Here is a 230,686-nt window from a genome sequence, read left to right on the forward strand (position 1 = left end):
GCGGCGATCGCCCTCCGTTTCCGTTGGGACTGCAAAGGTAGGAATCTTTTTTAAACCTCCAAATTTTATTTTAAAATATTTTCGGAGAAGATTGCAGAGGATAAAATCTATCGGATAAAACCGAAAAAACAATCCCTCTTTCTACCTTATGTCATCGTTCCGAAGAACCGTCCCTCCCTCGCGGAGTGGTGCAAAGATAGGGACTTTCAGACCACATTTCAAAGACATCACACAAACTATTTTACACAATAAACCATAAAACACTGGAACATTGAACGATAAAATTGAAAAAAGAAAACAAATAGGCACCATGGACTGCACAAAAGGCGGGATTATGCTATAATCAGCCAGGATTACTATGGATTTAAGCAAGGCATAACAGAGCCTTTATAGTGTTTTACCTCTATGACCCCTCTACAAACCCTCTATTATATCTCTAGGTACCCCCTAGAAAATTTAAAACAGAGACGAAGAAGCAAAGAAGCAATACCATACATACACTATTGCCAACCCCCACCTAGAGATCTATACAAGGCGACGCATGCATTAAGTTGTCTTTGCTTTAACTCCACCAAATCCAATTCACTCTTTAATGCATTACTTTGCGCGGTAATAACCTCCAAATAGGTAGCATACCCACTTTTAAACAATAACGAAGCATTTTTTACGGCAAGTTCTGAATTAGAAACCCGCTCCTGAGCTAAGAGTAATTGTTCTTTCTGCTTTTCTACAGTTATGATTGTATTTGAAACTTCCCCGACAGCCTCCATGACCTGGCGCTGAAAGTCAAGTTCAGCTTTCTCTCGCTCTATCTTTGCCACCTCATACTGATTTTTCAATTTCTTATTCCGAAATACAGGAGCCGTTACTCCACCCGCTATACCACCGAGTAAAGCGCCAGGTATATTAAACCAATTTTTTGCCAACATAGCATTCACTCCAAAAACTCCACTTAAACTTATACTTGGATATCGCATAATCTGCGCTATATTCATTTGAGCATTGGCCGCAACTAGAGCATACTCGGCCTGTTTGATATCCGGTCGGTTCCGTATAATATCCAAAGGACTCCCTAGAGAAATATCTTGATCAAAGTTGATAAGACTATCATTTAATGTACTACTTCTATATACCGCAGCAGGCATATCTCCGACCAGCATTCTCAAAGAATTTTCTTGAATTGTAATTTCCTTTTCTAGATCCGGGATTAGCGAAGCCGCAACCAATCGTTGTGACTCGGTCTGTTGGATGGCCAATGCTGTAATTTCACCTGCGTCAAACTGTAATTTTATCATGCGCAGCGTACTATCATTCAATTGCAGATTCCTTTTAGCGACTTCAATCTGTGCATCCAACATCAATAGATTAAAATAACCTGTAGCAATATCCGCAATAAGCTTCGTCTGAATTGCCGTTTTAGCTTCTTTCGTATCCATCCAGCTCGCTTTCAAAACATCTCCCTCTTGTCCTATCCTACCCCAAATATCCAGCTCCCAACTAAACTCAAGCCCCGTAGCATATTGTGATTGATATTTTGCCATAGATTCTGGTGCCTTTTCTCCTTTTTGTTCATACCACTTGGATGAAGCAGAACCATAAAAATCCTTTGAACGGTATTGTTGATTCACTGTCGCAATATTGGCATCTACTGTAGGCAAATAGTTCAGCTTATTTATTCTCAGATTACGGTTAGCAATCTCTATATTCTTTAAAGCAATCCGCATATCATAATTGTGAGAGAGCCCACTATCGATCAAAGTAATCAGATTGCTATCATTAAAGAAGTTTCTCCATTCAATTTGACTTAGCGAAGCGTCTCCTTCACTTGTTGTTTCAGCTGAACGGAAGGAAGCTGGTATATTTAAATTGGGTTGCTTATACTTTTCCCCAACCTTACAACCCGTCAGAATAAAAAAAATGGTAAATAAATATAAAACTGCTTTTATTGACATATTATTCATAGTTAATCCTCCTCCGACTTAAATTTCAACTTGACTCGCTCATCCAATGTTTTGAAAACGACAAAAAGCACCGGGATAATAAAAATACCGAAAGCTACCCCTGCCAGCATACCACCTGCGGCACTAAAGCTAATAGAATGATTACCAATAGCCGACGGCCCGACAGACCACATAAGAGGGACCAAACCTGCTACAAATGCTAGAGATGTCATTAAGATTGGTCTCAATCGCAACTTTGCACCTTCAATAGCGGCATGATATACACTCATTCCCTTATCTCGCTGCTGAACAGCAAACTCAACAATAAGAATTGCATTTTTTGCCAACAATCCTATTAACATAATCAGTCCAACCTGCACGTAAATATTATTTTCTAAACCAGCCATTAGAACGGTAGCGAAAACACCAACTAATCCAACAGGAACAGAAAGCAAAACTGCCCATGGCAAAATATAACTTTCATACTGCGCAGCTAATAAGAAATAAATAAACAAAATACTCAAACCGAAGATGAGTACAGTCTGTGATCCTGATTTACTCTCTTCATAAGACATTCCGGTCCATTCATATCCAAAATTCCCCGGCAACTGTTGAACCGCCAATTTTTCTATTGCCTCCATCACATCTCCTGTACTATAACCTGATGAAGGGCTAATATTTACCGTAATGGCGTTGTAGAGATTATATCGTGCTATGGTCTCTGGCCCGACTACCTTATTGAGCGTCATTAATGTACCAACAGGAACCATCTTTCCTTCTTTATTACGGACGAAAATGGAGTTTAATGACTCCGGATCTGTACGATGCTCAAAATCAGACTGCATATATACCCGATAAGTACGTCCAAAACGGTTGAAATCTCCTGCACTCACACGTGCAAAGTACATCCGGATTGTATTCATCATTTCTTTAATGTCTACCCCCATACTTTTTGCCTTCACCACATCAATGTCTGCTTCATATTGTGGAAAATTAGATTTAAATGAGGTATAGGCATTATCAACCTCTTTCAATGCATTGATTTTATTAATAAAGGAATCCGCAACAATATCAAAATCTCGAATATCTCCTCCCAACCTGTCTTGGAGAACTAACTCTACACCGGCAAAATCACCAAATCCTTGCACTGTAGGCCTTGGAAATACTTTAAATGTCGCCTCATTGATGACCGACAAGTCTTTACGAACGGTATCCATAAATGCATTTATATTCTTAATTTCTTTTCGTTCTGCATGTGGTTTCACGTTTATGTACCCAGCTGCAAACGCAGGGCTAGTCCCTCCTCCCAAAACATTAAAGCCTGAAACAGTAGTCATACCAGCAATATCCTTTCGCTTTTGTAAAATACTATCTGCCTGACGTAGGACAGCAGTGGTTCTAGACAAAGAAGCCCCCGGAGGCATTGCCAAGGAATACGTAACAAAACTATCATCCTCAGTAGGAATAAAACTCTTTGGCGTATAAAACAAAAACAGTACGCCTATTACAGTAACTAAAAGCAACCCACCGAATGCAATTTTCTTATGTCCTATTAAATATTTTACACCAACAATATATTTGTCCGTAAACCTGTCAAACGAAGCATTGAAAGCGTTGAAGAATCTTTGCTTATACTTTTGTACTTTATTTAGATCTTGTTCGGCTTCAATATCCTTAACATGAATCGGTTTTAAAAGCAACGCGCATAATGCAGGTGATAAAGTCAATGCGTTGAAGGCAGAAATCAAAATAGCGGTAGCAAGCGTATATGCAAACTGCCTATAAAAAATGCCAACAGGTCCTTCCATAAATCCTACCGGTAAAAATACGGCTGCCATCACCATCGTTATAGACAATATCGCTCCTGTAATCTCAGACATCGTCTGCACGGTAGCCTCTTTTGCGCGCATTCCAGTCTCATGCATCTTTTGATGAATCGCTTCCACCACAACAATTGCATCATCGACCACAATACCAATCGCCAGCACCAGCGCAAACATTGTTAATACATTAAGCGAAAAACCAAACAGACTAAGGAAAAAGAAGGTTCCAACTAGAGAAACAGGAATTGCGATAGCAGGTATCAAAGTAGATCGAAAATCCTGTAAGAATATAAACACAATGATAAAAACCAAAATAAAAGCTTCAAACAAGGTGGTTTTCACTTGATTAATAGATTGATCTATCTGATCTCTAACGCTATAGGAAATCTCATAATGAATTCCCTCGGGAAAAGATTTGGACAATTCTTCGAGAACTTTCCGAACCTCAATATCAATCTGATGCGCATTCGAACCACTCGTCTGTGTAATATTCAAAGTCAGCCCCGGGTTACCATCAACTTTATTATCACTTCCTAAATTGGTCGCTCCAAATTCAATTCGTGCAATGTCTTTGAGATAAAGTATGGACCCATCTTTATTTGTTTTGATGACCATATTTTCAAATTCCTCAGGCTTACTGAACCGTCCTTTGTGTTTGATTACGGTTTCAAAGACCTCATCTGACGTCTCACCAAATTTACCTGGAGCAATCTCAAAGTTCTGATCATTCAACGCCTTAGTAACATCCTGCGGAATAATGTCATAAAGTGCTAACTTTTCTGGATTCAGCCACACACGCATAGAATAATCCCGTGCTCCCAACCGGGAAACTTGGGCTACACCGTCCACACGTAGTAGAGGCCGTATCATATTAATCTGCGAGAAAGCCTGTAAAAATGTCTCATCGTATACAGAATCCTGATGATCCGAGAAGATATTTATAGTCATAATTGCACCACTCTGTCGAGGCTGCACTGTAATCCCGTTTTCATTGACTTCTGCAGGTATAGCACTGATTGCTTTTGATATTCGTGTCTGTACATTTACCGAAGCGATATCGGGGTTAGTTCCTGTTTTAAAAAACACCTGTACGGAACCTGAGCCAGAGTTTGTAGCAGACGACTTAATGTAAGTCATGTCTTCTACCCCATTAATAGCTTCTTCAATAGGCAGTAAGACACTCTCCGCAACGGTCTCTGAGTTCGCTCCTGGATAGCTCAATGAAACAACAACACTTGGTGGAGCTATCTCTGGAAACCGGGTAATCGGTAGAGTCTTAAGTCCCACCAGTCCTAAAATCACCAAGATTAGGGACATCACCGTAGCCAATACAGGTTTATTTATGAAGGTTTTTAACATACTGTTTGGATTTAATAAGCAATAGTTTTCAAGCGCCATCAGTTAAGACAGCGCGAGAAACTTTGGTACATTGAAAATTATTGTTGAATTGGGGTTACTGTTGATCCTTCAGTAATCTTATCCAAGCCGGTCAGCAAGACACGCTCGCCTACGGCAAGACCGTCCGCGATGATATAATTATCTTTACTCTTACCACCTATCGTAACAACACGGCGGCGTACTTTGTCTTCCTTATCCAACACATAGACAAAAGTCTTGTCTTGTAATTCACTGGTCGCTATTTGTGGAATCTGGATTACATTTTTCTTTACTTCGGAGATTTTTAGCGTCCCAGTACTTCCACTTCGCAACATGTTGTCGGCATTAGGAAAAGAAGCTCTTAGGGAAATTGCTCCTGTAGTACGGTCGACCTGCCCATTGATTGCGTCGACAGCGCCTTTATTCGTATACTCTTCACCATCCGCCAAAATCAAGACAGCATCTGGAAAGCTGAGCGCATTCCTACTTTTGGGAATTCCATTGATGCTATCCTCTTTAACCTTTAATTTTGAGAAGTATAAAAAATCAGACTCATTCATAGAAAAATACACGTATACATCCTGTACATCGGACAATACAGTCAATGGCTCTTTATCACCTTTACCAACAAGGTTACCTATCCTTTTTGGAATACGACCAATATACCCACTAACAGGCGCTGTAATTATGGTAAAGCCTTGATTAATTTCGGCACTACGGACTGCTGCAGTAGCTTGATCGAGCGACGCTTTGGCCACCTCATAATCAGATTGCGCTGATCGTAAACGAACCTCAGAAATAACATCGTTATCCACCAAGGGTTTCAAACGTTCCATCTCTAAACGGGCATTTTTCAACTTTGCTTTCGCAACATTTTGATTAGCAACACTATTATTCAACAATTCCTGGTAGGCCGATGCATCTACTTTAAATAGCTTTTGTCCCTTCTCGACAAAGGAACCTTCATCAACATAGATTTCCTGTAAAAGTCCCTCTACCTGAGGTCTTACCTCTACGTTTACCTTTCCTTCTATAGTCCCCAAATAAGTCTTAATCGTCGTTGCATCGCTCGCATTAACCGTATATACCGGGAGTGCCAAGGGCTTGGCTGTCACTTCATTCTCTTCGGATCTACCAATAAAACAACTGTAAAATGTAACAATGACTAAAGCTGTCATTGAAACAATTGAAATATAAAAACTCACTTTCCTTTTTCTCATACTACTTAACTAGATTTTAGCAAATTAATAAAACGTAACTGATCTGTTACAGTCAAGAACGCAAAAACAATGCAAGTTTGGGTCCTCCCTTCCCTCTTTTAACAGTCTTTAACAGAATAAAAAGACGCATTCTGTCATTAATTTGCATAAAAAAAGACTCTCCAGTTTTGGAGAGTCTTTTCATTTCCAATGATTTAAACCCCTATTTCCATCCACCACCTAGGGCTTTATACAAGACAACTTGGTTTAGCATCTTTTCTTTCAATACATCCACCTGAGCTTCCTGTGCTCCTATAACATCTTTTTGTGCCGTTACAATATCCAAATAATTGACTCGCCCGGCAATGAAAAGCTCTTCGGCCGCAATAATCGCAGATTCTAAAGCTTCCACCTGATTACGAACCAGGACTTCGCGCTCTTCGATAGCCCCTTGTGTATGTAGTGCTAAAGAAATTTCATTCACTGCATTCAAAATGACTTTTTCATACTCCAAAAATGCTATTCCATAATTTGCTTTCATAACCTCATACTGCGATTTCAGCTCCCGCTGTCTAAAAATTGGCACCGTGACGCTACCTAAAACTCCGTAAGCTACAGATTTATCCAAATTGAAAAGCTGGTCTATACTAAAAGTCTGTAATCCAAAATAGGGACTGATTGCGACAGAGGGAAGAAAAGAGAGTCTGGCAACTTCCAAATCGCTAAAATTACCCTGCAACTCCAATGCCGCCCTACGGATATCAATACGGTTATTAAAAAGTAAATCTATATTTCCAACATGTAACTCTTGGAATATCTCATGATTTGGGACATGCTCTTTTGTCCTCCCAATAGGCTGATATACCCGTCCTAAAAGTTGGTTGATCTGATGCTCGTATCCAATTATTTCTTGCATTGCCAAAGCCCTACGCGCCTTGGATTCTGCCAGAATAGATTTAAACTGCTGTACCCCTAACTCGTCAGCACGACCAGCTTCTTTTTGGGCTTCAATAATACTTAAAGCCCGCTCATGCAATAGTATATTCTGCTCATACACCTTTACTTTCTGATCCAATGCTATCAATTCAAAGTATGCTGCAGCAACACTGCTAACCAATTCAGTTTGTAACAACCGCTTAGTTTCGCTTTCGGCTAGCAACCCTAGAAAAGCAGCCTCTCTTCTATTACGTAATTTCCCCCATAGATCTATTTCCCAAGATGAACGCACACCTACGAAATAATCTGGAATGAACGGCTCTGGGATTCTTTCATCTGATGTGAGATTCTCCGAAAAATTCGAGTCATAGTTACCGATACCAGACTCCGTATAATGGCCATATTTCCTAAGTCCAGCTTCTACAGCTACATCCAATGTTGGTAACAATGCTGCCTTACGTTGTCTAAAATTAGCTTGCGCCACCTCAATACGATGAATAGCCTGCTTGAGATCTCTATTATTCACCAAAACAGTATCGATGAGACCTTTCAAATGAGGATCAGAAAAGACCTGCTGCCATGGAATATCTCCTAAGGAAATACTGTCTGCTAATACCGTTTGAGCATCAACTTTTACACTTTCACTTAATTCAGATTTAGTGACCTTCTTAGGAATGCTACAAGAAGACACCAACAACAAAGCTGCTAACACGGCTACTATCTGACCTGTTTTTTTAGGTTTATTACGTTTTGAAAACAAAACCACTAACCCAGGAATTACAATAACCCCTAGAATTGTACCAATTACCATACCTCCTACTGAAGCTGTACCAATAGTCCTGTTACCAACGGCACCTGCACCATTTGCCAACATCAATGGAATTAGTCCCGCTGCAAATGCAAACGAAGTCATTAAGATTGGACGTAATCTCGCCACAGCTCCTTCTACAGAAGCTGTAAAAATATCCATCCCCTGCTTGTATTTCAGGTTGGCATATTCTACAATTAGAATGGCATTTTTACCTAACAATCCGATGAGCATCACTAATGCTACCTGCGCATAGATGTTATTTTCAAGGCCAAAGATTTTCAAGAAGATAAAAGCTCCAAATATTCCTGCTGGTAAACATAAGATAACGGGCAATGGAAGAAGGAAACTTTCATATTGCGCTGCCAAGAGCAGATACACGAATACAAGACAGAGTAGAAATATATATCCAGCTTGGTTACCCGATATTTTTTGCTCTCTAGTCATCCCAGACCATTCAATTTCATATCCTTGCGGGAGATTCTCTGCTATACGTTCTACCGCTTCAATGGCCTGCCCCGAACTAAACCCGGCAGCAGCTTGCCCCGTAATCATGGCAGAACTAAACATATTGTACCGAGTGATCTGTTCTGGACCATATACACGCTTCATCGTCATAAAAGAAGAATAAGGAACCATCTCTCCGTCTGCAGTCTTGACATATAATGCCAATACATCTTCTGGTTTTTGACGGGAGAAGGCATCTGACTGAACCATCACTTTATACATCTGTCCATAACGGATAAAGTTGGTAGCATACTGACTGCCCAAGAGAGTTTGTAAGGTATTCATCGAGTTTTCCACAGAAATACCTTTTTTGGCCGCTAGATCGTAATCGATTTCAAGCATGTATTGTGGAAAATTAACGTCAAAAGTAGTACTCGTACTTTCGATTACATCGTCGTTGTTTAGCTCTTTAATGAAATCATTCAGTACCATACTGGTTTTTGAGAGATCTTCATTACCACTTTTGTCCAACAAACGCAGTTCAAATCCAGAAGAGTTACCGAAGCCAGGAACTGTTGGTGGCGGGAAAAACTCTATTGTTGCATCCGCAATATGATCGGTCTTCTCCCTAAGAATCTTCATCACATCATCTACACTTTCGTCACGTTGATCCCATGCCTTTAAGTTGATCATTCCCATACCGTAGGATGCTCCCGAAACCTCGGTCACAATACTATATCCTGCTAACGTAGATACAGTCTCTACGATATCCAACTCTCGAGCAATCATATCCACTTCATCAAGCACCTTTTCGGTACGATCTACTGTAGCTCCTGGAGGTGTAGTCACAGCTACATAAATCATCCCTTGATCTTCTGTTGGGATAAATCCAGTAGGTAGGATAGCTGCAGAACCCCAGGTAAGAACAAACATCAAGGCTAAGGCCCCTAAGGTAACGACTCTCCGTCCTGCTATACGTGTCAATAAATTTTTATAACCTCCTCCTATTCGATCATATGCGGCATTAAAGCCTTTAAAAAAACGAGCTAACAAACCATTACTTTCCTTCTTATCATGGGGTGATTTCAAAATCAAAGCACACAGGGCTGGTGTAAGCGTGAGAGCATTAATTCCTGATATAACAATAGATGCTGCCAATGTCAGTGAAAACTGTCGATAAAAAATACCTACCGGTCCTGAAAGAAAAGCAACAGGTATAAATACTGCTGACATGACAAGCGTAATTGCAATTACTGCACTCCCCACTTCTTTCATCGCTGCAATGGTTGCCTCCAACGGAGGAAGATGTTCGTCCTCCATCTTGGCATACACAGCTTCCACCACGACAATACCATTATCGACAACAATACCGATAGCTAAAACTAAAGCGAAAAGAGTCAAAAGGTTAATAGAGAATCCCATCATTTGCATAAAAAACAAGGCTCCAATCAAACTGACAGGAACTGCAAGAATCGGAATTACGGTAGCTCTAAAATCCTGAAGGAAGATAAATACAACCAAGAACACGAGAATAAAAGCTTCCAATAGTGTGATAAGAACGCTAGATATCGAAGCATTAAGGAATCTCGACACATCATATCCCATGGTATAAGTCATTCCTGGAGGAAAGGTTGCTCCTTTTAGCTCTTCCATTCTATCTTTTACACTCTGAATTACATCCTGCGCATTTGATCCGGGCAACTGCTTTAACATGATGGAAGCAGAAGGCCTACCGTCTGTCTTCGATACCATTTCGTAATCTAAAGAGCCAAACTCAACATCAGCAATATCCTTGATACGAATTATTGAGCCATCTGTGTTTGCCCGGATGGGTACATTTTCATACTCACTCACCTCAGTAAACTTACCTGGATAGCGGAGTACATATTGCTGCATATTTATGGCCTTATCTGAACTTATTCCGGTCTGACCTGGCGCTGCCTCTATATTTTGCCTTCTCAGTGCTGCAACAAGTTCTTCTGTGGAGATAGAATAAGCAGAAAGCCTATCGGGTTTTACCCAAATGCGCATTGCATAATCTTTCATCCCCATAATCTGCGCAAAACCGACTCCCTCGATACGTTTCAGTTCTTTAAGAACATTAATATCGGTAAAGTTGTAAATGAATCTCTCGTCTGCCGTCTCATCATCTGTATAAAGATTGAGGTACATCAACATACTATTCACCTCCTTCTCGGTCGTAACTCCCGCTTTGATTACTTCTTCGGGCAGTTCGTCCAATACAGTAGTGACCCTATTCTGAACATTGACTGCAGCAATATCCGGATCAACCCCCACCTTAAAGAAAACCTGAATCAATGTAGTACCATTATTGGTAGAGACACTATTCATATAGGTCATTCCCGCCACTCCGTTGATAGCACGCTCCAAAGGAATAGCCACAGCATTGGTACTTACCTCGGCATTGGCTCCTGTATAATTGGCTGTTACTACGACAGAGGGTGGAACAATATCAGGGAACTGTGTAATCGGCAATGTAAATAATGCCAACAACCCTAAAAGGGTGATAAAAATTGAAATCACCAGTGATAATACTGGCTTTTTAATATACGTTTCAAACATCTAAATCGCCTCCGTTTCTAGTTATTAATCGGTTTAGGCTGTATACTCATGCCATCTCGCAAAGACTGTACGCCTTCAAAAACGACTTTCGTGTCTGCAGGCAACCCATCTTCTACAACATAATAATGTCCAACACGCTGACCATTCTTAAATGGCATCATCTTAACTTTGTTACCTTCTACCGCGTACACGTAAGCTTTGTCCTGAATTTCAAATACAGACTTTTGATGTACGAATGTAAGATTTCCTGTTTGTGTCGGCACTCCAATACGTCCAGAAGCACCATGCTTCAATAAGCCCTTGCGATTATCAAACTTCGCCCGCAAAGAAATAGATCCAGTACTAGCCTCAAACTCACTCTCGACAATCTCAGCGACCCCAGTATAAGGATATACCTCACCATTGGCTAATATCAAGCGCACCTCTTGTTGGAACTTATTCCTATTAAAGGAGGAGTCTGACGCAATAGCAAGATATTCTGATTCAGAAATATTATAATAAACATTGACCTTTTCTAGATCAGAAATAGAAGTAATCAACGCACCTTCACTCAATAAAGACCCTTCTTTGAGCAAAATCCGGTCAATACGACCATCAAAAGGCGCTCTAATCTGCGTATGGCTTAATTTAGTTCTAGCTTGGTTCAAGATGGCATCAGCTTCCTGCACTTTTGATATAGCGGCTTTAAGTTGTACTTTGAGTAAATCCTGCTCTGTGGTACTAATGATGCCCTTTTGCACCAACTTGGCTGTTCTTTCTAATTCCAGCTCTACTTTCTTAACCTCAGCTCTTGCAGTATTTAAACCTGCCTCTGCGCGTGCAAAGTCTGCCTTGTACTCTTCATCATTAAGGCCGAAAAGAACCTGTCCTTTTCTAACAAAAGCCCCCTCATCAACATAAATTCTATTTAAAAACCCAGCTAGTCTCGAGCGAAGCTCTACGTTTCTTTGGGATTGAATATCAGCAATATACTCTTTGTATATAATGGTATCCATCTGTAAGAGACCAGTCACCGGGACTACTTTGGCTTGATCCTCAGATTTATTTTCATTGCTGCTAGCAGTACAGGACGCGGCAAATAACAAGCATCCAAATACTGGATACATGAGTTTATTTTTCTTCATAGCTAATTATGAGTGAATTAAATAATAAAAATCGATAACAATAATAGCTTCCAATGAGAAGTTGGACTAACCTCACAAGCAATTATTAGATAAATAAGATGGGATTAAAAAAAATTAGAATGGTCGGTATCTATACAGGAATGTATAGTACCCAGGTAAGCAAAGTCTCTTCGATTCATAGCGGGGATGCTTTAGTGTTTTGGTAAAGAGAAATAGCTTTCGTAATAACCAAAAAACAAGAAGAATCGTAGGGAGTACACCTAAAGAAAGAAATAGAATACGATAGTCGTCAAAGAAAATTTGTGGAACAGTATCCTGTTGCTCAGAGTCTGTAGTATCTAGAATCTCTTCTAAGACGACTTCGAGAAAGGTTTCCCCAGAAACTACAGGCCTAAAGTCTAATATATTGCAGTACTCCACCTCATAACAGAGGACATTGAGGTAGCCAAAAAGTGCTAAAAAATGTAGTATGCGCAACATATGATGCAAATATAGAAAAGCAAATTGCGGAAAGATGCAGCACTCTGTAAAAAAAGTGTTATGAAAGTGTTACATATCTTATGTTCAGACTTTCCTATGACAATTGGTCCCTTGCTATGAATAAGCAGTCAATAAAACTACTTTTTAAAGACCCAGTACTTTTGCAAAGTAAAATTAAATCCTAGAGACACGATTAATTCAACAATTCCCTTCGACAACAAAAAATGGAGACCCCAAACATCCACCAAAAAATGGATACCGGTAGATTTGAGAAAGATACTTCCTGCCACTACGATAATAAATTTCCAGAGTTGGTTTGCTAAAGGAACTGTCGTATTATTAAATGACCAATACCTATTAATGGTGAAATTAACAACAGCTCCCAAACTACCGCTCACGACATTAGAAAAAGGAGCTGAAATCAATAAAACTTTATAACAAAAGGAATAGATACCAAAATCGACCAATCCGCCCACAAAAGCAGACAACTGCGCCTTTAAAAATTCCTTAAGCTTGAACGCCATTAGCTTTTTCTTGTTCAGCTTGCTGTTTAGCTAGTTTTTCTTCTTTATCCTTGGCATCACCTACGGCAAGCAGTTTTATTGTATCACCAACATTAATAAAAAACAATATAATACAAATCCCCAATACACTATAATCGAGGGAACCTTTGAAAAGAACCTCTATTAATAATACAAGACAGACTACGACCCTTATTTCTGTAGGACCTAATAATCCTGCATCAATTGTATATTTATCGGTGATTCGGTATCGCAATTGCGATATAATCATCGCCCAACCGTACAACGCAACCAAAGCAAAACCTAGGTACTTAAAATCTCCAACCGTGTATAGCACATATCCAAGTCCAATAAACACTGTACTGACCCAATCCATTACAATGTCCAACGCAAAGCCATACCACTTTCTTGATTTATTACGATAATAGGCGATACGACCATCTAATGAGTCTCCAAACCACTGAATAAAAAAACCTGGTATCGCCAATAGCAACAAATCCCGATCTACATACTCCGCTAATAAAAAACTTACTAAAATAATGAGGGATCCAAAAAAACCTATTGCTGTCAATCCATCCGAAGTGAGCCAATCTGGTATACGTGGCACCAAATAACTAATGAACCGCTGCTCAGGATTACTTAATATGTTAGTACGCTTTCTGTCTTGAAACAGTTTCTTGTTGATTTTTTGCTCGCTCATATCTCTCTTTATTACAACCAATTATTTGATTTATACCATAACAACGTTTCCCTCAGTCCGGATGACAGGTCATACTTAGCCTTGAACGCTAAATCACTCTGGGCTTTTTCTATATTGCACCCCCAATTTTCCGCAGTGAGCTCCGCCAATCGCTCAGGGTATAAAACAGGAGTTTTTTCCGATCGTGCATAAAGTGACTGCGAAAGTTTAGCGACAAAAGCCACTAGAGCATAAGGAATATGCAGACGAAAAGACTTTTTATTAAACGTACTTCTAAAAACATCAGCCATGGCATATCTCGAATAGACCTGACCATCTGTGATATTATAAAACTGCAACCCTTGCTGTGGTTGTGTACACGAATCAAGAATAACATCTACAAGATCCTTGACATAGACAAAGCTCAACTTTTGAGGTTTGCTTCCAATGTAAGGATCAATTCCTTTACTTAAGGTATCAAAGAGAATAAATAAATCCCGCTCACGTGGTCCATAAACTGCCGTAGGCCTAAGTACTGAAATAGGGCTATCAGCAAAGTTAGCCTTAATCATATCTTCCGAAGCCTTCTTACTACGACCGTATACAGTCAAAGGGTTGTAAGGAGTATTTTCTGTAATTAAAAATGGGCTATCAAAATCAATTGGACCAACTGCGGCTAAGCTACTCACATACACAATTCTTTCTAAAACACCCTTTAATGCCAACGAAGCTTTTAAAATATTTTCGGTATACCCGACATTAACCTTCAACATATCGCTTTCGCGCTTTGATTTGGTCATCGCCGCGGCATGTATGATATAACTGTACTGTTCTTGCTGGAATAAAGAGGCTAGCTCGTCAGAATCATCCATATTCGGAAACACGAATTTATCGACAGCATGTTGAATAGCATCGATCTTACTGGTTTTCCTTATGGCGGCGTGAACCTCATATCCTCTTCGTCCTGCCTCTTCTACCAGATGAGACCCCACAAAACCACTAGCACCTGTTATAAATACTTTTTTCCTCATATCGCCTTCTCGTATAAACGATAGCGTTTGTATAGTTCGCCATTAATTTGTTCAATGGCGTGATTCATTAAGTAGTTTGTTTCTAACATCCAGGAACATTCCGCACCGCGTATACCAGCAGGCTTAGCATTCCTGATAATCCTTCCGTATAAACAGGCTTCGATTCCTAGTTTCCGATAGCCTTCTAAAACCCCTAACATCAAAACACGTAAGGATTTAATATTCTTCTTACCAAATAGCAATTTAAAAATACCTGTTGGCAATAGCCGACCCCGTTTTATGTTGATTTGGATTTCGTTAACATTCGGAATACCTACCGCAAAGCCGATTATCTCTTCTCCTTTTTCCGCTATAATACAAAAACGAGGATCGACAATCATTTTCAAATCTTTCGCGATATAATCAAACTCTTCATCCGTCATAGGGACGAATCCGAGATTCTTGTCCCATGCTTTATTATACACTTCCCGAATTTTAGCAGCTTCGTTTTTAAAATCTTTCAGGTTGATCGTTCTTAGTTTTATTCCTGATCTTCCCAAACGCTCCTCTAATCTATCCATAAGCTGAACGGCCCGCGTACTTGCAGTTTCCGTTTTCACGTTGTAAGCCAGAAGATCCACTTTCTTATCGAATCCATAATTGCTTATCAATTCTAGATAATAAGGGCTATTATAAGGCATCATCGCCATTGGAGGCATATCAAATCCTTCTACGAGCAGTCCACATGTTTCATTCGTCGAAAGATTTATGGGGCCTACAATATTATTCCCGCCTCTTTCTCTTATCCAACTTAATGCAGCGTCGAACAATCTGTTAGCGACTTCTTGATCATTAATACAATCAAAGTACCCAAACTGTCCTTCCTCCAAATTGTTAATCGAATTGTGCCTATTATTCCATATTGCAGCTATTCTTCCCACAACTTTATTGTCTTTATAAGCCAAAAAAAGTTGTGCTTCCGAGTGTTTATAAAAGGGATGTTTTTGGGGATTTAGCAAATCACTTTGTGCTATAAATAGTTCGGGCACATAATTCGGATTCCCTAAATACAAAGCATGCGGAAAATCTATGAATTCCGCACGTTGTTTTTTTGTTGCTACAGGTATGATTGTTACCATGGCCTTCCTAAAAGTGGATAATATCGTATCTATATAACCTTTTTATAACGCTCAACTTCTAATGCTTTGAACACCTTTGCCATCTTATCAATTGCTTCATCTATCTGATCAAAAGTATGTGTTGCCATGAGAGAAAAACGAATTAACGATTCTTCAGCTGGTACAGCCGGTGCGACTACAGGATTGACGAACACGCCATTATCTTGAAGCATTTTCGTAACGATGTAGGTTTTATCATTGTTACGGACAAAAATAGGTAAGATAGGGCTTTCAGTGTCTCCCAGATCGAAACCATTTTCAATCAGTAATTTCTTAGCATAATGCGTGTTTGCCCATAGTTTCTCTATATGTTCAGGCTCTGTTTGAATAATCTCTAAAGCCTTTAATGTAGAAGCAACAGAGGCTGGCGTCATACTCGCACTAAACATTAATGAGCGTGCTCTATGTTTCAAGTACTCAATTGTGTCTTTGTCTGCAGCAACGAAGCCACCTAAAGATGCCAATGACTTACTGAATGTACCCATGATCAAGTCTACCTGGTCGGTCAACCCAAAATGGCTACCCGTACCGGCCCCTTTTTCTCCGATCACACCTAAACTGTGTGCATCATCACAAAGAATAGCAGCATCAAATTCTTCCGCAACCTTAACCATCTCAGGTAATTTGACAATATCTCCTTCCATACTAAAGATACCGTCCGTCGCGATCAACTTTAAGCTATCTTCTGGGAGTCTAGCAATCTTCGCACGAAGATCTTCCATATCGTTGTGCGCATACTTGATCACTTTGGAAAATGAAAGCCTACTACCATCAATGATAGATGCATGATTTCTCTCGTCTAACAAGATGTAGTCATTCCTTCCAGTAAGACAGGATAACGGCCCTAAATTAGATTGAAAGCCCGTACTGAACAATACGGCAGCGTCTTTACCTACATAATCCGCTAATTTCTCTTCCAATTCTACGTGGATATCCAACGTACCATTCAAAAAACGGGATCCAGCACAACCTGTTCCATATTTTGCCAAAGCACCCTGAGAAGCTTCAATAATACGAGAATCAGTGGTTAATCCTAAATAAGAGTTTGATCCAAACATCAATACACGTTTTCCATCGATAAGGACTTCCGTATCTTGCTTAGATTGGATAGGCCTAAAATAAGCATACAAATCATTAGCTTTAATTGGCTCTAGTTCCTTTTTTAGAAAACTTGATGTTCTTTCACTTAACTTTCCCTTGCTCATGCTATAGGTATTTCTATTTACGCGATTACTATTTAACTTTTTGACCAAACCAAAATAAACGTCAAAATTATGAAATCCATATTAAGATAAACAATTTTCGTTAACAAATGACGTTAAACTAACATTGCCTTAGTATGCCGTTCTCATAATTGTACTCTATCTCTAATCTAGTTGTAAAACGTGCAAACTTACAAAACTTTGCAGTATAAACCACAACCAAAAAGCATATAAATATCATAAAGTTAAATTATTGTTAATAAACAAACAATAGGTTTTGCCATTATCAACCTTCAAATTTATTACATTTGCACTTCAGTTAATTATAGTTATGGCATTATCGTCTCAAATCAATATAAAAAACAAGAGGGCTTCGTTTGAGTACCACCTGATTGACAAGTATGTAGCAGGGATCCAACTATTAGGTACGGAAATTAAATCCATCCGAGAAGGAAAGGCAAATATCAACGACAGTTTTTGTTCATTTCTGCATGATGGGCTCTATATCCGTAACATGCACATTGCAGAATATTCATTCGGGTCATTCTATAACCACGAAGCCAAACGGGATAGAAAACTCTTACTCACAAAAAAAGAGCTTAAAAAACTGAGAGACAAAGGCGAAGAAAAAGGATTCACTATCGTACCTTTACGCATTTTCATCAGTGAGAGAGGCTTTGCCAAAGTAGAGATTGCCTTAGCTCAGGGAAAAAAAGACTTTGATAAACGGGAGACTATCAAAGAAAGGGAAAACAAACGTGAACTTGACCGGGTTATGAAGTACTAAGTCAAGATAAATGCACCTGGTGTAAGTCCTTCCCTATTCTTAAAAATCCGAACAAAATAATTGACATCATTAAACCCTGCTCCGAAACAAGATTCTTTCACACTCTGAGTAATTCTTAAAAGCTCCTTAGATTTGGCTATACGTTGCCGAATGACATACTCCATCGGACTGACTCCTAGTTCTTGTTTGAACATTCTTACCAAACTCGATCTACTCATATTTGCAACCTTTACTAAGATGTCTAATGTTAACTTTTCTGAGACGTGTTTTTGAACAAAATCCTTCAGGTGTTGGAGTACCATATTCGCAGATTTACCCAGTTCCAGCACTAGCATAGACTGTGCCTGCAGCAATCTTATGACTAGCTCTTTGAATGTTAGATCCGCGAGCGCGTTCTTCAACGGATTGGTTCCAGTCATAATTTGAAAAAGCTTATTCAAAAGCTCAGCAAGCTCTGGAGTATTATAAAGATGATACTGTTCACTATCCAACTTCCAATTACCTGAAAGACTCATCTTTGGGTAAAATTCATTAAGATAATCCATTATCCTCCCCATCTTCTCTTTACTTACGGTTAAAGCCGTACATTGTGTTGGATTTCTAAAATCAGCCTCTGGAAAATCAATATTCATACCAACCGAAGCCGGAAGTACAATCATCTGTCCTGGCAAATATTCAAAAGATTGAATATTATTGATATGCATTACCTTCTTCCCTTGTATCATGTTAATCATCACTATATCATCAAACTGCAAAGGCACCTGCTCAGAAGCCTTATAGGTCTCATAAATATGTAATTCTAGATTATCCAATGTAAATGCCCGTCTGTTTTCGACAAGTGTGGATATTTCGCGTTCTTTAGAGAACGGCAACAATTGCACCCTAGTATTATTTATCATATCAAATACTTTATAATTGGCAGTCACCCAAATATAACAAAAATAAAACAAACCAATGGATGGTCTAATAATGCTATGCTTTGAAACAATAATGCTATAGCGTTGAAAAATCGATGGCTAAATTTGATAAAAAGAGATTTCAAAATTAAAAGCTAACAATATGGGTACTATTAAAAGACCAACGTTTAAAGAACGTTATGACAATTACATTGGTGGCAAATTTGTTCCGCCAGCACAAGGAAAGTACTTTGACAACATATCTCCTGTCGATGGAAAAGTTTTCACACAAGTAGCACACTCTACGAAAGAGGATCTTGATATCGCTGTCAACGCAGCTGCAAAAGCATTTGAAACATGGGGAAAAACCTCCGCTACAGAACGCAGTATCATCTTGAACAAGATTGCTGATCGTATTGAAGCTAACCTCGAATATATTGCTGCAGTAGAAACGATAGATAATGGAAAAGCAGTACGCGAAACCCTGAACGCGGATATCCCACTAGCTATAGATCACTTCAGGTACTTTGCTGGAGTAATTCGAGCTGAGGAAGGATCCTTGACAGAACTCGACGCAAACACGGTATCGTTAATTGTCCATGAGCCCATTGGAGTAGTTGCACAGATTATCCCGTGGAACTTCCCTATTTTAATGGCCGTATGGAAACTAGCTCCAGCGCTTGCTGCGGGAAATACTGTTGTCCTTAAACCAGCAGAAAGTACACCAACTTCTATCTTAGTTCTTATGGAACTTATTGGAGACCTTATTCCAGCTGGTGTAATCAATATCGTCAATGGGTTTGGTTCGGAACTAGGCAGAGCTTTGGTCACAAATCCAAAAGTATCCAAAGCTGCGTTTACTGGATCTACCGCCACTGGTCGTCTAGTCATGCAATATGCTACCGAGAACATTATTCCAGTCACCTTGGAACTTGGTGGAAAATCCCCCAATATCTTCTTCAACTCTGTTATGGACGAAGACGATGCATTCTTAGATAAGGCAATAGAAGGAGCCGTTCTATTCGCCTTAAACCAAGGAGAAATCTGTACCTGCCCTTCCCGCCTTCTTATACAAGAAGATATTTATGACCGCTTTATTGCAAAAGTGATTGATCGTGTAAATCAAATTAAGGTTGGCGATCCGTTAGACCCAAGCACTATGATGGGAGCACAAGCTTCAAAAATCCAAAAAGACAAAATCATGTCTTACATCCAATTGGGTAAAGAAGAAGGTGCAGAGGTCTTAACAGGAGGGGATCAGAATAATGTAGGTGCAGGCTTTGAAGATGGTTATTACATTAAACCAACCTTATTTAAAGGGCACAATAAAATGCGTATTTTCCAGGAGGAAATCTTTGGACCTGTGCTTGCAGTGACGACCTTTAAAGATGAAAAAGAAGCAATCGAATTAGCGAATGACACTATTTATGGCTTAGGGGCTGGTGTCTGGACCCGAGATGCACATCAATTGTATCAGATTCCACGTGCAATTCAAGCTGGACGTGTATGGGTAAACCAATACCACTCTTATCCGGCAGGAGCTCCATTCGGTGGTTACAAACAATCGGGAATAGGTCGCGAAAACCACAAAATGATGTTAGGACATTACAGACAGACTAAAAACATGCTGATATCCTACAACAAAGAAAAATTAGGATTCTTTTAACATTAGATAGTGCCTCTCCCTATATTCGAGAGGCACTATCTTCTCTAAAGTTTTTGTTATATGATTTCACGTTTAGATATTACCCCCAAAGCCCTACAACTCGTAGAAGAGCTTGAACAGAAGCATGGCCCTCTTATGTTCTATCAGGCAGGAGGATGTTGTGAAGGTACGCAACCGCAATGCTTCGAAAAAGGAGGTTATTTCCCTCGAATGAACGATGTACTGATAGGCCACATCAAAGACTATGAGTTTTGGATAGATCGCGATCTATTCGAATATTGGCAATACGCACATTTCACGCTAGATGTCCTAGATGGATTTGGCCCAGGAGGTTTCTCGCTCGAAACACCTTTAGGTAAAACATTCAAAATTCACTATCGTTTATTTACCCCACAGGAATTAGAAAATTTAGAGCCTGTAGTCCGTAATAGCTAATCTATATCCAACCCCTGCAAGACGGGAACTGGCTTTTTATTTTCATCAAGTGCTACAAAAGTAAAGAGCCCCTGAATAGCAAGCTCCCGGCCTTCTTCGTACATATGCTCCAGATAGATCTCTACCTTTATCTTTAAACTTGTACGCCCTACACTCTCTACCCTGGCAATAGCTTCAATGATACTTCCAGAAGGAATAGCTTTTTTAAAATCAATACGATCTGTAGATACTGTGACTAACGTTTTGCGACAAAACCTTGTCGCTGCCATAAAAGAGACTTCATCCATTATAGCCATTGCTTTACCACCAAACAGCGTATCGTGATGATTAGTCAAAAAAGGAAAAACCGTTGTACATACACGCGTTTCGGATGCGCTTATCTTTTCTTCAAGTGTCATTTTTGAATAAATTTCCACAAAGGTAGTATTTTATCAACTACCAACTTCAACACCTATCCCTTTTAACAACAATGAAGCATTAAATATCGTACACTTTCCATCCTTCAATTTGTAATCGAACAGCATCTCTCCATTTTCTACCTGAATATCAAAATGGTAATTCTTAAGTACTCCTGCATATTCATCTTGCAAAGATGCCAGTTGTAAATCATGTGTAGCCACCATACCTTTTCCATCCATAGCAATCAATTTTTTGATGATGGCTTTAGACCCAAGATATTTATCGACTGAATTAGTACCTCTTAGCATCTCGTCAATCAACACAAAGGTATCATGCTCTTTTTCTACCAATTCCAGAATAAATTTCATCCGATCAAGCTCGGCCTTAAATGTTGATGTACTTTCATTAAGGTCGTCTTTAATACGCATGTAAGAGACGAGTTTATAAATAGGAAGTTCTAATCTTTGAGCACACACTACTGCTCCGGCATAGGCTAATACTCCATTGATTCCTACTGTACGTAAAAATGTACTCTTACCGGCCATATTCGAGCCAGTAACCAAAGCAATTTTATGATCTTGAGAGTCATAATCGTTTGACACGGCTTTCCCTTCAGGAATCAGGGGATGATTTATCCATTTAGCTACAATTCCATTTTTACTGGTATCATCCAACAAGATTGGAGTAGTCCAATCTGAGTGATTACGTTTTAAAACAGCCAAACTGCTCAGAGCCTCAAAATCAGCCATGATATCGAAAGTCTTGAGAATATTACCTTCATAGCTTTTTTTCCATTTGACAATAGCCAATACCTGCTTAAAGTCCCATAGAAACACAATATTCAGAATAGAGCCTATTAAAATATTATTCCGTGCATCAAGCTTATCCACCAATGCTCCCAAACGACGGAAAGCCACAGAAAGATTCTCCCGCTCATCCGTCATAAGACTAGCCTGTAGAGTTTTGGTCATTTCGGTAGAGAACTCTTCTTCCTCAATCATTTTAACCGCATCAGAATAAGCAATCAAAGTAGCACCTATCTTGTCTATTCGGGAAGAAAAATAACTCACTTTACCTGCCAGTGCAAGTGTCCATCCTAAGTGGGCAATCCCTACTACCAATAATAGGTTCCAGATGGGAGTAACAAACAACGAAAACAACACACCTCCAAGTAAAATATAAGGTGCAATAGGTACATAAAACCGGAGTACCCCTGATCCGAAATCAAGCGCACCATCTTGGAGATATCTGGATAAAAAAGTTCGAATATTAGTTTTTTGCCCCAAGTTAAAAAGAAGCTTTTTCTGTAGATTCTGTACCCACATCCCCTTAGCGCTCAATTCAGCACTAGCCTCTTGTCGCTCCAGAATCTGCACCTTACTCGTAACACCATTAAACCACGACGCTAAACGTTCGACTCCATCTGCTGTTGCAGCCCTGTTGACCTTTGCAAAAAGAGATTTAGGCCCAAAAATATCCAAATCGGATACATACGGATGTTTGCCACTATCATAGATTTCTCCGTCGCTATACATATTGCCCCCTCCATCCATCAAATCGATTTCATTTTGATTGACACGCAAGAAGGCTTGGCATTCTGCTTTTGCTTTTTCCAATCGACTCTGCCTAAGGACTAAATAAGCAAACAACAGCACAATAGAAAAAACAGTAATCATCAACAGCCAGATATTATTCTGTTGAAATACCTTAAAAAGAGCTCCGCCACCGATCAGGATAACTCCCAATCGCAACAAGCTATTTGTATTGATTTTTTTCTCCAAAGAGGAAAGCTCTAAACTAGCCTGTTGTATGTTGTCTTGATAAAGGTCTCTCATGTTAAAGTTTTTTTACCAGGCTTTGTCACCTACTAGAGGAACAAACCTAAAAGTATCCAATTCTATCCGTTCAAAGTCATTTTCTCCGACCCGAAGAATAGTCACCATTTTCTGTGTTTTTTCATCACCAACAGGTATCACTAAAAGTCCACCCAACTTCAGCTGCTGCAGCATCACTTCGGGGACAAACGGCGCTCCTGCTGTGACTATAATTTTATCATAGGGTGCGTACTGAGCAATCCCTTTAGATCCATCTCCTAAAAAAAAGTGAGGTTTATACCCCATATAAGGTAGCACTTGAATGGTACGATTATATAGACTTTCCTGACGTTCAATAGTAAATACCTCCGCCCCAAGTTCCAACAGAATACAGGTTTGATATCCAGAACCTGTCCCTATTTCCAAGATTTTATCTCCTCTTTTGACATGCAAGAGTTCCGACTGATAAGCCACAGTGTAGGGTTGGGAGATTGTCTGTCCATCTCCTATTGGAAAGGCAATATCTTTATATGCCTGATTCCAAAAAGTCTCATCAAAGAAGTAATGCCTCGGCACCTTCCCAATGGCTTTTAGCACCTTTACATCTTGAATCCCTCTGCTCTCAAGATGTTTTACGAGATTATTTCTCGCCCCTTTTTCCCTGTAATTATCTATGAACTTATATGCCATTATTCTTCAAAAATACCCTATTTAACGGATATTTTAAGGAATAAATACAAAATGTTTGAGCTCAGTACCTTGGTAAAAAAAGAAGCGATCATCAACTGGTTTTATTTAAAATTAGTATCTTACTACCTTCAAAAAAAGCATACATGTCCAGACTTCTTCTTCTTTTCAGCTTAGCCTTCTGCATTTCTTGTGACTCTGAATCCAGCAGTAAGGCTTATCACAACGACTACAAAGCAGCTTTCGAGGCCATATTAGACAATTACGACCTCTCAGGCAGCATATTGATCTATGACCCGCAACAACAGACATATTATTCCAACGATTTTGAGTGGGCCAAACGCGATTTCCTACCAGCATCTACATTTAAAATCCCTAATGCAATTATTGCATTAGAAATGGGTATTATGAAAAGTGACACTTCTGTTATTAAATGGGATGGCAGAAAAAGGGACTTTGAAAGTTGGGAAAAAGACCTAACCTTAAGAGATGCCTTCCAAGCATCCTGCGTCCCCTGCTTCCAAGAGATTGCACGTAACATCGGAACAGCCAGCATGAAGACTTACCTGAACAAGTTTCATTATAACAACATGGATGTTACGGAACAAAATATCGACTCTTTCTGGCTTAAAGGGAAATCCCATATCTCCTCCTTTGAGCAGATTGATTTCTTAGAACGCTTTCTGACAAAAAAACTTCCCATCTTAAATACGACTCGTGAATCGATGTTAAAAATCTTTAAAATCGAAGAAAACCAAACGTACAAATTATCAGGGAAAACAGGTTGGTCTTACAATGAGACCGACAATAACGGCTGGTTTGTAGGATTTTTGGAAAAAGACCATAAAAAGTACTATTTCGCATTAAATGCTATTCCTAAAGATGCTACTAAAATGGAAAAATTTGCAGATGGCCGCAAACAAGCTATTTATGATGCTCTCAGAGTAATGAAACTAATCTAAAACCATAATGAAAAAAATCAAATTAACCTTAATCACACTACTTTTTTTATGCCAAACACTTTTCGCACAAGAACAGGCCGTGTTAAAAGTATTGGCTATAGGCAATAGCTTCTCGGAAGATGCTATAGAAAACTACCTCTACGACCTAGCAAAAACAAGTAATAAAAAAATGGTAATCGGCAATCTATATATTGGAGGAGCCTCTTTGGAATTACATGTCAAAAATGCCACCGGTGATAAAGAAAGCTACAGTTACCGAAAAACAAACATCGATGGTAGTAAGTCTTCAACAAAGAATACAAGCATCTCTCAAGCCATAAAAGATGAAGATTGGGATTACATTAGCTTACAACAAGCTAGCCCTTACTCAGGCCAATATGATGTTATCATGAAGAACCTACCAAATCTTGTTGATTACGTCAACAAGCTAAAGCCCTCGAATACAAAGATTATCTATCATCAGACCTGGGCCTATCAGCAGGACTCTGACCATAAAGGTTTTGCAAATTATGAGAGAAATCAAGAAATAATGTATAAAAGTATAAAAGATGCTACACAGAAGATAAGTAAGTCAAAGGTCTTCGCTTTCGTTGTACCTGCAGGCACCGCGATACAGAATGCCCGTACTTCATCGATAGGAGATCGATACACCCGCGACGGCTACCATCTACAATTGGACTATGGTCGATTCACAGCAGCCTGTACCTGGTACGAAATGTTATTTCATGCAGACGTCCGCAAGAATGATTATAAACCGGAAAAGGTAACTGAGCTACAAGCTAAAATAGCCAAAGAAGCAGCTCATAAAGCCGTAAAGAAACCTTTCAAAGTTTCCAAAATAAAATTGTAAGCGCTAATTACCGAAAGCGCCTAGTACGGGTCTATATCTAACTGGATCCGTACTCCTGCATTAAGTTTGTCTAGTTCAAACGAAAGAATAGCCGCACGAATCAACTCCTTTACCTTCACTATACTGACGCCACCCCGTTCTATCTTCAGGACGATGGTCTGTATATAATTGTTACGAACTCTAGACACGAGTGGTGGCTCGGGGCCCAATACACGAGTACCTAACTGTAATCGTAATAAGTTAGCCAACTTTTGGGCAGAATCCAAGGTCTGCTGCTGATCTGGATGCTTTACATCCAATCGAATCAATCTATAGAAAGGCGGGTAGAGGAAGTTCTTCCGTTCGGTAACCTCCTTCATAAACATTCCTTCGTAATCATGCTGCACGACTTGTTCAATAACCCTATGATTAGGGGTGTAAGTTTGGATAACGACCTTTCCCAAGACATCTCTCCTTCCCGCTCGTCCAGCGACTTGCGAAAACAGCGAAAAAGCTCTTTCATAGGCTCTAAAATCCGGAAAATTGATAATCGTATCCGCATCAATAATTCCAATCAGACTTACCCGACCAAAATCCAGCCCCTTAGCGACCATCTGTGTCCCAATAAGGACATCATACTCGTGATCATCAAAAGCATTGATAATCTTATCAAAACCATATTTGCCTCGGGTTGAGTCCAAATCCAAACGTCCGATACGTAAATCAGGCATCAGTATTTCCAACTCTTCTTCGACCCTTTCTGTTCCAAAGCCTTTACTTTCCATATGAGGCATACCGCAAGCTGGGCAAACATTGATCGGAGTCTCGGAGTGTCCGCAATAGTGGCAATGGAGCAAATGAGAAGTCTTATGATAAGTTAGGCTTACATCACAATTCACACATTTTGCGACGTAACCGCAGGTATTACATTGGACAAATGGAGTGTGCCCTCTTCGATTCTGAAAGAGAATCACCTGCTCCTTACGGGATACGGCATCTTTTATACCGTTCAAGAGTGTTTCGCTAAAATAAGCGTGCATTTTATTCTTCCGACTCTCTTCAGGGATGTCGACAATCTCTATTTCAGGCAACTGTGCCCCTCCATATCGCTTCAACAGCTGTACCAAACCATACTTACCCGCTTTCGAATTATAATAGCTTTCTACAGAAGGTGTCGCTGAGCCTAGGAGTACTTTCGCCTCGTGTAGATGTCCCAAATATATTGCGGTATCCCTGGCGTGGTATCTGGGAGCGGGATCAAATTGCTTATATGAGGTTTCATGCTCTTCATCCACGATGATAAGACCCAAATCCTGAAACGGAAGGAAAACGGAGGATCTAGCTCCTATAATAACACGAAACTCGTTCTTCAAGACCTTATGCCACACTTCTGCTCTCTCGTTGTCATTGAATTTGGAGTGGTATACCCCTAACTGATTCCCAAAATGGAGTTTCAATCGGGCGGTAATCTGAGCAGTTAGTGCAATCTCCGGCAGTAAATAAAGTGCATTCTTTCCCTCCTCCAGTATCTTCTCAATCAAACGAATGTAAATCTGGGTCTTTCCTGAAGCTGTAACCCCATGCAACAACACCACATCTTTACTTTCAAAATAACTGTCGATTTTCTCAAATACACCACGCTGCTGTTCACTAAATTCGAATTCTTTGGTCATCTGTAAATCTGTCCCTTCGAACCGACTAACAACTTTTTCTCGAACCTCAAAAACTCCTTTATCTATCAATGCCGTAATTGCGCCACTACCGCATGCAGCGACCTCCATCAGATCCTGCCTCGTTATATCTGTTCGACTCTTTGTCAACTGTAAAAATGCAAGGACAGCATCCTGTTGCTTTGGAGCCTTATTAAGCCCATCTAACAACAACCTCTTCCCTTCGCTATCATTGTACTCTGCTGCGATATAGAGAAAGGCTTTGGTTTTAGGTTTATATTTTTCTTTAATCTCTTCCGAAATGAGCACAAAGCCTTGTTCAAAAAGCGAGCGGAGCAAAGGAAAAACAGACTTTTGTCCCAATATCTTGATGACATCTGCTACACGTAGTTCTCCTGCTATGTCAAGAGCTTCGAGTACCATGTACGCTTTATCCGAGAGAATAGAACGATCCAAATCCGGATTTTCAGACGCTATTATCTTAGTTTCCGATGCCATTTTGAGTGCCGCCGGTAGTGCGGCCTGCATCACTTCTCCAAGCTGACACATATAATAATCAGACATCCATTGCCAAAGTGTCAACTGTCGTTCATTAACAATTGAATCATCATCGACTACTTCTAAGATATATTTTGCTTCATACTTTTCAGGAGCTTCTTTGGAGATATTTTTTACTATCGCAGAGTATACCTTATTCTTACCAAACTGTACTATTACACGTACGCCTACTTTAATTTTTTCATTCCACTCAAATGGAACCCGATAAGTATACGTCTTAGCAATAGAAAGCGGCAATACCACCTCTACAAACAATGTCTCACGTTCAGCAAACAAATCAGTACTATGCATCTGACAAAGATATTATAAAAAGCCACAGTAGTACACAGTGGCAAAGGCATAAAAAGAAAAAGGAGATTCGCTACAAACTAAGCACGGTGTTTTACAGCTGCCACAAATAGACCTACCCACCCCACCATAAAACAAAGTCCACCCAAAGGTGTAACAGGCCCTAGGAAGCCCCATCCTTCGATCCCTAATAACGAGCGGACACTAAGCAAATATAAAGACCCGGAGAACAAAAGTATGCCTATTGTAAACGCTATGAATGAAACACGAATCGATGGACTCTTGGCCCTCGAAAAAGTAGAAAGAAATAGTAATGCGAAGACATGATAAAAATGATACTGATTAGCAGTCTTCCAAGTTCCCAAATGATAATCGCTAATTTTCCCTTCTAGGCCATGTGCACCAAAAGCCCCTAAAATCACAGCAATCAACCCCAAAAAAGAAGCAGTTAAAATTATTTGCTTATTCATATGTAAATAATTTGTTTTTTAATGGCCATCCGCCAGCTGGCGGATCCAAACTATATTCATCAGTATTTGTACTGTCTAATACTACATGGATATTTCGTGTACTTTTATTCAGAAACCACTTATGTTGAACTATTGCGTATAAATGTATAAAATATCCCCTACAAATAGACTATTTTAATTTTTTTTCTCCTACTTCAGAATACACCACAAAGCGATTAAAAAAGAATCACCCCTATAAAAAGACCTCCACTGAAGCCTTCAAGAAAATATAAAACTGATTTTTCCGTTCAAAAAATGATGAAAAGTTTTTGTTACGATATTCACAAAATAGAAGTGAAATAAGTAGGTTTGCAATATGCGGAATACTATTATCCTCTCGGTAATTCTATTTGTAGCAGTAGTTACTGCTTCCATATATTACTTTCGTAATCTTGACGGCGAACATAACCGCGCCGCCAAACCTTTACGTTATCTACCGGACAATGCTCTTCTTATTGCTGCCATTGGAAACAACGAAGCCTCTGATAACATATTTAAAGACTTTGAAATTTTCGAAGCATTATTAGGTCAAAATGATTTTGCATTAATGAGCATGTTCAAGACAGAGTTATTACGTAATGAAGCGTTAAAAAAGTATGTCGATGATGCAGAAGTCTACATTTCTTTTCACCCTGATGGCAAAAACATTGAAACAATACTAACGATTCCAACTGCAACTGCTATTTCCCCGACTGAATTTTCTAGCATTCTAAATCAGGTAAGCAAACGCTATAAAATTAACACGGTCGATACGATGGGGAGTAAAATCTATGAAATACAATATGGTATAAAAGATTCTACATTATCTGCTATCTACTATAATAACATATTCTTTGCTTCAAATTCCAACAAACTATTAACAAAGATTCTAGACAAACACAGTAAACATTTACCAGACTCCCAAATTGATTTCTTCCTAAAAGGAGATTCCAGAAATACAGCGCTGAGTGTATACTTCCCACATCAGCAATACGATAGCATTGTCAATTTGTATCAACGTAAAAACGACGGTCCCTTTTTAAACTTATTCAAGAAGATGCAGGGGCAATCTGTATGGAATATCAATTTCAAACAAGATGCATTAATGCTTACTGGCGAAAGTGAGTTAGATCAGTATTCGGAAAACTATATCTCACTATTTAAACATCAGGAAAAAACAAGCCAAAGCTTATATACTTATTTCCCTTCTAGTACCGCCGTATATGTAGATTGTAGCATTAGTGACCGCTCTCGATTTCAAAAGGACTTACGTGACCTTTTTAAAAGAAGAAAGGAAAAAATAGCAGAAGAAATAGACACCACTGGTACACGAGAACAATTGAACAACTTATTGGGTGATGAAATTTCTTTTATTGAAACCGTCTCCAGCAGCTATATTGGATTTGTAAAGTTAAATAAGAAAGAGTCCTGGCAAGAACTAGAAAAACACTTTTTGGAGAATCTCCAAGACTCAATATACCGTTTTAAATCATCAGGTTTACTTTACCAACAATTCGGGGACCTCTTTAAAGAATTTCCACGCCCTTATGCAACCGTAGTTGATGATGTTTTGGTTGTAGCCAACAGCAGCAGAACCCTCAGCGACTATCGAGACGATTTTGAAAGACGAGATTTTCTGACAGGTACCTTAGGCTTTAAAAACTTTGAAAAACTACAGGGAAATGAAGCTAACGTTACGCTATTTATACATGGCAAAAACGCAAATTCAAAGATATTGAATTCCCTCAATCTTCCTTTTCAAACCAATTACAAGAACAAGGATAACTTCGGCTTTCAGGACTTCTATTCTTGGTCCATTCAACTATCCGGTAATTCAGGTAAATTTATTTCCCAGCTCTATGCTTTATTTAAAAGTAAAAATGCCTTAGGCGCAACACCAGAGTGGACATACACACTCGAAAATAAAGCCATCACCAAGCCCTACATATTTGAACATTCGGATACGAGTCAGTTTATTCTGCTACAAGAACTAGATCATACTATTCATGCAATCAGTCCACAAGGCATGAAACTATGGTCAACAGTATTTGCAGGACGAGTGGTAGGAGACATTCAACAGTTGGAAGACCGAAGTATCTTACTGGCAACAGACCGCAACAGACTATATCGTTTTGATACAAATGGCAAGACACTCAAAGGATTTTCTGTAGAGATACCAGAAGAGCCTATAGCTCATCCATCTGTGGTGACGCTGCAAGGCAAGAAAACAATCTTGATACCTAGTCTAAAAAAAATACATGCCTTCGATATGGAAGGCCATCCCCTTGCCGATTGGACTACTTTTGAGACAAATGGCGATATATTGGGACCAATTATAACAGCTAATAACCAAATCCTCGTAGGCACGAGCTCGGGCAAGATATACTTACTTAGTGAAAGCGGGCAAAAAGCAAAAGAGATTACCATAAAAAATGATATTCGACTTAGAAACCCTATTGGTTTACTGCAGAGTAACAACTCTGGAAGCGAATTCTTGGCAGTAGATACTACAGGACGACTGCATCGCGTATCACGTGACGGTGCCAATAATTCCTCTTTACTAGAGTCGATTGGGGCTTCGAGTCTCGCTGATTTCGTAAACATAAATTCTTCGGCCAATACTGAGATGATATCTGTCAACAATGACTTACTCCGTGTTTATAGCATTTCAGATAGCGCCCGTGTTCTATTCGAATACAACTTCACCAAAGAAATAAACGACCGTCCACAGTATTTTTATCTTCCCAATAATTCGGGGACACGTATAGGACTGGCTTCAAGAGCAACAAATCTCATCTACCTTTTCAATAGTGAGGGGAATTTGGAAGAGGGCTTCCCTGTAGAAGGACAACCTTTATTTCATTACGGACGAATCAATTATAATGGCGACACGTATTTGCTCTGTATGCGACGCGACCACAAACTGTATGCTTTTAAACATCAAAAACAGCAATAATTCGACTCAAAATCAGGCAAGGCTACCATACGTTATCAATGCACAAAAGCAAAGGTATTCGATAAAAATAATTTTCTTGCGAGACGAATAATTTGTACGTTTGTAATCTTATATTTTTTATGTTACGAGGAGAAAATCATTTAGCATTACTGACCGAGCCTAGACGTATTGTAATCACAACACATCATAAACCAGATGGAGATGCTTTAGGCTCATCCCTAGCGCTATATCATTGGCTTAAAAAAAGGAACCATGACGTTTCTGTGGTGTTATCATCTGATTTCCCCTCTTTTTTAGACTGGATGCCTGGCCGTGATGATGTTATCATTTACACCGAAAAGTCTAAAATAGCAACGGAGTTATTAGCAAATGCTGAAATTATATTTTGCTTAGATTATAGTGCCCTTTCCCGGACGAATATCCTCGAAAAATTTATCAGCGAATCGTCTGGTCAAAAGTGGATGATTGACCATCACTTGGATCCAGAAGACTTTGCAACATTAACCTATTGGGATTCTTCTGCCGCAGCAACGGCTCAGCTAATATATACTTTTATCGCAGATGTAATCGGAGCCGGAACAGAAATCGACGCCGACATGGCGACATGTATGTACGCAGGTATTATGACCGATACAGGATCATTTCGGTTTCGCTCAACTACTGCCGCTGTACATCACATTATCGCCAATCTGATTGAAGCAGGTGCACGGAATTGGGAAATCCACGAGCATATCTATAACAGCTCTACAGAGCGTCGGTTAAAATTTTTAGGGTATGCCTTACTTAACTGCTTGGAAGTAATACCCGAGTACAATACGGCACTTTTTGCCATAAGCAAAGAAGACCTTGCTCAGTTTGACATCACTACTGGTGATACTGAAGGATTGGTGAATTATGCCTTATCTATCAAAGGGATTCGCTTAGCCGCATTAATTATCGACAGAACTGAATTAATTAAATTATCTTTACGCTCAATTGGTGAAATTCCTTGCAATGAAATCTGTAAAAAGTATTTTAATGGAGGTGGCCATTTGAATGCTTCAGGAGGTAGCTCGACAGCTGACTTAGCGTCTGTTGTAAACACATTTAAATCTATATTACCAGAATATAAAGACATATTAACAAAGTAAATAAGTATTAATCAATAAAATGAAAAAATCAGTTTTATTTTTATCGGCGGCTGCGATGTTACTAGCTGCTTCATGCCAGAGCTTCAAAAAGGGTGATGGTGGTCTAGAGTACAATCTTGTGGACGACGTTGCAAAAGAAAAGGCTGTAGCAGGAGACTTTTTATCGGTTGATCTAACGATCAGATCAGACAAAAACGATTCTCTACTTAACAGTACATACGATTTAGGCCTACCTCAAATTGTAAATATTGCTCCGGATTCAATCCCGGGAGCGTACAAAGGAGATTATAACTCTATGTTTAAGTTCTTAGGAGAAGGTGACTCTGCTGTATTCAAATTGAATATGGATACTATGGCAGCAAAAACTGGACAGCCTAAACCAGAATTTGCAGATAAGTTTGTGACCTTCACTGTGAAAGTAAGAAAACACTTCAAAAAAGGTCAGTTAACTGATTCTGCATTATATGCTGAGATTGACGGTTATTTCAAAGGTGAATTAGAAGGATTGAAAAAAGCGGAAGAAGGAAAAATCTCAAAATATGTTGCTGACAAAAAATTAGAGCCTAAAAAAACAGCTTCTGGCTTACAATATGTAGTAACCGAAGAAGGTAAAGGTGCTAAACCTGTATTGGGAGATACTGTTGTCGTAAACTATACAGGTATGTTGACTAATGGTACTGTTTTCGATTCGTCAATTAAAGAGAACGCAATCAAAGCAAAACTTCCAATGGATCCAATGCGCACTTTTGAGCCCTTAAAATTCAGTATAGGAAATCAACCTGTTATTCAAGGTTGGACTGAAGGACTTTTATTATTTGGCAAAGGGACAAAAGCAACACTTATCATCCCTTCATCTTTAGCCTATGGTGACCGTCCTGCAGGACAAAAAATTCCACCTTATGCACCATTGATTTTCGATGTTGAGTTAGTTGATGTAATTAAGGGACAAGGCGTAGCCCCTGCACCTGCTATGCCAGGAATGGGTGCACCAACGGTGACTGAACCTACGAACTAAGTTCTATAGAACATAACATTAAAAAATAGAGCGTCTGATGATCAGACGCTCTATTTTTTTAAGATTTCTTTTTCCGTATGACTAACCTCTAAACCTTAGGGCTTCATTGTCCTCATTAGCATACCTCCCTTTGAATGTATATAGTATGCTAAGCGCATATAAGATACATCAAACTATTAACCGAATGCTCCACATGCATATAAACCACATATAACACCAGTCCATATATTCTATTTCTGTTAATAAAATAATAGAGCGGTGGCTTTTACACCACCACTCGCTCTCCCCGATTATAAGAGCAAAAAATCTTGTCTAAATGTAAATGAACAATACTCCGACGTAATAAACTCTCCTTCTAACGAATAGCTGTACTTACATCTAAGCTATTACCTAACATTAATAAATTAATGAGCGGTGGCTTTTACACCACCACTCGCTCTCCCCGATTATAAGAGCAAAAAATCTTGTCAAAATGTAAATAAACAATATACCTTCGTAATAAACTCTCCTTCCAACGAATACCTGTACTTACATCTAAGCCCATTACCTAACATTAATAAATTAATGAGCGGTGGCTTTTACACCACCACTCGCTCTCCCCGATTATAAGAGCAAAAAAATCTTATCAAAATGTAAATGAGCAATATGCCGTCGTAATAAACTCTCCTTCCAACGAATAGCTGTACTTACATCTAAGCTATTACCTAACATTCAAAATTAATGAGCGGCGGCTTTTACACCGCCACTCGCTCTCCCCGATTATAAGAGCAAAAAATCTTGTCAAAATGTAAATGGATAGGTCAGATTGTTGATTGTAGGACCAACAAATAACGCATCCTTTGCAATACCTTTTCCTTCCAGTATAAAAGCGGGCGAGGCAGACAAATCCCCTCCACTTTTTGTAAACATCCGAACTTTATACTGTCCTCCATCATTAGTCCCAACCATAACGTAGTTATATGAGTAGTCAGCCTCAGGTCCAGATCCGGAAAACTTACGATACCTTATAAATGTTATCTCTTCGTTAGCTGGCACTGTAAACTGCAGTTTTTCTTTGTTATTAGAGAGATTTCTCGACCACACTTCTTTACCTAGCGAAAAATACATGACTTCCTCTTCTTGGTAGATCAATGCAAAATTGTCGCCCTTATATAGCTTTTGCCCAGAATCAAGTGTTTTATGATAAATTTTGAACTGGCTAACGGAGGGTATGATTTGAGCTATAGATCTTTTTGACAAATCATCTTTGTCCTCAAATATTGCATATCCAGTCAAGTAGCCTGTAGTCCGTATTCCCATATACAACATTCTTTTATTATTATTCGTTGAAGACAGTGTTACGTCCGCATCATCTGTTACAGGAATTAAATTCATATTCCGAACATCAGCAGAGAAAAAAGAACTACTTGTCTCATCAAAAAAGAATGCGCTATTCGTATACATAAGGTGAAAAGGAGAAAGAAAATAAGGCGTATCCTGTGTGTCTTTAAGTTTCCTCCCTCCAAAAGTACCGGTGCCAGGCCCTTGTCCTATCATACTATGCAACTGTCCGTCGTTTATCAAATAATAATTTGTAAAATTATTCCCTATCATCTGCATATTACGCTTGCTCGGTTCCCCGTGGAAAAGAGTTTTAAAATCTTTTATCAGCTCTAAACCACTCAATGTCATTATGCCCACATCTTCATTTGTCACCAAACAGATCGACCTAGTAGGAGAGTATTCTCCTTTATCATTTGGCGCTTTGAAATCGTTTAAAAAACGCATCATAACAGGCTTTCCTTTAAGCTTCTCCCCATTTACAAAACTGTATACGTTTTCGACCCTTTTATCAGCAATAACACTATTCGGGGTCGTAAAGAAGTCCATATCCGTCCTATCATTCTCTTCTTTTATAACATACCAACCCCGAGTATATGCCGTGGCAACATCTATCGTACTTTTGAAATATTCAGAATACCCTGTCTTCTTATTCTTGATCTGCAATGATAAGTACCAGTTTTTAGCGACCTTATTAACAGGATAAACAAGATTTTTACTCTTTCCAATAGTATCCATAGCCGCATAAGGGTCTTCATTACGGATGTCATAAATCCCCCATAAGTATTCAAATTCGGCCTCTTTATTAGAAGAAGGAACAGGATCTATTATTAAACTATCTATTCCACTTACTACCGAATAATGGGCTTGCAGCCCCGTCAATGTTATAGACTCCAGCTCTTCAAACCTATCACGCCCCATTTCTTTATTGCAAGAATAGAATAAAATGGATAACGCAAAAACAATTAATATCTCTAAAGCTTTCATATTTCTACTTAAGGGAATACAATCAAATGACCAAATTCATCCCTTTTATGATCCTTTACTTCTTTACCCCGATTTTCCTCTATTAGTGCTGACTTCAACATACCTAACCAATAATGTAATTGCTCAGTATCCATCAAAATTTTAGTCATAAATTCTTGATCCCATCTTTGCTCTGTAACATCTACCATAAACTGATGTTTCACTTCGCTATATGTACCAAAATAAAGATTCGAGTACATTTCGTTCCATATAGAAGGCCGCATCATTAAATCCGAAAAAATCACCTTCCGCCAAAGTAAATCAGCCTGTCCTAGCTTAAAACAATCATTTTCTTCTACTTCAAGCTTCAATACATAAGCTTCATCTCTCAGGCTAACATCACGCAACAAAACAATCGGGACACGTGTATGCACTGTACCAGCTTTTATCACATACCGTGCTGCAATCTCCGGGTTATCAAAGGCCTTATAATGCTTGCCTGCAATAGCATTCTTTGCATTTTTGACCTGCACTTGCTTAATCTTAAAAGGTCTATCTCTATCTGATAAACGCCCCATCGTATGGATATCAAAAAACACCGTATCCGTGAAGATAAAACTGGGCAAGTAAACGAATGTCTGCGTTTTTAGCGTATCAGCTGTTACCTGCGAGACGTTTGGTATCTTAGCAGGGTCTGGTCCAAACTGTATCCTTGCAATATCAGTATAGAGCAGTTCCTTCGATTTTTGACATGTCGTCAAACTGAAAAAGGATAACAAAATAAAAGTGTAAACTCTAATTTTCATCACATGAGTTAGTTTAAGCCTGCTCCTGCTATTTTTGGAAGAGGGGGCGTATAATTTACTGTAGCTTCAACAGGAATAAATACAATTTCCTCTTTGCTTGCATCAAATCGCTTGTAAGCATAAAAACCTTGACCTTCACCATAAAATTCTTTCCGATATTCCTTAATCAAAAGTTTCCTCTTCTGTAGTGGATCTGTCGGTAGGCTAATGCCGTTTAACATTCTAGCCTTCTTAAATTCACTCCATAAGACAGTAGCCTCTGATTGCGCTGCAGTTTCAATTGCGATAAGGTACATTTCACTTACTCGAAGCATAGGTATCTGTTTAAAATCCTTTATAGGCCCTACCTCGCTAGGCTTTTGATACTTCTTAAAAAGATAATCTGACTGATAACCAACCATCAATTGTTCCCACAGTTTCAATTCTCTAATATCAGAACCAGTAGCTCCATACAATTGGTTCTTTACCATCGTACCATCTCTTCCCTTTATCAAAGATTGATCAAGATGCTTGGTGTATAATTCAAAGTCATACAATCCAAATATATGCTCACAAGTAAGTCCATAATCAGCTCTCTCGAAATCAGGCAATCCACCAAGTCTAAACTTCTTGCCTCCTGCTTTATCAAAAGACATTATCAGTAACTGAGCTGCGTCATAGGCTTTTTGGGGTTGGCTAAACCATAAATATGCTCTCGCCTGTAATGCCTTAACTGCGTAATAATTCATACGTAGATTCCTGTGTTTCATAAACTCATCACTGATCGGAGCGTCCCCATTTTTCAAACCCTCTATATTATGCGAAACAATAGGATCGACCTCTTTTAAAAGTATTTCCGCTTCTTGTAAATCCTTTAGCAAAAGGACACTAAAGGAATTAAAATCAATCGGCAATACTGGCGCATTAGACAAAGTAGTGATATAAGGCAGTCGTCCTTCACTTTTCACATTGCCTGGAACAGGACCGAATAACCTAATCAAGTCTAGGTGTATATATGCTCGCAATGCTAAACACTCACCTTTAACGATCTCATATATTCCTGGAGAAAAAACAGCTTTCTTCTCGTCTATCTTATCAAGAATTGCATTGATATTCGCTATAGTCTGGTATTGATGAGCAAATATATTGGACAAAATCGATTCAACTTGTTGATCTTTGTAATTGAATAAGCCCAACTGCCCTGCTGCCGTCATACTGTTTGCATCCCAGCTAGACACTAAATCTTCTATAGCTCCCATACTCAATGTCTTCCCATAAGATGAAACATCGACCAATTGTATATAGACTCCCACCAAAGCATCTTTAAATCCACTCTCATTCTCGAATAGCACATCCCTTGAAACATCAGCTTTAGGGTTTACCGTCAAAAACTTCTGACATGCCCCACTCATAGTGATTAGTATTACCGTGAGCATAAAACATATTATATTTCTCATCTTCTCACGGTTAAAATGTAACATTAAGCCCTAATGAAAATTGCTTAGAAAACGGATAGTCTAATCCACGCTCCTGTTTTATAGAAGAGATCCGAAAAGGTTCAGCAATATTAGCAGTAACCTGCAGATTCTTCATCTTCCACTTATCCTTTAGCGCCTCTCCGGCGAAGGAATATTGCAGGTTTATATTCTGGCAGATTAACGTCTTATCCTCCTGTACGAATCGAGACGACTTATACGTAGTTCCTCCCACAATCAATCCTTTAAAAAAAGAAATGTCTCCTGGATATTGCCAGCGATCTTCATACACTCTGCGATCTACATTATACCTATAATCAGCATTCTCAACTCTATTAATCAAAGTCTCATTATACAACTGTCCACCTACGCGATAACCAAATGAGGCGTTCAGTGACAGATTTCTATATCTTATTAACGTACTGAAGTTACCCTGAATTTTGGGTTCAGAATTCCCCATAGCTCTCAGATCGCTCCCACTCCAAATGTAAGTTACCTTCCCCTCCTTATCTAGATAAACTTCCTTCCCATTACTAGGGTCTATTCCCAAAGAAGGAACTACCCATATCGCACTAGTAGAATAACCCTCGTAAAACAATCGGACCGGTGTAGTACCACTCTCCATTTTTCTATCCCTCTGTGCCTCTCTAAGTGCTTCGGATATTTCCAAAATTTTATTCCTGTTATGGGCCAACGCTGCCGTCACGCTCCAATACCAACCGCTTGAGCGCTGCCGAACTAACACTCCTGTAGCACTCAATTCAGCCCCCTTATTTCCCATCCGTCCAATATTTTCCACATAGCTAGTGAATCCATTTGATGCGGGAATAGAGATAGAAGATACCAAGTCCCGTGTGGTAGACAAGTAATAGTCCGCTGTAATACGCAGACGTCCCTGAAAAAGCTCGGCATCAAAGCCAACATTATGTTTTAATGTCTGCTGCCATTTTAGATCCTCATTTCCGATTCCTAATAAATATGCACCTATCAGATTATGGTATCGTTTGTCCGTGTAATATCTGTAAGTAGAAAGAGCCTGATAAGCATTAAAATTCTGTGATCCGGTGATACCGGTAGAGCCTCTCAGTTTGAGCCTATCCACAAAAGACTGATCCTTCATAAAACTCTCGTTATGAATATTCCATCCTAAACCGACAGACCAAAACGATGCAATTTTATTATTCGCACCAAACTGTGATGACCCATCCATTCTTATGGAAGCGTCTGTAAAATACCTGTCATCATAACTATAGTTTACATTTGCTGTTACTCCTATCGCATTGACCAAACTCTCATCCTCTGACTTTTTTTGGTCTTTGGTATATTGGATGGCATCAGAAATGAAATCAAAATTCGGATTTGTAAAGTCCTCGAACAAAAAGCCATATCTTGAATTTCTATCCTGTCTGATGTTAAAATCTACGCCGCTGAATAAGCTATGTTTCTCTCCTAATTTTCTAGATAACTGCACATTAACTCCTCCATCATACTTGATCCCATTGCCAATCCGATAGTTGTAATCACCTCGTCTGAACAAGCCGCTTTTAGCATAGTTTATAAAATCAGCATGATTGGCTGGAGTAAATTTGTCCGTCTGTTCCGTCAATTTTGTTATGCCTAACTGGGCCCGAAATCTCAAACCATACGGAACAGCCCATTCTAAGAAGGTATTATTCGTTACTTCAGATAATTTTGATTTATCGAAACCGTCCAATGTAGCATTGTACAGTGGATTTACGGGAAGAACCTTCCATAATGTTTGCGAATACTCATCACTCTTAGGATTACCTAGTACCTTCAATACATTTCCCTCTTGGTCATATGGATACCAATAAGGGTTCATTCTCACATAATCCCGAAAAGTTCCATAGCTTGATTCAGAAAACCGACCTTCACTGATTAAAAGCTGATTACGTAACCGAAAACTTTTTGAGGAATATACCAGATTGGCTGTTCCATTAAATGTATTTCTTGCAGCGCCCTTCATGACTCCTTCAATCTTCTTAAATTGCACAGAAGCACTATAGCGCAGACTAGGAATCCCTCCAGATAAACTTAGATTATTCCGCTGTCCCAGCCCTGTACGAAGAGGTATAGATAACCAGTCCGTATTTACTCCAGAATTAATATCATTTAAAATCGAATTATAGTAACGTTTTAGATCTAAATCTAATTCGGCAAACTCGCTGTCGTATAAACCTACTTTATTTTCTAAATCAAGTTTTTCCCGTGCATCAAGAAGATGATAATCACTGAGATCAGCAACTTCCAAATTTAAGTCTACTGCATAATTAATCCGTAATGCTCCCTGCTTAGGTAACTTGCTCGTAATAACAATTACTCCATTAGAACCACGGGATCCATAAATGGAAGTAGCAGAGGCATCTTTCAATATCGTAATCGACTCTACCTCATCTACATTCATATCCAACATCTTTTGAAATGAGGACTGAAACCCATCAAGAATAACCAGTGGAGTGTTAAGCCCAACAATATCATCCAGATTATTGACATTCGGCAAACTTGAGTTACCTCTAATCTGTACATCCGGTAGCATATTGGGGTTAGAGCCTAAATTATTATTTTCAATAATCCGTAAAGATGGATCAATAGTACTCAACGAAACAATCATATTTCTATTCCCGAAAGACTTAAGCTTTTCGGCAGTAACGGTAATAGACGATCCGGTAAAACTTCGATCTGCCTTTTGGAATATCCCCGTGCTTACAACTAGTTCATCCATTTTATTGTCAAGCATCTCTAAAACAATATCGTTCTTCGCTGTATAAGACTTTACAGATAGTTCAACAGTTTTAAATCCAATATATGTTATCACTAGGGTCACAGGTAGCTCTACATTTCTAAATATAAATTCTCCATTCCTATCTGTAAGGGTCATCGTCTCTTTCTCTCCTTTTATAGATACGGAAGCACTGATCAGTGGCTTAGACAGTATATCGCTGACCCTCCCCCGTATATATTTTTGTCGTTCTTCAGATTTATTACGATTATTAATACTTCCCCAGTTTGCATCTGGCTTTGGACTTACTACAATGTTTTTATTCACAATCCTATACTCTAATGGCAAATCTTTAAAACAAATATTTAAGGCTTGACTGATATTTTGATCTTTAAAGCTTACATCTAAAAAAATATTCTTAAGATCTCCTTTATAGAAGAAAACATATCCACTTTGTCTTTCAATCTCCTCGAAGACTTTCTCCAAGGAAACATTTGCTTTATTCACTGATATTTGGCCAAAACTTTTTGTACCCACTAGCAAGAGTATTACAACAGTTAATAAGAAGGTCAGCTTCATTACTCTCAAAATTTTAGACATACCTGTAGGAAAACCCTAAGGTATCGCCCTATATACCGTCTTTTTTTATAAATTTGACTGTTTGGGCGTCTGATCAAGAGTAACATCAGTTTTTCTATTGATATATCAATAAAAAGTCAGGAACTCAAACATCCGCGCAGAAGTATCCCACCACTTCTGCGCTTCATCAAGTTTTTCATTCCAGGTAGTTATAAATTCTTTATTTAATCATATTTTTCACATTTAGATTATCATGTAATCTTAGTTTTATTCATTTTTTGAACCAATAATTACTTTCCTACCGTCGATTTTAATATCAACTTTAGAAAAAGAAAGAATTTCCAATAGCTCGGTTAGTTTGGTATCTCTATGGACTTTGCCATTAAACAACTCATCAGAAAAACCGCCCCTATATTCTACCTCAATATCATACCATCGTTCTATTTGTTTCATCACAGTCTGAAGCGAAGCCTCTTTGAAGACAAACAGGCCGTTTTTCCAAGCGATTGCCTCTTCTACATTCACAGATTTGAGCAACCTAAATTTCTCTCCATCAAATGTAGATTGGTAACCAGGCTTTAGAAACACTGAGCTATCATGATTTTTTTTATCTAACAAAGAAACTTTGACACTTCCTTCAAGCAGAGTAGTGGTAATCTTTAAATCTTCCGAATAAGCCTGCACATTAAATTTGGTTCCTAAGACCTCTATTTCTTGGTGCTTACTTTTTACAATAAATTTCTTTTTAACTTTTCCACTCAACGCTTCCTTAATTTCAAAATACCCTTCCCCTTCCAATTCGACACACCTCCGATCAGACTCGAACTTCGCAGGATAGCGTAATGAAGAGCCAGCATTAAGCCAGACCTGACTTCCATCCGGAAGACTAATCTGGTATGTCCCTCCTTTAGGTGTTTTCAGAACATATACTGGAGCTTTTTCCGAAGAGCCTAGTATCTCTTTCTCTAACCCTTTCACAGGCGATCCATCAAAATACGACAATTTTTCTCCTGTTCGAATCCCATGCTGATCCGATTCAAGTTCCACCACATCCCCTCCCTCAAGCTCAAGTGTTGCCTTATATCCACCTGGATAAATTGAGGTCTCCACTGAAGACAAATCACTCCTTTTTGTGAAATCTAATTTCCATACAGAGAATGTAATCGCCATAAGCAATAAAGCAGCAACATTAAACATCCAATTTTTAAAAAGACTTTTTTTAGGTTTATTTCTGATAGAAAGCTCCGATATATCCCGTTCTATACGCAAACGTAACTCTTCACCGACGTGATCGATTTGCGCTTCACCAGTATCGCCCACCATGTCTATGGTCGAATACCAGTGCTCAAGCACTAATCTTTCCTCTTCGGTAGCCTCGTTGTTATTATAACGCGCTATTAATCGTCTTAGCTCTTCTTGGTTATTCATTATCAATACTAAACAGTTCAATAGAACTGCCTTTAATAGTATATACGATAACTAACAAGGAAGTACTATATAAATAATAAAAAAATTAATTTGATTGATACAAAAGGAGAAGATTACCTGTAACAATCATCAACATACCATACTTCAAAACACGAGACCTAAGCCTTTCGTTAGCACTATACAGTTGATTTTTAACCGTCTGATCAGAAATACCTAATTCTTCCGAAATTTGCTTGACAGTAAGACCATCTTTATTTTTAAGCAGATAAATAAGTCTCATGCGTTCTGGCATATTCTGCACCTCATCATCCACAACATTCTCTAGCTCTTTAGTCAAAAGCTTATCCTGAGGACTTTCCTCCGTAACAGGAATGGAATTGGTACAATTTATTACATGTCTTAGCCTAACTTCATCTCTTTCAAATAGCTTAAAGACTTGGTTCCTTAAAACGCTGTAAAGATAGGCCTCAATTTTATCTTGTTGAGACAGTTTGGGCAAAAAATTCCAAAAAGCGATGAATACTTCCTGAACAATATCCTTAGCGACTTCACTACTATTTACTTTTCTACAAGCAACTCTATAAAGTCCCTCCCAATACCTTTCGAAAACAATATCAAATGCCTTAGTAGGAGATTGTTCAGCGATTTTCAGGAATCGCTCAATTTCAGTCTGCTCCATGTTCATTCGGAATATCCATTGGAATAATTAGTTTTAAAATAGGTAAAGTCAATCTCACTTAATACTTCAAAAAGCACTAGTTTTCAGAGATAATTGCATAGCAAATATAGCTTTATTCCACCTATAAAAACAACATCCACCTTTAATAAAAAAAATGTTTACAAAATAGGAAACCTGTGCTACTATTACGGTTAAATTAGCATATCGCCCAAGACTTTATCATTTTCAAAAAAAAAGAACACTTCTTTTTAATTTATCATGTTTTTTAAGCTTAGATTAGTCTTATTATTAACAATTTGCTATTTTTGGAAAATTCAAAATTAAGCTGATCATGCAGTCATCCTATATCCTAACCGATACGCATACGCACTTTTATTATAATATACATACAGAAAAGATTGTTGAGCAAATCCAACGATGCTTGGATAATAGTATAACACGTCTTTTCTTACCCAATGTAGATCGTGAATCGATAATCGCGGTGATGGATACTGTTAAGGCTTATCCCGAGCATTGTTTTCCCATGCTAGGACTCCACCCCTGCAGTGTAAAAGAAGATTACAAGACGGAACTGGATGCTATAGAAAAAGCCATTTCTCAACATAAGATATATGCAATAGGCGAAATAGGTATCGATCTATATTGGGAGAAAAGCACTTTAGAGTGGCAAAAAGACGCCTTTCGCACACAAGTAAACTGGGCCAAACAACTAGGGCTACCTATTGACATTCACTGTCGTGAAGCTTTTGATGAAACATTTGAACTTTTGGACGAGCTACAAGATGATAAGTTATTCGGGATATTCCACTGTTTCACGGGCAACCTAGAGCAAGCACATCGGGCAATCGATCTGGGATTCAAGCTAGGAATTGGAGGTGTAGTAACTTATAAAAAAGCAGGACTGGACGCTGTGGTAAAAGAGATTGCTTTAGAACATCTCGTCCTAGAAACAGATGCTCCCTACCTTGCACCAACTCCATATCGAGGGAAGGAAAACGAAAGCTCTTATCTGCATTACATTGCAGAGAAAGTCGCAGATCTCCATCAAACCAGTATAGAAGAAGTAGCGCAGATAACTACACTAAATTCTAAATCAATTTTTGGCATCTAATATCACTATGAATATATTCATTATATATACGGGCGGAACCATAGGAATGGTTCAGGACGAATCAGGAACATTTGTCCCCTTCGATTTTGATCTTATCAAGAATAATCTTCCTGACTTAAGCCGTGTAGATTATAAGTTAACAGTACACTCTTTCGATCCGATCATCGATTCATCAAACATGAATCCAGAGATTTGGTTGAAGATGGCACAATTGATTCAGGATAACTATGAGAAATATGATGGTTTTGTAATTCTACATGGTTCCGATACCATGGCTTTCAGTGCTTCTATATTAAGTTTCTTACTTGAGGGTTTACAAAAGCCTGTTATTCTTTCTGGATCCCAACTTCCTATTGGAGAAATCCGTACTGATGCTAGAGAAAATATGATGACAGCGCTGGAAATTGCCTCAACTAAACATAACGGTGTATCTGTCATACAAGAAGTGTGTATATTATTTGACAATAAACTTTTTAGAGGTAATCGTGCCTTCAAATACAACTCCGCCAAGTTTGAAGCGTTCCGTTCTCCCAATTACCCCGTTCTTGTCGAGGCGGGCATACACCTTAAGTACAATTTCGAAGCACTATTAAATAATACAGACAAACAACTCATCTTACATCACAAGCTGGATGATCATGTTGGTGTACTTAAGCTATTTCCTGGAATACGTCCCGACACTATCAAGGCCATTTTAGATTCTAACGTACGGTCCATCGTCATGGAAACATTCGGATCAGGTAATACAACTACAGACCAATGGTTTCTAGACCTATTAGAAGGAGCAATCAAAGGCGGTAAAAACATCCTCAACATCTCCCAATGTAAAGTTGGCTCTGTAGAACTTGGACGCTATGAAACAAGTCAGGGACTGAAAGCTATCGGCGTATTAAACGGATATGACATGACCTTTGAAGCAGCTGTTACAAAACTGATGTATTTACAGGGCGAATTCGAGGACCAAGAACGAGTAGCTTATTGGGTTGAGAAAGACATCAGAGGAGAATTGACAATAAATGATTAAGCATTATTTATTATCCCGATAAAACAAAAAATGAAAAATAATTGTTTTAAACGAAAAGAGGGATAAAATGCAAAAAACAATTATTACCATATTTAGCACTTTCGCCATATTATCTATGGCGAGCTGCTTCCCAAAAGCGAGCCATGTGATTCGCTCGCTTCCAGTAGAGAGTAGAGAGCAGATTTTGGCACAGTATAATCAAGACCAACTTGCGGAAGGAAAAGCGATCTTCAGCAGTAGCTGTGATAACTGCCACAAGCTAAAACAACCGGAAACACGAACAGCGGAAAAATGGAACTCTATCATAAAAAGAATGATTCCAAAGGCCAAGCTCAGCGATGAGGAAGGGAAACTCGTGCGCGCTTATGTAATTGCAAATTCGAAAACTATTTGATAGTAATTCGCATAAATTGCTTCGGTGTACTCAATTGTCCTTCTTCTGTCCAGAATGTTTTATTATAGAAGACTGGTAAATACAAACTATTATCCTTTGTAAAAAAAATGTCCTTAGTCTCTGTTCCTGCCATCCAGTGCACAAAACTAAAACTTGCCACTGGTGTTATCTTTCTATCTACAATACGATACAACTCAACATCGACACAATCTTCATAAGGATTAGTATACAATGCTATAATATGTCTACCATCCGGTGAAAAGTGAGGAAAATCAACCATCGACACCGTCTGCTCCCCTGTATGCATATCCACGAGCGTGTAATCTATAGACTCATAGTAACTTCCATTTACGATATACTGTTGTAAAGAAGGATTATAGCCTACATACTCAAATTCTGCTCTATTTTCTTCCGCATCAATAGGACTATCTTTAAACACATAATTCTTTATTGTAGCAGGTAAAACCAATACACCTTCTTTTTTTACATGCGTTAAGGTATCTCTTACAATCATCTCAACAGCACCTTTCTTCTGTTGTCTAAACTCCTGTTCGGTAATCAATTCAAGAGAAAGAAAGTCTTTCAAAACCAAACCTCGTTCGTTATATAACGGTTCCTTTTCACCTACTTGTAGAAAACTAATAATAAGCGCATCTTCTTTAGACAACTTCAGATCCGATACTTTTCCAATTACCGATCTTGGAATAAACACTTTACGTTTAGCTATAATCACACGTTGCTCCCCATTATGCAATCCCTCGTATGGATACCTTTCTCTACTCCATACAGCTAGCCAATCTCCCTCCTCGCCTATCACCTCATAAGCCTCTCCGTACCCTGCCTTTTCCATAGCTTTGGAGCGCGTAGACATAGCCTGTCTAACAATGACACTATCTCTAGAAACAACAAAAGACTTTGTGATTGGAATATCATTGGTATAATCTACCACTGTAGTATCCAAAGGCACAAAAACACTATCAATTATTATGGACTCTTGACCTACAAGCTTTTCTGACTTACCCTTATTCTGACAAGACAAAGTCAAGGAAACAATTAAAAGAAAAAATCTATTCATACAATTTGTCTATTCATCAAATCTACATAAGAGTTTTGAAAATCACTGTTGCGGATTTAAACCAGATTCATCGCTTTGTAAATTATGTTATTATCCCAATGGCTTTATCGCCATATTTGAATAAATATTTCATTACAATGTACAAGGCAATCTCTTTCATACTTTTAACCATCCTGACAGCACACATAGCTCAAGCACAGGACACTCTATACTTTGATGAAGACTGGCAGGAAACTACCAAGGATAAACATGCATATTATCGCCCTCTTCCACTAAAAAAGGAAGGAGAGCTACTTTTACTAAGAGACTACTACAAAGGTGGTCAATTACAGATGCAGGGGTATATCAGGACTGATAATCCTGAAATTCATGTTGGAGATACCTACTGGTACGACGAAAAAGGTTTTGATAGCAGTCTAAGTCAATACAAAAATGAGAGTTCAGTCAAGGAGCTGAACTATTACTATCCGGATGGTAGCTTATGGCAAACGATAAGTTACGCCGCCAACGGAAAAAAAGAAAAGATTACAACCTATCTCCAAAACAAGGTAATTGCAACAGGATATATATCTCCGTCAGAAGAACTCTCGGGCAACTTTAATTACGCCCAACCTCTATCCTATTATGAATACACTCCTTCCGATGAAGGAGTAATGATAGAGAAAACATTTGCTGTCCCTACAGGACCTGTCACCAAGAGTAAAGAACAACGCTTTTACTTCATTACTGTATTTTGGGAGAATGGTAACAAAGCAAGCGAAATCAAAGTCGTATATAAACCATATGGCGGCACAAGTGAAGTCAACAAAAAGACCTGGAGTAAGGAAGGCAAGTTGATTTCAGAAAGAAAATATGATAGCGAGACATCAAGCACATCATACATAGAAGAAGAATATTATACCAAAAACCATATTGCTACACAGATTCGAGAAATAACACCCTACAAAAATGGAGAGAGAAATGGAGTATCCACAGTCTACAACAATAACGGCGACACCGTATATCGATCTATTTTTAAACAGGATGACCTCCAAGAAGTCAATATATATCAAAACAATATACCCGTTCAAAAGAACTTATACAAAGACAATAAACCTTACGATGGAACCTTTATCGATGAAATGGGGGGAGTCACCAAAGAATTCAAGCTACAGAAAGGCATAAAAATAGATACAGAAACTCTTAAGGAAAAAGACAGTGCGAAGATACTAGCTGAAGGACTATACCAGAATGGCCAACCATGGGAAGGCACTTTCTTTAATGAGGCAGATCTTTACGAAATCCTACAGTACAGGAATGGCATTCAGGAAGGCATACAGCGTGTGTACCGTAACTTATATTTTGAGGAGCTAAAAGAAGAGTATGAAATGAAAAATGGCGTACGGGAGGGGTACGGAAAAACCTATGATGCAGATAGTCTCATTGGTGAAAGCCTGTATAAAAATGGTCAGATTATCTCTGGAACGATACAGGAGGATAATCTGAAGCTTACTTACGTAGATGGACAAGTTAAAACCCGAAGCACCTTTCATAGTCGCGATGAAAACAGAATCCTGTCGGTCGAAGAATTTGAAAACAACACACTTCAATCTATCACCTATTTCGATTTTACTATCAAAGAACAACCGAAAGCATCCTATACAGGATATTTCAAAAATCAGAAACCTTTCAACGGATTCTTTAAGCTAGATACCCTAATTGATGACATCTCTCTAGTAGATTATTACGAAAATGGAGTGCTTATATACAAATATTCGTTTGATTTTATAGAGCAGCTAGAGAACTATGAACACTACCTCTATACTGTAAAAACGACATTTAAAGAGGGAAAACCTCTATCGGGGCCGCTTTATAAAAGCGTAGGTAGAGAACGTTTATTGCAAATTGACTACACAGATGGAAAGGTAAATCATTTTGATGTCAATTTATTTGGCATGCACTTTTTTGCCCGTATATCCTTCCAGCTCGACCACGAAATCTTATCAATATCCGGCGCAAATTCTCCTGTATCGATAAAGGCATACCCGACAAAACAGGGTATCGTTGCTGACCTCTATAAAGAGGGGCAGATCTTCAGAAAAGGACAGGACGATATACAAGTAAAAGAAGGTAGCCCAAATTCAATAACGTTCTATTACATAAAAGACACCCAGATCAAAACATTCGCTACCTCCATCGTTCCTTTTATGGATGAAGACATCGATCACAGCGATTTAATCATGAAGTTGTATCCAATGTTCCCAATAAATACGACAACCGACATGCGGATCTTACTCAACAACCTTCTAGATAGATTTGAAACGGAAGATCTGGAATATACTTTCGAATCCGGTATAGGTGGAAATTTCCCTTTTAAAATGGAAGATATACTAACTACCGTCGAATTTGACAAAAATGGTATAATTTCCTATGGTATACGGCCGAGTATTCAGCCCAATGGAAACATTCTCGTCGAAGGGATAGGCAATGGGCAAGTCAAGAAAAAAATAGTTTTCAAAAGCATTACAGAGCTTCTCAAAGACAATAAAGCTGTATTCAGAAAATTTGAGCACAACTTACTCAACAATTTCGAATAAGACAATAACAGGGGGACGACTACCATCGTCCTCCTGCTCCTCCACCTCCAGAGCGCCCTCCTCCAAAGCTACCACCTCCGCTACTTCTTGAAGAGGAGCCTCCTCCCGAAGAACCACTACTCGACTCTCTACTCTTCATGGCAATAGTAAAGAAACCTATATGTTTAAAGTAATTACAGTTCTGGCAGGAATCAAACTTTTCTCCTTCACCAGAAGAAGAGTAAGTCGCCGAACGAATAGTCCGCGTCTTGTTGACTTCCAACGTAAAATAGTGGCATTGCGGACAGTCCCGATAGTGCGAACTTTTATCCCAAGGCAATAGACGAACCTCTTTGTTAGCGGTATTGGTCCATATTTCATAACGCAAGCTCTTGATCGACTCTTCTTTCTTTTGACCAGCGTCAAGGTATTGCTGTGGCTTTGCTTTGGCATCTCCTCGATTTATCCTAACCCAACTACCACTGGTATCAGGAGGAGTAAAACGACCTGCATTACGTCGAAAACGATTCAAAATTCCTCCCAAATCAAACCAGGCTAATGGTGTCAATAACATAGGTATGAATAAATATTTCACATAACTTTTTAAGCCTTGCTGTAGATCCTCTTCATCTTTAAAACTCTCGATTATTTTCGTCCTTCCGTTCGTAATTTTCATCGCAAGTATCAGAGCTAGGAGAACAAAAGCAAAATAGGGTAAATTCTTCCGTTGGTAGATCTCCTCAAGATTATTGAAGATGAAAACAAATATAAAAAGCGTTAAAAACATCAACAACAACATACACCCCATTCCCCAGAATATAGGCGCAATAAGCTTCGGTTTGTTCTTTGTGCCTTTTAATATACGTCCAGAAATATAGTGGACATACAGGTATAACACTGTAAATAAGGCCAACATCCACAAGGTATTTACTAGAACAGGATTACGCATACTCCAGAAAGGAGCTGCATCGGGCATCAAACGCTCTAGCTCGGCCACAGAGTCTGGTGATTTCAGTATCTTCTCGATAAAGCGCGAGGCTTCCAATACACCTTGATCATAATCCCCATTTCTAAAATTAGGAACTAGATAAGTCTCACCTACACGTTTGAGATAAGCATCGGGAAAAATCGCTTCCATACCATAACCCGATATAAATCTATATTCGCGTCTATCTTTGGATATAAAAAGTAACAAGCCATTATTGGTCTCTTTTTTACCTATTCCCCAATTATTAAAAAGCTCAAGAGCAAATTCAAAGTCGCTATCTCCGACATAGTCGCCTACTACTACAATAGCATACTCCGCTTTAGTCAAGCTATCAATACTCTGGGAGATAGCATCCAATTCAGCAACGGTATAATATCCTAATACACCATCCGGGTTACTCACAAAATGGCTCTGCCCTTGCGTTTTAGGATTAGGTAAAGATTGCACGGTATACTGCGCTAAAAGCATAGTACAACATAAAAAAGAAAGAAGCAATGCCGCTATAGATATTCTATTAATCATTTAAAATCAAAGTTTGATACCTAAAAGTAAGTAACAAACTTTGATTTCAAAATATGTTTTTATGTTTAGAATTCTCCTTCCTTTTGACCTCCCCAATCCATTTGTTTGGAAATCTGAAACTTACCCGTAGAACTTGATTGATCTAACAGATTTCCCCGAAACACGAGCTGCATATTGTTTTTTAATGTACTTTCTAGTTGAAAAGTACGTAATACCCCCGTAGAACTGTACACAACTATGGTGTATTTTAAGGGGATATCGATGGGATTGACCCCCATAAACTGGTTGAAAATCAACTGCTTATTAGCATTAAAATCAGCAGTGATATCTATATCCGTCTGATCCAAAATAGGATTTGCTAATTGGGGATTAAAAGGAGCATAGAAAAATGGATCATGCTGCTGGCTGATCCCAATTTTTGAAATAACGGATAGATCGACAGCATCCGTAAACTCAAGTTTGACTTGGCTGAACAAGCGTTTTAAACTGATCTGACTTTCCGTAGTACCATCTATTACCTCTAATTCCCCAACATAACCAAAGATCGAAGCACTCGCATTCGCAAAAGTATTTCCAACATAAAAACTGGATAGGGTTGGTTTTTCGGGAATCAATAGGTCTTTAGTAGATTCATTGGCGACAAAACAGATCGAGTATTTCCCCTTTGCGAGGCTCAGGGTCAAACTAGAAGCCTCGTCGTAACCAACAACCCCAGTAACAACTAGTTCAGGTTTATCCTTATGAAAGAGAAAATAGTGAAGCTTATTGATTGGACTTCCTACCTGCGAAGATGGAGCCATACCTAAAAGGCGGATATTATCGAAGCGGATTGCACCTGAAGTTGGATTAAACACGGATTCCTCTGCTCTAGTACCAGCTTTAGGAATTAGTTTAAACCACAGCTGCACTCCCCTAATGTTTTTATCCGACAAATGATAAATATAACTATTTTTAGGATTATTCGTTCCCCCGTTAGCACCAAATTGATTGTTCTTAGACAGCTCGACATAAGTCACACCTTCGTCCAAGCTGTAGTATAATTCGAAGTCCTTTGGGCCTGTATTTGAACTTCCTGTATCAAATCCGAATTGTGTAATCTGACTGACTCCATCAATGTGGAATTTCAAAAAGATTTCTTTTGCTCCGACAATAGAGACCGCGCTTCCGCTGGCATAGTCCTCAAATGCGTAGGTTGAATTGGGAAAATCATTTGGTACTTGATTTAGCATCTCTCCTTTTGTAAAAGAAATACTTGGCTTCACTCCAACTTGATAAGCAATATCTGGCTCTAGTGTTTTACTGTTAAAAGACCAGAAGTACAACTTCCCCTCTACATAATTTTGTGCAGTAGAGACATTACTTGAAGCCTTTGAACTTGCTTTAGATGCTGTTTTAAACGGCGTTGCAGCATTACTAAATCCCGAAATATTAAAGGTTACTGCTTGTAAACTCTCATTTTCTTCATCTACGGATCCATCTTTTTTGCAGGAATAAATAGCTAATAAAATGATGACATAAAATGAAAGTCTACCTTTTTTTGAAAATAGACTATTCATGATCTGTGTATTTGTGTGTTATAATTAGTTTAAAAAAAACTGCGGTTAACAATTCGCCAACCGCAGCAATATATATAAAACATTTTAAACCAACAAATTAACCTTTCACGCTATAGATTTCCTCCTTACCATTAATAACAACTCGAACCTTGTCACCTCTTTTTCCGTTAATTTTATAAGCATGTACTTTTCCGTTTTTCCAGGTAATGTCGACCGTTCTATTACCTCGAGCACGAAGGCCTTTTACCTGCCCGTCTTTCCATGCGGTAGGTAAGGCTGGAAGTAAATGAATATACCCATCGTGACTCTGTAACAACATCTCTGAAATACCTGCCGAGCCTCCAAAATTTCCATCAATCTGAAAAGGTGGATGTGCACAAAAAAGATTGGGATAGGTACCTGCACCAGCTCCCTGATAAGTGGTACCTACACCGAACGCTGGCTTGAGTAGTTGTCTTAAAATCTCTAAAGCATGGTCACCATCATGAAGTCGCGCCCAAAAGAGGATTTTCCATGCTCTGGACCAACCTGTACCTTCATCCCCCCGCACCTCTAATGTTTTTTTTGCTGCTGTTGCCCAATCTGGTGTCGTCATTGGTGAAATAAAAGCGGCAGGGTACAAACCATACAAATGCGACACATGCCTATGTGTAGGTTCTATCTCCTTATAATCTTCTAACCATTCCATAACGCGACCTGACGAACTGACACGCACAGCCGGTGGAATAAGCTTAAGGTCTGTGCGTAATATCCCTGCAAAACTATCATTAAGACCTAGTACAGAATCAGCGGTAATCACGGCTCCATATAATTCCCGTACGATTTGATTATCGATGCTGGGACCCATTACGACTGAAGCGGTATTACCGTTAGGCAGTCTAAAACCATTCTCCGGAGAGACCGACGGTGACGTAACCAACCATCCTGTTTTCGGGTCTCTAACCAAAGTCGCTTGATAGAACTTCGCTGCTCCGGCTAACAAGGGATATATTTCTCTTAGATAAGCTTCATCCCCACTAAAAAGATAGTGTTCCCACAAATGATTACATAGCCACCCAGAGGCCGTACTCGCTCCCCAAGAAGCATTCTCTCCAGGAGCAGAATATCCCCAAATATTGGTCATCATATACACCACCCATCCAGGCGCATTGTAATAAGCCTTTGCTGTCTTTTCACCTTCCTTAGCAATTCTTTTGATCAGCTCTATAAAAGGCTTATGATATTCCGAAAGATTACCTACTTCTACTCCCCAATGGTTCATTTGCGCATTGATGTTTAAGTGATAATCACCGTTCCAGGGAGTCTGAATCTGATGAGCCCAAAGTCCCTGTAAATTCGGTGGAAGTGCTTTCTCATATTTTGGTGCAGTACTAGAAATCATAAGGTACCGTCCAAATTGATAGTAGAGCGCTGCCATTGCATTATCTTTTTCAGGATGTTCGAAAAAGCTTTTAATCCGTTGATCTGTGGGTAGATTTGCTTTAGAAACATGATCTTTCAGCGTTAACTCGACTCGTCCAAAAATACGTTGATACTCCTCCAGATGCTCAGCAAATAGCTTATTGTAACTCCACTGTCCGGCGTCCTCGAGGTTAATCGACACATCGGTATCCGGTGATTTACTGTAATAACTAGTCGATGCTGTAAAATAGATCAACACCTCGTCCGCCTCTTTGATGATAATCTGATTATCATACAACTGCTGCTTTCCCCCTTTGGCTACTACCTTAATTTTACCCACAAACTCGAGTCCATCTCCTCCTACACCATCCGGAAGTCGGCCTGTAACGGTAATCTCTCCTGGCTGTAGCTCATAATCTTTTACGTCTTTGTCGCGGTAAAAGTGAAGCGCAAAACCTATGGACTTCTTCTTACTAGCCGACAATCTCACGACGCCAACATTCTTGTCCTGTGACGTGAAATACTCCCGTAAATAACGGGTCCCGTTTACTTCAAAGCTCGTTTCGGCTTTTGCACTCCGTAAATCCAAACTGCGTTTATAATTCGAAAAATCTCCTTCTATAAAATGAAGAAAATTCAAAAAACCAAAATTCTGAAAGCATCCGTAAGGAACGGTAGCTCCATTGCCATGACCTGAACCTTGACCATTGCATACGAAGTTCTTATTCACCAATTTTTCAGCCTCATTGTTTTTTCCTTCAAACAACAACTGCTGAATCTGCCCGACACTTTTGTAAGCATCGTAGTTATTAGGGTCCTGTGGCGAACCAGACCACATGGATATTTCGTTAAGAACGATTTGCTCATCCTTGACACCACCATAAGGCATCATTCCAATACGACCATTTCCCAAAGGTAGAGCCTCTTCCCACTTGGCAGCAGGTTTGTCATACCACATTTTAAGATCTTGCCCATAGACCATAGACAAGGTGCATAAAACTGCAACTAGTACACAACTCTTCTTCATTATAGATATAGATTAAATTCTGCCACGGTGAACGTTCTATTAATTGTTTCCTTCGGCACAAATTTCAGGTATGAACCAGGTTGTAAAGTATCAAACGTAATAATCTGCTCTGTGGGGTTGGATTTAATATTCGAGAATTCTCCCTCTTTTATCAATTGCCACTTTTTACCATCTTGGCTCTGGTATATAGTATACTTAGTCACCATTCCTTCCTTTTCGCCATCTTGTCGAGGTACATACCCTAACGCACGAATCGTTTCATTCAATTGCAATATTACTTCACTCTTGACCGTACTTAAAGATGCGAAGCTATCCGTATCTCCATCAAAAGCTTTTTGAAAAGTGCGCGATAAAAGTGTATAGGCAGAGTTACCTAATTTATTTAAATCCGTAGCAGCTTGCTCGAAACTAAAAGACTCTTCATATTCCTTAAAAAGACCAATATCACTCAGTGTCGGTACAACTGGAGCAAAGAGTTGTATTTTTAGTTTAGACGTCTCAATGGGTTGATCTAATTTGATAAGTCTATTGGCCCCAATACTAGTTGCTGAAGCTAATCGTTGCCAAGTACTCCCATTGAAAACCGAAACCACAACACTATCCAAACGTTGACCAAGCTTAATATTCTCCCGCAAACGAATGATATCGAATGTTACCCTCTCCGGCAACGAAATTTCAATCACAGGATTAAATACACCTTCCTCAGGAGCATAGTAGGTATAGCGATCGTCATCAAAAAGATTATCCACGGCAAATTCCCGGGAGGAACCACGCACGCTAGAAACAGTTGCACCAGCACCTTCAGCAAGGTTTTTTGCAAAAGTACGCTCTAATTTTCGACCAAAAGCAGCTAAGGATTGTACATCATTATCATGTAAAACACCTTCCGGCATCGGTGCGAGTCCGAGATTCATATTAGCTCCCCTTCCTACCGATTTAAGGTATATTTCAAATAATTGCTTAGGGGTTTTGACCTTGCCATCCTGGTTTTTGTGGTAAAACCATCCCGGTCTTTGCGGAACATCACATTCGGCTGGAATCCAGAATTTCCCATCCCGATCTCCCGTAGTAAGGTTACTATCATCTAACTGCCCAGGGACAGGCTTGCTACCATCTTTAGTCCTTGGTGTAATCGTTGCCCAGGATGTCTCCGCAGCAAAGCCATGCTCATTGCCCACCCAACGCATGTCAGGTCCTATATCCGAAAAAATCATAGCCTTAGGTTGATAACGGCGCACAATGGGCCAGGTCTTCTCCTCCCAAGCATAGTAAGTCGTCCTATCTATCGTTCGCTTCTCGTTTTTTCCGCCATAGTAGCCATCTCCCCCATTAGCACCATCGTGCCAAGATGTAAACAACTCCCCATACCCTGTCATCAGCTCTGTCAACTGCGCTCTATATGCATCCGCATAGGCTGCGGTACCATATCGCGTATCATTTCTATCCCAAGCTGACAAATAAACACCAAATGCCATACCTTGTGCATGACTCGCCATCATAAACTCCTTCACCATGTCCCCCTTGCCCTCTTTCCACAGGGACTGCGCTATATTGTAATTATTCGTTTTTGTTGGCCAAAGACAAAATCCGTCGTGATGTTTGGCCACGGAGATCAAGCCTCTAAAACCAGCTGATGCAGCTGCTTTGGCAATTTGATTAGCATCAAAATGACTAGGATTAAAAATTTTGGGATCAGCATCTCCAAAACCCCATTCCTTATCCTGAAAAGTTGTGGGTGTATAATGGATAAGACAGTACATCTCCATCTCATGCCAAGCCAGTTGTCTAGGTGAAGGTAGCGCTCCATAAGGAGCCGGGGCTCCTTGCCCAAAAGATAACAATGGAGCACACAGCAGTAACTTTAGTATATTTTTCAGTATCACAATAAAATGGTTTAAGCTATCGTATTTAAAGATAAGCTATTTAAACGGTTCTTTCGGATCTTGTGCCATTAGAAAATATCGATACAGATATATCATATATATAACCTAAAACTATATCACATCAATTTTTACGATACGCATTAGCCATTATTTTCGTATATTTTTGGAAAACAAAACAGGAGTAAAAACATTTTATATATATAACACAAACAGCTATGGAAGAGAATAAGAAAAAAATTACTACGGCGTCAGGCAATCCGGTGCCATTTTATCAGGATTCGATGACTGCTGGCCCTAGAGGTCCAATTTTGTTACAGGACTTCTTTCTTCATGAGAAATTAGCCCATTTCAATCGCGAACGCATTCCCGAACGTATAGTTCATGCGAAAGGCTCAGGTGCTTATGGTACATTTACCGTGACACATGATATTTCAAAATACACCAAGGCGAAATTTCTCAACCAAATTGGCAAAGAGACCCGTGTCTTTCTAAGATTCTCTACCGTGGGAGGTGAACGAGGTTCAGCAGATTCGGAAAGAGACCCGAGAGGTTTTGCATTAAAATTTTACACGGAAGATGGTAATTATGATTTAGTAGGCAACAATACACCAGTTTTTTTCATCAAAGATCCCCGCAAATTTCCTGATTTTATCCATACCCAAAAAAGGGATCCCTACACAAACTGTAAATCAGCAACTATGATGTGGGACTTTTGGTCACTGAATCCAGAATCACTGCATCAGGTTACTATACTCATGTCAGATAGAGGGACACCTTACGGCTTCCGTCATATGCATGGGTATGGCTCACACACATTTTCCATGATCAATGCCAACAACGAAAAAGTCTTTGTAAAATTTCATTTCCGAACACAACAGGGGATCAAGAACCTCACTGCAGATGAAGCCGATCAAATGCGGGCCAAAGATATGGACTATGCGCAACGCGACCTTTATACCTCCATTGAAAATGGAGATTTTCCAAAATGGAAACTCTATATCCAGGTCATGACCGATGAACAAACAAAAACATTCAAATGGAATCCATTCGACCTTACAAAGGTGTGGTCTCAAAAGGACTATCCTCTGATCGAAGTCGGAGTCTTAGAACTCAACGAAAATCCGGATAATTATTTTGCTCATGTAGAACAAGCGGCCTTTGCTCCGGCCCATGTCGTTGACGGTATTTCTTTTTCTCCGGACAAGATGCTGCAAGGTCGTATCCTATCTTATCCTGATGCGCACCGTTACCGATTGGGCGCAAATTTTGAACAAATACCGGTGAATAGGTGTCCGTTCATGGTCAATAATTATCAAAGAGATGGCTACATGCGCGTGGATGGCAACGGAGGTTCCACCCCCAACTACTTTCCAAATTCTTTTGACGAGAGCAGAGAGGCCACCGAATATGCAGAACCTGCCCTACTCTTAGATAGTGCGATAGCAGACCATTACGATAGAAATGCAAATGATGATGATCACTACACGCAACCGGGAGATCTATACAGATTGTTAGATAATGAACAAAAAAATCATCTTGTAGCAAACATCGTTGGTGCAATGTCGGGAATAGAAGGTCCTAAGCGTGATGAAATAGTCATGCGTCAACTGTGCCATTGGTTTAGAGCTGATATGAACCTGGGAATGGGGGTAGCAAAAGGCCTCGGTTTCTCCATGGATAAACTCGGCGAATACATGCCAAAATAAGAGATGAAAAAAAGCTACCAATTTGGTAGCTTTTTTTTGTATAAGAAGTAAATAGATTCTATTTTTATAAAAAAATAAAATTTGATGAAAAAAGATCAATCCCGAATAATCAGAGAACAGGCTCCACGTTCTACAACAAGAGAACATTCCGTACCACTGTACTTAACCTCCAGTTTTATATTTAATAGTGCTGAACAGGGACGGGCGATATTTGCTGATGAAGAAGAAGGAATGATCTACTCACGTTACGCTAATCCTAATACATCAGAATTTGTAAATAGAGTATGTACATTGGAGTCTGCAGAGTCCGGTCTCGCTTTTTCCTCAGGCATGGCTGCTGTATTCGCTTCATTTGCAGCCTTCGTCGAAAATGGAGATCACATCGTAGCTAGTCGTGCTATTTTCGGTTCCACTCATCAACTTTTAACCCAATTACTTCCCCGATGGGGAGTAAGCACCACATATGTCAATAGTCCTGAAATTTCGGAATGGGAGAAAGCCATACAAGACAACACAAAAATTGTCTTTCTAGAATCGCCGTCCAATCCTGGACTCGAATTGTATGATCTAGAAAAACTCGGTAACCTAAAGAAAAAATACCCTAATATTATCTTTTCTATCGATAATTGTTTCGCGACCCCCCACCTCCAAAAGCCTTTACAATACGGATTTGATTTGTCAATACATTCAGCCACAAAGTATATGGATGGCCAGGGACGTGTTTTAGGAGGTGTCATTGTCGGCAATAGATCATTGATGAACAAACTTATGTTCTTTATCCGCCATACCGGTCCCGCTATGTCCCCATTCAATGCGTGGACATTATCCAAAAGCTTAGAAACTCTTGGATTGCGAATGGATCGACATTGTTCAAATGCCTTGGCAATCGCCCAAGCTTTGGAAAGCCATCCAGAAATAATCAACATACGGTATCCCTTTCTTCCATCTCACCCCCAATATAAATTGGCAAAAAGACAAATGAAAGCAGGTGGGGGGATTATTACATTTGAAGTAAAAGGAGAACAGGAGCGCGCCTTCAGATTTATTGATGCGCTGGAAATGATATTATACACATCCAATTTAGGTGATTCACGGACGATTGCAACACATCCGGGGTCTACAACGCACTCCAAACTGACCGACCAAGAGAAGGCAAGTCTAGGGATCAGACCCGGCACGATAAGGCTCTCTGTAGGATTAGAGGATCAAGAAGATATCCTTGAAGATATTCTACAAGCACTAAATGCAACAAAATAATGAAACGAAAAAAAGGGGCACCATCTTATAAATAGTGCCCCTTCTCCTGTATCTCAATTATCTTAGTCAGCTTGTTTTGAGAAGTTAAAAACAAGATGTCCTCTTGCTCCATTATCCAATGGAATAGGCATTTTCAGCACTAACGACTGTTGATCCGCGAAAGATAGTCCTAATGCATAGCCATTCTTCACATTAGCAGCTTTATCTCCTGCATATAATTTTTTAAACTGGAATTCTGGTTCTCCTCCCATTTTTCCTGGATCGTAGATAGACCAAACAATCGTACGCACTGCACCATTAGCACATAGCTTGCCCGATGCGTTAAACGTGATACTACCCGTCTGATTTCTCATTGCTCCAGCTGGCAAATGCCATACACTGCCAATAAAACACTCGACAGGAGCCTCATCAAAAATATTTTTGATCGTATATGCATCAGGGATGTCTTGACGAGTCACCGAATTTAAAACCCATGTCCCTTTGACACCCGAACGCCATTGCGAAGCGGATGGACCTGTTACAGAAGTAGATGAAGAACCATTATTGGCACCAGATGCTCCTTTTTTTTGAGCTCCACATGATGTTACCAACATAATCACTGTAAAAAGTGAAAGGAGGGAAAGAATACGTTTACGCATAATATAATTACTTTAAATAATCTATGATGTATCTTTGCAAAGATATAAAACATTGATATCTTAATTAGCGATGGCATCCAAAAATCATACCATAAGTAAAATTATAGCTAAAACTTTAATACGTGTACTCGTTATTATCCTAGCTTTTTCAGTTTACCTATATTTTGCAAAAGGAGACCAATTATCGACCACCTTACATTTTGAGAATCTCTGGTCTTTAGTCTTTCCTTTTCTCCTTTTCATAATCGTCTTTGTCTTAATGTTCCTGACCTTAAAACACAAATTCGCACATAGCGATATCAATTGGTTATTTTCGCTCTCCTGCCTATTCTTCGTTATATACCTTATTTTGTTATATTCAAGAATTTATCCCCTGATATAATGAATAGGATATGTACTTTTGTAAGCTACAAAAAGTAAAATCAGTATGAGCAACAAGACAACACTAAATGTTGTAAAGAATATATTCAAAGTTATCGTAACAGTTGGTGCGCTATACTGGGTAGCACAAAAAATCGACTTTGATGATTTAAAAAATGCACTTATTGACTGCAATTGGGGCTTCTTATTCCTAGCTTTATGCAGTTACACCCTATCCATACTGATTGCCTCTTCGAGATTAAACTCTTTTTTCAAAGCCATTAATTTAAGGCTTAGCGAACGCTACAATCTAAGACTCTACCAATTAGGATTGCTTTATAATTTTTTCCTCCCCGGAGGTATTGGAGGGGATGGATATAAAATATACTTTTTAAAGAAAAACCATGACATATCAGGACGAAAAGTACTGAGCGCCGTTTTCTTTGACCGCCTTAGCGGACTCTGGGCACTTGCCATTATTATATGCGCCTTGGTCATTTTCATGCCGAGACTAGCCATCCCTAATATTCTCCCGATCTCAGTAGCTGTTATTGGAACAGCCACCTATTACTTTTTCTTACATCTTCTGTTTCGTGGGTTTTCTAAAAAATTCATCAGTACCCATATTAAAGCACTAGCAGTGCAAGGGTTTCAGGTCATTACCGCGATATTGATTTTGTATTCCCTCAATTTTGACGAGAAATTTTCGCCCTATCTCCTCATCTTTTTAGTTTCTTCTTTAGTAGCGATTGTTCCCTCAATCGGAGGTGGCGTAGGATTACGTGAACTGGTCATGATATATGGAGCTAATTATTTTCAAATTGATGAACACACAGCTGTTTTGGTCAGCTTGTTTTTTTATATCATATCACTTCTAGTTGCTTGTTCGGGCATTTATTATATCTTTAGGCCTCAGCGTCTAGGTGCAGACCGATTGCCGTCAGCAGCCGAAGTAGAAAAAGAAATCGATAAAGAGACACTAGAAGAAAACAATATATAATGGCAAATATTATTATTACAGGGGCAAGCAGCGGTATCGGATTTGAAGCTGTACTAGACCTCACAGCAAACAAAGACAACAATGTAATTGCTTTAGCTCGGTCGGCAGACAAACTACGCAAGCTACATGAGATTGCTTCTTCTTTGAATCATGATGGAGGAACACTCTATCCTGCCCAATTTGACATTGTATATGACAATTACACAGAATCTTTAATACCATTTATCAGTTCAAAGTTTGATAAGGTAGATATACTCATAAATAATGCTGGAGCACTAATAAACAAGCCATTCCTAGAGACATCGACTGATGATTTCGCGCAGATGTTACAAAGTAACTTACTCGGGCATGTCAACATGATTAAACACATCGTGCCACTAATGACCGAGGGAGGCCACATTGTCAATATAAGTAGCATGGGTGGAGTGCAGGGTGCATCTAAATTTCCCGGATTGAGCGCTTACTCGAGCAGCAAAGCAGCACTCGCTGTATTGACCGAATGTCTCGCTGAGGAGTTTAAAGACAAAAAAATAAATGTCAACTGCTTAGCATTGGGATCCGCTCAGACAGAAATGTTTGAAACCGCATTTCCAGGCATGCAGGCTGGAACCTTAGCTTTTGAAATGGGGCGTTATATTGCAGATTTTGCGCAAAATGGAGCCAAATATTACAACGGAAAAATACTTCCGGTAGCCAACACTACACCATAAAAATAAAAGAGCGTCATGCTCTTTTATTTTTTACAGTCCTTTTATCCAATCGCCGATATCCTTCAACACCTGAGGACTCATCGTTTCTTCTATTTGTGAATACTCTGCCACCTGTCCTGTCTTGGCCCGCTGGAACAAGTGGTTCACCCCCTCATACTCCTTTAGAACACTATTTTTGTTTTTTGGCAAAAGAGCCACCAAACTCTTCAGATTTGGGGTAGCAGGCACTTGAACATCCAACGAGCCAAACGCTGCAAAAACCGGAATTGTAATCTTAGACAAATACGCTTCTGGCTCTATACGAATGAAATAACGATAAGCGGGTGTCAACATAGTCATTAGCTCACCCCTCAATTCTGTATTTCCCTTATCCTCAACAGAAACACCTACATTATTCAATAGGGCTCTATAAGCTTCAGCTGTAGTTGCATTACTCTTTATTACAGCAAAGTTCTTGATGTTAATCTGTTTCGCTATCTCCAGATTAAGGTCATTCATTCCCCCCGCTTTGCCTATTGCGTATAACTGTTCCACCATAAGCTTATCGATAGCGATGGCTGGTCCCGCCAATGAAACAATATAGGATAAATGAGGCAATTTCTGTCCCGCTAACAATTCGGCAATTAATCCACCTTCACTATGACCAATTATTCCTATTTTTTTGGCATCCACCTGTTTTTGCTTCTTCAAAAACGCAATAGCCGCGATAGCATCTTTACTAAAATTCTCTATTGTACTTGCTTCAAATCTCCCCCCACTCTCACCAGTACCCCGGTCATCATATCGTAATACAACGATCCCCTGCTTTGTTAAGTAATCTGCCAATACTTTGAAAATCTGATGTCCAAATAGTTCTTCGTTCCTATTTTGTGCTCCAGACCCTGTCAATAATACAACAGCAGGATAACGTCCCGCCTTTCTAGGGTAAGTCATCGTACCAGCTAGGACTATATTATCATAATCATTAGTAAACTTAACATCTACCGTATCGTACCCATAGGGGGGCCGTGGCGTTTGCGGCCTATTTAGCCGGAATGGTTCTCCCCGCATTCCAGTCTGCCTTAATAAAACGAGTGGTAGTTCGACCCCATTTTGTACAAACGTAGTTTTTATCGTGTCAATACCAGACAAATCACCCGATATTCGTATCCCTCCCTGCAACTGAACAAAAAGAGAATCTCCTTTAAAACTTACTTTTCCAGGTATTCCTTTTACTCCTTGTTTGGGACTATCTGCCGTAACGTTCCACTGCCCATCAATTTGCTCTAGCTTTAGAACAAAGGGTAAACTAGCGCTGCCATACCTCAAATCTCCTTGCCATAGACCTTCATAAGGTTGTGAAAAACCAATGCACGACTGGATCAATGCGAAAAACAAAAAAACTACTCCTCTCATTACCTATAGATATATATTTATAAACTGTAGCACGGTGTTCAATACTAGGGTCAATAATACGATAGCTATCGTATCCCCTCCTACTTTGCTATTCATGGCAATTTTCATTCCTTTTAATAAAAGTGAAAAAAAACCAATCAAGCATGCGAGCGAAAAAAATGCAAATACCAGCATTAATCCTATTTTGTCGACCGATATGCCAGTTGGGTTATTTATGTGGTCTAACACTAAAAACTCCATAGACTTTAAAAAATCTGACACGAAAGGAATAACTGTAATAAGGAGCAAAAGATACATCGCTAGATGGGCTATCAACACCGAATTGACCACATCTATAAATCTGGTCTTTGCAAATCTTAGAATAGCAAATAGATACAAAACAAGTATGTTCGCTAATAGGGTAATCCCAAGATTGCAAAGCGATATATACCAAAGCATCGGCTTTGTATTCACGATCTTTAATGCGCCTAACAACATTACATGGTTATAACTGCTCAATAGAGCTGCAAAAACAAAACCGACCAAGCCTATGACCAACAGTTTCTGTTCAGAATTGTGTACAAATGGATTCCAGCTATTTTTAAACATTACTATTTATGATTTCTTTAATAAACTCGTCTACTTCATCCTGTTTTTGGGTACCAATCAAGACTTTCTTTCCATTCCTTAACTCCATCTGAATACCATATCCGCCCTTACAGGTATATGCTACACCATTTCTACCGACGCGATAGCCCCATCCACCAAACTCAATCAAATCGTATTTTCGAACTTCAATATTTGCTATACTATCCCAATTCCATCGTTTACGCCAAGCGAACGGAACAAAACTAATCTCAATTCCTTTGTCATCGATTGTAGTATAAAGGCGACTGAATATAAAATATAGCAATACCGGAACGATTATCCATACTCCCAAATTCAGCGTCCATTCGCCTGTATTTTTGTAGTCTTGATAAACATCTCTACACGCTATAAAAAGGATAACAATTAACAAACTAAACAGCCAAACAGACATAAAGCTTTGCTTTTCTCTCCAAGAATTCCTATTTGCCATTTTGTAGCTCCTTAATTTTTAAAATCAGATCATCTAATCTATTACGAACTGTTGGATAGCTTTTTCCCATTTTACCAGCCATTTCTTTAATGCTTCCGGAGCTCAATAAAAACTCCATCATAAACTCCTGATCATCGAGATCGAGTAACATTAGAACAGGCAACTTGTAATTCCCAGAAACTTCTGTACCACACGTAGAACATGTTAATTTGGCAACCTGCAGCTTTTCTTCACAGCTTGGGCAGTATATAGGCAACTTCATATATCGACAAAAACTAAATAAAACTAAACAATATAAACAAATATATTAATTTTATTAAAAACAACATTAACATTGTTTACAAAAAGTCATGAAAAACAAAAATACACTTACTACAGTATACGCTAGTCGGGATTAGCACCGTATATTGCATATAAGCACTAATTTATCTAAGTTTGCTCCTTGATTTTTTAATATGAGAAAATTTATTGGGTATATCCTTACTCCGATTTTTTATAGCTGCTTCGCAGTATCGCTTTTGATTTTTCACCCTATCCAATGGCTATGCCTCAAGTTAGGAGGATATGCGGCACATAAGCGAAGCGTAGATATCTTAAATTTCTTTTTGACAGCCTGCAATTATACGCTATTCAATACGGTGAATTTCACAGGCCATAAAGCATTAGCGACTAACGTACCGATTATATTTGTAGCAAATCATCAAAGCATGTTTGATATTCCTGCAATGATATTCTACCTTCGGAAATATCACGCCAAATTTATCTCCAAAATTGAACTGGCTGAGGCGAAAATTCCAAGTATTTCTTTCAATCTATTGCACGGAGGCGCTGCCAATATCGACAGAAAAGATTCCAAGCAATCTATCTCTGAAATATTGAAGCTAGCCAACAATATGAAACAGAAAAACTGGTCGGCAGTAATATTCCCTGAGGGAACACGAACAAAAACAGGAAAAATGAAAAGTTTTTCTGTAGGAGGTATCGCCACACTTTTAAAGAAGAACCCTAACGCATTAGTAGTCCCAGTAGCTATCAACGGATCTTATCAAATGGTAAAATACGGAATGTTTCCTCTGAGACCCTTTACCAAAATGACATGGGAAGTACTTCCAGCTATATTAACAGAAGGACTAACCGCAGAAGAAATTGTCAAAAAGGCTGAAGATATGATAAGAGAGAAAGTAGAGCGCTAATTTACTTGACGGCCTTTCCAGTCATATTTTCCTGTATTCCCAGCAATACCGATGTATACGATATAGAAACTATGAACAATAGACAGGATAGGCACGTATTTCAGCAATTCCTTCCTGCCCATAAAAGTAGTTATTGGTTCCATAAATAAAAACTCTACAATTATCTTCAAAGCGAAGGCGGTCAATAAAATCCAATTGAACTCGGGCAAGCGAAATAAAAACGCAAATAGAGAAATCAAAAGTGCCAGATTGAATAACCAAATACTCACGCCCAAGGCAACCACTTTTTTGTTCTTATATTTTGTACTCTTTGAAGCCCAACGTTTACGTTGACTAATAAAGGATTTCAAATCAGGCTTTGCATCCGTATAGACTATTGCCTCTTTGGATTTGCAAAAGCCTATTTTCTCAGCATACTTTTCGGCTACCTTATGCAAAAATAATTCATCATCACCGGAAGCTAGATTATCGATACCATTAAAACCGCCCATTTCAAAAAAGACAGACTTTCGATAGGCTAAATTCGCGCCATTACATGTTGTAGGAGAATGATTACCAATACCCGCTGCACCTAACCCTATAAGGTACATAAATTCCAAAGTTTGCAATTCCTCAAAATATGTCTTTTCCTCCGAATATAACACGGGTGAAGACACCAAATAGCTGTCATGGGTTTCGAAATATTGAACTACAGTTCTTAACCAATCTTTTCCCATCCGACAATCCGCGTCTGTAGTAATAATAATATCACCTGTAGACATCTCTATCGCTTTAGTAATAGCATACTTTTTATACGAATTGAGTTTATCTCCGATAGAAAGCTGCAACAACCTCACTCCCCTATCAGCGTAAGACCGGACAATAGCAGCAGTCGAATCCGTAGAGTGATCGTCGACAATAATAAGCTCCAAATTTTCCTTCGGAAAGTCCTGATTCAATATACAATCTATCGTACGAGCGATATTCTCTTCCTCATTCCGTGCGGCAATCAATACTGATACTCGCTCGGAGGTCACTTTACTAGAGTTGAAATAAGGTATCCTTGCCCAGCCTTTTCGCATGTAAAAGACGAGAAGCACATAGATTATAGCACAAAAAATTAAGGCGGAATTAAGAATTACTATCACTTAGGTAATTAACATTCAGTACAAAAAAAGAACCAATAATAGCGGGCAAAATCAAGTTAACAAACCAAATACAGGACACAATAGCCATAACTGCTATCTCTTGTGTAGTCACATAACTGTATAGATTGCTCGCCACAAAACTACGCACACTAAAATCGAATATATCCAACGACGGTACCGCAGCCTGCACAAAGAAAAGAATAAAAATCATTAATATCATAGATATCAACGGTATTTCCGGCAAAATCACCAGCATCAGTATAACGTACTGCGAAGTAAAAATAACAAACCGAGCCAATGAGAGGAGAAGCACATGGAGAAGCTCTTGAAAACGTACATCCCTAAGAACAGCAAAAAAAGGACTAACCTTGTTCAACCACCTCAGCTTCCCAACAAGATGATCGATCCAATGTACGTTGAAATATAAAAGCAGAAAAGCAAAGGCATAAATAATTGCTATCATCCATATAGCAAAAATAACCGGTGTAGGTGCCTCTATAAATACGGTTACGAACCAAGCTATACTCAGTGCGCCAAAAAAACTGGTCAACACCAATTGTGCAAACAACCCCACCCCCATCAATACTGCACCTCGAGCACGATTTTGTGGTTGCAGGAGCAGTACCCTCCCTCCATACTCGCCGATTCGATTGGGTGTAAATATAGCCCAAGTCAAGCCACAAAACACAGACTGTAATGCTTTCCAATAACTAAGAGACTCGAGGTTGCGGCTCAAATACTTCCACTTCACAACCTCTAAGGACCAATTGCAAAGCATCAGAACTACGACAACACTCAGTGTTACATACATTGTAGATGAAGGAATACTCTTCATCAGCGAAGTAAATGCAACAAGATTTTGCTGGTTATTGATCTTGGTTATGATAAACCACACCGCCAAACCGACAATACCGAACTTGATCCCGTAATTAAGATATTTTCTCTGTGTCTTCGTCAATTCAAAAAATTTGAAAGCACAATTTTAAGCATTTTTTTTCAGTAGCTCCCATTTTAAAGTTTCGGTTATCTGGATAGTACAAAGACAACATCTAGAACAGCAGTCAAATCCAAAGTACATCAATGTAAAAGCAACGAATAATTACTTAGTTTTGTATTATGCAAAAGGAAAAGGCGAAAGAAAGAATCATTTTGGGTATCGACCCAGGGACTATTGTTTTGGGATATGGGATAATAAAGGAAGTCGGTAAAAAAATGACCTTAGAAACGCTTGGTGTTGTTAAAATGGGGCATCTAGATGACCACGGCCTCAAACTTCAACGAATCTTCAAAAAGACACTGGCCTTAATCGAAGAATATAACCCCGACTGTGTAGCTTTGGAAGCTCCTTTTTACGGCAAGAACATCCAGGTCATGCTAAAACTAGGCCGCGCACAAGGTGTGGCCATGGCAGCAGCTCTATCCAAAGATATTCCTATTTTTGAATACGCTCCCCGAAAAATAAAACAATCTGTAACAGGTAATGGAAGCGCCAGTAAAGAACAAGTAGCCGCGATGCTTCAAAGCTTATTGGGTTTTAAAGAAACGCCTGAATTCCTAGATGCCACAGATGGACTTGCTGTAGCAGTGTGCCACTCTTTCCAGCAGAACACCACAACCGGAGCCAAAAGCTACTCCAATTGGTCTGCTTTTCTCAAAGACAATCAGGACAGGATCCGCTAGAGCTGAACCTGTCTGATTACATTTTTCACATTTAACTCCACGATATCAGTCATACTCTTACATCTAAAGTAATTGTCATTACCATAGTACCTTGCATACCCTTCACGTAGCTGAATTATGTTTTCATCCGTAGAAAGCTGTTGCGTCTGCGATGCATCCCTCAAGTCCTTGATACGATGTCGCTCACTTCGGACACGATGCACAATCGATGAGCGCTCCTCCTGTTGGTACTGCAATACAGTCTTATCATTCAAATGCTCCATGCACAATTTGACATAAGGAAAATTCTCTTTAAAAAACTGTGGCATATACACTTTAGGATTCCCTTCATAAAACTGCTGATCAAAATCTATAGCCCGGATTCTAAATTGAAAATCATCAAAATCCGGAGTGATCTGCATCACAAAGTTGTAAGCCCGCATATCCCCAAGCAATGAAATGATACAACGTTCGTTAAATTTAACGAACTCTTTAGCAATCCTAGTCTGGTTATAATCAGGATGTTCAATCCTATCTTTACTAAACATATCTCCGGGTATCCCTACGATATGCTCTTCCACAAGCGTATCCCTATCATACACATAGTTAACTTGATTGGGGGACAAAATCTCCTCCAGCTCGAGTCCATATATTCGAGATGCATCAGCCTGTTTGATATAAAAATAGTCGTAGACATCATTTAATCGATTCACAATCCGTACCCGAAACGGCTTTGTATTCCCAAAAGCACAATATTCAATACGATCTATAATCTTATGTTGTACTATCCGCGTATTACCAGATGCTTTGAGAACAGCATATACCACCTTCAGTCCTTCATACAATTGGTCTTGAAGATGTGGTGGATATAACGGAGTCTCCCAAAAGGTATCGTTACCATACTTGTCCATAACAGGGGCGGTCTCTTGAAAGTCCAACAAATCGTAATAGGATATAGGTAGCTTAGCCTCTCGCTGATACATCTTCAGATACTTCAATAAGCCTATTCCAACAGAAAATATGGGTTTCTTTCGTGAAATTTTTACATCGTCAATCTCCATAAACCGTTACTTAATTCTTTAATTTTTATAAAGATAAATAAAAGCAACAGTCTACAAAAACCGATGGATTATTAAAATATCACAAAATACAATTCATTTTTTTCAAAAAATAAAAATACAATATGATTTTTTGTTATTAATTTTGAAAAATATTAAAGTACAAAAATCAGTTTTTCTACTACACTATCTTTAAGATTTAAATGTCAGAAAAACGGTTATTATAAATTTACAAACACGATAAAACAACAGCATAAATTTTACTCTTTATGGAAAAAAACTATTCAAATTACGATTTAGATAATCTTGACGTTCAGATTTTATCCATTTTAATGGAAGATGCATCCATTCCATACACCGAAATAGCGAAGAAATTAATTGTATCTGGAGGAACTATACATGTCCGCATGAAGAAAATGGAAGAGCTAGGTATTATCCACGGCTCTAACCTTATCATCAATCCTCAGAAAGTCGGTTTTGATATCACTGCATTCTTGGGCATCTACCTAGAAAAAGGTTCACAGTATGCTGATGCCGTGGAGCAACTTAAACAGGTAAAAGAGGTTGTCGAACTACACTATTGTACTGGTCAATACAGCATGTTTGCTAAAATAATATGTAAAGACACGGCACATCTACGCAAAGTTCTTAATGAGGACATCCAAGGCCTAACAGGTATACAACGAACAGAAACCATCATCTCCCTAGAAGAGAGCGTAAAAAGACAGATTACACTGTAATATACAGACAGTTTATGGCAGCTAGCGAATCTTAGCTGCCATGTACACACACCTTTTCCCTAAGCTAAAAGCCACAAGTTAGCATCACACGTAAAGGTTTTTTCGTAACTTCGCATCGTATGTCTGATATTATACAATTACTCCCAGATTCCGTTGCCAATCAGATCGCCGCAGGTGAAGTGGTTCAAAGACCCTCATCGGCTGTGAAAGAACTTATAGAAAATGCGATTGACGCTGGAGCAGACCGTATTAGGCTAATTGTTAAAGATGCGGGAAAAACCTTGATTCAGGTTATAGACAATGGCTGTGGAATGAGTGTTACTGATGCACGCTTATGTTTCGAGCGACACGCAACCAGTAAGATTAGAAAAGCGGCTGATTTGTTTGCTATTCGTACCATGGGATTTCGTGGAGAAGCAATGGCTTCTATTGCCGCGATTGCACAGGTAGAATTAAAAACCAAACGTGTAGAAGACGAACTGGGAACCATTATCGAGATTGAAGGTTCGAAGGTTGTCGACCAACATCCAGAGGCCCTACCATCAGGAACTAGTATTTCTATAAGAAATCTTTTTTATAATATTCCTGCCCGTCGCAACTTCTTAAAGAGCAATTCTGTAGAGATGCGACATATTATTGACGAATTTCAGCGTATCTCGTTAGCTCATCCTGATATTTTCTTCAGTTTACACAGTGACAACAACGAATTGTTCCATTTATCTCCTGGCACGTTAAAACAGCGTATAGTCCACCTATTCGGAAACAATTACAACCAAAAATTGGTCCCTGTAGAAGAAGAGACCAGCATCATCAATATCCAAGGATTCATCGGAAAACCTGAATATGCAAAAAAGACTAGAGGTGAGCAATTCTTCTTTGTTAATAAAAGATTCATAAAGGACCCCTATCTGAATCATGCAATCATGAATGCTTATGAGGAAGTATTACCGGCCGATAGTTTCCCATTGTATGTCCTCTTTATAGAGATTGATCCTGCGAAGATTGACATCAACGTACACCCTACAAAAACAGAGATCAAGTATGAGGATGAAAAGGCAATATATGCTATCCTTCGTTCTGCAGTAAAAAGATCTTTGGGCAGGTATAACATTACTCCTTCACTAGACTTCAATCAGGAAACGAGTTTCAGTAACCTGATCTCGGCCAAGCCGCTAGACGAAATACAGGCACCTACGATTTCTTTCAATCCGAACTTTAATCCTTTTGAAGAAACCAGTGACGTTTCAATATCCTCAAAAACATCTAGAGCAGAAACCTACTCAAAGGGCCTTGAAAAGAAAATAGGCATTCCTCAAAACTGGGACACCCTATATCAAATCACGGAACAGGAAGAGCACACTCAGTTACCTCTTCATCCTGAAGAATCGGAGACTGAAGATATTTTCCAACACAAAAGCGAAAATAAAAAGCATTTTTTCCAGATTCACAACAAGTATATCATCTCCCAGATTCACTCTGGCTTCATGCTGATCGACCAGCAGGCGGCACATGAGCGTATTTTATTTGAACAGTACAAAGAACACTTAGAGAACAACAAAGGATCAAGTCAGCAAAGCTTGTTCCCGAGTACCCTTGAGTTATCGGCATCGGACTTTGCTTTAATGAATGAGCTCCTTCCCGAACTCCAAACCTTAGGATTTCAACTTCGCCCTTTCGGAAAAACTACTTATATTGTAGATGGAATTCCGGCAGATTTGGGAACAAATATCAATGAGGTAAAACTTGTAGACCAACTTTTGGAAGATTATAAAAACAATGCATCGGAGCTTACCCTCAACAAAAGAGAGAACTTAGCAAGGAGCTTGGCCAAGAACGCAGCTATCAAGCCTGGGACAGCATTGGATAACGAATCAATATCAGATTTAATCGACGCATTATTTGCTTGTGAAAGTCCTAATATTTCGATACACGGGAAGCCGACAATCATTACCATCACATTGCAGGAGTTGATGGATAAATTTAATAAAAACTAGAAAAGTATAGATGAACAACTTACTTGATAATCTTACACCGGTAGTAAAAAACCTATTAATTATAAACATCATATGCTTTATAGGGACAGTCATTTTTGAACCAGCAAGCAGATGGTTCGGGGTTTATTATCCTGATTCACCTTTTTTTCATATATGGCAACCTATCACTTACATGTTTATGCATGGCGGTTTCAGCCATATTTTCTTTAATATGTTTGCTTTAGTCATGTTCGGTCCAATCATCGAACGTATGTTTGGTTCTAAACGCTTTTTAAATTACTACCTAATTTGTGCCTTAGGAGCCTTAGTACTTCAATATGGAGTACAAGCAATAGAAGTGAAACAAATAACTGGGACTATCAGAGCGAGTACTTTTCTAAACTTCGACTTTGCTCAAGATCGTGTTTCATCATCCTTACAACTTACACAAGACAAATTCAGCACACTGATATCTATTTATGGCACACCCATGGTAGGTGCATCTGGCGCAATATTTGGCTTATTACTTGCTTTCGCATACCTTTTCCCAAACATGCCGTTATACTTTATGTTTATTCCGGTCCCTATAAAAGCGAAATATTTTGTCGGAGCATATATTTTAATCGAAGTTTATCTTGGCTTTAACAATTCGGGATCATCTATTGCGCACCTTGCACATGTCGGTGGGGCATTGTTTGGTTATCTTCTGATAAAATCATGGAAAATAAAAAAGGGATATCATTAAGATCTACCGAAGAATAAGGAATACTTAATCCAAAATGAGTGGCATGAAGGAAAATGTCTTAAAATCGTTTGTGAGGGATACGTATAAAAACACATCAGCTATCCCGTATATCATTACAGGACAAGCCTTCATGTTTATACTATTGCACATTTTTGAGCTCTTGACATTTGATGACATTATCTCTACGGACCTCTTCAAATGGACATACGAACACCTGAGCCTTCCTTCTTCAATATACGCTTTCATACGACAACCTTGGTCTTTATTAACGCACCCTTTTATCTACCAAGGCATCTTCAACATCCTATTTGATTGTCTTTGGCTATACTGGGTAGGTAATATTTTTCTAAACTTTCTAAACAACAGGCAACTACTAACTGTCTTTTTCGGAGCCATAACACTAGGTGGTCTACTCTACATTGGAGCTAGTTCAGTCCCCTATTTTTCAGACGCCACAAAATACTGGAACACAACAACATTCGGATTAGCTGCGCTCATTAGTAGTGTAATGATATTGGTTCCTCACTTACAAGTTAGAATGTTCCTATTAGGTGACATAAAATTAAAGACAATTGCCTTCCTGTATTTGGCCCTACAGTTTATTTTTTTGTTTTTAGATAACCCTATCTCTGCTATAGTCTATGTTTTCGCAGCTGGCTTCGGTGCTTTATTTATATGGCAACTCCAAAAAGGGAATGATTGGAGCAAGTTCTTCAAAAAAAGCAGACGTCCCAAACATCTAAAAATTGTACAAGGCAAAAATGCAGGCCGTCACAGTAGCTCAAACAGAAAACACCCTACAGATTTGCCTAACCAGGATCTTATCGACCAAATACTGGACAAAATTTCGGTAAGTGGATACGAAAGTCTAAATTCGCAGGAGAAAGAGGTCCTTTTTAAGGCCAGCAAGCAGGATCAGTAATGACAAACCGATCATTTTTCCGTAAAAGACTTGGCTATTTTAGCAAGACTGTTTTTATTGCAAATATACTTGCAGTAGTCGCTCTTCTATTGAGTTATTCGGCATCTTTTATAGACCCCCAACAGTTTTGGCCCATAGCCTTCTTTGGTCTTGCCTTTCTCCCTATTATCATTATTAACATCGGTTTTATTATCTATTGGTTTCTAAGAAAGAAAAGATATGCCTTACTGAGTCTTTTAGCCATAATTGCCGGTTGGAGCTTATTGGGAAAACACATCAACTTTAAAAACAACAATGATAAAATTGTTGTAAAGGCAGATACCACCCTTCGTGTTATGAGCTTTAATGTACATCTCTTTGAAAAGTACAATAGTCCAAAGGACAATTTCAGAGAAGAGACTGCTGAGTTAGTAAATACCGTCAATCCGGACATCATCTGCTTTCAGGAATTTTACAGCCGTATTCGAGGATCAAGACAATTCACAAAAATATTAAAGGAAGAAGGTAATTTCGAAGATTACTATTTTGAGCCTGTTTCAAAAAATGACTACGAAGGTTATGGACAGGCCATATTCTCCAAATTTCCGATTATCGACCATGGCACAATATTCAAAAATGGCTATGGTATCAATCGGATTATTTTTGCGGATATCAAACGAGAGGCAGACACCTTGCGTATATACAATGTCCATTTACGTTCTTTCGCCCTGCAAGAGGAAGACAAGGAGTTCATACAATTATCTGCGGCTGCTCAGGTCAAAGATGAACAAAAAACAAAGCAGGTAGGCCGTAAGCTCAAAAGAGCTTTCACTCATCGCAGCGAGCAAGCCAAGTCGTTACGGAAACACATCGAATCATGTCCCTACCCCTATATCGTCATGGGAGACTTTAATGACACACCGATGTCTTATAGTGTCAATACCGTAGGAAAGAACATGTATAATGCATTTGAAGAAAAGGGATTTGGCTGGGGCGTTACTCATTTTGGGATGCTTCCCTTATTTCAAATCGACTATATATTGTGCGATAAAGCCATCACTGTTGACAATTATGGCATTATCAAAGAACGTCTATCGGACCACTACCCAATTTGGGCAGATCTAATCCATTAAGTCTCCACAGTATTCTTAACAGGAGGCATCAAGAGTTCTATCGCTCGCCTTACATACTCATCTCTTCTATTTTTGACTTTAAAATAGGCTTCCCTTCCAAAATAATAACGTCCAACTATGGCCTCGATATCAGACTGTATTAACTTCAATAGGTCTTTACTTCTCCTTTCATTAACTATAATATCCCTATCTTTCAAATAGAGGATGAATTTGTCATACTCTGCCTGCGGTAAATGATATCCTTGAATGAAATTCTCTATCGAGTAGGCAGGCAGTTGCTTTGTAAAGCGCTCATAGACGAACTGTTCTAAATAACTGGACTTTACAATTTCCTGATAAAGTAAACTCAGCGTATTTGAATCGACGGAAATCTTAATATCGGGATCGATCCCTCCTCCGCTGAACAACTCTCGACCAGCTAGCGTCTTGTATACCTGTGCATTCGCAAAAGTGGTGTCCAATAACCAAAGACCTCTGTACATACTGGCATAGTCTATCATATTAGACCAGTTTGCTGTATATTTCTTCTGTATACTACGACCTAAAGGCGTATAGTACCTAGAGATGCTCAAATTCACCCTAGAGCCATCTAAAAAATCGAACTGCTCCTGAACAATTCCTTTACCATAAGACCGCTGTCCTACAACGGTAGCCCTATCCCAATCTTGCACGGCCCCCGCTACAATTTCGGAGGCAGAGGCAGTACCATCATTAATCAGGACAACCAACTTACCGTCAGTATATTCTCCCTCTCCTTCAGAATAATATTCCCTTTTATTCTCGTGTGCCCCTTCCGTATAGACCAGCATCTTTCGGTCTTTAAAAAACTCACTGGCGAGACGAATCGCTATATGGAAGTAGCCTCCTCCATTATCTCGAAGATCCAAAATAAGACTTTGGGCGCCCTGCTTTTTCAATTCTTTAATGGTCGCTTTAAAGTCCTCAGCTGTCTTTAACCCAAACCGTCTGATACGCACGTAACCAATAGTCGGTTTAATCAGATAAGATACGTCAATAGAGCTCACATTGATCTGATCTCTAATTACTTTAAATGGCTCTTTTTTAATATCATTGTCCCTCGCAACGTAAATCGCCACAGTCGATCCCTTCTTACCACGTACCATTTTATCTACGGTGTTTTGCGCAATTTTTCTACCAGAGACGTATGTTGAATCAATTCTCAAAATCCGATCACCGACTTTCAAACCAGCCTTCTCCGCCGGCCCTCCCCCAATCACACCGACAACCATCAACGTATCATGAAGATTAAAAAACTCTAACCCGATACCTTCAAATGTTCCCTCCAATGCTTCCGATTGTGCTTTAGATTCATTAGGTAACAAATAAGAAGAATAGGGATCTAGATGAGCTACAATATGGTTGATAGCGCCATTTTGCAAAGAATCTAAATTTAAACTATCCACATAGGTATTGGATAGCAAATCTAGAACTTGTTGTATTTTATAAGAATTATCCGAAAGGCCAATGGGTACCAAAGAACTTCCTGGGTTATTACTTTGTTGGTCTACGTAATTTTGTCCCAGAATCAATCCTAGCAATAGCGTTGCCGCGTAAGTTGCAGCTACAAAAATATTCCGTCCAGTACCTTTTTGCATTTATTTAATTCGTATGCACCTAAAACAGGATTCATGTGTTACATTATTGGTAATTTGCCCCTGTAAACACGATGTGTCAAAGATACCAAAATAACTTCCAAACAATTTAAAATCAGCTAACAATTGCTAATTTTTATGTCAAAAACAATATAATAAAACGGAAGTGTAGCTGTATAATTACATTGCAGATAAAAATGAAATTATTTAGGTTTGAAAAAAATTGACACATATGCATGAGATTGAACCCTATTATCAGTGGAGACACGACTATATTTCATCTGACGATGAAAAATCTCCATTTTATGGCACAATCTACAATGAATTTGAATTCGACAAGCAAGTCTACAACTTCCTCCTCCATCCACAGTGGGACGATTTCGGATCACAAACTCTCTATCTCAAAATTCTCTATGTCGACTATGATCTTGGTTATACGATTATAGAGTTTATTGGGGAGTGGAATGACGCTATTTATAACGACATCATGCTTCTTAAGCGAGAGATCATCGATGTAATGATACAGGAAGGTATCACAAAATATATACTGATAGGAGAAAATGTACTTAATTTCCACGCTTCGGACGACTCTTATTATGAAGAATGGTTTCAAGACATCGAAGACGGATGGATCGCTGGAATACACTTCCGCGAACATGTCATCCAGGAGTTTCAAAGCAATAACATCGATTACTTCATCAATTTTGGCGGATTCTTAAATGATATTCCCTGGCGAACATTGAAACCCAAACAACTATATCATCATATCCAGGAATACCTTCAAAAGAGATTGGGTATTTAGGTGATGTGTATATGATTTTCCGCACTACAAGTTGCCTATTCTCTTTATTATTAAGTAACTTTGTTTTTAAGATTTCTATCTACAGGAAAAGATTAAGGAATCCTATTTTTTTGAATTTTAACTTTTTACTTTAACATTATGTCATTCAGAATAGAAAAAGATACGATGGGTGAAGTTCAGGTGCCAGCAGATAAATACTGGGGAGCCCAAACAGAACGTTCGCGCAACAATTTTAAAATTGGACCTGCAGCTTCTATGCCCCTTGAGATTGTCAATGGCTTTGCTTACTTAAAGAAAGCTGCCGCCTATGCTAATCATGAATTAGGTGTACTTCCCGTCGAAAAACGCGATGCTATTGCAGCAGTATGCGATGAAATATTAGCGGGTAAATTGGACGATCAATTCCCTTTAGTAATTTGGCAAACTGGATCTGGAACTCAATCCAACATGAATGTTAACGAAGTTATTGCAAATCGGGCACAAGTCCTAGCTGGAGGTACAATTGGAGAAGGCGAACCTGTGCTCAAAGCAAACGATGACGTCAACAAATCACAGTCATCGAATGACACTTTCCCTACAGGAATGCATATTGCAGCTTACAAAGCAGTTGTTGAAATAACAATCCCTGGTGTCGAAAAGCTTCGTGATACCCTAAAACGCAAGTCCGAAGAGTTTATGAATGTCGTTAAAATTGGACGTACACACTTAATGGATGCGACACCTTTGACACTAGGTCAGGAATTATCCGGTTATGTAGCACAGCTGAACTATGGTATCAAAGCAGTCAAGAACACACTCGCACATTTATCAGAAGTTGCTCTTGGCGGAACAGCAGTAGGAACAGGACTGAATACACCGCAAGGATATGATGTTCTTGTCGCAAAATATATTGCTCAATTCACAGGACACCCGTTCATCACAGCAGAGAACAAATTCGAAGCTTTAGCTTCTCATGATGCAATTGTAGAAACACATGGCGCATTAAAACAACTCGCTGTTGCATTAAATAAAATAGCAAATGATATTCGGATGTTAGCATCAGGCCCTCGTTCAGGTATTGGTGAAATAATAATCCCTGAAAACGAACCAGGATCATCTATCATGCCAGGAAAAGTCAACCCTACACAATGTGAAGCATTAACAATGGTAGCAGCACAGGTCATGGGTAATGATGTGGCTATTACAATTGGTGGTACACAAGGTCATTATGAACTTAACGTTTTTAAACCCGTAATGGCTGCTAATTTCTTGCAATCTGCTCGCTTAATTGGTGATGCCTGTATTTCTTTTGAAGAACACTGTGCAATCGGTATCGAACCGAATCACGCGCGCATCAAAGAACTGGTTGACAATTCATTGATGTTAGTCACTGCATTAAACACCAAAATAGGTTACTATAAAGCTGCAGAGATTGCTCAAACCGCTCATAAAAACAACTCTACACTAAAAGAGACTGCTATTGCTTTGGGCTATGTTACAGCAGAGCAATTTGACGAATGGGTAAAACCTGAAGAAATGGTAGGTAGCTTAAAATAACCGAGTGCAGATATTTATCAAAAAACATTTAAACATAGTTGCATACTTAGGACTTTCCCTAAGTATGCTTTTTGTCTTTTCAGGATGCCAGCGACATTCTGAAATGCAAACCGAGGGGGTCTCTTTCCTCCAAGGAGTGTGGGTGCAGGACAGTATCCCGCAGCAGCAACAAATGCTTAATTTTACACTGCATGAGTTCACTTTCACCTGCGACTCGCTGTATGCAAAAATGCACATGCATGCAAAAACGAAGACCATGCCCGACAGCTGTTTCAATAACGGGTCATGGACCGAATATGCTAAGGCAGTATATGTGCTACGAGGCGACAGTATCATAGCAGAAGGTATATATACCAAAGAAAATGGGAAACAAAAGATATCTGGCTGTTACAAAAGTGGCCAATACCTACCTCGATTCAAATTAGTATATCATGATAAGGATTCGGTCGTATTGGAAAACAAATTTGACTCTAGACCAATCATATTACGCAAGACTAAAGATATTACCTGCGTCCCCAAAAAGCGTTGGGAAATGTAGAAAAAAGCAAAAGAGCCACAACAATCGTTGTGGCTCTTTTGCTTAGTTTATCAACTTTGAATCGTCCGAAGACTTCAATAGATTTGCTTTTAACTCGTTTTCAGATTGTAGCAATTCTTGCTCCACCACCTTTCTTTTTTCCCGTCCATCGCGCTGTATCTGAAGCACCTGTTCGATTGTGCTTATGATATCGGTATTTGCCTTTTTTATAGTCTCGATATCCACGATCCCACGCTCTGTTTCACGAGCTACACTGATTGTAGACTCTTTAAGCATTTCGGAATTTTTACGCAATAGTTCATTTGTCACATCCGTTACAGCTTTTTGTGCTTCCAAAGCACGTTGAGAATGAGCAATACCTAGGGTAAGCACCATTTGGTTTTTCCACAAAGGCAAGGTGTTGACAATACTGGACTGTATTTTCTCCATCAGCGAACTACTATTACTTTGTATCATTCGAATCTGCGGCGCCGTCTGTAACACGACCATGCGCGTCAACTTCAGATCATGGATCTTACGTTCAAAACGAACGACATGCTGCTCCATATCTTTATAGGCCTGTATCTTGTGCTGATCCCCAGACTCTTCTGCCTCTTTCTTCAATTCGGGTAACGTAATACGGTGCACTTCGTCCAACTTTTCCTCTCCCGCCGCAATGTGCAGCGACAACTCTTTGAAATAGTTTTGGTTCTCGACAAAAAGCTTATCAAAGATATTAACATCCTTCAATAGGGTCTTATAGTGTCCTTCTAATTTCAATTCAATCTGATGAATATTCTTCTCAACGGAAGCATACTCCGTACGCATGCGTTGGATTTTCTTCTTTAAAGAATCAAAAAATGGGATTAGTGGCTTTTTATTCAGATTCTCATCAAAAGACTTGATATCCGAACGAAGATTTAACAGAATCTCTTCTGCTCCACCCATATCTTTAGTACGTACCTGCTTTAATATCTCATTCGAAAAATTACTCACCTTGGTCTGACTAGCGACACCAAATTGAATAATATCCGTTGTTGAGTTCAAATTTATCTTATCTCTATACTGCTGAATTAAGGCTTTCTCTTCATCCGAAAAGCTGACCTGCATATCTTTACTTTTATCCTGATTGTTATCTTCGTAGGAAGTCAAATCTATAGTGCTCATAGTTTCTATTAATCTTTTAAGAGGTTCTTATTTTTTAAGGTCTGTAAGTAAACATCCGACTCTGCCGACACATCCAATAGACGTGCTTTTATTAAGTTTGTGACATCAATTTCAATTGCTGTAGCTGCCTGGGCAAGTACTGCTTCCAGCTTACTTTTAGAATCCAGCGTCACTTGATTATGAAGTCTCGTGTTTTCCAAGTCATCATACTCCCGCAGTACATTTACAACCGTCCCGTGTCTAACCAAGAATTTTTCAGCCTCTTGAACATCTCTTTGCTCTAACAAATGGAAAAGGCGAACAATTTTAGCCACATACTGTTGTATATTTCGATTATCTACTTCCTTCTGAAAATACATCAATTTAGTGACGAATGATTGTGGTGTTTCAACCTGTGCCTGCGCCAGTTCCAGTCGGCGCTGATCTGCCAGCGTATTAATCCATGTCAACGGACGGACTTCGCCCAACTCTAGTCGCTGCAAATAGGATTTTGATTGATTGAGCAACAGTCCATTCCCTACGATATAAGAGGTGATATACCCACAGACTGTAAGCAACATTCCCTGTGACATCGCTCCAGCGAAAATATAGAAGGAATAAAAAAGACCAAATTGAACAAAAAGCAACAGCCAAGACAACAGATACCATGATCTGACTTTCCCCTTAGATGCCTGAGACATCATTACCAATGGATGAATAGGGGGCGCAAACATTAAAATCGACAAAAATGTCCATTTCAATCGTCCCAACTCCCAACGTTTACTCTTTTTTGTGGCCCAACCCATAATGCAATTTAATTATTTTTTTTGGTAAAAAGCCAACTATTCAGCTCCACCAAAAGCTATTGTTACATCGATATCCAATTCTTGTTCCAATTATATATATTTTTACATCATGGCAGAAAAAAACAGTTATATTATTTACTTACGTGTCATTGCGACAGTCTTCGTTGTGTTGATCCATGCTTCGACAGGTTTTCTCTATCGAATAGATACAACTGCCTTCGATTGGAATTACGCCAATTGGATAAATGCCGCAACACGATGTGCTGTCCCTTTATTTGTCGTTATTTCGGGAGCTTTGTTACTGCAAAAAGAAGAGAACACATGGTATTTTTATAAAAAAAGGCTCCCAAAACTGATTTACCCTTTTCTATTCTGGACAATCATCTACCTGATATACTACTTTTATCGATACACCAATTTTGCGACATTGTCATTTGAAACGATATGCACTATCGCTCAAGACAAAATATTGCACGGTGCCAATGCACATCTATGGTACTTATACATGATTATCGGACTTTATCTAGCCATTCCCTTTTTAAGAAAAATCCTCGCAAACTGCAGCATAAAGGAAATAGAACTATTTCTACTGTTTTGGTTTCTGAGTATGTTTATCGCCAACAAGGGATTTTATACGGTAATGCCAAAATTTGATCTGACCTTTTTTTCAGGCTATATCGGCTACTTGGTACTAGGGTATTACCTAACGATAAAACAGTTTAATTGGCACCGATATGCACCATTATTAGGATATCTACTAGTCACCATTATTACAGCAACAGGCACTTACATGCTCAATCAAAAAGGCAACCAACTGAATACTATACTCTATAATTATGTATTTCCCACTACAGCACTAGCGGCTAGCAGTATATTTCTATTGGTCAAACAGTATACACAACAGACGAGTGTCATCCCAAAATGGGTTTTAATAATAGATAGATACAGTTTCGGCATCTATCTTTGCCATATTATCCCTTTGAACTTTTTACACCCACTTTTATCACGCTACATGGGCACCGGATGGGTCATCCCTCTAGCGACATTAAGCACAATAATAGCATCTATCTTAATCACTTTTGCAATCCGAAAAATCCCTTACGGCAAGTATATAAGTGGTTAAGCTTAATTTGCAGACAGCAAATCATTATCAAAACAATTGATAATGAAATACCGCGCTAGTCCACAGGTGATATCCTTATCGCTCAATGTTGAAAGCACAACCTCGCAGTTATTCAGAATTCGTCCCATAGCATAAGTCTGTATCTGCTGCTGGATAGGATTTGTAATCAGCGTTGCTGCCTTGGCGAATTTGCCACCGAGTACAACCCGTTCTGGGTTAAAGATCTGAACAAACAACGCAATCGCCTTACCCAGGTTTTTGCCCAACTCTGTAATTAATTCAATAGCATATTGATCTCCTTCCAAGGCCGCATCTATAATATGTTGCGGCAGAATATTCTCACTATTAAATTTTTTAGTCAATAATGTGGGGACATTATTTTTAATATCTTGTCCTGCCCTCTTGACCAAAGATATCCCCGAAGCAACTGTTTCCAAACATCCTCTTTTCCCACAGTAACAGAGCTCTCCGTCCTCAATAAAATTCATATGTCCCATCTCTCCCGAAAATCCATTCTTACCCATATAAATTTCTCCCTGAGCAACAATACCTAATGCCATCCCCCAATCCATAAGAATCGTCAATCCATTTTCGACATGTTTCAGCGCTCCGAAATTCTGTTCCGCATAAGTCGTCAACTTAACATCGTTGACAATATAAACCTTCTTAGCAAAAGATTTCTCCAGATGACTTTTCAAGTCGAAATCAGTCTCGAAGAAGAAAGAGTAATTTTTCCCTTTTGATTTATCAATCAGCCCAGGCATAGAAATAGCCAGTCCAGACACATCCTGCCAAATCAAAGCATGGCTAAGGACATAGTTATTAATTAGATCCTCAAACTTACTCAACCCTTCTATTCCGACCGACAAATCATATTCAAATACCTCAAAAGGAGCTAAAACCCTATTGTTATTATCTACGAAAGAGATTTTAACAGAAAATCGATTCACTTCGACACATAACACCTTAAATATGCCATCATTCAATTGGTACAAATTAGGTTTACGTCCACCAACAGATTCTCCTCTCTCATTCTGAATAAGTAATTTTTGGTCTATTAGCTCCACAATCAACGTATTCAATGTTGGAAAGCTTATACCTAAAACTTTCATCAATTCATTAACAGAAATAGCCTCCTTGTCATAGACAGCACGCAGCAGTCTATTTTTCTTCTGCATGGCACGGATTTGCTTAGGATCAGATAAGCTTGATAAAAGATTTTCTAAAATACTCATAAAACAGGTCCTATAAAGGCTGACAATTTATTCTATCAACCATTGCTTCTAATATACAACTTATAATAAATACTACCTTAAAAATGAAAGTTTATTAAAATAATAAAAAATAATCGTGGACAATTATTTAAAAAATAGATAAACAAAAAAATTTACTTCTTACATTGATTTTGATATCTAACATAATCTAAAGATCCAGGCTTTCCATGAGCAGAGCCTATCGTTCCATTTTCTGCTCTCCCAATGTTTTTTTACGCTTAATCAGCTGGTACTAATATAGTAACATCTAGGAACCATGTTATTACTACGTTGTTTTTTGACAAGTAATAAATCAGAATACAATAGGGAGATAACAAGGGTTTTATTCGCTTTAGTCCGTATGAAATCCTTATTATATAATAAAATGTACCCTAGTTGGTATCAAGCTGAACCTATTTAAGTTTAAGAAATGTGAAGTAATCGTTTTTTCGGTATAAAGAAAAAGGGGCTGTCTTGAGTATTACAAGACAGCCCCTTCTATATTTTTTATTGAATTGACTTAGAATGGTAAATCATCGTCATCTGCCCCTGAAGAGCTGATATCTACCGGTGCAGGCATTTCTCCGTAGCCTGGAGCCGAAGCACCTGATCCTGTGTTTGCCAATTTCGTTACACGCCATGCGACCAACGAGTTAAAATATGTGGTAACGCCATCTTTATTAGTCCATGGGCGTCCACGAAGGTTAAATGATATCTCAATTTCTTCGCCTACCGCCAAGTTATCAAAGATATTAACTCTATCTTGTGTCGCTTCAAAGCGAATATACTCTACAAACTGTGGGTTCTCGGCGTATGCAACAATAAGATCTCTTTTCTTGAAAGACTCTGTAACCTGCTGTAAAGCACCGACTTCGTGCACTTTTCCTCTGATTTCCATATTCAAAATTATTAAACGATAAAATTACACATTTTTTGCGTTTTAGATTAACTAACTTTGCATAAATATGAAGGAAGTTTTCAACACCCAGAAAAAGGTGATTATAACATGCAATAAAAGACTATCACCTTACTTGCAAGAAGAAGTACTAGCTCTAGGCTTCGACATCAAACGTTTATTTAATACTGGATTAGAGCTATTCGCATCTCTAAACGAGTGTATCAAATTAAATTTGAATCTACAAACCGCAAGTCAGGTCTTATATGAACTGGCCTCTTTTCGAGCAAAAGACCCTAAAGAGCTATATGATAATCTAATTAAACTGGAGTGGGAAAACATCATTCCTTTTGATGGTTATTTTTCTGTCACCTCCAATGTACACAACGAGACGATTACTACTCCACTATTTGCTAACGTAAAAGTGAAAGATGCAATTGTCGATCGTATAAAAGACAAAAAAGGGGTTCGCCCCAACTCCGGTCCAGAACTTTCTAAAATCGTGATTCATTTACACTGGATGGAAGATCGCGCGGAGATATTTATAGACAGCTCTGGAGAGACCCTGGCCAAACACGGTTACAGAAAGCATCCTGGAAAAGCTCCTATGCTTGAAGCTTTAGCTGCATCCACGATACTGGCAACCAAATGGGATGGGAAGACACCATTTATAAACCCAATGTGCGGTTCCGGCACGCTAGCTATAGAAGCGGCCTTGATAGCTCAACACCGAGCACCCGGATTACTACGTATGAACTATGCGTTCATGCACGTGATAGGTTACGATGAAAATGTTTTCTTTAACGAACGGAAACTATTAAAAGAAAAAACCGATAAGTCGAACGTACCTCCTATTATCGCTTCTGACATTTCTGAACAAGCCATTGAAATTGCAAAAATTAATGCGAAAACCGCTGGAGTAGAACACCTCATAGATTTTCAAGTTTGTGATTTCGCAGACACAACAGTCCCTGCCACACCTGGAGTAATCATGTTCAACCCAGAGTATGGCGAGCGCCTGGGTACACATAGCAAACTAGAGGTCACCTATAAAAGAATGGGCGACTTCATGAAACAAGAATGTAAAGGTTATCGGGGCTATGTATTTACTGGCAACCCTGATCTCGCCAAGAAAATTGGTCTTAAAGCCTCCAGACGTTTTGAATTCTTCAATGGAAAATTGGATTGTAGGCTGTTACAATACGAACTTTACGACGGCTCCAGAGAGAATTAATGATGCAGGAGATAATCGATAAAACGGTCATTTTTGTTCAGGAAACCCTTAAGGATGCTGAAGCAGGGCACGACTGGTGGCACATACAACGTGTGTGGAACAATACCAAATTGATCCTGGAAACAGAGCAGGCAGATCGCTTGGTCTGTGAATTGACGGCTTTACTCCATGATATAGCTGATAGTAAGTTCAATAATGGAGACGAACAAATAGGGCCTCGAATCGCGGGAGAATTTTTAGCTTCCATCGCGGTAGCTCCAGAAATTATAGAACATGTACAGAAAATCATTCTCAACATGTCGTTCAAGGCCTCGTTAGGAACTGTAGATTTTCACTCCAAAGAATTGGAAGTAGTGCAAGATGCTGATCGACTAGATGCTATAGGCGCTATAGGAATAACCCGTGCATTTACATACGGAGGTTTTAAGAATAGAGAAATCTACAATCCCCACATTCCTATTCAGTTAGAGATGGACAAAGAGTCCTATAAAAATACGACTGCTCCTACGATAAATCATTTTTATGAAAAGCTACTTTTATTAAAAGATAAAATGAATACTGCTACGGCAAAAAAAATAGCGCAGGAAAGACATCAATACATGGAAAGCTTTTTGCAACAATTCTACGACGAATGGAATGGTTTAAAGTAAGTTAACCGTTAATTAATAAAAGATTCTTAATTTAGGCAGTATGAAATCTAAACATACTGCCTTTTTCTTTGCTTCATTTTTGATATTAACGACTCTCTGTACCAGCGTTTACGCTCAAAGTCAGGATTCAATCACATTTACTACAACCGTTTGGAAAACAAATACCCTAAAAAGGGGAATCTCTTGGAAACAAGCTAATATCACAGGTCTATTTGATAGCCGGCAAGAGATCAATATCATAGAAATAAATCTAAAAAAACACGGAAAAGCACTGCGTTTGGCAGCCCTCTCCCATGGTCTCGAAAAAACTTCGGTATTAGCTAAATCGCACAATGCGATTGTAGCTATTAACGGTGGTTTCTTCAACATGAAAGATGGCGGTGCGGTAGATTTTATAAAAGTAGACCGACAAATCGTCAACACAACAGCAAACCATTCCTCTAGAGCTAATGCTTATCTTGCATTTGATTCAAAAAACGTACTGATCAGCAGCGACTCTACACAGGTTTCGTCGTTCCCCAACATACTCTTGTCTGGTCCTTTCCTTTTAAAAAATGGTCAGGAAGCAATTCTTTCTAAAAATGCATTTAACGACAACAGACATCCAAGGACCGCCATCGCTATCAAAGGGAATAATCTTATCCTCTTTACAGTCGATGGTCGAAATGCTAATTCCCAAGGCCTTAGCTTGACCGAATTGGCGAAAATATTCCGCTGGTATGGGTGTCAGGATGCGATGAATCTAGATGGGGGAGGTAGCACGACCATGTACATAAAGGGACAAACAGAACAAGGAGTTGTCAATTATCCTAGCGACAATAAACAGTTTGATCATTTGGGAGAACGTGCCGTTGCAAACATCATTTATTTATTGAACTAAATCAACCAAAAATTATAAAACGCTATTACAATGAAACAACTAGCAACTTTATTTCTTGCTTTATTCATCTTACACACTGCAGGAGCACAAGAAACTAAAATCATAGCACATCGTGGTGCATGGAAAAACACGCACGCACCTCAAAACAGTATTGCAGCATTACAAGAAGCCATCAAACAGGGGGTATGGGGCAGCGAGTTTGATGTGCACATGACCAAAGACGGTATACTGGTCGTAAATCATGACAATGATTTTTACGGCATAGACATCGCGACTTCTACTTACGAAGAGCTTTTAGCAAAAAAACACCCTAACGGTGAAAAAATACCAACTGCAGAAGAGTACCTCAAAGAAGGTTTAAAGCAGAAAAAAACAAAATTAATCTATGAGCTCAAAACCAATCGTCTTGGTGTAGAAGAAACCTTAAAATCTGCCGAACTGTCTTTAGCACTGATGAACAAGCTACATGCGAATAAAATGGTCGAGATTATTGCTTTTAGCTGGGACGCCTGCCTAAAACTACGTAGCCTAGATAAAAAAATAAAAATCCACTATTTAAATGGGGATAAAAATCCAACAGCACTAAAAGAAGCAAAACTATCTGGCTTCGATTATAATATTAATGCATTAAAAGCAAACCCTACCTGGATTGAGGATGCTCACAATAAGAAATTGAACACCAATGTTTGGACTGTGAATAAGCAAGAAGATATGCTGTATTTCATGCAGCAAAAGATCAATTACATCACTACAGACGAACCCGAATTATTACACACTGTCTTAACCCAAAAATAACATAAAATATCCATGTAGCACTGACTGCACAAATACGAATGACCGCGAAGCAGCATGCCTGCCATTTGAAATAAGAAATCGGCATAATACAGTTTGGATATTCCATCCCGACAAGTCAGGACTAGTTAATGGCGATTAAAAAGACAAACCGGTCCGCCAGTTGGCGGATCATGAAATAATCATTTACATATGAAAAAAGCAATAGTATTCCTTTTCCTTATAGGTTTTCTGTGTCAGGGGATTGCACAGGAAATTCGTACTGCAAGTTTTAATATCCGGTTAAAGACAGATAAGGATGTGGGCAATCTTTGGGATGACCGCAGAAACCCTCTTTGTAACCTCATCCTATTCCACGAATTCGACATCTTTGGCATACAGGAAGGCTTTATTGAACAGGTTAAAGATATGAAAGATCGACTAGTTGATTATTCCTATATCGGAGTGGGGCGTGACGATGGGGCGGAAAAGGGAGAGCATTCTGCAATTTTCTATAACAACAACCGGTTTAAAATGTTGAAAAACGGCACATTTTGGTTGTCCGGCACCGATACGGAGAGGCCAAACAAAGGTTGGGATGCGGCCCTGCCGAGAATATGCACATGGGGTATTTTTCAAGATAAAAAAAATGGTAAAAAATTCATTTTCATGAATACTCATTTTGACCATGTTGGCGTTGAGGCCAGACGAGAAAGTGCGAAACAGATTTTAGCAAAAGCGAAAGAATTTGCCAAAGATCTTCCTCTTATTCTGACCGGTGATTTCAATGTAGATGAAAAAAATGAGGCCTACTTCACACTTGCCGAAAGTGGAATAGTTCAAGACACCTATACACTGGCTCCGATAAAGTACACTCCTAACTCTACATTTAATGGATGGGGAAAAAGTATAAAAGAAACAGGTAGAATCGATCATATTTTCATCACTAAACCTTTCAAGGTATTAAAATACGGGGTACTTACTGATACATATATGAACAAGTTTCCCTCAGATCACTTCCCTATACTTAGCGTTCTGAAATGGTAGGTTTCTAGCATATACTTTCGTATTTTTGCATCTCAATAAGATGTACATGAAAACGACAAATATACTGGCGATAAGCTTGGTTTCTATCCCTCTCTTTTGTGGGATAGAAGCTATCGGGCAGACCAAACGTCCGCTATCTTCCCTAGCAAGCAAACTAGGTTCCAAATCCAAAACTACTTCTTCAAAGAATGCAGGAAATACGATTACGCAGACAGAAGCGATTACCGGAATTAAACAAGCATTAAGTAACGGACTCACTAATAGCATCAACACATTATCAGTCAAAGACGGTTTTTTGGGAAATGCAGCAGTAAAGATATTAATGCCTAAAGAAGCGCAACAAATAGAAAAAACGTTACGCTCCATAGGAATGGGAAGCCTCTGTGATAAATTCGTCATGAGTTTAAATAGAGCTGCCGAATCGGCGGTCAAAGAAGCCGCTCCAGTATTCGTGAGTGCTTTATCCCAGATGACGGTAACGGATGCATTCAATATCCTATTGGGTTCAGAGCAGGACGCTGCTACTTCTTTTTTCAAGCGTACCACTTCTGCTGCCCTAAGCTCAAAATTCAGCCCCATTGTTGAATCCGCCTTAGGCAAAAACAATGTTAGTGGCTACTGGACACAACTCACCTCGGCATATAATAACCTCCCTCTCGCTGGCAACAAAGTAGACACTGATTTAAACGCTTATGTGACGGGAAAAGCGATAGAAGGGCTCTTTGTACAAGTCGCTACAGAAGAACTCAAAATCAGACAGAACTTGGGTGGAGCTAGAAACTCAAACATTTTAAATGATGTCTTTGGCTGGGTAGATAAACAGAAATAGATAATAAACAATAAAACATGGATCATTCAAATATCAATACAATAAAAGACTTCAAAGTTGCAGACCACTTTATCCGTTACGTACAGATCGACACACAATCGGACGCTAGCTCGGCAACTTTTCCGTCTACTGCGAAACAGCTCAACTTAAGCAAGCTACTCGTTGAAGAACTTTTAGCGATAGGTGTAAAAGACGCTCAATTAGACCAAAATGGTTATGTTTACGGGACAATTCCGTCCAATACAAACAAACAAGTTCCAGTAATCTGTTTTTGTTCACACGTAGACACTTCTCCGGACTGCTCAGGAAAAGATGTAAAGCCCATCATCCACACGAATTACCAAGGGCAGGATCTTGTTCTTCCGGATGACAGCAGTGTTGTTATCAGATTTACAGAACATAAGGATCTAGCCGAACAAATTGGAAATGACATCATCACCGCATCGGGCACGACCCTTTTAGGGGCAGATGATAAAGCTGGTGTTGCTGAAATCATGGAGGCTGCGAGACTATTAATCAACAACCCACAGATTAAACATGGAGATATCAAAATTCTTTTCACACCAGATGAGGAGATAGGTCGTGGTGTTGATTTTGTCAACTTAGAACACCTCGGTGCACAATTTGCATATACTATGGATGGTGAAAAAGCGGGTACGATTGAAGATGAAACATTCTCTGCCGACGCAGCAAAAGTCACCATACACGGTGTATCTGTACACCCGGGCTTTGCCAAAAACAAAATGCAAAGCGCGATAAAGATCGCTGCAAAGATTGTAGAATCTCTTCCTACTGATCGCTTATCTCCAGAGAGTACATCAGGCAAACAAGGATTCGTACACCCGACAAACATCTCAGGGACAGTCGAAAAAGCTACCATAGATTTTATTGTCAGGGACCACGCGACCAACAACCTTCAACAACATGAAAATGAACTAGAAGCACTTGTCAAGGAGATTACCGCTACATACCCAGGCTGTACATACACTTTTGAGACTAAAGAGCAATACCGAAACATGAAAGAGGTGCTTGACCAATACCCTCAAATCATGGAGATTGGTTTAGAAGCAATTGAACGAGCAGGTATGAAAGCTGAGAAACGTAGCATCCGTGGTGGTACCGATGGTTCAAGACTATCTTTTATGGGCTTACCTTGTCCCAATGTGTTTGCTGGAGGTCATGCATTCCACGGAAAAATGGAATGGGTGAGTGTACAGGATATGGAGAAAGCAGTGAAAACAATTTTGCATATCGCTGCACTTTGGGAAGAAAAATCGAACTAACACGATATTAGATTATGAAGAAAATAACAGTTGTAATAGCTTTTCTTGTTTGTTTAATAAGTAGTGTATTTGCACAAGAGTCAGTCGAACTTAAAGGAAAAGTCACCGACGAAAACAATAAGTCTATCAAAAATATAACAGTCACTATAAAAGGTAAGGGTGAGACCGTTCAAACCAACGACAGCGGGATATACCATACTGTAATACAGGAAGGTAAGCAAGTAATTAAATTCTCTGCTCCTGGTTATGCCTCTAAAACTGTAATCATCGAAATAGTAGACGATACTGAACTCGACATACAATTAGAGAAAATACAGAACTCCAAATCATCTCGTTTATAACGATTAACTCATCATATCATGAAGAAAGCAAATAATGTCTTAGATGCAATCCACTTTAGAAGAACAGTAAACCAAAACAGCTTTACAACGGAAGAAGTAAGTAGAGAAGACATTTTGACCATATTGGAGGCTGCTAATGCAGCCCCAACACACAAGCGCACGCAACCTTGGCGATATGTAATCTTTCGCAAAGAAGGACTAGAGCGTCTAGGCACAGAGCTCGCGCGTATCTACAAATCTATCACTCCTGCTGAGAAATACACCGAGGTAACAGAACAGAATATGGCGAAAAAGGCAACCATGTCCAATGTCGCGATCGCTATTGTTGTAAACTACACGGGAGATGTTCCAGAGTGGGAAGAGCTGGCTGCAACAGCATGTTCGGTAGAAAATCTATGGCTAGCTGCGCATTCGCTGAATATCGGTGGATATTGGGCGACGCCAGGATTAATCAATCACCTGGGGGGCTTCTTAAATCTTGAAGAGAACCAAAAATGTATTGGTATCTTTTATTTAGGACATCATAACGCTGATGCTCGTGAGCCAGTAAGAACCCCCATTGAAGACAAAATTCGTTGGGAAGAATAATAAAAAAAGAGCAAAGATTGAATGTCTTTGCTCTTTTTTATTTACATCTTCAACTGATGAAGATCAATACGCACCTCCACCTCATGTCCTCTCCATTTTGGACCATCCTCCAACAGCTTTACCAGCTCCGTATATTCTGTTAGATCTTCTTTTCCATTAATAGATAGCTGGAATGGTTTCCCTTGTTCATCTACTTTGAAACGAACCAATACCTCTCCTTCCTTGTGCCCCTTCCCTGTATAATCATGTGTGAGGTAAAGTTCATATTTTGCCCATCCAATCACTGGTTCTCCATCAAACTGTCCTGTATTGGCTACTGCTATCGAAAACACCTGATCCTGCATAAGTTCAACTTCTGTCAACTTCGATTTCTGTTGTGGCAGATACCGCAACAACAAAAGTGTACAGATCGTAACAAACATCACCGCAGCAGTCGCTCCTATCGCTAGACGTTGCCAGCCATAGAATCGCTTACTTTTACCGATTGATTGTTCTGCTATACGGGTTGCCAACCGCTGTTGCAACAAACTTAACTGCTTGACATCGACACCCTCTTGCAGCCCATAACCATCAATAGCATCCTGCAGAAATGGATCTTCTAAAGCTTCTCGCTCTAGCGCATGCATTTCCTCACGGTTCATTAAACCATTGACGTAGTTATGAATTCGCGATAATTGATAATTATTTTCCATTTCCTTTACTTTCCATACAGATTTTTAAGTTACGCTTTCCATTTTGAATCGCACTCTTAACCTTATTCAAATCATATCCTGTACGCTCAGCGATATCTTTATAACACATTTGTTCTAAATAAAACAAGCGCACACATTCTCCCTGTTCCATATTCAGTTTTTCCAAACAGGAGTCCAATTTTTCAAAATCCTCTTCATCCCATTTAAAACCATCATCCCGCACCAGTTTCTGCTCACTTTCCAAAAGATTATCCTCAATATCTAAATGCACAGCCCGCTTATCCTTCCTCAGCTGCATCAGACAATAATTCTTAGTGTAAACGTGTAACCAACTTTTAAAATTATCAACGGCATGCAACCTCAGCTTATTCACTAGTTCCTCAAAAATATGCATAACCGCATCCTGACTCCGATCGGCGTCCTGCAGGTATTTGAAGCACACACCGTAAAGAAGCGACATATAGGGCGCATAGAGCCTCCCCAGAACATCTAAGTTTCCGGTTATCTTGTACTCCTCAAGTAACTCCTTTTCATTCATCCAGTCCTTCTTTCTATATTAAAGATGTATTAAGATACATAATTCCATAAATAAAATACACTTTCCTCAAAATAGCTTTTCGCCATTCGGACAGCGCCAGCCCAAACCAACTATAGTCCATTAATTTCTCAAAAAGTATTCATATACGAACACTTTCAGAACAAAGAAGTACTTATCTGAACAACAAAAATGCAATGATCAAGGTTACAATAACATTAAATGTTTGAGCAATAAGGAATGCATAAAGAGGCTTCTTATTGTCCTGTTTAAACAAATCTTTAAAATTGGTCTCCAAACCTATCGAAGTAAATGCCAAAGCAAACCAAAGACCTTGTAAACTTTTAAGACTATCCTTTACGAGCTCGTGGGTCTCACTGGGCACCACAAAGGAAAAAAGAAGAGAAACAAAAACAAAGCCTATAACAAACTTTGGAAAGCGCTCCCATATCAATTTTAGTGTTGGCTTGTCACGTTTAGTTTCCTCATCGACAGAGTTGGAATAAGTCCAATAAATACTGATAAAAAAAGCAGCAATTCCTAATAACACATTTTGCGAGAATTTTACGATTGTACTTATTTCCAATGCTTTCTCGCCTACAAGTGTTCCTGATGCGGCTACCGCGCCAGAAGTATCTATAGAACCTCCTAACCAAGCGCCAGTAACCTCCTGGGAAAGCCCCATCTTATCGGCAAGATAAGGCATGAATATCATCATCGGTATTGCGGTAATAAGAACCAACGAAATCACATACGATAGCTTCTTATTGTCCCCTTTTATAGCCCCCGACGTCGCGATTGCAGCAGACACCCCACAGATAGACACCGCACTGGAGAGCATCAGCGACATTTCCTTATCAATTTTTAATTTCTTACAGACCCAGAAAGCAAAGTACCAAACCGAGATAACCACAACGAGTGCCTGGATCAGCCCTAAAGATCCTGCCTTCAGTATATCGCCAAATATCACCGTAGATCCGAGTAAAATAAGGCCTATTTTGACATAGAGCTCCGTACTCAATGCATTCTTAAACCAATCGGGTAGGACAAAGAAATTACTTATCGTGAGACCTATCCCTAAACTAAAGATAACAGCCTCTAAATTATAATCCTTTACAACAGTATTTCCCGCTAGGACGACTGCTACTATTGTCAGTAAATACACAATAGGGAATACAACCAATAAAGCTTTGACATTTTTCTTTAACAAAAAAGCGCCCACTATGCCCACTCCATAGACTAAGATAAATTGGCATAAAATAGCAAACAGGTTGGTCGTGGAAAAGACCTTACTTCCTAACTCGCTAAAATCATTCCAGCCAAAACTAGGTACGGGAACAATAACACCAGACAAGGCTAAAAATATGACGGCAAGACCTAATATAACGACTACCCAATCTTCTGTGAAGGAAAATGTTTTTGATGACATAATTTATGTTGATTTTATCAGTTGAGCCAAAGCGCTGTGAAGATAGCTATATTTGAATTTAAAACCATCTTCTATCGTTTTTTTTGTTGTGGCAGGCACCGTTTGCAACAATAAGCTTACGTCAACTCCTTTCAAAAAAGAACCAATATAAGCTATCGGAACAGGAAGTGGTATCCCAAAGGAAACTTTAGCTTCTTTTCGAAAGACCTCCATAAACGTTGCGTTGCTTACTGTCTCTGGACTACATGCATGATAAAGGGGTGCAGGGTTCTCCAGTTCGACAATCCACTTTACCATTTGCATAAAATCGTGCTCATGGATCCAGCTTACCATTTGCTTTCCATTACCCACTTGCCCTCCCATTCCCATTTTCACTAGGGGGTGCAACTCCGCAAACATCCCTGAGTGCACACCTAAAACCGGGCTGATACGTAATATCACTTTCTTCGTCTGCTGTAATGATATACTGTCCATTGCCTCTTCCCATTCCTGAGCCAAAACACTCAAAAAATCTATTCCATAATCGATACTATCCTCAGCATGTAATCCCTTCTTTCCGCCAAAGATTGAAATTCCTGAAAAGTTAATCCACAACCGAGGTGGATTCTTTAAGGATTGGACAGCTTTTCCTAGGAGCTTGGTCGGGACCACCCGTGATTCAGTCAACGCTTTCTTATTCTTTTCCGTAAATCGGCATTGTATACTTTTTCCGCAAAGATTAATTAAGGAATCCGCTCCCTCCAATTCGTCCACCCAATTGCCTAGAGTCTCTCCATCCCAATAAACATAGTTGACTTCTTTTAGGCTCTCCTCCGATTTACTTCGTGAAAGAACCACGACTTCTATCCCCAAAGCCAACAGCATCTTGGCCAACAGTTGACCGAGATACCCACTACCTCCTGCTAGTATAACCTTTTTCATACACATATGATTTTCTTTCATTTATCATCCGCTCTATGACAGACTCACCACTGTTTGTATCCCATAACTAAACAAACGTATTTCTTCTTTTTAATCTCTTCTATTTTTTAACAATTCTCGAGATTTTTCCTTGGACTATCCCCCCAATTTTCGGCAGGGCCTCACAGCATCACATCAATATCATGATGATCCTTTAGCGCAACTTTTGCTGCTGCATAGCCACACATCCCATGCACACCACCACCAGGAGGCGTAGATGACGAACAGATATAGACTGCTGGATTTGACGTGCGATAAGGGGTCAATGAACGTACAGGTCTCGTATACAACTGCCTGATATCCATCAAGCCTCCATTGATATCCCCTCCCACATAATTGGGGTTATAGCTTTCCATTTCCACAGCATTCATCGTAGACCTTCCTATAATTGTATCCTTGAATCCCGGTGCAAATCGCTCTACCTGTGCTTCTATAGCTTCCGTTCGGTCCACATCCAAACCATTCGGCACATGACAATACGCCCAGCCGGTATGTTTTCCTTCCGGTGCTCTCGTCTGATCAAAAGAACTCTGCTGTGCAAACAAAACAAAAGGGTCGGCTATCACTTTTCCTTGCTGTGTCATTTTTTCGTAATAGGCTATCTGCTCATAGGTATTCCCCAAGTGCACCGTAGCGGCCTGATTGCATCGTTTATCCCTAAATGGTGTAGGGTCGGATAAAGCCCAGTCTACCTTAAATACTCCCATCCCCTGTTTGTAGCGTTCAAGTTGCTTTCGATAGCTCGCTTTCCATTCTATCCCTTTCAATGTCAAAAGTTGCCGAGGCGTAAGATCTAATAGTAACATACCATGCGGTGGGAGTTCCCGAATATCCTCCACCCAAAAGTCGCACTGCACCTGCCCCCCTAGTGAAAGGTAATAAGTTTGCAAAGCATCTGCAATAGATTGTGACCCTCCCACCGGAATAGGCCAGCCATACTTATTTCCCACTGCCATCAGCACCATTCCGATTGCGGATGTTCCCCAATTGGACAGAGGTTGTATCCCATGTGCTGCCATCCCTCCAAACAAGGCTCTCGCCTTTTCCGTCTTGAAGCTATGCACTAACCAATCTGCTGGTAAAAGCGCATCCAAGCCAAATCCCATCATCTGAAACGGACGTTTTGGAAAACGAAGAGGTCCCATGATATCGAGCGCTAATGTCTCCCACTGCTCTGTTACAGGAGCAATGAGATCTTTATATTTTTTTTCATCCACGCCCAGATAGGCCGCAGTCCGTTCGACACTCTGACATAAGAGTCCGACTTCACCGCTTTCCAAAGGATGAGCTGCGGCATAAGGAGCATGAACAAACTTCAATCCATAGTCTGCCAAAGGTAAAGAACGTAAAAATGGAGACGCCATGGCCATAGGGTGTATTGCCGAACATAGGTCGTGTCTATAGCCTACCATAGTAAGTTCTTTGGTACGCATCCCCCCCCCTACCGTATCCCTACCTTCCAACAACAAGGTAGATAGACCTTGCTGTTGCAACGTAATCGCCGCAGCAAAGCCATTCGGTCCAGATCCAACTATAACTGCATCGTATTTTTTCAATTTGGTCGTTTTTATTAAATGTAATCAAAAACAAGGCAGTTTTAAAATTAAAGTGTCCCCCGTCCCTTTCCTTAAACAAAAGAAGAGCCTGTACAATCCGTACAGGCTCTTCCTATCTATAACATAGGACCTTAATTAAAAGCAATATTTATTCTCTTCAATCAATTTACGGGCAATACGTTGACGAGCATCTTTTACATTGAAAGGTTGTGCTTTTGTAAATCGACGCAGACCTACCAACATCATATTCAGTTCATCTCCTTCTCCAAAAGAATATAACGCTTCTTTTGCAGCTACATTCACCTTGTCTATAGCCGAGTACAGGTATACCCGTGCCATATCGGTCTGTAGACTTGTAGCTTCTTCACCTTGACTATGGTACAACTTTTCTGCCCTCAACAACACAGATTCAGCAACATATACGTAACCGATAATATCAGCTATATTCATCAGGATTTCCTGTTCCTTAGACAAAGACATCATCAACTTCTGAACCGCTGCACCCGCGACTAGCAATCCTGCCTTTTTTAGATTGGCGATAATTTTCTTCTCTGCTGCAAAAGGTGTGGTATCTTCCTCTCCAAAATCAGGGATAGCCATCAACTCACCAACTACCGCTTGTGCAGGCCCCATCAAATCCAACTCTCCCTTCATGGCACGCTTCAAGAGCATATCCACGACCAATAGACGGTTTACTTCATTCGTTCCTTCAAAAATACGGTTGATACGCGAGTCGCGATAAGCTCGCTCCATCGGAGCTTCAGCAGAATAGCCCATTCCACCGTAGATCTGCACGCCCTCATCGACCACATAATCTAACATCTCGGAACACCACACTTTTATAATCGCACATTCGATTGCAAACTGCTCCACCGATTTCAGTTTAGCTTTTGCATCTTCCATCCCTCCTGCGACCAGCGCATCATAAGCGTCGTCAATATTTTGACCTGCGCGGTAGGCTGCCGATTCCGTTGCAAAAAGACGAATCGCCGATTCAGCCAACTTATAGCGTATGGCACCAAATTTTGATATCGGTAGGTTGAACTGTACCCGTTCGTTAGCATAATTGATAGCAGTAGAGATAACAGCACGTGCCGAACCAATAGTCGCTGCTCCCAACTTGATACGTCCGATATTCAATATGTTAACAGCAATCTTAAATCCGTTTTCCCGTTCAGAAAGCATATTCTCTACAGGCACAGCACAGTCGTTGAAGAAGATCTGCCGTGTAGACGATCCTTTTATTCCTAATTTATGTTCCTCGGGATTCATCGTAATGCCACCGAAATCTTTCTCTACGATAAATGCTGTCAAGTTTTTATCTTCTCCAATCTTAGCAAATACAATATAGATATCGGCAAATCCTCCATTGGTGATCCACATCTTCTGTCCATTAATTAAATAATGTGTCCCCTCTGGATTCAACTTTGCTGAAGTACGACCTGAATTAGCATCTGACCCCGAATTTGGTTCAGTCAGACAGTACGCAGCCTTCCATTCACCCGTCGCCAATTTTGGTACATATTTGGCTTTCTGTTCTGCATTACCATAATATAAAATAGGAAGTGTACCGATTCCAGTATGGGCAGATAGTGCAACAGCAAAAGAGAACCCTCCGCCTACCGCATCAGCTACCAACATAGAGGTATTGAAGTTTTTACCAAAACCGCCATACTCTTCGGGGATTGATACACCTAGCATTCCGAGCTCACCGGCCTTATCCATCAGATTCTGCATTAAACCCTCTTCCTGAGCGTCGATTCTATCTAATTTATTCAGGACTTCAGTATCCAAAAAATCAAGACAGGTCTGGCGAATCATTTTCGCTTCTTCGTCAAATTCTTCTGGAATAAAAACTTCGTTATAGCGTGTTTCCTTGATTACAAACTCACCACCTTTGATTGCTATTTTATTTGTCATTTTATGTAAGATTAAGGAGCAAAGAATAAAGACTCTTTTAGTTCTCTTTTACTTTGCTTCAATGGTTTTTAAAAATGTTGTTATTCTTTTTTGAAGTGTAACTACCTTCTCAATTATTTTAACACTGTTGTCCGATGAAATATATCCGCATCTACCTGCGAGAATTATTTGCGTCTCAATTTCGAAACAAGATCCTAAAGATATTTTCAAAAAGTGAGCAAACTCCTTAGTTGAACTACGAGAAGATCCTTCTGCAATATTTGACGGGACCGAAATCGCACAACGTCGCAGCTGACTCGTTAAACTAAACTTTTCCTCAGCGGGGAACAATTTAGTCTCTTCCAAAATAATTTGCGCCAAGCCCATTGCATCCTTCCAAATCTCTAAATTCCTAAAATTATGCATCTCTTCTCTTTGTTCTTTATTCCTTGCTCTTTTCTCCTAGTCCATCATTTCGAATATGCCAGCCGCACCTTGTCCTGTACCTACACACATCGTTACCATACCATATTTTTTACCGCGACGCTTCAACTCATTGAGAACCTGAACGGTCAACTTCGCACCGGTACAACCTAATGGGTGTCCCAAAGCAATCGCACCACCATTTACATTGACCTTCTCTTCGTCTAGACCTAGCGTACGAATGACAGCGAGTGATTGCGATGCAAAAGCCTCATTGAGCTCAATAAGATCAATATCTTCTTTTTTCAGCCCTGCTTGTGCTAGCGCTTTCGGAATAGCCTCAATAGGACCGATTCCCATAATACGCGGAGGAACACCCGCAACTGCATAGGAAATTAACTTCGCAATAGGCTTTAACCCGAGTTCCTTCATTTTACGTTCGGACATCACGAGTACAAATGCAGCTCCATCAGAAGTCTGGGATGAGTTTCCTGCGGTAACCATCCCGTCTGCTGCGAAAACAGGTCTTAGCTTACCCAATGCTTCTATCGTCGTGTCCGCACGAGGTCCCTCATCGGTATCTACAACATATTCACGTGTCGCCATCTTACCGTCTTTCACATAGTTCTCCTTTATAGTAATAGGCACTACACCATCTTTGAGATGGCCATTTTTAATAGCTTCAATAGCCTTTTGGTGTGATTTCAGCGCAAAAGCATCTTGATCTGCACGGGAAACATTATACTCCTGCGCTACAGCTTCTGCCGTCAATCCCATCCCCCAGTACCAATCTGCATGGTCTTTGGCTACTTTTGGATTTGGTACGATCTTCCATCCACCAAATGGCATACCCGACATCACCTCTGCTCCTCCAGCTATAATAACATCTGCCATTCCTGCCTTAATCTTCGCCGTCGCCGTCGCTATCGTATCCAGCCCAGAGGCACAGTAACGGTTGACCGTTACCCCCGGGACCTTATCGGTATCTAAGCCCATTAGAGAAATAAAGCGTCCCATATTCATCCCTTGCTCGGCCTCAGGCATCGCATTACCTACGATGACATCATCAATCTCTTCTTTATTCAAATTAGGAACCGAACCAACCAAGTGTTTAATCACTTCGGCGGCTAGATCATCCGCCCGCATAAAACGAAAACCACCCCTAGGGGCCTTACCTACTGCGGTACGATATCCTGCTACAATGTATGCTTCCATGTTGTTAGTATTAAGTAGTTAGATATTAGTATTTAGATTTCAACTTTTGCTGAAAAACGTAATTCATTTTCTGTAATTCCACAATCTTGCCCAACATCTCTTCTAAATCATTTTCTAATAAATAACCTAAGTTTTTTGATATAATTAACTGTGTTTCGACTTCATAAGTAGACGCATGCGCTATCGCAAGAAATTGAACGAACTCTTTATCAGAATTACGGCCTGCTCCCTCTGCAATGTTGGAAGGGATCGATACCGCGGCACGATTGATTTGACTAATCAATCCAAATCGTTCCCTTTCAGGGAAGCTATCGGTTAGGCTATATATTTCAGAAACCAATTCGATTGCTTTTTGCCACAATTTCAATTCCTTATATTGATGCATACATCTAAATACTAAGTACTAAATACTTTTAATCTAATTTCGTAACGCCTTCCCTTTAGTCAACATATGCTGAATCCGTTCCAGGGTCTTTCTTTCGGCACAGAGTTCCAGAAATGCTTTACGTTCCAGATCGAGTAGATATTGTTCTGACACCTCCGTAGGTGCTGAAAGATCTCCACCACACATCACCCATCCCAGCTTTTCAGAGATTTTCTTATCGTGATCCGAGATATAGTTACCAGCGCGCATCGAAGAAGCTCCTACATAGACAATACCCAATCCTTGATTACCCAGTACTTTGATATCCTGTCTTGGTGCTGGCTGTACATATCCAGCATCAGCCAATTCGATCGCTTTAGCTTTTGCATCAGCCAATAAACGTGCACGATTCATACTAATAGCATACTTACCTTTCTGCAGATACCCCAATTCAAAGGCTTCAACAGCAGATGTAGACACCTTTGCCTGACCTATCGTAAGGAATTTATCTTTCAATGTGTTTTGGGTAATCTGATCGTCTTTAAATTCATCAGAAGCACGTAAGGCAAATTCTTTAGAGCCACCACCACCAGGAATCACACCGACCCCAAACTCGACCAATCCCATATAAGTCTCTGCATGTAACTGCACAAAATCCGCATGCATGGAGAACTCACAACCGCCTCCCAAAGCCAATTGGAAAGGCGCTACCACAACAGGTATCGCAGAATAGCGTATACGCATCGAGGTATTTTGGAACATACGTACCGCCATATTCAATTCGTCATAATCCTGCTCTACAGCCATCATGAAAATCATCCCAATATTCGCTCCTGCTGAGAAATTTTTACCATCATTGGATATAACCAATCCTCTATAGTCTTTCTCAGCGATATCTATAGCCTTATTTATGCCTTGTATTACATCTCCTCCAATGGTATTCATCTTCGTATGGAACTCACAGTTGATGATACCATCGCCAAGATCGATAATAGATACTCCAGAGTTCTTCCATATGGTCTTCGCCTCGCGGATGTGGTCTAGCACAATCAGCTCTTCAGCCCCAGGGATTACTTTGTAAGATTTAGTATTGATATCATAATAATGACGTACACCATTCTCTACTTTATAGAACGATTCACAACCCGCCTCTAACATATCATGCACCCACTGTGCCACTTCACCACATTGCCCCGGAAGTCGCTTTTCTTCCTTTTTAATCTTCTCTAATGTCTCCCGTACACCCAATGCATCCCATACTTCAAATGGACCGATCTCCCAACCAAAGCCAGCACGCATGGCATCATCGATACGGAAAAAATCGTCCGTAATCTCGGGTACCCTATTCGAAACATACTCAAACAATGGATAATGCATAGCACGGAATAATTCTCCCGCTTTATCCGTCCCTTGTTCATATACCTTCATCCGTTTGCGGATATCTTCTACCTGTTTGGTCGCTTCCAAGGTAGCCGATTTTACTTTTGACTGAGGGCCGTATTCTAGGGTATTAAGATTTAAAGACAAGATTTCAGAACCACCATCGGCCCCTCTTACCTTTTCATAAAATCCTTTTTTTGTCTTTTCTCCCAACCACTTGTTATTGACCATCTGGGTAATGAAACCAGGCAAAGTAAATACCCCCTTCGCCTCATCATTGGGTGCATTTTGATCCAGACCATTAGCCACATTAACCAAGGTATCCAATCCCACAACATCTGCAGTACGGAAAGTAGCAGACTTAGGGTGCCCCATTGCCGGCCCTGTATATTTATCCACTTCTTCTACCGTTAACCCCAATTGATCGACAAGATGGGTCAGTGCCAACATCGAGTAGACACCAATCCGGTTCCCAATAAAAGCAGGTGTGTCTTTACACAGCACCACTGTCTTACCCAACATTTTGTCACCGTAATGAACAAGGAAATCAACAACCTCTTTTTTCGTCTGAGGAGTAGGTATAATCTCTAACAGCTGTAAATACCGAGGTGGATTAAAAAAGTGAGTCCCACAAAAATGAGCAACAAAATCTGCTGATCGTCCTTCTGTCATTAGATGGATAGGAATACCCGAGGTATTGGAAGTTATGAGCGTACCGGCCTTACGGAACTGCTCCACCTTCTCAAAAACGGACTTCTTAATATCTAATCGTTCGACCACCACTTCGATAATCCAGTCGACCTGAGCAATCTTGGCCATATCGTCGTCAAAATTGCCAGTACTAATCCGCTTAGCAAAAGACTTGCTAAATAAAGGTGCTGGATTAGACTTTATGGCCGTGTCAAGCGAAGTATTTACAATACGATTACGTACAGCTGGATGATCGAGTGTAAGTCCTTTGGACTCTTCTGCAGGAAGTAATTCTTTGGGAGCGATATCCAACAATAGCACCTCCACACCAATATTGGCAAAGTGACAGGCGATACGTGAGCCCATTACTCCTGAGCCTAGTACGGCTATCTTTTTAATATTTCTATTCATATGTAAATTATTTATTGTTTAATCACCATCCGCCAACTGACAGATCTAGACTATATTCATCCATGTTTGTGCAATTCTGCTACATGGATATTTCATATGTATATAATTTATCTTTTTATAGTTACCTACTAGATAACAAACAGTTATTATCTACGGTGAGCTTATTAGCTCAGTAATTTTTAGTTGTGTTCGTATTCTACACTAGAAGGAGGCCATTTGACCGGCATTACTATTCTGCCTCCACCATCACCATAGGCTCAGGTTCATAATCACTCGCTAAATCATTTACCTTAGCCAGCATTTTGATCAGTTGCACCCGCTCCTTCTCCGATAGTTGCGATTCTAAATACTCATTAAAACCCCGTACCACATTTTTTGCCACCCTACGTTTTTCCACGCCAAGAGCGGTTAAATAGACCTTCACCGATCGCTTATCTGTGGTACTCGTCTCCCGGTATATAAAACCAAGCCCTTCTAGATTATTTAACACCCGAGATAGCGAAGTGGTTTTTACACCTGTAGAATTTGCAATCTGGGAAACAGCAGTCCCCTCCTTGTGGATATTTATTAAAATATATCCTGCAGCCTGTGTAAAACCATGTTGTGAAGCAATATTATTATATTTGTTCGCAACAGTTTGCCAAGCCGCTTTTAAAAAATAGTCGATTGTATTATCTTGGTTCATTGTTGATTATTGTGACCTACCTGCATTTTATTATGCAAGCATAACAAATCTAATAGTTTAACTTGTATATTCCAAATACTTACCTTAAAATATTTAATCAAAAAACACGTGGTCAAACATTAAAAATTATCCTGCCAAAACGAGATAGATTCGAGAATACAAAGCATTTTATTTAGGTTTGTACTTGGTTAAAAACAAAGTAATATGGCATTAGTAAATATTCCACGCCTAGACCTACTGCACTACACCGAAGGCAGTATTGATCAGCGTAAACAATTTGTACAAGACATTGGTAAGGCATTTAATGAGACTGGGTTTGTTACCATTGCAAATCACGGATTAAGCGAGGAGCTAATCGCTGAACTATACCAAACCGTCAAGGCCTTTTTTGACCTACCTCAGGAAACGAAGGATAAATACGAATTTCCCGAACTTGCAGGTCAGCGTGGCTATACCACAAAAGGAAGAGAGAAAGCTAAAGATTCCAAAACCCCAGATTTAAAAGAGTTTTGGCAGCGTGGACAGACCATTGTTGGAGAAGACTATTCCAAAACAGACTTCCCAGACAACCCATCAGTAGAAGAATTACCTCGTTTCGACATTGTAACCGGAGAGATTTACAAGAAACTAGAAAACGCGGGCCGTAATCTACTAAAAGCCATTGCTACCTACCTGGAGCTTGAAGAGAATTATTTTGAAAAGCATGTTATTAATGGGAACTCTATTCTTAGAGCCATTCATTACTTTCCTATCGAAAATCCTGAGGCCCTAGCTCCGGATGCCGTCCGAGCTGGTGCACATGAGGACATCAATCTAATCACCCTATTGATAGGGGCATCCGCAGATGGATTAGAAGTACTGACAAAAGATGGAGAATGGTTTCCTATTAAGGCTAAAGGAGAGGACATCGTCGTCAATGTTGGAGATATGCTACAACGACTGACGAACAATAAACTGAAGTCGACCACACATCGTGTCGTAAACCCGCCAGTCGAATTGATGAAGACTTCACGTTATTCTGTACCGTTCTTCTTGCATCCTAAGTCTCAAATGAGCCTTGCTTCATTGGATTCCTGTATAGATGCAGCGCACCCTAAAGCATATGAAGACTACACTGCGGGGCAATATCTAGACGAACGTCTACGAGAAATTGGCTTGAAAATGTAACCTTCACTAATATCAACCCATAAAATAGAAAAGGTGAACCTGTACAGGTTCACCTTTTCTACTATTTAAATATCTAGGCGCTTTATTTCAGCTTATAGCCTACCCCAATATTCATGAAGATATTGTGCATACCGAAACTAATACTCTCAAATCCTGTTTTCATAATATTGTTAAAACCATAGTCAAATTGGGCTAAGGCAGAAAACTTATTATTAATCGCATATTTTGCACCTAAACTCATCCCTACATCAATATTACGGACACTATTTGAAAAATCATAATCGGCTTTATCAATGTTAATCTTATCTCCTGTAGGTGTTTCATGTCTTAAATAGCCATCAAACGCTTCACCGTAGAACTTTTTTCTAACAGCAAATGCAACATAGGGGCCTGCTTGAACATTCCAGCGTTCAGATACTTGATAAGTAGCTTGTACTGGAACAGAAATATACAAATTGTGAATCTTAGTTGTAATATCTCCGGTATAATATCCGCGAAGCTTTCCTTCAGAATCGTTTACCGCACTAAAAGTCGTTTTATAACCTTTAACTCTAGCTTTCGCATCCATTCCCTTTCCTTCGAAAATAGCCCCAACAGCTACTCCCCATTTTGAATCTATAGCATAGTTAGCTTTAGCTCCTACATAAAAGGGGAGGTTCGGGTTATAACTTTTTATCTTTCTGATTTCCACAGGCAGGGATAATGGAGCAGCCCCTCCAATCTTGCCCCCTAAAATAAAATCAACGCTAATATCACCGGCTTCTTGCGCATTACCTTTGGTAATAAACAGGAGCACAGCAGAAAGAGCAATAATATATTTATTAATTTTTCTCATTACTTAGTTACAATTTTTAAATCATCCACAATCAATTTACTTCCTACAGCTCCGACAAAGCTATCTCCTCGTTTACTTGAACTCATTACAATCGCAATATTATAATCCAACCCAGCAACTGCAGCCATATCAACTTTAGCACGGTATTCGAACGGTAAGCTAAACTTCACGAATCCATCTCCAGCTGTAGCTGAACCATCTTTAATCTTAGCGATCGCCACAATACTCGGGTCAGTAAGTATATTATGTCCTGTCAAATAAGGGACTCTCTTCTTCGGATCACTAACCGATTCCATTAACTGTTTACGATTGTAAAAAACGGCATAAATATCACAGGAATCCTTCAGATTAAGTGGTTTTAAATCTTTATCTGTAACATTCTCTGCTGGTCTGTACTTGTAATATCCTTCAAGCGTAACGGGAACCTTATTAAAAGGCAAGCCAAACTGTGTCGCTGCAAGTGGATCCATAAGCACTGGTCCCGTATCGAATGAGCCAATAAACAAGTTGCCTGCTGCAATAGGTTTTCCAAACATAGCTCCATACATACCAGTCAACTTGGTCTCCAAAAATAAAGCCTGTTTTCCAGCATGAGCATCAGGAGTTATAGTTGTGGGATAAGCCGCCGGTTCCATTACTCCCCCAGGCGTTATAGAAAGAGTAATTCCAAATCCAGCATTCCCAGATGCCCAATTATAATACTTCTGTCCATCTACATTATTATAAAATTTAGTAAACTTTTGATTGTTGTCAATCTCTGTTTCTTCAAACCCATATTCAGTAGGAACAAAACCATCTTTTGTATTTACGATTTTTAACAGATATTTCTTAGAGTACTGTTTATCCTGAGATATTGTTTCGACATTAACCCCCTCAAGCTGCATGCGCTTAGCCAACTCTTTATCTACCCGGAGTTCATCATTATCCAACACCTTCCCATTTTCCACCTGAATTTGAGCCCCCTCAGTCAAAGTAAATTTAACTTTGAACTCTGAAGTTTCCTCTTGATCAGGCTTCAAATAGAAAATTACACTCCCCCCCGAAACGACCGGATCAAGCAAAAAAACATCATTTTCAGTCTCAGCTTTGATAATATCAGCCTCCATATTCGGGGCCTCATCCTTAACACAGGATGACAAAAACAGGAGCAATCCCCCGCAAAAAAACAATAGATTACGTAACTTCATAAAGTGTTATTTTAAAAACAGAGCAAATTTAAGATTATTATTAAGCTCAGGCGCATACCGTCCCCACGAATCACCTATGCCTATTAAATCTTTACATTCCTCTGTTTAATTATAAAAGCCATATTATTCACTGGCACCAATCTCTTCCTGCATTTTCTTTGGCAAACTTTGAAAAACAAGTTGATAACTATGATCGACCAACCCAAACAATCTATCATCTGACAATTCTCTATTGGCATAGACGGTATTCCAATGTTTTTTGTTCATATGGTACCCGGGCAACACCGTACCTTCGTACTCCTCCCTCAACTCCACAGCATACTCCGGATCACACTTTACATTAAAGCTCAACTGATCCACCTGATCCAACCCAACCAATAAAAACACTTTACCTGCTACCTTGAACACCAGTGTCTGGGGCCCAAAAGGCAACTCTTCAGAAACAGCTTTCTGACCTAAACAATATTCTCGCAGTTCTTCGATATGCATAACCGTGACAAGTAAAACTGAAACTCTTATTTCTCTACCGTATTAAGCAATTGAACCAACTCCTGTTGAAGTTCTATGCCCTTATCCGCATTATACCAGGTCTGAAAGTAGGTCTTGATATCTTCAAATTCCTTTCCCTCAGCCTTCATTTCTTCAAAAATGCGTTGTAATGCCTCCGGTCTCGGTCCCCACACGGCAATATCCTCACCGGCTTCATTTCTAATAATCAATTTAGGAATAGACTTACCACCATTAGTAAGGTATTGATCAATAAGGAATGGCGCTGCATCTCTAAGCTGTATATCCAAATTAATATTAGGGTTATCCTTCACCAAACTATAAATCTGCGGCACACTATGCGCAGCATCACCACACCAAGGCTCTGTAATCAAAATCCAGGTTTGCTTCCCTTCCAAATTGGACAAAGAGGCCTTAGTAGCGTCGCTGGATTCAAATTTCTTCAACCAACGGCTCATCCGAGACCAGTTGAGCTTCGCATAATTAAAATATTCAGGATCGTTGTAAGTAGGATAATTGGATGGATTTGCCAATACATCTTCAAAATACGCTAGATAAGCTTCGAAAGTCATATTATTATATATTTTAATTGTTTTAAACCAACACATGCCTGTTCCGATATGCAGGACAAAAACGCCTCGCATCGCTTACGCCTCGTGTCACTCTTCTGCTAAAGATATTTCATTGGTAGACATTATCAAAACACAAAAATAAGCATAATATAGCAACAAAACAGTCATCAAAATGTTGCAAAGCATTTAACATTATTTAATAAATGTTCACTCTATCTTTGACTTGTCTTTAAACCAATTGAATGAAAAGAATTATATTCAGCATCCTTATGTTAGTTGCCGCAAACTTAGTTTATGGTCAACACACCTTATCTGGCAGAATCATAGACAAGGCGGACAGTAAGCCGTTGACCAATGCATCTATTGTAATACTCAACCAAGATTCCATCATGCAACAGTTTACACGCGCAGACGAAGATGGAAAATTTTCATTCAAGAGCTTAATAGACACATCTTATCTACTTATCGTCTCTTACCCTAAGTATGAACTCATTTCTAAAAAAATAAAGCTTGAAGGTTCAAGCTCAACACTCGCTCCTATAGCACTGAGTTCCCAGGCTAACCTAATAGAAGAAGTCGTCATACAACAACGTCTACCGATACGAATCAAAGGGGACACCTTAGAATACGATGCAGGCAGCTTTGAGACAGAGAAAAACGCCAAACTAGAGGATTTGCTACGACGCTTGCCAGGACTCTCTGTTTCGGGTGATGGTAAGATAACTGCAAATGGAAAGTCGGTATCCAAAGTATTGATAGATGGGGAAGAGTTCTTTGGCTACGATCCTAAAATCGCTATCCGCAATATCCGTGCAGATGCTGTTGACAAAGTACAGGTATACGAAAAGAAATCCAAAGAAGCTGAGCTAACAGGAATAGATGATGGAGTACGCGAGGTCACGGTCAATGCGGTCTTGAAAGAAGAAGCCCGCAAAGGTATTTTTGGCAATGCAGAAGCTCTAGCTGGCACTGACAACCTCTATACAGGAAGCCTATTCGCTGCCAAATTCAATAAAACCGAACGCATAGGAGTCACCGCCAATACCAACAACATGGGCGCTGGTATGGGACGAGAGGGCGGACTTCGGATGAATAGTCAAATCACAGGCAATCCACGTAGTACCTCCATTGGGACGAATTATGAAAACCAGTTTTTTCAGAAAAAAGTCAACTTCAACGGTAACTATAATTTCAACAGTAACGGCAACAATAACGAGAAAGAGTCTTTCAACAAACAGATTGTATCTGATAATGTAATCGAAGAATCGGAAAATAAGTCTAAGACTTCCAATTCATCTGATGCCCACGGTATACGATCAGATATTAGATATAGAATTGATTCTACATCTAATATGGAGATTAATATCGGTGCTAACTTTGCCAATAACTACAGCAGTAGTGAATCCCAAAACTATACAACCCAAAACGGGGATGCATTTAGCAGAATAGGTGACACAACCAACACAGATGGACAAACTCAGTCAAACGATATACGGATTAATTACCGGAAACGTCTGAACAAAAGAGGGAGTTCACTAAACTTCCATTTTAACAACAGCTATAATAAAAACTACTCGAAGAGCATCGTTGACCAGACTACTATATATTATGTAAAAGGTGACACGACTATTCTCAACCAAGACAGGATTAACAATAGCAACGGCAACAATATTTCAGGACAGATTCAGTATTCAGATCGTATCTCCAATAAAATCAATTACTCTCTAGGTTACAATATCAGCAATTCGACAAATAAAACCTTACTCGAAGCATTTAATCAGAGAAACAGCAACAATCCTGTACTGGATATAGACTATTCACAAGATCAAAAAACGGTGAATACCAGCCATGGAATGGTCGCTAACATCAATTATTTCACGGAAAAAATATCAGTAAATCTTTCTAACCGTACAAATTTTAGAGATCAATCCTTGAGAGATGATTATAGAAATATAGACCTCGATCGTACATTTTGGGACAATGATATTAATATGAATGCCAATTACAGAATCTCCAATAGAAAGAATTTAGGGTTGAATTACCAAAACAACTTTAATATCCCTTCGTTCGGACAATTACAGGAGTTACAGCCACAGACAAATCCTCTATTCGAACAAAAAGGTAACCCGGATCTGAAGCGATCAAACAATAATTCCTTCCGATTAAACTATCATACGATGAGTTTATTAAAAGGAACAAGTTGGAACATGAATGCTGACATATCATTTACGACAGACCCGATTGTAAACCAACGATCAATAAATACATCTACGGGAGTAACAACGAGTTCCTATATCAATATAATGGGAAGATCAAGCTGGCGGGCCGGGATGAACAGTAACTTCAATAAACCTGTATTCGATAGAAAAGCACAGTTTAACATATTTGGTGGACTGAATTACAACAACGGTTTTAGCTTCATTAAATATGGCGACGACGTCAAGAACCAACAGTATGAGCTAAACAATGAACAAACAACCAGCCTATCTACTGGAATCGGGATCAACGAACAAGACTCCAAGGGACTAGACTACGACTTCAATTGGAGAATCAGCGCAGATAATCAACGAAATAGTTTACGAAAAGAATTCAACTATACCAGTATCAACACCTCAGGCTCTGGTTTTTTCAAGTATTTCTTACCTAAAAAATTCAACGTTAGTAGTAATATAAACTACTCTCTAGAAGGGCCAACGAAGTTTTATAACAAAAGTCTACATCAGTTTTATGTCAATGCTGAAATCAGCAAAAAGCTGTTGAGCAACGAAAGCTTAACAGCCAGTATTAAAGGCTTTGACATCTTCAACACGTACAACAATATCAACAGATCCTCTTCTGAAACCGGTTTCAGTCAATCCAGTCAACAGATATTGACCCGTTATGTATTAGTTGGGTTAAAATGGGATTTCAACAAGAATCTAGGAAAGAAAAAAGAAGGATAATAGCATAAAGACGTACGCTATCCAATACGTTATAATAAAATAGAAAGGAACTCGATATGAATAAAATATTAATATTATCCCTGGAGATACTCTTTGGCATCTCTGCTCAAGCACAATATGCATACTTTGGCAATAGAGGTATCATTTCGTTCGACAAAATAAGTTACACTCGGGCACAGACTAGGGAGATGATAAAAAAATTTGAAGAAGCTGCCCCTGGTCAAATGGGTGGTAGACACTTTTGGGGTGGCGATATAAACAACATGCCCGATTCCCGTACCGAACGTATGACCATGTACTTTGACGAGAATGGAAGTCTGTTGATGCCCGAAGTAAGCGACGAAGAAAACAAAGACACTGCACGTGGTCAGGCAAGAGCTGGCGGAGGCCGGGGCAATAGAGGAGGTTCATCCATGTCCATGGGAGCTGTAAGTGTACATGGCGGAGGAGCCATGATGATGCGTGGAGCCCGGAGCCGGGGCGGGTCATCTAAAGTGCTTTATCAAAATTTAAAGTCCAATCAAGCCGAAGTACAGGTAGAACTCGATGACAAATATATCCTTAAAGACTCCTTAGCAAACATAACTTGGCGATTTACTGATGAATACCGGAACATAGCAGGATTCGAGTGTCGTCGCGTAAATGGTGCAACAGCAGACTCCCTATACCTAGTTGCATTTTACACCGACCAGATTCCTGTATCAGGAGGGCCGGCATTAAGCCATGGACTACCAGGCATGATCCTTGGACTCGCGATTCCCGAAATGCACATCCAGTATTGGGCAACAAAGATAGATTACCACAATGAGGTCCTACCAAACGACTGGAGAGATAAAAAAACAAAGGCGATGACATTGGACGATTTTGCAAACTCTGTTGGCAGGTTTTTCCAACGAGGCAATGACAGTGGGTCTGCTAAAAAGAGCATATTAGAACAGATAATTTACTAAGTAGAGACATTTTGTCACAATATACTGTCATATTTCCGACAAATTGAGGTTCTTTTTTGTTTTTTTTGAGCAAACATTGTGTTGGCATAAGGGTTGTTGTATTGGTATCAAGAATTAATAACTCGTAAACAACAATACATAAAAATATGTCTAAAATTATAGGAATCGACTTAGGAACTACGAACTCATGTGTAGCCGTTATGGAAGGTAATGAGCCCGTAGTAATTGCAAACAATGAAGGTAAACGTACAACTCCTTCTATTGTAGCATTTGTAGATGGTGGAGAGCGTAAGGTAGGAGATCCTGCTAAACGTCAAGCTATCACTAACCCCCACAAAACTATATACTCAATAAAACGCTTTATGGGTACCTCTTTTGATGAGGCCTCTAAAGAATTATCACACATTCCTTACAATGTTGTAAAGGGAGATAATAACACTCCTCGTGTAGAGATTGATGACCGTAAATATACACCTCAAGAAATCTCAGCGATGGTTCTTCAGAAAATGAAGAAAACTGCTGAAGACTATTTAGGTCAAGAAGTAAGCCGTGCAGTAATTACTGTGCCTGCATACTTTAATGATGCACAACGTCAGGCAACAAAAGAAGCTGGTGAAATCGCAGGTCTAAAAGTAGAGCGTATTATCAACGAGCCTACAGCTGCTGCGTTAGCATACGGTCTTGATAAAGCAAACAAGGATATGAAGATTGTTGTATTCGACTGTGGTGGTGGTACACATGACGTATCTGTTCTTGAATTGGGTGACGGTGTATTCGAAGTTAAAGCTACTGATGGTGACACTCACCTTGGTGGAGATGACTTTGACAATGCAATCATCAACTGGTTGAATGACGAATTCAAAGCTGAAAACAATGGTTTTGATTTGAAAAAAGATGCTATGGCATTACAACGTTTGAAAGAGGCTGCTGAAAAAGCAAAAATCGAACTTTCAAGCACTTCATCTACTGAAATCAACTTACCATACATCACAGCTGATGCTACAGGCCCTAAACACTTAGTACGCACATTATCTCGTGCTAAATTCGAAAGTTTAGTAGCTGATTTAGTACAACGTACTATCGAGCCTTGTCGTACGGCATTAAAGAACGCAGGCTTCAGTACATCTGATATCGATGAGATCATCTTAGTAGGTGGTTCTACACGTATCCCTGCTATCGTAGATGCTGTTAAGAGCTTCTTCGGAAAAGAGCCTTCAAAAGGTGTAAACCCGGATGAAGTAGTAGCATTAGGAGCAGCTATCCAAGGTGGTGTATTGACAGGAGAAGTAAAAGACGTATTGTTATTAGACGTTACCCCTCTTTCTTTAGGTATCGAGACTATGGGTGGTGTAATGACTAAATTGATCGAAGCGAATACAACAATCCCTACTAAAAAGTCGGAAGTATTCTCTACAGCATCAGACAATCAGCCTTCAGTAGAGATTCATGTATTGCAAGGTGAACGCCCAATGGCTGCACAGAACCGTACACTAGGACGTTTCCAATTAGCAGATATCCCTCCTGCTCCACGTGGTATTCCACAAATCGAAGTTATCTTCGATATCGATGCCAATGGTATCATCAAAGTATCGGCTAAAGATAAAGCGACAGGAAAAGAGCAAAATATCCGCATCGAGGCTTCTTCAGGTCTTTCAGACGAAGAAATCCAGAAGATGAAACAAGAAGCTGAAGCAAATGCTGAAGCTGACCAAAAAATGAAAGAAGAAGCAGATAAAATCAACGCAGCAGATGCATTGGTATTCTCGACAGAAAAACAATTGAAAGAATACGGTGACAAAATCTCTGCAGATAAAAAAGCACCTATCGAAGCTGGTTTAGAGAAATTGAAAGCGGCACACGCAGCTAGAAATTTTGCAGATATCGATAGTGCTTCTGAAGAATTGCAAAATGCATGGAATGCTGCATCTGAAGAAATGTATGCTGCATCTCAACAAGGAGGACAACCTCAAGGTGGAGAGCAAGCTGGACAAGCTGGCGGAAACCAAGGTGGTGCAGACGATGTACAGGATGTAGATTTCGAAGAAGTTAAATAGCAACACTTCTTATCCAATTAGAAAAGCTCGAAGATTAATTTCTTCGAGCTTTTTTTATTGCTCCTTTACCAATCGATAAACAACGAGCGTTACGCTCCCCTTGGCGGTTACTTCTGATAATGTCTTAAAATTCCCTTGTCAAATACAGTCCAGATCCCGGACGGCATATTTGCCTTCTTAAGTCCCTGATTCGTCCAGGTATTGCATGAATAAAAAATACTGTAAGCCCCTTTAGCTTCGTAAAAAGCATCCGAATACCCATATTGTGCGTCTGTATGGATCAGAATAGCATTACCTTTATCATCGGTATCCAGAGTAGCGAGTATGTAATCCCTCAATTGAAGCAATTGTACACTATCTACCTCTACCCGATAACAGTATTCGTCGACCAACATCTTATGATAGTAAGTCACATGTACTGCTGTCTCTCCGATCCCCAATGCCGCTACCAATGCTGTACTAGCTTTTAGGTCCTTCCATTCTGGCGTATTCAGATAAAAGCCTTTATCACCCCAGCCTATAGCTACAAATCGATAGCCTGCCTCTTTCCGCTTCACATCGTCCATAGGAAATACTGTTCCCCAATCCATCAAATCCGTCTTAACAGGCAAAACAATATCGGTATGCACCCCATTAGACAGTATATAGACCTCATACTTAGGAGGCAATGCTTCGGTACTCATATCATAGGCAGGAATTCTCGACAAGACCGCATCTACACCCATATAGACTCCTATAAAACCAACAAGCCCTAACACAGTATAAAGGATAACTACCCCTAATCTCCGCATACATATAAAATTAAAAAAGTGCAAAACTTTCCGCTTTGCACTTTCAATATATTAAGAATCTACGTAATTAAAATAACTTTTCGGGATAAGCTCCCTCGGCAATAAGCTTCGAGATACTCTCCTGTACAATCTGTTTATCTTCGGAATAAGTAACTCCAAACCATTTTGATGATGTCGGAATCACTTTAAAATCAGCAAGACGGTTTTTCACCATATAATCTGGCACCGATGGAATGAAAAACTCAGCTTTTAGGTTCTCCGCATTTTCCTCTACAAACTTGGGGAACATAGACAACGCCACTTCAAATACCTTCGGTGTGAATCCCCAGAAATTCATCGACACTCGTGTATCTGCCGCTAACTCTGTTTCGACTCCGCCCTCTTCATATACAATCTTTTTCGCTCCAGTAGTGTCTTCCTTGTAATAGATATTTGTACGTTCTGTAACACTTTCCATGTTTCCATCGGCAGAGACTTCACACACCCCTCTAGAGACATAGCCGTAGTCCGACATCGTATTACCAACTTCAAATCCCATCAACGACATGTGTGTATCCGAGACCTCATTATTTAGGAAATTAGCCATTTTAACGAAAGAGTCCGTACCATAAAAATCATCGGCATTAATCACACAGAACGGCTCATTGATAAGATCTTTTGCGCTAAGTACAGCATGAGCTGTACCCCAAGGTTTTGTACGTTCGATTACACGATCCACTCCAAACTTTGTCAGGTCAAAATCTTGAAAAGCATAATCAACATCGATCAAGCCCTTAAATTTAGCGTCAAATTTTTCGCGCATGATGCTTTCAAACTCCTGACGGATAATAAAGACTACCTTTCCAAATCCAGCGTGTATAGCATCATATATAGAATAATCGATAATAGTCTCCCCATGAGGGCCAAAATTATCTACTTGTTTCAAAGATCCATAACGACTCGCCATCCCAGCTGCTAAAACTAACAAAGTAGGTTTTCCCATAATACGTAATATAGTTATATGCTTTTTTCTAATTGTGCACAAACCTACATAAATTCATTTTTATGTGCAATATAATTGACTCATATTAATGAATTTATGTAGCTCTCCTCAATCAGCCTTAAGGCCATCAAATAGAGAAGGCAAAGTATTGATACTATTTCTTTTTGAAGAAAGCGTTCAATAGGCCATTAGCCAGCTTCCCAATCAGCTTGACCCCCTCACGGGCCAGTGTCCGGCTCGCTTGTGTCTGAGCGGCTTCCATTGGGGTTTGCCTTCTAGATCGCGTAGCCGTTGGTCTACTCGCTTCTTTCTCTGCCTGCTGACGGGCCTTTGTTTCTTCTTTCAATCTATTGGCAGCCAACAATCTTTCCTCCAAAATTTCGGATGCTGTACGTCGCTCTATTCGCTCTTGATATTTTGTAAAAAAGGAAGACCCCTTGATAAGCTCCTCATACTGCGAACTAGCGCAAGGCCCCATTACAGCCCGAGCTGGCACCAAATGTGTAGCCACCACCTCTGTCGGGATTCCCTTATCATTCAACACCGTTACTAATGCCTGTCCCGTACCAAGTGATGTCAGCACTTTATCTATCTGATAGAACTCCGAGGTCGGATAAGTCTTTACCGTCTTACGTAGATTCTCCGCATCATTGGGGGTAAAAGCCCGCAGAGCATGCTGTATCCTATTTCCCAATTGGCCTAATACACTCTCAGGAATATCCATTGCTGCCTGAGTACAGAAGAAAACCCCAACACCCTTGGAACGAATCAACCGTACAATTTGTTCAATCTGTGTTAAAAAGGCCTTAGATGCCCCATTGAATAACAAATGAGCTTCGTCAAAGAAGAACACCAATTTTGGTTTGTCCAGATCTCCTACCTCAGGTAATTTCTTAAACAACTGTGCCAACAGGCTTAATAAAAAGGTAGAGAAAAGCAACGGTTGATCCTGAATGTCAGAGATATTCAAAAGCGAAATAACACCCTTTCCATCTACTTTTCCAAACAGATCATTAATATCAAACTCTCTTTCTCCAAATACATCGGACACCCCTTGCTGTTCTATAGCGACAATCTTGCGCAATATAGCGCCTGAACTCGCAGCACTGATTCTTCCGTAATCATCTTTGATCTCCTCCGCACCAGGCCCGTCAGAAAGATAGCTCAAAAGTCTTTTTAAGTCCGTAAAATCCACTACAGGTAGTTGCGTATCCTCCGCATATTTAAAAATAGCACTCAACACACCCGACTGCGTATCATTCAAGTCTAAAATTCTTGACAATAGTACCGGACCAAAGTCCTCAATAGTCACCCGCATAGGAGCTCCCAACTTACCACTCAAAGAAAACAATTCTATAGGAAATGCAGATGGCTCAAACGGAATACCAACAGCCTGTCCACGTTCAAGCAGTGCATCATTCGTCTTCCCTGCTTCGGCCAAGCCGGACAAATCTCCTTTCACATCCAACATAAAAACAGGAACTCCGGCATCCGAAAGCTGTTCGGCCATCAATTGCAGTGTACGCGTTTTACCCGTACCCGTCGCTCCGGCGATCAGCCCATGACGGTTCATCATCTTCAAAGCCAGATTGACTTTAGCATCTGTCACTACCTCACCCTCTAAAATACCGGATCCCAATTGAATAAAAGGTCCCTTGGGATTATAAGAAGCCAGAACTTTATCAATAAACTGTTGTTTCATTATATCAACAAATTAGTGTTTGTACTATCGAATTTATAAATAATCGATCAATTATCTGAATTAAATAATCCCACAAAACAACGCCTATTGTCAAAAACAACAATAACTCAACCTTTATTCGCATCTTTTGTAATTTTTTTATAATAAAATTTCAAATAACACCCTGTTTGCAGATTTTTATTTTATTTTTGTCAAAGTGAAAATAACAAAGAGCATATCCCTATTTAGTAAAACACAGCGAATCATCGCTGCTAAGGTTTGCTTCTTTGTATTTTTTACCAAGATGCTTATCTCCGCCTCTCCTATGTTTATGGATGTGTTGGACAAAGGCACAATATTACAAGTAGTCATGCAACTAGAGGTCGAATTGACCTCAAAAGGAGCAAACAGTAACAATGAAGATCTACACGAACATGGTGTAAAAGTTTTCAAACCTGACGCTATTGACTACCTTACCTTCAATCCTTCAGTGGAGAACAACGGAAAGCAACGCAACTATCTCCGTAATGAAAAAGGAATTTGTAGCTACCACCCTTCGGTTCCCACTCCGCCTCCTAACTGTTAAGATAGATCTTTAAAACTCTTCACACACCTGATGTAGCCTTTTTGGGAATGCAATGGGGTATGAAATGTAGTTTACACGCTATTTTAAACATCACATTTAGACATTATTTAAAGTTTATGTTAGGAACACGTATGTCCGCTTTTCTAAAATTATCGAAAAGGGACTTAAAATATGATTTCCCTGCTAGTATTGTGGTCTTTCTTGTCGCCTTGCCCCTATGTTTGGGTATAGCAATGGCTTCTGGAGCTCCCCTTTTTGCAGGTATATTGACAGGAGTTATAGGCGGGCTTGTAGTAGCTTCATTTTCTGGATCACAACTCAGTGTGAGTGGACCAGCTGCGGGATTGACCACCATTGTTTATGGTGCTATACAGCAATTAGGAGCCTATGAAACATTCTTACTCGCAGTAGTTATCGCTGGTATTGTACAGCTCGTACTGGGTATTATAAAAGCGGGAATGATAGGCAATTTCTTCCCATCATCTGTCATCCTTGGTATGTTGACTGCTATTGGTATCACTATTATATTAAAGCAGCTTCCTCTTGCCTTCGGTATGACTGGAGCCCACGCTTTCGAATTAGAAGATGGAGGAGGGATAGCCGCATTTAAAGACACCGTATTCGCCGCTGTTAATTTAGGAGCTGCAGTAATTTGTTTCCTATCTCTAGCCATACTTATTTATTGGCCCTCAATCAAAGGGCTCAACAAACTTCCTGCCCCTCTTGCAGTAGTTATTGTAGGTATAACGCTAGGATTTGCGTTTCAAGGGACACCTTTCGCTTTGACTATTGGCGAAACCCACTTTGTAGCCATACCTACCGTATCCTCCTTCGAAGAATTCACGGGGTTATTTATCTTTCCAGACTTCACACAGATTGTAAATCCTGATGTATGGATGGTAGCGGTCACCATTGCTGTGGTAGCCAGTTTAGAAACGCTACTTAGTATAGAAGCAGTAGACAAGCTAGATCCTTTCAAAAGAGTATCACCTACGAATAGGGAATTAGTAGCACAAGGAGTCGGAAACATGACGTCTGGGCTATTGGGAGGTATACCACTGACATCCGTTATCGTTCGGTCATCAGCCAATGCCAACTCAGGAGGACGCACACGACAATCAGCTATACTACATGGTATCTGGCTATTGTTAGCTGTACTCGCCATTCCATTTGTTATCAATTTGATACCACTTGCCTGTTTAGCGGCTATCCTATTACACACGGGTTACAAATTAGCTAAGCCCGCATTATTCAAATCAATGTACGGCAAGGGATTAGATCAATTTATCCCATTCATCGTCACCGTAATCGCTATTGTTGCGACAGATCTCTTAAAAGGTGTTGGAATCGGTATTCTTGTATCCATGTTCTACATTTTTAGAGCGAACATACAGAATGCATTTATCTTCGACTTTACGAAAGATCCGGAAACAGACGATCAGGCAGATAGCAAAGTGGTGATCACGCTTGCCGAGGAAGTCACTTTCTTAAATAAAGCGGCCATACAAAAACAGCTTTATGACTTACCCAAAGCAGTAAAGTCAGTTACAATAAATGGACGTAACAGTAAATTTATAGACAAAGATGTAATCGAGGTTATTAAGGACTACGAACAAAATGCCTTAAGCAAAGGCGTAGAAATTTCGCTAATCGATATCGCCTATAAAAAGCAACCGCAGAAAAATTTCAAATGGTCTAAAAAAGAGGTTTTGGAGAGCTAAAGCCCGTGCTTGAATATAACACAACACACAAAAGATCAACCACATAAGAAAATATGTAGGTGTAAAATAATAGAATTAAAGTTAAAATGCTGTAACTTGGACTCGTTTAAGCAGTCCATATATTAAAAAGAAACATGGAAAATAAAGAACTAGAATTAGGTTTTCAGAGAATATTACAAGGTAACAAAGACTGGGTCGACTTCGTAAGCAAAGATACTACAGGCCGGTTTCAACAATTGGCAAAAGGGCAGAACCCAGAGATACTATGGATCGGTTGTGCGGATAGCCGCGTTCCTGCCAACGAGATTACCGGCACAAAACCAGGAGAGGTATTCGTACATCGTAATATCGCCAACATGGTGATACATGCCGATATGAGTATGTTATCCGTTCTGGATTATGCTGTAAACGTTTTGAAAATAAAACAGGTCATCATCGCAGGTCACTACGGTTGTGGTGGGGTAGCTGCTGCCTTGAGCCGTCAGCAATTTGGTATCATCGATAACTGGCTGTGCCATATCAAAGACGTGTACCGCATACATGCTGCTGAGATAGATGCTATCGACGAGCATGAGAAGAAGGTAGATCGTTTGATTGAACTTAACGTAAAAGAGCAGGTTTTCAACCTATGTACAACTTCGATAATCCAAAATGCATGGAAAGAAAGAAATGATCTTGCTGTACACGGAATGGTTATTAATATTGGTACTGGTGAACTAACCGACTTAAATTGCACATTCACCAGTAATGACGACCTTGGTGATGTATTTGCTTATAAATAGGAAGAGATAGAATCAAACAAAAAAAGCAATGAGACTTCTTCTCATTGCTTTTTTTGTAAGGCGCCTATTATTATCAACTAACCTCCGACTTGACGCCTATTTTTTCGAGTGTAGTATAAACCTTGAACAATGCTCTAGGTACGTGAAAACAGCCCTTCCATTTTCCTCCTTTCAAGCTTAATAAAGGTTCTCCTTGACGATTTAGATAACCATACCACTCGCCATATTGAGGGTCTGAAAACTTATCAAATGAATACTGATCTAACCGTTCGAACCATTCTTTACATTTTAAATTGCCAGTATAGGCATATCCTTTAGCCATACAAACTAAAGCTTCCAGATGTACCCACCACAATTTCTGGTCCCACTCCAATTGCTGCAATGGTTTATTTAATATATCTTTAAAGTACAATATTCCTCCATGTTTCTCATCCCAACCATATTCTAAAGCACGCAAAGCAATATCTACGCATCTCTGCATAAGTAATGGATCTCCCTTCCGCTCCGCCAGATCCATCATAAACCACATCGCTTCGATAATATGACCTGGATTTACCAATCTACCTTCAAAACTATCAGAAAAGCTTCCATCTAAGTGAACATTCTCCATAATAAGTCCTGATTCCTCCTGATAAAAGACATTCATGACTTCATGAATAACCTTATCGATAAGTTCATCCACTATTTTACTACCGACGATATGCTCTAATTCTAATGACAAATTACTCAGGATCATAGGTAATGCAAACCCCTTGAGTGATCTAGTACCAGGGTGTCCCTTATCGTACTTACCTTTAGGATTATCTTGTCGTTCCAGAATTCGCTTGAAAGTATCATGAGCTACCTGGCCATATTCATCTGTTCCGGTAATTTTATACAAAGACGCTAATCCCATACTCGCAAAACAGTCCGAAAAAATATTGTAGGGCTGTACAAGAGCACGCCCGGATCTATCCAAAGAAAAGTACCAATCCCCCCGCTCATCTCGCCCATGATCCAAAATAAATCTCGCCCCTTGAATAGCCATATCTTTCCAGATGACATTTTGTTCCACCTCATTATAGAGGGCGGACATTGTCCAGATCTGTCGTCCTTGTAGCCACATAAATTTGTCCGTATCGAAAACAGAACCGTCCCTATCTAAACAGGTGAAAAAACCACCATACTTTTCATCATTGGAGTGCTTAACCCAAAAAGGCATCACATTCTCTAGTAATTCCCGCTTATATTTTTCAACAAATGCTTCCATCTCTTTATTTGCTCAGTGCTTCTATATATTCTTTATATCTATTGTACAAATGTCCCGCTTGCAAGTAGGCTGATTGAGGGCTCATAAAATGAGAAAACTCAAATGTAATTGCTTTATCGTACCCGGCCCTTTTCGCAGCTTCCAGCTTCAATCTTAATTTTTCAAACTTGATTGGTAAAAACTTGATGGGCATGTCCCGATCAAAAGATTCAGCATTAGTCCAGCACTCCATATTATACTTATCCGCTAGTTTTTTATTAATGCTAAAGAAATCTTCCAATTCGTGATAATCAATATGTCCGTCTTGAAATGCAACCGCATCTACTGAGGTATGGATTTCATCAAAAATTTCGTTCCATTCTCGCTCATGTTCCTGAAGCGATACGACATCAGATTTTGTCAACGATGATGTAGCCGCCATCACTGCCTTCTTACCATCTATCCATGGAGAAATAAATGTTGGGAGCCCTCCACTGACTGCTTTACACTGCTCTCCTAGTATTCGAAAAGCACTTGCTGCACCTTTAGTCTGACGGCTTATCTCCATACTTAAGTACCATCCGCCAAAACTTTTATACGTACCGTACTTCGCCCACACTTCGTCAATGACAAAACGATTGGCATCAATCTCATGTTGCATATCTCCTGTATCCCAATACTTACCACTATCGTAAAGTCCGAAGAAAAACTTCATACCATGCTTATCAGCCAATTGAAGAAACATTTCGACCAAGTCGACCGGTGGTTCATAGCAGCCCATTCGATCGATCAATAATGGTGACGGGTAGGTGATAAATCGACGATAACCGCTACGGATCAAAATAACAGTATCAATACCTACGGCTTTCATATAGCCAAAATCACGATCCCATTCCGCCCTACCCCAGTTTTGATGAGGGATATCATGGCTGATTTCATCCAAAAAAGTTCCTGTTATCTTCATCTATAAATATTTATTTGCTTTTAAATAATTCACCCATTTTATATAGGCCTCTGTATTCACATGGATTCCATCCATGGTAAACTCCTTTTTCAACACATAATCATCAGCTAGTACGGATTTAACATCGATGTAGATTACACCATACTTTCTAGCTAACTCCATAATGCCGCTGTTTAAGTCTTTTACCTTTTGTTCTTTTCCAAAAAGATAATCGTATTTCAGCATAGCTTCATTCAATGGCAGTGTACTTTGTACATAGATCTTCGTTTTAGGACTTTCTCTTTGGATAGTCTGGATAACTTCTTCGTAATTTTTCAAGCTCCATGCTGTAGGCAAACCACGACCTATATCATTAATCCCCATCATTAAGAAGATCTTCTTCGGCTTCGAAGCTATCCCCCCCCTGATGCGAGCTTTCATCCCGAAAGTATTATCACCACCTATCCCTCTATTGCCAATTTTATATTTACGCCCGACCAATTCCTGCCAAGGGCCTCTTTCGGTGATACTATTTCCAAAAAAAACGACATCGTATTTAACGTTTATTAGCTCCTGGTACAACTTTTCGCGACTTTCATAATACCAGTTGTTATAGGTACTATCCTGAGATTTATCTTGAGCAAAAGCAGGTGTCATCCCTAATATCCCCAATACGGCGATTACAATCTTATTCATAGTTACAATGCTTTAATTTCTCTCAAATAATTCACTACACTGACATAAGCGGCCACTTCCAAATGAATGCCATCGGGTGTAATCTCTGCACGAAGGTTCCCCTTATTATCAGCTACCACCTGATGTAAATTAACAAACTGAATATTTTTGTGGGAGCTTGCCAATTGCTTTAAGCCATCATTCAATATCGCGATATCAGGATTATTGACAGCCTTAAACGATTCGATTAGTTTTTCAGGAAGAATCGGCAAGATACTGTTGAGATAAATCTTAGTCTTAGGAGATTCCTTTTGAACACGACGGACTATACGCTCATAATTCTGAATGATACTGCTCGTGGGAACACCTCTTTTTAAATCATTCACACCAATCATTAAAAACAGTTTTTGTGGTTGATGCCTTAACACCTCATCCAATCTTGCTAAAACCCCATATGAAATATCTCCACTAATACCTCGATTTAATATCGGTAATTCAGGTGCGATATCGTTCCACTTTCCAGCATCAGTTAGACTATTCCCTAAGAAAATAATAGCACCTTTCAATGTTGGCATTTTGCGATATTGATCTAATCGCTCAGTATACCCACTAAACACATAATTACTGTCGATACTCGTTGTTACTTGTCCATTTACAACTATAGAAGCCACCATAGAAGCAACTATTAACATATACTTTATCTTCATATCACTCGATTAAAAAACACTATTTATGACCGCCAAAACCATTTTTTGTTCGTCGCATAATTGGTCACTATCACCATTAAAAAAATGTAAATAAAGGTCCTCACCAATGCTAAATGAGGATTTATCGCAGTCAACGAATCAAATAATGGCAATAGGTGCAACAGTCCAAGAATAGGTGTTATGAAAAAAGCAGAGACACAATAAGCAATCATTGGATTCTGTCCATTTTTTACAACAGAAGTTATCAAGATATTATCTGGAAAACACTTCGTTAGATAATCACATACGATGTAAAAAAGAAATGCCAGACCACTTGTTAAGAACCAATAACTAAAAGATGAGGGATCTTTCTTAATACCACCATCCAAAGGTTCAAAGAATAAGGCAACTGTAGCAAATACAAAACCCCAACTTACTAATGTCTTATAAAAGGCAAATTGACCTTCGTTGTACTTCCTAAAAAAAAGAAAAAACAACAGCCCAAATAGAGCGTGCCCAAAAAGATTCAACCCCAACAGCCTCATGTACAAAGTCACAACGTGAAATACCACAAAGGCAAAACACAATACAGCGAGTAACCCAGCTTTCGGCCGTTCTTGGTCTAAAAACACGCGATTAGTAACATCCTTGTTTGTGATTAGCAAATCCCCTAAAATAGAACCTGGCAATACAATGCATAAATACTTTAGAAAAGAAAAATTATAAAACCACTTTAGATCAGGATGAAAACTCCATACATACGAAGTCCAACTACCGGCAATATCTTTCGTAAACCAAATTCCCATAAATGCAATTAGAACAGCGATACGTAACAGAAAACTCTTAGCCGTCAACAACCAAAATAAGGAACCAAATACAGCCATATTTGCCAATACAAGAATGATAATATTGCTTTTGGACTTATCAAATGTATTTCCCAGAATTGTACTGTGGTAATAGATTAAAGAAGCAAAAATTAAAAAACCTAAAATCTGTATACCATTCTTTTTAAGCTTGGTTCCTTCAAAGCGTAAAAAAACTAGAAAGAAAGCACCGAAGGCCATCAAAGCAGTTAAATAGTTCACCCATTTCTCCCCTTTTAAGTTATCAGGAGTTAGATAGGCCAACATTATAGCAAAGAAGACTAACAATAATCCACGTCGAAGCAAACCTACTCCGATTACAGCATACTGTTTTGCTTCCAATTTTCCCTGGAGTGCAAGCGGAAAAGCTGCTCCCATCGCAAACAAGAAAAAAGGAAATACTAAATCCACCCAGGTGATTCCTGGATTATTGGGATTAAATTTAAAATCTGGAGGTCCGACCTGTGCATGATACATCCAAGCGGGAAAGTCATTGGTCCAGGGGATCACCGCTGCCAACACCATACCAATTATGGCGAGACCACGCAATAAATCTATACTATAATTCCTTTTCATCGTAATATATTAAAAGCCCAAGCCACTGATATGTACAACCTCCGCCCCTTTTGATTTTTCATCCACAGAAGCATCAACCTTGAAGAACTGTTGTTGTGGACAGTTCATTTCTGTATACCTACCATCGTGAAAAGGAGTTTTTACAACTTTACCTTTCTCATAACGCAAAAGATCGGTATGGAGCCATTTTCCCATACTTACTTTAGTGGTAGTAGGCTGGACAGGTTTGCCTTCATTTCCCATTTGATCAATTGCATTTACCCGTTTAAACTCACCAAGGCCGTCTAACGTATAACCAGCACATTCAAAAGTCGTCTCATACTTCTTTCCTGCACCTTCAATGACAAATTTCACCAGTCCTTCCCCAACAGTTTCTATTGACATAAAAACCTCTTCTCCCGGGTACCAGTAATAATCTTTTGTAGCTGGACCGTTTAAGAATACCGCTTGTTGACCTGATTTATGGGAGGCTCTCCGTAAAAATGAACGAAATGCAACCCGTGCGTCAGATATATTACCTTTTTCATCCTTTATGACTTCCCAGCTCAAACCAATATCCGTCTCCTGTCCATCCACATGTCCCCCCAGATAAATGGATGGATTATCAAGAAACTGTTGTTCTTTCTTTGGATTCTTTCGGGTCTGGTCAAAAGTAATCTGAGGCAATACCACCGTCCCGCTAATCCCAACCCAATGGTCTACACTAGAGACCAACTTGCGGTAATAAGCCCCCTGAAAACAAGGTTTGCTCGCCGCAGGTTTAACCTCATTCGGGAAATACTTAGACGATTCTGGTGGCGGCTCTGGTTTTGCAACTTCCATCTTCTTTGCAGGCGCACAGGAGATACACAAACCAATCGTTACGGCAAATAAGAGATTCTTCATATTCTGAACTATAGATCTATTGGCACTAAAATCAATGGCGTTGGCAAACAGGAGGCCCCAGGAGGCGAATAGGTAAAATTAATCTCCTGAACCTCTTTTGACGGATCTGGCTTATATATCTCTACTAAGATGAGTTCAGGTGCCGCTTTTGTAATTAAAGCATCGCTAGGTAGCTGTCTAATAACTTTTTTACCATTATTATCAAACAGTTCCATCGCCAATCCCATTCCTCCACACCATTTATTATCTGCAGAGCGCGAATTCCAAGTGACCAATGCTAATGCTTTGCCGTCTGTACTCTTCCATTTTATTTTAGTATTGTATAAAACACCATAATTACCCGCATTTCGTGCATACGCTTTAGCTTCACCTATTGTTCCTTCTATCCAAGGATCATCTTTTCCATCCGCGATAATAAGCTGCGTAATACCCGATTTTGTATCTAAAGTATCCTTACTGGCTACAGCATAGTTTGCGGTTCCGAAAAGCCCCCTACCAGCGTTGCCATGGCTATGAGGGATTACATTCTTTATTCGCTCAAAAGCTTTAGGACCACTTACCTCCGGTGATGTCTGCAGTACAGAAATCTGTGCAGGTTGATCTACGACAAACTCATAAAAGCCATGTACCAGCTCATCATACGCTACAATATTTTTCTCTAACTGTTCATCTATAGCTATCACCTCACCGGGTTTAATCTGCCGTACGCTCTTAGTAACATTAGAGGCGAAATAGTCTTCTAAGCCCTGTTTACCCACCTGAAAATAATTCGTACTTGGTTTCTGAGAGGAATATTTCAACATACGCAGAGACATTATTTCTGTCCCTGTATTCTTGATAACAGCCGTAATTTTTCTCTTAATTTTTTGAGGTTCTTTTACTCCATTAACATTATACACATATAAACGTACGGCTCCAGGCACGACATTTTCCTGTAATGCAATAGCTTCTGGCACTCGGATATATTCAGGATCATCAGATATAATAAATTGAGGTCCCGGCATAACCGTTTTGTTAAACTCTATCTTAGGAAAATCAGTTCTTAGAAAACCATCTAGCTTTAAAATACTTCCTACTTTTCCAGTACGAACAACTTTTTGCTCGCTTTCTGTTGCATAAAAATTTTGCTGTGAGGATTGTGCCATCGCACTGATACTAACACCTAACATTCCTCCAAAAAGGATAAAACCAAATATATTCTTCTTCATAAAATTATTTTACGGTTACTTTAATTGTTTTGACTGTTTCTTGGATATCATTGTAATTCCCATTTACAAACACAAAGGACACTTCATACTCCCCTGGGCTTGTAAACTTATATACATACTCTTTCAAATCACTATCTGGATATTTCTTGATAGCAGTTCCTTGATCTGGACTCACCTTATTGGGATCAAAACGCTTCGAAATTGCCCATTTCTCGACATCCAACAAATTACTTTCTGGGTTGTAAAAAATCATATTTGGGTCAGATGTGAAATTCCACACTCCTTTTTCAGAAGGCAACATCACAACGGAAGTCCAAGCAGCGCCTGTACGATTGGTTACCGCGATGGTTTCCGTATCTGAAAATTTATTCTGAACATTAAATTGATATACACGCCACGTCCGTTGCTGTGCACTACCGGTTGTGGAAGCTAATCCGACATATTTAAACGCAAAGAATACGGGTTTACCAGGTTCTATTAGATCTTTAATACTGGCATAGTCCGATATGGTACGCACCCCCACAGCTCCGTTTGCAGCAGTACACCACGTCAAACGATCACTTATATCTGTCCATTTAGCGGTTTCAACATCCTGTTTAGCATATTTTCCGTTAAAATCCGTCGAAACCAATAGTTTTAAATTATTCGGCTGAATACCATACAACACTTGTGTTTCGATATTGAGTCGTAGATCTCCTCCCTCTAGTTCCACACGATTACGGTGCTTGTATTCCTTCCCTTTTTCGCCAGAATAAAAGGTAACCATATCTGCCGCTCCATCAAAACTAAAGCGAACTTCTTCATTTACTTTATACACCTCTCTGCCTGTCGTCACATTCACACTTGGCACAACTATTTTGTCCCGTACACAGGACACCATCGTGCTCAAACAAATGACTATAGCGAATAATATTTTTGTTGTTTTCATATGTATATAATCTGTCTTTTAATGGCCATTAACTTGTCCCGACTTGTCGGGATGGAATATCCAAACTATATTCATTCTTGTTCATGAAACCTGAGCTACATGGATATTTCATTGTGATAGCTTAAAAATTACCAACCTGCATTTTGTTCCATTGCCTTATTCACCACCATTTCATCTCGAGGGATAGCAAACAAGGTATCTCTATCTGTAATATTTTCCGCTGTTCGGAATCCGTATTGATAACTTGCATTTGCAGACGACTTATAGGCGATCAAACCTTTCATTGTTGGCACAAATATTCCCCAGCGAATCAGGTCAAGACGTCGCTGCCCTTCAAAACCTAATTCCATGGATCGTTCCGATTGGAGGGCGATCTGAAAATCAATCTCATCTAATCCAGCGGGTAAATCGGCTTCATTGACGTTCACGGCACCGGTTCTCAATTTACCATAAGCTCTTCTCCTTACCTGATTTACATACTCATCAGACTCCGCGCTTCGATTCCCTGGAAGCATGTTATCAGCCTCTGCGTACATGAGCAGAACATCGGCATAACGTAATAAAGGAAAGTTTATAACCGTGGTATTCGTACTTTTAACTCCCGTCTTCTCGTATTCACGGCGCCATTTCGCGGCACAACGATTATAATATATAGCAGCAGAACTTCCGGTATATAGGATTCTATTTGTGCTAGGAGCAGCTTCATAGTAATAATCGTTGATATTCCAGTCACGTCGCTCGTCACCTGTTTTGAATAAGTCATAATAAGACTTCATGATTTTTTGTGCACCATAACTGTATCCTATGACCGTATTTGACGTACCAATACCATTGATAGAACCTACCGAACCTTCCTCATACTGTGCCCCCGAGATATACGAGAACTCGACCTCCCATATTGATTCTCTAGTATCATAGGCTTTTTGAGCGTGGTTTTTAAATATCTGAGTATAATCTGTATTTAAGCGATGGTAACCTAGATCAATAACTTTCCCAGCCCACTTTTTTGCATGTGTATATCTTGACTTATCTCTTAATGGTGCTCCGGCCATCTTTAAGTTGACGCGTGCCAAGACTCCCCACACAGCAGACTTTGACACTCTACCTGCATTACTGTACGAAGTCACATCAGCTACTTTATCTGCTGCAATCTCCATGTCACTGACGATTTGTGCATAGATTTCTTTCAGTGTACTAGGTTTCATATCGACTTCACTAGGTGATTTCGTGGCTTGAAGACGTAAAGGAACTCTTCCCCAGTTCGAGGTTAATACGAAGTAATAATAGGCGCGTAAAAATAACGCTTCACCTCTATACACTTCGCGGATGGCATTAGGCATATCTGCTTTATCAATATTTTCCAAGAGCATATTGGCACGATTAATCCCCTCATACAATGCAGTCCATGTATTTAACAACTTGGTATCACCAATATCATAATTGTAAAGCGCAATATCCTGTGTATTACTAGACAGTGCAAAAAATCCTTCATCACTCATATCCATTTCGAAAAACAAATAGCGACCATACATTGCCGACTTACCCAATACATCATATACCCCGCTCAGTGCAGATAGAACTTCCTTTTCATTTCTATAATAATTGGCAGGTGCTACAAAATCCGTCGGATTTTCATTTAAGAATTTATCACAAGAACCTAAAAAGCTAGAGATTCCTAAAAGACTATATAAAAGTATCTTCTTCATTACTTACTTCAATTAAAATTTAAAAAGTAACATTTAAACCAAATGTGTAGGTCTTAGCCCTTGGGTAAGCCGAATAATCAAATCCAGACGTCAATGCCGAATTGCGTACAGATACTTCTGGATCGTATCCCGAATAGTTTGTCCAGGTATGTAAGTTCTGAGCGGAAAAATAAATACGAGCTTGCGCTATCTTGATCTTGCTGAGATATTCTGACGGTATATTGTAACCAAAGGCAACTGTCTTTAATCTCAGAAAAGAAGCATCTTCTACCACACGACTCGAATAGGTTTTGTAAATCACACCTTTTGCTGCGGGCAAAGTTCCTTCTGGATTAGAAGGCGACCAACGATCTTTATAGCTCTCAAACTGGTTAGTGTTGTATTTATAGCCAGACTCCATAATAATACGATTAGCATTCATCACATCATTACCATAAGACCACTGCAAGAATACATTCAGATCAAACCCTTTGTAAGCAAAGTTATTTGACCAGCCTCCAAAATGCTTTGGTAAAGGATTACCTATTACGACTTTATCATCGTCATTTATGATCCTGTCTCCATTCAGATCCTTGTATTTAATATGCCCTGGTTGTACAGTAGTTGTACCATTGGTCGTAATAGTTGGTTTTAAAGTATAGTTTGCTCCATCAAAATCAAAGTCATCATATCCATATACTCCATCCCAAAGCAAACCATAGAACTGAGAAACAGGCTGTCCTATCTTAGCAATATATCCAGGAACAGTTTTCCAGTCATCCCCCCAGCCCATTGCAGTAAGTCGTGCTGTCTGATTATCGACCAATGCCAAAACCTTATTTCTGTTGAAGGAAATATTAAAATCAGAAGACCAAGTAAAAGCTTTCTTTAAAGGCACAAAACCCAATGTAATCTCCAATCCATCATTCTGAATCTTTCCAATGTTCTTGATTGAAGTACTAAATCCTGTTGATGGCGACATTCCTGCATTCATTAACAAATCGATACTCTTTTTGCGATATACATCCAATACTAAAGAAATACGCTCATTAAAAAATCCTAAATCCAGACCAAGATCCGTTTGTTCTGAGGTCTCCCATCTTAGATCAGCATTACCCAATGACGTTGGTATTACACCTCTAATAATATTACCTCCAAAGCTGTAACCACTCGTATTTTGGCTTTGCAAAGCAGCATGAGCAGCAAAATTCCCTACGGCATTATTCCCAGTTCTTCCCCAAGAAGCCCTTAACTTAGCATTAGACATCCAGTTCAGATCTTTCATAAACTTTTCATTATTGATACGCCAAGCACCTGCCAATGAAGGGAAAAAACCATATATATTATCACCTAACAATCGTGAAGAACCATCCATGCGACTTGTGATAGTCAGCATATAGCGCGAGTCATAAGAATACATTGCACGCCCCATAAAACTAGCCATTGTTGCAGCTGAGGTTGTAGAAGTAATACTTGAAGGCTCGCCTTCATCCAAGCCTGACAGGCCAAGGTTTTCATTTTGTAAACGGATAGCTGAAGCACCAAAAGTCAAACTCGAAGCTCGTTCGGCTGTAAATGCAGCCATCGCATTGATGTAATGTTTCTTTGCCAAGGTCTTGGTGAATGTCAATTGATTGGAAACATACCAGCGATCAGACTCTATGAAACTGCGAGAACCATTTAATTGGGAGTTCGTAAATTCATGCCCTGTCCGAGAATTAGCTCCATTATAGGTATCATACCTCCTATTACCTTTATAGTACGTTCCTGATAGTTTGTACTTAAGAGACTTCAAAATCTCATATTCTCCATATCCATTCACTGTAAACGTAGTACCATAGTTTTCCCGCAGTTCATTCTGCGTGGTCATAATCGGGTTAAAACGATGCTCTTGAGATTGCTCAATTTCAGGATCTAACCCCTCTTCCAAAAGGTTTGTATTCGTAACCGACACCGGTCTGAATGCCCAAACGCTAAATAACAAATTAAGTTCGTGGTTATAGTTTGACGTAGATGTAGGCGTTCCGTAATTCTTATAGTTTGAGTAATTAGCATCTAAACCAACTTTCAACTTATTATTCACCTGTTGATCCAGTGTCAGACGGCCTTGAGTACGGCCAAAACCGGAATTCAGAATAATCCCCTCCTGATTAATCCGTGATAAAGATGCACTATACTTCGTTTGCGCAGTACCTCCACTCAAAGAGAGATGATGGTTAGACATAGGGGCAACTCGCATGACCTGATTTTCCCAATTGATACCATCCAACAACTTATAATCCTCTATATCAACTTCGCCCCCCTGCAGGTAAAGTCCCTTTGTTCTTACAGGATCAATATCCCATTGCAATTTCACAAAATCATAAGGCTTTAATACCTTTTGCCTGCGAGAGCTATTCTGAAAACCATAATATGTATTGTAACCGACCTTTGGAGCGGATAGTTTACCACGCTTGGTCGTTACGATCACAACACCATTACCCCCTCTTGCGCCATAAATTGCCGTTGCAGACGCATCTTTTAAAATATCTATAGACTCTATGTCCGCTGGATCTAACGCATTTATAGGATTTGCAGCAGCATTTCCATCGTTAGGGTTTTCGACAGGCATACCATCAATAACATAGAGAGGCCCCGTGTTTTGGGTAATAGAACCAATACCGCGAATCACAATATCAATATTAGAACCTGGCTGACCTTCTGAGGAAGTTACCTGAACCCCCGCAACGCGTCCAGCTAATGCTTCATCAAATGATTTCACTGGAGCTTTTTGTAAATCCTTCATCTTAACAGACCCAATGGATCCTGTTAAATCCGAACGCTTTTGCTCTCCATATCCGATTACAACAACGTCCTCCAACAAAGAACTGCTTTCGACCAGTCTTATCTGAAGAACTGTCTGTCCATCCAAATCATAGTTTTGAGGCTCGTATCCAAGCGAGTTAAACAATAACTTACCCTTAAGCCGATCTGTATTAATAACAAACTCTCCCCGTTTATTAGTTTGAACCGTAATATTACTTCCTTCTAATTTTACTGTTACAGCCTCGACTGGGGCACCAATATTATTGACAACCTTCCCGCTGATTTGACGCATCTGAGCATGAGCTAAAGATATTGTTGCACATATCCAGAGGATGGCTACACCTACTGCAGACCAATATTTATATTTTATCATTTTAGATTATTTTTGGTTAGTCTTAAAAAGCTTAGTTATTGGCCGAAATCAGATTACCTTTGAAATCAACCTTTTTTTCAAAAACTTTCAAATGATGGTCTAATAGGACCGCAACTTTTCTCCTATCCAATCTTGTTTCTTCATTCACCAAACCAGAAATACCAGTTTGACCGAAAATATTTTGAACTTCATTAAGTGTAATCTGCTTTCCTATCGCAGAGAATATTTCCTGTAGATCCCTAACATTCAAAGGCTCGCCAGAAGCAGTCCAATTGTTCAACAATTCAGGATAGTAGGTTCTTAATCCTAGCATCAATTCATAGCCACTGATTTCACGTTCTGGGTAAAACCAAGTTTGGTTCGCCCACTTGTATGGAATTCCAATGCCACGTAGTATACCCGTCGCCCCTATTTTATGTAGGATTTTAAACTGTGGATCTGTCGAAGGAACATCTATATAAGGCATGATATAGGCCTTATGATCAAGCAAAGTGGACTGAACATCCCGAATTGCAACCTTAGATGGATTTATTCCTTTTTGAACAGCTAGTGCAGCCACGACTCCCGAAGCTTGACCAATGCCCAAAACTACAGGCTGAAGGCGGGTAGCACCATTTACGATATTACTTACGCCAATACTTTTTTCTGCAACAATCAAACCTTCATAGTCTTTTGGTATCAAGGCTCCCATCGGCACGTTGTATGAGGGTACACGGATTTTAACAAAATCAATCTCGGGAGCATTGCCATATTTATAATGGTGATGATCGATTGTATAATCTCCCACGACCACTCCTGTACGATAATACGATTCTGGAGTTTCAAAAGGAGTCATGATATGTTGCAAGGAAAATAGCGACTTGGCTTGAAGTCTACGGGACTCTCTATGATAAGGAATCATAGGAAAACCATCTTTGGTCGGATATTCGCTAAAATCTATCCCCAAGTGTTTAAAACCTAATTCAGCCTGGATATAATACACAAAGCGCAATGTCATCTGCTTGGCTTCTTCCAATAATTTGACACGTTCGGCAGGAGTTTTCTCAACAATATTCAGATAAATATCGTTTCCTTTTTTAGGCCAGTTGATCATAAACTTATTATTAGGAAGCCGCCCATACGTCAACATCTTAAAACAATCGTTATTATCTTTAAGGAGCGTAGCCGGATCCGAAACATCACAACAACCTGCAAACTCTTCCTTCGAATAATTTTTCGGTTTTTTGATGGTCTTATCGATGCCCTTTCCAAAATCTTTTAGGGTGATGACGTAAGTCAGATCCTGAACGATATCGTTTCCTTCTGCTAACGCAAAAGGCTCATTATTCAATGACTTACTATCCATTCCCAGGTAGTAAGGTACATTCAGGGAAGCCATTACATCGCCTAGCTCTGTAGCATCAATCAACACTTTTCCTTCAACGCTTACCTCTTTACCTTTTTTATCTTTTGCTGTTATAACCCATCCTTGAACAGTCTTACTAGCTTTAGACCAAGTTGTTTCAAAGAGAACCTGTATATTCTTTTCTCTTTTTACCATTTCTTGTAGAATATTATTACCTACAGACGGCTCAAATAAAGTATTACTCACCCAACCCGTCTCGACGGCTTTTGGTCCACCATAATAATCATACAACTTTTGACGAAACTCGGCCCACAGTCCTGATGGCAGACGATGGTTTCCATCAATTGCGGAGACACCAGCAGCCGTCAACATACCTCCCAGCCATACCGTCTCTTCCAGAACAACTACATTTACACCAAGCCTAGATGCTTGAATAGCCGCCATAGTACCACTAGCGCCACCACCAATAATAATAACATCCGTCTTCAACTGTGCGTAGCCAAGCTGAGTCGTCGCCGCAATTATTAAAATAAATTGTAAAAAAATCTTCTGCATATCATTTATCGTTTTTTAACTAATACCGCACTCACTACTTTACGCTCACCTGCGACATCTGAAGGCTTTATCGTAGTAACCCCATCGACAACCATCGATGAAGATCCCCCTCCATCTAAATTCACTGCTCCCACACACCCTATTTGAAGCATCACTTGCGCCACTTCTTTTAACGTTAAACCAGGTGCTCCATCCCTGTTACCACCTTCTGCAGCGAATAATACCACATTACCATTTTTCAAATAACCGATTGCCGATCTAGCACGGGAAGATGTATTATCTACAGCGATAAGCTCTTGTACATCAGTTATATTTACACTAGAATCTTTAACCAACATAGGTGACCCACCAATCGCACTGTTCTGTTCCCACAAACTACCTCCTACAGGAAAACTTGCAGTTGGAATAGCCTGAGGTGCTTTTCCTTCTTCATTAGGACTAGGCTGTGGATAAGCATAAACCCCGTTGCTTAAGGTGTATATCCATGAAACGGATGGCTTATTCTCTTTATTTAATCCGAAAGCTGCACGTGTCGGGTAATATGGAGTACTTACCCCACCTAAAGCTCTATTCAAACTCTTAATATTATCTGCACTCTTAAGTCCATTAAATAAAACCAAACTATAACTAGCGCCCGTCCCAAAAAAGCCTCCATTTATGCAGGCATACACCTCGCCGGATTCTTCATTAAAAAATGTTGAAGGTGTTTTTGCTGTAGTTGACATAATAGGTTTAAACTCCAGATTCAGCTTGGGATTGAAAGCCAATATATACATGTTGGTTGCCTTACCATTCACGGCTTGATTACTTTTGTAAACCGCTATTCCTTTCGGAAATGTCGACATCAACCCCTGTTGCTTTTGCCAAACCACTGTATCCAAATCAATTACAGGCTTGGGAGTTTTATATTTATCAAGCTGATAAATTGAATATAAGCCTACTTCTTCCTTTTTATTACATGCGAACTGCAATAATACAGCTGCAATAAGAACACTATTCACCAAAAGTTTATGTATCATAAAGTCAATAATTAGGTATCTAAGACACTAAATAAGAAAAAAAATATTGAAATATCAATTTATTTTTAATTTATTTTAAAAACAAAGTCTTTATTACACTATTTATTAATAATACAAGTCAGGAGTAGTATTGTATTTCAGGCAGCGTAGCAACCAATTCATAAAAAAGGCGGGATAAATCCCGCCTATAAATTCAAACAAACAACACATTACTTTTTAAGACCTTCAGCGAGCTGTTCCCACCAACCATAATTGATGATATGCACAATATCAAATACCATTGCACCATGCGATTTTGAACGGCACATCTTAAGAGCCTTTATAAATTGCTCTGGATGTTCCTTGTATTGCTCCACGTAAAGCCCTGCATACACAGGTACTTTTCCCATAGTCACCTTATTCACCAGTTCTGCAGACCCTTCTACCGTATACCAATCTTCCTTTTTCACCACCAATCCAGATTCTAACGTTTTTTCTGTAGTATCTGTTTGTTGTAACAATTCTGACTTTTCTACCTCAAAATAATAGTTCCCGGTAGTAAACAAATCGAGATATTCTGCGTACCCGGTATTTTTATAAGCTTTGTTTGCCCAAGGAAAATCTAAACTAGGATCGTACTCCTTACTTGCAAAATTAACCCCGACATCGTAATAAAGCGGATACCAAGATCCCGTGTAGTCCCCAAAAACGATGTTTGGATTAATCCTCTTGATTTCATTGCGGGCTTCTAAAATAAAATCATGGATGACTGTGGCTCTCCATTGTAACCAATCATTAAACAATGGGCCATCAATCCGTTCTTTACCCTTGAAACTAAAAATGTCAACAGGAAAGTCCGTAACTTCTTTTCCCAGATGCCTCTCAAATAAAGCTTTGCTTTTCGGTGAAAAATCTGCATTCAAGTTATCAAATCGAACACGATCTAAGATAATACCGTCCAATTTCGGATATAATCCGACCAGCTCCTTCAATATAGACAGTTCATAGGCTTGTACTTCCGGTAACGCTGGATTGATCATGGCTGAATACTTGGTCTTTTGTTCCGTTATCAACTTAAATCCTTCTGGTAGATACGACATTGTCTGCCAAGCAGCTTTTGCGGTATCACTATACACCACCCCACGATCAAAATAATTGTGCCCTGCAACAAATACATTGGTAGAAGCATGCACCTTTAATCCTAATTTCTGTCCCTCTTCAATAAATACCGTTAACATATCCCATGACAGATCTTTCTTAACCTTACTCTCCCCCCAAGAAGTCATAACAGGGGCGATCTTACTCGGGTACAAGACCTCACCGGTAATTGGCTTTACATCGACGACGATATCTGTTATTCCCGCATCCTTTGATTTTTTCAGGTAATAAACAATCGAATCTTTAACGCAAAAGCGATCAAAATTGGCCGTAGCATCAAACCATAAAATATTTCTGTTGATAAAATAATCTATTGTCTTCTCTTCTTTTAAAACAGAAGAACAGGAGATACATAAAACAGAAATAAACAAAAAAAGTAAGCGCATAATAAAATATAAGATAGTTCTAAAATAACCTACCTTCTAATATATAGAAGGTAGGAATAAAATTATTTAGTCCGCATAGGTTGTAAACTCATGACATACTAAATACCCGAATGTGCTAAGCATGTAAACCTGAAGACGCTCACCATTTTCTGATGTACCGACACAGATATCTCCAGTAGCATTCAAGTTCGCATTCCCCAAGAATAATTCAGATTGATACACACGTAAATCATTATAATTAGGAGCCGAGATAGATGTTCCAATTAATGCTCTATTAGTGATATCATAAACGAACATTTGTGAATTATCATTTTTCTCAATCAATTTTAATTGGGCAACAATATCAGCATTATTAAACCGGATGTAGGCTATAGAATTATTCATTACTGTATTTGGTACTGTTGGAAAAGTAGCAATCCGTCCATAACTTGATCCCGAGAGGTAAACCAATTCCGTATTTACACTTGCAATATAATTCGTCCCCTCATCAGCACTCATAGGCACGTACTCTGCCAAGAAACCCAACGAAGTTTCACCATCCTTATATTCTTTTAAAACAGGCTGTGCACTTGTGAATGAACCATTTTCCATTCGCCACTCATAAAAGAATCTACTATTGGCCAATGACGCCGTCATTACCCCCTTACCAGTCAGACTTCCTGCCCATGCTACCTTACGTCCAATACTTCCATCACCAGGGACAGTGGCTGGTTTGACATTTGTCCATTCCAACAGCTTAACTGGACTTTTATCATTTACATTATTATACCTATAAACAATAAAAGCATTATTCGCAGGTGTGTAACTAGTAATCGCAAATGACTCAGTTCCATCGCCAATTCCCTGAAATGACAAACGCCCTCCAGGCAAAGGACTAGTTATACTGTGCGAAAATACACCAGTAAATCTATTATACACTTTAAATACAGACGGGTTACTTCTGGTAACAATAACAACATAATCACCGCTGACAAATAGAGAGGTTTCATTATTTGCTGAAAAACCTAAATCTGCCGCAGTTTTTACAAATAACCGACGGCTAATTCCCAAACCACGATCTTTCTTCACGGGCTCTTTAACAACAAAAGTATAGTCAGATTTAGCATCACCAGGAGCTGAAACACTGAAAATTTTAGATCCAGTTCCTAAATCAATCGTACTACCGTTTGCAATAGATCCTGTTGAATGCTTATTGATTACATATTCCAACTTTACCTTACTCACATCGATACCAGGGAGAACAAAAAAGGTCACGGTTTTCCCTGTTATAATTCCTTCCACGACATCCGTACCAACAGTTATTGTCGCTTTACTTAACGCCGTACTTCCTCTTTTCAAGGCTTTGACCACATAATTCTGCTCTTCGCCTGTCCCCGACCGTACGGTTAAGGTCCGGGGCTCACTCAGATCAATGAAACCATTAAGCCCGGGAATTATCTGGGCATCTGCAGGCAAAGATGCTCTTAAAAGCATACGTTTCAGATTCACTTCATTGTCCGAATCTATAGGATAATGGTAATCTACATTTACAAAGAAAGTATCATTCGCAAAGGTACTATTAAACAAACGATCAGTAGCTTTTCCTTCTATCGTGGCATAAATATCCGCCAAGGTCTTTTTATCATTCCGCTGCCCATAGTCTGGCTTCTGGCAAGCATTAAAAGCCAACAAAACTACGGCGCCGTAAACTATATTTTTCAATAACATTTTCATAATTTTTAAGTGAACGTATGATTACCAACCAAAGATTTGATCAAGCCCTAAATTCAGCTGCACCTCATTTTCCGGGATTGGCAAGTAATAAAGTTTTCCGGTAAAACTTCTATTGACTGCATCTGCCGAAACAACCTCGTATGTATACCCCGTACCCAATCCAGTGATTTTATGACCTGTCATTTTCTTACCATTCAATTCGATATGTGCCTTTCTCCATCGACGCAAATCCCAAAAACGGTGTCCTTCAAAAGCTAGTTCTACTTTTCGTTCATGCTCTATAGCTTGCATCGCCTGAGTATTACCTGAAACACTGATAGCGTTGAGCCCCCTTTTATTCCGTAACATATTGATATAGGTCGTTGCTGAAGCATAATCATCCAATTGTGCTTTGGCCTCTGCCAATACTAAGACAATTTCTGCATACCGCATCTCAACCCAACTTTGCGTACTTTTATTCACAACAAAAGTCGTATTGTTCGGATCTAACATTTTCTTTGCATAATACCCTGTAACTGTACGCTTTGGATCTCCGCTTTTACCAAACTCTACAAAACCTTCCACAACGTCAGCTTCCGTAGTATTGACTACACGTCCCTTCCAAATTGAGTTATTATGCAGAATTGTTGCTTCAAAACGAGGCTCCCTATTATTATAAGGATTAGCGGCATGCACAGGATTAGACCAAGAAAACTTAGTACCATCTGCCATTTCAAATTCATCAACCAGTTCTGCAGTGGGCACCCCATATACAAGTGCATTTCCTGCGGCATCACGCGGAGGGACATAGCCCAAGTCATAATCGTGTGTTATATTAGGAGCTAAGTAATCCACCCTAAAAATAGCTTCTTTAGTATCTTTCTTTCTAAATATCTCAGCAAAATCAGCGTCCAACGCATACAAGCCCTCTTCTGCCAATTCAACAACTTTTGCCGCAGCATTGGCGGCTATGCCAAAATAGTCCTTTGCTTTTGCTTGTGGGATTCCTGTCAGGGCATCCATGTTAAACTGCTTGTTATCATATTTTGCTATTGAACCAGCGTACAATGCTACGCGTGACAGCATACCATAAGCTGCACCTTTAGTTGCGCGTCCGCTCAGATTTGTTTTTGGCAGATTCTCCGCAGCAAAAGTTAAATCTTCAATCATAAAATCATACACTTCCTGTTCACTAGAACGTGGTTTATCTTTCGAATTATAATCGCCTAATGACCTAAAAATAGGAAGGCTACCATGCAATTTTGCCAACCAGAAATAAGTATAAGCTCGGACATAACGACCTTCTGCTTCATACATTATTTTTTGTTCTTCACTTAGTTTAGATTTTGTTCTTACCCCCTCCAGCATTTCATTAACACGTCTAATCCCAACAAAACCTGGGTTCCAAAAGTTCAATCCTACTGTAGCAGGAGAGAAATAATTCGAATTAGAGATCAAAGTATTAACAGTACCATTGCCCAAGGTATTAGAAGTAAATTTCATACCATCTGCTAAGGCATCCATAGCATTATTGTAACCCAGATTCGGAAAATTACCGAACTGAAATTTTTGAAATACCCCATACATACCTGAAACGTATAGTTCGGCTGTACTAGGATCCGACCAGACACTCTCCTCGACAAGACGATCTTGTAGATTCAGATCCAGATTACACCCTTGAAAAGATATAGCCGCCAGTGCTAAAATCGCTACACTCGTTCTTTTTATAGTTGTTTTAATATTTTTCATGAGAATCACTTAATGTTAGTTAATGAATCAGACCTCCTTAGAAAGTTACATTTAAGCCAAATTCAAAGATGCGCTGTTGCGGATAAAACCCGTTATTTACGTTAGGCATCTCGGGGTCGATATACTTTAATTTATCCCACGTAAACAAGTTTGAGCCAGAAACAAACAGTCTGATATTCTCAACTTTTACCTGTTGCAACATTGCTTTAGAAAAAGTATAGCCTAACTGAGCAGACTTCAATCGTAAATAACTTCCGTCGCGCACCCATCCTGAGTTAGAAAAACCATTTTGATTGGAGATACCCGTTGCTTTATAAGCACTCAGTCGTGGAAATTCAGCATTCGGATTATCTGGTCTCCAAGAATTTTCAACTAAGAAATAAGGCGAGTTTCCGTAATTATAAAATGCTCTTGTAAATGGTGTATTGTCATCAACACCGCTAGTATTTGAAGACCCCTCATAAGTACCTGCCAAACTAATATTTACCATAGTTGCTCCTTGTAACAGTGCTGAAAAATCAAAGCCTTTATAAGCCAAATCTATATTCAAACCGAAAGTTAACTCGGGCACATTAGAGCGACCAATGTAAGTTTGATCCTCCGCTGCAGTAATTTTGCCATCCCCATTAAGATCTCTGAATTTAAAGAACCCAGGAGCCAAAGTACCTCCACTAGGTGTCGGGGTGTTTCTAGCCTCTTCCCAATCTTGAATTATTCCATCAGAAATAAATCCGATTTTGGTACCGACAGGCTTACCAATCAAACTCTTCCATGCTGGTGTGCCATCAGGTTCATCTCTTTTTAAAATACGGTTACGAGCCCAATTCACATTACCTGTTACACCATATTTAAACTCTCCTACCCGATCATTATAACGCAACTGTGCATCAAAACCTCTATTATCTACAGAGCCCACATTAACTAACGCCGGATAATAACCACCCATAGAACCTGGATACAAATTGTTAACCCGCTCAAGTATATCATCTGTAAGACGGTAGAACCATTCAAAATCAAAACCCACTTTTCCATTTAAGAACCTAGATTCAAACCCCACATTCATAATACTAGACTCTTCCCATCTCAACGTTGGATTCTGCAAAGGATTGGTATAGATAGGCATTACCGGTTTTCCACCGATTACAACAGGAGGAGTGTGCGCATGTGGTACAGTATTATTAATAGTGGTCTGAGAAAAAGTAGATAAGTAAGGGAAGGTACCTACCTGAGCACGATCATTTCCAGCTCTACCATAGGAGGCTTTCACCTTCAGAAAATCAACCGTCTCTAAAGCTTTTGCAAAGAAATCTTCTCGAGAGACAATCCAACCTAACCCTACCGCAGGAAACGACTTCCAACGGTTTTCCTTAATAAAGTTTGCCGAAGCATCCCACCTCGACACCAACTCCACAAGATATTTATCTTGATAAGCATAGTTTAAACGTGCTACAAAACCCGCTCTTGCCGTTTCCGCATCACTAGAGCCCGTAGCTGCAATTAGATCATTGGGATCTGTCGATCCGTAGTTAATTTCTTGAATAATAGAAATTGGAAAGTTACTAGCCCCAGTTGCAAAAATATTGCCCTTTGTCCCGGAATATTCATATAAGGCCAACCCCGTAAAGGCATGATCTCCCACAGTCTTGCTGTAGTTCAAACTCGACTGCATCGTCTTTCTATAAGATGCTTGATAATCCTGTCTTAGCGTTGTTTTCCCTATACCTGGCACCACATCCAATGCTATGTAATCACCTTCCACCTGATCACGTGCACGTCCCATAGTACGGTAAGGCGTGGTCCATCTTTTCCCCTCTCTTCCAGTAAAATCATAAGCCCCTTGTACTTTCAACACGAGGCCCTCTACCCCTGGCACGCGAAAATCAAGATTCGCCTGCCCTTGAAATATATTGGATTTATACTTCTGATATCCCGAATTTTCTACAGAGGCGATGGGATTCACCCAACCAGCACCTGCTTGGTAAGCCGTCGGAAGACCATTGGGTGCGTACATCGGCAAGTTAGGCAACATACGAACCGCTTGATAAAAAGGATTCATATATTCTGAATTATCCGGCGAAATCCCAGGCGTATTACTAACTTGATTACGTAACCCAACATTTAGTGTGAGTGTAAGATAATCATTGATGTCATTTTTCAAATTTGTCCTGACATTGTATCGCTTAAATCCTGTGTTATCAATTACTCCATCTTGGTCCATGTGACTTATAGAAGCAAAATATTGCGACTTACTTCCTCCTCCAGAAACAGTAGCCGCATGATGCTGTGAATACGAATTATTATCAGTCAGCAAACTTACCCAGTCCGTATTTCCCAATAACGGGTTTGTATTGGTACCGGAACGAACAGCATCAATCATTTCTTGGCTGTAAACTAATCCCACTTGAGCCTGATTGGTACTCAGTAAAAAATCATTATCTAGTTCTGTTCCTTTGTTGTACCAAGTCATATAATCTGCCCCATCCAAAAATTTGGGAAATCTCGTATTCTGACCAATACTGTAGCCAAAATTATAAGAAACCCTAGTTTCCTCTTTACGTCCAGATCTTGTTTTGACGAGAATAATACCATTTGCAGCCTGCAATCCGTATGCTGCAGTGGCTACTGCATCTTTAAGAAACGAAATAGTTTCAATCTCACTAGGGTCTAAATACGCCAAAGTGGACAGGCTTCGTTCAATATCATCAATGATGACCAATGGTGATTGATTTTCCCCGTACGTACCTACACCACGTAAATACAATGATGTATTATCAGCACCTGGCCTTCCCGACTGTTGCAATCCTGTTAATCCTGGTACCCGCCCTACGAGCGAGTTTGTAATATTCATGGAAGGCGCTTTTTTAATATCATCAGCAGATATCTGCGTAACAGATCCCACAACATTGCTTCTTTTTTGCGTACCATAAGCCACAACCACAACCTCATCAATCTCTTTATCGCTTGAAGCCAATACAACGGTCACATTATCAGCAGTCCTAACAACCTGTTCTTTTGCCTGAAAACCGACATAGCTAATTTCTAAAGTCAAAGGAAAGCTATCAGAATTAATTTGAAAAAAACCTTTACCATCCGAAAATACAGAGGTTGCCTTTCCCTTTAACTTAATGTTTGCCCCCGCGACAGGTCTACTCCTTTCATCAAGAACGTGGCCTTTCAGCACAGATTGGGCAAACGTCACAACAGTTTGCATCAGCAAAAAAAGCAAACTAATGGTCTTTAGGTAACAAGACCGCTTAAAGTTTAAAAATTGCATAATTTAGTGTTTAATGTTTATTTTAAATATTCATCTATTCAAAACATAGCTACTCGTTGAAATTATAATCAGTTAATCAACAAGAATAGGACCCCAGCTATCTGGCATTCCCTTTTATCAAAAACAAGAATATTTCCCTACGAACAATACGATATCATATTTAAGCTTTGCTCGGTACTCCGGCACTAAATAAGAAATAAAATATCAAACAATCAACTTATTTATAATTTTTTTTAATATATAATCCATAAAAAGAGATATATGAAACAAAATAAAACACCATTTAAGTAAATAAAATACTATATAAACAAAAAAATCTCATCGCTTTTAACAATGAGATTTTCGAAAAATAAAAGCATATCTATTACGCTTCTTCCAATTCCTCTGGCTTTTTTAAAGGCACCAACCAAGTCACTATAAAAGCTGGTATTGTCGCAATCATGACCCATATAAAGAACTCCTTATACCCCATCATATCACTCAACCAGCCACTGATCATCGATGGTATCATAAATCCAAGATTCACAAGACCGCTCCCAAAAGCATAATGTGCCATTTTATATTTTCCAGGGGCTATATTCTGCATAATAAACAGGATCAATCCAACAAAACCAAACCCATATCCAAAATATTCAATAACAACTGCGCTCCCAATTATATATAGATTTTCGGGTTGTGTTACAGCTAGAAAAGCATACGCAGCAAAAGGTATATTAAAAGCAGTACATAGGATCAAAAGCGATTTTCTATTTAATCCGCTCTTAGCAATAAAATTACCCGCTACAATAGATCCCAAAACAAAGGCAATAGCTCCAAAAACACCATACAACAAGCCAATCTGCGATGTACTCAATTCCAAGCCCCCTTCAGCACGCGATGACTTGAAGAAAAGAGGAATTATCTTAATAGCCTGCCCCTCGGCGAAACGATAAAAAACAATGAACGCTAGACTGAACCAGATATGCTTCTTCTGAAAAAAAGTAATAATGACATCTTTCAAAGTCGCCATCCCTTCTTTAAAAGTAGAGGATTTCACAGTCGATTCAGTGGACGGTAACACGCGCATATTACACAATCCTAACAACAGCATGATAGCTCCATACACGAACATCACAATCATCCATGCGTTATGAATACCAACTTCCCGCTCCAACTGACCAGCAAAGTAAACTAATGCACCACCAGAGAAAACCTTAGCTACGTTATAAAAGGCACCTTGCCAACCCACATATTTAGCCTGCTGCTTAGCAGACAATTCATTGAGATAAACACCGTCTGCAGCCGTATCATGAGTAGCTCCACTCAATGCTATAATTGTCAATATTGCAATCGAAAAGCTAAAAAAATGATCCAACTGCAAGGTCAATCCCACCAAACCAAACAATATCCCTGTGAATATCTGTGTAATATAAACGAAGAATTTCCTTGTCTTATACAACTCCAAAAAAGGTCCCCAAAGTGGCTTCAGCGTCCAAGGGATCATAATCAGCGAAGTCCAAAAGGCGATCTGTGTATCAGATACGCCCATATTTTTATACATAATAGAACTGGCGCCTGATACTGCCACAAAGGGCAGTCCCATAGCAAACCAAGTTGTAGGTATCCAGTACATTGGATGTAAAGCCTTCTTATTCTCCACGCGAAACGGTATTTGGTCTTTAAATGATTACTTGAAAGTTCAATTTTATCAAAAAAAAACTTAACAAACAACTTATTATTAAAATATTTTAAAAACAAACTATCATTAAAAGCCATCTATACCATAATAAGTTCTTGTTGAGTAACTTTTTTACTATATTTAACCCTATTCATAGGGTAATCATTTTCGAAATGGGATCAAATTTTTTGACAGACTTACACAATGCGAATATCTCTGGTGTTGCATTTAAAAACATAAAACTTAAAAAGAAAATCTTAGCATACTTTGCTGCTGAAGAGCTCGCGACTATAGCGGAACTTAGCAAAGAATTCAATATCAGCATTCCTAAAATCAATGAATCAATCAACGAACTCATTGAAGAGAAACTGGTTAAAGATTATGGAAAGCAAACCTCTAATGTGGGGCGAAAGCCAAATAATTATGGGTTAGAAGCTAATTCGGCCTTTTTTATTGGCGTTCAGGTCAGCCATGATTTTTTAAGCATTGCGATGATCAATATGAAAAAAGAGCTTATCGCCAGCAAACATGACATAACCTACACCCTAGAAAACAATGAGCAATCTTTATTAGACATCTGTAAGGAAATAAAGGAATTCATTGTCAAACTAAACATAAAGAAAGAAAAAATATTGGGAATAGGTGTCAACCTATCTGGACGTATCAACTATAGAACCGGATATTCTTACAGTTACTTTAACTTTTATGAAGATCCGCTCTCCAATTTCTTCGAACAAGAGTTAGGTATACGGACATTTCTAGAAAACGACACAAAGGCTCTTGCTTACGGTGAATTTTCGAGTGGCTTACTGACTAATGAAAAAGATGCTCTATTTGTGAATGTCGACAATGGAATAGGCCTAGGTATCCTGATTAACAACCAGCTTTATTATGGCAAATCAGGCTTCTCTGGTGAATTTGGTCATATTCCAATCTTTGATAACGACATTATCTGCAAATGTGGTAAAAAAGGATGTCTCGAAACCGAAGCCTCCGGACATGCTCTACGCCGCATGGTGATTTCTCAGTTAAAAGAAGGAGCGACCAGTATACTAACGAAGAAGTTTCAAGAGATTGAGGACATCCGTTTACATGACATTATTCAAGCAGCAAAGAAAGATGACACACTATGCATTGAAGCCATCAATCAAATTGGTGAAAAACTAGGCCGGGGGCTGGCAGCTTTGATTAACATCTTTAATCCAGAACTCATCATAATAGGTGGAATACTGGCATCATCCGACGAATATCTCAGTCTTCCGCTAAAAAATGCAATCAACAAATATTCACTATCTATCGTCAACAAAGACACTAAAATTGTGATGTCCAGCAATGGTCAAAAATTTGCTGCAGTAGGAGCTTGTTTATTATTAAGAGACAGACTGCTCGAAATAACAGAATAATGTATTGTACAGTTACATCATATTGCGATAATCTACAGACAGACTATCGCAATATTTTACCTTCTGCATCGATAGCTTTGACGTAGGGATCGGCATAACGATCCACCAAAACAGCAAACTCATATCGAGAGACAATATGATTAGGATCATAAACACCCTTAAATTTAAATTTCCTAGACCACTCCTTTTCGACCTCCCGATTCACTTCATCCCCTCTCAGAGAAACATGTTTAATCAGGTCCAGCAATTCGTTCAACTCAAAGTCTCCGCCTTCTTTATTGACAAACCACAATTGGCTACGCGAATACAGACTATTAAAAACAGCCTTGACGCTACCAATCGAAACCGGTCTATTTCCATCAAATAATACTCCTTTTTCAGTGCTTTCCACTGGGAAAAAGGAAACTAAGAATATCTTCTGTAACGATTTAAAATTACTATCCGAAGAGGATATATCAGAAAAGGGCAAGATACGGGCATCAAAAGTCAACAACTCGGTCTGTAACTTCCGCATATCGATTTTATCCGCTGTAGTCTTGAAAAAAGAACAATACGCTGCAGCCGCTCCCACTGCCTGTCCCAAATTAGCACGTAATGATAGGCTATTATCATCCAGACCTACTTGCACAAGATTCGCTGTAAAAAAAACATTGGAATTACTCTGCGAGAAGACATCAAACCACCTATAACCATACAGAGCGTTCTCATACTCCCCTAGAGCCAAAAGTGTACGGCGCTCGTCAGCATTAATTTCCGGCAACGACAAAATACGGGACGGTTTGGCAAACAAATCCGTCGAAACGACATACTGTCTAGTATCCCCCTGTGGAGTAGCATCGACCATAGCGCGAACCCCATATTTTCGCTTATTAGACAATGTTACTGTCAGTTCCTTCTTGCCTTTAGCTATCCCAATAACCTTCGTCCCGCTCACAAGCGTAAGGTTCTGTTGCTTGGCCAACATCCGCTCTAGTGCATTCCGCATTAGACGGGGATTTATATCTTTCTGAAGAGCGATGACCAACGAATCATTTTTACTCTTTAACTGTCCTGTTTCAATCAGTAAATCTTTCCATATCCCTCCCAACAAATGTGCATTACAGACAATGGGCAGAGCAGAACTCTCCACACTTGACATATAGGTAGCTCCTTCATATACCCACACCGTAGGCACATTAGAACGAGCCGCCTGCAAGGCTGCAGCAAAAGCCTCTATCCCATCTCCATAGACCAACAACGTAGGCTTAATCTCTTTTGCTATTGCAGCTGTAACCCCACAGAACAACATGAAGAGACTTATTATTCTAACTTTTAATCTTATCATACTCTAAAGTACATAAAAGTTCTGATTCCTCTCTGCTAACTTTCTTTACTTTTTCCCCTTTACTTTTTTCTAACATATTGCTTTAATGAGTAACTTTGCCACATGATAGAGGAAGATAAATCACTTAATTTTATTGAAGAAATTGTCGAAGAGGATCTTCGCAATGGAACACATGACGGACGTGTATTAACACGCTTCCCACCCGAGCCCAATGGTTACCTCCACATCGGACATGCCAAATCCATCTGTTTAAACTTTGGATTAGCACAGAAATACAACGGAAAGACAAACCTTAGGTTTGACGACACCAACCCTGTCACCGAAGATGTAGAGTATGTAGAAAGTATAAAAAAGGACATACAATGGTTGGGATTCCAATGGGCGGAAGAACTTTATACATCCGATTATTTTGAGACTCTTTATCAATATGCGATCCAATTAATTCAACATGACCTTGCTTATGTAGATGACAGTACTGCTGAAGAGATCGCGGCAGCAAAAGGAACTCCGACCGAACCAGGAGTACCAACTCCGTACCGTAGCCGCTCTATTGAAGAGAATTTAACGCTCTTTCAAGAAATGCGTGATGGCAAATATAAAGATGGCGAAAAGGTACTCCGCGCAAAGATTGACTTGGCAAATCCAAACATGCATTTGCGTGACCCACTTTTGTATCGTATCAAGCATGCACATCATCACCGTACAGGTGACAAATGGTGCATATACCCGATGTATGATTTTGCCCATGGGCAATCCGACTCTATCGAAAAAATAACCCACTCGGTATGTACGTTGGAGTTTATTCCCCACCGCCCACTTTACGATTGGTTGATTGAAAAATTAGAAATATTTCCTTCACATCAGTACGAATTTGCCCGTCTCAACATGACTTACACCGTGATGAGTAAGCGCAAGCTTTTACAACTCGTTACTGAAGGACATGTCGAAAGCTGGGATGACCCACGGATGCCTACTATTTCAGGCTTCCGCAGAAGAGGCTACACTCCTGCCAGTATCCGCAACTTCTGCGAGCGTATTGGCGTGCAAAAGCGCGAAAACATGATTGATGTGAGTCTCCTCGAATTCTGTATCCGTGAAGACCTGAATAAAACTGCGTGGCGTAGAATGGCCGTTCTTGATCCTATAAAAATGGTGATTACCAACTATCCCGATGGACAGGTAGAAGAACTACATGGTGAGAACAACCCTGAAGTAGAGGGAGGAGAAGGAAGTAGAATGATTCCATTTTCAAAGGAACTTTGGATCGAACGCGAAGATTTCATGGAAGAACCGCCTAAAAAATTCTTCCGCTTAGGCCCTGGACTTTCTGTTCGCCTTAAGCACGGGTATATCGTGGAGTGCCATGATTTCAAAAAAGATGAAAATGGACAAGTGACAGAGGTACATTGTACTTATATTCCCAACTCCAAATCCGGAGAAGATACTTCTGGATTGAAAGTAAAAGGAACTATACATTGGGTTTCTGTTGCGCATGCGAAAAAAGCAGAAGTTAGATTGTATGATCGCTTATTCCAAGTCGAAAACCCAGCAGCAGAAGAAGATTTCAAAGCATCTATCAATAAAGAAAGCTTGCACATCATCGAAAATGCATATATTGAACCCGACCTGGCCAACGCAATTCCAGGAAAGGGATATCAATTTATACGTATGGGATATTTTACCCTCGACACCAAATCCACACCAGATCATTTAGTATTCAACCGTACGGTCACGCTAAAAGACTCCTGGGCCAAAGAAGTCAAAAAAGGATAATAAAAAAAGGAAGCTTAAAGCTTCCTTTTTTTATTATCCTTATACGCAGACAATCTAAGCCAGCTGCTCGACGATCTTCTGTGTAGGCCCCGGATTACTCATGGTATAAAAATGTAAAACAGGTGCACCGAAGTCAATCAATTCCTTACACATATTCACCATCCACTCCTGGCTTACAAGTTGCACATCTGCGTTTGTTTTGCAAGCATCTACGGCATCACTCAATTCTTCCGGAATATCCAGGTGGAATATTTTAGGTAGCGCAATCAACTGCTTTTTAGAGGTCAACGGTTTTAATCCTGGAATAATAGGTACATGAATACCATTGTCCCGACACTTTACCACAAACTCCTTATACTTATCAATATTATAGAACATTTGAGTCACAATAAAGTCTGCTCCCATTTCTACCTTCTTTTTTAGCCACTTAAAGTCTGTATTGAAATTCGGTGACTCAAAATGCTTCTCTGGATATCCGGCTACGCCCACACAAAAGTCCGTCTGCTCCGAACTCTCCATATCTTCGTGTAGATAATGTCCGGAATTCATATCCAAGACTTGCTTTAATAAATCTGTAGCATAAGCGTGCCCCCCAGGAGTTGGAATAAAATCGGCATCCCCCTTACGCGCATCTCCCCGTAGCACCAACACATTATCAATACCTAAGAAGTTAAGATCGATCAATGCGTTCTCCGTTTCCTCCTTTGTAAAACCTCCACAAATAAGATGTGGAACCGCGTCCACCTTATACTTATTCATTATTGCTGCACAGATAGCAACTGTACCTGGGCGCTTACGATAAGCAACTCGCTCCAACAACCCATTAGCGTGCTCTTTGTAAAGATAATCCTCGCGGTGGTAAGTAACATCAATGAAAGGAGGGTTAAACTCCATCAATTTGTCCATCGTATTGAAAATACTCTGGATTCCCTTGCCTTTAGCAGGTGGAAGAAGTTCAAAAGAGAACAAGGTCTTTCCATCAGCCTGTTTAATATGGTCGATAATCTTCATACAAATATTTTTAAGGCCAAGAGAAAGCACACAAAGGCACTGTGAGTCTTCAGCTTATCTTTCCCGCCAGCTGGAGGGTAGAATGTAGCACCTTGACAAGTGTCAGGTTGCTAAGGCTTCAGCGGGTCTAGTCCCTCGGCCTTTCTCTATAAGCACTGCTAATATCGGTTTAAAAATTGAAAAGTAAAAATGAAAACTCAAAAAGCGAATAAAAAAGCATCATTTTATTTTTCTCAACTCATTGAAAATCTTACTCTTTATAGAGATCGACCAGCCCTTCAGGCAACTCTACCTCTATAATTTCCTCTTCTTGATCGATTCCTAAAATCAAATCTTCAGAGAGTGGAAACATCATTTCCTTCCCATCCATATCTACTGTAGCAATAAACTGCTGTGGCATTTCCTGCACATCGATAATCTCGCCCAGCTCTCCGTGCTCCTCATCGATAACGAGATAACCAACAAGGTCTGTGTAACGAAAATCATCAGGATCTCTTTCCGGCATCTTATCATTTGGCAGATACATCTTCTTACGTACCAATGCCTGCGCTTTATCAATATGATCTACATCTTCAAATGTAGCATAGGCTGTACTATTATTATGAAGCTTTATCTGATCCACAAAATAAGGAACCAATTTCTTATTGACCTCCAAAAAGATAATCTCCAATTCCAGATCATCATAATCTTCGAACTCAAAAAACAATTGCACCTCCCCTTTAAGACCACGGGTCTTACTTACGTATCCGATATAAAAACTTTCTTCTATTGTCATATTTTCCGAGTAAAATCCAAAAATAAAAATTAAAAACAAAAAGTCGGTCCATATCATGAACCGACCTTTCTTTTGAATACTTTATGAAAGATTAACCTTCAGTTTCTTCTGTGTTTTCAGCACCTTCAGTTGCTTCTGGAGCTTCTACTTCTGCTTCTTCAGCAGGAGCTTCTTCAACTGGAGCATTCTTAGCTGCTACTGCTGCTGCAATTTCTTCTTTTTTCTTAGCCTCAGCTACTAAAGCTGCTTTTTTAGCTTCTTCTTTAGCATTTGCTAGACCAGATTTTTTCACTTCGATTTTAGCTGCGTTACCTTCATTCCAGTTCGCAAAAAGCTCTTCAGCTTTAGCATCATCAAAAGCACCTTTTTTAACACCACCTTGCAAGTGTTTTTTGTACAACACACCTTTGTAAGAAAGGATAGCACGTGCTGTGTCTGTAGGTTGAGCACCTTTGTTCATCCAATCTAACGCTTTATCGAAATCTAAAACGATAGTTGCTGGGTTAGTGTTTGGGTTGTAAGAACCTAAACGCTCGATGAATTTACCATCACGTGGTGCACGTGAGTCTGCTACTACTACGTGGTAAAAAGGTTTTCCTTTTTTACCGTGTCTTTGCAATCTGATTTTAGTTGCCATGTTTGATTATTATTTATGTATTCAACATATCCCCCGTACTGCATGTAAGAGGGGACGCAAAGATAAAAATTAAAAAGGAAAAAGACAAACAGACTTCCAACAACTTAAGCACTATTTAATAGACATACAAATAGCTTACAACAAATGACTTATCATCTGCTATCGAACAGCATCTACAAACATTAAGTTTAACCAAATATACACTTTTGGTTCTCTTTTGAATTTCCCGTTTTTAATTTTTACTTTGTAGGATGAACAACGCAGCTCCTCTCAAGATCCTAAAGGCTTCCGCAGGTTCGGGTAAAACCTTTAGCCTTACTCTTCATTACCTCTCTTTATTACTGGATAACGAGAACAACTATCGAGAGATTCTGGCTGTTACCTTTACCAACAAAGCTACCGCTGAAATGAAAGAACGCATTCTTTCCGTTCTCCAAGGGCTTGCTATAGGTGACGAAAGCCCCAAGATTGAAAGCTTCAGGACACTGCTGATTGAACAGAATCCCAGTTGGGACAGGATATCCATCCAACAAAAAGCACATCTCGCTTACCGCAAAATCTTACATGATTACAGTCATTTCACGATAAGTACAATCGATGGCTTTTCACAGAAGGTAATACGTTCATTCACCTATGAGCTAAATCTCGATGCTGCATACCGAATCGAGATGAACACCAATAAGGTCAAAACGGATCTTACTGTCATGCTCAATCAACTTCTTGATGAGCGCCCCGACCTCCTGAACTGGATCATTGGCTATGCGGAGAAGAAAATAAATAACAATGAAAACTGGAACTACAGAAATCAGCTTGCGCAGCTAGCAAGCCTTATATTTTCCGAAAACTTCCAAGAGTTTGATGGCGCCCTGACAACCGCCAATACCGACGAAGTTTTCAATCTGTTAAACACAGAGGTGCTAGAAAAAACACAGGCTTACCTTGAAACGCTGAGCCTTACGATCACCTCCTTTCAGGAGACCTTTCGTACATTGGGTGTTCAGCCAGATGAACTTAAAGGAAAATCACGAAACAAGCTAGTCGCGGCAAATAAGGTCTCCCCTAAGGTCCACAAGCTAACGCTCTCCGAACTCGAGAAAACGATGGAAAAATTCATCGTACTCCTGGACAACGAGGAGGCATTCACTGACGTAGACAAAAGCATACGGTACGATTACATACAAGGCTTTCAGCCCATTTTAAAGCAATTTGTCGAACTACAGAGACTGACACCGATATATATAGCCTACCAAGCTGTACAAGGAAATCTCTACTACCTTCGTCTACTCAAAGAAATGAGTGACCTCTTGGGAACCTGGCGTAAAGAAAATTCAGCACAGCTCATTTCAGACTCACAGATGCTACTGAACAAATTGGGCCTGGACAATAACAATGATCCTACCTTCATTTGGGAAAAAATAGGTAATCGTTATAACTACTTCCTATTTGATGAGTTTCAAGACACGTCTAGAATCCAATGGAAAAACTATAGCCCACTTCTATTAAATGCACTGGGTAATACCACAGGAAAACGGAACGAACATCTTATTGTCGGTGATGTCAAACAAAGCATCTACCGCTGGCGTAATGGAGACTGGCGCATCTTACTGCAACAGGTAGAAAATCAGGTATCCGACACCTTTCATCTCTCTAAAAGCCAAAAAAATGACTTTATAGAGAACGGGATATTAGAAACAAACTTCAGAAGCCTCCCAAATATCATTCGTTTCAACAATTACCTTTTCCAAAAGATTCCAGTCCATCTCCAACATGTACTGAACGACAAAGTTGCTGAAGAGCTTTCCGAAGAAGGACTACGCTGGTGGAAATCCGAGGCGAATGACAGCATGTTGATACGGGCTTATGAAAACAGTAGTCAATCGATCCCTCCACAAAAAGAAAATAACCCAGACCAACAAGGCTCCATAGAAATTGACTATTTCGCTGTCAGCGACGGCCGATTTAGAGCAAATCAAGTTGTGGATACCGCTGCCGACAATCTCTGTCAGAAAATAGGACATTGGATCTCTACCGGAAGATATGACGCCAAGCAAATCGGCATTTTGGTTCGTAGCAATGCACAGGCAATGCTCATTATCCAGAAACTAATGGCTTATAAAAATGCGAACAACCTCGCTTTTGATGTTATTTCTGGCGACGCTTTGTCCTTGGCTTCTAACGATGCAATCAGTCTACTTATTGAGACACTAAAGGCGATCGTATACACTTCGGACCAACATATCATACACCATGCACGTATCGCATACCTGTATCAACTCATCCAACATCAAACGGCCTTCGATCCTACCCTATGGCTACAGTTTAAAGCCAATGAAATACAGGCTTACAAAGGTATACTGCCCGACGAGTTGATTTCGAATTGGGAACTCTGGCAAAAACTCCCATTGATCCACCTCATAGAAAAACTTATCGAAATCTATGGTTTCACCTCTCCTGGAAATATACACCTCCCCTATATCCTAACGTTCAAGGATATCGTAGGGAATTTTACAGCAAACGGAGAACGTGGGATCACACAATTTCTTGAGTTTTGGGAACAAGACGGCAGTAAAGCAGTTCTTCCCTCTAATGGGAAGGTCAATGCCATTGAGGTCACGACCATACACAAATCTAAAGGACTCGCGTATGATGTCGTGATGATTCCTTTTTGCTCCTGGGGTATAGATGGTATGCTGAACGGAGATTTTTGGATCAATACGGACAATTCACCGTTTGCACAACTTGGCAAAATCCCCATCAAATACAACAGCAATGTGGCCCGTTCTATTTTTTATCAGCAGTACTATGAGGAGATGCTATTCAACTATATGGATTCGCTCAATACCCTATATGTCGCGACCACTCGCGCTATAGAACATCTGTATATCAGCGCTCCGGCATTTAAAGACGTTGTAGACAAGAAAACAGGTGAGATCACAGGGATAGACATCAAAAACGAACTGATTTCGGATGCACTTTATCAGGTGCTTGCCCACGTCAACTCCCCTTTCTTACTGGAAGACAACCATGTATCTGTAGATCAGACTATTTCGCGTTCTACCGACTCCCTATCAGCCAGTGATGACGAAACAAGCATTGCTCTAGCGTACTATCCTACCTCTAAAGCTATGGAGAGTGCACTCAGCAAGGCCAGCCATCGGGGAATAAATACCATTTTGATGATGGAGAAGGCCTCCCAATATGGAATTTTGGCACACGAAATCATGGCCGAAGCGGCGAAAGAAGCTGATATCGCCCGAATTATAGCCCGGTATATAGATGAAGGTATACTTGCCATTGAGAACAAAGAAATTCTAGAAAAGGAAATCCATCAGATCTGGCATCATCCACAGATACACCCTTGGTTGATCGGCAACCATAAAATCTGGAACGAGTCTGCAATAATCACTTCTGATGGTAGAACGCTACGGCCGGACAAGGTATTCACGAACGAACAAGAAACAATCGTACTGGATTTTAAATTTACCAGTGACAATTATATCGAGCACAAGACGCAAGTAGACCAATACATGAAAGCCCTGCAAAACCTAGGCTATGAGCATGTAAAAGGATTTCTATATTATGCCAAAGCAAATGAACTCGTAGAGGTGAGATAAGCGGGGATAGAGTTGATAAGGTGGAAAACTCAAATCTCATATCTAAATACTAATATCTAAATACTCCAACCATGGTTCCTTTTTTAAAGCAAGTCGCACAAGATATACAACATCGGTTTGGCAATGACCTCTCCGATATAGCCATCGTTTTTAACAATAAGCGCCCTATCACCTATCTTAAAAAACATTTGGCAGATACCTATGCTCAGGCAATATGGTCACCTCAATTTTTCACCATACAAGAGTTCTTTGGACTATCGTCCAATGGAGAGCAGGTCAGCCAACTTACCCAGTTTTTTTATCTCTTTGATCTGCACAATGAACTACTGGCAAAAGAAGGCCTCGCCCCCGAATCATTGGAAGAGTTTTATCCTATTGCCGAGATCATCCTAAGTGACTTTGGTCAGCTGGATTATGACCTTGTCCCTATTGACCATATTTATATGGAACTATACGACACCAGCCGGATTGATATCGAATTTCAGCACTTGACAGCCGAGCAGCAAGAGTTCATACGTCAATTCTGGCAATCATTCCATATGGCTGGACATACCGGTGTACAGCAACGGTTCCTCAAACTATGGAAACGTCTTCCAACACTTTACAAGAATTTCAAGGCGAAGCTAGAGGCACTTCGCCAGACCAATTTCCCAACGATATACCGTAATCTGGTAGACGGGAAAATAGACAATCCGGACTTCCTCCTCCCCTATAAAAAGATATTATTCGTGGGGTTCAATGCGTTAAACAAAGCCGAAGCCCAATTATTCCAGCGTTGGCAAGAGGAAGAGCGGGCCCTATTTTACTTCGATACCGACACCTACTACCTAGATGACATACAACAAGAAGCCGGGCTATTCATCCGTCGCAATATTTCTCAGACGGGGTTGGTCAATGCATTGGGAGATAGCCCTGATATCATCGGCAAACGCAAGGACACCGTACACCTCTATGCATCCACAGGAAAAGTAAGCCAAACAAAACTACTCCATAAGGTCCTTACGGATCATGAAAAGGAAGGAAAAAGTGCAGCTATTCTATTAGCTGATGAAACACTTCTCGTCCCCTTATTGCAAAGCCTTCCGGAACTAAAAGTAAATATTACAACCGGATTTCCCTTAACACAGTCACCTATATTTGGAGTGCTGAATCTCTGGATGGATGTCCACGAAACAATCTCACATCTAAAGAAAAGCAAACTGCCCTATCAGTACCTAGAGACCTTTTTGAACAACCCTATGACGAGGGTATCCGTAGCAGATAAAAAAGTAAACCAAGATTTTATAAATGAAAAGCAGCTTTTCGAAATCGATGTACAGGACATAGATGTCAAGAGCAGCGCCTTACCTCATTTTTTTAAACCACTGACAGAAAGCAAAGAAGTAGTCTCAACGCTAATCCATATTTTAGACAATTTGTTGATAGCTCTGGCACAGGACACACAAATTAAACAGATTGATGCCAATCTGCTCATTGAGACCAAAAAAGTTCTTAATCAACTGCAGCTCGGTTTTTCAAAAATACCTCAATTGAGCGTGTTGTTTCAAATTGGCCTGATACGTAAAGCTATTGTCTCTATCAATTCGGCTATTGAAGGGGATCCGCTAGATGGCATACAGATCATGGGATTGTTAGAAAGCCGCTGTCTCAACTTCGACCACATATATATTCTAGGTGCCAATGAAGGTATACTACCCAAAACTTCCGCAGGTATTACCTTCTTGCCCAACAATCTCCGTCGTGCCTACGGACTCCCTATTCTAGAAAACCAAGATGCGCTCACGGCCTATCTTTTCTATAGGCATTTTCAATACAGTAGCCAAATCCACATTTTCTACAATGGCATTGTAGACGAAAATAGCACCGGAGAGGAAAGCCGTTTTATACGGCAGTTGGAATTCGAAAGTCAGATTCAGTTTCAAAAACAGCAACAACAGCAACCGATTCAGTTTCCTCCTGTGGCATCAGAGCTGGTTATTCCAAAGACCGGTGCCATATGGGAGAAAATGTACCGAACCTTCATACAAGGAGGCCGTAGAATATCAGCAACCGCGCTGACGACCTACCTCGCCTCACCGTTGCAGTTTTTCTTGAAACATATTGCCGAAATAAAAGAACCGCCTTCGATATCGCAGGAGTTCGAGATGAATCGCCTAGGAACAGTAATCCATGAAGTCATGGAAAAAATACTTCAACCCTATAAAGGTATAGAAGCCTTCACATCGACCTCCGTACTAAAGGACAAAATTGAAACCGTAGACATATTGGTACAACAAGAGATTGCGGCACAATACCATATTGAAGTACAATCGCTAGGCGACTTTAATAGTCTACAACGCATCATGCACAAAATTGCCACTGAATACGTGAAGATGTACATACAATATGATGTAGACAACTACCAGTCCTTCCGTATAGTCGAGTTAGAAAATGATGAAGATTATATTATGGACTTTCCTATCCAGATCAACGATAAAACAGAGACAGTTACACTCTATGGTATTATAGACCGGGTCGATCAGGTCGTGACTGACCTAGGAGAAGTAAAAACCCGGATCGTAGACTATAAAACCGGAGCTGATATGGTAAAGTTCTCCACTATAGAGAAAGTATTCGCCCCCAACACGGAAAACAAAGCTTTGGTACAGACACTCTTTTATGCCTACGTATTCGAACAGGTCACCGGGCACCGTAACCTAGAACCACACCTCTATGTAGCGCGTAAAATGCGCGAAGAGGGCACTTTATTTTACGGCAGCTACGGTGCACTGATGGAAGGTGAGTTCTTAGCCCAGCAGAAAGAAGAATTTGTAAACTTCCTTACCAGCACGTTGGAAGAAATCTTCAATCCGGAAGTACCATTTCAACATAATCCAGATGCCCACATTTATCCGTCCGACCCCTATACACTTTTCTATCGTAATGTCAGCGAATCAGTCGAACCATAGATATACCGGATACCATTGGAAAGCTTTTCCAATGGTACTCATAAAAAAAGCGAGCTAAATTAGCTCGCTTTCGTTATTTATTATGGCGTTTTATCGCTTTATCAGCACGTCGTGTTGCAACCTCCACTTTATAATCCAGCCATTTATCTTTAAGCATCTTTCGCATTGTGTCATCAAAGAACCGCGTTATAAAAAGATTACGCGCTCCCTTTAATTTCTCGCCCAACGAATTTGCCAGCGCTCGTACAGATATTGAATATCCTTCGGTTTCATATTGAATGTAATGCCACCATCCTGCTGGCATGTAACATGTCTCACCAGGACCTATCACTGCTTCATAACCATCCAAAAGCTTCAAAGCAGGGTAATCCTCCGTACTACTTGTCTTCAGATTAGCAATACTATGAAAATTGTAAGGAAGCTTATACATTAAATCAGATTGATCATTTGGGAACAACCAGATACGTTTATACCCTTGAAACTGCGAAATGAATACATGAGACATATCGATATCAAAGTGATTACGTGTCGAAGATCCCTCCCCACCAAAGAACATATAGGGAAGACCTTGTATCACCTTGCCACCAGTTACATCGTTATAGATCACATCTTTTTTAAGTTCCGGTCTAATTTTCAACAGGTTGAATAGAAACAGACGCAATTCGGTAGGTTCTGCCGTGATTTTATCCAAGTACTCTCCGAAGGTCATCTTGCCAACGGGAGGGCTAGCGGCATAATTTTGGCTCTCTTCCTCTTTTCCGTAAACATTTATGACCTCACTTCCTGCTATCTCTTTGAAATAGTCGTAACTCCACTTCGTCCAACAGGCACTGTCTGGGCTTATAAAGTCCTTAATGATTACAGGTTGTCCCTTAGTTAGGTAATCCTTCACAAAATCCTTTGAAGCGATTCCTGATATTTTACTGACAGGTTGTAGTTTCACAAGCTTTTTATTTTATTCCCCTAATATGCAATAATACAGACCACACCATCCTTAGATTGATTATGGCAATGGAGAATCCATTCTCTTTTATTTAGAAAGATTCTAAATGCTAATTTGAGAAATTATTCTGAAAAACAAGCGATTTTCATCACTTATTTTAAATTAATAAGACCACAAATCTTGTTCCCAATCCATAATCACCTTTTTGATACGTTCAGACTCCATGAGTCTCTCGATATCATCCTGTATATAATCCTTTATACGGAGATCCTCGGGATTATCTTGCTTAATGATATAACTAGCAAACAAACGTTTGATAAATATATCATCATAACTCAAGCCCGTAGCAGCATTATGTCTATTAACGGCCTCTTTATTGACAAATACATGTCTCGCCTCTGGAAAATAAATCCAAAATGCTGGAGTAGCATCTACCGTAGGTCCGAAAGCGTCTGCGGTCGGCACAACAGGGGCTCTTTCTGGCGTCGTCGAATTCTCGTTAGCTGCACCTTCAGGTTTGACGGCAAAAGGATCAAAAGGGTCGTAATTATCGGCATCATTTGCTGCAGCACTACCTTGTACCGCATTTTCCATTCCTGGGATCTGAGGGGTAATCAGAGGCGCTATACCTACGATACGTGGTTCAAAAATAGAACGCTGCTTATCGAAAATCCAGTCTTCCTTAATTCTGAATTTAATTACATTTTCACCGCTGAAGGAACGGCTTTCGTATTTAGAACTGATAACCTCGTTGTTTTCGTTAAACTGCTCAACAAGGACACTATCACCTCCAAGACGCGCCATCACCTGATCGATAGGTAGAATCTGCATCTTCTCAAAGTTATCTCCTGTAGGATTGTCCGCCGTCGGTGTTGGATCATATGCAGTCAGCTCGCCGGCTTGGATAGCTTTGACAATAATATCCATCAATCTCGCATTGGGTGAAGCAAAAATCTGATTCATTTTTTCCCGCAGATCGAGTTCTCTCCACACCCGCTTTCTATAAAAAACGTCCGTCTGTCTGATAGGCGAATAAGAAATCACCTTACGGTTTTCAATATCTGTATTTTTATAATACCCGTCCATAGGGGGCTCATCCACCTGTGTACGAATAGGTTTCGTGCTATTTGACAAGTTAGCATCCTGTGCTACCGCTGCAAAAACCATCCCTATACAGACTATAGATAAAACTATCTTTTTCATAATAATACTTATTATGCGCTTAATTTGTAACCTGGAAAGTAATCGGCTCCAAGTTTTGTGCCACACCATCAGGACCAACTCCAACAATATCATAAATCATTACAACCGAACCTGCTTTAATCCCACTCAATCCTGATTTCATCTGTGCACTGAAATCATTGCCAGAAGAAGAATAAGGCCCGATAGGATCTACTCGAGGTATAGCTATATACATATTGAATTTAGTCACTCTAAATTTGGCATCAAAATCAAAATTATCCAACGAAGCAGACACTACTGTCTGTCCACGCAATTGCGAAGCAGAAATACGTCCTCCTGTTTTTCCTCCCACACGAGCGGTTGGTTTTGGTATACGTTTCACACGAAACTTCGAAGTACCCAGGTTTTGTGTTTTACCATCAATAGTAGCCGTCACTGCCAGCGATACATCTCCAGGAGAAGAAACCCGTGCAATATACTTCGCATCACCCTTTGCGGTCAGATTCACCCCAGATCCCGATACTTTTAAACTTTCTACAGGTACACCTGGAGCAGAGATTGAAATAGGATTATCAACACCGATATACAATACATTCATTGCATCAGGAGACACCACTGCTGAAGGCTTAGAAACCTGAAAAGTCATCGGTTCGGTTTCATACGTTTTCACAGTACCATCCGTCTGCTGTACACGGATAGATCCACGCCAGGTATGCGTACCTACACCTGGTGTTAATGAATACGTCCCTTGTCCATCTACGACTGGTATAGAAGATCCATTGACCGAAATCTGAGGACTTGATTTAGAATCGTAAGCCGTAAGGAATACCTTTGCTGTATAAGGCTGTCCTGCGATTAAATAGGATGTTGGAGCTACAGCTACAGCAGCAAATTTATCAAGATTGACCACCGCCTGATCCATCTTCCCAAATATATGCTTGACTACAGCTGATTCCGCATTCTTCGCATCCGCATTGATTTTATCTAACGCTGTTATAGCTGCTGTCAAAGGAATGCCATCACCAAAATTAACATCTTCCCAACTTTTCTTAACTCCTCCTCTAGGAGCAGGATCCTCCGCCGACAACGCAAAACTCACTTCATTATTCGTCAGTTTCTTTAGCTCTTCTGATGTCTTATTGATTAAATCGCGTAACTGTTTACCTCTTCCCTCATTAATCATCAATCGAGCGGAGATGTCTGTACTACTGCGGAACTTGACATCGCCAGTTTCCTCATCCATACCACCACCTTCACCAGATAATGTTTGATTATACTCCGTTAGTTTAGCCGTCAATTGAGCGACTAATTTCTGAGCTTCTTCGGCTTTAGTCAACAGTGGCTGCGCGCGTTCCGGGTTCTCCTTCATTTTGGTCTCCCGAAAAGCTAAAAACATATTATCAATACCAGCCTGTGTATTTTGAGTCGATGTATTCAAACTATTCCCTAGATTTCTAAAAGCGTCCAGGATAGAATCCGATACATTTAGCGCTACTAACCCCAGTAGCACTAGATATAGGATTCCGATCATCCGCTGCCTAGGTGTTTCCTTATGTCCTGCCATAGTCTCTAATTTTCCTTAAAATCTATTGTTCAATTAAAGTTCTACTTAGGAACGATTAGCATTCATTGCAGACAACATATTCCCATAAATGGCATTCAATGATGTCAAATTTTTATTAAAAGTACTTACTTGTTCTTTAAACTGTTGCATATCTCCAGATGCCTCATTAAAGGTCTGTAGATCGGCTGCTGCACGCTCAAAAGCATGGCTAAGTTGTGAAGCACCTGTAGAAGCAGCATTTAACTTGTCTGCAAACTGATTCGTAGCAGTCGCTGTATCAGCTACTTTAGAAATAGCAGCTACTTTGTCACCAAATGTGCGTAAGCCATCCCCAAGATTTCCGATGAGGTTCTCATCAATTTTTGCATCCTGTAACAATTTATCCAAGGCCGCCGTATTCCCTACTGCTGCAGCTGGCTGTGCTACGGCTACTACCGCACTACGCTTTGGAAGCTCACCATTAAAGTCTTCATCCAGCTCAGGATATACGCGAGTCCAATCCACATCTTTTTCTCCCGCCATGAATCCCATAATAAAGAATAACAAGGCTTCAACTGCTAGACCAATACCGATCATCCACTCTCCACCTTTAAAGTGAAGAATCTTAAACATCAAACCGATAATAACTACAGTCGCTCCCCAGTTGATAAGCGTGTTGATACCGAAACCAAATTTCTTTTTGCGTGCCATGTGACTAATGCTAATTTACAATGCGTTATTAATATTCTTGACTCTTTTTATATTTTAATATGCTACTCCCGGATACCTCGTCACCGATCTAAAACCGATATACGATTTTGCCGTATCTTGGTATTCATATTGTCTAGTTCCATTCTGTAAGAAAAAACCGACGTCCTTCCATGATCCCCCACGGATTACCTTACGTTTCATCGTCTCATGGTCAGATGCCTTTGCATTGTAGCTATAGGTAGGGTTCATATCATGTACGAAAGAGTAGGCTGATTCATTATAGCTAGACTGCGTCCACTCGGCCACATTACCAGCCATATTATAAAGGCCGAAATCATTAGGCCAATAAGAATAGACAGGAGCAGTATAAGCGACCCCATCGTCGATGTAGTTACCACGTCCCGGTTTAAAGTTGGCCATCAGACAGCCCCTAGCGTTGCGCGCTGTAGGTCCGCCCCAAGGGTATTGGGTGCCTACTTTTCCTCCTCTGGCAGCATACTCCCATTCAGCTTCCGAAGGCAATTGATAATCGAATCTCGGTTGTACACGATTCTTCACTGCCCGATTATTAAAGAGTTGGGTCCGCCACGAGTTAAACGCCTGTGCTTGGCGCCATGTCACCCCTACAACCGGATAATCGTCAAATGAAGGATGTGAAAAATACCCATTAACCATCGGTTCATTTGCTGCATAACTAAAATCAGCAAGCCAAACCGTAGTATCTGGATAAATCAACATCGTATCCCGCATAATAAAATCTGAACGTCTTTTGGAAGGATCATTCTTTCCTCGTACTGCAGCCTGTTGGTCATACCACTCGAAATGATATTTTAACAGACGTACATCCAATTCGTTACGACCAAAAACACGATCTTCTCCTTGATAGAACATGCTTCCCAAACGCTCACGCTTATCCTTATCCCCAGTCTTCCAAGGAGACTGCTTATCGACTTTATCCCAATCAATATAGCGTTCGCCGCTGCCATCATCCGCAGCAAGGAAATAAGAATCATCTCCCAAGAAATTATGAATCAAAATTGAATCTCTTACCCAGTGTACAAACTGACGATATTCGCTATTGGATATTTCAGTATCGTCCATATAGAATGGAGCGATAGTTACCTGACGGTTCTGAGCTGTTTGCGAGAATCCGATGTCTTCGTCCGACTGTCCCATGATAAAGGTACCACCAGGAATAAGAACCATTCCGTGCGGTGTTTTATTCGCCTTCAACTTATCCAACCGTACGCCTACTAGCTCACCTGTATTACTTGGTCCTTTACATCCCAATGCAACTACTGCTATCAGTGCGCATAGAAGACCATAAGACAATCTGTAACGATTAAATTTCATAAACTAATAATCTAAGCTAAAACTTCTCTATTGAGCATCCATATCAAACATCAAAAAGCTAACCAAAAAGTCTATTTTCGACATCTTAAGACAAAAACTCTAAGAAAAAAACTTCTCTAAACCCAATCAGCAAAAGAAGCACCTAAAAATAGGTGTTAATTATGTTATTCAATCAAGAATCTTCAAAAAAAAGTAAAAAAAATCGCAGAAGCCCTTTTTTAACACTTTTTAACGTTACCCCTGAATTCGATAAATATCTATTTATTGACCTGTTTGATATACTGCTCTACCGCCATCGTCATACTTGGTGCACTAGGTGTAGGAGCTGGAATATCCAACAATAATCCCTTTTCCAATAATGCCTGCTGTGTACTCGCACCAAACGCCGCTATACGGGTATTGTTCTGCACGAAGTCAGGAAAATTCTCATAAAGAGATTGTACACTAGACGGGCTAAAGAAGACAATTACATCGTAAAACACATCTTTCAGATCCGCTATATCACTGATAACAGTCCTAAACAGAACTGCAGGAGTAAAATCGTATCCATTATCCTGAAGCCACTTTTGAGTTTCTTCATTAGCAACATCCGAACAAGGGAATAAAAACTTCTCTTTGCTGTGCTTCTTCAAGACTTCTTCCAAATCTTTGGCCGTTTGCTTTCCAAAGAATATCTTACGCTTTCTGTATTGAATGTACTTCTGCAAGTAAAGTGCAATTGCTTCAGAGATACAAAAATATTTCAACTCTGCCGAAACCTCAAAACGCATCTCTTCGCACACTCTGAAGAAATGGTCTACAGCGTTTTTACTCGTAAATATTACTGCAGAAAAGTCAGAAAAATTAATACGATCTTTTCTAATATCTCTAGCAGGAACTCCCTCTACATGAATAAAACCACGAAAATCCAATTTTAGATTATACTTTTCCGCTAACGTAAAATAAGGTGACTTATCATTCTCAGGTTTTGGTAAAGTAACCAACACACTTTTTACTTTTTTTGCTCTCGCAACGTCGATCTGCATAAAATTCTATCTTTAATTGTTTAGTGTTTTCACTAATATTAAAATCGGTGCAATTTCTAAGCTGCAAAGATACAGAATTAAATAAAAGATTGAAAACCTAAGATTTCCCACAACACTATAAGCTGTTCGTAAAAAGCGGTATAAGAACAAGATAGACACCACAATAAGAAAGAAAATTAATATTATCTTAAAGTAGGAAGTAGGAAAAAAGGTAACGAAAAGTAATAAAGGCATTAATATTAACATACTATTAAAGTATACTAAATATAGTACTGCTACATACTCCCGAACGAGCCGTTCGACCTCAAATACGACCGCAATAATGCGAACCATCAATATCTTAGCGACAAATAGTATCGCCACAAGTACAGAAATCTGTATAAAATTAGCAACAGTGACCTCGCTCATAGGACTATAAGCCGAACGATAGAGGAGGATAAATAAGCCTAAGGAAAAACTAAAAATGATATATAAAAAGATGTAAGGCCAGGAGGTCATCACGTTATCTTCCTTACTGATTTGTGCCAGTACCCTATCATTGAAGAACCCGTATATAATATTCTGAAAGTTGGAATAAAAAAACAGCCGTACCAAGCCTATACCCAAAAACAGCAATATCAGCACACCGATAATCCATAAAGGGCGATCCACCTTTTGAACCGCTTGCATGGTAGGTGCTTGCTTATGCTGATCAAGACTAGCCGTAAACTCCATCCAAGAAAGAAAATCATTATCTGTCACCGTAATTTGTCGACGTAGGCTATCCAGATATGGATTAGGTCTATTGTTGTCCACGAAAACATACAATCTCGCTAAAGAATCTTTTTTCACCTGTATTGCGGACAAGGAGTCCTGTGTAGCCCGCAACAATGAATCTGACAAAGGAACTGCTGTCTGGGCCTTCAAGCTAGCAAACGAGAATACTACTACAAATAGCATCAAAAGATATCCCAATTTTTCCCTAATTTGCAGTGGCCTATTCTTTGTTTTCATGTATGCTCAAAGGTAGGATTTTTGTCAATAAAAACTAAACGATTCTATGGGAGATACAATCAATAGATGTCCTTGGTGTGGAGATGATCCACTATATGTGGCATACCATGACAAGGAATGGGGAAGAAAAGTCACTGACGACCGCATCCTATTCGAATTTTTACTACTTGAATCTGCTCAAGCCGGGTTGAGCTGGATTACGATATTACGAAAGCGCGAGGGATACCGTCAACTTTTTGCAGACTTTGACCCTAATAAAGTAGCAAAATACACAGAAGAGCAAATTGACACCACAGTACAAAACCCAGCTATCATACGCCATCGGGGCAAAGTAGCAGCGGCCGTTACGAATGCACAGATTTTTCTAGATATACAGAAGGAGTTTGGTTCGTTTTACAAGTACCTGTATACCTTCTTGCCCAATGGACAACCTATAAAGAACAGTCTTCGCTCCATGAAAGATGCACAAGCTAGTACGCCTGAGTCGGACGCACTATCCAAAGATCTAAAGAAACGGGGTATCAAATTTTTTGGCAGCACAATATGTTATGCATTCATGCAAGCCACCGGCATGGTCGACGATCATTTGGACTCCTGCCACTTTAAAGGCTAAGCTCCACCTGAGACCTCCTTGTAAATATCGGGGAGGTTTCTGCATTGACCATTATAGTCCAACCCATACCCTACTACAAACTCTGGTGCGATTTCAAAACCTACGTACATAATATTATCGAACTCATATTGCAGACACTCTGGTTTAAACAACAAAGTACACACGGCTACACTGCCCACATTAAGTTTCTCCAAAGCTTCCATCGTATATTTCAATGATCGCCCCGAATCGACCACATCCTCGACTATGACAATATTCCGCCCCGTCAAATCCATCCCAACACCTATCAGTTCATGTATGTTACCCTGTGCCGTACCTGCATAGGAAGCCAATTTAACGAAGGACATCTCACAGGGAATATGCACCTGTTTCATCAAGTCCGCCATAAACATAAATGAACCATTCAGCACGCCTATAAAGACCGGATGTTTGTCTGCGTACTGCACATTGATATCGATACCGATCAACCGAATTCTCTTTTTGATTTCATCATATTCTATAAAAGGCTCAAACTTCAAGTTATCAATTTCAATCGTGCGCATCTTATTTAGTTCTTTTTTTCTTTATTAAACAATTTATCGAGGATATATTTCTTATCTGTTTCCTCTCTTTCCATTTCTTCTATCAAACGTTCGTGCTCGTCTACTACATCCACTGACACCGTATCCCTGATCAATGGAGCAGGCGGACGTAACCCTGGCTGGAGCACAACGTCATAGAAACCATAATTGGCATGTACATTCACCTCCTTCAGATCGCCTACTTTGGTCATAATAGATCCATAAGTATTAAAATGACGCTGCACCCAAGGTTTAAGATGTCCGGTGTAGTCGAATGAAGCGAGCCCGGTTTTAGGTCTAGGCACAATACTGGACAAGAACAAACTCTCCCCAAGATTGAGTTCCTGTGGCCGTTTCTTAAAATAATACTGAGACGCCTCCGCAATGCCGTATACATCTTTACCCCATTCGATGACGTTCAAGTAAATCTCAAATAACCGATCCTTACTGACCTGTCCCGACGCCTCCATCAACCAAACCAGCAGGATCTCTTCAAACTTCCGGGTCATCGTTTTCTTACGGCTCAAAAACACATTTTTCACCAATTGCATAGAGAGTGTACTCGCCCCACGCTTAAATTTCCTTTCCTTAATATTCGTACGGATAGACAGCTTAAACGCCTCTTCTTCAAAACCATTGTGTGAGTAGAAGAAAGGATCTTCCGTATTGCGCACCGTTGTTTTCAACACATAGGGAATCTGCGCCAATGGCGTAAAATTAGGATTACTTGGCCCTACCACGATATGTCTTACAAATGTCGTATCATCATAAGCATCATATTCAAACGGAAAATTGAGTGAATCGACCTTTGCTTTTCCCCAACTCAACACCTTCAGATCGGTATCGTCAATCGATGACTTAAACACTATATTGTCTGGATTGTCCAGCTCAACTGCAAAGTCTAAGTTGTAATCCACCTGCCCCGCGACTTCTATCCCTTCCAGACTTTCAAACAACCCGTGCGGGATAGCATCGAAAAAATTCTGTGCTGTAAATGGCCCCGTCCTTAAAGACAGCTCAATTTTTTTATGGGGCTTGATCGTAAACCTAGCTTTGGGAGAAATAGAGAATTCTTTGACCGTTATTTTAGATTTGTCGGTCAGAGCGACGTAATCATTAGCTATGGCTATTCCCCCTGTCGCCAACCCATGTGGCAATATTACAGCTTCATCAGATAGTCGTCTATGCCTTACAACAAGATTATCATACTCCACTGCTCCAGTCAGATGCAATAAATCCTTCTCTACCTTACGGATACCGCTAAGATCAAAAACCAAACGATCAAAACTGATTCCCAGTCCATATTTCCCTCTCAAAAAAGGCAGCTCCGTATTCTTCTCCTTCGAGGAGACTTCCACTTTCAATTTCTGACCATCTCCATCTACATATCCTTTTAAGCGCCATTCCGCATCATGATCATTAAGAAAAAGGCTCGTTTCAAAATCTCCATCATCAATAATTGCCTGAGGCACTCGTATACGCTGATGTAACAGGCTATCGCGGTAAGAGATCTCAAAATCATTCATCCGCATATTATTAGGTACCTTAGAAAATATTTGCTTGGCAAGCCGTTGTGCCCATTCTGCAAAGTTGCGTTCATTAGGTTCTTCTATCGCTGTCGAATCTTTCTCCTTTTTACGGAAGAGAAAATCATAATTGCTCAATGTATCCCGTTTCACAAAGGAGACCTTACCATGATCAAGATCAAAATGACCGATCTTGACATCTCCAAATAACAAAGGCCATATCCGAATACCCACCCCAAGATGATCCATCGCAGCGAGTGTATCCCGGCCAGTAGGCACTACTGTAACACCGTCGAAAATAACGCTAGCCAAGCCGTCAAACCGATAACTATCCACTTTAAAATCGATTTGATAGTCTTTTTTAAGCTTAGCCTGCGCTTTTCTGACTGCAGCATCAAGATAACCTTCACGCTTGGACATTGCAAAAGCAAAAGCCCCCCCGATTAAAATAATAAGGGTTCCCAAGGCTATTACAAGCCACTTTTTCCGTGATACTGAAAATCGCATATCTAACTCGACCTATTTGGACGTTAAACTTAGATAAAAAGCGTGAAAATATCCAAAAGATACAAAAAAAATAGCTCTTTATTTACACTTAATACAGATATCGAGGAGCATGCTTTTAAAACAAAACCAAACATTTATCCGACAATGAGGTTCCTAATTTTAAATCTACCTGCTGACCTATATCGGCGGGCATGATGCAACCAACGAGAACCCCACAGCATCTATGCACTTGGAATAAACGAAGAATAGTGTTATTTTAGACCATACTTAAACATAAACGCTACTAGAATTATGAACAAACGGGAATTTTTAAAAAGCAGTGCTATAGGTGCGTTAGGTCTTCTCCTTTCCCCCTCTATACTAAAAGCTTTCCCCACAGATCGTCGCTTGCGGACTGCACATATCGGTGTTGGTGGCATGGGTCGGGCAGACTTGGATGCCATTTCATCCCATCCGAATGTGGATATTTTCGCACTATGCGATGTAGATGCCTTAAACCTAGATGAAGCGCACAAGCTACACCCTAAAGCTCGTATCTTTTCAGACTATCGAAAGATGCTAGCAGAACTTGGTGACCAGATTGATGCCGTCATTGTATCTACCCCCGATCATACCCACGCTCCAGCCTCACTATTGGCCATGCAAATGAACAAACCGGTCTATTGCCAGAAGCCGTTGACGCACTATGTGTCGGAATCACGTGAAATGAAAAGAGTGGCAGCTGAAAAAAAATTGGTTACCCAGATGGGAATTCAGGTGCATTCTTTCTATGACTACAAACTAGCGACGCATTTGATTCAATCCGGTATCATTGGCAAGGTTCACACGGTACATGCCTGGTCTCCAAAAAACCACGGCTACGATGGTCCTCCTCCTCAGGGAGAGGATCCGATCCCAGAAACGTTAGATTGGAACTTATGGGCAGGCACTTCACCTAAAAGACCTTATAAAAAAGACGTATATCATCCAGGACGTTGGAGACAATTGATGGATTACGGTTGTGGTACTTTGGGCGATATGGGGGTACATATTTTTGACACACCTTATAATGCGCTGCAGCTCGATGTACCGCGCACCATAGTCAATGAGTGTAGACCTACCAATGGGTTTGGTTTTCCAGAGCACAATAAAGTTACCTATGAATTCCCAGGCACTGCATACACCACCTCTTCGTTAAAATGGATCTGGTATGATGGCCCTGGGGCACCGGCAATAAATGAAGATTTAACGCTACCCAATATGCAAGCTGTTAAAACAGAAGCAAAGAAACAGGACGATCCGGCTGTATTATCCTTAGACCCAGGAATAGCGGGCGACGGCCAACTCCCTGAACAGGGCGCGATGTTTGTCGGTACCAAAGGGCGTTTGTTACTGCCACACTTTATGCAGTTGCCGAGAAAGATTGTCAACGGGCAGTACGTCGATATCTCCGATGAAATAGAAAAGGTATCCGCCAAGTATAATCTGGGCAAACCTGTCCGTGACTACGACAAAGAAGGGGCTAAGCACTACCACCAGTTTGTAGATGCCTGTTTGGGTAAAGCAGAATGCTCAGCTCCCTTTGATTACGCTTCGCGACTTACGGAAACCATCCTTCTAGGAACCATTGCTGGACGTTTCCCTGGCGAAACCCTACATTGGGATGCTAAAAAGGCTAAGTTTAAGGAGGAAAAAGCAAACCAATATTTACAAGGCAACTATAGGACTTTTTAAGAAAAACAGTTGTTTTAATTTATACAGAAAAGGTTTCCACCCTGAGGATGGAAACCTTTTTCTATATAAAAACGCCTGTTACCACTTCTTTCTACCCTCCTCCATTTTTCTGTTACCTATTATTTAGCTACAGCCCTTCAGAACGCCCAAATTTGCATATATAACTTATTTTCACTATATTACAAAATTCAGACGCAAACATTGCGAACCATCTGAACATATTTCTATCAAATAAGGAGTGTACTTTATGCATAGGTATGCACAATCTAACTCCTTTTATTCACAATCATATAAAAATCACTAAGCATATGAGCAATAACATTTTAATACATTATCCGAAGGCCAATTCGAGGCCTGTTAGTGTGAACTACAAAATATCGAATGAAGATGGGTTAAAAACAATTACTTGTGTCGTCCCGGACAAAGAAAACACACCGGCTTGGCTCGAATTACAGAAATTTGAACTGCAGGCCATGAAGTTTGACAAAGGCTATGACCTGGTATTCGAACAACGTAAATTTGACCGCAACCTGGACACTGTGTTATTCATGGATAAAGTCTTCGAAAAGATTATGGATTTGAGGCAAACATGACACGTTTGTCTGCGGCAATGCGTAGCTTTGTAGTAGAATTACGAAGTTATGATTACAAAAGAGCAGATATTACACGCATTGAGCCATGTAGAGGATCCGGATTTGAAGAAAGATCTGGTTACGCTCCATATGATTCAAAATATTGAGATATATCCGAACAAATTAAAATTTGATGTGGTACTCACCACACCAGCATGTCCGATGAAAGGGCATATCGAACACGCCTGTCGTAATGCGATTGCCCTATTTGTAGACAAGGATATCGAGGTCGACATCAACATGACCTCCAATGTCACCAGTGTAGACACCTCCCAGCTTAAAGGCATCAAGAATATTATCCTTGTTTCGTCGGGCAAAGGTGGTGTGGGCAAATCTACTGTAGCAAGTAACCTAGCGCTGGCTCTTGCAGAATCCGGTGCCAAAACAGGCCTCCTTGATGCAGACATCTATGGACCATCGTTACCGATTATGTTCGGCCTAGAAGGTGCTAAACCGATGGCTACACAGATGCCAGATGGTAAGACGAAAATTGAGCCTATCGAGAAGTTTGGACTGAAACTTCTCTCTATTGGTTTCTTTACCGATCCAAACCAGCCTATTCCCTGGCGAGGCCCTATGGCGACAGCTGCTATCAAACAGCTCTTTAACGATGCGGATTGGGGTGAGCTGGACTATCTGATCGTAGATATGCCGCCAGGTACTGGCGATATACATATCACGGTATCGCAGACCTACCCTATCTCGGGTGCGGTAATCGTGACCACACCACAGCAAGTGGCACTAGCTGATGCCATTAAAGGGATAGCCATGTATAAGATGGAAGGTATCAACGTACCTATCATCGGAATAGTAGAGAATATGGCCTACTTTACGCCTGCCGAATTACCGGAAAACAAATATTATATTTTTGGAAAAGACGGAGGTAAGCGACTTGCTGACGATAACAAGGTTCCTTTTCTCGGCGAAATTCCATTGATCAAAGCGATCAGCGATGCCGGAGATAACGGCTTTCCAGTAGTACTAGATGGAGATGAGGATATATCCGAGGCTTATAAAAATATAGCGGGCCGTGTAGCCCAAGAAGTCAGTATATTGGCGAATAAGTAGTATTTTAAGCGTAACAAAATAAACCAGAGAAGGTATCAATAATAGGCATTGATACCTTTTCTGGTTATATCAAGGCTTCTCCGCCAACCTCGTATCCGTATCTTCAGGGCAAAAGCTCAATAGCTCGTTTTTTTTCACCATTTTAGTGCCATCCTGACGGATTACCGCAAGTATTTCTTTTTCACTAAGCCTATGGCATACTGCAGCATTGACACGACGCTCCTCAGGTATACAATGTATATTCTGAATCCGAAACCCATACCAACGGCTCATCTCTACTACAAAATCCCGAAGCGAAGCATCTTCATACACACGCACTGCTCTACTCCAACGTACCGCTTTGTCGTAGTCTGCAGCCGTCGTGTAGAACAAGGTATCCCGCACATTTCTACTATCCCTATCCGCAATACGCACCAAAAGACCTTGTGCACCAAGGCAGTCTAGCTTCACTCCCCTATCCTTATTATTCTCCCGCAATGTCGCTACACCTTTCAATAGCGTAGCCTGAGTCATACCACCTAGTGCCATCACCATCACTTCACCCTCTACCATCGTCACCTCCCCATTGTCCGTCACTAACCGCAATGGCCAGGCATCGGTCTTTTGCTCCATTTCTATCAAGGCCTCACCCAACACCTTTACTGCTGTACGATTTTTCAATTGTTGCAAGGGGTAGTGCAATGCCGATTGTGCGTTTAACCTAACCCGAGCACCATTCGGCAATTGAACCACACATTGCTGTAGGACTGCCGTAGAAATCACCAGTTCACGGAGCTTGGAATCCGTATCCACAGCACCGCTTTCTTCCAATACCAATAAACCATCCGGCATCCTTTTCGCTATTAGCGGACCTAACGCAACAGACTCTCCCGAAGTCAGTACACGACTATTATTAGCCCCCAACAGCAGTGTAGATGCAGACTCCGACAGTGGGAACTCCCCATCCATAGCAGCCTCATTGCAACTGCTCTCCACGTATAGTTGCTGCGTCTTAGGCTCTCGGCCCACTAAAAAAAGCAATACTGCAGCAACGAAACATGCCGATACACCCACCGCCATCTGCACTAGCAGCTTACGTCTTTTATCTCTTTCCAATGCCTTTACCACCTCCATACCAGCCTGTATTGCTTTTGCTTTCTCCATGACCATATCCATATCGGGCCGCCAGTCCCCCAATTTACCTTTGGGCAATTGCCCTTCCAAATCACGCAGCACCTCGATGACCATATTGTCATACGCCTCCTCCGAATAGCCCGCCCTTTCCTTTTTCAGTAGCAATGCTTCTTCTGGGCTGATCTGTCCCAACAGATCCTTTCTTATTAATTCTTCGATATTTACCTTATTACTCTTCATTGTGATCTTTGCTATAATTCACGATCCGACAGATTACCTGCAATTACCTCTGAGAAAGTTCTCACACTTTCGCTTCACTTTACTCATCAGATTCTTGACAGTTTGTGGTTTCAGATTAAAACGCTTTTCCAGCGCCTCATTATCCAAACCTTCCAGTGCCGAAGACCTTAATACTTCACTTTCCCTCGGGGTGAGCAGTTCGCCTTTGGAGAAAATCTCATCCATCAGCTCCTTAACAAGCAGATCCAAATCGGCCTCCTCACCATTACTGACCTGATGCTCCTCCTCGATCGGCTCACCAGTATGTCTTTGCTGTGCACTACGTATTTTACCCCCTATCCTTCGGGCTATCCCCATGATATACTTAAAGGGATCATTCGCGCTAGCCACCTCTTGATGTTTTTGATAGACTACGATTAGCGTAAGCTGTATGACCTCCTGGGCCAGATCCATATCATAAGGAAATTTATGCACGACAAATGTTTTCAGCTGGTCCCCAAACCTCTCTTCCAGAAGTCGCAACCCACGATGCGGATCATCGTATAATATTTTAAAGATTTCATTGTCCATATCTTCGGTTTTATATCCATACTTCTATTTATTTTATATTTTATTAAAAATTATTAAACTGAAAATCAATTAGTTAAAAACAAACCGGGAATACACATAGTATTTCCGCCCTAAAAAAGGCAGTAGTATATAGAGGACAATGACAATTTATAATATGGTAAACCAAATATAAGACAAAAAAAGAGACAAACAAAATATAAAATATTTATTTACAAGTAGTTATATAAAAATATGACCTAAAATTGGAATGGATAAAGAGTTATCAAGTTAACAAGTGATCGAGTTAACAAGCTAGACAAGATAACTCGCTAATACATGCAGTGAAGCGAAGTCCACACAGCATCGGGAATAACTAGATCACCAGATAACATGATCATTTGATAACATTAAAAAGCTATACAGATACTTGATAACAGGTTCACAGGATAGCTAGATAACATAAGAAAAATGAAAAACACAACAAAACATATCACCCTTTACGGCATCCGGATCTTCCTGATGGTATTTTGGCTATACGTTGCGCTGGACAAGCTGTGGAACCTTTCGGCATTCCATAGCGCATTGATCAGGCAACCATTTCCAGACTGGTGGGCAGATATACTGTTTTTGTTATTGCCACTTACCGAATTGGGGTTAGCCATCCTATTCATCGCAAATCATCCTTCAAATCCCCGTCATTCAGAGGATCCGCCAATGGGCGGAGACGTGGGAATCTGGAATTTATCGACCAGATTACCCTATATACTATCCGCGGCAATCCTTGTCATCTTCAACATTTACATTGCCCTTGGTGTGGCAGGTCTCTATACCGACCGACCTTGTGGCTGCGCATCTATACTCAGCGGATTATCCTGGGGCTGGCATCTACTTGTCAATCTATTGTTGCTCGGGCTCTCCATACTGGGGTGGTACTTGACTGGACCAACTACCCCCATGGTCGCGTACACAAGAAGCAAAAGACAAGTAATACTATTCATCCAGTACCCCATCAGTATAATCGTGCCGATGTACCGCCTCATTCTAGTGCGAACCAAAGTATTCAAGCGGCGATTTGCCCCTTTCCCGGCTAGTCCGGTATTAGAATAGATTATGATACGTAGCGGTATCTGCGTAAAACTTGCCTGCAAGAATACCCGAGGTATTAAACCAAGATCTATGCACCTCGTAAAAGCATTACATAGGTCGACAGTAAAGAAATTAGAGTTTTTTGGAGGACGTTTTTTGCTATTATAAAAACGGCAACAAGAGATGAAAACATTAAATTTCATCAAAAAATATGCGATGGCTATAGTAGCCGGAATCGCAATCATGGGATTTAGCTCATTCAAGCTATATCAAAAGGAAACCTTGACCGATGTGGTGTTTAGATATCAACCACCAGGATCATTAACAGACCCTTACGACGAATCTAATGTCAAAAACACAGCATACTGGGTCAAAGACAATGAGGTGTGTTCAGAATTGGCTCCACAAGAAGTCGCTTGTTCAATTCAGGTACCACTTGGAAATACCATGAATAGTGGTAATAATATTGATCCAAGCAAAGTTACGATCGAAACATCGTTTCATAGCACAAAAAACTATGGAGTCGCACCATCAACAGCATTGACTCCAAAGTATACCAACCCTATAAATAGACAGCTACACCCCTAGCTGACGGTTTGAGCCAATACCTTTATTGTTAGGGATTAAACCCCGTCGAGAACTCATTCGACGGGGTTTAATCTTCTATTCAAGGTACATTTTCACATCTGTGGGTAATCCCAAAATCAACTTAGAAGAATTCGGATGGACTTCGATTCGCTCCCCATCTATGATATGTACCAAAACAATATCTGCTCCTTCCAAATTCAGCCTTTTAACATCAGAAAGCCTGATACCTCGCATCAAAAGTTCCTTCCTCCTTTCTTTCAATACCAAATTCAATGCTTCCACTTTTCCAGTAACTTCTTTTGGCTTATACACCTTACTCTTATCCCAACGATGTTTTAAAAGTAAATTAACATCAGCTAAACAAGCAGAAATATTTCCCGCACGGGCGTTGGATTCTGCACGCACCAACAACATCTCTGCCGACGTCATTCCCGAAAACATCCAATAGGGAGAATGCGAATACGTACCTTTAAACTTATAATATTTCCCCGACGCAACAAAAAAAGCCTTCCGACGCAAATCATCCTCTTCGTATGTTAACATAAGATTTGAGTCAACCATGGCGTACCCTGGTGTATGATTCTGAAAACGCTGATTCATCTCCGAATAAAATATTGTTTCTTTTGTGAATTTTGTAAAAGGAACAGTTGCCGTTATCTTGACCCCATCACTTGGATTATTGTAATCCATTAGATCAGAAAATAACCTGAGAGAAGCATCTGCTGCTGTCCCCGCCTCACTATATTTGCCCATAGACAAATATGTTCTTGCTAATAAGGCATAAGCGGCTGCTTTTGAAGGCCTAGCTTTAACCAAAGGCAAATCATCAAGATACTTCACTGCTATGTGTGCATCATCTATCACCTGCTTATAGGACTCTTCGATTGTTGAAAATTGATTTGGGATATTGATATCAGACACTTTTCTCAATACAATCCCTCGACCGAGATTATCACCTTTAGGATCATATGCAGCCGAGTAGGTCCATAACAATTGCAAATAATAATATGCTCTGTAAAAATGAGCAGAACCGTACACATTATTCCATTGCTTTTCATTCGTCTCATTAACATTTATTTTTGCAAGACCTTCTAAACAAAAGTTCGAATTATATATAGGCAAATAACAAGTGCCCCAATCGGTTGGAAAATAATAGTCAAAAGGTTCCCAACGATACAATAGCTTTCTTTCTGGTAAAAGCGAATTATAACTACTCCCTATTATAAAAAAATTATCAGCTGCAGACTCGGCGTAAGATGGTGTACGTAGTTCATTCATACGACCAAAATCGTCCAATATATCCTGTAAGTCTTTTATCGAAGTAGGCACCTGTGCCGCATTACTGTTTTTAAGATCAAGATAATCCTTACAGGAAGTGAGGATCAAGGCTCCGAGGAGCACTATGTATATTTTAGCTTTCATAATCATTAACTTATAAATTAGCTCTTAAACCAACTGTGTAGTTTTTTTGTAGAGGTATGGATTCTGGGCTATCTGGATCTAGATTATGCTTATTAGCCCGCCATACTATCCCCAGATTATTGACATTAGCGAACACCTGCAAGCTTCCCATGTTCCATTTCGATAACTTTATATTATAAGCAAAGTTGACGAATTGCAACCTGACATGATCGGCTTTCTCAACCAACACCTCACTTGAAGCATAGAAGCCATCTCGGCCTTCCTTTTTTAAAGGATATTCCCAAGCAGGAATATCCGTCTTATCACCTATACTTTGCCATCTTTTGTTATAATCGGGATGTACTGTCCCATTTGACAAAAGTGCATTTGAAGAAAATGAATTTCTCCTAAAATAATATCCGCCTTTATAGCTAAGGTTAAAAGAAAGCTCAAACTGCTTATATCGAAACGTATTAATCCAACCACCAAAATGGGTCGGGATAGCTGACCCTATAAATCGGATAGCTCCTTCATTTTCTAGCGAACTATTATTAATAGCTTTATAGTCGGTTGAGATTTCCCCATTCAATATCCCCTGTGGATTACCATCATTATCCAGCCCCTTCCAAACAAAAGCAGCCAGCCCATACAATGGATACCCCACCACCGGATTAATTTGGCTACCTGACGAGCTAACTAGCCTAGACAACGGCGTCACATCATATGGATAATAAGACTTCTTCGTCCGATTCTTGTTGTAGTTATGAATCCATGTAGACTGCCACTTTACAGTGTTCCATCCCCCACTATACGTAACCTGCATGTCTACCCCTCTACCTTTTATAGCTGCCACATTTCGCATAATCTCCCCCGTCGCTCCCCATGAAGTATAGTCATAACTAGAAATCCCATAAAGATCATTCCCATTTTTTATATAATATTCAAACGAACCTGAAAGAGGAATATTTTTAAGTCGCCATTCAACACCAGTATTTAACTGCATTACTTCTTCCCATCGTAATGACGGATTATTGATGGTCCCTATACGACCGTAAGGGAGACCTCCATTGACCAGCGTATTAGTCAGTGAAGCTGTAATCGGTAATGCCGCTCTACTCAGATCTACATTGCCACTATATCCTAAAGTAGCTTTGAGTTTTAAATAAGCAAATGGAGTCTGTTCAAAAAATAGCTCCTTTGTAATTTCGTATCCTGCACCGATCGACCACAACGGTTTCCACTTATCATTGGCAGACACCCCAAAGAGATTAGAACCATCTTTTCTAATGTTACCGCTCAGTGAATATTTTTCCTTCCATCCATAGTAAAAATTACCATACATACTTACAAACCTATTAACAATCGTCGGAGAAATTAAGGGATCTCCTCCTATCGAATTATAACTACCGAACGGTTTTGTAAGAAACATGGAAGTCTTATCCACACTGGCAAAAAACAATGGGTCTTTATGATACCCGAAGAACATCGAATTATCACCCCATGATTTTGTCTCCCTCGTTTCAAAACCCAGCATAGCCATTATCAAATGATCTGTTATTTTCCGATGGAAATTAAATTGACTACGGAAAGCATAGGTTTCTAAACTAGCAGTACTTTTTGCCAGTATATTTCCTTTAGGTAATGGATAGGTGACCTCGCCAGTACTTTCATTTATCTGGCTAAATGAATTAACTCTATCACGAACATAGTGACTCTCCTCTCCAAATAAATCTTCGATAGCCACATCCTGTCGATGTCGTTGATAAGAAAGTTTTAAATCTCCGCCTGAAAAAAGTTTTAAATCCAAGCCAACATTCCCTATAAATTCTTTTTTTGTATTGATGCTTAAATTCTGATCTGCTTCTTGAGCGGGGTAATAATTCCAATCCAAAAGCCGTCCCTTTCCTACTGTATCCAATATAGTTTTGCCATAGTATTTATAAAATGGCGCAGCCTGACCATTCTCATTCCACAAACTCAGATAAGATACGGAGCGTCTCTCTCCTACTCCAGTCAGAGAACCAAAACTGGGTATATTGAACGATTCATTTTTCGCATTAGAATACGAGGCGGCGGCATTTAGCACAATCCAATCCACAATTTTCGCACTATTTGCTATCCTGATGTTTGTCCGATTCCCAGGCTGTCCATAGTTATCTTTTTGAACATCCTGATTAAGCGATAAGATATAGTTGTGAGCTATATCTCCACCAGAGAGTTGAAATCCTACTTGTTGCGTATTTGCTATTTTATAGAAATGATTAGCATACTCCTTTTTAAGATCATTCCCCACATAAAACTTCCTATATGCTAAATAGACATCCTCCGTAATGTTATTTTTACGTTTTTGATTCAACCAATAGACTATAGGTGATACAGGTGGTGCATTCCATGCACTCAACTGATTATCAAAATAACCATCAGAAAACAATTTCTCCTCCAAACCAATATAATCTTCATTCTCGATATTAACCAATTTGGAAAGATCCGGTTCCTCTTTCCACATCGTATTATAATTCAGATCAACTCTGGTCTTTCCATCTGTCTTGGATTTTTTACTGGTTAAAACAATTACTCCATTTCCACCTCGGGCACCATAGATAGAGGTAGCTTCCGCATCTTTCAATACAGTAACAGATTCAATATCATTTGGATTGATATTATTAGTATCACCCTCGTACACAAAATCGTCCAGTACTACCAATGGATCCAACGCTCCATTTATCGTACCATATCCTCGTATAGTAATACCCAACTTGTTCTGGGGATTTGTATTTGTTCGCCCCGTCTGAAAGGTTAACCCATTAGAAACACCATTTAATCTATCTAGTACATTTGTCCCCACCTGCTTTTCCAACAACTGTCTATCGATAGTTACCACTGATCCATTGATTTGATTAGGCTTCAATTTTTGATATCCTGTATTAACAAGGACCTCATCGATCTGCAGTGGAGACTTTTCCATTATGATGATCTTAATAGTCATTAGCTCTTCCGATAGCACGTATCTACTGTTATAACCTATCTTAGAAAAGACCAACGTATCCGCTCTATCAGCACGTATACTAAACTCCCCTTCGGAGTTAGTATAAGCATTAATACCGTTACTATTATTCCTAATAGACACCCGATCTATCGATTTATTATCATTATCCTTAACCACTCCAACTACATTGATCTTCTGACCTTGTGCTGCCAGTCCTCCTACCATCAGGTTAAAAAGAAGAATTAGATTTATTATTCTCATGACAATAGATTTAATGTTGACTCCAGTATTGATTAAACCTAGCGTGAGCAGGCATTTCGGTCATTTTGCCTGATAGTATCGATAGATACTCTTCATCAGACAAGGTATTCGCATTAGCAATCCCGAATAGTACGCCATCTTTAATCCAGATATTAGGACCTAAACATGAGCCATCTCCTAAAAATGATTTGGCAAGAATAGATGACGATGAGCCTATAATCTGAGTACTTAAATAACCTCTCTTTCGGACAATTATAGGAACTCGATGAGGATAAAAGCTCATATAGAGCCCTAAGAAATTTAGCTTATCAGAGTGGGTTTTCAAGAAATGCTCCCAATGATTCATGGACTTAATACAGGGCGTACAATATTCATCCCAAACATCTAATACCATCCATTGTTTAGCAGACATCTGCCGCAGCGTAATGGTATCGCTCCCATATTCATTATTTACTACCCATAGTGGTAGATCCATAATTTCATCCGCAATCTTATCCCCAACTCTTATTTTCGGCAATTTCTCTATGTCTATTTCATATGTGCCCAACGGAAATTTTTTATAATCAGCATCAGGATTCCTATCATAAATAGTTTTTATAAAATAGGGCTTCATAACAACATAGCCGTATAAACTATAATTGTATACGGCTTTACGAACTACGCCTCCATCATTATCCTTTAAAACTATGTCCTTTACCTTTCCTTTTAACGTTCGTGGGTCCGGTAAGCCATCGGTCTCCTGCCCGAAGGCAGGAGTTACCAAGGCCGTACTAAACAACACACAGAATATTACTAACAATGCGTCACTGCGATACCGCTCTAGCGGTAGAAGCAGTCTATCTCGCAATCTATTATTTTGCATTCTCAGGCGGATATAGCCCTGCCCTTGGGGCAATCCGCTCCCACCCCTATTAAAATTTATCATTTTTTAGGTATTAAAGTAAACCGAAACAGTACCGCAAAAACCGAATATTCGATATTACGACTTTACCGCTTCACGGTTTTACAATGAATAAAAAAGAAATCTCAAGCGTCATTATGCGTGAATTATAATTGGTCTTTTACGTTAGTAATATGACACTCGAGAAATGAATAAAAACACAGGCCTATTATTTTATTGTACAACGACAATAACTCTTGCAAATCGGTTTGTACCCATAGAATTTATCTTTACCTTTAAGGTGCGAAAATAAAAGCTGATAGTAGTCTATGGTACAATTTATTGCAAGGTGTATAATATGCCGTTAGCAGAATAAAGGAACAGGACTTTTAATAACAGACCCCTTTTACTTTAGTCGTCATTCCGCCGTGTTCCGATTTTAATCGGAAACCAAAGTGGATGACCCGAAGGGTTCATCGGAGATAATCTATAAATTAAAGCAGTCTAGAACAAAAATGTTCTCCTCATATTCTGTCTACTACTATCCACTTTATTCTGGAGGAGGTTTTTTTGAGGATACAAAGTACTTAACTCGGGCCATAGGCCAGAGGACTGTTGTTTGATTGGTTACTGTACTCGTTTTCATCATAATAGTTTATTTATGAACGAGTCCATCATTAAAGGAAAGGGTGCCAGTGTAGCGGTCCTTGCTCCTTCTGTAGTGGCAGGGGAATCCCGTCAGAAAAACCTCTATAAGTGTAGCTAGCTACACTTAGCACCCACAAAAGTACAAACGCAGGGACCGCCTACTGGCATATTATTATCTGTAAAGATACATATTCCAGTAATAAAATTGGCGATCCGCGTGTACTCTCTAGGGTTGATCTTGACGGGATTCATTTTCCACATAGAGAGACTCGTTTTATCAGTCACAAAAGTAACCGACTAACTGTTTCGCATTTATTAGTTAAACAAAGATAGTAAAAATATAATTAGAGACAAATATTTCACTAATTAAAATGAGGAAATCGAATTCTATTGAAATGGTGGACAGAAAACTTGAATTTGGCAAGCAGCTAATCAAGTATAGAGAAGTTGCTGGATTAACACAAGAAGAGTATGCAAAATTTCTTAAGTTAGACAGAAAAGTCGTGCATAACGCAGAATCTGGAACGCATAGTTTAGGAATAGAAAATTTAGAAAAACATGCTGCTGCATTTGGTGTACCATATTACATCATGGGAAATCCAAACATTGAACCACCGACTTATGACGAATTACCAGAAGATTTAAAAGCATATATAGCGCAGGTCAAAATCGATAGGGAAAGGAAAAAAGAAGAACCACAGCAAAAGATAGGTGTGGTCGTAGACCAAGAGATACCTACTTTTCTTGCTACTCCTAAAACTGCCTTAGAGTTTGTAAATCATTTAAAACATTTGGGGCTGACATCCACATCACAAAACATTAAAAATTTACTTACATCAAAAAAACGAAGTAAAATAGTAGATGTCATTCCAGCAAAAGGAGAAGATGACGACAAGTATGTCTACAAACAAGAGCAGAGTTAGAATATGTATTCGACGAGCCCCTTTATTCGTATCAAAAATAAACTAAGATTAAGGTATCTTATCAAATCCTGAAGTAGAGTAAATTTCCCTATTACCTATCTTTAAACAGCTATTGTAAGGCATACATGCCGTATCATCTAAGGCATTTTTGCATGTACGGGTTTGTACCTTGCCCTTCGGTCGTTCTTGCAGGTTTCTTTGAGAGAGGTAGGAAACGGGGTCGAGACTATCTTGGGACATCCTCGCCTGTTGTTCGCTTATTGTTCGACCATCGTTTGCCCTAGAGTCAAAGTATAGGCGAAGTAAGACCAAAGGATAAGCGAAGCAATCCCGAAGGAATCTCGAAGATGATACGGAGCGTTATCGAAGCATAGCCGAATCTATAGCGGAGTTGAACGGACTTGAGCGGACTTAAGGGGAGTTGAGGGGACTTTGACCAATTGATTTATCTTATTTCTATATTATTGTATTTCATACCGAACGGTTTATCCAAAATGGCACCATCTATCAATCCTGTTGACGAGTATCAACACCGCGCCCGCGTACCTCAATGCGGTAACCACAACCATCAAGAACACGTTGAGCTATGTCAATTACGCATTGTTCCACCTCAACAACTTAGATACAGATCTCAAGACGTTGTTGACGACCGTCAAGGACACATTGATTAATGTCGACAAAGTATTGACGCATCTCAACAGTCTGGACACATACTTCAAAACGTTATTGATGACCGTCAGGACGCATGGAGTATCGTCAACAGAGCATTGACACAGATCAGCAGCTTTAACACAGATCTCAAAACGTTGTTGATGATCATCAAAGACATATTGAGTAGTATCAATAACGCACTGACATCCTTCAACACACCTTGATCGGTCATCGACAGTTTATTGAGTACCGTCTACAGCCCATTGACGCTACTCAACCAACTAGATATTGTCTTTTCGCTCAATGAATCCACTCTTTTAGATCTCGAGGCTTTTCTCTAAAATCATGGTTAATCAATCTCCGCAAAAATGGAGCGAGTGACTGGTCTACCGCGGTTCGGTTTTTAGTGCGATAATCAAAAAAAGAGCAGGTTATACCTGCTCTTTAAAGAGAGTTATACCTCAATGGCTCTCTTTGATTCTAAAACACAACACATTTTTGAAAAGTAATTATTTGTTTTGCTCACCTATATTGGGATTATTCTCCATCTCGGAACGAGGAATCAGAAACTGCCATTTATCATCGCCGGCCTTTACTAGCATAAAGCCTCCTACAGAAGCAGACGTAAAGTTTGGCACAGCATCCCGATCCATATCTTGGTTTAATCTTTTAAGGTCTAAGAATCTAAACCCTTCTCCCCACAATTCCGCTCTCCTATAACTCCATATCTCCTTTAACAATTCATTCCCTGTTTTAGTAGATTTAATTGCTCCAGGATTTCGAACCGAATTAATCTCATGCAAGACATTTTGAGCTGGCCCTGCCTGTGTTTTTGAAGCATAAGCTTCTGCTTCTATCAGATACATCTCAGACAATCTCATCAAACTCACATCACCTAACGTACCTCCAGCAGCTTTAATCGAAAACTTGCGACTCATGAAGGGTTGACGCACAAAATTCGATGCAGGTAATGGAAAATTAGCGGCTGTAGGTGCAGACTCCCACATACTTTTTCTAACGTCTGTAGCTGGCAAAAAATCATATAATACAGAATTAATACGCTTAGGATTTGCTCTTTGGAATGAGGTATTTGCATTATAGGCTATCTGTGCAAAAAAAGACCCAAAAGTATCGCCTTGATCCTCCGAAGGCATAGACGCCCACATAAATTCAGACAAGTTGGCATTATTAAAACCAGACTTATACTCTTCTACATTCATAAGCCTGAAGGCCTGAGAATTGATCACTTCTCGAGCATATTTGATAGCATTGTCATAATCTTGCATTGTCAACGCAACACGTGCTTTCAACCCTTTTGCAATCCAAACATTCGTTTGCGATTTATCCGCTCTAGTTGTTACATTTAACCCAATGGCCTCATCTAAATCCTTATTAATAGCAGTATAAACCTCCTCAACAGACACTCTAGGCATTTTATTATCCTTTTGAGACAAAGGAAGCGGTACCCCCAATTGATTGTTCGGTTTACTTGATGCATCATATCTCTTGCCATAATATTGAACCAAATAAGAATAAGCATAAGCTCTCAAAACCAAAGCCTGTGATTTCAATTTTGCTTTTTGGTCAACAGGAGCATCCAAGAGATCTATATTATCAAGTACTGCATTTGCATTGCCTATGATACGATAAAACGTCCTATAAACATACGCTGTGTTGGCACCATTATCTATTCTATGGCCATTCCAGTTACCGTCACCTGTGCCAGTAAACCAAGTGGAAGAACTAATATGCAAATCTTCCGCTAAAAAGTCATTACTTAACAAAATCCCGCCCACACCAGGCTTGTTCTGCACATTTGAACTGACCGCAGTGGTTCGCTCAAACATATATCTGTAAACCCCATTAATTACTGTCTCAACATTTTCAATAGATGAGAATATCGCTTTATCATCTACTTTATCCGTAGGTGAGGTCTCTAGATAATCTTTCGAACAACTAAGAAAAAACAAAGAAACCAGTCCTAAATATATAGTTTTTTTCATTTTTTTTGTTTTTAAAATGCAACATTAAGACCAAAGGAAAAGATTTTGCTCAAACCATAGGTAGTAGAATTTGTGCCATCAAACGACTCAAGCGGATTCAATCCTTTACGCTTCGATATCATTCCTAGGTTTTCACCGGAGAAAAAGATACGTGCCGATCTTAAATCAATTCTATTGATCCAGTTTTTAGGTAAATTATAAGCGACATTGACATTGCTAAAGCTAATATAAGAAGCATCGATTAACCATCTATTTGAAGCAGCATTTAAATCACTTGTCGCGTTCATATCCAATCTTGGAATATCCGTTATTTGTCCAGGTGTAGTCCAGGCTTTTCGTTGATCTGCGTGCATTGCGCTACCGTACCTCAAATTCATCAAACCTGCGTATTCCCCGTCATAAAACTTCCCTCCTAACTGATAATTTATCAAAAAACTAAGTGAAAAATCTTTGTAACTAAATGTATTCTGAACCGACCCAATCAAATTAGGAATCGCGGTTCCAAAATAATCATACTTCGCATCGGATATAGTCGTGACGTATTCCCTACCATTAACTGTTCTGATTTTTTCAGGTGCAGTACCTTCTACTGGAGTATAGAGGGATGAGCCATCCGCAGGATCAACTCCTTGAAAATCTCTTAACCAAAAACTATATACATCTCGTCCCACTTCCCTACGCTTAGTTCCAGAGGTAATAACTGGATTTTCTGCTGGCATTTTTGTAATCTCGTTTTTAAAGAAGGTCCAATTAGTTATCATCCTCCAATTGAAATCCTGTTTACGGATGATTTCTCCTCCAAGCTGAATTTCTAATCCCTTATTATAAAGACTTCCAATATTAGCATTAATAGTAGTCACAGGATCTGACAAGGCTAAAGGAAGAGCAAATATCAAATCATCAGAACCTCTTTTATACAGTTCTATTTCACCAAAAACCCGATTCTTCAAAAGGCTAAAATTCAATCCAACATTGTAGGTCTTAGATGCCTCCCAAGTTAGATCTGGTGTTGCCAAACTACTCAAAAGTAGGCCTGGATGCGACCCATTATTAAATCCTAATGAATAAAAGGCCTGATAAGCATAATAGGTACTCAACGCATCGTTACCTACAGCCCCCAAGGAAGCTTTCAACCTTAAATCATTTATCCAAGAAACATTCTGCATAAAATTCTCTTTACTAATAGACCACGCTCCCCCTAAAGAATAGAAAGTTCCCCATCTACTGTCTTTATGAAATCGAGATGACCCATCCCTTCTCAACGAAGCATCAAAGAAATACTTGTTATCATAATTATATGCCGCCTTAGAAAAATAAGATTCTAGTCTATATACATCTTCATACCCCCCGGCCGAATAAGGAGTAACAAAATTATCGAATTTTGTATTCCCCGCTAAGATTTGATTCGTCTTTGAGGACGAGTTAATACTAGCTTTATACTCATAATTCTCATGTCCTCCAAATGCTGAGACATAATGTTTATTAAAATTTTGCTCATAGTACAAAATTTGATTAAATGTCAATGTCCTTGACGAATGGCTCCGATTATAGGAATATCCTTTTAAAGTAGCGCCATCGCCAATCTCTGGACTACGGAACTGATCATCTAAACCATTTCTAAAATCTGCACTCACACTCGGTTTGAATTTGAAATGCTTTAAAAAAGAAACTTCTGTAAATGTCCGCGCAGATACTGAATTCCTCTTATTCGTCACATCATTCAAAAGAGATTCCCAAATCACATGTCTACCTTGTGATGCACCCGTAGGCCGCGCTACAGCCCCGGGATGCATTCCTGCATCATAATATTGTTTCCCGGTTAAAGGGTCAATTATGGCATTTCCAGTCTTGTCCCAAGCATGCACCGGGTAAATAGGCCCTATTCCACGTATAAACATAAAAGGATTTACGAAGCTAGCTGCATTATCTGTAGACGCATCTCTTGCCAGATTTCCCTCAGAAGTGCTTCCAGCGACATTTAGTCCAAACTTTAGCCAATCTTTAACTTCAGAATTTACATTCACACGGCCAGAAAACCTCTTAAAATCTGACTTTAAAATGTATCCATCGTCTCTTAAATATGATAGAGAACTATAATAATCTGATTTCTCCTTTTTATTAGAAACACTCAGATTCGCTTCGTCACGATGCCCTTGTCGAGTCATAGCGTCATACCAATTAAAATCATCATATAATAACGATGCGTTTGGATTTAATTTCCCATCTACTCCTACTATATTCTTATCATCTACATTAAAGGGATTATAAACCAACTGAGATGCAATATTATCGGTAGCATACTGACTTGCTTCTTGATCAGACATGGGTTTTTCTTTTCTAAACTTAACCGAGTTTTTCATGGCTTCCCACATCAACGGATAATACTCCAGAGTGTTTACTCTTTCGTACTCAGGAATACCACGAGAAGTGAACCCCTTATTTAAAGTTAGAGACAACGTAGGAGTCTCGGAAACTCCTTTTTTTGTGGTGATAATGATGACACCATTTCCTCCTCTAGATCCATATAGAGCTGTTGATGTAGCATCCTTTAAGATTGTGAGGCTCTCTATATCAGAGGCTGGTATATCTCCTATACTACCTTCATATACTGCTCCATCTACAACATACAATGGAGAACTCGACACTGAATAAGACCCGAAACCACGTATACGAACAGACGCGCTACTTCCTGGCTGACCATTAATACCTGAAACTCCAATACCAGGAGCTGCTCCCGCTAAAGCAGAAGTCAGATTGGTTATCACTCTTTTTTCTAATTCCTTACTGCTAACAGTAGCAACCGAACCTGTTATTGCCTCTTTTCTTTGAGTACCATACGCTACTACCACAACCTCATCCAATTCATCATCTGCCACTAAAGTAATGCGGAGATTATTTTGATTTCGTACAGCCACCTCTTGCTCAAGATATCCGATATATCTTATAATTAAAATCGCTCCAGCATTAGCTTGAATAGAGAACGTACCTTTTGCATCTGTCATAGTTCCCTGTGATGACCCTTTTATTGCTACAGTAGCTCCAGCAAGCGGTAACCCCTCGGCATTTGTAATAACCCCACTTATCCTATTTTGGGCATCAATTACAAGATTAGGTAAGCTAGGATTTTTTTCAGTCTTTCTATTAATGGTTATGGTTCCATCAATAATTTTAAAAGCCATTTTATTACTTTCCAAAAGTTGAGTTAAGGCTTCATTTAAATTTTTGCTTTCAATTCTTACATCTACACGCCTTGCTTTCTCAAGGATAGCATCACTATATAAAAATTTATAACTAGTTTGTCTGCTTATTTCCTTAAAAGCGTCTTCTAACTTCGCGTTCCGTAGTGAAAGTGATACTTTTTGGGCTTTCCCACTTCCATATACACAAGTCATAAAGACCAACATGAGGACTGTTGTTATTTTCATAATCCGGAAAATTACTGGAAAAGGATTCCCCGACAGGGCATTACACCCTTTGCCAAATGATAAGTTATTCATACATTTGATTAATTGAGTTAATGTTAATAGTTTAATTCTGATTAGCTTAACGAATCTGAACGGAGGTGCTGCAACACCTCTGTTCTCGTTTTAATACATATTGTTTATATCATACCATCTTGTTTTTTTGAAATTAATAATTTATTGTTCTCTATTTTAAAAACTAAACCACTTACAAATTCTAACATTTTTAAGACTTCACTTAGGTTTGAATCGCGTTTGATCTCTCCTGTGTATGTCTGTGATAAAGAAACCCCTCTAGAAAAAGAAACGTCTATACCGTACCAATTCTGCAACTGCTTAGCGATAGTTACTATATTATCGCCCTTGAAATAAAATAAATTATTTTTCCAAGCTAGTTCTTTTAGAAGATCAGCCTGACGCACATCGATTCTACTTTCCATAACTTTGGCTCTTGTCCCCGGTAACAGAGTCTGTTCTAAATCATCCCGATACACGAGAACCTTACCTTCCTCCAACGTAGTAGCCGGAGCATCATCATAAGCTGAAACATTAAAACTCGTACCAAGTACCTTCACATTTCCGCCTAATGTCTCTACCGTAAAAGGCCGCTTCACATCCTTAATTACCTGAAAATAAGCCTCTCCTTTCAACTTAACTTTTCGCTGATCCTTAGCGAAACGACTTGGAAAATCCAACTCACTATTTGCATTTATCCACACTTTTGTACCGTCAGAGAGCGTTAAATTCAGAAAGTTTGCCGTCGGTACAATTAGTTTATTGAGAGCCATTGTCCCACCTTCTAACACGGTCTTTTTCTTCTCTGTGAGTACAGTCCCATCCTCAAGTAGCACGATGTTGTCATCCACTTTGACCTCTACACCATCCGCTAAGATAATTTTCGCTCCCTTAATTGCTGGAAGCACATCTTCCTTATATGGCTGATCCTTAGTTTTCATAAGAGATAGCGTTCCTAGCTCTTCTTTGCTTCTTAAAAAGAAGAAAGAAATAGCAGACACTGCTGCTAGAACCGCCGCGACACGCCCCCAACGCAATAGAGATCGCTTACGCCTTTTCTTTTGTATTCTAGACCATGCTTGATCCTCGTCAAAGGATTTGATAATATGCGTATCTATCCCTCTTTTCATATCTTCTTCTAGGATCCGCAACAACTGAAAATTACGCGGATCCTGCTCAGACCACTCTTGAAGAATACACGCCTCCTCTTCGGTCAATTCGTTATTGAATTTTCTACGTATTATTTGGGCAATATAGAAAGGGTCAGTTCTCATAATTTATAAGATTAAGAAACGGAAAGAGAATAAACGGGTGACAAAGAATTAACTTTTTTTTAACAAAAAAATATTCTCTAAAATTTGACAGCAATTCAGTTTAATTACTGGTGAGCACCAATAGCAAAATAACAAAAAAGAATTCGGGGTGAATTTTCTTACGCAGGACTTGTAACGCACGTTGCTTCTGCGTTTTGATAGTATTTATAGATATTGCTAGTCTATCGGCAATTTCCTGATTAGAAAGCCCATCTAGGTAACTTAGCTTAAATATACGCTGACATGAATCTGGCAATCCGTCAACAACTCTTGATATTTCAGCCATAAATTCAGCACGAATTATCTTATGCTCATAATCAATATCATCAGCTTCATTTGCATATTGCCGATCTAAGTATTTTTGTATTGTTTTGCTCTTACGACTTTGATTATATACCGCATTACGTATTGCACTATATAAGAAAGAACGAATCGCTAAGGGTTCAGATGAAATCTTATGTTTATTATTTAAATAAGCCATAAATGCGTCTTGCACTAAGTCTTCAGCAACTTCAGTATCCCTTACCATTTCCCAGGCAAAGTAACACAAGACCTTATAATGTCTTTTGAATTCAACTTGATCTTCGAAATACATATTTGCTCTCCGCTAGGGATATAATGTGATAGCATACTGTATTTAGCATGCACTAGTAAATATAGTGTATATGAAGATAAATGGCAAATAAGACAGCATATTGATTGCTTAAGATAAACCCTAACAAGAATCCATCCCTAAAAACTATCATTCCAAGAAAAAAATGAGGTTGAACTGATAATCATTGTCCAACCTCATTTTAAATTTCCCCTAGTTTGCTTTTATCACTTCTTCTTCAACTCTAATGGATAGGTACCAAATCCTCCAGCGCTTACGGTGTAAGCACCATTAATTTTAATCGTGCCCTCACATGGATTAACCAAATTTGCTGTTGCCCCCCCCACAGATGCAACGGAATATACACCATACGGCCATGGAGCAGGATAAGCCCCCAAAGGTTGTTTTGCGACATTTATAGAGTTATCGCCAGTCTTTACATCAACCTTAATGTTATTATAACCTGTCATCTGATAAACAATCTCAAAAGTTTTCTCATCTATTTTCTTGACTTCGGCAATAGTACCAACACCAAAATCCTCCCAATCGTCAACAATCACTTCAAATTTACCATCACCTAGGAACTCATCCATATCAAACTTACAAATACAGGAATAACGGATAGTCGGTCCAGCCCCGGGTTGCGAAATAACGCCAGCTCCGTACCCAGCCTCTCCACTTTTAGGAAAAGCCTCATATGTTTTACCCTCTTCGGTTATATAGTTAGCTCCTATATCGTAATTATCATTAAGCGCTATAGCTGCACCGAAAATTTGTTCTATCTGTGGCCCTGTAAGCTCTATTTCAGTAGGCATAGTCGAAACTTTCTCTTTCAAAACCTTAACATTATTTAGATCTCCATTTTTCATAATCACTATGTCAAAGTATTTCGGTTTTGCTTCAGTATCAAATTTCACTCCAACCGTGAGTTTGCCTTTAAAAGCCAGCGGATCTTGAAATGCGATAGATTCATCAAATCCTTTGAGTACCTTCTCTATAGCTGGCTGATTCAGGTATACAATACCATCCAACATAGTTGCATTGTCACTCTTCCGACACGCCGATGTCATAACCAATGACACCAAGGCAACAATATATAATATTTTTTTCATCACTTTCTATTTAAATTAAGGCATCCAAAAAACTTTCTCAGCATTTAAATCTACTTTCTGTTTTGGCGTATTTGGATTACGATTGACTTCATCCTGATTATACGGCAAAGAGTTCGGGAACTTTCTATTGGCAACAACAGGTACAGCAGGAAGATCTTCTCCTCCATTTCCACCAACAGGCGGAGTCACTGTACCTCCTATAGCATTCGGATCAAACAAAACAGGGTAGCCTGTCCTTCTATAGTCAGTATACTGGTCTACAGATGAGCCCACGCTTGACAACCACTTTTGTGTCATAATCATCTCTAACTTCTTAGCGTTATTTCCTCCATTGAACTGTGTTATAACATTAGTGATATAAGATGCCGCCGTAGGTGCCGTCGCTATTTTTGGAATAGTTTGACTTGATCCGTTTTTCGACACCACATGGTCTATCATTTTCATCGATTCATTAAGGGCCTTACGCAAGGTGTCCGCAACACTCCCCCCTACAATTCCTTCTTGCATAAGTTCAGCTTTCAAAAACAATATATCCGCATAAGTAATCATTCGATAAGGAGCAGCGCCTGTACCCGAAGAAGCAGAAGCAGAACCACCTTTCCCCTCGTCGTACTTACCACCAACGGGGTATATCCCAAATAATGTTACCAAACTCTGAACATTAGTTCCTCTTTTTGGCCCTTGAGACCCAAAATATTTTGAAACAAAAGCTCCATCCCTATACTCCACATTTGCATTAGGCAAATCTGAAGCCTTCATCTGATTATAAAAATAATAAGGAATCCGTGGATCTTCAATCCCCGTAAGGATATTATTATTATAGCCACTCATTATTTCATAAAGCCAAGGACTAACATGCATCGTACGCTGGGTTGCGTAATACTCTTTAAAACCAGGGTTTCTATCATCCGTAGCGTCATTTTTTCCAAATGGAACCATGAAGGAATTTTCGACGGAAGAAATTAATTTACCGCCTGTTAAAAGAGCATTCACTTGAGCACCGACATTCTCTATTTTTCTTTGCTGCACAAGAAGCTTCAACTTGATAGAATTAGCGGCTTTAACCCATAATTCTGGATCCCCACCGTAAATAATATCATCGGCTTTAGGCATCTTGTCGTTAGGAGCATCTGTATTCTCTAAATCTTTTATAGCATCGTCCAATAAGGAAAAAATCTGAGCATAAACATCTTTGCCGTTGTCATATTTTGGAAAACGATTGCCTTCTGCTGCTTGATTAGCTTCGGTATATGGTATAGAACCATACAAATCAACCAACACTGAAGCCGTATAAGCCTTCATCACCTTTGCAATTCCGACATACACTAAGTTTCCATCTTCGGTTTCTTGTTTAATAATAATATTAGCATTGGTCAATACATCTCTATAAGAATATTGCCAGCCTTGAGACGTTTCAAAATCGGAACCTGATGCGCCGTATTGATCGTAATCCCCGTAATGCACCATCTGGTGCATATAAGCGGAGGTGGCAGCAGAAAAGCCCTCAGCTGTAGCTAAACTATATCCTAAGTACTTTTGCATATGTGGCAAAAGAATATGAGATTCTAGTTCTGCTGGATTATTGGGATCTGTATTAATATCCAGTTGTTTTGAGCATGACACAGTAATTAGAGCCAAAACAACAAGGAAACTATTTCTTATTTTTTTCATAACTTTCATTTTAAAATCTTGCGACTAAATTAAAACCGTAACGTTTGGTAGTTGGGGCTGCTGACAGCTCAACCCCTTGCGATGAGGAAGACCCATAACTACCAACTTCAGGATCGAAATTAGAGTACTTAGGGAAATTAGGCGCAAAAAACCAAAGATTTCTACCTGTAACAGTAAAGCTTACCCCTTTTACAAAAGTACCTGCAAACATCTTCCTAGGCAATTCATAACCAATCGCTACCTCCCTCAAACGATATACAGTCGCGTCATAAATATTCCATTCCGTCGCCGTATTGATTGCAAAAGTTTGTCCATTATCTGGATCTGGAGAAAAATACAAGTCATTAACAGTCAAACGCGTTTGATTCCAAATTTTATTACCGGAGGCATCAAGAATTGGCTTACCAGTTATAGGATCTCCATACACACCAGGTAAAATCGCATTATACTCACGTCCCTCAGTATCCTTTGTAACACCACGTCCTAGTAGGGAACTATTTGTTACCGAATACATATCTCCACCTTTTGTCCAATCAAATAGCGCTGCAAAAGAAAACCCCTTGTAAGAAACCGTGTTATTAATCCCCATTTTAAAGTCCGGATTAGGATCCCCTACAAAATACTCATCGTTAGGATCCTGTATCATCCCACCGTTTTTACGATTTATGAGCACATTTCCCTCATCATCTCTAAACACCTTTGTCCCTCGCAGATACCCAAATGGCATACCTGGCTCCAATGCTGTAGATATTGTTCCACTTAACATCGCTCGAAGTTCAATACGAGGCGTCCCATCAATCAACTCCTCAACCATGTTCTTGTTTTTGGTAAAATTTGCAGATAAATTCCACTTAACAGGACTATCTGGAGATAGTGGCTTGAGTCCTAATGTAATTTCGACTCCTTTATTGCTTATTTTACCGAAATTGGTGAAATAAAAATCAAAACCGGAAGAAGCTGGCATAGCAATTCTTGCCAAAAGGTCTGTAGAAATCTTTTTATACCAGCTAAAATCTAAATTAGCACGGCTATTAAAGAAAGATAATTCAGTTCCAAACTCAACTTCTGTAGAAAACTCAGGAGTCAAATTAGGAGAATAGTAAGTATAGTCTAAATGTCCTGTTGGATTCCCCAAAAAGTTATTTTCTATGGTATACGTAGTAAGTAAATTATATGGATCAGTATCCCTTCCGACCTTTGCCCAAGCAGCACGTAACTTACCATAATTTAAAATACTGCTCTTCATATTCAATGCATCGGTAAATACAAAGGCTGTGGAAACACCCGGATAGAAATAGGATCTCGAATTCTTAGGCAAAGTCGATGACCAGTCATTTCTACCTGTTATATTTAAAAACAAGTAGTCTTTATACCCAAACGCAGCCTCCGCAAACATCCCCATAATACGACGTTTACTCAACTCATCTAAATTAAACAGCTTTTGCGCGGTATTGACTAATGTGTGAGTACCTCTGGCTATAAAACGTTTTCCCTCGTCCTGCCCACGATTGATTATCCGCTGATTATAGTTAAAACCAACGTTACCGGTAAAAGTAAAATCATCAGAGATTTTCGGTTTAAAAATACTTCTAAATGTAGACTCCAACTCTTTATGATCTCTCCTATCCATTACTAATCCACCTAAGCCTTCATATGCTCTTGATGAGATCTCATAGATTTCTTTTCTATCCATAAAACTTAAATTCGCTCCAAGTGAGTAATCTAATTGCCACCAATCATTAATCTTAAAATCAGTAGCAAAGGATCCAACAACTCTATTCTCTAAAGTTGTTGCATAGTTATTATAAGCAGACCACAAAGGATGATCAAATTGACTTGCTCCTAACCAATTTAAATTATTCCCATCTTTATCAGACCAAGGTAACGAAGGATCCCAGTTTCTAGCTAAAAACAACGAACGGGCAAATGACGAAGCTGCCCCATCGACCTGATTTTCACCAAAATAACCTCCAACCTGATTAGAATTAGTATATGCCAAACTACCGCGAGCATTCATTCGATCAGAGATCTTCACATTACCCCCTGCCGAAATATTATACCGCTTAAATGAGGAATTAGGTACATATCCTTTATGGTCCATTTGAGATAAAGTAACGTTAAATCCAGTATTGGAAGATCCTCCTGCGAAATTGATGGAGTTCTCCCAAACACGACCTGTTTGAAACAGATCCTTCACATTATTTGCATAGGCTCTGTAAGGAATCATACTACCTTTTGGAAAAATTCCTGCATCAACATATGGTCCCCATGCTTCAATGCTATCTAAAACACCAAACTTTGGTCCCCATGAGCCATTGGAAGCCGAATAGTTAAACTGAGAACCTGCTCCATACATATTCTGGTAATCTGGAAGGTTAGCAATATTTTCTAAGGAAACAGAGCTTCTTAACGTAACTGAAGTAGGTTGATCTAATTTCGTACTACCTGATTTCGTAGTAATTATCACAACACCATTTGATGCACGAGACCCATAAAGTGCAGCAGCAGCAGAGCCTTTCAATACATTGAAAGACTCTATATCGTTAGGATCAAGATTCGATATACCCGAAGAATAAGCTGCTCCTCCCGAAGTCATGCTAGTCGTCTCTACCATCGAGTTATCATATGGGACTCCGTCAACAATGATGAGTGGCTGGTTATTGCCAAAAAAGGATGAGTTACCACGAACCTGAAAACGAGTAGCAGCCCCAGGGGTTCCCTGAGACGTGCGAATATCAACTCCCGCAACTTTCCCTTGCATTGATTTTAACAAATCGGGTTCAGAATTCTGCAATAAATCATCGGGATTTACTTTGCTCGTTGCATAAGCCAAGCTTTTAGCAGATCTCTGTATCCCCAGCGCAGTGACAACCACTTCTTCTAAAGCATTATCCTCTGATACTAACTGTATATTTATTGTATTTTGGTTACCTACTGTTACCCGTTGGGCGTTATAGCCAATAAAAGAAAAATTAAGAGCTGCCCCTTGACCTACAGAAATAGAATAGTTTCCACTTCCATCAGTTTGTGTAGCAGCAGAAGTTCCTACTACAGATATTGATACGCCTGAAAGTGGCGCCCCATCAGTTGCAGAGGTAACCTTACCACTCACTTGCCGATTTTGTGCCATTGACACGCCTATTAGGCAAGTCAGCACAAAAAATAAACTGAGTAATTTTTGTTTCATGTGTTTATGTGTTTAGTTAAAAATTGTGTTTAATTAATTATTGATTAATCACAGATGCATACGCCCCATTCCCTTTGCCAAATGACGTGAGCAAAAGAAACAAGCAGTAAAACGTTTTATCAAAAAGAAAAAGCGTCAACCGATCAACAGCAGGATAAACAGCCGTTTAGATTATCAAAAAAATTTACATATCCAGCTCGGTGAAATAAACCAAGCTAACTCCGACAGAAAAGTCTAAATCCGGAGATAACGGGATGAAGTGAGTAATTTTTGTTCCATTTTGTGTGTGTTTAGTTTTTATAAATTGTTTGTGTGTTAGTAGCGTCATATCGTAACAACGATATTACTATGCAAACATATAAAAAAAAATAAGTTTTCACACTTTTTAACATTTTTTTTTTCGAAACAGTGGTTTAAACAAGAAAAAAAACAGCGCAACCAACTAAATGTAACAAAGCATGGTAACATTTGTAAAACAAACATGATGGCACACAAAAAGGAAATAGAAATATTAACCACAAAAAATGCCCCTCATTTTCATGAGAGGCATCGTATTAATTAAAAAATAAAACTTATCGTGTACCGCCAGCCCACCATACTTGCTCCGTATAGACGTACTTTCCATCTCCATAAGCAGCTTCCACATTTGGATTAGTTGTTGTGTCGTCATTACCATATGGTAAACGCAATGGGAATTTACCCGGGTTCTTCAATTCAATTAATTCTTCACCATTTGACTTCCAACGACGGATGTCGTTGTACATCTCCGTAGATTCGCCCGATGCACCAAAGAATGCTAAGTATTTTTGGTTAGCTATTTCTTTTAACGCATTAGCTGCGAACAATGGCTTTACATGATCTGCAAAGTAACTAGCGATATCAGCATCGGTAATTGCCGCAGAAGTCTCCTTCATTGTCCCATTAGCTAACACCGTAGGTGCAACAAATGCCGCTTTTACCGAGTTCTCCGAATTTTTGATACCTGCTGAAACAGCGGCCTCTAAAACTGTCGCTACCTCAGAAGATCCCTTGCCTAATCTTTGCATAGCCTCAGCTTTCAGGAATAATAATTCATGATAGCTTAATAGCTGAGTCGGTGCAGTCTGAGCAAACACGAATGTCGAAGTCAGGTAGTGGTATTTAACCTGCGTATTTTTACCATTGGGCGCTAATAAATTATACGAATCATTAGATGCCGCTATGTCATTTACCTGCGTCCAAACGCCAGCTGAACTCTGCGGAGTAAAGAAATTACGGTTCAAACGAGGGTCATTACGATCCAACATTTTATCACCGATACTCTGACTCGCTGCCAGGCCATCTCTTGACCATTGGAAGTCAAACAATGGATTTAGATTTGAAGCGCTATATTGTGCAAACTTAGCCTCTTCGTTTGCGCTAGCAAATGACTTATCAACAGACGTAATAATTGCCTCTAAAGCAGCAGTCTTATCCGAAGTAACCTTCAACAAACGCATTGTATAGCGAGCCTTCAATCCGTGCGCAAATTTCAACCAACGATCTGTATTCCCCTTAAATAGGAGATCCTGAGTACCGACCGAACCTGATGCATGTGTATCTCCTTTTGGAAGGTTTTCAATCGCCCCATCCAGATAGGCATTGATTTGCTTGTACAGTTCCTCTTGTTTATCCATTTTAGGATTGCGGATTTCCAAAGGCCTGAATCCTTCTGAATAAGGTACATCACCGAACATATCCGTCAATAATGCCAGATTGTAAGCAGCCATGATCTGTCCCATCCCTAAAGTAGCATAGTTACCTTCCTGGCTTCCTCCTACAGAACATTTTTCAATAATCATACGAGCATCTTTCAATGTTATATAAACGTTGCCCCAGGTATTATTAAAAGTAGATGACCTTTCTGGTTCACTTTCACGATGTTCCGCATTCCAGAGTTGATTATCCGTTCCAACTTCATGCTCTACATAAGTAGATAGATAAGTATTAAAATCACCCCCTACATTTGAAAAAGCAGTCCTCGTAATGACATCTGTTAAAATAAACTTCGCCTGAACATCCTTTGGATTATTAACATTGTCATTAATATTGTCCATTACATCCTCTGAACAAGAAGTAAAGACTGTAGGAGTAGCCAAAACAGCCACCGTTAATAATCCTACTATATTTAATTTCATTTTCATTGTTCTAAATTTTAGAATTTAATGTTTACACCTAGACCATAGCTTGATGTTCCCGGTAAAGAAAAACGCTCAAATGCACCTTGCATGTTGGTATTTCCTTGTGACACTTCTGGATCATAGCCTTTCAACTCAGACCATAGGATAATGTTACGTGCAAACGCATTAACATCTACCTTCAATTTAGAGGTCTGGTAGACAGGGTAACCTACAGCTACTTCGCGTAATTTCACAAATGAAGTTCCACGAATAGATGCTTCCGAAATATTACTCAAACGGTTAAAATAATCATACGTCGAAGTATTGGTAGGGTTTCCTTTTCCATCCAATACTGGGTTCGCATCGATCATAATATCATTTGCATCCCCATTCGCTTTTACGGCCGGCAATTCGAATAAGAAACCATTTCCATTTCGAAGATCAGCAGAATGCTGAGTCACCCCATAGACATTTAACAATGTTGAAGTACCATGGTACATCTGTCCTCCTTTTTTCCAATCCAACACAGCAGATAAACGTATTTTCTTATATTCAAGATTCGTGTTAAATCCTAAGTTAAAATCTGGAGACACATTTCCGATTACTTTTTCTTCGCCAGCTTGTGGCAGACCATCCTCATCTACAACAATCTGTCCTGCATCATTACGTAGATAAGAAACTCCATAAATCACAGGGAATTTGTAACCTATTCCAGCACGTACCTGTGGCTCAACGAATCCGCCCATGAAGATACTATTTACCCCTTCTTTCAACTCGTCTACATAATTATCAATTTTGGTGAAGTTAAAAGCAAAATCCCACTTGAAGTCACCATTACGGTAAGGAGCAACTGCCAACGTCAATTCGTGTACATTGGTATGGATTTTTCCACCATTCGTCACTAGGCTTGAGTATCCCGTTGAAGCGGCCAAAGGCACTTCAAAAATCTGATCTTTTACATCTTGACGAGAGAATGTATAATTCAAGTTGATCAATCCATCCCAGAACATTAAATCCGTTCCGACTTCAATCGCCCGCGTATTCTGAGGCTTTAAGGCTGGATCGTATACGATTGGATAGGTTGTATAAGAAGTCACTCCATCACTATTAATTGGATATAATATCGGTGTACCTGATGAGAAACCTCCACCATATACTGGCTTATCAAAATAACTCTCATAGTAATCTCCCGCTTGTCCAACCTCTGCAAATGATGCTCTCAGCTTACCCATAGTCAAAACGGAGTTTTTGACCGCATCTAACTCTGTAAACACAAAAGCTCCTGCTACTGAAGGATAGAAGAAAGAACGGTTATTGCGTGGCATAGAAGAAACGATATCGTTACGACCAGTCGCATTTAAAAACAACATGTTTTTATACGCTAAAGCTAAACTTCCAAACGTACCGAATGTCCGTGTATGACGTAAAGTTTGCTCTGCGGTAACAGTAGATGCGTTATTGATATTATCCCATCCTGGGAAATTAAAGTTTATACCGTGAGCATAATCTCTTCTGCGTACCCGATTTACAATCTCGTTACCGACCATGGCATCCAATACTAGATCATCATTGATTTTCCAGTTATACGCTGCCGTTCCCAACGAGTTCCATTCCGTTACTGAAATATGGAAGTTCTCCACTTCACCTTGACCATTTGCATGACCATACCCCCATAGATCGGTGTAATTTGACGTATAGGAATCAACACCTGCTTGGTACTTCAATGTTAATTTTTGATTGTTGCCCAAATCAGTAGCGTATTGTCCAAATCCATTACCAAAAAAGCGTTGATTATCTTCAGAAAACTTGTTGTTCTCAACAGCCCAGTACACACCGTCAAAACCTGCTGTACCGCGGTATGTATTTTGTTTTGTTGGGTTGTTCAAATAATAAGATGGGATTCCAGCCAAATCATAGGAGGCTGGAGCACCAAACAAAGTAGCCATAATACCATTATTCGCTCCTGTCTGCTTGGTGATTCTTGAATTCACATAGTTACCGGTAAAACCCGTTGTCCATTTGTCAGACAATTTTACTTCTCCAGCTAATTTAGCAGTATAACGATCCAGTCCTGTCGAAGGAACTATACCATTTGCGTTTGTTGCTCCCAAAGACATTGCATAACTACCCTTTTCAAATCCCTGAACAATGTTGAATGAATTATTGAAGGTATTGCCAATATCAAAAAAGTCTTTCGCATTATTATAAGCTTGCGGAGTAGCCCAAGGATCTAAACCCGCATTGGCACGCTGTGTTACATAGTATTTTCCTGGCTGCATACCATATTTCTGCGTATACTCATTATCGATATTACCACCGTATATAGCATCATTTGCTAAATCTGGAATCTTTGGACCCCAGGACATAGAAGAGGTATTACCGCTTTTAGCTCCATATAGGCCATTCACGCCTTGCGCATAGGTTGACTGAAAATCCGGAAGAACCGAAACTTTGTCAAACGACACATTAGAGTTGTATGAAATCTGTGGTTTTCCTTGTTTTCCTTTACCGCTCTTAGTCGTAATAAGGATTACCCCGTTGGATGCGCGCATACCATATAAAGCTGATGCTGCCTGTCCCTTAAGAATATTAATACTCTCAATATCATTAGGATCAATATCCAAGCCTCTAGAAGAGTAATCTGCACCGGTAACACTATTCAACGTAGAAACCTCGGCAGTAGAAGAAATAGGCAATCCGTCCACTACATACAATGGAGAGTTATTTCCTGTAAATGAGCGTGCTCCACGTATTGTAATATTTGCGGATGCACCTGGCATACCGGAAGAAGGCGTCACCTGTACTCCGGATACCTTACCTTGGATCGCTGTTGCTAAGTTACTATTGGCTGCTTCCGTCAATTTATCGCCTTTAACCTCTTGCGTTGCGTAACTTAAGGCCCTCTTTTGGCGAGACTGCCCCATTGCCGTAACCACAACTTCTTCTAAAGAGTTTTCTTCGGATTCCAAAACAACGTTTATTGTAGTTTGTGTCCCTACTGTAAGGCGTTGGCTCAGGTAACCGATGTAAGATACATTTAAAGTAGCTCCCTCTGGAACGGATAATTTAAAGCCACCTACATTGTCCGTTTGTGTAGCAGTACTCGTACCAACGACAGAAACAGATGCCCCAACAATCGGAGATCCATCTACTGAAGATGTAACTTTACCACTCACCTGGCGATTCTGTGCAAACGATATCCCTGTAAGGAAAGTAAACACAAAAATAAAACTGAGTAATTTTTGTTTCATGTTAATCAATATATGTTTGTAATAATAATTTTCAATGCTTAAACATTAGTATATAATACAACTGTTAATTCGCACGAACCAAATTGCGATATGCAAAATTTAGAAAGTGCAAAAACACCACTTTCCACAATTAAAGAGAAGATAAATAGTTAGTATGCCTTCATTCAAAAGAATCAGGGGGACAAATATAGTAGACGTAAGTTGTCATTACAAGTTTTTTAACTATTAACACCTTTCGTTAAAATAAACACAAGTAAAATATTCTACCGATAAAAATCAGGCAACCCCAAGCTCAGATTTAACATCTTTTAAGAAAAACATAATATTCGAAATAATATTTCGAATATCGCTCTATTTCAGAATAATATATCACACAAAAGGTTTCACTAATTAGATTCAGTCTGACTATATTCTTATATTATTTGTTGCAACATCTATGTATCTTAAAAGTTATTGTAACATTTTGCACAAAAATAGGTCCGCAATAGCTGATTGTATAAGTCATCTATCGAGATGGAAACATTCGTGAATGCAAAGCATTTTCTTTAATTTTGCCGCATGAGATTTGACATCATTACCGTACTTCCCTCCCTATTGGATAGCCCTTTTGCACATTCTATATTACAACGTGCGCAAAAAAAGGGATTGAGTGAAATTCATGTGCATAACCTAAGGGACTATACGTCTAACAAGCAGCGGTCTGTAGACGATTACCCGTATGGTGGTGGCTCAGGAATGGTAATGCAGATCGAGCCTTTCGCTACCTGTATTGAAAAACTACAGAGTGAAAGAACCTACGATGAGATTATCTACATGACACCTGACGGTGAAACATTAAATCAGTCTATTGCCAATGACTTATCGACGCGAGGCAATATGATTATATTGTGTGGGCATTATAAAGGGATTGACCAGCGTATACGGGATATATTTGTGACCCGCGAAATATCCATTGGAGACTATGTCCTATCGGGAGGCGAACTCCCGGCTGCTATTCTGGTAGATGCTATCATACGACTAATCCCTGGCGTATTATCTGATGAGACATCCGCATTGTCTGATTCTTTTCAAGATGGACTGCTTGATGCTCCGATTTATACAAGGCCTGCCGAATGGCGTGGACACAAAGTGCCAGATATCTTACTAAGTGGTAATGAAGCCAAAATCAACGCATGGCGTGATGATCAGCAGCTCCAACGCACACAAGAAAGAAGGCCGGATTTATTGGGTGATAATGAACAGTAACCCCAACTGTTGATAATTAGCTAAGCATTTGTAACTTTTTTTATTTTTTTAACAAAAAGAATTTGATTATTTAAAAATTATTCTAAATTTGTGGTGTAATGATAACACAAAGTACATATCAATTTTGGTGGTGGCCCGGAGCAAACAGCGTCGGGAGGCACCTCTATTGGTTTTCAGAATAAGGATTTTTTAATCAACCAAAACCATAAATCAAAAAGCCCGACGTATTTCGTCGGGCTTTTTTTGTGGAATAAACTCTGAAAAGGCTCTAACAATCTTCAAAAAAAAAATAGAATTAGCAACAGAATAAAAAAACATACATATGACCTATACATTCAAAACAAATCATAAAAAAATACTGGCAGACACAACAACCCCTGTCAGTATTTACCTCCGTCTCCGGGATACCTTCCCGAATAGCCTCTTGTTAGAAAGCTCTGAGTACCATAGCAGGGACAACAACATCAGCTATATATGCTGTCAACCACTAGCGGGACTGGTGCTAAACGAAGAAAATCTAACTATTAGCTATCCGAATCAGGAAAAAATTGTTAAACCGGCCTCAGCTATAAACCTAAGAAGCGAAGTTTCGGCTTTTAGACAATCTTTTGATGAAAAGCCTATTGCAGATACAAATGTCATTTCAAATGGTCTATTTGGATATTTCACTTTTGATACTGTGGCTCATTTTGAAGACATCACACTTACTGCCAAACTGGACGAATCCCGCAAAATCCCCTTTCTACAGTACCATGTTTATAAATATGTGATCGCCATAGACCACTTCCGTAACCAGCTCTATATTTTTGAGCACCTGTTGGACAACGAACAAAGCCAATTGGAGAGGTTAGAATACTTAATTCAAAACAAGAATTTCCCAGAGTACTCTTTTCAGACGAAGGGCAATGAGCAGTCAAATACGACAGACGATGGCTTTAAGGGACTTGTAGAGAAAATGAAGTCCCATATCCGCAGAGGGGATGTATTTCAGATTGTACCTTCTCGAGCATTCTCTACAGCTTTTTCTGGAGATGAGTTCAATGTCTACCGCGCATTAAGATCAGTCAACCCGTCACCCTATCTTTTTTACTTTGACTACGGAGACTTCAAACTGTTTGGTTCATCTCCAGAAGCACAATTAACAATAAAGAAAGGAGAAGCTACGATCTATCCGATTGCAGGGACTTTTAAAAGAACAGGTGATATTGAACAGGACGAAAAAATAGCAGAAGATTTGAAAAACGACCCTAAAGAATCTGCAGAACATGTGATGCTCGTGGATCTCGCACGCAATGACCTAAGCCGCCACTGTACGAATGTACAGGTCAAATCATACAAAGAGGCCCAGTACTACTCACACATCATCCATCTGGTCTCCAAAGTGGCCGGTAAACTGAAACCTACAGCTAATCCATTTGACATCGTTGGCGACACCTATCCCGCCGGAACACTATCTGGTGCTCCAAAGCATATGGCCCTCACCCTAATTGATCGCTACGAAGGATTACAGCGCTCTTTCTACGCTGGTGCAATTGGTTTTATGGGATTCAATGGGGATTTCAACCATGCCATTATGATACGCTCTTTCCTAAGTAAAAAGAACGTACTTCATTATCAAGCTGGAGCTGGTATCGTACTCGATTCTGATCCGGAGAAAGAACTACAAGAAGTAAATAATAAAATAGCTGCATTACGCAGAGCCCTTGAAATAGCACAAACCCTATGATACGTCCACTCGAATACTGTGAAAACACAGCACAAATAGCTTCAAGTATCAATACTATTGACTCTAGAATATTGGAGCTTCTACAGCTTAGAAAACAATACGTTGCCAAAAAACAACGAATACTAGGCACTGAAGAGACAGATTTAATAAATTTGTCTGCTGTTAATGAGGATATCAAACAATTAGTAGAAAACAATCAATTGTTACAAAATGAACAAAAATAAGATTCTCGTCATCGACAACTATGACTCTTTCACCTACAATCTGGTGCACTTGTTGCAAGAATTAGGCGAAAGTTATGAGGTCGTTCGCAACGACAAATTCGAACTGAGCTATGTCGACCAATTTGATCACATCTTGTTATCTCCCGGGCCAGGAATCCCCGAAGAGGCTGGATTACTCCTAGATGTCATCCGCACCTATGCAGCCAGCAAATCCATATTAGGAATCTGTCTCGGGCAACAAGCAATTGCTGAGGTATTTGGCGGCACCCTTTATAACATGCCCAAGCCCCTACACGGTGTAGCTTCTTCTATCATCGTTACCGACAGCGAGGAAAAGCTTTTCCAGGAGTTTCCCGAAAATTCTAAAATAGGCCGCTACCACTCTTGGGCAGTAAATAATGAAAATCTACCAGACTCGCTTAAGGTAACTGCTGTAGACGAAAATGGTGTAATCATGGCATTAACACATCGGGAATATGATGTCCGTGGAATGCAATTCCACCCCGAATCCATATTAACTGATAATGGAAAGAAATTAATAGAAAATTGGCTTAAATGAAAGTTATAAAGTTACGGAAGTGATGTAGTTATAAAGCAAACAAACACTAACATAAAAAAATCAAAACTGCAGTCGTATAACTATATAACCTCATAACCATCATCACTACACAAACATGACTATACTAGATAAAATCGTCGAAAGAAAGAGAATAGAGGTCGCAGAGGCAAAAGCCAAAACTACGTTACAACAACTGGAACAATATCCGCTATTTGGCAGAACCTGCTATTCCTTAAAAGATTCGATTGAAAACCCACAACGAACAGGAATCATTGCGGAATACAAAAGAGCTTCACCTTCCAAGGGACTTATAAATGGTGTATCTACTGTACAGGAAGTTGTACAGGGCTACCAAGACGCCGGTGCATCAGCAATCTCTGTCTTGACCGATTCTGATTTTTTTCAAGGTAGCCTTACAGATCTCACTGCAGCCAGAGAGGTACTGCAGCTCCCATTATTGCGTAAAGAATTTATCGTTGACAGCTACCAAATAGCAGAAGCAAAAGCATATGGAGCGGATATTATCCTCCTCATTGCAGCCTGTCTCAGCCCTGACGACGTACAATCTTTAGCAGCATACGCCAAATCACTAGGACTGAATGTGCTACTGGAGGTTCATAACGAAGAAGAGCTCCAACGCAGTATTTCCGATAATATAGACGCTATAGGGGTAAACAATAGAAACCTAAAAGACTTCTCGGTATCACTGACACACTCGTACGATCTAGTCAATAAAATACCGAGCAACTTCATTAAAGTTTCCGAAAGCGGCATTTCTGACCCGACAACGATAAAAAATCTCAAAAACAGGGGATTCCATTCTTTTCTAATCGGTGAGAATTTCATGAAGACAGCGAACCCAGGAGACGCTATGAAGAATTTTGTAAACGAATTAAAAGGATAGATACTCAAGTTGCTCAACCGTAAAAGGAGACTGCGATTTCACTGTTTTACAATTTACCAACAAAATTATTCCTAATTTTGCACCATGTCTATAAAAATTGGCGAAAACATAGATTTGGGAGAGTTTCCTCTCCTATTAGCTCCCATGGAGGACGTTAGCGATCCTCCATTCCGTTACGTATGCAAACAGAATGGAGTCGACATGATGTACACCGAATTCATATCCTCAGAAGGCCTGATCCGAGATGCGGCCAAATCAGTACAGAAATTGGACATCTTTGAGTACGAACGTCCGATTGGTATACAGATATTTGGTGGTGATATTGAATCAATGCGTCAATCGGCAGAAATATGTACTAAAGCAAGTCCTAATCTCATCGACATCAACTATGGTTGTCCAGTCAAAAAAGTAGTTTGTAAGGGGGCAGGTTCCTCTCTGTTACAGGATATTGACAAGATGGTAGCCATGACCAAAGCTGTTGTAGAAGCAACCCACTTACCAGTAACTGTAAAAACAAGATTGGGCTGGGATGACACCACCAAGAATGTCTATGAAGTCGCAGAACGCTTACAAGATGTAGGCATCAAAGCATTAGCTATACATGGTCGTACCCGGGCACAACTTTATAAAGGGCAGGCCGACTGGTCAATGATACGTGATATAAAACGCAATCCTAGAATAAAAATACCAATCTTTGGCAATGGAGATGTAGACTCGGTCGAAAAAGCCGCTGCCTGGAGACAAGAGTATGAGGTAGACGGTATTATGATAGGACGAGCTTCAATTGGTTATCCGTGGATATTTAGAGAGATAAAACATTTTTTCCAGACTGGTGAGCATCTAGATGGTCCGACCATTGCCGAACGTGTAGAAGTATGCCACACCCACCTTACTAAATCCATTGAATGGAAAGGCGATAAACTAGGGATATTCGAAATGCGTAGACACTATGCCAACTACTTCAAAGGTATACCTAATTTTAAAGAGTACCGGATGAAGCTAGTCAGTCTTTCAGCCTACGACGAGATCCAGGAAGTTCTTGAAGAAATTAAACACAATTTTGTGGGAGAGGTCGTTTAATCGACCTTTCTTATAATCTGTAGAATTGTCTTTTTCTCGAACAAGACCGTAAGAATACAGAAAGCCGCCAAAAGCAGATTACCTACCCAGACATTGCTATCAAATATAAAATAACTCGCCAGCGAGATCCCCAGCCCTCCCATCAGATATACAGTGATACTTCCAAAAGCATAAGGTATGGGATAGTATTTCTGTCCCCACAGAAGTGATAAAGCGATCATAATACAATAGACCACAGTAGTCGAGACCACAGCTCCTACATAAGAATACTTTGGTATAAGTAAAACATTCAAGAGAACAGTAACCAAGGCGCCAGCTCCCGAAATATAGATCGCATACTTCGTTTTATCTGTCAGCTTATACCATACCGAAAGGTTCATGTATATCCCCAACAAGACATAATTAAAAAGTAGAACGGGAACAATTTTTAATCCTTCCCAATACACTTCGGGTTGCAACTCTGTCCCTCGGATAAAAACCTTCAACCAGCTAATATTTGCCGTGATCCCCACCATGACCATCACCATCAATACGACAAAATATTTCATAATCATCGCGTAAGTCTTTTGTGCATTTTCACTCTTCGCATGTGAAAAGAAAAAAGGTTCTGCCCCCAAGCGGAAAGCGGTCACAAACAAACTTAGAAATACGGCAATCTTCGTCACCGCACCGTATATCCCCAATTCTATTTTTCCAATTTCACCAGGTATAAGTTTTGGAAAAAACATTTTATCCAAATTTTCATTTATAATAAATGAAATATTAGCGATCAAGATTGGAAAACTGTAAACCAGCATGCTCTTCATGATAGTCTTGTCAATTTTAAGTCGAACCTTCGATAACTCAGGCAACAGCAAAACAAGCGTCACAATGCTGGCTATAAGATTAGAAAGAAACACATAACCTATCCAGCCCTCTAAAAACCATTCTCCAGCAAAATCAGACCAAAATGCGGACTCCTTCTTCCACGAAGGAAGATACACGATGAAAAATAAATTGAGACCAACGGTTACAAATATATTTATAAACTTGAGGTAACTATACCGAATAGGTCTTCCTTTTGCACGCAGACGGGCAAAAGGAATAACTGCCAACGCATCGGCAACTAGAATAAATGCAAAATACTTTATATATTGAACATATACATCGACATCACCTCCCTCTGCAAACCAGGAGGCTATGGGCCGGGTATAAAGAAAGACCGTAACAAGTAATAACCCAGACATGAACAGCGTAACAATAAAGCTATTGTTATAAATCTTGTCCTTATCTTCCTCTTTCTGCTTCTGCAGGTATCTGAAATAGGTAGTTTCCATACCAAATGCAAGAATTGCATTCAACATAGAAACCCAGGCATAAAAGTTTGAATAAACGCCATATACTGCAGCATCTTTAAATTTCCGCAGGTATATAGGCGTCATAAGAAAACTAATCATACGTGAAATAATGGTCGTAAAACCATAAATCACCGTATCACTTAAAAATTTCTTTATAGAGGACACAACAGGTTATTTACGATGTTTGAGCACTTCAAAATCCTTAAAGCCTTTGAGTTCGGCCTGCTCTTCATAGGTGACAGCTTCTACCTCAGCCCTATCAGGCCCTTCTTCACAATATTCCAATAGCGACTCTAACCCAAAATCATCCCCCTCAGCTTCTATATAAACAGAGCCATCCGCCTGATTGATCACATAGCCCTTTACCCCCAGCTGATCAGCTACCGCTTTCGTCGTAAGTCTAAAGTAAACGCCTTGAACCTTCCCTTTTACCGTAATATTGTAATGCTTCATCAAATGATTTCTTTGTTGATGTTAACTTCCTAAAGACGAAAAAAAGCTCATAGCAAGCAAGTCCGCCATTTAGACTGAGTTTATTACCGCAAAAGTAATCAAATTATTTAAGCAATACGCTCTATCTCTACTTTGTCGGTCAACTTGAAATGGTTCATATTTTTCACCAATAACAAGCCTGGTGTTTTTCCGACTTCTAGAGAACCTAGACTTTCTTCAACAGTTAGCGCTTTAGCCCCGTTAATAGTAGCCCATTTCAACGTTTGAATGAAGTCTAGATCCGGAAAATGCTTATGTAGCACTTTCAGCTCATCTAAGATACTGAGACTGTCATTAGAGGCCAAACTATCTGTTCCGATAGCTATCTCACATCCATTCTGTTCGAAAATATTAACTTTTGGAAGTGCATCTTCTATATATAGGTTGGCTTTTGGACAAAGACACATTACGACGTCTCTTCCCATTCTTCGGATAAAATCCAGATCTTTCAACGAAGTATAGGTATTGTGCACAAGTATCACCTTATTTCCTGTCGGAAGATAAGACATATAGGTCTGCACTGAATTTCGAGCTTGCGCTTTAAATTCGTCTGCAGGGAATCCTATCTGTTTATAAAAATCTAAAAACTCACCGGTTTTATAGCGAAATAACTTATTTTCCTCTTCACTCTCCTGATTGTGGATAGAAATAATATTATCCTCCGACACCGATTTTTTAAACGCTTTAAAAAGAGCTTTAGAGCAAGAATACGGGGCGTGCATTGTAATTGAGGCATGACCGGAATCAAAATTAAACTCAACTTCACGTGCTTCGTCAATCTTTTGAGCAGCTTCATCTTCCTTAAGGCCGAGTATCTCCACAAAAGTGTGATAAGTAATCTTACTGTTTTCTTTTACTTTAGCTGAAATAGCAGAATTTACATGGTCACCGACTGCCTGTATGCCATTTGCATACATCGTACGGTCGGCCTCTGCCATCGCTTCTTGAACAACGTCATCATCAGCACCACGGTTAGACATCACTTCAGTAATGAACTTAACCAAGCCTTGTTTCTGAGGAATCTTGCCCAATAAGTGCGACAATTCTAAATGACAGTGTGCGTTAATAAATCCAGGAATCAGAACACCTTTCAAGCGTTCGATTTCTACATCTTTAGGCACAGAATCATTATCATATACTCCTAAGACTGTACCATTTTCGTCCATTGCAATGACCCCATTCTTTATAGGGCTGGACGTGACTGGCATCACATAATCAGCTGAATAATAATGAACCATTTATATATCAATAGTTAGTGTGTGTGTGCATATTTTCTAAAGGAAAAAGACTTAACCCATTAGAAAATGTAAATCTACTACAAAATATTGCTTTAAACCAATAGTGATGACAAATTAAGCAATTTTTTTTACACAAAGTTGATGGTTGTTTTTTTTGTAAAAAAAATAGACTATGTTTGCGCCATCGAAAAGGGGTGCCTTGTTCATTCAGAACACAAAAAAGGCTGAGATTATACCCATCCCGACTAAACTCGGGAACACCTGATCTGGATAATGCCAGCGTAGGGAAGGGCGGTTAAATGTAACACTATTGTGACCCCTTGCAATAGTATGGTTTAACTCAAAATACGTTTCAAATTTTATGATTAAGCATTTTTTTGCTACTTGGTTGTTAACACTGCTTGTTACCATAAGCGTCACGGCACAACAAAAACTTACCGTACGCGTAACAGACCAACAAGCTCTTCCTATTCGAGGAGCCACAATCACTATCGACAGCAAATCAAAACAGACCAATGAACAGGGCCTAGTTATTTTTTCAATAGAACAGGAGGGGCCAAAAGATGTAAAGGCGCAGTATCTTGGCTTCAAGACCTCAGTAACGCGTCTCACTGATGGACGAAGTCATGTCGACATTATCCTTAATCCTTTGCATCTACAGACCGGTGATGCCTTTGTATATGCCACCCGGGCAAAAGATAATGCAGCCACGACATTTAAAAACATTAATAAGGAAGATCTTCAGAAAGCAAATCTTGGGCAGGACATCCCCTACCTTATCAATCAAACACCGGGAGTAGTAGTAGGATCGGACGCAGGTGCTGGAATTGGATACACAAACATTACGATACGCGGATCGGACAATGAGCGTATTAATGTAACTTTAAATGGGATTCCACTCAATGATGCCGAAAGCATGGGATCGTTCTTCGTCAATTTACCTGACTTTGCTTCAAGCATGGAGAACGTACAGATACAACGCGGCATCGGAACTTCCACCAATGGTGCTGGTGCTTTTGGGGCCTCATTGAATATACAAACCGACGCTTTAGAAAACAATCCTTATGCCGAACTAAACAACAGTTTTGGTTCGTATAACTCCTGGAAAAACACGGTAAAAGTAGGGTCAGGATTGATTAATGATAAGTACGTATTCAATGCTCGTCTATCGCGAATAGCTTCGGATGGCTATATGGAAAGAGCAACCTCTGACATGAAGTCTTTTTATGTCGATGGTGGCTTATATACCGAAAAACACACACTGAAGGCGACACTCTTTTCTGGTAAACAGAAAACTTATCAAGCGTGGACAGGTGTCCCAGAACCACTGATTAAAGGTGATAGGTCACTATTAACGGAGTATGCCGGCACGGGATTGGGAATATATGACGGTCCCGAACTCGAGCGGATACTTCAAGCGGATAGGCGGTACAATGTATACACCTATGACAATCAAACTGACAACTACACACAGACACATGCCCACTTGCATTATACAAACCGCATCAATGATAAGCTAGACCTCAACACGGCACTACACTATACCCGTGGCGCAGGATATTATGAGGAATACCGCATCAAAGATCAGCTTGCCAAATACAACATGGAAGATGTGACTTTGGGTGGAGAGAAAATAAAGAAGTCGGATCTTATTCGTAGAAGGTGGTTGGATAACCATTTTTATGGGCTGACCTATGCTTTAAACTACAGGCCTACAAATGCCCTCAACATGACTTTAGGAGGTGCCTACAATCAATATAAAGGGGATCATTATGGAGAGGTAATCTGGTCAAGATATGCTTCGAACAGCGAACTAGGTGACAAGTACTACCTAAACGACGCCAAGAAAAATGACTTTAATGTATTTGGTAAACTAGACTACAGGATCAACAAATGGTTACTGAATATCGATATGCAGTACCGTAACATCTATTATCAGGTGCAAGGGAATGATGATAAGGTCAAAAACATGGATTTTGACAACAACCTCAATTTCTTCAATCCCAAAGCTGGTGTTACCTATTTTATCGATCCGAACTCAAACTTCTATGCTTCGTATGCTTATGCCAACAAGGAACCTGTCCGTAAGGATTATGTGGAGAACCCCCGCAATGAATTCCCGAAAGCCGAAAGAATGCAGGATATAGAAGCAGGATACCGTTTTAACAACAGTAATTTCAGCTTAGGAGCCAATGTCTATGCCATGCTTTACAAAGACCAGTTGATACCTACAGGATCTATCAATGATACAGGAGGGGCCCTACGCATGAATATACCAAAGAGCCATCGAATAGGTATCGAGCTAGATGGTGCCTGGCAGATTAGCAAACAGTTTTCATGGGCCGCCACCCTAGCGTTGAGTGACAATAAGATCAAAAACTTTATAGAGTATGTTCCTGTATACGATGATGACTGGGTAAAAATCAGAGAAGAAGTAATTGAGCATGGTAATACCAACATCCTCAAATCTGCGTCCACTATTGCATCCAACAACTTTACTTATGCACCAATGGAAGCTCTTACCTTCAGTTTAATGAGCAAGTACGTATCTCGCTTGTACCTGGACAACACCTCAAGCAAAGAACGCTCGATAGATCCCTCATTTGTAAACAACTTTGTAACACGGTATAGTTTCCAGGCACTAGGCCTACAGCGTATCGATTTGAGCTTAGCGGTAAACAATATACTAAACAGCAAGTATGAATCACATGGCTATACCTGGAGACAGATGTTCGAATCCAAAGGGACTATAGAACACTACAATTTCTATTACCCACAGGCGACCACTAACTTTATGTTGGGATTAAATATTAGATTCTAGTTGTTACAAAGCACATTTGAATAGCATAAATTAAAGTGAGCACCGGTTGACCTTAAATTCGACCGGTGTTTATCATAATAGGACACAACTCCATTCCTGTTTTTTTAAATATGGACTATATCAGTAGAGGGTACAGATAACAAACATTTCGGCACCATGCCCTAATGAAGCTTTTATTTCTAGGAACTAAATTCGGGATTTGTATATTTGCCTTCAACCGAAGTAGGACATCCCTACTCGACAGTTATGGATAATCAAAGACAAGCCAATTTATTAACAGATCTTCGAGCAGACAGCTATGAGGCATTCTATGCCATCTATAACGAACTCGGCCCTATAATAGCCTCCAAGTTACTACAAATCGTAAAAGACCCAAACATAGCAGAAGATCTTCATCAGGAAACCTTTCTTAGGTTATGGGCTTCAAGAGGCCAAATCCCCAAAGAGTCGAACCTAAAGGCATACATCTTTACCATCGCAAAAAATCTATCAATAGATTTTTTTAGAAAAATCGCTAAAGATAGAAAATTGCAACGTGAAATATTCCAACATCTCACCATCACCTACGAGCACGTGGATGCTCTTATCCAATCACAAGAAAACGCTGAGATTTTTCAACAAATATTAAACCTTCTCCCTCCTCAGAGAAAACAGGTTTTCTTACTGATCAAAATGGAAGGCAAATCCTACCAGGAAGTTGCAGACTTTTATGGAGTTTCTCTCAGCACCATAAAAGACCATATGGCCAAAGCAATGAAGCTGGTAAAGACACAACTCAAAGCAAATCACCTATTAGCTATTGCTATTATCAGCATAAAAATAATATTTCAATAATTTTTTCCTTTAGAGCCGAGAGATTCTCCTCTTCCCACGTCTTACAATCATTAAATCTAATTTTGCATTGGAACGCTTAGACTATATACTAGAGAAATACTTGAATGGCAGCTGTAATGAACAAGAGTTTCATGAGCTATGGCAAATCCTGTCTGAAAATCCTGATCTGATAAACCAGGATCTTCACAATAGATTACAGAATACGTTCGTTCAAACCACTCCATTGACGAACAACGCTCTAATTGAGGGAATTGTAAAACGAAACAGGATCTGTTTAGAAAAGGTAGTCCCAATACCTCGCCAGAAATCAAAAACATATCTTTTATATAATTTCAAACTAGTGGGCGCAGCAGCGATATGCCTGATTTTTTCTTTTATATACTACCTTTCTGTTCATAAGGTACAACACGAAGAAAGTTTAAATGAAACCGGCTCGATACTACAGTATATTCCAGCCACACAACAGGCAACGCTAACACTAAATGATGGTAGATTTATACGATTAGATAGCGGTACAACATCACAGATATCTTTGCAAGGCGATGCACTTCTGATCAACGGAGAGGAAACCCTACAAGGAAGCGTTTTAAATAAGGAAGTCACAATCAGTACCCCTCGAGGAGCTTATTTTATCGTCACATTACCCGACGGAAGTAAAGTTCATTTACACGCTGCAAGTAAAATTTCCTTTTCATCTTCATTCCAATCTGCAAGAGCAGTACAACTATGGGGGGAAGCATACTTTGATGTCACCCACGATCCATCCAGAAAATTTACAGTCAAAACAGAAAAACAGTCCGTAGAGGTACTGGGAACACGATTTAATATCGGTGCATATAGCAACGAACCAACACAGACAACCTTAGTCGAAGGTTCCGTAAAAGTATTGACCCCAAACCATAAAAGCATAATACTCAAACCTGGAGAACAAGCTGTCAACCGTAACGAAAATCTAACGATCAGAAACGTAGATAGTGAAGACTACACGTCGTGGACTCAAGGAGAATTAAGATTTGTAAAAGAACCGATAAACATTTTACTCGAAAAAATATCGAGATGGTATAATATTGACGTCCAAATAGATGAAAACGTCCCCACATCGGTTACCTTTTCAGGTCAACTATTTAAAGAAACTCCTTTAAAGGATTTTCTCTATAGCCTACAAGAATCGTCGAAAATCAGTTTCGAACTAAAAGAGAACAAACTAATCGTAAAAACAAAAACCTAAAATCAGCATATATGTAAAAAACAACTAACCAACACGCATCATTTTTCTTTACAACTAACCCGTAAAGGAATATTCTTCTAACCAAATCCAAATTAAACATGTAATCATGTTGCAATGAAAAAAGTACACGTTAAAATCAATAATCAGAAGTTCCCTTATAGGAACATCCCTGTCATTCTATTGCTAATGCTATTGACATTACATGTCTTCGCACAAAACATTACCTTAACCAAAAGGAACGCAAGGATCACAGACGTATTAAAAGAAATCAGAAAACAAACAGGTTATAATTTTGTTCTTAACGACCAACTTATTAACCAAGCAAAACCAGTAACCCTAAATGCTCATAATGTTTCATTGAAACAACTCTTGGATGAGTTATTTCAAGACCAACCATTTACCTATAGTTTAAATAACCGTATTATCACCATTGTCCCCAAGAACCCAGGCATTGCAGCAATCCAGGTTCAACAACAGGAGTCTATTCTCCGGGGAATCGTAATGAATAAAGAGGGAAAACCCATAGCAGGAGCATCCGTAAAGCTACTGAAAGAAGGTAATGCAAGTAGCACCCTTACTGACGGTACATTCCAGTTAAAACAGCAACTAGCCAATGATTCTATACTAGTCAGTTATCTAGGTCACAAAAAAAGCGTAATCGCTGTACGTCTTGGAATGGCTCATCTAAAGATAATACTGACCGAAGCCACTGAGGAAGTACAGGATGTCGTTGTTACCGGTATATATACCAGAAATAAAGACAGTTTTACAGGGGCAACAAGTAGATACAGTAGACAAGAGTTAAAAAATGTCGGCAATGCCAACATTATCCAAAGTTTAAGGACCCTTGACCCCACCTTCAATATGGTGGAGAATAACCGATTTGGTTCTGACCCCAATAGGTTACCAGATCTAGAGATCCGAGGCAAAAGCAGTATCGTTGGATTAAAAGAACAATTCGGTGCCGACCCCAACCAACCGCTTTTTATCTTGGATGGCTTTGAAGTACCTCTGCGTACAGTCATGGACCTCAATATGAATAGAGTAGAAAGTCTAACCATTCTAAAGGATGCCGCTTCTACAGCTATTTATGGGTCGCGAGCTGCCAACGGAGTGATTGTTATCGAAACCAAAGCACCACAGGCTGGTGAGCTAAGGCTAACCTATTCTTCAGACCTTAGTTTCACTGGGGCCGATTTTTCAAGTTACAACCTCATGAATGCTCAGGAGAAATTGGATTTTGAAAAATTAGCCGGCAGATATAGCTATCTGGCAGCTGCTACTGCCCCTCAGGGTCAACAATACTTAGACAGTCTATACAATCAACGTCAGAAAGAAGTGGCACGTGGAGTCGACACTTACTGGCTTAATGAACCTGTAAGAAACGTCATCACTCATGGACATAATTTATATGCCGAAGGAGGAAGCGAATCTTTCCGCTTTGGTGTAGGATTAAGTCATAAAGAGCTAAATGGTGTTATGAAGGGATCTGGAAGAAACACAACCGAAGGCAACACTGATTTAACATACCGTAAAGGAAGATTAAACTTTTACAACAAAACGGCTATACAATATTATAAATCTACAGAATCCCCTTACGGAGCATTTGCTTCCTTTTCTAGAACTAATCCCTATTATAGAAAATCCAATGAGAACGGAGGTATAGACCGTTACCTAGAAGTATCCAAAGACTATCAAGGACAAGAATACCTGGTTTCAAATCCGATGTGGAATGCAATTTTAGGAAATAAAGATGAACAAAACTTTACAGGGTTCCGAAATAATTTCATGGCAGAATGGCAATATGACCAAGCATTAAAACTAAGAGCTCGTACAGGATTAAATAAAGGCACATTAGAGCGGGAGGCTTTTATATCTCCCGAAGATACCCGCTTTGACCGGACAGCGCAAAACCTAAAAGGACGATATGACAATGGTAGAACCGACACCTGGTCCTATGAAGGAGAAATTGCTGCTATTTATGGAAAAAACTTCAACCACCACCACCTCATTAACGGTGTCGCTGGTTGGAACTTTATGGAATCTAACCAGAGAAGGAAAGCCTTCACAGCAGTCGGCTTTCCTGAAGGTATTGCAGGCTCTCCGGCATTTGCAAACACCTATCTACAAAACAGCAAACCCGAATACCGGACTAGTGTCTCACGGGCTACGAGCTTTTTTACTAACCTAGGTTATTCCTATAACAACCGTTATCTGATGGACTTCAGCTACCGGGCTGATGGTTCTTCCATCTTTGGTTCAACTCAGCTTTTCACACAAACTTGGTCACTCGGACTTGCCTGGAATATGCACCAAGAAAAATGGTTAAAAAATAGCGAAGTATTTGATCTTTTAAAAATAAGAGCATCCATAGGGAATCCAGGAAATCAAAACTTCAATGCTTATCAAGCCCTCACAACTTATACGTATAATACCAATGTCATCAACAATTTCGGTGTTGGTGCAGTGATCGAAGCATTAGGAAATCCAGAATTGAAATGGCAAAAAACGCTAGATAAGAATATTGGTTTCGACGCTGTAATCCTACAAAATAGATTACGGATAAACTTTGATGCCTATAATAAGCGAACTGATCCTCTATTAGCAATCATCAACACCCCCGTTTCCATGGGCTTTCCGACGCTAACCACCAACTTTGGGACACAAACCAATGAGGGAGTCAGTGGTATGATCAGTTATTCTCCAATCTATAAACCGAACGAACGAATCAACTGGACAATAAGCTTGACTGGAAGAGCAGAAAAGGCCAAATTCAGCAACCTCGAACAAGCGCTCAAAAGCATGAACGACGAGAATAAGGGATTAAATCTTACCCGATACTATGATGGCGGAAGCCCTTCTTCCATCTGGGCCGTACCATCTCTGGGAATAGACCCGCTCACTGGAAAGGAGACCTTTTTGAAAAAAAGTGGCGAACAGACCTTCAAACACGACTATATGGATGAAATTGTAGTCGGTAATACGATGCCTAAATGGGAAGGTGTATTCGGCAATACGTTCTATTATAAAGACTTCAACCTTTCGGTATACCTCAGGTATAGGCTGGGAGGACAACAGTTTAATCAAGCATTATTTGATAAGGTGGAAAATATAAGTACAGAAGGATTAAAAAGCAACCAGGACAAAAGAGCATTTTATGACCGCTGGAAACAACCGGGAGATCTAGCTCCCTTCCGAGGAATATCACTAACAGATAATACTCCTATGTCTTCACGCTTTGTGCAAGATGATAATAGTATCCTTGGAGAATCTTTTTCTATAGGATATACTGTTCATAATGGATGGATTGAAAAACTAAATATCAATAACTTAAATATGAGACTATATTTTAATGATTTTTTTCATCAATCAACCATCAGAGCGGAAAGAGGTATCGATTATCCATTTGCTCGTTCGATCTCCTTTTCATTAAATCTAACATTCTAAATCGTAATTGACATGAAGCTTCTGAAAAATATACTTTTAATAAGTTTAATCGTTTTTACTTCATCCTGTAAAAAATGGCTTACTGTAAACCCGGATGATCGGAGCACAGAAGATCAACTTTTTCAATCCGTCAAAGGGTTTTATACCGCATTGAATGGTATTTATACCGATCTAACAAATAATGATTCCTATGGAGCTGCCTGGACAATGACCATCACTGAAATTTTGGCTCAAAGGTATAATGTCCATCAAGAACATACTTTGTTTGCTATTGCAAACTATGCTTTTCAGCAAGAAACTGTAAAATCTAGCATGGAAAACATTTGGGGTAAAGCCTACTTTCAAATCTCAAGCACAAATAACATCCTTGAACAGATTGAAAAAAGAAAAACTCTTTTTACGACCAATACGGATTATGCACTAATAAAAGGTGAGGCTTTAGCTTTACGTGCTATGCTCCATTTTGATCTACTGCGTCTTTTTGGTCCTATGCCTACATCGGGGAGCCAACTAGAAGCCATCCCCTACTACACTGAAAACAACAGAAAGGCAGCTCCTATGTTGTCATTTGATAAAGTCATTGAAAACATAGTTACAGATTTGAATTCCGCGGTGGAGTTACTGAAAGAAGATCCAATAATTACGGAAGGGCCCCTATACAGCGAAAGCCAACTTGGGGGAGACTTACAGAGACGTTATAGAACACTCCGATTAAACTACTTTGCCACATTAGGATTGCTCGCGCGGGTACAACTGTATGCTGGAGACAAACAGCAGGCTTATGCCTGCGCCACTACTGTAATAAATCAAGGAGCAAAATGGTTCCCTTTTATTAAAACGAGCAATATCATGGGGTCCAGCAAGAATCCGGACAGAATATTCTCCACCGAGATACTATTCTCTCTTCAAGCACCACAGAGACAGCAGGCGCATCTAGCCTATTTTACACCAGAACTTGACGCCAAGAATATACTTGCTCCGCTCCCCAAAAGGTTGGAAAATGTATTTGAAAAAAATCAAAATGATTTTCGCTACACTCCAATCTGGATTTCTAAAGATGGTAGTGAAGACGCACGAGTATTTGCGAAGTATAAAAACGTAGAAGACTCTAGGTTAAACTTTAACAATCGGATACCGATAATCCGATTGAGTGAGATGTATTATATCGTAGCCGAAAGTCATAAAGATCCAAACGAAGGTCTTAAATTTCTCAATACAATCCGCAACGCCAGAGGACTTGTTTCACTAAGTGGTTTAAATAACGAACAAAAGCAATTAGAAATAGAAAAAGAATACACCAAAGAATTTTACGGCGAAGGCCAGCTTTTCTTCTTCTTTAAACGAATAGGAAAAACCACTATACCGGATGGTAAAAGTGTAAATAACATAAGTATGTCTGCAAGCAAATATGTTATTCCTCTTCCCGAAAGCGAAACCAGGTACCGTAATTAACAACAATAACAATGAAAAAGATTAAAACATATATAGGTCTTATTTTTGGAATTTCTATACTATGCATTAGCTGTCAAAAGGACATCCCAGTCTTCTCGAGTGCCTCTACTGTTTATTTTGAAATGTTCAGTCCAAAACTTGGTCTCGCCGAACTTATAGACACCACTCAAATTACTTTTGCATTTGCTCAGGAAAACGTAAAAGACAGCACAATCCAACTGAGAACGAAAATATCAGGCTTATCATCTACGGATATAAGATATATTACAGCTCGAGTAGACAAGCAAAAAAGTACAGCGCAAGAAGGAATAGATTTCGAACCCTTACTAGAAAAATACCTTATTGAACCTGGAAAAGTGGAAATTAACATTCCTGTAATCCTTCGTAGAACCCAAACACTCCAACAGAAGGATCTTTTTCTTGTCATCAAACTTGAAGAAAATGAATTCTTCTCGCTAAACATGTGGAATTCTACAAATAACGCAAAGGAAGACGTAAGCTATACACAACACTGCATCGCATTCAATGATATCATTAGTGAGCCCCCTACCTGGAATACCAAATACTACTACTGGGGGCAGTTTTCCCGAAAGAAGCTAAATCTTATGAGCGAATTAACAGGATTCGGGCTAGCCAAGTTAACGGGCTATCTAAGTGTGGCGCAGATGCGTTACGTTGGGACAGTGACAAAAGAACACCTAGATATGATGACTGCTAAAGACACTCCAATATTAGATGAGGATAATTCACTGATGGTCATGGGACACTACATAAATTAAGACACAGGAAATGAAAAAAATAAGCATAATTATATTAGGCATATCCTGCCTGGTTAGCCTAATCCTTTCTTGTAGTAAGGATATTGGAAACTACAACTACATCACACTGAATAACATACAAATCAGCGACATGGCTACTTCTTACGAGGCCGAATACCTGATGGATACCTTAAAAATATCTCCCAGGATATCTTTTTCTAAAGAGGAGTTGGATGCTAAAGGCCTCAGTTATGAGTGGAGTGCTATCCCCAAAGCCTCAGGTATAGGCTCTGAAAAAAAGATATTAGGTCTTGAAAAAGATCTTGTATATCGCGTAGAACTTTTACCAGCGACCTATGACATCTATTTCAAAGTCAAGAATATGACAAATAACACCATCTATGAACAAAAGGCCGAAATAAAAGTCAATACGGCAACCTATGAAGGCTGGATGGTACTGACCGAACAAAATGGTAAAGGTAAACTAGGGATGGTTTCATTAAAAGGTAACGGAAGCACTTATACATTAATCCAAAATGTATTGGAAAAGACTGAAGTAAGAGAGATAGACGCACCTCGTAGTATTCAATATTGCAACAGTATGGGAGCTTGGGAGAATATTATGATTATTGGAGCACAGTCCGCCCATAGAGTTAATCCAGCTTTTTTCACTTGGAGTCCAGATCAAGATTTCAAATACGAAATGCTAGATAATACCCCCGACAACAATCCTGCGAAAATAGTAACAGTCGACTTTTTTAGTGAATTTCTCATTACTAACAAAGGAAATCTATACTTTAAAGATCCTATAGACGAGGATATCTTTACTGCTCCTAAAAATAGAGATGACCAAGGAAAAGCATTTAGAGCTGCGCCTTTTGTGGCCTACGGCTCAAACACCTATTCAGTAAATGCAGTAGTTTTTGATACAGATGCCAAACGTTTTTTAAAATTAGGGAATAAAGCAACTAGGTGCTCAACCATACCAGATGGATCACTTTTCTCTTACACCACCAACAAAGAGCTTTTACACCTAAGCAACAGCGCATTCAATAATGCCGACAACTTTGCTATCATGAGGGACAATGACAATCAACATTACCTGTATCGTTTTAATATAGGTAACTCAAACATTTCGCAGACCTATTATGACAAAATTTACAGCAGCGAAATACAAGGAGCGACGCATTTTGCCGTGCATCCCACGCTAGGCTACATCTTCTTTGCTAAGGGGGGAGCAATCTACGAATATGATATGAACCTGCGCATGGCTAAGAAAATGGCAGACTATGGAAATAAAAAAGTGACTTTATTAAAATTTAACACCTTTACATCGACTGGTAAATACTATAAGCCAGCGTACAAGGAGTTAGACCAACAACTTATCGTTGGGATCAATGCTCCATCACAAAGCCAAGAGGCATCTGCCTCTTTACTACTATATGAGGTTCCTACTATCAATAGAGACCTCATTTTAAAAAATCAGTATGATGGCTTCCCTAAAATAATAGATGTAACATATAGAGAGAGATGGAATTAATAATACAAAAAAAAATGATAAAGCTTCTAATAACGTTGCTAACATTAGTAGGAACAAATTATGCATTATGCTCCAAATCATTTGCCCAAACTTCGCAAGCCTTTGTTTTCAAAGGGAAGCTTCAAAATGTCTCTAATGACATGTTATACCTCATTCGATTTAGAGATGGAACACAAATATTAACCGATTCTACACAGGTACGAAATGGAGAATTTAAGCTAACAGGTCGTTGTGAAAGCCCGGAATATGTACTCTTTAAACTCGGTAAAGGGTCTAGTCGATATTTTTTTATAGAACCGGGAGAATTTATTCTTACTGAAAGTAGCGTCAATATATCTAAGGGAGAAATAACAGGCTCTAAAAGCGATAGTCTTTATCAATATTTGACTACAGAACAAGAAAAAAACAGACACGCAGATGAAGCCGAGACCAAGATCTTTAATGAAGCATATGTCAAAGATTCTAAAACTAGCCAACCTGTCTTGGATAAATTGTTACAATTTAGAAACAAGCAAAAAGCCGACTTTAAAAAGGTCCTATTTGAACATGCGGATAATGCAGCAGCACAGTTTATATACGCCACTCACTATGGTGAAGAGGGGGATCTAAAAGAAATAGAGAATTTCATTAGCGCTGCCAAGGGCTCTAACAGTACATATCTTCAAACTCTTCAAGACCGAGTAGATTTCTATCAGGGAATCGCAGTAGGAGCAGAAGCGCCAGATTTTACTTTACCCGATATCAATGGCAGCCCCCAACAATTGAGCAAGTACAGAGGGCAATATGTTCTCCTTGACTTCTGGGCAAGTTGGTGCACACCATGCAGAATGGAAAATCCAAATGTAGTTAAAGCTTACGAGCGGTTCAAAGACAAGGGGTTTACAGTTATCGCAGTATCCTTAGATAATAAGATAGAAGCTTGGAAAAAAGCCATAGAAATGGATGGGTTGCCGTGGCATCATTGGGGAGATCTAATAGGATGGCAATCACCAGTGGTACAAAAATACAATGTAAAAGGAGTTCCATTCTCCTTATTGATCGACCCTAACGGTATCATCCTCGCAAAAGATCTAAAAGGTGAAAACCTTCATATTAAACTTGAAGAAGAACTGATAAAAAGAAAGTAATGCACAAATCATTAGTACTGTTATCTCTAATCCTTATTAGTATAACAATCAAGGCACAAGAAAAAATATCGTTCTCTATAAAGGGGAGTGTAGTCAACGGAGACAATAGCACCGTCACCCTTAGCTACAACGAAATTGGAAAATACGAGATCATAGACTCTAGCATAGTGCGACACGGAGGATTTGAAATAAGAGGTAAGCTTGCCGAAGCACAAACGCTTAACCTCAAAATAGGCGCACTTAGTCATCCGGTATTTATCGGCTCGGACACCGAAAAAATCGATATAAATATTGACCTCGATCGGAAACAATGGCATATAGAAGATGATGAGAACATGCTCCTATCACAAATGACCCACAAACCTGGTGCGGCATTTCGACAATGGACGCATGCCTTGGGGCAAAAAGAACAGGCTATATTACAAAATGACGCCCGTACAGTAGAAAACTGGGAAACACAGGCAGAGCTTGCGAAAGAGAGAGTAAAAAATGATCTGAAAGAAAACAGCTCATTTTTTAACTCTCTTACCGGTATATCTGTATTCTATGGTTTTTACAAATACCTACCTTTAGCAGACAAGGGAGAGCTCTTGAATCAATTTTCGGCAGAGCTTCATTCCAGCACCTACTACAAAAATATGTTTACCGACTACCAAAGGCGTATACGTCTAGCACCGGGCAGAGAGGCTCCTCTCTTTTCATTGGTAGACACTACAGGACACACACACAACCTTACCGATTACAGAGGTCGATATGTACTTCTCGACTTCGGTGCATCTTGGTGCTATTGGTGTAAAAAAGAAGAGCCATTTGTTTTAAAAGCACATCAACAGCATCAAGGAAAACTAACAGTAATTAACATCTCTATGGATACAAAAAAAGATCTTTGGATTAAAGACCTTCAGCAACAACAATATCCATGGATCAGTATTAGTGATTTACAAGGTTGGAATAGCCCAACCGCAACTGATTACTATGTACAAGGTGTACCGAGGATCATATTAATAGATCCCCAAGGTAAAATAATTGCGGACAATCTCCGAGGAGAAGCAATGTTAAAGACAATAGAAGACTTGCTACAGTAACTCATTTTTCCATATATTTAGGTTGCCCACATCATAATGGGCAACCTTTTTTATACTCCACTAAATTGCTTGCTCCTATTTTATTTTTTAATTTTAACCCATGCGCGCAGTAATACAACGGGTGACACAGGCTTCATGCACTGTAGATGGAAAGATAACGGGGAAAATAGAAAATGGTCTATTAGTATTGATAGGTATTGAAGAGGAGGACGGACAGCAGGATATCGAATGGTTATCCCAGAAGCTAGTCAACCTGCGGATCTTCAGTGACGAGCAAGGACTGATGAATAAATCCATACAGGATATCGATGGAAACATTCTATTCATTTCTCAATTTACCCTCTTTGCACAGACAAAAAAAGGAAACCGTCCATCGTTTATACGAGCAGCAAAACCGGGTAAAGCAGAACCCATGTATCTAGAAATGGCCAAACACCTTTCTTTATTACTAAACAAAGAGGTGCAACTGGGAATATTTGGTGCCGATATGAAAATCGATCTCCTTAACGATGGTCCCGTCACCATCATGATGAATACCAAAGACAAGGATAATTATTAAAGAATAAGATGTCAGATTTGAAATATGAGACATCAGTACAAAAAATTACGATCATCTCTATACGCACATCTCAATACTCATATCTCAATACTAAAATCTAAAAACAATGACAATCAAAGAAGCACAGGAAATAGTAGATAAGTGGATTACTACCACTGGCGTACGTTATTTTAATGAACTGACAAATACTGCCATGCTTATGGAAGAAGTCGGTGAAGTGGCACGCATTATGGCGAGACAATATGGCGAACAATCTTTCAAAAAATCAGATAAAGAGGTCAACCTAGCCGACGAGATGGCAGATGTACTTTTTGTACTGATATGCTTGGCCAATCAAACAGGAATAGATCTAACGGAAGCTTTAGAAAAAAATCTAGACAAAAAGAACATGCGGGATGCCGAGCGCCATAAAAACAATGAAAAGTTAAAGTAGATCAACTAATCTACTTTAACTCAATCTCTGCATATAAAGGCAAATGATCCGATGGATAAGAAGCGTTGATGACTTCATACTTCTTCCATTTAAACTTAGTCGGATTAGAAATCAGAATATAATCGATTTCTTCCTTTGCCCCAACATTTGGAAAAGTTGGTTTATTACTTTTTGTGTTCCGTACAAAATACTTTTCTAAAGCCTGAATAGCTTTAGAATCTGACGAAGCATTCAGATCTCCCACCAAGAATAATGGATTAGTATAATTTACAGCTAGATCATTAATAAACTGGGTTTGTGCAATTCTATTCTCCTCTTTAAGATCTAAATGTGTATTGGCTAAGGAGATTTTCTTTCCATTTGCCAACACGATATCCACGATGGCCACCGAACGGTTTTCACTCTTCACAGGCATTGGTAAATCAAAACGACGTTGATCCTCTATTTTATGCTTTGTCAATATAAGTACTCCATATTCTCCTTTTTCCAAATCAATTCCTTTAGAAAAAAAATAGTTTGTATTAGTCAGCTCGGCCAATCGCTTAGCTTGGTCGATGTTTCCTGAACGCGACACATTGACATCGACTTCCTGAATCCCGATTACATCCGCATCAGCTTGCTTAATAACCTCTGCAATAGCCTCTAAAT

The 230,686-nt window shown here is 39.6% G+C and carries 179 protein-coding genes and 1 riboswitch (1 of these 180 cut by a window edge); of the genes, 72 read left to right on the top strand and 107 right to left on the bottom strand.

Annotated elements, in window-relative coordinates; translation table 11 throughout:
• Nucleotides 1–500: 500 nt before the first annotated feature.
• The 11 genes from CLV99_RS18140 to spt form a co-directional block, all read right to left on the bottom strand.
• Entirely contained in the window at nt 501–1,952 is a 1,452-nt protein-coding gene (locus CLV99_RS18140) for an efflux transporter outer membrane subunit (protein ID WP_246032800.1), read from the bottom strand.
• Nucleotides 1,953–1,963: 11 nt separating this feature from the next.
• On the bottom strand, nt 1,964–5,122 hold the full coding sequence (locus CLV99_RS18145; protein ID WP_133585928.1) for an efflux RND transporter permease subunit: 3,159 nt from the start codon (nt 5,120–5,122) through the stop codon (nt 1,964–1,966).
• 77 nt (nt 5,123–5,199) lie between these two features.
• On the bottom strand, nt 5,200–6,360 hold the full coding sequence (locus tag CLV99_RS18150) for an efflux RND transporter periplasmic adaptor subunit (protein WP_133585929.1): 1,161 nt from the start codon (nt 6,358–6,360) through the stop codon (nt 5,200–5,202).
• A 202-nt stretch (nt 6,361–6,562) separates the two neighbouring features.
• Nucleotides 6,563–11,113, bottom strand: coding sequence for an efflux RND transporter permease subunit (locus tag CLV99_RS18155; RefSeq protein ID WP_133585930.1), 4,551 nt, complete (start codon nt 11,111–11,113; stop codon nt 6,563–6,565).
• A 17-nt stretch (nt 11,114–11,130) separates the two neighbouring features.
• Nucleotides 11,131–12,237, bottom strand: a complete 1,107-nt coding sequence (locus CLV99_RS18160) for an efflux RND transporter periplasmic adaptor subunit (protein WP_133585931.1) — start codon at nt 12,235–12,237, stop codon at nt 11,131–11,133.
• Nucleotides 12,238–12,351: 114 nt separating this feature from the next.
• A complete protein-coding gene (locus CLV99_RS18165) occupies nt 12,352–12,717 on the bottom strand; it encodes a hypothetical protein (RefSeq protein ID WP_133585932.1) in 366 nt (121 codons plus the stop codon).
• 137 nt (nt 12,718–12,854) lie between these two features.
• On the bottom strand, nt 12,855–13,241 hold the full coding sequence (locus CLV99_RS18170; protein WP_133585933.1) for a GtrA family protein: 387 nt from the start codon (nt 13,239–13,241) through the stop codon (nt 12,855–12,857).
• Nucleotides 13,225–13,938, bottom strand: coding sequence for a CDP-alcohol phosphatidyltransferase family protein (locus CLV99_RS18175; RefSeq protein ID WP_133585934.1), 714 nt, complete (start codon nt 13,936–13,938; stop codon nt 13,225–13,227). The genes CLV99_RS18170 and CLV99_RS18175 overlap by 17 nt, the downstream gene beginning before the upstream one ends.
• An 11-nt stretch (nt 13,939–13,949) precedes the next feature.
• Nucleotides 13,950–14,948 (bottom strand): NAD-dependent epimerase/dehydratase family protein, encoded by a 999-nt coding sequence (locus CLV99_RS18180; RefSeq protein ID WP_133585935.1) that lies wholly within the window; start codon nt 14,946–14,948, stop codon nt 13,950–13,952.
• Nucleotides 14,945–16,066 (bottom strand): hypothetical protein, encoded by a 1,122-nt coding sequence (locus CLV99_RS18185; protein ID WP_133585936.1) that lies wholly within the window; start codon nt 16,064–16,066, stop codon nt 14,945–14,947. Before CLV99_RS18185 ends, CLV99_RS18180 begins: the two co-directional genes overlap by 4 nt.
• Before the next feature lie 29 nt (nt 16,067–16,095).
• A complete protein-coding gene (spt, locus tag CLV99_RS18190) occupies nt 16,096–17,310 on the bottom strand; it encodes a serine palmitoyltransferase (RefSeq protein WP_133585937.1) in 1,215 nt (404 codons plus the stop codon).
• Nucleotides 17,311–17,638: 328 nt separating this feature from the next.
• Here spt and smpB point away from each other — a divergent pair, with 328 nt between their 5' ends.
• The gene (gene smpB, locus CLV99_RS18195) at nt 17,639–18,094 is read left to right on the top strand and encodes an SsrA-binding protein SmpB (protein ID WP_133585938.1); all 456 of its coding nucleotides are present in this window, start codon (nt 17,639–17,641) and stop codon (nt 18,092–18,094) included.
• Here smpB and CLV99_RS18200 read toward each other — a convergent pair.
• Entirely contained in the window at nt 18,091–18,993 is a 903-nt protein-coding gene (locus CLV99_RS18200; RefSeq protein ID WP_133585939.1) for an AraC family transcriptional regulator, read from the bottom strand. The genes smpB and CLV99_RS18200 overlap by 4 nt on opposite strands.
• A gap of 160 nt (nt 18,994–19,153) precedes the next feature.
• Here CLV99_RS18200 and CLV99_RS18205 point away from each other — a divergent pair, with 160 nt between their 5' ends.
• On the top strand, nt 19,154–20,656 hold the full coding sequence (locus tag CLV99_RS18205; RefSeq protein WP_133585940.1) for an aldehyde dehydrogenase family protein: 1,503 nt from the start codon (nt 19,154–19,156) through the stop codon (nt 20,654–20,656).
• Between the two features lie 60 nt (nt 20,657–20,716).
• Nucleotides 20,717–21,091: a DUF779 domain-containing protein gene (locus tag CLV99_RS18210; protein ID WP_133585941.1), complete on the top strand. Its 375-nt coding sequence runs from the start codon at nt 20,717–20,719 to the stop codon at nt 21,089–21,091.
• On the opposite strand, the gene CLV99_RS18215 is transcribed toward CLV99_RS18210, so the two are convergent.
• Genes CLV99_RS18215 through CLV99_RS18225 form a run of 3 tightly spaced genes read right to left on the bottom strand, consistent with a single transcriptional unit; the run spans nt 21,088 to nt 23,994 of the window.
• Nucleotides 21,088–21,489 (bottom strand): acyl-CoA thioesterase, encoded by a 402-nt coding sequence (locus tag CLV99_RS18215; protein ID WP_133585942.1) that lies wholly within the window; start codon nt 21,487–21,489, stop codon nt 21,088–21,090. The two genes, CLV99_RS18210 and CLV99_RS18215, sit on opposite strands and share 4 nt — an antisense overlap.
• 33 nt (nt 21,490–21,522) lie before the next feature.
• Complete coding sequence (locus CLV99_RS18220; RefSeq protein ID WP_133585943.1) at nt 21,523–23,325, bottom strand: MutS-related protein; 1,803 nt, start codon at nt 23,323–23,325, stop codon at nt 21,523–21,525.
• 12 nt (nt 23,326–23,337) lie between these two features.
• Entirely contained in the window at nt 23,338–23,994 is a 657-nt protein-coding gene (locus CLV99_RS18225) for a protein-L-isoaspartate(D-aspartate) O-methyltransferase (RefSeq protein WP_133585944.1), read from the bottom strand.
• 143 nt (nt 23,995–24,137) lie between these two features.
• Here CLV99_RS18225 and blaOXA point away from each other — a divergent pair, with 143 nt between their 5' ends.
• Together blaOXA and CLV99_RS18235 are read left to right on the top strand one after the other, a co-directional pair.
• Nucleotides 24,138–24,953, top strand: coding sequence for a class D beta-lactamase (gene blaOXA, locus CLV99_RS18230; RefSeq protein ID WP_133585945.1), 816 nt, complete (start codon nt 24,138–24,140; stop codon nt 24,951–24,953).
• Between the two features lie 7 nt (nt 24,954–24,960).
• Nucleotides 24,961–25,803 (top strand): DUF4886 domain-containing protein, encoded by an 843-nt coding sequence (locus CLV99_RS18235; protein ID WP_133585946.1) that lies wholly within the window; start codon nt 24,961–24,963, stop codon nt 25,801–25,803.
• 20 nt (nt 25,804–25,823) lie between these two features.
• Here CLV99_RS18235 and priA read toward each other — a convergent pair whose 3' ends face one another.
• Complete coding sequence (gene priA / locus CLV99_RS18240) at nt 25,824–28,301, bottom strand: replication restart helicase PriA (RefSeq protein ID WP_133585947.1); 2,478 nt, start codon at nt 28,299–28,301, stop codon at nt 25,824–25,826.
• Between the two features lie 77 nt (nt 28,302–28,378).
• Nucleotides 28,379–28,768 (bottom strand): DUF423 domain-containing protein, encoded by a 390-nt coding sequence (locus CLV99_RS18245; protein WP_133585948.1) that lies wholly within the window; start codon nt 28,766–28,768, stop codon nt 28,379–28,381.
• A 355-nt stretch (nt 28,769–29,123) separates the two neighbouring features.
• Here CLV99_RS18245 and CLV99_RS18250 point away from each other — a divergent pair, with 355 nt between their 5' ends.
• The 3 genes from CLV99_RS18250 to CLV99_RS18260 all read left to right on the top strand — a co-directional run bounded on the left by CLV99_RS18250 (nt 29,124) and on the right by CLV99_RS18260 (nt 33,887).
• A complete protein-coding gene (locus tag CLV99_RS18250) occupies nt 29,124–31,742 on the top strand; it encodes a PQQ-binding-like beta-propeller repeat protein (RefSeq protein WP_133585949.1) in 2,619 nt (872 codons plus the stop codon).
• Nucleotides 31,743–31,861: 119 nt separating this feature from the next.
• Nucleotides 31,862–32,872, top strand: coding sequence for a DHH family phosphoesterase (locus tag CLV99_RS18255; RefSeq protein ID WP_133585950.1), 1,011 nt, complete (start codon nt 31,862–31,864; stop codon nt 32,870–32,872).
• Between the two features lie 19 nt (nt 32,873–32,891).
• Nucleotides 32,892–33,887, top strand: coding sequence for an FKBP-type peptidyl-prolyl cis-trans isomerase (locus CLV99_RS18260; RefSeq protein WP_133585951.1), 996 nt, complete (start codon nt 32,892–32,894; stop codon nt 33,885–33,887).
• A 780-nt stretch (nt 33,888–34,667) separates the two neighbouring features.
• Here CLV99_RS18260 and CLV99_RS18265 read toward each other — a convergent pair.
• The 6 genes from CLV99_RS18265 to CLV99_RS18290 form a co-directional block, all read right to left on the bottom strand.
• Nucleotides 34,668–36,194, bottom strand: a complete 1,527-nt coding sequence (locus tag CLV99_RS18265; RefSeq protein ID WP_133585952.1) for a PKD-like family lipoprotein — start codon at nt 36,192–36,194, stop codon at nt 34,668–34,670.
• An 8-nt stretch (nt 36,195–36,202) separates the two neighbouring features.
• Nucleotides 36,203–36,979, bottom strand: coding sequence for a DUF4843 domain-containing protein (locus CLV99_RS18270; protein ID WP_133585953.1), 777 nt, complete (start codon nt 36,977–36,979; stop codon nt 36,203–36,205).
• An 8-nt stretch (nt 36,980–36,987) separates the two neighbouring features.
• On the bottom strand, nt 36,988–38,415 hold the full coding sequence (locus CLV99_RS18275) for a RagB/SusD family nutrient uptake outer membrane protein (protein ID WP_162850155.1): 1,428 nt from the start codon (nt 38,413–38,415) through the stop codon (nt 36,988–36,990).
• A 10-nt stretch (nt 38,416–38,425) separates the two neighbouring features.
• Entirely contained in the window at nt 38,426–41,752 is a 3,327-nt protein-coding gene (locus CLV99_RS18280) for a SusC/RagA family TonB-linked outer membrane protein (protein WP_162850156.1), read from the bottom strand.
• Between the two features lie 267 nt (nt 41,753–42,019).
• On the bottom strand, nt 42,020–43,180 hold the full coding sequence (locus CLV99_RS18285; RefSeq protein ID WP_133585956.1) for a FecR family protein: 1,161 nt from the start codon (nt 43,178–43,180) through the stop codon (nt 42,020–42,022).
• A gap of 85 nt (nt 43,181–43,265) precedes the next feature.
• The gene (locus CLV99_RS18290) at nt 43,266–43,859 is read right to left on the bottom strand and encodes an RNA polymerase sigma factor (RefSeq protein WP_162850157.1); all 594 of its coding nucleotides are present in this window, start codon (nt 43,857–43,859) and stop codon (nt 43,266–43,268) included.
• Nucleotides 43,860–44,190: 331 nt separating this feature from the next.
• Here CLV99_RS18290 and CLV99_RS18295 point away from each other — a divergent pair, with 331 nt between their 5' ends.
• The 3 genes from CLV99_RS18295 (at nt 44,191) to CLV99_RS18305 (ending at nt 46,388) form a co-directional block, all read left to right on the top strand.
• The gene (locus tag CLV99_RS18295; RefSeq protein WP_133585958.1) at nt 44,191–44,970 is read left to right on the top strand and encodes a TatD family hydrolase; all 780 of its coding nucleotides are present in this window, start codon (nt 44,191–44,193) and stop codon (nt 44,968–44,970) included.
• Between the two features lie 7 nt (nt 44,971–44,977).
• A complete protein-coding gene (locus CLV99_RS18300) occupies nt 44,978–45,994 on the top strand; it encodes an asparaginase (RefSeq protein WP_133585959.1) in 1,017 nt (338 codons plus the stop codon).
• Nucleotides 45,995–46,061: 67 nt separating this feature from the next.
• Nucleotides 46,062–46,388, top strand: a complete 327-nt coding sequence (locus CLV99_RS18305) for a c-type cytochrome (RefSeq protein ID WP_133585960.1) — start codon at nt 46,062–46,064, stop codon at nt 46,386–46,388.
• On the opposite strand, the gene CLV99_RS18310 is transcribed toward CLV99_RS18305, so the two are convergent.
• Nucleotides 46,381–47,463: a hypothetical protein gene (locus CLV99_RS18310; protein WP_133585961.1), complete on the bottom strand. Its 1,083-nt coding sequence runs from the start codon at nt 47,461–47,463 to the stop codon at nt 46,381–46,383. The two genes, CLV99_RS18305 and CLV99_RS18310, sit on opposite strands and share 8 nt — an antisense overlap.
• Before the next feature lie 137 nt (nt 47,464–47,600).
• Between CLV99_RS18310 and CLV99_RS18315 the strand changes: the two genes are divergently transcribed.
• Nucleotides 47,601–50,039 carry a toxin-antitoxin system YwqK family antitoxin gene (locus tag CLV99_RS18315; RefSeq protein ID WP_133585962.1) on the top strand — a complete coding sequence of 813 codons (2,439 nt, stop codon included), beginning with the start codon at nt 47,601–47,603 and terminating at the stop codon, nt 50,037–50,039.
• A gap of 19 nt (nt 50,040–50,058) precedes the next feature.
• On the opposite strand, the gene CLV99_RS18320 is transcribed toward CLV99_RS18315, so the two are convergent.
• The 4 genes from CLV99_RS18320 to CLV99_RS18335 all read right to left on the bottom strand — a co-directional run bounded on the left by CLV99_RS18320 (nt 50,059) and on the right by CLV99_RS18335 (nt 57,395).
• Nucleotides 50,059–51,528 (bottom strand): TPM domain-containing protein, encoded by a 1,470-nt coding sequence (locus CLV99_RS18320; RefSeq protein WP_133585963.1) that lies wholly within the window; start codon nt 51,526–51,528, stop codon nt 50,059–50,061.
• 65 nt (nt 51,529–51,593) lie between these two features.
• A complete protein-coding gene (locus CLV99_RS18325; RefSeq protein ID WP_133585964.1) occupies nt 51,594–53,084 on the bottom strand; it encodes a hypothetical protein in 1,491 nt (496 codons plus the stop codon).
• Nucleotides 53,085–53,181: 97 nt separating this feature from the next.
• Nucleotides 53,182–55,512: a glycoside hydrolase family 95 protein gene (locus CLV99_RS18330; RefSeq protein ID WP_133585965.1), complete on the bottom strand. Its 2,331-nt coding sequence runs from the start codon at nt 55,510–55,512 to the stop codon at nt 53,182–53,184.
• On the bottom strand, nt 55,512–57,395 hold the full coding sequence (locus CLV99_RS18335) for an alpha-L-fucosidase (protein ID WP_246032801.1): 1,884 nt from the start codon (nt 57,393–57,395) through the stop codon (nt 55,512–55,514). Before CLV99_RS18335 ends, CLV99_RS18330 begins: the two co-directional genes overlap by 1 nt.
• A gap of 215 nt (nt 57,396–57,610) precedes the next feature.
• On the opposite strand from CLV99_RS18335, the gene CLV99_RS18340 reads away from it, so the two are divergent.
• Together CLV99_RS18340 and CLV99_RS18345 are read left to right on the top strand one after the other, a co-directional pair.
• The gene (locus CLV99_RS18340; RefSeq protein WP_133585966.1) at nt 57,611–59,101 is read left to right on the top strand and encodes a catalase; all 1,491 of its coding nucleotides are present in this window, start codon (nt 57,611–57,613) and stop codon (nt 59,099–59,101) included.
• Between the two features lie 84 nt (nt 59,102–59,185).
• A complete protein-coding gene (locus CLV99_RS18345; RefSeq protein ID WP_133585967.1) occupies nt 59,186–60,358 on the top strand; it encodes a trans-sulfuration enzyme family protein in 1,173 nt (390 codons plus the stop codon).
• 62 nt (nt 60,359–60,420) lie between these two features.
• Here the strand turns inward: CLV99_RS18345 and CLV99_RS18350 are convergent, their stop codons facing one another.
• The gene (locus tag CLV99_RS18350) at nt 60,421–60,996 is read right to left on the bottom strand and encodes a hypothetical protein (RefSeq protein WP_133585968.1); all 576 of its coding nucleotides are present in this window, start codon (nt 60,994–60,996) and stop codon (nt 60,421–60,423) included.
• A 427-nt stretch (nt 60,997–61,423) separates the two neighbouring features.
• Between CLV99_RS18350 and CLV99_RS18355 the strand changes: the two genes are divergently transcribed.
• Together CLV99_RS18355 and CLV99_RS18360 are read left to right on the top strand one after the other, a co-directional pair.
• Nucleotides 61,424–62,356 (top strand): lysylphosphatidylglycerol synthase transmembrane domain-containing protein, encoded by a 933-nt coding sequence (locus CLV99_RS18355; RefSeq protein ID WP_133585969.1) that lies wholly within the window; start codon nt 61,424–61,426, stop codon nt 62,354–62,356.
• On the top strand, nt 62,356–63,066 hold the full coding sequence (locus tag CLV99_RS18360) for an SDR family NAD(P)-dependent oxidoreductase (RefSeq protein ID WP_133585970.1): 711 nt from the start codon (nt 62,356–62,358) through the stop codon (nt 63,064–63,066). The genes CLV99_RS18355 and CLV99_RS18360 overlap by 1 nt, the downstream gene beginning before the upstream one ends.
• 30 nt (nt 63,067–63,096) lie before the next feature.
• Here CLV99_RS18360 and CLV99_RS18365 read toward each other — a convergent pair whose 3' ends face one another.
• Genes CLV99_RS18365 through CLV99_RS18380 form a run of 4 tightly spaced genes read right to left on the bottom strand, consistent with a single transcriptional unit; the run spans nt 63,097 to nt 65,780 of the window.
• Nucleotides 63,097–64,461: an alpha/beta hydrolase family protein gene (locus tag CLV99_RS18365; RefSeq protein WP_133585971.1), complete on the bottom strand. Its 1,365-nt coding sequence runs from the start codon at nt 64,459–64,461 to the stop codon at nt 63,097–63,099.
• 3 nt (nt 64,462–64,464) lie between these two features.
• On the bottom strand, nt 64,465–65,049 hold the full coding sequence (locus CLV99_RS18370) for a hypothetical protein (RefSeq protein WP_133585972.1): 585 nt from the start codon (nt 65,047–65,049) through the stop codon (nt 64,465–64,467).
• Entirely contained in the window at nt 65,042–65,518 is a 477-nt protein-coding gene (locus CLV99_RS18375) for a hypothetical protein (RefSeq protein WP_133585973.1), read from the bottom strand. The genes CLV99_RS18370 and CLV99_RS18375 overlap by 8 nt, the downstream gene beginning before the upstream one ends.
• Entirely contained in the window at nt 65,508–65,780 is a 273-nt protein-coding gene (locus tag CLV99_RS18380; RefSeq protein ID WP_133585974.1) for a DUF2089 family protein, read from the bottom strand. The genes CLV99_RS18375 and CLV99_RS18380 overlap by 11 nt, the downstream gene beginning before the upstream one ends.
• Before the next feature lie 193 nt (nt 65,781–65,973).
• Here CLV99_RS18380 and CLV99_RS18385 point away from each other — a divergent pair, with 193 nt between their 5' ends.
• Nucleotides 65,974–66,711 (top strand): lysophospholipid acyltransferase family protein, encoded by a 738-nt coding sequence (locus CLV99_RS18385; RefSeq protein WP_133585975.1) that lies wholly within the window; start codon nt 65,974–65,976, stop codon nt 66,709–66,711.
• Here the strand turns inward: CLV99_RS18385 and CLV99_RS18390 are convergent.
• Both CLV99_RS18390 and CLV99_RS18395 read right to left on the bottom strand, forming a co-directional pair.
• Nucleotides 66,708–67,772, bottom strand: a complete 1,065-nt coding sequence (locus CLV99_RS18390; RefSeq protein WP_133585976.1) for a glycosyltransferase family 2 protein — start codon at nt 67,770–67,772, stop codon at nt 66,708–66,710. The genes CLV99_RS18385 and CLV99_RS18390 overlap by 4 nt on opposite strands.
• A gap of 49 nt (nt 67,773–67,821) precedes the next feature.
• Nucleotides 67,822–68,796 (bottom strand): hypothetical protein, encoded by a 975-nt coding sequence (locus CLV99_RS18395; RefSeq protein WP_133585977.1) that lies wholly within the window; start codon nt 68,794–68,796, stop codon nt 67,822–67,824.
• A gap of 158 nt (nt 68,797–68,954) precedes the next feature.
• Between CLV99_RS18395 and ruvC the strand changes: the two genes are divergently transcribed.
• On the top strand, nt 68,955–69,518 hold the full coding sequence (ruvC, locus tag CLV99_RS18400; protein ID WP_133585978.1) for a crossover junction endodeoxyribonuclease RuvC: 564 nt from the start codon (nt 68,955–68,957) through the stop codon (nt 69,516–69,518).
• On the opposite strand, the gene CLV99_RS18405 is transcribed toward ruvC, so the two are convergent.
• Entirely contained in the window at nt 69,515–70,558 is a 1,044-nt protein-coding gene (locus tag CLV99_RS18405; RefSeq protein ID WP_133585979.1) for a hypothetical protein, read from the bottom strand. The two genes, ruvC and CLV99_RS18405, sit on opposite strands and share 4 nt — an antisense overlap.
• A 266-nt stretch (nt 70,559–70,824) precedes the next feature.
• Between CLV99_RS18405 and CLV99_RS18410 the strand changes: the two genes are divergently transcribed.
• From CLV99_RS18410 to CLV99_RS18430, 5 genes are all read left to right on the top strand, one after another.
• Nucleotides 70,825–71,295 carry an Lrp/AsnC ligand binding domain-containing protein gene (locus CLV99_RS18410; protein ID WP_133585980.1) on the top strand — a complete coding sequence of 157 codons (471 nt, stop codon included), beginning with the start codon at nt 70,825–70,827 and terminating at the stop codon, nt 71,293–71,295.
• Between the two features lie 119 nt (nt 71,296–71,414).
• On the top strand, nt 71,415–73,289 hold the full coding sequence (mutL, locus tag CLV99_RS18415) for a DNA mismatch repair endonuclease MutL (RefSeq protein WP_133585981.1): 1,875 nt from the start codon (nt 71,415–71,417) through the stop codon (nt 73,287–73,289).
• Between the two features lie 10 nt (nt 73,290–73,299).
• Nucleotides 73,300–74,013, top strand: coding sequence for a rhomboid family intramembrane serine protease (locus CLV99_RS18420; RefSeq protein WP_133585982.1), 714 nt, complete (start codon nt 73,300–73,302; stop codon nt 74,011–74,013).
• Between the two features lie 34 nt (nt 74,014–74,047).
• Nucleotides 74,048–74,935 (top strand): rhomboid family intramembrane serine protease, encoded by an 888-nt coding sequence (locus CLV99_RS18425; protein ID WP_133585983.1) that lies wholly within the window; start codon nt 74,048–74,050, stop codon nt 74,933–74,935.
• Nucleotides 74,935–76,047, top strand: a complete 1,113-nt coding sequence (locus tag CLV99_RS18430; RefSeq protein ID WP_133585984.1) for an endonuclease/exonuclease/phosphatase family protein — start codon at nt 74,935–74,937, stop codon at nt 76,045–76,047. Before CLV99_RS18425 ends, CLV99_RS18430 begins: the two co-directional genes overlap by 1 nt.
• Here the strand turns inward: CLV99_RS18430 and CLV99_RS18435 are convergent.
• The gene (locus CLV99_RS18435; protein WP_133585985.1) at nt 76,044–77,663 is read right to left on the bottom strand and encodes a S41 family peptidase; all 1,620 of its coding nucleotides are present in this window, start codon (nt 77,661–77,663) and stop codon (nt 76,044–76,046) included. The genes CLV99_RS18430 and CLV99_RS18435 overlap by 4 nt on opposite strands.
• Nucleotides 77,664–77,892: 229 nt before the next feature.
• Between CLV99_RS18435 and CLV99_RS18440 the strand changes: the two genes are divergently transcribed.
• From CLV99_RS18440 to CLV99_RS18450, 3 genes are all read left to right on the top strand, one after another.
• Nucleotides 77,893–78,462, top strand: a complete 570-nt coding sequence (locus CLV99_RS18440; protein WP_133585986.1) for a hypothetical protein — start codon at nt 77,893–77,895, stop codon at nt 78,460–78,462.
• Between the two features lie 138 nt (nt 78,463–78,600).
• On the top strand, nt 78,601–79,998 hold the full coding sequence (gene fumC, locus CLV99_RS18445; protein WP_133585987.1) for a class II fumarate hydratase: 1,398 nt from the start codon (nt 78,601–78,603) through the stop codon (nt 79,996–79,998).
• 64 nt (nt 79,999–80,062) lie between these two features.
• Entirely contained in the window at nt 80,063–80,536 is a 474-nt protein-coding gene (locus CLV99_RS18450; RefSeq protein ID WP_133585988.1) for a fumarate hydratase, read from the top strand.
• A gap of 42 nt (nt 80,537–80,578) precedes the next feature.
• Here CLV99_RS18450 and CLV99_RS18455 read toward each other — a convergent pair whose 3' ends face one another.
• The gene (locus tag CLV99_RS18455; RefSeq protein WP_133585989.1) at nt 80,579–81,682 is read right to left on the bottom strand and encodes a toxic anion resistance protein; all 1,104 of its coding nucleotides are present in this window, start codon (nt 81,680–81,682) and stop codon (nt 80,579–80,581) included.
• Nucleotides 81,683–81,690: 8 nt separating this feature from the next.
• Entirely contained in the window at nt 81,691–82,467 is a 777-nt protein-coding gene (locus CLV99_RS18460; protein WP_133585990.1) for a hypothetical protein, read from the bottom strand.
• Between the two features lie 109 nt (nt 82,468–82,576).
• Between CLV99_RS18460 and CLV99_RS18465 the strand changes: the two genes are divergently transcribed.
• Nucleotides 82,577–83,590, top strand: coding sequence for an acyltransferase (locus tag CLV99_RS18465; protein WP_133585991.1), 1,014 nt, complete (start codon nt 82,577–82,579; stop codon nt 83,588–83,590).
• Nucleotides 83,591–83,592: 2 nt separating this feature from the next.
• Here the strand turns inward: CLV99_RS18465 and CLV99_RS18470 are convergent, their stop codons facing one another.
• Nucleotides 83,593–84,825 carry an ROK family transcriptional regulator gene (locus tag CLV99_RS18470; RefSeq protein ID WP_133585992.1) on the bottom strand — a complete coding sequence of 411 codons (1,233 nt, stop codon included), beginning with the start codon at nt 84,823–84,825 and terminating at the stop codon, nt 83,593–83,595.
• A 538-nt stretch (nt 84,826–85,363) separates the two neighbouring features.
• Nucleotides 85,364–85,741: a DUF3127 domain-containing protein gene (locus tag CLV99_RS18475; protein WP_133585993.1), complete on the bottom strand. Its 378-nt coding sequence runs from the start codon at nt 85,739–85,741 to the stop codon at nt 85,364–85,366.
• Between the two features lie 67 nt (nt 85,742–85,808).
• Here CLV99_RS18475 and CLV99_RS18480 point away from each other — a divergent pair, with 67 nt between their 5' ends.
• The 9 genes from CLV99_RS18480 (at nt 85,809) to CLV99_RS18520 (ending at nt 93,361) form a co-directional block, all read left to right on the top strand.
• A complete protein-coding gene (locus tag CLV99_RS18480) occupies nt 85,809–86,972 on the top strand; it encodes a THUMP domain-containing class I SAM-dependent RNA methyltransferase (protein ID WP_133585994.1) in 1,164 nt (387 codons plus the stop codon).
• A gap of 2 nt (nt 86,973–86,974) precedes the next feature.
• On the top strand, nt 86,975–87,622 hold the full coding sequence (locus tag CLV99_RS18485; RefSeq protein ID WP_133586238.1) for an HD domain-containing protein: 648 nt from the start codon (nt 86,975–86,977) through the stop codon (nt 87,620–87,622).
• Between the two features lie 40 nt (nt 87,623–87,662).
• Nucleotides 87,663–88,502, top strand: a complete 840-nt coding sequence (locus CLV99_RS18490) for a phosphodiester glycosidase family protein (RefSeq protein WP_133585995.1) — start codon at nt 87,663–87,665, stop codon at nt 88,500–88,502.
• A gap of 30 nt (nt 88,503–88,532) precedes the next feature.
• A complete protein-coding gene (locus CLV99_RS18495; protein ID WP_133585996.1) occupies nt 88,533–89,297 on the top strand; it encodes a glycerophosphodiester phosphodiesterase in 765 nt (254 codons plus the stop codon).
• A 189-nt stretch (nt 89,298–89,486) separates the two neighbouring features.
• Nucleotides 89,487–90,320: an endonuclease/exonuclease/phosphatase family protein gene (locus CLV99_RS18500; protein WP_133585997.1), complete on the top strand. Its 834-nt coding sequence runs from the start codon at nt 89,487–89,489 to the stop codon at nt 90,318–90,320.
• Nucleotides 90,321–90,366: 46 nt separating this feature from the next.
• On the top strand, nt 90,367–91,149 hold the full coding sequence (locus CLV99_RS18505) for a DUF4197 domain-containing protein (RefSeq protein WP_133585998.1): 783 nt from the start codon (nt 90,367–90,369) through the stop codon (nt 91,147–91,149).
• Nucleotides 91,150–91,166: 17 nt separating this feature from the next.
• Nucleotides 91,167–92,432, top strand: coding sequence for a peptidase T (gene pepT, locus CLV99_RS18510; RefSeq protein WP_133585999.1), 1,266 nt, complete (start codon nt 91,167–91,169; stop codon nt 92,430–92,432).
• 14 nt (nt 92,433–92,446) lie between these two features.
• Nucleotides 92,447–92,773 (top strand): carboxypeptidase regulatory-like domain-containing protein, encoded by a 327-nt coding sequence (locus tag CLV99_RS18515; protein ID WP_133586000.1) that lies wholly within the window; start codon nt 92,447–92,449, stop codon nt 92,771–92,773.
• A gap of 18 nt (nt 92,774–92,791) precedes the next feature.
• Nucleotides 92,792–93,361 carry a nitroreductase family protein gene (locus CLV99_RS18520; RefSeq protein WP_133586001.1) on the top strand — a complete coding sequence of 190 codons (570 nt, stop codon included), beginning with the start codon at nt 92,792–92,794 and terminating at the stop codon, nt 93,359–93,361.
• 41 nt (nt 93,362–93,402) lie between these two features.
• On the opposite strand, the gene CLV99_RS18525 is transcribed toward CLV99_RS18520, so the two are convergent.
• The 11 genes from CLV99_RS18525 to CLV99_RS18575 all read right to left on the bottom strand — a co-directional run bounded on the left by CLV99_RS18525 (nt 93,403) and on the right by CLV99_RS18575 (nt 105,600).
• Nucleotides 93,403–94,053, bottom strand: coding sequence for a hypothetical protein (locus CLV99_RS18525; RefSeq protein ID WP_133586002.1), 651 nt, complete (start codon nt 94,051–94,053; stop codon nt 93,403–93,405).
• Complete coding sequence (locus CLV99_RS18530) at nt 94,043–94,591, bottom strand: RNA polymerase sigma factor (RefSeq protein WP_133586003.1); 549 nt, start codon at nt 94,589–94,591, stop codon at nt 94,043–94,045. Before CLV99_RS18530 ends, CLV99_RS18525 begins: the two co-directional genes overlap by 11 nt.
• Before the next feature lie 172 nt (nt 94,592–94,763).
• Nucleotides 94,764–96,017, bottom strand: coding sequence for a YeiH family protein (locus CLV99_RS18535; protein ID WP_133586004.1), 1,254 nt, complete (start codon nt 96,015–96,017; stop codon nt 94,764–94,766).
• A gap of 3 nt (nt 96,018–96,020) precedes the next feature.
• Nucleotides 96,021–96,938, bottom strand: coding sequence for a TIGR01777 family oxidoreductase (locus tag CLV99_RS18540; RefSeq protein WP_162850159.1), 918 nt, complete (start codon nt 96,936–96,938; stop codon nt 96,021–96,023).
• Nucleotides 96,939–97,099: 161 nt separating this feature from the next.
• A complete protein-coding gene (locus tag CLV99_RS18545; RefSeq protein ID WP_133586006.1) occupies nt 97,100–98,533 on the bottom strand; it encodes a phytoene desaturase family protein in 1,434 nt (477 codons plus the stop codon).
• Nucleotides 98,534–98,668: 135 nt separating this feature from the next.
• The gene (locus CLV99_RS18550) at nt 98,669–100,453 is read right to left on the bottom strand and encodes an acyl-CoA dehydrogenase family protein (RefSeq protein WP_133586007.1); all 1,785 of its coding nucleotides are present in this window, start codon (nt 100,451–100,453) and stop codon (nt 98,669–98,671) included.
• Between the two features lie 48 nt (nt 100,454–100,501).
• Nucleotides 100,502–100,858, bottom strand: a complete 357-nt coding sequence (locus tag CLV99_RS18555) for a four helix bundle protein (RefSeq protein ID WP_133586008.1) — start codon at nt 100,856–100,858, stop codon at nt 100,502–100,504.
• A 36-nt stretch (nt 100,859–100,894) separates the two neighbouring features.
• Nucleotides 100,895–102,070, bottom strand: a complete 1,176-nt coding sequence (locus tag CLV99_RS18560) for an acetyl-CoA C-acyltransferase (RefSeq protein WP_133586009.1) — start codon at nt 102,068–102,070, stop codon at nt 100,895–100,897.
• A gap of 25 nt (nt 102,071–102,095) precedes the next feature.
• Nucleotides 102,096–102,455, bottom strand: coding sequence for a four helix bundle protein (locus CLV99_RS18565; protein ID WP_133586010.1), 360 nt, complete (start codon nt 102,453–102,455; stop codon nt 102,096–102,098).
• Between the two features lie 33 nt (nt 102,456–102,488).
• The gene (locus CLV99_RS18570) at nt 102,489–104,915 is read right to left on the bottom strand and encodes a 3-hydroxyacyl-CoA dehydrogenase/enoyl-CoA hydratase family protein (protein WP_133586011.1); all 2,427 of its coding nucleotides are present in this window, start codon (nt 104,913–104,915) and stop codon (nt 102,489–102,491) included.
• A 229-nt stretch (nt 104,916–105,144) separates the two neighbouring features.
• On the bottom strand, nt 105,145–105,600 hold the full coding sequence (locus CLV99_RS18575) for a MarR family winged helix-turn-helix transcriptional regulator (RefSeq protein ID WP_133586012.1): 456 nt from the start codon (nt 105,598–105,600) through the stop codon (nt 105,145–105,147).
• Nucleotides 105,601–105,804: 204 nt separating this feature from the next.
• On the opposite strand from CLV99_RS18575, the gene CLV99_RS18580 reads away from it, so the two are divergent.
• A complete protein-coding gene (locus tag CLV99_RS18580) occupies nt 105,805–106,767 on the top strand; it encodes an isopenicillin N synthase family dioxygenase (protein WP_133586013.1) in 963 nt (320 codons plus the stop codon).
• Between the two features lie 82 nt (nt 106,768–106,849).
• Here CLV99_RS18580 and CLV99_RS18585 read toward each other — a convergent pair whose 3' ends face one another.
• From CLV99_RS18585 to CLV99_RS18600, 4 genes are all read right to left on the bottom strand, one after another.
• Nucleotides 106,850–107,602, bottom strand: a complete 753-nt coding sequence (locus CLV99_RS18585; protein ID WP_133586014.1) for a porin family protein — start codon at nt 107,600–107,602, stop codon at nt 106,850–106,852.
• Complete coding sequence (locus CLV99_RS18590; RefSeq protein ID WP_133586015.1) at nt 107,602–108,789, bottom strand: PCMD domain-containing protein; 1,188 nt, start codon at nt 108,787–108,789, stop codon at nt 107,602–107,604. The genes CLV99_RS18585 and CLV99_RS18590 overlap by 1 nt, the downstream gene beginning before the upstream one ends.
• 123 nt (nt 108,790–108,912) lie before the next feature.
• Nucleotides 108,913–109,278: an MmcQ/YjbR family DNA-binding protein gene (locus CLV99_RS18595; RefSeq protein WP_133586016.1), complete on the bottom strand. Its 366-nt coding sequence runs from the start codon at nt 109,276–109,278 to the stop codon at nt 108,913–108,915.
• Nucleotides 109,279–109,304: 26 nt separating this feature from the next.
• Complete coding sequence (locus CLV99_RS18600; RefSeq protein ID WP_133586017.1) at nt 109,305–109,868, bottom strand: thioredoxin family protein; 564 nt, start codon at nt 109,866–109,868, stop codon at nt 109,305–109,307.
• A gap of 242 nt (nt 109,869–110,110) precedes the next feature.
• Here CLV99_RS18600 and CLV99_RS18605 point away from each other — a divergent pair, with 242 nt between their 5' ends.
• The 3 genes from CLV99_RS18605 to dnaK all read left to right on the top strand — a co-directional run bounded on the left by CLV99_RS18605 (nt 110,111) and on the right by dnaK (nt 115,814).
• Nucleotides 110,111–112,810 carry an outer membrane beta-barrel protein gene (locus CLV99_RS18605; protein WP_133586018.1) on the top strand — a complete coding sequence of 900 codons (2,700 nt, stop codon included), beginning with the start codon at nt 110,111–110,113 and terminating at the stop codon, nt 112,808–112,810.
• Between the two features lie 56 nt (nt 112,811–112,866).
• Entirely contained in the window at nt 112,867–113,760 is an 894-nt protein-coding gene (locus tag CLV99_RS18610) for a GLPGLI family protein (RefSeq protein ID WP_133586019.1), read from the top strand.
• A gap of 146 nt (nt 113,761–113,906) precedes the next feature.
• Nucleotides 113,907–115,814 (top strand): molecular chaperone DnaK, encoded by a 1,908-nt coding sequence (gene dnaK / locus CLV99_RS18615; protein ID WP_133586020.1) that lies wholly within the window; start codon nt 113,907–113,909, stop codon nt 115,812–115,814.
• 107 nt (nt 115,815–115,921) lie between these two features.
• On the opposite strand, the gene CLV99_RS18620 is transcribed toward dnaK, so the two are convergent.
• The 3 genes from CLV99_RS18620 to CLV99_RS18630 all read right to left on the bottom strand — a co-directional run bounded on the left by CLV99_RS18620 (nt 115,922) and on the right by CLV99_RS18630 (nt 119,289).
• Complete coding sequence (locus CLV99_RS18620; protein WP_133586021.1) at nt 115,922–116,605, bottom strand: TIGR02117 family protein; 684 nt, start codon at nt 116,603–116,605, stop codon at nt 115,922–115,924.
• Nucleotides 116,606–116,672: 67 nt separating this feature from the next.
• Nucleotides 116,673–117,587, bottom strand: coding sequence for a sugar phosphate nucleotidyltransferase (locus CLV99_RS18625; RefSeq protein ID WP_133586022.1), 915 nt, complete (start codon nt 117,585–117,587; stop codon nt 116,673–116,675).
• A gap of 154 nt (nt 117,588–117,741) precedes the next feature.
• The gene (locus tag CLV99_RS18630; RefSeq protein WP_133586023.1) at nt 117,742–119,289 is read right to left on the bottom strand and encodes a helicase HerA-like domain-containing protein; all 1,548 of its coding nucleotides are present in this window, start codon (nt 119,287–119,289) and stop codon (nt 117,742–117,744) included.
• Nucleotides 119,290–119,485: 196 nt separating this feature from the next.
• On the opposite strand from CLV99_RS18630, the gene CLV99_RS18635 reads away from it, so the two are divergent.
• The 3 genes from CLV99_RS18635 to CLV99_RS18645 all read left to right on the top strand — a co-directional run bounded on the left by CLV99_RS18635 (nt 119,486) and on the right by CLV99_RS18645 (nt 122,357).
• Complete coding sequence (locus tag CLV99_RS18635; protein WP_246032802.1) at nt 119,486–119,854, top strand: hypothetical protein; 369 nt, start codon at nt 119,486–119,488, stop codon at nt 119,852–119,854.
• Between the two features lie 116 nt (nt 119,855–119,970).
• On the top strand, nt 119,971–121,575 hold the full coding sequence (locus tag CLV99_RS18640) for a SulP family inorganic anion transporter (RefSeq protein WP_133586024.1): 1,605 nt from the start codon (nt 119,971–119,973) through the stop codon (nt 121,573–121,575).
• A gap of 134 nt (nt 121,576–121,709) precedes the next feature.
• Complete coding sequence (locus CLV99_RS18645) at nt 121,710–122,357, top strand: carbonic anhydrase (protein WP_133586025.1); 648 nt, start codon at nt 121,710–121,712, stop codon at nt 122,355–122,357.
• A 73-nt stretch (nt 122,358–122,430) separates the two neighbouring features.
• Here the strand turns inward: CLV99_RS18645 and CLV99_RS18650 are convergent, their stop codons facing one another.
• The 17 genes from CLV99_RS18650 to CLV99_RS18730 form a co-directional block, all read right to left on the bottom strand.
• Nucleotides 122,431–123,606, bottom strand: coding sequence for an AGE family epimerase/isomerase (locus CLV99_RS18650; RefSeq protein ID WP_133586026.1), 1,176 nt, complete (start codon nt 123,604–123,606; stop codon nt 122,431–122,433).
• Between the two features lie 4 nt (nt 123,607–123,610).
• On the bottom strand, nt 123,611–124,549 hold the full coding sequence (locus CLV99_RS18655; protein ID WP_133586027.1) for a DUF4434 domain-containing protein: 939 nt from the start codon (nt 124,547–124,549) through the stop codon (nt 123,611–123,613).
• Nucleotides 124,550–125,224: a GDSL-type esterase/lipase family protein gene (locus CLV99_RS18660; RefSeq protein WP_133586028.1), complete on the bottom strand. Its 675-nt coding sequence runs from the start codon at nt 125,222–125,224 to the stop codon at nt 124,550–124,552.
• Nucleotides 125,225–125,226: 2 nt separating this feature from the next.
• Entirely contained in the window at nt 125,227–125,910 is a 684-nt protein-coding gene (locus tag CLV99_RS18665; protein WP_133586029.1) for a GDSL-type esterase/lipase family protein, read from the bottom strand.
• A gap of 23 nt (nt 125,911–125,933) precedes the next feature.
• Entirely contained in the window at nt 125,934–127,328 is a 1,395-nt protein-coding gene (locus CLV99_RS18670; RefSeq protein ID WP_133586030.1) for a DUF5009 domain-containing protein, read from the bottom strand.
• 9 nt (nt 127,329–127,337) lie between these two features.
• Nucleotides 127,338–128,213, bottom strand: a complete 876-nt coding sequence (locus CLV99_RS18675; RefSeq protein WP_133586031.1) for a hypothetical protein — start codon at nt 128,211–128,213, stop codon at nt 127,338–127,340.
• Between the two features lie 8 nt (nt 128,214–128,221).
• Entirely contained in the window at nt 128,222–129,421 is a 1,200-nt protein-coding gene (locus CLV99_RS18680; protein ID WP_133586032.1) for a copper amine oxidase, read from the bottom strand.
• A gap of 4 nt (nt 129,422–129,425) precedes the next feature.
• A complete protein-coding gene (locus CLV99_RS18685; protein WP_133586033.1) occupies nt 129,426–130,349 on the bottom strand; it encodes a DUF5017 domain-containing protein in 924 nt (307 codons plus the stop codon).
• A 128-nt stretch (nt 130,350–130,477) separates the two neighbouring features.
• Nucleotides 130,478–132,055: a RagB/SusD family nutrient uptake outer membrane protein gene (locus CLV99_RS18690; RefSeq protein WP_133586034.1), complete on the bottom strand. Its 1,578-nt coding sequence runs from the start codon at nt 132,053–132,055 to the stop codon at nt 130,478–130,480.
• A 19-nt stretch (nt 132,056–132,074) separates the two neighbouring features.
• On the bottom strand, nt 132,075–135,212 hold the full coding sequence (locus CLV99_RS18695) for a SusC/RagA family TonB-linked outer membrane protein (protein ID WP_133586035.1): 3,138 nt from the start codon (nt 135,210–135,212) through the stop codon (nt 132,075–132,077).
• A 31-nt stretch (nt 135,213–135,243) separates the two neighbouring features.
• Nucleotides 135,244–137,112, bottom strand: coding sequence for an FAD-dependent oxidoreductase (locus CLV99_RS18700; RefSeq protein WP_133586036.1), 1,869 nt, complete (start codon nt 137,110–137,112; stop codon nt 135,244–135,246).
• A gap of 5 nt (nt 137,113–137,117) precedes the next feature.
• A complete protein-coding gene (locus CLV99_RS18705) occupies nt 137,118–138,131 on the bottom strand; it encodes a phosphodiester glycosidase family protein (RefSeq protein WP_133586037.1) in 1,014 nt (337 codons plus the stop codon).
• A 209-nt stretch (nt 138,132–138,340) separates the two neighbouring features.
• Nucleotides 138,341–139,654 carry an alpha amylase family protein gene (locus CLV99_RS18710; RefSeq protein WP_133586038.1) on the bottom strand — a complete coding sequence of 438 codons (1,314 nt, stop codon included), beginning with the start codon at nt 139,652–139,654 and terminating at the stop codon, nt 138,341–138,343.
• A gap of 66 nt (nt 139,655–139,720) precedes the next feature.
• Nucleotides 139,721–141,367: a DUF5018 domain-containing protein gene (locus tag CLV99_RS18715; RefSeq protein ID WP_133586039.1), complete on the bottom strand. Its 1,647-nt coding sequence runs from the start codon at nt 141,365–141,367 to the stop codon at nt 139,721–139,723.
• Between the two features lie 21 nt (nt 141,368–141,388).
• Nucleotides 141,389–143,095, bottom strand: coding sequence for a RagB/SusD family nutrient uptake outer membrane protein (locus CLV99_RS18720; RefSeq protein WP_133586040.1), 1,707 nt, complete (start codon nt 143,093–143,095; stop codon nt 141,389–141,391).
• Between the two features lie 37 nt (nt 143,096–143,132).
• On the bottom strand, nt 143,133–146,369 hold the full coding sequence (locus tag CLV99_RS18725; RefSeq protein WP_133586041.1) for a SusC/RagA family TonB-linked outer membrane protein: 3,237 nt from the start codon (nt 146,367–146,369) through the stop codon (nt 143,133–143,135).
• Between the two features lie 364 nt (nt 146,370–146,733).
• Nucleotides 146,734–148,008: an MFS transporter gene (locus CLV99_RS18730; protein ID WP_246032803.1), complete on the bottom strand. Its 1,275-nt coding sequence runs from the start codon at nt 148,006–148,008 to the stop codon at nt 146,734–146,736.
• Between the two features lie 191 nt (nt 148,009–148,199).
• Here CLV99_RS18730 and CLV99_RS18735 point away from each other — a divergent pair, with 191 nt between their 5' ends.
• The gene (locus CLV99_RS18735; RefSeq protein WP_133586042.1) at nt 148,200–149,429 is read left to right on the top strand and encodes an ROK family protein; all 1,230 of its coding nucleotides are present in this window, start codon (nt 148,200–148,202) and stop codon (nt 149,427–149,429) included.
• A 43-nt stretch (nt 149,430–149,472) separates the two neighbouring features.
• On the opposite strand, the gene CLV99_RS18740 is transcribed toward CLV99_RS18735, so the two are convergent.
• Nucleotides 149,473–150,753 (bottom strand): FAD-dependent oxidoreductase, encoded by a 1,281-nt coding sequence (locus CLV99_RS18740; protein ID WP_133586043.1) that lies wholly within the window; start codon nt 150,751–150,753, stop codon nt 149,473–149,475.
• Between the two features lie 102 nt (nt 150,754–150,855).
• Here CLV99_RS18740 and CLV99_RS18745 point away from each other — a divergent pair, with 102 nt between their 5' ends.
• Nucleotides 150,856–152,526, top strand: coding sequence for a glutamine--tRNA ligase/YqeY domain fusion protein (locus tag CLV99_RS18745; protein ID WP_133586044.1), 1,671 nt, complete (start codon nt 150,856–150,858; stop codon nt 152,524–152,526).
• A gap of 54 nt (nt 152,527–152,580) precedes the next feature.
• Here CLV99_RS18745 and CLV99_RS18750 read toward each other — a convergent pair whose 3' ends face one another.
• The 3 genes from CLV99_RS18750 to CLV99_RS18760 all read right to left on the bottom strand — a co-directional run bounded on the left by CLV99_RS18750 (nt 152,581) and on the right by CLV99_RS18760 (nt 154,949).
• On the bottom strand, nt 152,581–153,537 hold the full coding sequence (locus CLV99_RS18750; RefSeq protein ID WP_133586045.1) for a methylenetetrahydrofolate reductase: 957 nt from the start codon (nt 153,535–153,537) through the stop codon (nt 152,581–152,583).
• A 51-nt stretch (nt 153,538–153,588) separates the two neighbouring features.
• Nucleotides 153,589–153,692, bottom strand: a riboswitch (SAM riboswitch).
• 95 nt (nt 153,693–153,787) lie between these two features.
• Nucleotides 153,788–154,312: a ribosome maturation factor RimM gene (gene rimM, locus CLV99_RS18755; protein WP_133586046.1), complete on the bottom strand. Its 525-nt coding sequence runs from the start codon at nt 154,310–154,312 to the stop codon at nt 153,788–153,790.
• A gap of 91 nt (nt 154,313–154,403) precedes the next feature.
• On the bottom strand, nt 154,404–154,949 hold the full coding sequence (locus CLV99_RS18760) for a 30S ribosomal protein S16 (protein ID WP_133586047.1): 546 nt from the start codon (nt 154,947–154,949) through the stop codon (nt 154,404–154,406).
• A gap of 251 nt (nt 154,950–155,200) precedes the next feature.
• On the opposite strand from CLV99_RS18760, the gene CLV99_RS18765 reads away from it, so the two are divergent.
• Nucleotides 155,201–158,563 carry a UvrD-helicase domain-containing protein gene (locus CLV99_RS18765; protein ID WP_133586048.1) on the top strand — a complete coding sequence of 1,121 codons (3,363 nt, stop codon included), beginning with the start codon at nt 155,201–155,203 and terminating at the stop codon, nt 158,561–158,563.
• Between the two features lie 71 nt (nt 158,564–158,634).
• Nucleotides 158,635–161,511: a PD-(D/E)XK nuclease family protein gene (locus CLV99_RS18770; RefSeq protein WP_133586049.1), complete on the top strand. Its 2,877-nt coding sequence runs from the start codon at nt 158,635–158,637 to the stop codon at nt 161,509–161,511.
• Between the two features lie 73 nt (nt 161,512–161,584).
• On the opposite strand, the gene CLV99_RS18775 is transcribed toward CLV99_RS18770, so the two are convergent.
• The 7 genes from CLV99_RS18775 to CLV99_RS18805 form a co-directional block, all read right to left on the bottom strand.
• Nucleotides 161,585–162,454, bottom strand: a complete 870-nt coding sequence (locus CLV99_RS18775; protein ID WP_133586050.1) for a cupin-like domain-containing protein — start codon at nt 162,452–162,454, stop codon at nt 161,585–161,587.
• 162 nt (nt 162,455–162,616) lie between these two features.
• Nucleotides 162,617–163,657, bottom strand: coding sequence for a type IX secretion system ring subunit PorN/GldN (porN, locus tag CLV99_RS18780; protein WP_133586051.1), 1,041 nt, complete (start codon nt 163,655–163,657; stop codon nt 162,617–162,619).
• A gap of 19 nt (nt 163,658–163,676) precedes the next feature.
• Nucleotides 163,677–165,200: a type IX secretion system motor protein PorM/GldM gene (gene porM, locus CLV99_RS18785; RefSeq protein WP_133586052.1), complete on the bottom strand. Its 1,524-nt coding sequence runs from the start codon at nt 165,198–165,200 to the stop codon at nt 163,677–163,679.
• Between the two features lie 45 nt (nt 165,201–165,245).
• The gene (porL, locus tag CLV99_RS18790; protein WP_133586053.1) at nt 165,246–165,890 is read right to left on the bottom strand and encodes a type IX secretion system motor protein PorL/GldL; all 645 of its coding nucleotides are present in this window, start codon (nt 165,888–165,890) and stop codon (nt 165,246–165,248) included.
• Between the two features lie 54 nt (nt 165,891–165,944).
• Complete coding sequence (gene porK, locus CLV99_RS18795; RefSeq protein WP_133586054.1) at nt 165,945–167,243, bottom strand: T9SS ring complex lipoprotein PorK/GldK; 1,299 nt, start codon at nt 167,241–167,243, stop codon at nt 165,945–165,947.
• Nucleotides 167,244–167,500: 257 nt separating this feature from the next.
• On the bottom strand, nt 167,501–168,268 hold the full coding sequence (locus CLV99_RS18800; RefSeq protein ID WP_133586055.1) for a uroporphyrinogen-III synthase: 768 nt from the start codon (nt 168,266–168,268) through the stop codon (nt 167,501–167,503).
• 12 nt (nt 168,269–168,280) lie between these two features.
• Nucleotides 168,281–169,261, bottom strand: coding sequence for a DUF4271 domain-containing protein (locus CLV99_RS18805; protein WP_133586056.1), 981 nt, complete (start codon nt 169,259–169,261; stop codon nt 168,281–168,283).
• A gap of 46 nt (nt 169,262–169,307) precedes the next feature.
• Here CLV99_RS18805 and CLV99_RS18810 point away from each other — a divergent pair, with 46 nt between their 5' ends.
• Nucleotides 169,308–169,874 (top strand): DNA-3-methyladenine glycosylase I, encoded by a 567-nt coding sequence (locus CLV99_RS18810; protein ID WP_133586057.1) that lies wholly within the window; start codon nt 169,308–169,310, stop codon nt 169,872–169,874.
• On the opposite strand, the gene CLV99_RS18815 is transcribed toward CLV99_RS18810, so the two are convergent.
• Nucleotides 169,871–170,416: a phosphoribosyltransferase gene (locus CLV99_RS18815; RefSeq protein WP_133586058.1), complete on the bottom strand. Its 546-nt coding sequence runs from the start codon at nt 170,414–170,416 to the stop codon at nt 169,871–169,873. The genes CLV99_RS18810 and CLV99_RS18815 overlap by 4 nt on opposite strands.
• A gap of 5 nt (nt 170,417–170,421) precedes the next feature.
• Entirely contained in the window at nt 170,422–172,467 is a 2,046-nt protein-coding gene (locus CLV99_RS18820) for a transglycosylase domain-containing protein (RefSeq protein WP_133586059.1), read from the bottom strand.
• A 291-nt stretch (nt 172,468–172,758) separates the two neighbouring features.
• On the opposite strand from CLV99_RS18820, the gene CLV99_RS18825 reads away from it, so the two are divergent.
• From CLV99_RS18825 to CLV99_RS18835, 3 genes are all read left to right on the top strand, one after another.
• Nucleotides 172,759–174,180, top strand: coding sequence for a Gfo/Idh/MocA family protein (locus CLV99_RS18825; RefSeq protein WP_133586060.1), 1,422 nt, complete (start codon nt 172,759–172,761; stop codon nt 174,178–174,180).
• Nucleotides 174,181–174,488: 308 nt separating this feature from the next.
• Nucleotides 174,489–174,773 (top strand): hypothetical protein, encoded by a 285-nt coding sequence (locus tag CLV99_RS18830; protein ID WP_133586061.1) that lies wholly within the window; start codon nt 174,489–174,491, stop codon nt 174,771–174,773.
• 48 nt (nt 174,774–174,821) lie between these two features.
• Nucleotides 174,822–175,880: an Mrp/NBP35 family ATP-binding protein gene (locus tag CLV99_RS18835; protein WP_133586062.1), complete on the top strand. Its 1,059-nt coding sequence runs from the start codon at nt 174,822–174,824 to the stop codon at nt 175,878–175,880.
• Nucleotides 175,881–175,949: 69 nt separating this feature from the next.
• Here the strand turns inward: CLV99_RS18835 and CLV99_RS18840 are convergent, their stop codons facing one another.
• Both CLV99_RS18840 and CLV99_RS18845 read right to left on the bottom strand, forming a co-directional pair.
• Nucleotides 175,950–177,233, bottom strand: coding sequence for a FecR family protein (locus CLV99_RS18840; RefSeq protein WP_133586063.1), 1,284 nt, complete (start codon nt 177,231–177,233; stop codon nt 175,950–175,952).
• A 33-nt stretch (nt 177,234–177,266) separates the two neighbouring features.
• Nucleotides 177,267–177,803: an RNA polymerase sigma factor gene (locus CLV99_RS18845; protein ID WP_133586064.1), complete on the bottom strand. Its 537-nt coding sequence runs from the start codon at nt 177,801–177,803 to the stop codon at nt 177,267–177,269.
• Between the two features lie 447 nt (nt 177,804–178,250).
• Between CLV99_RS18845 and CLV99_RS18850 the strand changes: the two genes are divergently transcribed.
• Nucleotides 178,251–178,889, top strand: coding sequence for a MauE/DoxX family redox-associated membrane protein (locus CLV99_RS18850; protein WP_394347255.1), 639 nt, complete (start codon nt 178,251–178,253; stop codon nt 178,887–178,889).
• 162 nt (nt 178,890–179,051) lie between these two features.
• Nucleotides 179,052–179,456: a hypothetical protein gene (locus CLV99_RS18855; protein ID WP_133586066.1), complete on the top strand. Its 405-nt coding sequence runs from the start codon at nt 179,052–179,054 to the stop codon at nt 179,454–179,456.
• A 75-nt stretch (nt 179,457–179,531) separates the two neighbouring features.
• On the opposite strand, the gene CLV99_RS18860 is transcribed toward CLV99_RS18855, so the two are convergent.
• Genes CLV99_RS18860 through CLV99_RS18870 form a run of 3 tightly spaced genes read right to left on the bottom strand, consistent with a single transcriptional unit; the run spans nt 179,532 to nt 185,029 of the window.
• Nucleotides 179,532–180,878: a RagB/SusD family nutrient uptake outer membrane protein gene (locus CLV99_RS18860; RefSeq protein ID WP_162850160.1), complete on the bottom strand. Its 1,347-nt coding sequence runs from the start codon at nt 180,876–180,878 to the stop codon at nt 179,532–179,534.
• Between the two features lie 10 nt (nt 180,879–180,888).
• Nucleotides 180,889–184,104, bottom strand: a complete 3,216-nt coding sequence (locus CLV99_RS18865; protein ID WP_133586068.1) for a SusC/RagA family TonB-linked outer membrane protein — start codon at nt 184,102–184,104, stop codon at nt 180,889–180,891.
• A 10-nt stretch (nt 184,105–184,114) separates the two neighbouring features.
• Nucleotides 184,115–185,029, bottom strand: coding sequence for a hypothetical protein (locus CLV99_RS18870; protein ID WP_133586069.1), 915 nt, complete (start codon nt 185,027–185,029; stop codon nt 184,115–184,117).
• 974 nt (nt 185,030–186,003) lie between these two features.
• On the opposite strand from CLV99_RS18870, the gene CLV99_RS18875 reads away from it, so the two are divergent.
• Nucleotides 186,004–186,555, top strand: coding sequence for a helix-turn-helix domain-containing protein (locus CLV99_RS18875; RefSeq protein ID WP_133586070.1), 552 nt, complete (start codon nt 186,004–186,006; stop codon nt 186,553–186,555).
• Between the two features lie 516 nt (nt 186,556–187,071).
• Complete coding sequence (locus CLV99_RS18880) at nt 187,072–187,326, top strand: hypothetical protein (protein WP_133586071.1); 255 nt, start codon at nt 187,072–187,074, stop codon at nt 187,324–187,326.
• Between the two features lie 389 nt (nt 187,327–187,715).
• Here the strand turns inward: CLV99_RS18880 and CLV99_RS18885 are convergent, their stop codons facing one another.
• The 9 genes from CLV99_RS18885 to CLV99_RS18925 all read right to left on the bottom strand — a co-directional run bounded on the left by CLV99_RS18885 (nt 187,716) and on the right by CLV99_RS18925 (nt 205,949).
• The gene (locus CLV99_RS18885) at nt 187,716–189,209 is read right to left on the bottom strand and encodes a RagB/SusD family nutrient uptake outer membrane protein (RefSeq protein ID WP_133586072.1); all 1,494 of its coding nucleotides are present in this window, start codon (nt 189,207–189,209) and stop codon (nt 187,716–187,718) included.
• Nucleotides 189,210–189,220: 11 nt separating this feature from the next.
• On the bottom strand, nt 189,221–192,634 hold the full coding sequence (locus tag CLV99_RS18890; RefSeq protein WP_162850161.1) for a TonB-dependent receptor: 3,414 nt from the start codon (nt 192,632–192,634) through the stop codon (nt 189,221–189,223).
• Between the two features lie 176 nt (nt 192,635–192,810).
• Nucleotides 192,811–193,959: a FecR family protein gene (locus CLV99_RS18895; RefSeq protein ID WP_133586074.1), complete on the bottom strand. Its 1,149-nt coding sequence runs from the start codon at nt 193,957–193,959 to the stop codon at nt 192,811–192,813.
• Nucleotides 193,960–194,059: 100 nt separating this feature from the next.
• Nucleotides 194,060–194,593, bottom strand: a complete 534-nt coding sequence (locus CLV99_RS18900; RefSeq protein ID WP_133586075.1) for an RNA polymerase sigma-70 factor — start codon at nt 194,591–194,593, stop codon at nt 194,060–194,062.
• A 224-nt stretch (nt 194,594–194,817) separates the two neighbouring features.
• Entirely contained in the window at nt 194,818–195,702 is an 885-nt protein-coding gene (locus tag CLV99_RS18905; RefSeq protein ID WP_133586076.1) for a hypothetical protein, read from the bottom strand.
• Between the two features lie 15 nt (nt 195,703–195,717).
• Entirely contained in the window at nt 195,718–197,373 is a 1,656-nt protein-coding gene (locus CLV99_RS18910; RefSeq protein WP_162850162.1) for a SusD/RagB family nutrient-binding outer membrane lipoprotein, read from the bottom strand.
• Between the two features lie 10 nt (nt 197,374–197,383).
• Nucleotides 197,384–200,503 carry a SusC/RagA family TonB-linked outer membrane protein gene (locus tag CLV99_RS18915; RefSeq protein WP_211348580.1) on the bottom strand — a complete coding sequence of 1,040 codons (3,120 nt, stop codon included), beginning with the start codon at nt 200,501–200,503 and terminating at the stop codon, nt 197,384–197,386.
• Between the two features lie 629 nt (nt 200,504–201,132).
• Nucleotides 201,133–202,716 (bottom strand): SusD/RagB family nutrient-binding outer membrane lipoprotein, encoded by a 1,584-nt coding sequence (locus CLV99_RS18920; RefSeq protein WP_246032804.1) that lies wholly within the window; start codon nt 202,714–202,716, stop codon nt 201,133–201,135.
• Between the two features lie 17 nt (nt 202,717–202,733).
• Complete coding sequence (locus CLV99_RS18925; protein WP_133586080.1) at nt 202,734–205,949, bottom strand: SusC/RagA family TonB-linked outer membrane protein; 3,216 nt, start codon at nt 205,947–205,949, stop codon at nt 202,734–202,736.
• Between the two features lie 558 nt (nt 205,950–206,507).
• On the opposite strand from CLV99_RS18925, the gene trmD reads away from it, so the two are divergent.
• From trmD to dusB, 6 genes are all read left to right on the top strand, one after another.
• Nucleotides 206,508–207,194 carry a tRNA (guanosine(37)-N1)-methyltransferase TrmD gene (gene trmD / locus CLV99_RS18930; protein ID WP_133586081.1) on the top strand — a complete coding sequence of 229 codons (687 nt, stop codon included), beginning with the start codon at nt 206,508–206,510 and terminating at the stop codon, nt 207,192–207,194.
• 322 nt (nt 207,195–207,516) lie between these two features.
• On the top strand, nt 207,517–208,920 hold the full coding sequence (locus CLV99_RS18935) for an anthranilate synthase component I family protein (protein ID WP_133586082.1): 1,404 nt from the start codon (nt 207,517–207,519) through the stop codon (nt 208,918–208,920).
• On the top strand, nt 208,917–209,144 hold the full coding sequence (locus CLV99_RS23420; RefSeq protein ID WP_246032805.1) for a hypothetical protein: 228 nt from the start codon (nt 208,917–208,919) through the stop codon (nt 209,142–209,144). The genes CLV99_RS18935 and CLV99_RS23420 overlap by 4 nt, the downstream gene beginning before the upstream one ends.
• The gene (locus CLV99_RS18945; RefSeq protein ID WP_133586083.1) at nt 209,131–209,703 is read left to right on the top strand and encodes an anthranilate synthase component II; all 573 of its coding nucleotides are present in this window, start codon (nt 209,131–209,133) and stop codon (nt 209,701–209,703) included. The genes CLV99_RS23420 and CLV99_RS18945 overlap by 14 nt, the downstream gene beginning before the upstream one ends.
• 115 nt (nt 209,704–209,818) lie before the next feature.
• Nucleotides 209,819–210,607, top strand: a complete 789-nt coding sequence (gene trpC / locus CLV99_RS18950) for an indole-3-glycerol phosphate synthase TrpC (RefSeq protein ID WP_133586084.1) — start codon at nt 209,819–209,821, stop codon at nt 210,605–210,607.
• 84 nt (nt 210,608–210,691) lie between these two features.
• Complete coding sequence (gene dusB, locus CLV99_RS18955) at nt 210,692–211,687, top strand: tRNA dihydrouridine synthase DusB (protein ID WP_133586085.1); 996 nt, start codon at nt 210,692–210,694, stop codon at nt 211,685–211,687.
• Here the strand turns inward: dusB and CLV99_RS18960 are convergent.
• The 3 genes from CLV99_RS18960 to CLV99_RS18970 form a co-directional block, all read right to left on the bottom strand.
• The gene (locus tag CLV99_RS18960) at nt 211,684–213,189 is read right to left on the bottom strand and encodes a lipopolysaccharide biosynthesis protein (protein ID WP_133586086.1); all 1,506 of its coding nucleotides are present in this window, start codon (nt 213,187–213,189) and stop codon (nt 211,684–211,686) included. The two genes, dusB and CLV99_RS18960, sit on opposite strands and share 4 nt — an antisense overlap.
• A 6-nt stretch (nt 213,190–213,195) precedes the next feature.
• Nucleotides 213,196–213,477: an acylphosphatase gene (locus CLV99_RS18965; RefSeq protein ID WP_133586087.1), complete on the bottom strand. Its 282-nt coding sequence runs from the start codon at nt 213,475–213,477 to the stop codon at nt 213,196–213,198.
• Between the two features lie 107 nt (nt 213,478–213,584).
• Complete coding sequence (locus CLV99_RS18970) at nt 213,585–214,754, bottom strand: amidohydrolase family protein (RefSeq protein WP_133586088.1); 1,170 nt, start codon at nt 214,752–214,754, stop codon at nt 213,585–213,587.
• 361 nt (nt 214,755–215,115) lie between these two features.
• On the opposite strand from CLV99_RS18970, the gene CLV99_RS18975 reads away from it, so the two are divergent.
• From CLV99_RS18975 to CLV99_RS19025, 11 genes are all read left to right on the top strand, one after another.
• On the top strand, nt 215,116–217,575 hold the full coding sequence (locus CLV99_RS18975) for a TonB-dependent receptor (RefSeq protein WP_133586089.1): 2,460 nt from the start codon (nt 215,116–215,118) through the stop codon (nt 217,573–217,575).
• A 246-nt stretch (nt 217,576–217,821) separates the two neighbouring features.
• Nucleotides 217,822–218,409 (top strand): RNA polymerase sigma factor, encoded by a 588-nt coding sequence (locus CLV99_RS18980; RefSeq protein ID WP_133586090.1) that lies wholly within the window; start codon nt 217,822–217,824, stop codon nt 218,407–218,409.
• 67 nt (nt 218,410–218,476) lie between these two features.
• On the top strand, nt 218,477–219,637 hold the full coding sequence (locus tag CLV99_RS18985; RefSeq protein ID WP_133586091.1) for a FecR family protein: 1,161 nt from the start codon (nt 218,477–218,479) through the stop codon (nt 219,635–219,637).
• Between the two features lie 114 nt (nt 219,638–219,751).
• A complete protein-coding gene (locus CLV99_RS18990) occupies nt 219,752–223,084 on the top strand; it encodes a SusC/RagA family TonB-linked outer membrane protein (protein WP_133586092.1) in 3,333 nt (1,110 codons plus the stop codon).
• Nucleotides 223,085–223,096: 12 nt separating this feature from the next.
• Nucleotides 223,097–224,536, top strand: a complete 1,440-nt coding sequence (locus CLV99_RS18995) for a RagB/SusD family nutrient uptake outer membrane protein (protein WP_133586093.1) — start codon at nt 223,097–223,099, stop codon at nt 224,534–224,536.
• Nucleotides 224,537–224,547: 11 nt separating this feature from the next.
• Nucleotides 224,548–225,315, top strand: coding sequence for a DUF4843 domain-containing protein (locus CLV99_RS19000; RefSeq protein WP_133586094.1), 768 nt, complete (start codon nt 224,548–224,550; stop codon nt 225,313–225,315).
• Between the two features lie 10 nt (nt 225,316–225,325).
• On the top strand, nt 225,326–226,834 hold the full coding sequence (locus tag CLV99_RS19005; protein ID WP_133586095.1) for a PKD-like family lipoprotein: 1,509 nt from the start codon (nt 225,326–225,328) through the stop codon (nt 226,832–226,834).
• A gap of 14 nt (nt 226,835–226,848) precedes the next feature.
• Nucleotides 226,849–227,961: a TlpA disulfide reductase family protein gene (locus tag CLV99_RS19010; RefSeq protein WP_162850163.1), complete on the top strand. Its 1,113-nt coding sequence runs from the start codon at nt 226,849–226,851 to the stop codon at nt 227,959–227,961.
• Nucleotides 227,961–229,046: a TlpA disulfide reductase family protein gene (locus CLV99_RS19015; RefSeq protein WP_133586097.1), complete on the top strand. Its 1,086-nt coding sequence runs from the start codon at nt 227,961–227,963 to the stop codon at nt 229,044–229,046. Before CLV99_RS19010 ends, CLV99_RS19015 begins: the two co-directional genes overlap by 1 nt.
• A gap of 100 nt (nt 229,047–229,146) precedes the next feature.
• A complete protein-coding gene (gene dtd / locus CLV99_RS19020; RefSeq protein WP_133586098.1) occupies nt 229,147–229,605 on the top strand; it encodes a D-aminoacyl-tRNA deacylase in 459 nt (152 codons plus the stop codon).
• A gap of 106 nt (nt 229,606–229,711) precedes the next feature.
• The gene (locus tag CLV99_RS19025) at nt 229,712–230,038 is read left to right on the top strand and encodes a nucleotide pyrophosphohydrolase (RefSeq protein ID WP_133586099.1); all 327 of its coding nucleotides are present in this window, start codon (nt 229,712–229,714) and stop codon (nt 230,036–230,038) included.
• Nucleotides 230,039–230,048: 10 nt separating this feature from the next.
• Here CLV99_RS19025 and CLV99_RS19030 read toward each other — a convergent pair whose 3' ends face one another.
• A protein-coding gene (locus CLV99_RS19030) for an endonuclease/exonuclease/phosphatase family protein (RefSeq protein WP_133586100.1) crosses the window boundary here: on the bottom strand, nt 230,049–230,686 show its 3' portion. The gene runs 121 nt beyond the window's last position; the window shows 638 of its 759 coding nt (coding positions 122–759); its start codon lies off the right edge, out of view — the gene reads right to left on this strand; it ends in the stop codon at nt 230,049–230,051.

The sequence above is a fragment of the Sphingobacterium yanglingense genome (assembly GCF_004363245.1).
Classification (GTDB): domain Bacteria; phylum Bacteroidota; class Bacteroidia; order Sphingobacteriales; family Sphingobacteriaceae; genus Sphingobacterium; species Sphingobacterium yanglingense.

Coding starts and splice junctions, on each gene's coding strand:
- CLV99_RS18550 (WP_133586007.1), bottom strand. CDS start 100,453: ATGACAAATAAAATAGCAATCAAAGGTGGTGAGTTTGTAATCAAGGAA.
- CLV99_RS18740 (WP_133586043.1), bottom strand. CDS start 150,753: ATGATAAGATTAAAAGTTAGAATAATAAGTCTCTTCATGTTGTTCTGT.
- CLV99_RS18830 (WP_133586061.1), top strand. CDS start 174,489: ATGAGCAATAACATTTTAATACATTATCCGAAGGCCAATTCGAGGCCT.
- CLV99_RS18185 (WP_133585936.1), bottom strand. CDS start 16,066: ATGGTAACAATCATACCTGTAGCAACAAAAAAACAACGTGCGGAATTC.
- dtd (WP_133586098.1), top strand. CDS start 229,147: ATGCGCGCAGTAATACAACGGGTGACACAGGCTTCATGCACTGTAGAT.
- CLV99_RS19010 (WP_162850163.1), top strand. CDS start 226,849: ATGATAAAGCTTCTAATAACGTTGCTAACATTAGTAGGAACAAATTAT.
- CLV99_RS18840 (WP_133586063.1), bottom strand. CDS start 177,233: ATGAAGAGTAATAAGGTAAATATCGAAGAATTAATAAGAAAGGATCTG.
- CLV99_RS18805 (WP_133586056.1), bottom strand. CDS start 169,261: ATGAAAACAAAGAATAGGCCACTGCAAATTAGGGAAAAATTGGGATAT.
- CLV99_RS18690 (WP_133586034.1), bottom strand. CDS start 132,055: ATGAAGAAGATACTTTTATATAGTCTTTTAGGAATCTCTAGCTTTTTA.
- CLV99_RS18665 (WP_133586029.1), bottom strand. CDS start 125,910: ATGAAGATAAAGTATATGTTAATAGTTGCTTCTATGGTGGCTTCTATA.
- CLV99_RS23420 (WP_246032805.1), top strand. CDS start 208,917: ATGATACGTCCACTCGAATACTGTGAAAACACAGCACAAATAGCTTCA.
- CLV99_RS18535 (WP_133586004.1), bottom strand. CDS start 96,017: ATGTCATCAAAAACATTTTCCTTCACAGAAGATTGGGTAGTCGTTATA.
- priA (WP_133585947.1), bottom strand. CDS start 28,301: ATGCATAGTACTGATTTGTTTGCTGAACGTGAGACATTGTTTGTAGAG.
- CLV99_RS18290 (WP_162850157.1), bottom strand. CDS start 43,859: ATGGAGCAGACTGAAATTGAGCGATTCCTGAAAATCGCTGAACAATCT.
- CLV99_RS18175 (WP_133585934.1), bottom strand. CDS start 13,938: ATGAGCGAGCAAAAAATCAACAAGAAACTGTTTCAAGACAGAAAGCGT.
- CLV99_RS18465 (WP_133585991.1), top strand. CDS start 82,577: ATGGCAGAAAAAAACAGTTATATTATTTACTTACGTGTCATTGCGACA.
- CLV99_RS18925 (WP_133586080.1), bottom strand. CDS start 205,949: ATGAAACAAAAATTACTCAGTTTTATTTTTGTGTTTACTTTCCTTACA.
- CLV99_RS18530 (WP_133586003.1), bottom strand. CDS start 94,591: ATGAATGAAAAGGAGTTACTTGAGGAGTACAAGATAACCGGAAACTTA.
- CLV99_RS18515 (WP_133586000.1), top strand. CDS start 92,447: ATGAAGAAAATAACAGTTGTAATAGCTTTTCTTGTTTGTTTAATAAGT.
- CLV99_RS18860 (WP_162850160.1), bottom strand. CDS start 180,878: ATGAAAGCTAAAATATACATAGTGCTCCTCGGAGCCTTGATCCTCACT.
- CLV99_RS18390 (WP_133585976.1), bottom strand. CDS start 67,772: ATGCGAAAAGGCTGGGCAAGGATACCTTATTTCAACTCTAGTAAAGTG.
- CLV99_RS18220 (WP_133585943.1), bottom strand. CDS start 23,325: ATGAGAGACCTTTATCAAGACAACATACAACAGGCTAGTTTAGAGCTT.
- CLV99_RS18260 (WP_133585951.1), top strand. CDS start 32,892: ATGAAAAAATCAGTTTTATTTTTATCGGCGGCTGCGATGTTACTAGCT.
- CLV99_RS18670 (WP_133586030.1), bottom strand. CDS start 127,328: ATGAAAAGGAATTATAGTATAGATTTATTGCGTGGTCTCGCCATAATT.
- CLV99_RS18165 (WP_133585932.1), bottom strand. CDS start 12,717: ATGTTGCGCATACTACATTTTTTAGCACTTTTTGGCTACCTCAATGTC.
- CLV99_RS18205 (WP_133585940.1), top strand. CDS start 19,154: ATGGGTACTATTAAAAGACCAACGTTTAAAGAACGTTATGACAATTAC.
- CLV99_RS18835 (WP_133586062.1), top strand. CDS start 174,822: ATGATTACAAAAGAGCAGATATTACACGCATTGAGCCATGTAGAGGAT.
- CLV99_RS18200 (WP_133585939.1), bottom strand. CDS start 18,993: ATGATAAATAATACTAGGGTGCAATTGTTGCCGTTCTCTAAAGAACGC.
- CLV99_RS19005 (WP_133586095.1), top strand. CDS start 225,326: ATGAAAAAAATAAGCATAATTATATTAGGCATATCCTGCCTGGTTAGC.
- CLV99_RS18995 (WP_133586093.1), top strand. CDS start 223,097: ATGAAGCTTCTGAAAAATATACTTTTAATAAGTTTAATCGTTTTTACT.
- CLV99_RS18990 (WP_133586092.1), top strand. CDS start 219,752: ATGAAAAAAGTACACGTTAAAATCAATAATCAGAAGTTCCCTTATAGG.
- fumC (WP_133585987.1), top strand. CDS start 78,601: ATGTCATTCAGAATAGAAAAAGATACGATGGGTGAAGTTCAGGTGCCA.
- CLV99_RS18255 (WP_133585950.1), top strand. CDS start 31,862: ATGTTACGAGGAGAAAATCATTTAGCATTACTGACCGAGCCTAGACGT.
- CLV99_RS18225 (WP_133585944.1), bottom strand. CDS start 23,994: ATGGCATATAAGTTCATAGATAATTACAGGGAAAAAGGGGCGAGAAAT.
- CLV99_RS18145 (WP_133585928.1), bottom strand. CDS start 5,122: ATGTTAAAAACCTTCATAAATAAACCTGTATTGGCTACGGTGATGTCC.
- CLV99_RS18655 (WP_133586027.1), bottom strand. CDS start 124,549: ATGAAGATAACAGGAACTTTTTTGGATGAAATCAGCCATGATATCCCT.
- trmD (WP_133586081.1), top strand. CDS start 206,508: ATGAGATTTGACATCATTACCGTACTTCCCTCCCTATTGGATAGCCCT.
- CLV99_RS19000 (WP_133586094.1), top strand. CDS start 224,548: ATGAAAAAGATTAAAACATATATAGGTCTTATTTTTGGAATTTCTATA.
- CLV99_RS18610 (WP_133586019.1), top strand. CDS start 112,867: ATGAATAAAATATTAATATTATCCCTGGAGATACTCTTTGGCATCTCT.
- CLV99_RS18625 (WP_133586022.1), bottom strand. CDS start 117,587: ATGGGAAAACCTACTTTGTTAGTTTTAGCAGCTGGGATGGCGAGTCGT.
- CLV99_RS18245 (WP_133585948.1), bottom strand. CDS start 28,768: ATGAATAAGCAAATAATTTTAACTGCTTCTTTTTTGGGGTTGATTGCT.
- CLV99_RS18525 (WP_133586002.1), bottom strand. CDS start 94,053: ATGGAAAATAATTATCAATTATCGCGAATTCATAACTACGTCAATGGT.
- CLV99_RS18845 (WP_133586064.1), bottom strand. CDS start 177,803: ATGGACAATGAAATCTTTAAAATATTATACGATGATCCGCATCGTGGG.
- CLV99_RS18375 (WP_133585973.1), bottom strand. CDS start 65,518: ATGGCAAATAGGAATTCTTGGAGAGAAAAGCAAAGCTTTATGTCTGTT.
- CLV99_RS18320 (WP_133585963.1), bottom strand. CDS start 51,528: ATGATTAATAGAATATCTATAGCGGCATTGCTTCTTTCTTTTTTATGT.
- mutL (WP_133585981.1), top strand. CDS start 71,415: ATGTCTGATATTATACAATTACTCCCAGATTCCGTTGCCAATCAGATC.
- porM (WP_133586052.1), bottom strand. CDS start 165,200: ATGGCAGGACATAAGGAAACACCTAGGCAGCGGATGATCGGAATCCTA.
- CLV99_RS18715 (WP_133586039.1), bottom strand. CDS start 141,367: ATGAAAATGTTATTGAAAAATATAGTTTACGGCGCCGTAGTTTTGTTG.
- CLV99_RS18360 (WP_133585970.1), top strand. CDS start 62,356: ATGGCAAATATTATTATTACAGGGGCAAGCAGCGGTATCGGATTTGAA.
- CLV99_RS18365 (WP_133585971.1), bottom strand. CDS start 64,461: ATGAGAGGAGTAGTTTTTTTGTTTTTCGCATTGATCCAGTCGTGCATT.
- CLV99_RS18850 (WP_394347255.1), top strand. CDS start 178,251: ATGAAAAACACAACAAAACATATCACCCTTTACGGCATCCGGATCTTC.
- CLV99_RS18485 (WP_133586238.1), top strand. CDS start 86,975: ATGCAGGAGATAATCGATAAAACGGTCATTTTTGTTCAGGAAACCCTT.
- CLV99_RS18520 (WP_133586001.1), top strand. CDS start 92,792: ATGAAGAAAGCAAATAATGTCTTAGATGCAATCCACTTTAGAAGAACA.
- CLV99_RS18815 (WP_133586058.1), bottom strand. CDS start 170,416: ATGCGCACGATTGAAATTGATAACTTGAAGTTTGAGCCTTTTATAGAA.
- CLV99_RS18900 (WP_133586075.1), bottom strand. CDS start 194,593: ATGTATTTCGAAGATCAAGTTGAATTCAAAAGACATTATAAGGTCTTG.
- CLV99_RS18875 (WP_133586070.1), top strand. CDS start 186,004: ATGAGGAAATCGAATTCTATTGAAATGGTGGACAGAAAACTTGAATTT.
- CLV99_RS18675 (WP_133586031.1), bottom strand. CDS start 128,213: ATGAAGAATCTCTTATTTGCCGTAACGATTGGTTTGTGTATCTCCTGT.
- CLV99_RS18425 (WP_133585983.1), top strand. CDS start 74,048: ATGAGTGGCATGAAGGAAAATGTCTTAAAATCGTTTGTGAGGGATACG.
- CLV99_RS18275 (WP_162850155.1), bottom strand. CDS start 38,415: ATGAGAAATATAATATGTTTTATGCTCACGGTAATACTAATCACTATG.
- CLV99_RS18560 (WP_133586009.1), bottom strand. CDS start 102,070: ATGGAAGCATACATTGTAGCAGGATATCGTACCGCAGTAGGTAAGGCC.
- CLV99_RS18310 (WP_133585961.1), bottom strand. CDS start 47,463: ATGAATAGATTTTTTCTTTTAATTGTTTCCTTGACTTTGTCTTGTCAG.
- trpC (WP_133586084.1), top strand. CDS start 209,819: ATGACTATACTAGATAAAATCGTCGAAAGAAAGAGAATAGAGGTCGCA.
- CLV99_RS18210 (WP_133585941.1), top strand. CDS start 20,717: ATGATTTCACGTTTAGATATTACCCCCAAAGCCCTACAACTCGTAGAA.
- CLV99_RS18355 (WP_133585969.1), top strand. CDS start 61,424: ATGAGCAACAAGACAACACTAAATGTTGTAAAGAATATATTCAAAGTT.
- CLV99_RS18620 (WP_133586021.1), bottom strand. CDS start 116,605: ATGCGGAGATTAGGGGTAGTTATCCTTTATACTGTGTTAGGGCTTGTT.
- smpB (WP_133585938.1), top strand. CDS start 17,639: ATGGCATTATCGTCTCAAATCAATATAAAAAACAAGAGGGCTTCGTTT.
- CLV99_RS18500 (WP_133585997.1), top strand. CDS start 89,487: ATGAAAAAAGCAATAGTATTCCTTTTCCTTATAGGTTTTCTGTGTCAG.
- CLV99_RS18305 (WP_133585960.1), top strand. CDS start 46,062: ATGCAAAAAACAATTATTACCATATTTAGCACTTTCGCCATATTATCT.
- CLV99_RS18910 (WP_162850162.1), bottom strand. CDS start 197,373: ATGAAAAAAATAAGAAATAGTTTCCTTGTTGTTTTGGCTCTAATTACT.
- CLV99_RS18735 (WP_133586042.1), top strand. CDS start 148,200: ATGGGATCAAATTTTTTGACAGACTTACACAATGCGAATATCTCTGGT.
- CLV99_RS18810 (WP_133586057.1), top strand. CDS start 169,308: ATGGGAGATACAATCAATAGATGTCCTTGGTGTGGAGATGATCCACTA.
- CLV99_RS18800 (WP_133586055.1), bottom strand. CDS start 168,268: ATGCAGATCGACGTTGCGAGAGCAAAAAAAGTAAAAAGTGTGTTGGTT.
- CLV99_RS18920 (WP_246032804.1), bottom strand. CDS start 202,716: ATGAAATTAAATATAGTAGGATTATTAACGGTGGCTGTTTTGGCTACT.
- CLV99_RS18280 (WP_162850156.1), bottom strand. CDS start 41,752: ATGAAGCTGACCTTCTTATTAACTGTTGTAATACTCTTGCTAGTGGGT.
- CLV99_RS18935 (WP_133586082.1), top strand. CDS start 207,517: ATGACCTATACATTCAAAACAAATCATAAAAAAATACTGGCAGACACA.
- porK (WP_133586054.1), bottom strand. CDS start 167,243: ATGAAATTTAATCGTTACAGATTGTCTTATGGTCTTCTATGCGCACTG.
- CLV99_RS18970 (WP_133586088.1), bottom strand. CDS start 214,754: ATGGTTCATTATTATTCAGCTGATTATGTGATGCCAGTCACGTCCAGC.
- CLV99_RS18595 (WP_133586016.1), bottom strand. CDS start 109,278: ATGCATATCGAAGAACTGCGAGAATATTGTTTAGGTCAGAAAGCTGTT.
- blaOXA (WP_133585945.1), top strand. CDS start 24,138: ATGTCCAGACTTCTTCTTCTTTTCAGCTTAGCCTTCTGCATTTCTTGT.
- CLV99_RS18235 (WP_133585946.1), top strand. CDS start 24,961: ATGAAAAAAATCAAATTAACCTTAATCACACTACTTTTTTTATGCCAA.
- CLV99_RS18590 (WP_133586015.1), bottom strand. CDS start 108,789: ATGAAGTTACGTAATCTATTGTTTTTTTGCGGGGGATTGCTCCTGTTT.
- CLV99_RS18705 (WP_133586037.1), bottom strand. CDS start 138,131: ATGATACATAAACTTTTGGTGAATAGTGTTCTTATTGCAGCTGTATTA.
- CLV99_RS18605 (WP_133586018.1), top strand. CDS start 110,111: ATGAAAAGAATTATATTCAGCATCCTTATGTTAGTTGCCGCAAACTTA.
- CLV99_RS18820 (WP_133586059.1), bottom strand. CDS start 172,467: ATGCGATTTTCAGTATCACGGAAAAAGTGGCTTGTAATAGCCTTGGGA.
- CLV99_RS18865 (WP_133586068.1), bottom strand. CDS start 184,104: ATGAGAATAATAAATCTAATTCTTCTTTTTAACCTGATGGTAGGAGGA.
- CLV99_RS18965 (WP_133586087.1), bottom strand. CDS start 213,477: ATGAAGCATTACAATATTACGGTAAAAGGGAAGGTTCAAGGCGTTTAC.
- CLV99_RS18585 (WP_133586014.1), bottom strand. CDS start 107,602: ATGAGAAAAATTAATAAATATATTATTGCTCTTTCTGCTGTGCTCCTG.
- CLV99_RS18575 (WP_133586012.1), bottom strand. CDS start 105,600: ATGAACCAAGATAATACAATCGACTATTTTTTAAAAGCGGCTTGGCAA.
- CLV99_RS18745 (WP_133586044.1), top strand. CDS start 150,856: ATGATAGAGGAAGATAAATCACTTAATTTTATTGAAGAAATTGTCGAA.
- CLV99_RS18570 (WP_133586011.1), bottom strand. CDS start 104,915: ATGAATAGAAATATTAAAAAGATAGCCGTACTAGGCTCAGGAGTAATG.
- CLV99_RS18710 (WP_133586038.1), bottom strand. CDS start 139,654: ATGCGCTTACTTTTTTTGTTTATTTCTGTTTTATGTATCTCCTGTTCT.
- CLV99_RS18725 (WP_133586041.1), bottom strand. CDS start 146,369: ATGCAATTTTTAAACTTTAAGCGGTCTTGTTACCTAAAGACCATTAGT.
- CLV99_RS18870 (WP_133586069.1), bottom strand. CDS start 185,029: ATGATAAATTTTAATAGGGGTGGGAGCGGATTGCCCCAAGGGCAGGGC.
- CLV99_RS18435 (WP_133585985.1), bottom strand. CDS start 77,663: ATGCAAAAAGGTACTGGACGGAATATTTTTGTAGCTGCAACTTACGCG.
- CLV99_RS19025 (WP_133586099.1), top strand. CDS start 229,712: ATGACAATCAAAGAAGCACAGGAAATAGTAGATAAGTGGATTACTACC.
- CLV99_RS18385 (WP_133585975.1), top strand. CDS start 65,974: ATGAGAAAATTTATTGGGTATATCCTTACTCCGATTTTTTATAGCTGC.
- CLV99_RS18565 (WP_133586010.1), bottom strand. CDS start 102,455: ATGCATCAATATAAGGAATTGAAATTGTGGCAAAAAGCAATCGAATTG.
- CLV99_RS18980 (WP_133586090.1), top strand. CDS start 217,822: ATGGATAATCAAAGACAAGCCAATTTATTAACAGATCTTCGAGCAGAC.
- CLV99_RS18580 (WP_133586013.1), top strand. CDS start 105,805: ATGGCATTAGTAAATATTCCACGCCTAGACCTACTGCACTACACCGAA.
- CLV99_RS18270 (WP_133585953.1), bottom strand. CDS start 36,979: ATGAAAATTAGAGTTTACACTTTTATTTTGTTATCCTTTTTCAGTTTG.
- CLV99_RS18170 (WP_133585933.1), bottom strand. CDS start 13,241: ATGGCGTTCAAGCTTAAGGAATTTTTAAAGGCGCAGTTGTCTGCTTTT.
- CLV99_RS18285 (WP_133585956.1), bottom strand. CDS start 43,180: ATGAATAACCAAGAAGAGCTAAGACGATTAATAGCGCGTTATAATAAC.
- CLV99_RS18750 (WP_133586045.1), bottom strand. CDS start 153,537: ATGAAGATTATCGACCATATTAAACAGGCTGATGGAAAGACCTTGTTC.
- CLV99_RS18770 (WP_133586049.1), top strand. CDS start 158,635: ATGGTTCCTTTTTTAAAGCAAGTCGCACAAGATATACAACATCGGTTT.
- CLV99_RS19015 (WP_133586097.1), top strand. CDS start 227,961: ATGCACAAATCATTAGTACTGTTATCTCTAATCCTTATTAGTATAACA.
- CLV99_RS18760 (WP_133586047.1), bottom strand. CDS start 154,949: ATGGCAACTAAAATCAGATTGCAAAGACACGGTAAAAAAGGAAAACCT.
- CLV99_RS18325 (WP_133585964.1), bottom strand. CDS start 53,084: ATGAATAGTCTATTTTCAAAAAAAGGTAGACTTTCATTTTATGTCATC.
- CLV99_RS18890 (WP_162850161.1), bottom strand. CDS start 192,634: ATGAAAATAACAACAGTCCTCATGTTGGTCTTTATGACTTGTGTATAT.
- CLV99_RS18885 (WP_133586072.1), bottom strand. CDS start 189,209: ATGAAAAAAACTATATATTTAGGACTGGTTTCTTTGTTTTTTCTTAGT.
- CLV99_RS18540 (WP_162850159.1), bottom strand. CDS start 96,938: ATGAAAAAGGTTATACTAGCAGGAGGTAGTGGGTATCTCGGTCAACTG.
- CLV99_RS18975 (WP_133586089.1), top strand. CDS start 215,116: ATGATTAAGCATTTTTTTGCTACTTGGTTGTTAACACTGCTTGTTACC.
- CLV99_RS18380 (WP_133585974.1), bottom strand. CDS start 65,780: ATGAAGTTGCCTATATACTGCCCAAGCTGTGAAGAAAAGCTGCAGGTT.
- ruvC (WP_133585978.1), top strand. CDS start 68,955: ATGCAAAAGGAAAAGGCGAAAGAAAGAATCATTTTGGGTATCGACCCA.
- CLV99_RS18315 (WP_133585962.1), top strand. CDS start 47,601: ATGTACAAGGCAATCTCTTTCATACTTTTAACCATCCTGACAGCACAC.
- rimM (WP_133586046.1), bottom strand. CDS start 154,312: ATGACAATAGAAGAAAGTTTTTATATCGGATACGTAAGTAAGACCCGT.
- CLV99_RS18640 (WP_133586024.1), top strand. CDS start 119,971: ATGTTAGGAACACGTATGTCCGCTTTTCTAAAATTATCGAAAAGGGAC.
- CLV99_RS18140 (WP_246032800.1), bottom strand. CDS start 1,952: ATGTCAATAAAAGCAGTTTTATATTTATTTACCATTTTTTTTATTCTG.
- spt (WP_133585937.1), bottom strand. CDS start 17,310: ATGAGCAAGGGAAAGTTAAGTGAAAGAACATCAAGTTTTCTAAAAAAG.
- CLV99_RS18295 (WP_133585958.1), top strand. CDS start 44,191: ATGCAGTCATCCTATATCCTAACCGATACGCATACGCACTTTTATTAT.
- CLV99_RS18685 (WP_133586033.1), bottom strand. CDS start 130,349: ATGAAAACAACAAAAATATTATTCGCTATAGTCATTTGTTTGAGCACG.
- CLV99_RS18700 (WP_133586036.1), bottom strand. CDS start 137,112: ATGCAGAAGATTTTTTTACAATTTATTTTAATAATTGCGGCGACGACT.
- dusB (WP_133586085.1), top strand. CDS start 210,692: ATGTCTATAAAAATTGGCGAAAACATAGATTTGGGAGAGTTTCCTCTC.
- CLV99_RS18350 (WP_133585968.1), bottom strand. CDS start 60,996: ATGCGTAAACGTATTCTTTCCCTCCTTTCACTTTTTACAGTGATTATG.
- CLV99_RS18345 (WP_133585967.1), top strand. CDS start 59,186: ATGAAAAAAGATCAATCCCGAATAATCAGAGAACAGGCTCCACGTTCT.
- CLV99_RS18370 (WP_133585972.1), bottom strand. CDS start 65,049: ATGTTTAAAAATAGCTGGAATCCATTTGTACACAATTCTGAACAGAAA.
- CLV99_RS18475 (WP_133585993.1), bottom strand. CDS start 85,741: ATGGAAATCAGAGGAAAAGTGCACGAAGTCGGTGCTTTACAGCAGGTT.
- CLV99_RS18825 (WP_133586060.1), top strand. CDS start 172,759: ATGAACAAACGGGAATTTTTAAAAAGCAGTGCTATAGGTGCGTTAGGT.
- CLV99_RS18630 (WP_133586023.1), bottom strand. CDS start 119,289: ATGAAACAACAGTTTATTGATAAAGTTCTGGCTTCTTATAATCCCAAG.
- CLV99_RS18440 (WP_133585986.1), top strand. CDS start 77,893: ATGCATGAGATTGAACCCTATTATCAGTGGAGACACGACTATATTTCA.
- CLV99_RS18905 (WP_133586076.1), bottom strand. CDS start 195,702: ATGAAAAAAATATTATATATTGTTGCCTTGGTGTCATTGGTTATGACA.
- porL (WP_133586053.1), bottom strand. CDS start 165,890: ATGGCACGCAAAAAGAAATTTGGTTTCGGTATCAACACGCTTATCAAC.
- CLV99_RS18720 (WP_133586040.1), bottom strand. CDS start 143,095: ATGAAAAATATTAAAACAACTATAAAAAGAACGAGTGTAGCGATTTTA.
- CLV99_RS18490 (WP_133585995.1), top strand. CDS start 87,663: ATGAAATCTAAACATACTGCCTTTTTCTTTGCTTCATTTTTGATATTA.
- CLV99_RS18680 (WP_133586032.1), bottom strand. CDS start 129,421: ATGAAGAAGAATATATTTGGTTTTATCCTTTTTGGAGGAATGTTAGGT.
- CLV99_RS18180 (WP_133585935.1), bottom strand. CDS start 14,948: ATGAGGAAAAAAGTATTTATAACAGGTGCTAGTGGTTTTGTGGGGTCT.
- CLV99_RS18455 (WP_133585989.1), bottom strand. CDS start 81,682: ATGAGCACTATAGATTTGACTTCCTACGAAGATAACAATCAGGATAAA.
- porN (WP_133586051.1), bottom strand. CDS start 163,657: ATGAAAAAGATAGTTTTATCTATAGTCTGTATAGGGATGGTTTTTGCA.
- CLV99_RS18405 (WP_133585979.1), bottom strand. CDS start 70,558: ATGGAGATTGACGATGTAAAAATTTCACGAAAGAAACCCATATTTTCT.
- CLV99_RS18945 (WP_133586083.1), top strand. CDS start 209,131: ATGAACAAAAATAAGATTCTCGTCATCGACAACTATGACTCTTTCACC.
- CLV99_RS18450 (WP_133585988.1), top strand. CDS start 80,063: ATGCTTTTTGTCTTTTCAGGATGCCAGCGACATTCTGAAATGCAAACC.
- CLV99_RS18895 (WP_133586074.1), bottom strand. CDS start 193,959: ATGAGAACTGACCCTTTCTATATTGCCCAAATAATACGTAGAAAATTC.
- CLV99_RS18265 (WP_133585952.1), bottom strand. CDS start 36,194: ATGAAAGCTTTAGAGATATTAATTGTTTTTGCGTTATCCATTTTATTC.
- dnaK (WP_133586020.1), top strand. CDS start 113,907: ATGTCTAAAATTATAGGAATCGACTTAGGAACTACGAACTCATGTGTA.
- CLV99_RS18495 (WP_133585996.1), top strand. CDS start 88,533: ATGAAACAACTAGCAACTTTATTTCTTGCTTTATTCATCTTACACACT.
- CLV99_RS18150 (WP_133585929.1), bottom strand. CDS start 6,360: ATGAGAAAAAGGAAAGTGAGTTTTTATATTTCAATTGTTTCAATGACA.
- CLV99_RS18650 (WP_133586026.1), bottom strand. CDS start 123,606: ATGGAAGCATTTGTTGAAAAATATAAGCGGGAATTACTAGAGAATGTG.
- CLV99_RS18460 (WP_133585990.1), bottom strand. CDS start 82,467: ATGGGTTGGGCCACAAAAAAGAGTAAACGTTGGGAGTTGGGACGATTG.
- CLV99_RS18430 (WP_133585984.1), top strand. CDS start 74,935: ATGACAAACCGATCATTTTTCCGTAAAAGACTTGGCTATTTTAGCAAG.
- CLV99_RS18765 (WP_133586048.1), top strand. CDS start 155,201: ATGAACAACGCAGCTCCTCTCAAGATCCTAAAGGCTTCCGCAGGTTCG.
- CLV99_RS18330 (WP_133585965.1), bottom strand. CDS start 55,512: ATGAAGAAGAGTTGTGTACTAGTTGCAGTTTTATGCACCTTGTCTATG.
- CLV99_RS18340 (WP_133585966.1), top strand. CDS start 57,611: ATGGAAGAGAATAAGAAAAAAATTACTACGGCGTCAGGCAATCCGGTG.
- CLV99_RS18555 (WP_133586008.1), bottom strand. CDS start 100,858: ATGCATAATTTTAGGAATTTAGAGATTTGGAAGGATGCAATGGGCTTG.
- CLV99_RS18855 (WP_133586066.1), top strand. CDS start 179,052: ATGAAAACATTAAATTTCATCAAAAAATATGCGATGGCTATAGTAGCC.
- CLV99_RS18470 (WP_133585992.1), bottom strand. CDS start 84,825: ATGAGTATTTTAGAAAATCTTTTATCAAGCTTATCTGATCCTAAGCAA.
- CLV99_RS18250 (WP_133585949.1), top strand. CDS start 29,124: ATGCGGAATACTATTATCCTCTCGGTAATTCTATTTGTAGCAGTAGTT.
- CLV99_RS18480 (WP_133585994.1), top strand. CDS start 85,809: ATGAAGGAAGTTTTCAACACCCAGAAAAAGGTGATTATAACATGCAAT.
- CLV99_RS18695 (WP_133586035.1), bottom strand. CDS start 135,212: ATGATAAAATATAAATATTGGTCTGCAGTAGGTGTAGCCATCCTCTGG.
- CLV99_RS18160 (WP_133585931.1), bottom strand. CDS start 12,237: ATGAAGAAAAATAAACTCATGTATCCAGTATTTGGATGCTTGTTATTT.
- CLV99_RS18915 (WP_211348580.1), bottom strand. CDS start 200,503: ATGGCACAAAATCGGCAAGTGAGTGGTAAGGTTACCTCTGCAACTGAT.
- CLV99_RS18215 (WP_133585942.1), bottom strand. CDS start 21,489: ATGACACTTGAAGAAAAGATAAGCGCATCCGAAACGCGTGTATGTACA.
- CLV99_RS18420 (WP_133585982.1), top strand. CDS start 73,300: ATGAACAACTTACTTGATAATCTTACACCGGTAGTAAAAAACCTATTA.
- CLV99_RS18410 (WP_133585980.1), top strand. CDS start 70,825: ATGGAAAAAAACTATTCAAATTACGATTTAGATAATCTTGACGTTCAG.
- CLV99_RS18155 (WP_133585930.1), bottom strand. CDS start 11,113: ATGTTTGAAACGTATATTAAAAAGCCAGTATTATCACTGGTGATTTCA.
- CLV99_RS18660 (WP_133586028.1), bottom strand. CDS start 125,224: ATGAATAAGATTGTAATCGCCGTATTGGGGATATTAGGGATGACACCT.
- CLV99_RS18645 (WP_133586025.1), top strand. CDS start 121,710: ATGGAAAATAAAGAACTAGAATTAGGTTTTCAGAGAATATTACAAGGT.
- CLV99_RS18300 (WP_133585959.1), top strand. CDS start 44,978: ATGAATATATTCATTATATATACGGGCGGAACCATAGGAATGGTTCAG.
- CLV99_RS18600 (WP_133586017.1), bottom strand. CDS start 109,868: ATGACTTTCGAAGCTTATCTAGCGTATTTTGAAGATGTATTGGCAAAT.
- pepT (WP_133585999.1), top strand. CDS start 91,167: ATGGATCATTCAAATATCAATACAATAAAAGACTTCAAAGTTGCAGAC.
- CLV99_RS18505 (WP_133585998.1), top strand. CDS start 90,367: ATGAAAACGACAAATATACTGGCGATAAGCTTGGTTTCTATCCCTCTC.